The 230,686-nt window shown below is 71.6% G+C and carries 198 protein-coding genes, 1 tRNA gene, 3 pseudogenes and 2 riboswitches (1 of these 204 cut by a window edge); of the genes and pseudogenes, 123 read left to right on the top strand and 79 right to left on the bottom strand.

Going from position 1 to position 230,686, the window contains the following annotated elements:
• Window positions 1-402, bottom strand: the 5' portion of a protein-coding gene (locus ABT123_RS07975; protein WP_502970899.1) for an amino acid ABC transporter permease. The gene continues 543 nt to the left of window position 1, outside the view; only the first 402 of its 945 coding nucleotides appear in the window; the start codon lies at window positions 400-402; the stop codon falls past the left edge of the window.
• Window positions 403-474: 72 nt separating this feature from the next.
• Entirely contained in the window at window positions 475-1,434 is a 960-nt protein-coding gene (locus ABT123_RS07970; protein WP_351310902.1) for an ABC transporter substrate-binding protein, read from the bottom strand.
• Between the two features lie 523 nt (window positions 1,435-1,957).
• On the opposite strand from ABT123_RS07970, the gene ABT123_RS07965 reads away from it, so the two are divergent.
• Window positions 1,958-3,169: an NAD(P)-dependent malic enzyme gene (locus ABT123_RS07965; RefSeq protein WP_351310900.1), complete on the top strand. Its 1,212-nt coding sequence runs from the start codon at window positions 1,958-1,960 to the stop codon at window positions 3,167-3,169.
• 446 nt (window positions 3,170-3,615) lie between these two features.
• Here ABT123_RS07965 and ABT123_RS07960 read toward each other — a convergent pair whose 3' ends face one another.
• The gene (locus ABT123_RS07960; protein ID WP_053730670.1) at window positions 3,616-3,798 is read right to left on the bottom strand and encodes a DUF6104 family protein; all 183 of its coding nucleotides are present in this window, start codon (window positions 3,796-3,798) and stop codon (window positions 3,616-3,618) included.
• A gap of 156 nt (window positions 3,799-3,954) precedes the next feature.
• Between ABT123_RS07960 and ABT123_RS07955 the strand changes: the two genes are divergently transcribed.
• From ABT123_RS07955 to fxsT, 7 genes are all read left to right on the top strand, one after another.
• Entirely contained in the window at window positions 3,955-6,102 is a 2,148-nt protein-coding gene (locus ABT123_RS07955) for a VMAP-C domain-containing protein (RefSeq protein WP_351310898.1), read from the top strand.
• Window positions 6,103-6,160: 58 nt separating this feature from the next.
• A complete protein-coding gene (locus ABT123_RS07950; RefSeq protein WP_351310896.1) occupies window positions 6,161-7,180 on the top strand; it encodes an AAA family ATPase in 1,020 nt (339 codons plus the stop codon).
• Between the two features lie 6 nt (window positions 7,181-7,186).
• A complete protein-coding gene (locus ABT123_RS07945; protein WP_351310894.1) occupies window positions 7,187-10,702 on the top strand; it encodes an SAV_2336 N-terminal domain-related protein in 3,516 nt (1,171 codons plus the stop codon).
• A 51-nt stretch (window positions 10,703-10,753) separates the two neighbouring features.
• Window positions 10,754-10,963 carry an FxSxx-COOH cyclophane-containing RiPP peptide gene (fxsA, locus tag ABT123_RS07940; RefSeq protein ID WP_351310892.1) on the top strand — a complete coding sequence of 70 codons (210 nt, stop codon included), beginning with the start codon at window positions 10,754-10,756 and terminating at the stop codon, window positions 10,961-10,963.
• Window positions 10,964-11,093: 130 nt separating this feature from the next.
• Window positions 11,094-12,425 carry an FxsB family cyclophane-forming radical SAM/SPASM peptide maturase gene (locus ABT123_RS07935; protein WP_351310890.1) on the top strand — a complete coding sequence of 444 codons (1,332 nt, stop codon included), beginning with the start codon at window positions 11,094-11,096 and terminating at the stop codon, window positions 12,423-12,425.
• A complete protein-coding gene (locus tag ABT123_RS07930; RefSeq protein ID WP_351310888.1) occupies window positions 12,422-13,960 on the top strand; it encodes an HEXXH motif domain-containing protein in 1,539 nt (512 codons plus the stop codon). Before ABT123_RS07935 ends, ABT123_RS07930 begins: the two co-directional genes overlap by 4 nt.
• Window positions 13,961-14,043: 83 nt before the next feature.
• Window positions 14,044-17,025 carry an FxSxx-COOH system tetratricopeptide repeat protein gene (gene fxsT, locus ABT123_RS07925; RefSeq protein ID WP_351310886.1) on the top strand — a complete coding sequence of 994 codons (2,982 nt, stop codon included), beginning with the start codon at window positions 14,044-14,046 and terminating at the stop codon, window positions 17,023-17,025.
• A 211-nt stretch (window positions 17,026-17,236) separates the two neighbouring features.
• Here fxsT and ABT123_RS07920 read toward each other — a convergent pair whose 3' ends face one another.
• The 5 genes from ABT123_RS07920 to ABT123_RS07900 all read right to left on the bottom strand — a co-directional run bounded on the left by ABT123_RS07920 (window position 17,237) and on the right by ABT123_RS07900 (window position 24,659).
• Complete coding sequence (locus ABT123_RS07920) at window positions 17,237-21,142, bottom strand: multifunctional oxoglutarate decarboxylase/oxoglutarate dehydrogenase thiamine pyrophosphate-binding subunit/dihydrolipoyllysine-residue succinyltransferase subunit (RefSeq protein ID WP_351310884.1); 3,906 nt, start codon at window positions 21,140-21,142, stop codon at window positions 17,237-17,239.
• A gap of 259 nt (window positions 21,143-21,401) precedes the next feature.
• Window positions 21,402-22,478, bottom strand: coding sequence for a HAMP domain-containing sensor histidine kinase (locus tag ABT123_RS07915; protein ID WP_502970902.1), 1,077 nt, complete (start codon window positions 22,476-22,478; stop codon window positions 21,402-21,404).
• Between the two features lie 122 nt (window positions 22,479-22,600).
• Complete coding sequence (locus ABT123_RS07910) at window positions 22,601-23,344, bottom strand: response regulator transcription factor (protein ID WP_351310880.1); 744 nt, start codon at window positions 23,342-23,344, stop codon at window positions 22,601-22,603.
• Window positions 23,345-23,428: 84 nt separating this feature from the next.
• On the bottom strand, window positions 23,429-24,106 hold the full coding sequence (locus ABT123_RS07905) for a spermidine synthase family protein (RefSeq protein WP_351310879.1): 678 nt from the start codon (window positions 24,104-24,106) through the stop codon (window positions 23,429-23,431).
• 76 nt (window positions 24,107-24,182) lie between these two features.
• Window positions 24,183-24,659, bottom strand: a complete 477-nt coding sequence (locus ABT123_RS07900; RefSeq protein ID WP_351310877.1) for a hypothetical protein — start codon at window positions 24,657-24,659, stop codon at window positions 24,183-24,185.
• A gap of 40 nt (window positions 24,660-24,699) precedes the next feature.
• Between ABT123_RS07900 and ABT123_RS07895 the strand changes: the two genes are divergently transcribed.
• Window positions 24,700-26,124, top strand: a complete 1,425-nt coding sequence (locus ABT123_RS07895; RefSeq protein WP_351310875.1) for a glycosyltransferase family protein — start codon at window positions 24,700-24,702, stop codon at window positions 26,122-26,124.
• Between the two features lie 542 nt (window positions 26,125-26,666).
• Window positions 26,667-27,542: a sulfurtransferase gene (locus ABT123_RS07890; RefSeq protein WP_351310967.1), complete on the top strand. Its 876-nt coding sequence runs from the start codon at window positions 26,667-26,669 to the stop codon at window positions 27,540-27,542.
• Here ABT123_RS07890 and ABT123_RS07885 read toward each other — a convergent pair.
• Window positions 27,488-27,913 carry a nuclear transport factor 2 family protein gene (locus ABT123_RS07885; RefSeq protein WP_351310874.1) on the bottom strand — a complete coding sequence of 142 codons (426 nt, stop codon included), beginning with the start codon at window positions 27,911-27,913 and terminating at the stop codon, window positions 27,488-27,490. The two genes, ABT123_RS07890 and ABT123_RS07885, sit on opposite strands and share 55 nt — an antisense overlap.
• 95 nt (window positions 27,914-28,008) lie before the next feature.
• Here ABT123_RS07885 and ABT123_RS07880 point away from each other — a divergent pair, with 95 nt between their 5' ends.
• The 3 genes from ABT123_RS07880 (at window position 28,009) to ABT123_RS07870 (ending at window position 31,610) form a co-directional block, all read left to right on the top strand.
• A complete protein-coding gene (locus ABT123_RS07880; protein WP_351310872.1) occupies window positions 28,009-28,587 on the top strand; it encodes a PadR family transcriptional regulator in 579 nt (192 codons plus the stop codon).
• Between the two features lie 118 nt (window positions 28,588-28,705).
• Window positions 28,706-31,108: an endopeptidase La gene (lon, locus tag ABT123_RS07875; RefSeq protein WP_351310870.1), complete on the top strand. Its 2,403-nt coding sequence runs from the start codon at window positions 28,706-28,708 to the stop codon at window positions 31,106-31,108.
• Window positions 31,109-31,169: 61 nt separating this feature from the next.
• Entirely contained in the window at window positions 31,170-31,610 is a 441-nt protein-coding gene (locus ABT123_RS07870) for a MarR family winged helix-turn-helix transcriptional regulator (protein ID WP_351310868.1), read from the top strand.
• 7 nt (window positions 31,611-31,617) lie between these two features.
• Here ABT123_RS07870 and ABT123_RS07865 read toward each other — a convergent pair whose 3' ends face one another.
• On the bottom strand, window positions 31,618-32,259 hold the full coding sequence (locus tag ABT123_RS07865; protein WP_351310866.1) for a LysE family translocator: 642 nt from the start codon (window positions 32,257-32,259) through the stop codon (window positions 31,618-31,620).
• Between the two features lie 4 nt (window positions 32,260-32,263).
• Complete coding sequence (locus ABT123_RS07860) at window positions 32,264-33,007, bottom strand: phosphodiesterase (protein WP_351310864.1); 744 nt, start codon at window positions 33,005-33,007, stop codon at window positions 32,264-32,266.
• A 100-nt stretch (window positions 33,008-33,107) separates the two neighbouring features.
• Here ABT123_RS07860 and ABT123_RS07855 point away from each other — a divergent pair, with 100 nt between their 5' ends.
• Window positions 33,108-33,794: an ABATE domain-containing protein gene (locus ABT123_RS07855; RefSeq protein ID WP_351310863.1), complete on the top strand. Its 687-nt coding sequence runs from the start codon at window positions 33,108-33,110 to the stop codon at window positions 33,792-33,794.
• 44 nt (window positions 33,795-33,838) lie between these two features.
• On the opposite strand, the gene ABT123_RS07850 is transcribed toward ABT123_RS07855, so the two are convergent.
• Entirely contained in the window at window positions 33,839-34,624 is a 786-nt protein-coding gene (locus ABT123_RS07850; RefSeq protein ID WP_351310861.1) for a hypothetical protein, read from the bottom strand.
• A gap of 419 nt (window positions 34,625-35,043) precedes the next feature.
• On the opposite strand from ABT123_RS07850, the gene ABT123_RS07845 reads away from it, so the two are divergent.
• The 5 genes from ABT123_RS07845 to ABT123_RS07825 are packed head-to-tail and all read left to right on the top strand — an operon-like array spanning window position 35,044 to window position 40,600.
• On the top strand, window positions 35,044-37,824 hold the full coding sequence (locus tag ABT123_RS07845; RefSeq protein ID WP_351310860.1) for a nitrate- and nitrite sensing domain-containing protein: 2,781 nt from the start codon (window positions 35,044-35,046) through the stop codon (window positions 37,822-37,824).
• On the top strand, window positions 37,821-38,333 hold the full coding sequence (locus ABT123_RS07840) for a roadblock/LC7 domain-containing protein (RefSeq protein ID WP_351310858.1): 513 nt from the start codon (window positions 37,821-37,823) through the stop codon (window positions 38,331-38,333). Before ABT123_RS07845 ends, ABT123_RS07840 begins: the two co-directional genes overlap by 4 nt.
• Entirely contained in the window at window positions 38,330-38,710 is a 381-nt protein-coding gene (locus ABT123_RS07835) for a DUF742 domain-containing protein (protein ID WP_351310857.1), read from the top strand. Before ABT123_RS07840 ends, ABT123_RS07835 begins: the two co-directional genes overlap by 4 nt.
• Window positions 38,691-39,305: a GTP-binding protein gene (locus ABT123_RS07830; protein ID WP_351310855.1), complete on the top strand. Its 615-nt coding sequence runs from the start codon at window positions 38,691-38,693 to the stop codon at window positions 39,303-39,305. Before ABT123_RS07835 ends, ABT123_RS07830 begins: the two co-directional genes overlap by 20 nt.
• Window positions 39,306-39,328: 23 nt before the next feature.
• Entirely contained in the window at window positions 39,329-40,600 is a 1,272-nt protein-coding gene (locus tag ABT123_RS07825) for a styrene monooxygenase/indole monooxygenase family protein (protein WP_351310853.1), read from the top strand.
• On the opposite strand, the gene ABT123_RS07820 is transcribed toward ABT123_RS07825, so the two are convergent.
• The 3 genes from ABT123_RS07820 to ABT123_RS07810 all read right to left on the bottom strand — a co-directional run bounded on the left by ABT123_RS07820 (window position 40,540) and on the right by ABT123_RS07810 (window position 42,869).
• Window positions 40,540-41,718 (bottom strand): C40 family peptidase, encoded by a 1,179-nt coding sequence (locus ABT123_RS07820; protein WP_351310851.1) that lies wholly within the window; start codon window positions 41,716-41,718, stop codon window positions 40,540-40,542. The two genes, ABT123_RS07825 and ABT123_RS07820, sit on opposite strands and share 61 nt — an antisense overlap.
• A gap of 477 nt (window positions 41,719-42,195) precedes the next feature.
• Window positions 42,196-42,474 carry an SHOCT domain-containing protein gene (locus ABT123_RS07815; RefSeq protein WP_351310849.1) on the bottom strand — a complete coding sequence of 93 codons (279 nt, stop codon included), beginning with the start codon at window positions 42,472-42,474 and terminating at the stop codon, window positions 42,196-42,198.
• Complete coding sequence (locus tag ABT123_RS07810) at window positions 42,474-42,869, bottom strand: DUF6325 family protein (RefSeq protein ID WP_351310847.1); 396 nt, start codon at window positions 42,867-42,869, stop codon at window positions 42,474-42,476. Before ABT123_RS07810 ends, ABT123_RS07815 begins: the two co-directional genes overlap by 1 nt.
• A gap of 138 nt (window positions 42,870-43,007) precedes the next feature.
• On the opposite strand from ABT123_RS07810, the gene ABT123_RS07805 reads away from it, so the two are divergent.
• Window positions 43,008-44,390, top strand: coding sequence for an FtsW/RodA/SpoVE family cell cycle protein (locus tag ABT123_RS07805; protein WP_502970901.1), 1,383 nt, complete (start codon window positions 43,008-43,010; stop codon window positions 44,388-44,390).
• A complete protein-coding gene (locus ABT123_RS07800) occupies window positions 44,387-45,847 on the top strand; it encodes a penicillin-binding transpeptidase domain-containing protein (protein WP_351310843.1) in 1,461 nt (486 codons plus the stop codon). The genes ABT123_RS07805 and ABT123_RS07800 overlap by 4 nt, the downstream gene beginning before the upstream one ends.
• A gap of 78 nt (window positions 45,848-45,925) precedes the next feature.
• On the opposite strand, the gene ABT123_RS07795 is transcribed toward ABT123_RS07800, so the two are convergent.
• The gene (locus ABT123_RS07795; protein WP_351310841.1) at window positions 45,926-47,035 is read right to left on the bottom strand and encodes a ferritin-like domain-containing protein; all 1,110 of its coding nucleotides are present in this window, start codon (window positions 47,033-47,035) and stop codon (window positions 45,926-45,928) included.
• Window positions 47,036-47,212: 177 nt separating this feature from the next.
• On the opposite strand from ABT123_RS07795, the gene ABT123_RS07790 reads away from it, so the two are divergent.
• From ABT123_RS07790 to ABT123_RS07780, 3 genes are all read left to right on the top strand, one after another.
• Entirely contained in the window at window positions 47,213-48,142 is a 930-nt protein-coding gene (locus ABT123_RS07790) for an AurF N-oxygenase family protein (RefSeq protein WP_351310839.1), read from the top strand.
• 137 nt (window positions 48,143-48,279) lie between these two features.
• On the top strand, window positions 48,280-49,029 hold the full coding sequence (locus tag ABT123_RS07785) for a TetR/AcrR family transcriptional regulator (RefSeq protein WP_351310837.1): 750 nt from the start codon (window positions 48,280-48,282) through the stop codon (window positions 49,027-49,029).
• A gap of 10 nt (window positions 49,030-49,039) precedes the next feature.
• Window positions 49,040-49,306: a DUF8847 domain-containing protein gene (locus tag ABT123_RS07780; protein ID WP_351310835.1), complete on the top strand. Its 267-nt coding sequence runs from the start codon at window positions 49,040-49,042 to the stop codon at window positions 49,304-49,306.
• Window positions 49,307-50,073: 767 nt separating this feature from the next.
• Here the strand turns inward: ABT123_RS07780 and ABT123_RS07775 are convergent.
• The 3 genes from ABT123_RS07775 to ABT123_RS07765 all read right to left on the bottom strand — a co-directional run bounded on the left by ABT123_RS07775 (window position 50,074) and on the right by ABT123_RS07765 (window position 52,920).
• Window positions 50,074-51,360, bottom strand: coding sequence for an ATP-binding protein (locus ABT123_RS07775; protein ID WP_351310833.1), 1,287 nt, complete (start codon window positions 51,358-51,360; stop codon window positions 50,074-50,076).
• Entirely contained in the window at window positions 51,357-52,238 is an 882-nt protein-coding gene (locus tag ABT123_RS07770) for a hypothetical protein (protein ID WP_351310831.1), read from the bottom strand. The genes ABT123_RS07775 and ABT123_RS07770 overlap by 4 nt, the downstream gene beginning before the upstream one ends.
• Before the next feature lie 97 nt (window positions 52,239-52,335).
• On the bottom strand, window positions 52,336-52,920 hold the full coding sequence (locus ABT123_RS07765) for a hypothetical protein (RefSeq protein ID WP_351310829.1): 585 nt from the start codon (window positions 52,918-52,920) through the stop codon (window positions 52,336-52,338).
• Window positions 52,921-53,121: 201 nt separating this feature from the next.
• Here ABT123_RS07765 and ABT123_RS07760 point away from each other — a divergent pair, with 201 nt between their 5' ends.
• Entirely contained in the window at window positions 53,122-53,931 is an 810-nt protein-coding gene (locus ABT123_RS07760) for a nuclease-related domain-containing protein (protein ID WP_351310827.1), read from the top strand.
• Window positions 53,932-53,966: 35 nt separating this feature from the next.
• Here the strand turns inward: ABT123_RS07760 and ku are convergent, their stop codons facing one another.
• The gene (gene ku / locus ABT123_RS07755) at window positions 53,967-55,049 is read right to left on the bottom strand and encodes a non-homologous end joining protein Ku (RefSeq protein ID WP_351310826.1); all 1,083 of its coding nucleotides are present in this window, start codon (window positions 55,047-55,049) and stop codon (window positions 53,967-53,969) included.
• Between the two features lie 31 nt (window positions 55,050-55,080).
• Between ku and ligD the strand changes: the two genes are divergently transcribed.
• Entirely contained in the window at window positions 55,081-56,007 is a 927-nt protein-coding gene (ligD, locus tag ABT123_RS07750; protein WP_351310824.1) for a non-homologous end-joining DNA ligase, read from the top strand.
• A complete protein-coding gene (locus ABT123_RS07745; RefSeq protein WP_351310965.1) occupies window positions 56,007-56,903 on the top strand; it encodes an ATP-dependent DNA ligase in 897 nt (298 codons plus the stop codon). Before ligD ends, ABT123_RS07745 begins: the two co-directional genes overlap by 1 nt.
• 82 nt (window positions 56,904-56,985) lie before the next feature.
• Here the strand turns inward: ABT123_RS07745 and ABT123_RS07740 are convergent, their stop codons facing one another.
• Window positions 56,986-57,375, bottom strand: coding sequence for a DUF6479 family protein (locus tag ABT123_RS07740; RefSeq protein ID WP_351310822.1), 390 nt, complete (start codon window positions 57,373-57,375; stop codon window positions 56,986-56,988).
• Between the two features lie 106 nt (window positions 57,376-57,481).
• Here ABT123_RS07740 and ABT123_RS07735 point away from each other — a divergent pair, with 106 nt between their 5' ends.
• The gene (locus ABT123_RS07735; RefSeq protein WP_351310820.1) at window positions 57,482-57,805 is read left to right on the top strand and encodes a plasmid stabilization protein; all 324 of its coding nucleotides are present in this window, start codon (window positions 57,482-57,484) and stop codon (window positions 57,803-57,805) included.
• Between the two features lie 221 nt (window positions 57,806-58,026).
• Here ABT123_RS07735 and ABT123_RS07730 read toward each other — a convergent pair whose 3' ends face one another.
• The gene (locus tag ABT123_RS07730; protein WP_351310818.1) at window positions 58,027-59,025 is read right to left on the bottom strand and encodes an XdhC family protein; all 999 of its coding nucleotides are present in this window, start codon (window positions 59,023-59,025) and stop codon (window positions 58,027-58,029) included.
• 284 nt (window positions 59,026-59,309) lie between these two features.
• On the opposite strand from ABT123_RS07730, the gene ABT123_RS07725 reads away from it, so the two are divergent.
• The 6 genes from ABT123_RS07725 (at window position 59,310) to ABT123_RS07700 (ending at window position 67,222) form a co-directional block, all read left to right on the top strand.
• Window positions 59,310-59,651, top strand: a complete 342-nt coding sequence (locus ABT123_RS07725; protein ID WP_351310817.1) for a hypothetical protein — start codon at window positions 59,310-59,312, stop codon at window positions 59,649-59,651.
• Between the two features lie 4 nt (window positions 59,652-59,655).
• The gene (locus ABT123_RS07720) at window positions 59,656-62,478 is read left to right on the top strand and encodes a caspase family protein (RefSeq protein WP_351310815.1); all 2,823 of its coding nucleotides are present in this window, start codon (window positions 59,656-59,658) and stop codon (window positions 62,476-62,478) included.
• On the top strand, window positions 62,475-63,884 hold the full coding sequence (locus tag ABT123_RS07715; RefSeq protein WP_351310813.1) for an extracellular solute-binding protein: 1,410 nt from the start codon (window positions 62,475-62,477) through the stop codon (window positions 63,882-63,884). Before ABT123_RS07720 ends, ABT123_RS07715 begins: the two co-directional genes overlap by 4 nt.
• 128 nt (window positions 63,885-64,012) lie before the next feature.
• Window positions 64,013-64,804: a hypothetical protein gene (locus ABT123_RS07710; protein ID WP_351310812.1), complete on the top strand. Its 792-nt coding sequence runs from the start codon at window positions 64,013-64,015 to the stop codon at window positions 64,802-64,804.
• Window positions 64,805-64,942: 138 nt separating this feature from the next.
• Window positions 64,943-66,052 carry a DNA-methyltransferase gene (locus ABT123_RS07705; RefSeq protein ID WP_351310810.1) on the top strand — a complete coding sequence of 370 codons (1,110 nt, stop codon included), beginning with the start codon at window positions 64,943-64,945 and terminating at the stop codon, window positions 66,050-66,052.
• Window positions 66,053-67,222, top strand: a complete 1,170-nt coding sequence (locus ABT123_RS07700; RefSeq protein ID WP_351310809.1) for a PDDEXK family nuclease — start codon at window positions 66,053-66,055, stop codon at window positions 67,220-67,222. It begins immediately after the preceding gene.
• Window positions 67,223-67,539: 317 nt separating this feature from the next.
• Here ABT123_RS07700 and ABT123_RS07695 read toward each other — a convergent pair whose 3' ends face one another.
• From ABT123_RS07695 to ABT123_RS07680, 4 genes and pseudogenes are all read right to left on the bottom strand, one after another.
• Window positions 67,540-68,361 (bottom strand): DUF6602 domain-containing protein, encoded by an 822-nt coding sequence (locus ABT123_RS07695; RefSeq protein WP_351310807.1) that lies wholly within the window; start codon window positions 68,359-68,361, stop codon window positions 67,540-67,542.
• 396 nt (window positions 68,362-68,757) lie between these two features.
• Complete coding sequence (locus tag ABT123_RS07690) at window positions 68,758-69,888, bottom strand: hypothetical protein (RefSeq protein ID WP_351310805.1); 1,131 nt, start codon at window positions 69,886-69,888, stop codon at window positions 68,758-68,760.
• A gap of 540 nt (window positions 69,889-70,428) precedes the next feature.
• A complete protein-coding gene (locus ABT123_RS07685; protein ID WP_351310971.1) occupies window positions 70,429-70,566 on the bottom strand; it encodes a hypothetical protein in 138 nt (45 codons plus the stop codon).
• A 5-nt stretch (window positions 70,567-70,571) separates the two neighbouring features.
• A pseudogene (locus tag ABT123_RS07680) lies at window positions 70,572-70,749 on the bottom strand (NUDIX hydrolase); the annotation flags it as partial.
• A 9-nt stretch (window positions 70,750-70,758) separates the two neighbouring features.
• Between ABT123_RS07680 and ABT123_RS07675 the strand changes: the two are divergent.
• A pseudogene (locus ABT123_RS07675) lies at window positions 70,759-71,121 on the top strand (tyrosine-type recombinase/integrase); the annotation flags it as partial.
• 213 nt (window positions 71,122-71,334) lie between these two features.
• Here ABT123_RS07675 and ABT123_RS07670 read toward each other — a convergent pair.
• Window positions 71,335-71,406 (bottom strand) — tRNA-Arg (locus ABT123_RS07670).
• Window positions 71,407-71,512: 106 nt separating this feature from the next.
• Between ABT123_RS07670 and ABT123_RS07665 the strand changes: the two genes are divergently transcribed.
• The 27 genes and pseudogenes from ABT123_RS07665 (at window position 71,513) to ABT123_RS07535 (ending at window position 99,490) form a co-directional block, all read left to right on the top strand.
• Window positions 71,513-71,965 (top strand): response regulator, encoded by a 453-nt coding sequence (locus ABT123_RS07665; RefSeq protein ID WP_502970898.1) that lies wholly within the window; start codon window positions 71,513-71,515, stop codon window positions 71,963-71,965.
• Window positions 71,966-72,044: 79 nt separating this feature from the next.
• Entirely contained in the window at window positions 72,045-73,025 is a 981-nt protein-coding gene (nrtL, locus tag ABT123_RS07660; protein WP_351310803.1) for an ArgS-related anticodon-binding protein NrtL, read from the top strand.
• A 19-nt stretch (window positions 73,026-73,044) separates the two neighbouring features.
• Window positions 73,045-74,436 carry a diaminopimelate decarboxylase gene (lysA, locus tag ABT123_RS07655; protein ID WP_351310801.1) on the top strand — a complete coding sequence of 464 codons (1,392 nt, stop codon included), beginning with the start codon at window positions 73,045-73,047 and terminating at the stop codon, window positions 74,434-74,436.
• Window positions 74,437-74,572: 136 nt separating this feature from the next.
• A complete protein-coding gene (locus ABT123_RS07650) occupies window positions 74,573-75,865 on the top strand; it encodes a homoserine dehydrogenase (RefSeq protein WP_351310799.1) in 1,293 nt (430 codons plus the stop codon).
• 6 nt (window positions 75,866-75,871) lie between these two features.
• Window positions 75,872-76,942 (top strand): threonine synthase, encoded by a 1,071-nt coding sequence (thrC, locus tag ABT123_RS07645; RefSeq protein WP_351310797.1) that lies wholly within the window; start codon window positions 75,872-75,874, stop codon window positions 76,940-76,942.
• Between the two features lie 332 nt (window positions 76,943-77,274).
• A complete protein-coding gene (gene thrB / locus ABT123_RS07640) occupies window positions 77,275-78,201 on the top strand; it encodes a homoserine kinase (protein WP_351310795.1) in 927 nt (308 codons plus the stop codon).
• A gap of 442 nt (window positions 78,202-78,643) precedes the next feature.
• Window positions 78,644-80,722, top strand: coding sequence for a transcription termination factor Rho (gene rho / locus ABT123_RS07635; protein ID WP_351310793.1), 2,079 nt, complete (start codon window positions 78,644-78,646; stop codon window positions 80,720-80,722).
• A gap of 117 nt (window positions 80,723-80,839) precedes the next feature.
• The gene (locus ABT123_RS07630) at window positions 80,840-82,597 is read left to right on the top strand and encodes a trypsin-like serine protease (RefSeq protein WP_351310791.1); all 1,758 of its coding nucleotides are present in this window, start codon (window positions 80,840-80,842) and stop codon (window positions 82,595-82,597) included.
• 178 nt (window positions 82,598-82,775) lie between these two features.
• Window positions 82,776-83,876 carry an LCP family protein gene (locus tag ABT123_RS07625; RefSeq protein WP_351310789.1) on the top strand — a complete coding sequence of 367 codons (1,101 nt, stop codon included), beginning with the start codon at window positions 82,776-82,778 and terminating at the stop codon, window positions 83,874-83,876.
• A gap of 193 nt (window positions 83,877-84,069) precedes the next feature.
• Window positions 84,070-84,288 carry a 50S ribosomal protein L31 gene (gene rpmE / locus ABT123_RS07620; RefSeq protein WP_046909139.1) on the top strand — a complete coding sequence of 73 codons (219 nt, stop codon included), beginning with the start codon at window positions 84,070-84,072 and terminating at the stop codon, window positions 84,286-84,288.
• A 122-nt stretch (window positions 84,289-84,410) separates the two neighbouring features.
• Window positions 84,411-85,490: a peptide chain release factor 1 gene (gene prfA, locus ABT123_RS07615; protein ID WP_351310787.1), complete on the top strand. Its 1,080-nt coding sequence runs from the start codon at window positions 84,411-84,413 to the stop codon at window positions 85,488-85,490.
• Between the two features lie 64 nt (window positions 85,491-85,554).
• Window positions 85,555-86,400: a peptide chain release factor N(5)-glutamine methyltransferase gene (prmC, locus tag ABT123_RS07610; RefSeq protein ID WP_351310785.1), complete on the top strand. Its 846-nt coding sequence runs from the start codon at window positions 85,555-85,557 to the stop codon at window positions 86,398-86,400.
• A 49-nt stretch (window positions 86,401-86,449) separates the two neighbouring features.
• Window positions 86,450-87,097 carry an L-threonylcarbamoyladenylate synthase gene (locus tag ABT123_RS07605; RefSeq protein ID WP_351310783.1) on the top strand — a complete coding sequence of 216 codons (648 nt, stop codon included), beginning with the start codon at window positions 86,450-86,452 and terminating at the stop codon, window positions 87,095-87,097.
• On the top strand, window positions 87,094-87,726 hold the full coding sequence (locus ABT123_RS07600) for an arsenate reductase/protein-tyrosine-phosphatase family protein (protein ID WP_351310781.1): 633 nt from the start codon (window positions 87,094-87,096) through the stop codon (window positions 87,724-87,726). The genes ABT123_RS07605 and ABT123_RS07600 overlap by 4 nt, the downstream gene beginning before the upstream one ends.
• A gap of 105 nt (window positions 87,727-87,831) precedes the next feature.
• Window positions 87,832-88,059: pseudogene (locus tag ABT123_RS07595) on the top strand (protein-tyrosine-phosphatase); the annotation flags it as partial.
• A gap of 105 nt (window positions 88,060-88,164) precedes the next feature.
• Window positions 88,165-89,397: a serine hydroxymethyltransferase gene (gene glyA, locus ABT123_RS07590; protein WP_351310779.1), complete on the top strand. Its 1,233-nt coding sequence runs from the start codon at window positions 88,165-88,167 to the stop codon at window positions 89,395-89,397.
• 104 nt (window positions 89,398-89,501) lie between these two features.
• Window positions 89,502-90,872 carry an MraY family glycosyltransferase gene (locus tag ABT123_RS07585; protein WP_351310961.1) on the top strand — a complete coding sequence of 457 codons (1,371 nt, stop codon included), beginning with the start codon at window positions 89,502-89,504 and terminating at the stop codon, window positions 90,870-90,872.
• A gap of 274 nt (window positions 90,873-91,146) precedes the next feature.
• Window positions 91,147-91,560: a Cg1360 family ATP-synthase-associated protein gene (locus tag ABT123_RS07580; RefSeq protein ID WP_351310777.1), complete on the top strand. Its 414-nt coding sequence runs from the start codon at window positions 91,147-91,149 to the stop codon at window positions 91,558-91,560.
• A 226-nt stretch (window positions 91,561-91,786) separates the two neighbouring features.
• Entirely contained in the window at window positions 91,787-92,611 is an 825-nt protein-coding gene (gene atpB / locus ABT123_RS07575) for a F0F1 ATP synthase subunit A (protein ID WP_351310775.1), read from the top strand.
• A 72-nt stretch (window positions 92,612-92,683) separates the two neighbouring features.
• Window positions 92,684-92,914: an ATP synthase F0 subunit C gene (atpE, locus tag ABT123_RS07570; RefSeq protein ID WP_351310773.1), complete on the top strand. Its 231-nt coding sequence runs from the start codon at window positions 92,684-92,686 to the stop codon at window positions 92,912-92,914.
• Window positions 92,915-92,955: 41 nt separating this feature from the next.
• Window positions 92,956-93,498: a F0F1 ATP synthase subunit B gene (locus tag ABT123_RS07565; protein ID WP_351310771.1), complete on the top strand. Its 543-nt coding sequence runs from the start codon at window positions 92,956-92,958 to the stop codon at window positions 93,496-93,498.
• A complete protein-coding gene (locus ABT123_RS07560) occupies window positions 93,495-94,310 on the top strand; it encodes a F0F1 ATP synthase subunit delta (protein WP_351310769.1) in 816 nt (271 codons plus the stop codon). The genes ABT123_RS07565 and ABT123_RS07560 overlap by 4 nt, the downstream gene beginning before the upstream one ends.
• A 138-nt stretch (window positions 94,311-94,448) precedes the next feature.
• Window positions 94,449-96,041, top strand: coding sequence for a F0F1 ATP synthase subunit alpha (atpA, locus tag ABT123_RS07555; RefSeq protein WP_150207325.1), 1,593 nt, complete (start codon window positions 94,449-94,451; stop codon window positions 96,039-96,041).
• Window positions 96,042-96,061: 20 nt separating this feature from the next.
• Window positions 96,062-96,979: a F0F1 ATP synthase subunit gamma gene (locus tag ABT123_RS07550; RefSeq protein WP_351310767.1), complete on the top strand. Its 918-nt coding sequence runs from the start codon at window positions 96,062-96,064 to the stop codon at window positions 96,977-96,979.
• A complete protein-coding gene (gene atpD, locus ABT123_RS07545) occupies window positions 96,979-98,421 on the top strand; it encodes a F0F1 ATP synthase subunit beta (RefSeq protein ID WP_351310765.1) in 1,443 nt (480 codons plus the stop codon). The genes ABT123_RS07550 and atpD overlap by 1 nt, the downstream gene beginning before the upstream one ends.
• 120 nt (window positions 98,422-98,541) lie before the next feature.
• On the top strand, window positions 98,542-98,916 hold the full coding sequence (locus ABT123_RS07540) for a F0F1 ATP synthase subunit epsilon (protein WP_351310763.1): 375 nt from the start codon (window positions 98,542-98,544) through the stop codon (window positions 98,914-98,916).
• Between the two features lie 127 nt (window positions 98,917-99,043).
• Window positions 99,044-99,490 (top strand): DUF2550 domain-containing protein, encoded by a 447-nt coding sequence (locus ABT123_RS07535; protein ID WP_150207321.1) that lies wholly within the window; start codon window positions 99,044-99,046, stop codon window positions 99,488-99,490.
• Window positions 99,491-99,558: 68 nt separating this feature from the next.
• On the opposite strand, the gene ABT123_RS07530 is transcribed toward ABT123_RS07535, so the two are convergent.
• The 3 genes from ABT123_RS07530 to ABT123_RS07520 form a co-directional block, all read right to left on the bottom strand.
• The gene (locus ABT123_RS07530; protein WP_351310761.1) at window positions 99,559-101,412 is read right to left on the bottom strand and encodes a glycoside hydrolase family 18 chitinase; all 1,854 of its coding nucleotides are present in this window, start codon (window positions 101,410-101,412) and stop codon (window positions 99,559-99,561) included.
• Window positions 101,413-101,593: 181 nt separating this feature from the next.
• Window positions 101,594-102,244, bottom strand: a complete 651-nt coding sequence (locus tag ABT123_RS07525) for a response regulator (RefSeq protein WP_351310759.1) — start codon at window positions 102,242-102,244, stop codon at window positions 101,594-101,596.
• A complete protein-coding gene (locus ABT123_RS07520; RefSeq protein ID WP_502970900.1) occupies window positions 102,238-103,464 on the bottom strand; it encodes a sensor histidine kinase in 1,227 nt (408 codons plus the stop codon). The genes ABT123_RS07525 and ABT123_RS07520 overlap by 7 nt, the downstream gene beginning before the upstream one ends.
• A gap of 176 nt (window positions 103,465-103,640) precedes the next feature.
• On the opposite strand from ABT123_RS07520, the gene ABT123_RS07515 reads away from it, so the two are divergent.
• Window positions 103,641-104,210 (top strand): hypothetical protein, encoded by a 570-nt coding sequence (locus ABT123_RS07515; protein WP_351310758.1) that lies wholly within the window; start codon window positions 103,641-103,643, stop codon window positions 104,208-104,210.
• Here the strand turns inward: ABT123_RS07515 and ABT123_RS07510 are convergent.
• On the bottom strand, window positions 104,207-104,779 hold the full coding sequence (locus ABT123_RS07510) for a cob(I)yrinic acid a,c-diamide adenosyltransferase (RefSeq protein WP_351310756.1): 573 nt from the start codon (window positions 104,777-104,779) through the stop codon (window positions 104,207-104,209). The two genes, ABT123_RS07515 and ABT123_RS07510, sit on opposite strands and share 4 nt — an antisense overlap.
• Before the next feature lie 179 nt (window positions 104,780-104,958).
• Here ABT123_RS07510 and ABT123_RS07505 point away from each other — a divergent pair, with 179 nt between their 5' ends.
• From ABT123_RS07505 to ABT123_RS07475, 7 genes are all read left to right on the top strand, one after another.
• Window positions 104,959-105,807, top strand: coding sequence for a 3-hydroxyacyl-CoA dehydrogenase family protein (locus tag ABT123_RS07505; RefSeq protein WP_351310754.1), 849 nt, complete (start codon window positions 104,959-104,961; stop codon window positions 105,805-105,807).
• 174 nt (window positions 105,808-105,981) lie between these two features.
• Entirely contained in the window at window positions 105,982-106,305 is a 324-nt protein-coding gene (locus tag ABT123_RS07500) for an STAS domain-containing protein (RefSeq protein ID WP_150207314.1), read from the top strand.
• A 145-nt stretch (window positions 106,306-106,450) separates the two neighbouring features.
• Window positions 106,451-109,153, top strand: coding sequence for a P-loop NTPase family protein (locus ABT123_RS07495; protein ID WP_351310752.1), 2,703 nt, complete (start codon window positions 106,451-106,453; stop codon window positions 109,151-109,153).
• A 91-nt stretch (window positions 109,154-109,244) separates the two neighbouring features.
• Window positions 109,245-109,676 (top strand): hypothetical protein, encoded by a 432-nt coding sequence (locus ABT123_RS07490; RefSeq protein ID WP_351310750.1) that lies wholly within the window; start codon window positions 109,245-109,247, stop codon window positions 109,674-109,676.
• A 231-nt stretch (window positions 109,677-109,907) separates the two neighbouring features.
• Entirely contained in the window at window positions 109,908-110,267 is a 360-nt protein-coding gene (locus ABT123_RS07485) for a hypothetical protein (protein WP_351310749.1), read from the top strand.
• 91 nt (window positions 110,268-110,358) lie between these two features.
• A complete protein-coding gene (locus tag ABT123_RS07480) occupies window positions 110,359-111,501 on the top strand; it encodes a PLP-dependent cysteine synthase family protein (RefSeq protein WP_351310747.1) in 1,143 nt (380 codons plus the stop codon).
• A complete protein-coding gene (locus ABT123_RS07475; RefSeq protein WP_351310745.1) occupies window positions 111,498-112,796 on the top strand; it encodes an MFS transporter in 1,299 nt (432 codons plus the stop codon). Before ABT123_RS07480 ends, ABT123_RS07475 begins: the two co-directional genes overlap by 4 nt.
• A 76-nt stretch (window positions 112,797-112,872) precedes the next feature.
• Here ABT123_RS07475 and nucS read toward each other — a convergent pair whose 3' ends face one another.
• Window positions 112,873-113,544, bottom strand: coding sequence for an endonuclease NucS (gene nucS, locus ABT123_RS07470; RefSeq protein WP_351310743.1), 672 nt, complete (start codon window positions 113,542-113,544; stop codon window positions 112,873-112,875).
• A 232-nt stretch (window positions 113,545-113,776) separates the two neighbouring features.
• Between nucS and ABT123_RS07465 the strand changes: the two genes are divergently transcribed.
• Window positions 113,777-114,169: an SCO5389 family protein gene (locus ABT123_RS07465; protein ID WP_150207310.1), complete on the top strand. Its 393-nt coding sequence runs from the start codon at window positions 113,777-113,779 to the stop codon at window positions 114,167-114,169.
• A 102-nt stretch (window positions 114,170-114,271) separates the two neighbouring features.
• Here ABT123_RS07465 and ABT123_RS07460 read toward each other — a convergent pair whose 3' ends face one another.
• Window positions 114,272-115,303 (bottom strand): LLM class flavin-dependent oxidoreductase, encoded by a 1,032-nt coding sequence (locus ABT123_RS07460; RefSeq protein WP_351310741.1) that lies wholly within the window; start codon window positions 115,301-115,303, stop codon window positions 114,272-114,274.
• Window positions 115,304-115,514: 211 nt separating this feature from the next.
• On the opposite strand from ABT123_RS07460, the gene ABT123_RS07455 reads away from it, so the two are divergent.
• Entirely contained in the window at window positions 115,515-115,841 is a 327-nt protein-coding gene (locus ABT123_RS07455; RefSeq protein ID WP_351310740.1) for an Rv1322 family protein, read from the top strand.
• A gap of 10 nt (window positions 115,842-115,851) precedes the next feature.
• Here ABT123_RS07455 and ABT123_RS07450 read toward each other — a convergent pair whose 3' ends face one another.
• From ABT123_RS07450 to mce, 7 genes are all read right to left on the bottom strand, one after another.
• On the bottom strand, window positions 115,852-116,709 hold the full coding sequence (locus tag ABT123_RS07450; protein WP_351310738.1) for an ABC transporter permease: 858 nt from the start codon (window positions 116,707-116,709) through the stop codon (window positions 115,852-115,854).
• Complete coding sequence (locus ABT123_RS07445; RefSeq protein ID WP_351310736.1) at window positions 116,706-117,830, bottom strand: ABC transporter ATP-binding protein; 1,125 nt, start codon at window positions 117,828-117,830, stop codon at window positions 116,706-116,708. Before ABT123_RS07445 ends, ABT123_RS07450 begins: the two co-directional genes overlap by 4 nt.
• A 137-nt stretch (window positions 117,831-117,967) precedes the next feature.
• Entirely contained in the window at window positions 117,968-118,723 is a 756-nt protein-coding gene (locus ABT123_RS07440) for an ABC transporter permease (protein ID WP_351310957.1), read from the bottom strand.
• 2 nt (window positions 118,724-118,725) lie between these two features.
• Entirely contained in the window at window positions 118,726-119,748 is a 1,023-nt protein-coding gene (locus ABT123_RS07435; protein WP_351310734.1) for an ABC transporter ATP-binding protein, read from the bottom strand.
• Window positions 119,749-119,884: 136 nt separating this feature from the next.
• Window positions 119,885-120,823: a coiled-coil domain-containing protein gene (locus tag ABT123_RS07430; protein ID WP_150207304.1), complete on the bottom strand. Its 939-nt coding sequence runs from the start codon at window positions 120,821-120,823 to the stop codon at window positions 119,885-119,887.
• A 195-nt stretch (window positions 120,824-121,018) separates the two neighbouring features.
• The gene (scy, locus tag ABT123_RS07425; protein ID WP_351310731.1) at window positions 121,019-125,521 is read right to left on the bottom strand and encodes a polarized growth protein Scy; all 4,503 of its coding nucleotides are present in this window, start codon (window positions 125,519-125,521) and stop codon (window positions 121,019-121,021) included.
• A gap of 186 nt (window positions 125,522-125,707) precedes the next feature.
• The gene (gene mce / locus ABT123_RS07420; RefSeq protein WP_351310730.1) at window positions 125,708-126,136 is read right to left on the bottom strand and encodes a methylmalonyl-CoA epimerase; all 429 of its coding nucleotides are present in this window, start codon (window positions 126,134-126,136) and stop codon (window positions 125,708-125,710) included.
• A 146-nt stretch (window positions 126,137-126,282) separates the two neighbouring features.
• Here mce and ABT123_RS07415 point away from each other — a divergent pair, with 146 nt between their 5' ends.
• Complete coding sequence (locus ABT123_RS07415; RefSeq protein ID WP_351310729.1) at window positions 126,283-127,485, top strand: acetyl-CoA C-acetyltransferase; 1,203 nt, start codon at window positions 126,283-126,285, stop codon at window positions 127,483-127,485.
• An 86-nt stretch (window positions 127,486-127,571) separates the two neighbouring features.
• On the top strand, window positions 127,572-128,531 hold the full coding sequence (gene meaB, locus ABT123_RS07410) for a methylmalonyl Co-A mutase-associated GTPase MeaB (RefSeq protein ID WP_351310727.1): 960 nt from the start codon (window positions 127,572-127,574) through the stop codon (window positions 128,529-128,531).
• Window positions 128,532-128,799: 268 nt separating this feature from the next.
• Here meaB and ABT123_RS36715 read toward each other — a convergent pair whose 3' ends face one another.
• The gene (locus tag ABT123_RS36715; protein ID WP_374211945.1) at window positions 128,800-128,874 is read right to left on the bottom strand and encodes a 50S ribosomal protein bL37; all 75 of its coding nucleotides are present in this window, start codon (window positions 128,872-128,874) and stop codon (window positions 128,800-128,802) included.
• 203 nt (window positions 128,875-129,077) lie between these two features.
• On the opposite strand from ABT123_RS36715, the gene ABT123_RS07405 reads away from it, so the two are divergent.
• The gene (locus ABT123_RS07405; RefSeq protein WP_351310725.1) at window positions 129,078-129,548 is read left to right on the top strand and encodes an SSI family serine proteinase inhibitor; all 471 of its coding nucleotides are present in this window, start codon (window positions 129,078-129,080) and stop codon (window positions 129,546-129,548) included.
• An 82-nt stretch (window positions 129,549-129,630) separates the two neighbouring features.
• Here ABT123_RS07405 and ABT123_RS07400 read toward each other — a convergent pair whose 3' ends face one another.
• The 4 genes from ABT123_RS07400 to ABT123_RS07385 form a co-directional block, all read right to left on the bottom strand.
• Window positions 129,631-130,107 carry a MarR family winged helix-turn-helix transcriptional regulator gene (locus tag ABT123_RS07400; protein ID WP_351310956.1) on the bottom strand — a complete coding sequence of 159 codons (477 nt, stop codon included), beginning with the start codon at window positions 130,105-130,107 and terminating at the stop codon, window positions 129,631-129,633.
• A gap of 67 nt (window positions 130,108-130,174) precedes the next feature.
• Window positions 130,175-130,981, bottom strand: coding sequence for an AIM24 family protein (locus tag ABT123_RS07395; protein WP_351310954.1), 807 nt, complete (start codon window positions 130,979-130,981; stop codon window positions 130,175-130,177).
• Window positions 130,982-131,010: 29 nt separating this feature from the next.
• Window positions 131,011-131,661 carry an AIM24 family protein gene (locus tag ABT123_RS07390; protein ID WP_351310723.1) on the bottom strand — a complete coding sequence of 217 codons (651 nt, stop codon included), beginning with the start codon at window positions 131,659-131,661 and terminating at the stop codon, window positions 131,011-131,013.
• Window positions 131,661-132,299: an AIM24 family protein gene (locus tag ABT123_RS07385; protein WP_351310721.1), complete on the bottom strand. Its 639-nt coding sequence runs from the start codon at window positions 132,297-132,299 to the stop codon at window positions 131,661-131,663. Before ABT123_RS07385 ends, ABT123_RS07390 begins: the two co-directional genes overlap by 1 nt.
• Window positions 132,300-132,440: 141 nt before the next feature.
• Here ABT123_RS07385 and ABT123_RS07380 point away from each other — a divergent pair, with 141 nt between their 5' ends.
• From ABT123_RS07380 to ABT123_RS07360, 5 genes are all read left to right on the top strand, one after another.
• On the top strand, window positions 132,441-132,800 hold the full coding sequence (locus ABT123_RS07380; RefSeq protein ID WP_351310719.1) for a DUF3817 domain-containing protein: 360 nt from the start codon (window positions 132,441-132,443) through the stop codon (window positions 132,798-132,800).
• Window positions 132,797-133,096: an MTH1187 family thiamine-binding protein gene (locus tag ABT123_RS07375; protein ID WP_351310718.1), complete on the top strand. Its 300-nt coding sequence runs from the start codon at window positions 132,797-132,799 to the stop codon at window positions 133,094-133,096. Before ABT123_RS07380 ends, ABT123_RS07375 begins: the two co-directional genes overlap by 4 nt.
• Window positions 133,097-133,295: 199 nt before the next feature.
• Complete coding sequence (locus ABT123_RS07370) at window positions 133,296-133,991, top strand: hypothetical protein (RefSeq protein ID WP_351310716.1); 696 nt, start codon at window positions 133,296-133,298, stop codon at window positions 133,989-133,991.
• Window positions 133,991-134,677, top strand: a complete 687-nt coding sequence (locus ABT123_RS07365; RefSeq protein ID WP_351310714.1) for a DUF4166 domain-containing protein — start codon at window positions 133,991-133,993, stop codon at window positions 134,675-134,677. Before ABT123_RS07370 ends, ABT123_RS07365 begins: the two co-directional genes overlap by 1 nt.
• Window positions 134,674-135,306, top strand: a complete 633-nt coding sequence (locus ABT123_RS07360) for a TetR/AcrR family transcriptional regulator (protein ID WP_351310712.1) — start codon at window positions 134,674-134,676, stop codon at window positions 135,304-135,306. Before ABT123_RS07365 ends, ABT123_RS07360 begins: the two co-directional genes overlap by 4 nt.
• A gap of 94 nt (window positions 135,307-135,400) precedes the next feature.
• Here the strand turns inward: ABT123_RS07360 and ABT123_RS07355 are convergent, their stop codons facing one another.
• Both ABT123_RS07355 and ABT123_RS07350 read right to left on the bottom strand, forming a co-directional pair.
• Window positions 135,401-136,450, bottom strand: a complete 1,050-nt coding sequence (locus tag ABT123_RS07355; RefSeq protein WP_351310710.1) for a glycoside hydrolase family 6 protein — start codon at window positions 136,448-136,450, stop codon at window positions 135,401-135,403.
• An 82-nt stretch (window positions 136,451-136,532) separates the two neighbouring features.
• The gene (locus ABT123_RS07350) at window positions 136,533-137,531 is read right to left on the bottom strand and encodes an ArsR/SmtB family transcription factor (protein ID WP_351310709.1); all 999 of its coding nucleotides are present in this window, start codon (window positions 137,529-137,531) and stop codon (window positions 136,533-136,535) included.
• 356 nt (window positions 137,532-137,887) lie between these two features.
• Here ABT123_RS07350 and ABT123_RS07345 point away from each other — a divergent pair, with 356 nt between their 5' ends.
• The 7 genes from ABT123_RS07345 to ABT123_RS07315 all read left to right on the top strand — a co-directional run bounded on the left by ABT123_RS07345 (window position 137,888) and on the right by ABT123_RS07315 (window position 144,919).
• Entirely contained in the window at window positions 137,888-138,994 is a 1,107-nt protein-coding gene (locus ABT123_RS07345; RefSeq protein ID WP_351310707.1) for a sodium:calcium antiporter, read from the top strand.
• Window positions 138,995-139,017: 23 nt separating this feature from the next.
• The gene (locus tag ABT123_RS07340) at window positions 139,018-139,758 is read left to right on the top strand and encodes a tyrosine-protein phosphatase (protein WP_351310705.1); all 741 of its coding nucleotides are present in this window, start codon (window positions 139,018-139,020) and stop codon (window positions 139,756-139,758) included.
• A gap of 197 nt (window positions 139,759-139,955) precedes the next feature.
• Window positions 139,956-141,242 carry an MFS transporter gene (locus tag ABT123_RS07335; RefSeq protein ID WP_351310703.1) on the top strand — a complete coding sequence of 429 codons (1,287 nt, stop codon included), beginning with the start codon at window positions 139,956-139,958 and terminating at the stop codon, window positions 141,240-141,242.
• A gap of 21 nt (window positions 141,243-141,263) precedes the next feature.
• Window positions 141,264-141,773: a MarR family winged helix-turn-helix transcriptional regulator gene (locus ABT123_RS07330; RefSeq protein WP_351310701.1), complete on the top strand. Its 510-nt coding sequence runs from the start codon at window positions 141,264-141,266 to the stop codon at window positions 141,771-141,773.
• Window positions 141,774-141,912: 139 nt separating this feature from the next.
• Window positions 141,913-142,248 carry a DUF3817 domain-containing protein gene (locus ABT123_RS07325; RefSeq protein ID WP_351310699.1) on the top strand — a complete coding sequence of 112 codons (336 nt, stop codon included), beginning with the start codon at window positions 141,913-141,915 and terminating at the stop codon, window positions 142,246-142,248.
• A 92-nt stretch (window positions 142,249-142,340) separates the two neighbouring features.
• Window positions 142,341-144,041, top strand: coding sequence for a coenzyme B12-dependent isobutyryl-CoA mutase large subunit (icmA, locus tag ABT123_RS07320; RefSeq protein ID WP_351310698.1), 1,701 nt, complete (start codon window positions 142,341-142,343; stop codon window positions 144,039-144,041).
• A 65-nt stretch (window positions 144,042-144,106) separates the two neighbouring features.
• Window positions 144,107-144,919 (top strand): hypothetical protein, encoded by an 813-nt coding sequence (locus tag ABT123_RS07315; protein ID WP_351310696.1) that lies wholly within the window; start codon window positions 144,107-144,109, stop codon window positions 144,917-144,919.
• Here ABT123_RS07315 and ABT123_RS07310 read toward each other — a convergent pair.
• Window positions 144,916-145,545 (bottom strand): TetR/AcrR family transcriptional regulator, encoded by a 630-nt coding sequence (locus tag ABT123_RS07310; protein ID WP_351310694.1) that lies wholly within the window; start codon window positions 145,543-145,545, stop codon window positions 144,916-144,918. The genes ABT123_RS07315 and ABT123_RS07310 overlap by 4 nt on opposite strands.
• Before the next feature lie 273 nt (window positions 145,546-145,818).
• On the opposite strand from ABT123_RS07310, the gene ABT123_RS07305 reads away from it, so the two are divergent.
• From ABT123_RS07305 to ABT123_RS07290, 4 genes are all read left to right on the top strand, one after another.
• Window positions 145,819-146,802 (top strand): tetratricopeptide repeat protein, encoded by a 984-nt coding sequence (locus tag ABT123_RS07305; protein WP_351310692.1) that lies wholly within the window; start codon window positions 145,819-145,821, stop codon window positions 146,800-146,802.
• Between the two features lie 600 nt (window positions 146,803-147,402).
• Window positions 147,403-148,044: a DUF6230 family protein gene (locus ABT123_RS07300; protein ID WP_351310690.1), complete on the top strand. Its 642-nt coding sequence runs from the start codon at window positions 147,403-147,405 to the stop codon at window positions 148,042-148,044.
• Window positions 148,045-148,154: 110 nt separating this feature from the next.
• Window positions 148,155-148,679, top strand: coding sequence for a DUF6114 domain-containing protein (locus ABT123_RS07295; RefSeq protein ID WP_351310688.1), 525 nt, complete (start codon window positions 148,155-148,157; stop codon window positions 148,677-148,679).
• Complete coding sequence (locus tag ABT123_RS07290; protein WP_351310686.1) at window positions 148,669-150,003, top strand: hypothetical protein; 1,335 nt, start codon at window positions 148,669-148,671, stop codon at window positions 150,001-150,003. Before ABT123_RS07295 ends, ABT123_RS07290 begins: the two co-directional genes overlap by 11 nt.
• A gap of 91 nt (window positions 150,004-150,094) precedes the next feature.
• Here ABT123_RS07290 and pyk read toward each other — a convergent pair whose 3' ends face one another.
• The 3 genes from pyk to pta all read right to left on the bottom strand — a co-directional run bounded on the left by pyk (window position 150,095) and on the right by pta (window position 154,912).
• Window positions 150,095-151,525, bottom strand: coding sequence for a pyruvate kinase (gene pyk, locus ABT123_RS07285; RefSeq protein ID WP_351310685.1), 1,431 nt, complete (start codon window positions 151,523-151,525; stop codon window positions 150,095-150,097).
• Window positions 151,526-151,586: 61 nt separating this feature from the next.
• Window positions 151,587-152,795, bottom strand: a complete 1,209-nt coding sequence (locus ABT123_RS07280) for an acetate/propionate family kinase (protein ID WP_351310684.1) — start codon at window positions 152,793-152,795, stop codon at window positions 151,587-151,589.
• Window positions 152,796-152,824: 29 nt separating this feature from the next.
• The gene (gene pta, locus ABT123_RS07275; protein WP_351310682.1) at window positions 152,825-154,912 is read right to left on the bottom strand and encodes a phosphate acetyltransferase; all 2,088 of its coding nucleotides are present in this window, start codon (window positions 154,910-154,912) and stop codon (window positions 152,825-152,827) included.
• Window positions 154,913-155,182: 270 nt separating this feature from the next.
• On the opposite strand from pta, the gene ABT123_RS07270 reads away from it, so the two are divergent.
• Window positions 155,183-156,208, top strand: coding sequence for an ATP-dependent 6-phosphofructokinase (locus ABT123_RS07270; RefSeq protein WP_351310680.1), 1,026 nt, complete (start codon window positions 155,183-155,185; stop codon window positions 156,206-156,208).
• Between the two features lie 85 nt (window positions 156,209-156,293).
• Here the strand turns inward: ABT123_RS07270 and ABT123_RS07265 are convergent, their stop codons facing one another.
• The 5 genes from ABT123_RS07265 to ABT123_RS07245 all read right to left on the bottom strand — a co-directional run bounded on the left by ABT123_RS07265 (window position 156,294) and on the right by ABT123_RS07245 (window position 164,921).
• A complete protein-coding gene (locus ABT123_RS07265; RefSeq protein WP_351310952.1) occupies window positions 156,294-156,917 on the bottom strand; it encodes a helix-turn-helix domain-containing protein in 624 nt (207 codons plus the stop codon).
• 331 nt (window positions 156,918-157,248) lie between these two features.
• The gene (glgB, locus tag ABT123_RS07260) at window positions 157,249-159,588 is read right to left on the bottom strand and encodes a 1,4-alpha-glucan branching enzyme (protein WP_351310678.1); all 2,340 of its coding nucleotides are present in this window, start codon (window positions 159,586-159,588) and stop codon (window positions 157,249-157,251) included.
• Complete coding sequence (locus ABT123_RS07255; RefSeq protein ID WP_502970895.1) at window positions 159,585-161,039, bottom strand: maltokinase N-terminal cap-like domain-containing protein; 1,455 nt, start codon at window positions 161,037-161,039, stop codon at window positions 159,585-159,587. The genes glgB and ABT123_RS07255 overlap by 4 nt, the downstream gene beginning before the upstream one ends.
• A gap of 202 nt (window positions 161,040-161,241) precedes the next feature.
• On the bottom strand, window positions 161,242-162,936 hold the full coding sequence (gene treS / locus ABT123_RS07250; RefSeq protein ID WP_351310676.1) for a maltose alpha-D-glucosyltransferase: 1,695 nt from the start codon (window positions 162,934-162,936) through the stop codon (window positions 161,242-161,244).
• A complete protein-coding gene (locus ABT123_RS07245; protein ID WP_351310675.1) occupies window positions 162,933-164,921 on the bottom strand; it encodes an alpha-1,4-glucan--maltose-1-phosphate maltosyltransferase in 1,989 nt (662 codons plus the stop codon). The genes treS and ABT123_RS07245 overlap by 4 nt, the downstream gene beginning before the upstream one ends.
• 548 nt (window positions 164,922-165,469) lie before the next feature.
• Between ABT123_RS07245 and glgP the strand changes: the two genes are divergently transcribed.
• The 3 genes from glgP (at window position 165,470) to ABT123_RS07230 (ending at window position 170,598) form a co-directional block, all read left to right on the top strand.
• Window positions 165,470-168,121 (top strand): alpha-glucan family phosphorylase, encoded by a 2,652-nt coding sequence (gene glgP / locus ABT123_RS07240; protein ID WP_351310673.1) that lies wholly within the window; start codon window positions 165,470-165,472, stop codon window positions 168,119-168,121.
• Window positions 168,122-168,322: 201 nt separating this feature from the next.
• A complete protein-coding gene (locus ABT123_RS07235) occupies window positions 168,323-169,858 on the top strand; it encodes an MFS transporter (RefSeq protein ID WP_351310671.1) in 1,536 nt (511 codons plus the stop codon).
• Window positions 169,859-169,971: 113 nt separating this feature from the next.
• A complete protein-coding gene (locus ABT123_RS07230; RefSeq protein ID WP_351310670.1) occupies window positions 169,972-170,598 on the top strand; it encodes a hypothetical protein in 627 nt (208 codons plus the stop codon).
• 80 nt (window positions 170,599-170,678) lie between these two features.
• Here ABT123_RS07230 and ABT123_RS07225 read toward each other — a convergent pair whose 3' ends face one another.
• On the bottom strand, window positions 170,679-172,946 hold the full coding sequence (locus tag ABT123_RS07225) for a M4 family metallopeptidase (RefSeq protein ID WP_351310668.1): 2,268 nt from the start codon (window positions 172,944-172,946) through the stop codon (window positions 170,679-170,681).
• A 381-nt stretch (window positions 172,947-173,327) separates the two neighbouring features.
• On the opposite strand from ABT123_RS07225, the gene ABT123_RS07220 reads away from it, so the two are divergent.
• Window positions 173,328-174,803 (top strand): sugar transferase, encoded by a 1,476-nt coding sequence (locus ABT123_RS07220; RefSeq protein ID WP_351310666.1) that lies wholly within the window; start codon window positions 173,328-173,330, stop codon window positions 174,801-174,803.
• A 17-nt stretch (window positions 174,804-174,820) separates the two neighbouring features.
• Here the strand turns inward: ABT123_RS07220 and ABT123_RS07215 are convergent, their stop codons facing one another.
• On the bottom strand, window positions 174,821-175,768 hold the full coding sequence (locus tag ABT123_RS07215) for a GDP-L-fucose synthase family protein (protein ID WP_351310664.1): 948 nt from the start codon (window positions 175,766-175,768) through the stop codon (window positions 174,821-174,823).
• Between the two features lie 253 nt (window positions 175,769-176,021).
• Here ABT123_RS07215 and gmd point away from each other — a divergent pair, with 253 nt between their 5' ends.
• The 7 genes from gmd (at window position 176,022) to ABT123_RS07180 (ending at window position 184,553) form a co-directional block, all read left to right on the top strand.
• The gene (gene gmd, locus ABT123_RS07210; protein WP_351310662.1) at window positions 176,022-177,035 is read left to right on the top strand and encodes a GDP-mannose 4,6-dehydratase; all 1,014 of its coding nucleotides are present in this window, start codon (window positions 176,022-176,024) and stop codon (window positions 177,033-177,035) included.
• A 245-nt stretch (window positions 177,036-177,280) separates the two neighbouring features.
• Window positions 177,281-180,061 carry a CBM96 family carbohydrate-binding protein gene (locus ABT123_RS07205; RefSeq protein ID WP_351310660.1) on the top strand — a complete coding sequence of 927 codons (2,781 nt, stop codon included), beginning with the start codon at window positions 177,281-177,283 and terminating at the stop codon, window positions 180,059-180,061.
• A gap of 81 nt (window positions 180,062-180,142) precedes the next feature.
• Complete coding sequence (locus ABT123_RS07200) at window positions 180,143-180,829, top strand: hypothetical protein (RefSeq protein ID WP_351310658.1); 687 nt, start codon at window positions 180,143-180,145, stop codon at window positions 180,827-180,829.
• Between the two features lie 478 nt (window positions 180,830-181,307).
• Window positions 181,308-181,829, top strand: coding sequence for a hypothetical protein (locus tag ABT123_RS07195; RefSeq protein ID WP_351310656.1), 522 nt, complete (start codon window positions 181,308-181,310; stop codon window positions 181,827-181,829).
• 73 nt (window positions 181,830-181,902) lie between these two features.
• Window positions 181,903-182,739, top strand: coding sequence for a DUF4097 family beta strand repeat-containing protein (locus ABT123_RS07190; protein ID WP_351310654.1), 837 nt, complete (start codon window positions 181,903-181,905; stop codon window positions 182,737-182,739).
• Between the two features lie 81 nt (window positions 182,740-182,820).
• Entirely contained in the window at window positions 182,821-183,765 is a 945-nt protein-coding gene (locus tag ABT123_RS07185) for an ATP-binding cassette domain-containing protein (RefSeq protein WP_351310652.1), read from the top strand.
• Window positions 183,762-184,553, top strand: a complete 792-nt coding sequence (locus ABT123_RS07180; RefSeq protein WP_351310650.1) for an ABC transporter permease — start codon at window positions 183,762-183,764, stop codon at window positions 184,551-184,553. The genes ABT123_RS07185 and ABT123_RS07180 overlap by 4 nt, the downstream gene beginning before the upstream one ends.
• Here ABT123_RS07180 and ABT123_RS07175 read toward each other — a convergent pair.
• Both ABT123_RS07175 and ABT123_RS07170 read right to left on the bottom strand, forming a co-directional pair.
• Window positions 184,550-185,656 (bottom strand): glycosyltransferase, encoded by a 1,107-nt coding sequence (locus ABT123_RS07175; protein WP_351310648.1) that lies wholly within the window; start codon window positions 185,654-185,656, stop codon window positions 184,550-184,552. The two genes, ABT123_RS07180 and ABT123_RS07175, sit on opposite strands and share 4 nt — an antisense overlap.
• Window positions 185,653-186,195, bottom strand: a complete 543-nt coding sequence (locus ABT123_RS07170; protein WP_351310646.1) for a WcaF family extracellular polysaccharide biosynthesis acetyltransferase — start codon at window positions 186,193-186,195, stop codon at window positions 185,653-185,655. The genes ABT123_RS07175 and ABT123_RS07170 overlap by 4 nt, the downstream gene beginning before the upstream one ends.
• Before the next feature lie 97 nt (window positions 186,196-186,292).
• Between ABT123_RS07170 and ABT123_RS07165 the strand changes: the two genes are divergently transcribed.
• A complete protein-coding gene (locus tag ABT123_RS07165) occupies window positions 186,293-187,801 on the top strand; it encodes a hypothetical protein (RefSeq protein ID WP_351310645.1) in 1,509 nt (502 codons plus the stop codon).
• On the opposite strand, the gene ABT123_RS07160 is transcribed toward ABT123_RS07165, so the two are convergent.
• The 4 genes from ABT123_RS07160 to ABT123_RS07145 all read right to left on the bottom strand — a co-directional run bounded on the left by ABT123_RS07160 (window position 187,798) and on the right by ABT123_RS07145 (window position 193,679).
• Window positions 187,798-189,228 carry a cellulase family glycosylhydrolase gene (locus ABT123_RS07160; protein WP_351310644.1) on the bottom strand — a complete coding sequence of 477 codons (1,431 nt, stop codon included), beginning with the start codon at window positions 189,226-189,228 and terminating at the stop codon, window positions 187,798-187,800. The two genes, ABT123_RS07165 and ABT123_RS07160, sit on opposite strands and share 4 nt — an antisense overlap.
• A gap of 298 nt (window positions 189,229-189,526) precedes the next feature.
• Window positions 189,527-190,738: an MATE family efflux transporter gene (locus ABT123_RS07155; RefSeq protein WP_351310642.1), complete on the bottom strand. Its 1,212-nt coding sequence runs from the start codon at window positions 190,736-190,738 to the stop codon at window positions 189,527-189,529.
• Entirely contained in the window at window positions 190,735-192,477 is a 1,743-nt protein-coding gene (locus tag ABT123_RS07150) for a lipopolysaccharide biosynthesis protein (protein ID WP_351310641.1), read from the bottom strand. The genes ABT123_RS07155 and ABT123_RS07150 overlap by 4 nt, the downstream gene beginning before the upstream one ends.
• Window positions 192,474-193,679 (bottom strand): glycosyltransferase family 4 protein, encoded by a 1,206-nt coding sequence (locus tag ABT123_RS07145; RefSeq protein WP_351310948.1) that lies wholly within the window; start codon window positions 193,677-193,679, stop codon window positions 192,474-192,476. The genes ABT123_RS07150 and ABT123_RS07145 overlap by 4 nt, the downstream gene beginning before the upstream one ends.
• Window positions 193,680-193,861: 182 nt before the next feature.
• Between ABT123_RS07145 and ABT123_RS07140 the strand changes: the two genes are divergently transcribed.
• Window positions 193,862-194,365, top strand: a complete 504-nt coding sequence (locus tag ABT123_RS07140; RefSeq protein WP_351310639.1) for an FAD synthase family protein — start codon at window positions 193,862-193,864, stop codon at window positions 194,363-194,365.
• Here ABT123_RS07140 and ABT123_RS07135 read toward each other — a convergent pair.
• Together ABT123_RS07135 and ABT123_RS07130 are read right to left on the bottom strand one after the other, a co-directional pair.
• Window positions 194,346-195,068, bottom strand: a complete 723-nt coding sequence (locus tag ABT123_RS07135) for a CDP-alcohol phosphatidyltransferase family protein (protein ID WP_351310637.1) — start codon at window positions 195,066-195,068, stop codon at window positions 194,346-194,348. The two genes, ABT123_RS07140 and ABT123_RS07135, sit on opposite strands and share 20 nt — an antisense overlap.
• Before the next feature lie 45 nt (window positions 195,069-195,113).
• Entirely contained in the window at window positions 195,114-196,313 is a 1,200-nt protein-coding gene (locus ABT123_RS07130) for an MFS transporter (protein WP_351310635.1), read from the bottom strand.
• On the opposite strand from ABT123_RS07130, the gene ABT123_RS07125 reads away from it, so the two are divergent.
• A complete protein-coding gene (locus ABT123_RS07125; RefSeq protein WP_351310633.1) occupies window positions 196,312-196,656 on the top strand; it encodes a MarR family winged helix-turn-helix transcriptional regulator in 345 nt (114 codons plus the stop codon). The genes ABT123_RS07130 and ABT123_RS07125 overlap by 2 nt on opposite strands.
• Before the next feature lie 20 nt (window positions 196,657-196,676).
• Here the strand turns inward: ABT123_RS07125 and glgX are convergent, their stop codons facing one another.
• Window positions 196,677-198,926, bottom strand: coding sequence for a glycogen debranching protein GlgX (gene glgX, locus ABT123_RS07120; RefSeq protein ID WP_351310631.1), 2,250 nt, complete (start codon window positions 198,924-198,926; stop codon window positions 196,677-196,679).
• Between the two features lie 202 nt (window positions 198,927-199,128).
• On the opposite strand from glgX, the gene ABT123_RS07115 reads away from it, so the two are divergent.
• The 8 genes from ABT123_RS07115 to ABT123_RS07080 all read left to right on the top strand — a co-directional run bounded on the left by ABT123_RS07115 (window position 199,129) and on the right by ABT123_RS07080 (window position 209,250).
• Window positions 199,129-200,358, top strand: a complete 1,230-nt coding sequence (locus ABT123_RS07115) for a L,D-transpeptidase (protein WP_351310946.1) — start codon at window positions 199,129-199,131, stop codon at window positions 200,356-200,358.
• 128 nt (window positions 200,359-200,486) lie between these two features.
• Complete coding sequence (locus tag ABT123_RS07110; protein ID WP_351310629.1) at window positions 200,487-203,642, top strand: SpaA isopeptide-forming pilin-related protein; 3,156 nt, start codon at window positions 200,487-200,489, stop codon at window positions 203,640-203,642.
• Window positions 203,643-203,817: 175 nt separating this feature from the next.
• A complete protein-coding gene (locus ABT123_RS07105; RefSeq protein ID WP_351310627.1) occupies window positions 203,818-205,047 on the top strand; it encodes a L,D-transpeptidase in 1,230 nt (409 codons plus the stop codon).
• A gap of 42 nt (window positions 205,048-205,089) precedes the next feature.
• Window positions 205,090-205,857: an enoyl-CoA hydratase/isomerase family protein gene (locus ABT123_RS07100; protein ID WP_351310625.1), complete on the top strand. Its 768-nt coding sequence runs from the start codon at window positions 205,090-205,092 to the stop codon at window positions 205,855-205,857.
• 260 nt (window positions 205,858-206,117) lie between these two features.
• On the top strand, window positions 206,118-206,621 hold the full coding sequence (locus tag ABT123_RS07095; protein ID WP_351310623.1) for an ATP-binding protein: 504 nt from the start codon (window positions 206,118-206,120) through the stop codon (window positions 206,619-206,621).
• Between the two features lie 388 nt (window positions 206,622-207,009).
• On the top strand, window positions 207,010-207,774 hold the full coding sequence (locus ABT123_RS07090; RefSeq protein WP_351310621.1) for a polysaccharide deacetylase family protein: 765 nt from the start codon (window positions 207,010-207,012) through the stop codon (window positions 207,772-207,774).
• Entirely contained in the window at window positions 207,771-208,955 is a 1,185-nt protein-coding gene (locus ABT123_RS07085; RefSeq protein ID WP_351310619.1) for a YncE family protein, read from the top strand. Before ABT123_RS07090 ends, ABT123_RS07085 begins: the two co-directional genes overlap by 4 nt.
• 85 nt (window positions 208,956-209,040) lie before the next feature.
• The gene (locus tag ABT123_RS07080) at window positions 209,041-209,250 is read left to right on the top strand and encodes an EF-hand domain-containing protein (RefSeq protein ID WP_351310617.1); all 210 of its coding nucleotides are present in this window, start codon (window positions 209,041-209,043) and stop codon (window positions 209,248-209,250) included.
• A gap of 209 nt (window positions 209,251-209,459) precedes the next feature.
• On the opposite strand, the gene ABT123_RS07075 is transcribed toward ABT123_RS07080, so the two are convergent.
• The 5 genes from ABT123_RS07075 to ABT123_RS07055 are packed head-to-tail and all read right to left on the bottom strand — an operon-like array spanning window position 209,460 to window position 212,705.
• Window positions 209,460-210,026: a PadR family transcriptional regulator gene (locus tag ABT123_RS07075; RefSeq protein ID WP_351310615.1), complete on the bottom strand. Its 567-nt coding sequence runs from the start codon at window positions 210,024-210,026 to the stop codon at window positions 209,460-209,462.
• Window positions 210,027-210,063: 37 nt separating this feature from the next.
• Window positions 210,064-210,885 carry an energy-coupling factor ABC transporter ATP-binding protein gene (locus ABT123_RS07070; protein WP_351310944.1) on the bottom strand — a complete coding sequence of 274 codons (822 nt, stop codon included), beginning with the start codon at window positions 210,883-210,885 and terminating at the stop codon, window positions 210,064-210,066.
• Window positions 210,876-211,625, bottom strand: a complete 750-nt coding sequence (cbiQ, locus tag ABT123_RS07065; RefSeq protein WP_351310613.1) for a cobalt ECF transporter T component CbiQ — start codon at window positions 211,623-211,625, stop codon at window positions 210,876-210,878. The genes ABT123_RS07070 and cbiQ overlap by 10 nt, the downstream gene beginning before the upstream one ends.
• 4 nt (window positions 211,626-211,629) lie before the next feature.
• A complete protein-coding gene (locus ABT123_RS07060; RefSeq protein ID WP_351310611.1) occupies window positions 211,630-211,992 on the bottom strand; it encodes an energy-coupling factor ABC transporter substrate-binding protein in 363 nt (120 codons plus the stop codon).
• The gene (locus ABT123_RS07055) at window positions 211,992-212,705 is read right to left on the bottom strand and encodes an energy-coupling factor ABC transporter permease (RefSeq protein ID WP_351310609.1); all 714 of its coding nucleotides are present in this window, start codon (window positions 212,703-212,705) and stop codon (window positions 211,992-211,994) included. Before ABT123_RS07055 ends, ABT123_RS07060 begins: the two co-directional genes overlap by 1 nt.
• Window positions 212,706-212,734: 29 nt before the next feature.
• Window positions 212,735-212,930, bottom strand: a riboswitch (cobalamin riboswitch).
• 115 nt (window positions 212,931-213,045) lie between these two features.
• Between ABT123_RS07055 and ABT123_RS07050 the strand changes: the two genes are divergently transcribed.
• Window positions 213,046-213,612, top strand: a complete 567-nt coding sequence (locus tag ABT123_RS07050) for a DJ-1/PfpI family protein (protein ID WP_351310608.1) — start codon at window positions 213,046-213,048, stop codon at window positions 213,610-213,612.
• 24 nt (window positions 213,613-213,636) lie between these two features.
• Here ABT123_RS07050 and ABT123_RS07045 read toward each other — a convergent pair whose 3' ends face one another.
• The 7 genes from ABT123_RS07045 to gcvT all read right to left on the bottom strand — a co-directional run bounded on the left by ABT123_RS07045 (window position 213,637) and on the right by gcvT (window position 221,061).
• Window positions 213,637-215,100, bottom strand: coding sequence for an MFS transporter (locus ABT123_RS07045; protein ID WP_351310606.1), 1,464 nt, complete (start codon window positions 215,098-215,100; stop codon window positions 213,637-213,639).
• Between the two features lie 278 nt (window positions 215,101-215,378).
• Complete coding sequence (locus tag ABT123_RS07040; protein WP_351310604.1) at window positions 215,379-215,909, bottom strand: AMIN-like domain-containing (lipo)protein; 531 nt, start codon at window positions 215,907-215,909, stop codon at window positions 215,379-215,381.
• A gap of 75 nt (window positions 215,910-215,984) precedes the next feature.
• Entirely contained in the window at window positions 215,985-216,395 is a 411-nt protein-coding gene (locus tag ABT123_RS07035) for an SsgA family sporulation/cell division regulator (RefSeq protein ID WP_351310602.1), read from the bottom strand.
• 176 nt (window positions 216,396-216,571) lie between these two features.
• Window positions 216,572-217,954 (bottom strand): L-serine ammonia-lyase, encoded by a 1,383-nt coding sequence (locus ABT123_RS07030; protein WP_351310600.1) that lies wholly within the window; start codon window positions 217,952-217,954, stop codon window positions 216,572-216,574.
• 245 nt (window positions 217,955-218,199) lie between these two features.
• Entirely contained in the window at window positions 218,200-219,456 is a 1,257-nt protein-coding gene (gene glyA / locus ABT123_RS07025) for a serine hydroxymethyltransferase (protein WP_351310598.1), read from the bottom strand.
• Between the two features lie 32 nt (window positions 219,457-219,488).
• A complete protein-coding gene (gcvH, locus tag ABT123_RS07020) occupies window positions 219,489-219,866 on the bottom strand; it encodes a glycine cleavage system protein GcvH (protein WP_351310596.1) in 378 nt (125 codons plus the stop codon).
• A 79-nt stretch (window positions 219,867-219,945) separates the two neighbouring features.
• Complete coding sequence (gcvT, locus tag ABT123_RS07015) at window positions 219,946-221,061, bottom strand: glycine cleavage system aminomethyltransferase GcvT (RefSeq protein WP_351310594.1); 1,116 nt, start codon at window positions 221,059-221,061, stop codon at window positions 219,946-219,948.
• Window positions 221,062-221,224: 163 nt separating this feature from the next.
• Window positions 221,225-221,331: riboswitch (glycine riboswitch) on the bottom strand.
• 272 nt (window positions 221,332-221,603) lie between these two features.
• On the opposite strand from gcvT, the gene ABT123_RS07010 reads away from it, so the two are divergent.
• From ABT123_RS07010 to ABT123_RS06975, 8 genes are all read left to right on the top strand, one after another.
• Window positions 221,604-222,197, top strand: a complete 594-nt coding sequence (locus ABT123_RS07010) for an AAA family ATPase (protein WP_351310942.1) — start codon at window positions 221,604-221,606, stop codon at window positions 222,195-222,197.
• Window positions 222,198-222,247: 50 nt separating this feature from the next.
• Window positions 222,248-222,982 carry an enhanced serine sensitivity protein SseB gene (locus ABT123_RS07005; RefSeq protein ID WP_351310592.1) on the top strand — a complete coding sequence of 245 codons (735 nt, stop codon included), beginning with the start codon at window positions 222,248-222,250 and terminating at the stop codon, window positions 222,980-222,982.
• Window positions 222,983-223,044: 62 nt separating this feature from the next.
• On the top strand, window positions 223,045-223,785 hold the full coding sequence (locus ABT123_RS07000; RefSeq protein ID WP_351310590.1) for an enhanced serine sensitivity protein SseB C-terminal domain-containing protein: 741 nt from the start codon (window positions 223,045-223,047) through the stop codon (window positions 223,783-223,785).
• 423 nt (window positions 223,786-224,208) lie between these two features.
• Window positions 224,209-225,204, top strand: a complete 996-nt coding sequence (locus ABT123_RS06995) for an ABC transporter permease (RefSeq protein WP_351310588.1) — start codon at window positions 224,209-224,211, stop codon at window positions 225,202-225,204.
• Window positions 225,205-225,228: 24 nt separating this feature from the next.
• Window positions 225,229-227,013 (top strand): ABC transporter substrate-binding protein, encoded by a 1,785-nt coding sequence (locus ABT123_RS06990; protein WP_502970893.1) that lies wholly within the window; start codon window positions 225,229-225,231, stop codon window positions 227,011-227,013.
• Between the two features lie 117 nt (window positions 227,014-227,130).
• On the top strand, window positions 227,131-228,132 hold the full coding sequence (locus ABT123_RS06985; protein WP_351310584.1) for an ABC transporter permease: 1,002 nt from the start codon (window positions 227,131-227,133) through the stop codon (window positions 228,130-228,132).
• Complete coding sequence (locus tag ABT123_RS06980; RefSeq protein ID WP_351310583.1) at window positions 228,129-229,214, top strand: ABC transporter ATP-binding protein; 1,086 nt, start codon at window positions 228,129-228,131, stop codon at window positions 229,212-229,214. The genes ABT123_RS06985 and ABT123_RS06980 overlap by 4 nt, the downstream gene beginning before the upstream one ends.
• Window positions 229,211-230,284 (top strand): ABC transporter ATP-binding protein, encoded by a 1,074-nt coding sequence (locus ABT123_RS06975; RefSeq protein WP_351310581.1) that lies wholly within the window; start codon window positions 229,211-229,213, stop codon window positions 230,282-230,284. The genes ABT123_RS06980 and ABT123_RS06975 overlap by 4 nt, the downstream gene beginning before the upstream one ends.
• Window positions 230,285-230,686: the final 402 nt, after the last annotated feature.

Here is a 230,686-nt window from a genome sequence, read left to right as displayed (position 1 = left end):
GAGGTTGAACCAGATGAGGAGCTGGACGTACACCGGGGTGCCGCGGAAGAACCAGATGTAGAACCAGGCGATGGTGCTGGTCACCGGGTTCTTCGAGAGCCGCATCACGGCGAAGACCACGCCGAGCACCAGGCCCAGGGCCATGGAGGCGACGCTGATCCAGATCGTGTTGAACAGACCCTTGATGATCGAGGGGTCGAACAGCTTCTCCGGGACGGTCGCCCAGCGGACGTTGCCCTGCGAGAACGCGTACACGAGCGCCACGACCAGGGCGATGACGACCACGGCACTGATCCAGCGGCCGTAGTGCCGGACCGGGATCGCGCGGATCATCTCGGGGGGTACGGACCCGGCCGGAGGAGCGTCCTCCGGACCAGGGACCTTGTCGAGCTTGTCAGTCACAGTGACTGCCCTTCAGTGCTGCAAATGCTGCGGACTACTACCGGAGTACTACGGGAGTACTTCGGGGGGAGGTCACTGACCGGCGTTGACCTTGGCCTCGGTCACGGCGCCGGAGCCGGCGTTCCACTTGTCCAGGGCGGCCTTGTAGGTGCCGTCCTTGATGGTCGCGTCGAGGGCGGCCTTGAGGGCGTCGCGCAGCTCGGTGTTCTTCTTGTCCACCGCGATGCCGAAGAGGCCGGCGTCGGTCGGGTTGGCGATGGCCTCGAAGTCGTTGCCGCCGCCGGCGGTCTTCGCGATGTACGCGGCGACCGGGGAGTCGTTCAGGTCGGCAACCGCGCCGCCGGCCTTCACACGGGTCTGGGCCTCGGCGTCGGTCGGGTAGGACTCGATGGAGACCTCGCCCTTGCCGTCCTTCTTGCACTTCTCGGACTGTGCCTTGGCGGAGTCCTCGTAGGTGGTGCCGCGCTGGACGGCGACCTTCTTGCCGCACAGGTCGTCGAGGGTCTTGATGCCCTCCGGGTTGCCCTTCTTCACCAGGATGCCGGTGGAGGCGGAGAAGTAGTCGACGAAGTCGACGCCGGCGCCGGTCTTGGCGCCCTTCTCGTCCAGACCCTCCTGGCGGGCCTTGGTGTCGGTGAGCGAGGACATGACCAGATCGCTGCGGCCCGTCTGCATGCTGCCGATCAGGGTGTCGAAGGTGCCCGACTCGAACTTGAACGTAACGCCGAGCTGCTTCTCCAGGGCCTTTGCGATGTCCGGGTCGACACCGACGATCTTGCCGCCCTCGGTGAACTCCATGGGGGCGTAGGTCGCGTCCGTACCGACCTTGATCACGCCGGCGTCCTGGATCTTCTTCGGCAGCTTGGAGAAGAGCGGCGCGCTGTTCGCACCGGCCGAGGAGGGGCTCTTGGTGGCCGAGTCGGTCTGGTCGCCACAGCCGGTGAGGGTCAGGGCACCGGCGACCGCGATCGCGCCGACCGCGGCGATCCGGGACCGTGCGGCGGTCGTACGACGGGTGGTGCTTGCGGTCATGAGCGGTTCCTCCGGCTGATGGAAAGCATCCGAGGCGGTCGTGGCACGCACCATCGAGTGTCGCGACCTTGTGTGATTAGGGGCATCTTGCCATTCGGACTGACGCATTCAGGCTGCCCGTCAGGTCAAAATCGGATAACGGGTGTCCCGGAGTGTCCAACATGACTGCGGGAAGCGGGCGTCACGGCCGAAGCATGTGCGGTGGTCAGGGCTTTCTGCCGGGATTTTTGCGGCCCGTCTCGATCATTGGACTTAGCCTCTTGGACTTTTCACCGAAATCTGGACAAGAGGTTTAAGGTCGAGCTGGAATCGACTCGTCTGGGCGAGTGTTCTTCGGGTAGAACAGATCCTTACACCCCTCATCCGGGGCTCAGGGCGCGTGTGCGGCGCGCCCGCGCGTACGAACCTCCCCTTCGCGGAGGCGGGCCAACCGCCGATGCGGAGCACGGACGCGGTGCCCGCCCACCCCTTAACCAGTGGTGGCCAACCCTCAACGATTCAAAGACTTAAGGGGTCAACAGAAGTGGCAGCGGAGATCGTCAATCCTCGCAGCGACAGCGCGGCCGACGCGACGGACAACAACCCGGACGCGGTCTTCGCGCTGCACCGGGGCGGCAAGATGGCCGTGCAGGCGACCGTTCCGGTCCGGAACAAGGACGACCTGTCCCTCGCGTACACACCCGGCGTGGCGAAAGTGTGCACCGCCATCGCCGAGCAGCCCGAGCTCGTCAACGACTACACCTGGAAGTCCAACGTGGTCGCCGTCGTCACCGACGGTACGGCCGTGCTCGGACTCGGTGACATCGGGCCCGAGGCCTCCCTCCCCGTGATGGAGGGCAAGGCCATTCTCTTCAAGCAGTTCGGCGGCGTGGACGCGGTTCCGATCGCGCTCGCCACCAAGGACACGGACGAGATCATCGAAACCGTGGTCCGCCTCGCGCCGTCCTTCGGCGGCGTGAACCTGGAGGATATCTCCGCCCCCCGCTGCTTCGAGATCGAGCGCCGGCTGCAGGAGCAGCTGGACATCCCGATCTTCCACGACGACCAGCACGGCACGGCCATCGTGACGCTGGCCGCGATCCGGAACGCCGCCAAGCTCACCGGTCGCACCCTCGGCGACCTGCGCGCGGTCATCTCCGGCGCGGGCGCGGCGGGCATCGCCATCGCCAAGATCCTCGTGGACGCGGGCATCGGTGACGTGTGCGTCACCGACCGCAAGGGCGTGGTCTCCGCCGACCGCTCCGACCTGACGGACGTCAAGGCGGAGATCGCGGGCCTCACGAACAAGACCGGCCAGACCGGCTCCCTGGAGTCCGCCCTGGCCGGCGCCGACGTCTTCATCGGCGTCTCCGGCGGTACGGTCCCCGAGGCGGCGGTGGCCTCGATGGCGAAGGACGCGTTCGTCTTCGCCATGGCCAACCCCAACCCGGAGGTCCACCCGGACGTCGCGCACAAGTACGCGGCGGTCGTGGCCACCGGGCGTTCGGACTTCCCGAACCAGATCAACAACGTGCTCGCGTTCCCCGGCATCTTCGCCGGTGCCCTGAAGGTCCGGGCCACCCGGATCACCGAGGGTATGAAGATCGCCGCCGCCGACGCCATTGCCGGTGTCGTGGGCGATGAGCTCGCCGCCGACTACGTGATCCCCTCGCCGTTCGACGAGCGGGTGGCCGTGGCGGTCGCCGAGGCGGTCGCCGCGGCGGCCAAGGCCGACGGCGTGGCCCGCCTGGCGTAACCCCGCCGGCACGCGAAGAGGCCCGGCCGGAGTGATCCGGCCGGGCCTCTTCGCGTCCCCGCCGCCCGGCGGCGGCCGGGGCTCCGCCCCGAACCCGCCGGGCTCCCGGGCGATGCCACGGCCCCCGTTCCCGGGGGCTCTGCCCCCGCCCCCGGGCGTGGGCCCCGGTTCCGTCTGGATGGGGCCCCGCGGAACTACGTGAGCAGGCGCAGCGGCCCGGGGCCGCGGTCTGGCCGCGGCTTCGCTGCGGAGCGTGCCGGGGTGCCGGGCGAAGCCCGGGCGCCCCGTTTGCGGGGCCCTGCCCCGCCCCCTCCGGTCCGCTTGGGCGGGGCTGTGCCACGGAGTGCCGGGCGCCCGGGCCCGGGCGTGGGGCGCGGCGTTCCGGCGAGGCGTGGGGCGCAGCCCCGGCTGTGCGGGATGGCTCCGCGCAGCGGAACCGCCCCGGGTTACTCCTCTTCGTCCTCGTCGTCGAGTCGCGCCAGCCACGTGGCCAGCCGTTCGACCGGGACCTCGAAGTCCGGGTTCAGGTCGACGAAGGTGCGGAGCTGCTCGGCGAGCCACTCGAAGGTGACCTCCTCCTCGCCGCGCCGCTTCTCCAGCTCTTCGATGCCGCGATCGGTGAAGTACACAACAGGCTCCGTGGGTCATGGACGATTCCCGGCCAGGATAATCCGGGTTTGCCCCGGCCCTCCCCTCCGGGGCTGCGCAGAGCTAGCCTGAACTGCATCAACACGCGTGATACGGGTAGCCGTTGGGGGAGCGTGGGGTGCGTGGGGAGGGGTGCGATGGGGGACGGGCGCACGGGCGACACCGCGCGCGCCTTCGAGCTCCTGGAGCCCCTCGTCCTGGCAGCCACCGTACGCATCCACGCGCCTCCGGACGGGTATGGGGGCCCTGTGGACCGCGGCGCCGGCGACACCTGGGGGAGTGGCTTCTTCATCGCTCCCGGCTGGGTCCTGACGTGCGCGCACGTGGTGGGCGAAGGGGGTGGTGGGTCGGTGCGGCTCACGGGCCGGGAGATCGGCATCACCTTCTCCGCCGGAGCGGACGGCAGTACCGGAACCGTCGCCGGCCGGGTCGAATGCGTCCTGCCCGAGACCGACGGCCCCGATGCGTTACGCCCGGACGCGTTCGGCCGCCCCGGCTTCCCGCGCCCCGGCTCCGCGCGCTCCGGCTCCGCGCACCCCCCGCACCCCGCCCTCCAGCGCCCCGGCGGGCTCTGGCCGCTGCCCGACCTCGCCCTGGTCCGCGTCCTCGCACCGGTCTCGCACTCCTGCGTCTGGCTGTCCGACCGCCCGCGCCCCCGGTTCGAGGACGTCGCCTACTTCGGCTGCACCGACGAGATGGGCTACCCGGAGATCACCGGCCGGTGCACCCGGCTGCGCGGCGCCCTCGGCCGGCAGACCGCACTCCGGCTGGGCGCCGAGGACGAGGTCGAGGCCGGCATGTCCGGCGGGCCCGTGGTGGACCTCGTACGTGGCGAGGTGGTCGGCGTGGTCAAGGCCCGCCGGCAGGGCGGCGGGGGCGGGCTGGCCGTGGCCGTCACCGCGCTCCGGGATCTGCCGATGGGCGGCCGTGGCCGGGTCGGCCTCTACCGCCGGGTGATGCAGGGCCACGACCTGCACCACTACGACCAGCACCTGAGCGATCTGAACACCCGCCGGACCTGGACCGACGTCCACGAGGAACTGCCCGCCGAACGGGAATCGTTCGGCGGACGGCAGCGGCTCACCGCCGCCGAACGCACCACCCTGTGCGGACTCCTCGCCGAACTGCCGCCGCCCGGCTCCTCCGAAGCCGTCCAGGCCCTGGCGGAAGCCGCCCGCGGCGAGGACCGCGACCCCGGCCTCAAGGCCCCGCTGACCTGGCGGGACGGCCTCGGGCTGCTCTACGACCCACCCGGGGAGGTCAGCGAGGCCGCGGCCATGCTCCGCTACGCCACCGACGTCAGCACCGCCGACCACCGCGAACCCCCCGCACCCGGCGCCGACGACGAACTGTGGGACTGGGTGCGCAGCACCGCCGAGCGGCTCTGGCGGCCACTCCGCCGCGAGCTGGGCGAACGCCGGGAACAGGGCCTGGCAGACCGCGCCCGGCGCCACCGGGCCGCCGTCGCCCGCCCGGTGCCGGGCCCCTCGATGCGGGGGCCGGGCCTGCTCCCGCCCGGCCCGTCCGTCCTGCTGGAGGCCTGGGCCCACAGCTGGGAGGAGGTCTGCGACTGGCGCGTGTCGGTGCTCCTCGGACCCGAGCACGTCTCCCCGGTGGACTCGGGCGTCCGGGTCCCGCCGGCCGCCCTGCCCGCGGCCCTGCGGGCCCCGCTCGCCGAGGGCTTCCGCCGCTGCGACTCGCACGAGTGGGCCGCCCTCCTCGAAGTCGCCGTCGACCCCGGCCTGTTCACCCTCCCCGTGGACGAGTGGACGGTCACCGGCACCACCCCGCTGGGCGTGCAGCGGCCGGTGGTGTTCCGGCACCCCGCCGGCCCGCCGCCGCCCACCGAGGAGGCGCTCCGCAGCCGGGCCGACCGCTGGACGCGGGTGCAGACCGGCCCGGTCCAGGACCAGCGCGCCGACTGCTCCCGGGGCCGGCCGCGGGACCCCTCGTACGACTGGCTGGCCGGCCTGCCCGGCCACACCGTCACCGTCCACTGCCGGCTGGGCGGGCTGCACGAGGTGCGGGAGGCCGGGTTCGGGGTGGCGGTCGCCCGGCGGCCACCACCCGGCCCGCCCGGCTCCTGCGCCCCCTTCCACCGGGGCGTACGGGACCTGCTCGCCGAGACCGGCCGGGCCGGGTACCTGCCGCTGCGGCTGCTGACCCTGCGGGGGCGGGCCCACGGGCGGGACCCCGACACCTACTGGGCGGCCGGGCTGGGCCTGGTCTGGGAGGACCCGGAACGCCCGCTCCCGTTCGACGAACCCCTGCACGGGGACCTGTAGCCGGAGACCCGAGACCGAGACCCGAGACCGAGACCCGAGGCCCGAGGGAGGAACAGCCGTGAACGAGGAGTGGCTCATCTACCGGGGTGTCGGTGAGCCCCACGACGGGATCGACGCCCTGCCCGACCCGCCCCCCTGGCGGGACTTCGACGGCGGCCCCGTCACCCCGCCCGGGACCGGCGCCGCCGAGCCCGACAGCGCCGCCGCCCGCCGGCTCGGCGCGCACCGGCACGCCGCCGAACTGCACCGGCCCGAACCGGAGGAGCTGGAGGCCGTCAACGCCGCCCTCTACCTGCGCCGGCCGCTGCTCGTCACCGGCTACCCCGGCACCGGCAAGTCCACCCTCGCCCACGCCGTGGCCCACGAACTGAAGCTCGGCCGGGTGCTGCGCTGGCCGGTGGTCTCCCGGACCGTGCTCCAGGAGGGGCTCTACCGGTACGACGCCATCGCGCGGCTCCAGGACGTCCAGATCGCCGCGAGCGTCGGAAGCGGCGGGAGCGGCGATGGCCCGCCCGGCATCGGCACCTACATCCGGCTCGGACCGCTCGGCACCGCCCTGCTGCCCACCGCCACCCCCCGGGTGCTGCTCATCGACGAACTCGACAAGAGCGACATCGACCTGCCCAACGACCTCCTGAACGTGCTGGAGGAAGGCGAGTTCACGCTGCCCGAGCTCGAGCGGGTCGCCGACCGGGAGCCCGAGGTGCAGGTCCTCACCGACGACGGGACCAAGGTCACCGTCCGGGACGGCCGGGTCCGCTGCCGGGCCTTCCCCTTCATCATCCTCACCAGCAACGGCGAACGGGAGTTCCCGGCCGCCCTGTTGCGCCGCTGCATCCAGCTCAAGCTCGGCCAGCCCGGCGAGAAGCGGCTGGCCACCATGGTCCGCGCCCACCTCGGGGAGGAGGCGGCCCAGCTCGGCGCCGAGCTCATCCGGGAGTTCCTCGGCCGCTCCCGCACCGAGCTCCTCGCCGCCGACCAGCTCCTCAACGCCATCTACCTCACCCACTACGCGGCACCGCCCAGCCGGGAGGACCTGGCCGACCTGCTCATCCAGCGCCTCGACCGTCCGAGGTGAGGGGCCGTGGCCGTCCCTGACCCCGTCCCTGACCTCCGTACGCTGGTCGGTGCCCTGCGGGCCGGCGGGCTCGACCTGACCGCAGAGGAACTCGCCGACGCGCTCTGGCTCGCCACGCGCACCGCAGCCGTGGCCGCCGCCGGCCGGGACGGGGTGGCGGCCGGACCGGAGCCGGAGCCCGCGCAGCGGCGGTCGCCGGTGGATCCCGCCACGGCGTACGGCCTTCCGGAGGGAGCGGGGGACCGGCCACCGGGGACGGCGCAGCCCGAGCAGCCTGTGCGGCCCGCCGACGAGGAACCGGTGACCCTGTACGCGGCCCGGCCGCCGGAGGGCCCCGGCCTGCCCGCCGGCCCGGACGGGGCGGAGCTGCCGCCGGGCCTGACGGCCGTACCGGTACGGGTCCCGGCCGCGGCGGCACTGCCCCGGATCCTGGACATCCAGCGGGCCCTGCGCGCCCTCCAGCGGCACCGGCCGCCCGCCCCGCCCGCCCGCCTGGTGCTGGACGAGCCGGCCACCGCCGATGCCAGCGCCCGTGCCTTCGGCCAGATCATCCCGGTGCTGCGGCCGGAGGCGCGGCGCGAGACGACCGTACGGCTGGTGATGGACGCCTCCCCGTCGATGGCGGTGTGGCAGGACATGTTCGAGGAACTGCGGGCGGTCTGCGAACGGCTGGGCGCCTTCCGGGACGTACAGGCGCACTACCTCCACCGGCTGCCGGACGGCACCCCGGCGGTCGGCCGCGGCCCCTGCCCGGACACCGGGGTGCGGTCCGGGGACCAGCTGAGGGACCCGACCGGGCGCGGGATCACCATGGTGGTCTCCGACTGCACCGGCCCGATGTGGCGGGAGGGCCGGGCCCAGCGGCTGCTGCACCGGTGGACCGAGTGCACCCCCTCGGTGGTCGTGCAGCCGCTGCCGCAGCGGCTGTGGGGGCGGACCTGGCTGCCCACCGAACGGGGCACGCTGGCCCGGCTGGAGGGCCCCGCCGGCGGGCTCGGGTTCCGGCCCGACCGGCCGCCGGTGCCGGGCCGGCCGGTCGGCGGGCTGACCGTGCCGGTGCTGCCGCCGAGCGCGCGGGCGCTGGGGGCCTGGGCCCGGCTGGTCGCGGGGCTGGGGTCCGGGCCGGTGCCGGCCGAGGTGGGGCGGGTGCTCCCCGGGCATCCCGGGTCGCCGGTACCGCCGCCGCGGGCCGCCCGGCCGCCGCGCGAACTGGTGCGCCGGTTCCGGTCCACCGCCTCGCCGCGGGCCGTCCAGCTGGCGGTGTACCTGTCCGCGACCCCCCTCACCCTGCCGGTGATGCGGCTGGTGCAGCGGACCATGCTGCCCGACTCGGAGCCCTCGGACCTGGCGGAGGTGCTGCTCGCCGGACTGCTGCGGCGCTCCCCGGACTCCTTGGACTCCGCGGACCAGTGGTACGAGTTCGTGCCCGGGGTGCAGGAGGTGTTGCTGGGGCCGCTGGGGCGGGATGAGGCGGCGCTCGTGCTCAAGCACTGCTCGGAGTATGTGCTCCAGCACTTCGGGCGCGGCGTACGGAACTTCCCGGCGCTGGCGGTGTCGCAGCTGACGGGCGTGCCGGTGGCCGAACCGGAGCCGGACGCCGAGGCCGGGGCCCGGCCGCCGGCCCCGCTGCTGCCGCACGCGTTCGCGCAGGTCTCGGCCAAGGTGGTACGCCGCTACCTGCCGGTGCCATCCGGACCGCCGGGCTCTCCGGAGGCTCCGGCGCCCGTTTCCCCGCTGGGCCGTGGGCCGGCGCTGCGGGCGGCCAGGGCCCGGCTCGCCGCACACGACCGGGACGGCGGCCAACGGGCCCTGCACGAGGCGGTGGCGGTGCTGCGCCGCGCGGCGGCGGTCCCGGCGGGGCCGCGGGACACCCCGGGCGAGGCGGAGACCGAGCTGGCGGGGGCGCTGCTGCGGCTGTGGGGCGTGCAGCGGGACCCGGAGCTGCTGACCGAGGCGGAGGAGACGATCCGCCGGGTCGGGGGCGCGGCGGCCCGGGCGGTCCTGGGCCGGGTGCTGTTCGAGCGCGCGGGGGCGGCCGGGCCGGCGGAGGCGGCGGAGCTGCTGACCGCGGCGGACCGGGAGTTCGCGGCGGTGACCGCCGAACCGCTGCTCGACCGGGAGCTGTTGGTGGACAGCGCGATCCGGCGGGCGGAGGCCTTGGTCCGGCTGTGCGAACTCCGCGGGGACGCGGGTCCGTTGCACGAGGCGCTGGCCGCGCTGGAGGCGGTGGACGGCTCCGGCGTCGGGTTCCGGCTGGCCTTGGGCAGGGTGCTGCTCGCGCTGGCGGAGCAGGAGGCGGATGCGGAGGCGGGTAGGGGGTGGGCGGAGCGGGCGGCGGACCAACTGGAGGCGGCTCTGCGCGCCCTGGAGGGGGGCCAGGAGGATTTCCCCCACCCCGCCCCTTCCCGAAACCGGGGGGAACCCCCCGGCCCCCCCGGGCCCGCGGACGCCGCCGGCGCCCAGCGCGGGGGGCCCGGCTCCGCCGAAGCGGACGCCGGCTCCGCCCGCCCCGCCCCCGGCTCCGCCGGGAGCCGCGGCTCCGGGCCGGCGACCGACCCCGGACCCTCCGAGTCCGGCCGGGCAGATGGCTCCGACGGGAGTCGGGGTTCCGGGGTGGTGGGCGAGCCCGGGGTTCCGGGGGCCGGGGTGCAGGGGGTGGATGTTGGGCGGGTGCGGGCTCGGGTGCGGGTGGAGTTTGGGGCGGCGTTGAGGTTTCTGCCCGGGCGGTTGGAGGAAGCCGGGGTGCAGCTGGCGGTGGCGTTGGAGGAGGCCGCCGGGGAGCCCGAGCTTCGGCTCGCCGGGCTGGTGTGCCTGGCCCGGCTGGAGCGGGCCCGGTACGCGCGGGACGGCGACCCCGCCGCGCTGGAAGCCGCGGCCGAGGCGTACGGCCGGGCCCGGCGGCTGATCCCCCGGGACGGCGACACGTACGCCGAAGTCCTGCCCGAGTGGGGCGAGGTCCTGCTGGCCCGGGCCCGGGCAGCAGGCGGGCGGGCCTTCGCCTCGACCGCCGTACGGGTGCTGCGCGACAGCCGGGCCGCGGTGCCCCAGTCGGACGCCCGGGCCGGCCGCCGGCTGCGCCGGCTCGCCGCCGGGCTGCGGCTCCGGCACACCTACGAGGGCGACCTGGTCGACCTGCGGGAGGCGGAGTACCTGCTGGAGCTCGCGGGCCGGATCAGCCCCGCACCGCTCGACCGGGCGAAGGCCTGGCGGGACCACGGGGACGTGCAGCAGGACATCCACGGCCACACCCGCGCCGCCGACCGGCTGGACCGGGCCGCCGACTCCTACCGGCGGGCCTGGCGGGCCGCCCTCGACGCCGATCAAGCCGGAGATGTCGCCGCGCAGCTGGCCGCCCGGGTGCAGGAGCTGCGCGGGGAGGTACTGGAGCGGCTGGACCGGCCCCGGGCCGCCCTGGACGCGTACCGGGCCGCCCTGGAGCTCTGGCAACGGATCGGCGAGCCCGGCGCCGAGGAGCAGCGCGCGGCAGTCCTGGACCGGATCCGGGCCCTGGAGGCGCCATAGCCCGGCCGCCTGCGCGCCATTCCGCACCGCACGACACCACAGGGGAGCGTGATGACGAAGAACCAGGAAGCCTCCGACAGCACCGTGGCCGAGGCGGCGAACCGGCGCTGCCCGGGCCGGCTCCCGGACCTGTCCGGCTTCGACCTGGCCGCACTGCGCGGCATTGATCACCCGGTGTTCGCCGAGGTGATCGAAAGCATGGTGGAGCGCGTCACCCACCCGGCGGAGATTCTCAACGCCTTCGACTCCGGGGTGATGTGAGGAGTCATGGGAACTGTGCGGGCGGCTAGTTGACCACTTTCCGCCGTTAGGCGCGGGGATCCGGAGGGCAGGGATGGGCAGTCCGCTGGGGGCACCTTCCGGCGGCAGCTGGGGGAGGGAGATGCAGGCGATGAGGCATCCGACCACGGAGGACTCCGTGCTGTCCGCACACCACCGCCACGCCCCCTGGCCGTACGCCCTGCTGGACGTCCCCGGGCTGCGCGCCGCCGGCCACCCCCCGTATCCGGTGCGGCAGTTCGTCCTGAAGACGCGCAGCCGATGCAATCTCGCCTGTACCTACTGCTACGTCTACGCAATGGCCGACCAGAGCTGGCGCGCCCGCCCCGCGGTGATGGCCCCCGCGACCATCGCCCTCGCCGCCGGCCGCATCGCCGAGCACGCCGCCGCCCACGCGCTGCCCCGGGTGGACCTCGTGCTGCACGGCGGCGAGCCGCTGCTCGCGCCCACCGCCGACCTCACCGCCCCGGTCACCGCCATCCGCGCCGAACTCGCCCGGCGGGCCCCCGGCACCCGGGTCACCGCCACCGTCCAGACCAACGGCACCCTGCTCACCGCCGGCCGGCTGGACGCGCTGGCCGCCGCCGGGGTCCGGGTCGGCGTCAGCATCGACGGGGGCCTGCCCGCGCACAACGCGCGGCGCGTGGACCACTCCGGCCGGCCCGGGTTCACCGCCGCCGCCCGCGGGCTGCGGCTGCTGGCCCAGCGCCCGGAGAGCTATGCGGGGGTGCTGTGCGTGGTCGATCCGGCCCAGGACCCGGTGGAGACGTACGCCTCACTGCTCGCCTTCGCCCCGCCCGCCGTCGGGCTGCTGCTGCCGCTCGCCAACTGGAGCACCCCGCCGCCCGGTTCCCGCCCCGGCACCACCCCGTACGCGGACTGGCTGATCGCCGTCTTCGACCGGTGGTGGCACGACGACGTCCGGCGCACCCGCATCCGGCTGTTCGAGGAGGTCATCGCCCTGCTGCTGGGGTTGCCCGCCGCCACCGAATCCCTGGGCCTGGCACCCGCCGGGACCGCCGTCATCGAGACCGACGGCAGCATCGAGCAGGCCGACTCGCTGAAGTCCGCGTACGAGGGCGCCGCCGGCACCGGCCTCACGCTGGCCGGGAACAGCTTCGACGAACTCCTCGACCATCCCGGGCTGGCCGCCCGCCAGCTCGGCCGGGAGGCGCTGGCCGACGGCTGCCGGTCCTGCGAGCTGGTCGAGATCTGCGGCGGCGGCCACTACCCGCACCGCTACCGGCCCGGGGAGGGCTTCCGGCAGCCGTCGGTGTACTGCGCCGACCTCCAGCGGCTCATCCGCCACATCGCCACCGCGGTCCACCGTGCGGCCACCGCCGCACCCCGCCCGGACCGCCCCGGCCCCGTGGTGACGGGGCAACGCGGGCCGCACGGCCAGGCCGGCCGGCCCGCCGCCGCCGACCGCGAGGTGGCCTCATGAGGCCCGCGGGCGGGGCAGACCCTGTGGGCCTGCCGGACCGCCGGTCCTCGGGGGGCGGCAGCGTACGGCCCGCCGAGGCCGCCGGCCGTCCCGCCCCGGACCGCGACTCCGCAGGCCCGGCGGTGCCGGCCCCCCGCGCCGGGGCCACGGCAGGCGGGCAGGGGCCGGGCGCGGGAACGGCCGCGGGAACGGCCGCGGGGCCGCACGCCGGGCCGGACGCCGCCGCCCACCTGCCCGGGCCGCGGCGGGCAGGCAGCGCAGGCGGCGCAGGCGGTGCGGGCGGAGCCGCGGTCGGCTGCGCCCCGCCCGCCCCGTTCGAGGTCACCCGGGCCACCCTGTGGGCCATCGCCTCCACCGAGCCCTCGCCCGACGGCATCCGGCTGGTCCAGGACGTCCGCTGGTCCAAGCGGCTGGTGCTGCTGCGCGGGGTCCTGGACGCGGCACCCCCGGGCGAGGCGCAGTCCCACTGGGCGCTGCTCGAAGAGGCCGAGCGGCAGCACCCCGGCGCGGTGCGCGACGTACTCCTCTACCCGTCCACCGGGGTCTGGGCCGAGGAAACCCTGCGGCGCCTGCACGATCCGGACGGCCCGCCCGCCGACCTCGGCCACCTCGGCGCCCTCGCGGTGGCCGCCGCGCTACGGGCCGGCATCCCGTTCAAGACCACCCTGCGGCCCGTGCACGGGCGGATCGCGCTGCCCACCCTCGGACTGCTGCGCCCGCCCCGGCCGGGCCCGTTCACCGCCGGGGAGCGGTCCTGGGACCCCGGCGACCCGGTCGTGCTGCCGCTGCACACCCTGCCCGGCGGCCGGGCCGTCCTCGACGACCTCGACCCCTACCGGGCGCCGGGCCGGGAGGGCTCCGTCCGGCCGGCCCGCCGGCTCACCCCCAAGGGCCACAAACGCTGGGACACCCAGTGGGCCGGCGCCCTCACCCTGCTGGAGCGCTACGACACCGCCCGGGCCGGCGAGATCGGCGCCCTGCTGCGCTCCGTCGTCCCGCTGGCCGGCGGCTCCCGGTCGGCCGGCGCCACCCTGCCCGCCGCGGCCGGGTCCGTCCTGGTCCGCGGCCAGGCCCCGCCCGCGCTCGCCGCCACCCTGGTCCACGAGGTGCAGCACGGGAAGCTCGGCGCGCTCACCGACGTCCTGCCGCTGCACACCGCCGACCGCAGCCACCGCTACTGGGCCCCCTGGCGCTCCGACCCCCGCCCCCTGGAAGGGCTCCTGCACGGCGCGTACGCCCACCTGGCCCTGGCCGGCTACTGGCAGCGGGCTGCCCTCTACGGGGCCCGCGCCGCCTGGGCCGGCCACGCCCGCTGCCGCGCCCAGGTCGCCGCCGTCCTGCCGCTCCTCGGGCAGGAACCCCAACTCACCCGGGCCGGCGTCGAGTTCGTCGCCGGGATGGTCGCCGCCGAGCAGGCCATGGACGACCTGCCGCCGCCCGGGGACCAGCACGCCACCGCCCGCCGGGCCCTGGACCGGGAACGCCGTGCCTGGTGTGCGGCACACCCCGAACTCGCCGCGCACGCACCCGGTTGACCCCGTGTGACCTGCGCTACATTCTTCTTCTCGATACGCAGGTCACCCCCGTCCACCACCCCGGATCCCAGGGAGACGGCCGCATGACCCACAGTGCCGTGCACGCCCAGCGCTTCGTCATCAGCTTCGCCGGGTTCAACCGCCCCTGGGCCGTGTGGATCGCCCACCGGCTGGAAGAGCACGGCCACCGCGTCACCCTCCAGCGCTGGGACCCGCAGCGCAGCCCCGGACTCGCCGACGCCCTCGACGACCTCGCCCGCGCCGCGGGCCGGGTGCTCCTGGTGCTCAGCGAGCGCTACTTCTCCGCCGGCACCCACACCGAGGAGGAATGGAACACCGCCCTCCGGACGGTCACCGAGGCGCACCCCGACCGGTTCGCCGCGGTCTGCCTCACCGATGCGCCGCTGCCCACCGCGGTGGCCGCACTGGAGAAGACCGACCTGTGGGGCCTGGACTCGTACGAGGCCGAGTACCGGGTGCTGCGCCGGCTGGAGCTGCCCACCGACCGGGTCGGCGCCGAAACCGGCCGCCGCGGACCCCGGTTCCCCAACGACCCGCCCGAGATCTGGGGCCGGGTACCGCGCCGCAACCCCCGCTTCACCGGCCGCAACGACGTGATCGGCCGGCTGCGGGCGGCCCTGGCCGACGCCCCGGCCGGCGCCTCCATCGTCACCCTCCTCGGGCTCTCCGGCGTCGGCAAGACCCAGGTCGCCACCGAGTACGCCTACCGGTTCGCCTCCGAGTACGACGTGGTGTGGTGGGTGCCCGCCGAGGACCGGCCCACCCTCCGCGAGCGGCTCGCCGACCTGGCCCCGGCCCTCGGCCTGCCCCGCGGCGCCGGCAGTTACGGCGAGCAGATCCGCGGCGTGCTGGAGGCGCTGCGCCGCGGGAACCCGTACCACCGCTGGCTGCTCGTCTTCGACGGCTGCGACAGCCCCGACGACCTGACCGACCTGCTGCCCGCCGGCTCCGGCGACGTGATCATCACCTCCCGGAACCGCGAATGGGCCTCCCGCCACACCCACCTGCTCGAAGTCCCGCTCTACGCCCGGCCCGAGTCCATCACCTTCATCCGCCGCCGGGCGCTGCGGCTGACCGGCGAGGAGGCCGACCAGCTCGCCGAGGCCCTCGAGGACTACCCCCTCGCCCTCGACCAGACCGCCGGCTGGCTCGCCGACTCCCCGCTCACCGTGGGCGACTACCTGCAGCTGCTCCGGCGCCGGCTGGACTCCCGGGAGGCGGTCACCGTCTCCGACGACTACCCGCTGCCCTTCCCCACCGCCCTGGCGATACTCCTCAACAACGTCCGGGAGAACTACCCCGACGCCCTCCACCTGCTCCGGCTGTTCGTGTTCTTCGCCCCCGGCCGGGTGCCGCTGCGGCTGCTGCGCGAGTTCCCCGCCGACGACGTGCCCGAACAGCTGGCCGGCCTGATCAACGACCAGGTCCGGTGGAACGCCGCGCTCAACAAGCTGGTGCAGTTCTCGGTGGTCCGGCTGGAGTACTCCGACCTGGCCGTGGAGGAGGGCGGCGGCGGCACCGAGACGGTCCAGCTGCACCGGATGGTGCACGGCATCGTCCGGGACAACCTCAGCGACGAGGAAGCGGACCAACTGGCCCGCGCGGTACGCCAGGTCCTGGCCGCCGCCGACCCCGGCCGGCCCACCGACTCCCGGCTCTGGCCCCGCTACGCCGAACTCATCCCGCACCTGGAATCGGCCGGGGTGCTCGCCAGCTCCAACCCGCGGATCCAGAACTTCCTGCTGCACTGCCTGCGCTACCTGATCCTGGCCGGCGAGTACCGGACCTGCCTGCGGCTCGCCGAGGAGACCGACGACGCCTGGCGGGCCATGCTCGGCGAGCACCACGACCAGGTCCGCGAGCTCAGCTACCACTACGGCGGCGCCCTGCGGCTGCTCGGCCACTTCCGCCGCGCGGAGGTGCTCAGCAAGACCATTGCCGACCGGCTCACCGCCGAACGCGGCGACCGCGACCTGGAGACCCTGCGGGCCATCAGCACCTACGCGGCGGTCCTGCTGAACACGGCCAAGTTCGAGCAGGCCCGGCTCCTGCTGGAGCACTGCTTCGCCGGCTACCGGGAGCTGCTCGGCGAGGACGACTCCATGACCCTGAACGCCCAGAACAATGTCGCGGTGGTGCTGCGGCTGCTCGGCCGCTACCCGGAGTCCTACGAGGCCGACCTGGACACCCTGCGCCGCCGCGAGCGGGTGCTGCGGGTCCGGCACATCGCCACCCTGTCCAGCGGGATCGGCTGCGCGATGGGACTGCGCCTGATGGGCCGCTACCGGGAGGCGCTGGCCCGGCAGGAACAGGGGCTCAAGCTCAACGCCACCGTGCTCGGCGAGAACCATCCGCAGACCCTGCGCGCCGAACACAACCTGGGCATGTGCCTGCGCCGCTCGGGAGACATCGCGGGCGCGGGCGCCCGGCTGCGCAGCGTCCTGGAACGCTCCACCCGGGTCCACGGGGCCACCTTCCCGTGGACCCTGATGGTGGCCTCCGACTACGCCACCTACCTGCGCGAGTACGGGGACATCGACGAGGCCCGGCGGATCTCCGAGGAGGTGGTCCGGGGCTACCAGACCCAGCTGGGCCTGGCCCACCCGTACAGCATCGGCACGGTCGGCAACCTCGGCCTGGTACTGCGGGCCCAGGGCGAACGCGAGGCGGCGCTCAGCCTGTGCGAGCAGGCGCTGGTCGGGATGCGGGGCGCGCTGGGCGACCGGCACCCGTGGACCCTGGGCTGCGCCGTCAACGCGGCCGGCTGCCGGAACATCACCGACCGCTTCGCCGATGCGCTGGACCTGAGCCGGGACACCCTGCGGACCACGGAGCAGGTGCTGGGCGGGGACCACCCGATGACCCTGACCGCCCAGATCGCCCTGGCGGCGGACCTGCGGTCCACGGGCCGGATGGAAGAGGCCCAGAAACACGAGGACGCGGGCCTGAAGTCACTGGCCCGCACCCTCGGCCCCCAACACGTCCACACGGTCTCGGCCCGCCAACGCATGCGCCCGTACTGGGACTTCGAGCCCCAGCCGTAGCGGTCCCCTGCCCGGACCGGGGGTGCCGGGCGAAGCCCGTGCACCCTACGGGGTCCGGGGCGGAGCCCCGGTTACGGGATGGGGGTCCCCCCAGCGAAGCGAGGGGGAGGGCGGGGTGGGGGATGGCCCCGCGCAGCGGATGCCGGAAGGCCCGGCCCCCTCCCAGGGGGCCGGGCCTTCCGTTGGGCCGGGCTGCGCCGGCGTCAGCCGGCTACGCCTCGAAGACCTCGGCGAGCAGCTGCTGCTGCTCCGCCTGGTGGCGCTTCGCGGAGCCGACCGCCGGGGACGAGCCGTGCGGGCGGGAGATCCGGCGCAGGCGCTCGCCCGACGGGATGTCCGCGCCGACCGCCAGGTCCAGGTGGTCGATCAGGTTGAGCGCGATGAACGGCCAGGCACCCTGGTTCGCCGGCTCCTCCTGCGCCCAGATGTACTTCGCCGCGTTCGGGAACTTGGCGATCTCGGCCTGGAGCTCCGCACCCGGCAGCGGGTACAGCCGCTCGATGCGGATGATCGCCGTGTCCGTGATGCCGCGCTTCTCCCGCTCGGCCTCCAGGTCGTAGTAGACCTTGCCCGCGCAGAAGACGACCTTGCGGACCGCGTTCGGGTCCACGGTGGAGTCGCCGATGACCGGACGGAACGCGCCCGTCGTGAACTCCTCCGCCTTCGACGCCGCCGCCTTCAGACGCAGCATCGACTTCGGGGTGAAGACGATCAGCGGCTTGTGGTGCGGGTTGTGGACCTGCCAGCGCAGCAGGTGGAAGTAGTTCGACGGCAGCGTGGGCATGGCCACCGTCATGTTGTTCTGCGCGCAGAGCTGCAGGAACCGCTCCGGGCGGGCCGAGGAGTGGTCCGGGCCCTGGCCCTCGTAGCCGTGCGGCAGCAGCAGGGTGACGCCGGAGGTCTGGCCCCACTTCTGCTCGGCCGAGGAGATGAACTCGTCGACGACGGTCTGCGCGCCGTTGACGAAGTCACCGAACTGCGCCTCCCACAGCACCAGCGCGTCCGGGCGGGCCAGCGAGTAGCCGTACTCGAAGCCCATGGCCGCGTACTCGGAGAGCAGCGAGTCGTAGACGTTGAACCGGGCCTGGTCGTCCGACAGGTACAGCAGCGGGGTGTAGTCCTCGCCGTCCACCCGGTCGATGAGGACCGCGTGGCGCTGGCCGAACGTACCGCGGCGGGAGTCCTGGCCGGACAGCCGGACCGGGGTGCCCTCCATCAGCAGGGAGCCGAAGGCGAGGGTCTCGCCCATGCCCCAGTCGATGGTGCCCTCGTCGATCATCGCCGCGCGGCGCTGCAGCTGCGGCAGCAGACGCGGGTGGACGGTGACACCGTCCGGGATGTTGACCTGGGACTCGGCGATCCGCTTGACGACGTCCTGGGAGACCGCGGTGTTCACGGCGACCGGGAACTCGCCCTGCTCGGCCGGGACGGGCGCGCCCACGGCCGGCTGCGCGGCGGCCTCGCGGACCTCCGCGAAGACCTTCTCCAGCTGGCCCTGGAAGTCCTGGAGCGCCTGCTCGGCCTCTTCCAGGGTGATGTCACCGCGACCGATGAGGGACTCGGTGTACAGCTTGCGCACCGAGCGCTTCTTGTCGATCAGGTCGTACATCAGCGGCTGCGTGAACGCCGGGTTGTCCGACTCGTTGTGGCCGCGGCGGCGGTAGCAGATGAGGTCGATGACCACGTCCTTGTTGAACGCCTGGCGGAACTCGAAGGCGAGCCGCGCGACGCGGACCACGGCCTCCGGGTCGTCGCCGTTCACGTGGAAGATCGGCGCCTCGATCATGCGGGCCACGTCGGTCGCGTACATCGAGGAACGCGAGGACTCCGGGGCGGCGGTGAAGCCGACCTGGTTGTTGATGACCACGTGCACGGTGCCACCGGTGCGGTAGCCGCGCAGCTGCGACATGTTCAGGGTCTCGGCGACCACGCCCTGGCCGGCGAAGGCCGCGTCACCGTGCAGCGCGAGCGGCAGCACCGTGAAGTCCGTGCCGCCCTTGTTGATGACGTCCTGCTTGGCGCGGGCGACACCCTCCAGGACCGGGTCCACGGCCTCCAGGTGGGAGGGGTTGGCGACCAGCGAGACCTTGATCTGCTCGCCGTCCAGGCCGGTGAAGGTGCCCTCGGCGCCCAGGTGGTACTTCACGTCGCCGGAGCCGTGCATCGACTTCGGGTCGAGGTTGCCCTCGAACTCGCGGAAGATCTGCGCGTACGACTTGCCGACGATGTTCGCCAGGACGTTCAGCCGGCCGCGGTGGGCCATGCCGATGACGACCTCTTCGAGGCGGGCCTCGGCGGCGGAGTCGATGACCGCGTCGAGCAGCGGGATGACGGACTCGCCGCCCTCCAGCGAGAAGCGCTTCTGGCCGACGTACTTCGTCTGCAGGAAGGTCTCGAAGGCTTCCGCGGCGTTCAGGCGGCGCAGGATCCGCAGCTGCTCCTCGCGCTCCGGCTTGGAGTGCGGGCGCTCGATGCGGTCCTGGATCCACTTGCGCTGCTTGGGGTCCTGGATGTGCATGAACTCGACGCCGGTGGTGCGGCAGTACGAGTCGCGCAGCACGCCGAGGATGTCGCGCAGCTTCATCATCGACTTGCCGGAGAAGCCGCCGACCGCGAACTCGCGCTCCAGGTCCCACAGGGTGAGGCCGTGCTCGGTGATGTCGAGGTCGGGGTGCTTGCGCTGCTTGTACTCCAGCGGGTCGGTGTCGGCCATGACATGGCCGCGGACCCGGTAGGAGTGGATCAGCTCGAAGACGCGGGCGGCCTTGGTGACGTCGTCGTCGTGGCTGGCGTCGATGTCCCGGAGCCAGCGGACCGGCTCGTACGGGATGCGCAGCGACTCGAAGACCTCGTCGTAGAACTTGTCCTCGCCGAGGAGGAGGTTCGCGACGATCCGCAGGAACTCGCCGGAGGCGGCACCCTGGATGACCCGGTGGTCGTAGGTCGAGGTCAGGGTCATGACCTTGGAGATGCCCAGCTTGTTCAGGGTGTCCTGGGAGGTGCCCTGGAACTCGGCGGGGTAGTCCATGGAGCCGACGCCCATGATGACCGACTGTCCGGGCATCAGGCGGGGCACGGAGTGGACGGTGCCGAGGCCGCCGGGGTTGGTGAGGGAGACCGTCACGCCGGTGAAGTCGTCCATCGTCAGCTTGCCGACCCGGGCGCGGCGGACGATGTCCTCGTAGGCCTGCCAGAACTCGAAGAAGTTGAGGGTCTCGGCCTTCTTGATGCCGGCGACGACGAGCTGGCGGTCGCCGTTGGCCTTCACCAGGTCGATGGCGAGGCCGAAGTTCACGTGCTCCGGCTTGACCAGGGTCGGCTTGCCGTCCTTCTCGGCGAAGGAGTAGTTCATCGACGGCATGGCCTTGATGGCCTGCACCATCGCGTAGCCGATGAGGTGGGTGAAGGAGATCTTCCCGCCCCGGGCGCGCTTCAGGTGGTTGTTGATGACGATGCGGTTGTCGAACAGCAGCTTCACCGGGACGGCACGGACGGACGTGGCCGTCGGCACCTCCAGGGAGGCGTTCATGTTCTTCGCCACGGCGGCGGCCGGGCCGCGGAGCGTCACCAGCTCGGGGCCGCTGGGGGCCTCGGTGGCAGGCGCGGCAGCGGCCTTGGGGGCGGCGGCGGCAGGAGCGGGGACCTGGGCGACCGGGGCCGGTGCGGCGGCCGGGGTCGGGGAGGTGACAGTCACAGCAGGGGCACCAGAGGGGGTGGCAGGAGCAGGGGCAGGAGCTGACACAGGCGTGGGCGCGGCGGTCGGCGCGGGCGCGGCGCCGGCCGCCCCCGTGGCGGCTGCGTCGGTGACCTGCGGGGCCGGGGCGGGAGCCGGGGTCGCGGCGACGGAGGTGACGGCGGTGGCGGCGGCCTGTGCGGAGGCGCCGTCCGTCGTCGTCGTGGACTGCTCCGCCTTCACCGGGGCGGCAGCGCCCCCCGGCTTGTAGTCGGCGAAGAAGTCCCACCAGGCCCGGTCGACCGAATTCGGGTCCTGGAGGTACTGCTGATAGATCTCGTCGACGAGCCACTCATTGGCACCGAAGCGGCCTGAGGCAGGGGTCTTCCCGCCCTCTGCTGCTTCGGTTGTGGTGCTCGAGTTACTGGGGGACTGTGGCGACACGGCGGCAACCGCCCTCTTCCGCTTCACAAGGTATGGACAGCGGGAATAAAGGCTACGCCTCCCTGGCGGTCAGATGCAGACCGGGCGGGAGATCCGTCGTGCAGGTCACATCGAACGGCGGGTTTCACCGGGTGGAATGGCGGGAAACAAGCGTGGTTCGGGTAGGGCTGACCGTGGTTGCGGCCCCCTGGCTTCGCACCCCTGATGGACCCCGGGCACATGTGGCCGAGATCATCTCCTTCCCGTCTCGAACCCTACGTCAACCTGCGGCCTTCGAGCTGCCCGGAAGGGTGACGAGGATCCGGCAGCCCCGGGAGGATTCGGCCACTCCGATGTGCCCGCCGTGCAGGCCGACCGCCCAGCGGGCGATCGCCAGGCCCAGACCGGTGCCCCCGTCGCCGCCCCGGGCACTGCCCCGGTTGAACCGCTCGAAGACCCGGTGGCGCTCCTTCTCCGGGATGCCGGGGCCCTCGTCCAGGACTTCCAGGGTCAGGCTCCCGGGCGCGTCGCCGCGCCGGGCGCGCACGGTGACCCGGCCGTGCTGGGGGCTGTGCTTGACCGCGTTGTCGATCAGGTTGGCCACCACCTGGTGCAGGCGCTCCGCGTCCGCGTGCGCCGTCAGGTCGGGCGGGAACACGTCCAGGTGCAGGTGGACGTCCTTGCGGGTGTGGTTGCCGGAGCCGGAGGTCAGCGAGCCGCGCTGCCCCGCGGCCAGCCCGGCCTCCTTCAGCACGCCCGACAGGTACGGCCACACCTCGAAGCGGCGCGCCTTCAGCGGGACCACCCCGTTGTCCACCCGGGACAGGTCCAGCAGGGTCTCCACCAGCCGGCCCAGCCGCTCGGTCTGCTTCAGCGCCGTCCGCATGGTCTCCGGATCGGCGGCCGAAACCCCGTCCACCACGTTCTCCAGCACCGCCCGCAGGGCCGCGATCGGGGTGCGGAGCTCGTGCGAGACATTGGCGACCAGTTCCCGGCGGTGCGCGTCCACCGCCTCCAGGTCGTCCGCCATCACATTGATGGTCGCGGCCAGGTCGCCGAGCTCGTCCCGGCGCTCGGCGCCGTGCACCCGGCGGGTGTAGTCCCCCTGGGAGATCGCCCGGGCCACGGTGGTCATCTTGTCCAGCGGCGCGGTCAGGCTGTGCGCCACGAACTGGGTGATCAGCATCGAGGCGATCACCGAGAAGACCGTGATGAACCGGACCTCGGTCTTGGTCCGCAGGGCCACCATGAGCAGCCCGGTGGTGATGAAGACCGAGACGACGACCAGGGTGCCGAGCTTGGTCTTGATCGAGAACGGCGAGAAGGGGCGCAGCCCCTGCCCGGGTGTCCGGCGCACGCTGCGGCCACTGCGCGCCCCACGCGCGCCGCGCGCCCCGTGGGTGCCTCGGGCGCCGTGCCCGTCCCGGGTGCCGTGCATGCCCCGGGCACCGCGCGTGTCCCGGGTGCCCCCGGCGGAGCTCATGCCCCCGCCGGGGTCTCCAGGGCGTACCCGACGCCGTGGACCGTACGGATCCGCTCGGCGCCGATCTTGCGGCGCAACGCCTTGATGTGGCTGTCGACCGTACGGGTCCCGGAGGCGTCGGCCCAGTCCCACACCTCGGCGAGCAGCTGCTCCCGGGAGAGCACCGCGCGCGGGGTGCCGGCCAGGCAGACCAGCAGGTCGAACTCGGTGGGGGTGAGGTGCACGTCCTCGGCGTGCACCCGGACCCGCCGCTGGGCGTGGTCGATCTCCAGGTCGCCCAGCCGCAGGGTGGAGCCGCGCGGGGCGGTGGCGGCGATGGTGGCCCGCTCGACCCGGCGCAGCAGCACGTGCACCCGCGCCGCCAGCTCGCGCATGGAGAACGGCTTGGTCATGTAGTCGTCCGCGCCGACGCCGAGGCCGACCAGCATGTCGGTCTCGTCGTCACGGGCGGTGAGCATCAGGACCGGCACCGGACGGTGCGCCTGGACCCGGCGGCAGACCTCCAGGCCGTCGAAGCCGGGCAGCATCACGTCCAGCACCAGCAGCTCGGGCTGCCAGCTCTCGGCGGCGGCCACGGCGGCCGGGCCGTCGCCGGCCGTCTGTACCTGGAAGCCCTCGGCGCGCAGCCGGGCCGCGATCGCCTCGGCGATGGTCTGGTCGTCCTCGACGACGAGCACGCGGCGCTGGGCGCCGGGGGTCGCCGCGGCGCCGCTCTGGGTGGTGTGTGTTTGTTCCGTCATCCCGCCCTCGTCCCCGCCCGAACCCGGTGGTCCGCGTAATGGGGTGCAGCGTAGAGGAGCCACCGGCCTGCGGCCATGTGGGGGTTACAGGGGGTTCCGGCCCAGATGGACCACGTCCGGGACACCTCGGGCAACGGGCACCTCTTCCGTCCGTACCGAGCTGAATCCGGCATTCCGCATTGCTTTTTCGAACGCGGCGGACGGTTGTGCGGACCAGACGGCGAGGACCCCTCCGGGGGTCAACCGGGCCCGGCAGGCGGCGAGTCCGGCGGGGGAGTAGAGGTTCTGGTTGTCCTCGGTGACGGTCCAGTCGGGGCCGTTGTCGATGTCCAGACAGAGGGCGTCGTATCGGTCGGGTGACGCGTGCAAGTGAGTCACCAGATCGGTGTGCAGGATCGTTACCCGGGAGTCGGCGAGGGCGGCCTCGGTGACCGCGCGGAGGGGTCCGGACCGGTGCCAGTCGATGATCGCCTGCTCACGTTCGGCAACCACGATCCGGCCCCAGTGGGCCTGGGCGGCGGCGTGGACCAGCGAGAAGCCGACCCCGAGACCGCCGATGAGCACGGAGGCGTTGACCGGGGGCGGATCGAGGGCCAGCCAGGCGGCGTCCACGAGCAGCCGCTCCGAGCGGCCGTCGGAGGTGTCCATCAGGAAGCAGCCGTTGGCGATGATCTCGTAGACCGGAACCGCCGCGTCCCGGCGGCGCAGGACGACCTCGCCATGGGGGCCGTGGCGGCGGTCGAGGGTAACGGGGGCTGTCATACGGGGCACAACGAGGGCCCTGGGGGCGGTGTTCCGATGCGGCGGACTATGTCAGGTCGCGCCGGGCTCCGGCGGGTCAGAACGCGGGGAGCTCGTCCAGCACCCGGGACAGGCCGGGCGGGACCGAGCCGTCGGTGGTGGCGACCTCGTACCCGCCGTGCACGAAGGCGTACACGAACCCGTCGAACACGGGCCCGTCCCCCATGGCGATGCGCGGCAGGCGCGGGAATCCGGCCTCGGCGAGGGCGGTACGCAGCCGGGCCAGCCGGTCGGCGGCCAGCCTCCCGCTGCCGATCTCGCGGGCGGCCCCGTCCAGCCGGGTCCACGAGCCGTCTCCCTGCACACGTACGCTGCTCTGCCGGCCGGCCAGCCCGCCGCTGCGGGTGACGGTGACCAGCCGCTCGTCGGCGCGGGTGGGCGGCAGGACCGTTTCGGCGGGTGAGGCGGCCGGCGAGGAGGCGGAACCGGCGGGACCGGCGGGACCCTCGAAGGTGCAGCCCCCGAGCACGGCGGCCCAGACCAGCACCCCGCCCGCCGCGCGAACGGCCCTCACGCACCCACCCCCCCCCGTAAGGTCTGCTCTCCGTCGACCCATGAGTATGGAGTCCCCGCTCCCGCACGGAAAGCACCCGGAGGCAGTCATCGGCCGCATCGCACCGTGGCGCGTGCTGCTCCCGCCCGTGGTCCTCGCTCTCCTGCTCGGGCTGTGGGGCCTCGACCGGGGCGGCAGCATGTGGCGCGACGAGTCGGTGACCTGGCAGGTCGCCCACAGGCCGGCCGGCGACCTGGTGGAGCTGCTGGGCCGGGTCGACGCCGTGCACGGCCTCTACTACCTGCTGATGCACGCGGTGTTCGCCGGCTGGGAGAGCGGCGGGCTGTGGGCGCTGCGGCTGCCGTCGGTGGCCGCCACCGCCCTCGCCGCGGCCGGGGTCGCGGCGGTCGGCCACCGGCTGGCGTGCATGAGGGCCGCCGAGCCTGCCGCTGACCGGGGCGCCGCGCGGGCCGGCCTGTGCGCCGGGCTGCTGTACGCCCTGCTGCCGCCGGTCCAGATGTACGCGCAGGAGGGCCGCTCGTACGCGCTGGTGGCCGCCGCCGTGGTCTGGGCGACGTACCTGCTGCTGCGCGAGCGCTGGGTGCCGTACACGGTGCTGCTCGTCCTCGCCTGCTGGCTGCACGAGTTCGCCGTGCTGGCGCTGCTCGCGCACGCCGTCCCCGGATGGCGGGCGCGCGGCTGGCGGCGCAGCGCCGCGGTGGTGGTCCTCCTGCTGCTGCCGCTCGCCGTGCTCAGCGCGGGCCAGGCGGCGCAGCAGCTCGGCTGGCTGGGCCGGCCGAAGGGGGCGGACTGGGCGGCGTACGCCGTGGTCGCGGCGGTCTCGCTGCTGCTCGCCCGGGGGGCGGACCGGGAGCTGGTCCGGGTCGCGCTGCCGCTCGCGCTGCTGCCGGCCGGGCTGCTGATGACGGTCTCGCTGGTCAACCCCTGGTACGTCGACCGGTACGTGCTCTATTCGCTGGCCGGCCTGGCGCTGCTGGCGGGCGCGGCCCGGCCGCGGGTGCTGTTGCCGCTGGCCGCGGTGCTGGTGGCTGTGGCCGTGCCGTGGTCGCTGTGGCTGCGTACGCCGGAGAGCCGCAAGGACGATGTGCTGGCCGTCGCCGACGCGGTACGGGCCACTGCCCGGCCGGGGGACGCGGTGCTGTTCCAGCCGGCCCGGCGGCGCGAGTGGCTGCTGTCCTCCCCCGAGGTGTACGGGAGCCTGCACGACCTGGCCCTGGCCCGCACCCCGACGGCTTCGCGCACCCTCCAGGGCACCGAGCTCCCGTCGCAGGAGATCCGCGCCCGACTCTTCGACGCGCCCCGGGTGCTGGTCCTACTGGACCCGGCGGACCAGCCGCGCGACCCATACCCGCGCGAGGTCGTCAAACGACAGACCCTGGTCAGCCAGTTCGACCTGTGTTCGATCCGCGAGATCCGCGGCGCCAGGGTCGCGCTCTACGCCAGGCCGGGCGAATGCCCGAACTGACGGACCGGAACCCTCCGGGGCAGGATGCCCCTGGCGGCCTGGCGGCCTGGCGGCCTGGCGGCCTGGCGGCCTGGCGGCCTGGCGGCCTGGCGGCCTGGCGGCCTGCGGCCCAACGGCCCAAGGGCCTGCGGCCTGGCGGCCTGCGGCCCAACGGCCCAAGGGCCTGCGGCCTGGCGGCCTGCGGCCCAACGGCCTGGCGGCCCTGTGGCTCGGCCCTGGCGCCCCGGCAGGCATGGCGGCTATCGGGTCTGCCGGCCCTGTTGGCCCGATGGGCCGGCGGCCCACGGCCGGGTGGCCTGGCGGGGTGGCCAGGCCACCCGATGGACCTGCGGCCAACTGCTGCACTACCGATCCCCTGCCCCTCCTGGAGGCCCTGCATGACCGACCGTCAGCCCACGATCCGCACCGGGCCCGCGGCGCCCGCCGGGCCTGAGCCCCACACGGGGTCTGCGGCTCACACCGACCCTGCCGCGCCGCAGGCCCGCATTGCGTCCGCCGGGCCCGCAGCCCGTGCCGACCACACCAGCCCCGCCGGGGAGCCGCTGTCCACGCCCCTGGTCGGTGTCGACTGGTTGGCGGGGCGGATTGGGGAGCCCGGGGTGGTGGTCTTTGATGCTTCGGTCGGGGGCCATCGGGGCGGGACGGTGCGGATACCTGGGGCGCGGGCCTTTGATCTCGACGGGGAGCTGTCCGACCACAGTGCTCCGGTGCCGCACGCCATGCCGGGGGCGGCGGCGTTCAGCGAAGCGCTGCGCGCCCTCGGTGTCGACGACACCAGCACGGTCGTCGTCTACGACGCCGCCAGCATCTACTCCAGTGCCCGCGCCTGGTGGATGCTGCGCGCCATGGGCTTCGACCGCGCCGCGGTCCTTGACGGCGGGCTGCCCGCCTGGACGGCCGCCGGCCTCCCGGTGGAGCCGGCCCCGGCGGCGTACGACGGTCCGCGCGGCGGCTTCACCGCCCGGCCGCGGGCCGGGCTGCTGGTCGACAGCGTCGAGGTGCTCGCCGCCCTCGCCGACCCGGCCGCCGCCGTCTTTGACGCCCGTACCCGCGAACGGTTCGCGGGGACCGCCCCCGAACCCCGCCCGGGCCTGCGGCCCGGCCACATGCCGGGCGCCCTCAGCCTCCCCTTCACCGAGGTACGGACCGCGGACGGCCTGATGCGCCCGGCCGCCGAGCTCCGCACCGCCTTCGACGCCCTGGCCCCCGCCGCGGAGAAGCTCTACTTCAGCTGCGGCTCCGGCGTGACCGCCTGCGTCCTCGCCCTCGCCGCCGACCTGGCCGGCTACCCCGACCTGGCGGTCTACGACGGCTCCTGGAGCGACTGGGGCCGCCCCTCCGCCCTCCCGGTGAGCCAAGGAGCTCAGGGAGCGGCAGGGACCAGTCCGTCGGCGACCAGGCCGGCCAGCACCGCCTGACCCAGCGCCTGCACGGCGGACAGCGGGCGCACCATCACGGTGAACTCCTTGACCCGGCCCTCCTCGTCGAACTGGAGCAGGTCGATGCCGTGGATCTGCCGGCCGTCCACCGTGGCACGGAACGGCAGGATCGCCGACGGAGCCTCCTTGCCGTCGACAGCCGTCTCGGCCGTGCCCTCGAAGTGCCCGACGTACCGCAGGTCCTCGAAGATCCGCAGCAGCACGCCGAAGAGCCCCAGGACCATGGGCCGGCCCTCGAAAGGGCTGAACTTCACCGGGCTGTACAGCCGGATGTCCTCGGTGAACAGGTCCTCCAGCGCGGCGTGATCGCGCTGCTCCACGGCTGCGCGGAAGCGTGCGGCAGTGTCCATGACCAACCCTCCCCATCCCTCATACTCAAGAATCTGACTAGTCAGTTTCTTGAGTATGGTGCAGGGAGGGACGAAGAAAGGGAAGGGGCGGTTTCATGGCTCTGCGGCATGCCGTGCTGGCGGCGCTGCTGGACGGCGAGTACAGCGGGTACCAGCTGGCGAAGGGCTTCGACATCGGCGTGGCGAACTTCTGGCACGCACTGCCCCAGCAGCTCTACGCCGAGCTGGCCAAGCTGGAGCGGGACGGGCTGGTCGCGGGCCGCGAAGTGGTCCAGGAGACCCGGCCCAACAAGCGGCTGTTCCGGGTCACCGAGGCCGGCCGGGCCGAACTGGAGGCCTTCGCCGCGGCCCCCTCCAAGCCCTCGTTCATCCGCGACGACCTGCTCGTCAAGGTCCAGTCCGCCGACCGCGTCGGCACCGCCGCGGTGATCGAACAGCTGGAGGAGCGGGCCGCCGCGGCCGAGGCCAAGACCGAACTGCTCGGCGCGCTGCTGCGGCAGCTGCGCGGGGACCTGGACGAGGAGGAGTTCCTGCGCCGGGGCGAGCGGATCGGGGGCTACCTGACCTGCCTGCGCGGCCTGGCCTTCGAGCGGGAGAACCGGGACTGGTGCCGGATGGCCGCGGGCGTCCTGAGGGATCGGCAGGCCGCCGCCCGTACCGAACCGTCGCCGTAGCCGACGTAAGCCGACGTGTTCGCCGGAGGCGAACGGGAGTTGGAGGGGATCGGGGAACATTGGTGGGCGCAGATGCATTGAGTCGGCAGAGCTCAACTTCACTGCCGGAGGGAAGATCATGGCTTCGACGTCCGTATCGCTCACCCTGCCCGTGCTGCCGCTCGACGACGAGGTCGTGCTGCCCGGAATGGTGGTTCCGCTCGACCTGACCGACGCCGAGGTGCGCGGGGCCGTCGAGGCCGCGCAGGCGGCGGCCGGGAGCGGCAGCGGGAAGCCCCGGGTGCTGCTTGTGCCGCGGGTTGACGGCACGTACGCCGGGACGGGTGTGCTGGGGACCGTCGAGCAGGTGGGGCGGCTGTCCGACGGGGACCCGGGCGCGCTGATCCGCGGGCTCGGCCGGGTCCGGATCGGCGCCGGGACCACCGGGCCCGGGGCCGCCCTGTGGGTGGAGGGCGAGGTGGTGCAGGAGCACACCCCCGAGCCGCTGCCCGGAGCCGTCACCGAACTGATCAAGGAGTACAAGGCCCTCGCCACCAGCTGGCTGAGGAAACGCGGGGCCTGGCAGGTCGTCGACCGGGTGCAGCAGATCGAAGGGGTGTCGGCGCTCGCCGACAACTCGGGCTACTCGCCGTTCCTGACGGTGGCCCAGAAGGTCGAACTGCTCGAGACCGCCGACCCGGTCGCCCGCCTGAAGCTCGCCGTGACCTGGCTCAGCGACCACCTGGCCGAGCAGGACGTCGCCGAGTCCATCGCCAAGGACGTCCAGGAGGGCGTGGACAAGCAGCAGCGCGAGTTCCTGCTGCGGCGTCAGCTGGAAGCGGTCCGCAAGGAGCTGCGCGAGCTGAACGGGGACGGGGAGGGCGAGGCGGCCGACGACTACCGCAGCCGGGTCGAGGCCGCCGACCTGCCGGAGAAGGTGCGGGAGGCCGCGCTGAAGGAGGTCGAGAAGCTGGAGCGGTCCAGCGACCAGTCCCCGGAGGGCTCCTGGATCCGGACCTGGCTGGACACCGTCCTGGAGCTGCCCTGGAACGAGCGCACCGAGGACGCGTACGACATCCGCGGGGCCCGGGAGATCCTGGACGCCGAGCACGCCGGGCTCGGCGATGTGAAGGACCGGATCACCGAGTACCTGGCCGTCCGCAAGCGGCGCGGCGAGCGCGGGCTCGGCGTGGTCGGCGGGCGGCGCGGCGGGGCCGTGCTGGCCCTGGTCGGCCCGCCCGGGGTCGGAAAAACCAGCCTCGGAGAATCGGTCGCCCACGCGATGGGGCGGAAGTTCGTCCGCGTCGCGCTCGGCGGCGTCCGCGACGAGGCGGAGATCCGCGGCCACCGGCGTACGTACGTGGGCGCGCTGCCCGGCCGGATCGTACGGGCCATCAAGGAAGCCGGGTCCATGAACCCGGTGGTGCTCCTCGACGAGATCGACAAGGTGGGCTCCGACTTCCGCGGCGACCCGGCCGCCGCCCTGCTGGAGGTCCTCGACCCGGCACAGAACCACACCTTCCGGGACCACTACCTGGAGGTGGAACTGGACCTGAGCGACGTGGTCTTCCTGGCCACCGCCAATGTGCTGGAGGCCATCCCGGAGGCGCTCGCCGACCGGATGGACCTGGTCCGGCTCGACGGGTACACCGAGGACGAGAAGGTGGTCATCGCCCGTGACCACTTGCTGCCGCGACAGCTGGAGCGGGCCGGGCTCGGCGCTGACGAGGTGATCCTGGAGGAGCCGGCCCTGCGCAGGCTGGCCGGCGAGTACACCCGCGAGGCGGGTGTCCGGACCCTGGAGCGGTCCATCGCCCGGTTGCTGCGCAAGGTGGCCTCCCAGCACGAGCTGGGGGAGCGGGAGCTGCCGTTCACCATCACCGAGCAGGACCTGCGCGCGCTGATCGGGCGACCGCACCACGTACCGGAGTCCGCACAGGACCCGGCCGAGCGGCGGACCGCCGTCCCCGGCGTGGCCACCGGCCTCGCCGTCACCGGGGCGGGCGGGGACGTGCTCTTCGTCGAGGCCTCGCTCGCAGACCCGGAGACCGGTGCGGCCGGACTGACCCTGACCGGCCAGCTCGGCGAGGTGATGAAGGAGTCCGCGCAGATCGCGCTCAGCTTCCTGCGCTCACACGGCGCGGAGCTGGAACTTCCGGTCACCGGGCTGAAGGAGCGGGGAGTGCACATCCACTTCCCGGCGGGCGCGGTGCCCAAGGACGGCCCGAGCGCGGGCATCACCATGACCACGGCGCTCGCCTCCCTGCTGTCGGGGCGCCAGGTCCGCACCGATGTGGCCATGACCGGCGAGGTCTCGCTGACCGGCCGGGTGCTGCCGATCGGCGGGGTCAAGCAGAAGCTGCTGGCCGCGCACCGGGCCGGGATCAGCACCGTGATCATCCCGAAGCGGAACGAGGCCGATCTGGACGATGTGCCGGCCGAGGTGCTGGAGCGGCTGGAGGTGCACCCGGTCACGGACGTACGCCAGGTCCTGGAGCTGGCCCTGCAGGAGGCGGAGCTCGCGGTCACCACGGCGGCCTGACCCCCCGGGCCGGGGTGCTGGGAAATACTGGGTTCCCACACACCCACGATGGGAGCGGAACGTGCACGGGAGCGAAGACCAGGAGTTCCTCGCGCTGGAGCGGGAGCTGTCCGTCTTCCTCCGGCGCGCCCGGGCCTCCTCCGGTGAGATGGCCCGCGAACTCCACCCCGAGCTGGAACCCGCCGCGTACGGGCTGCTCGTACGCCTGGAGGACGCCGGCCGGCAGCGGGCCACCGATCTCGCGGCCTACTTCGGGGTCGGCAAGGCGACCATGAGCCGCCAGCTGCGGGCCCTGGAGGACCTCGGCCTGGTGGCCCGCGAGCAGGACCCGGCGGACGGCCGGGCCTTCCAGGTCGGCCTCACCCCGGAGGGCCGGGAGCGGTTCCTGAAGGTCCGCGACGCCCGGCGGGTCCGTTACATGCGCAAGCTCGGCGACTGGGACCGTGGCGAGGTGGCGGAACTGGCGCGGCTGCTCCACCAGTTGAACCAGGGGACGGACTAGCCGTTCCTCAGGCCGCCACGGCGGTACGGATCCCCAGGCCGATCAGCACCACCGCGGTGACCCGGCTCAGCGCGGCCCGGAACCCGGGCCGCCGCAGGACCCCCGACGCCCGGCGGACCAGTACCGTCCAGCCGAGCAGCCAGAGGGCGATCAGCAGGGCATGGGCGGTGGCCAGCACCAGGACCTGGGCGGGGAGGGGCCGGCCGGGCTCGATGAACTGCGGTACCAGGGTCAGGTAGACGGATGCGGCCTTCGGGTTCAGGACATTGGCGAGCAGCGCCTGCAGGAAGCCGGACCCGCCCCCGCCCCGGCCCCGGCCGGGCGCCCCGGGTGAGGTCCCGGCGCGGCGGGCCGCGTACCAGGTCCACAGGCCGAGGCCGATGAGCCAGCAGGCCCCGGCGATCCGGACGGCGGTGAAGGCCCGGGCGGAGTGCATGACCAGGGCCGACAGCCCGGCCACGGCCAGCGCGGCGTGCACGTACAGGCCGGTGACGGTGCCGAGGACCACTGGCCAGGCCTGCCGCCGGCCGCCCTCCCCGACCCGCTGCACCAGCAGGGCCAGACTGGCCCCCGGGGTCGCGATCAGCGGGAACACCGCCGCCAGGAACCCGGCCACGGCGTACGGATGGACGTACGGGTGGACGGACACGGCGTCACGGCACCACGCGGAAGTGGGTGGTCAGCCGCCGGTCCTCGCCCAGCAGGTGGAAGGCCAGCCCGGGCGGCTGGTCCCGGTCGGCCGATGCCTCGCCCTCCCAGGGCAGCCGCAGGGTCCAGGTCACCGCGGGCCCGACGATCAGCGGGCGCCCGGCGAAGGACGAGGCGGCGGCGGTGTGGGCGTGGCCGGTGAGGACGGCGGCCACCCGGGGGTGCGCGTCGAGCAGCGCGGCCAGCCGCTCCGGCTCCTCCAGCCGGGAGGAGTCGGGCAGCGGGTGGTGCACCTCCACCGGCGGCTGGTGGAAGGCGAGCAGGGCCGGGACGCCGTCCGGGAGCCCCGCGAGCGTCCCGTCGATCCACTGCGCGGTCTCCGCGTCGATCCGGCCGTGGTCGTGGCCGGGGACCGTGGTGTCGCACATCAGGACGGCGGTGCCGCCGATGTGGTGGACCCGGTTGACCGGCCCCTCGGCGGGTGCCTCCCCGAGCAGGGCCTTGCGGTAGGCGGGCCGGGCGTCGTGGTTGCCGGGGCAGGTCAGGACCGGGAACGGGAGGTCGAGCAGCCGGGCGGCCTCCTCGTACTCGGCCTCGGTGCCGTGGTCGGCGATGTCCCCGGTGACCAGCAGGGCGTCGACCGGCCGGGGCAGGGTCCGCAGGTGGTCCAGGACGCGGGTGGCGCGGTCGGTGGCCCGCGGGGTGCCATCCAGATGTAGATCGCTGATCTGGGCCAGCAGCAGAGTCATTCCAGTCCCCCTAATGGAAATTCTTCATTTACCGTTAGTTGCGCTGACCCTAGGGTGTACAGAGGGAAGCGGGCAAGGGCATGGAGAGCGGGGGACGACTGTGGAGCGCTGGCTGGCTCTGGAGCTGGCGAGCACCATCCGGCACGACGGGGCGGGTGGTGTCGCGGACGACCTGGCGACGGTCGAGGGCCTGGCGGACTGGCTGGGCGAGCAGTCGGGCCGGCTCCCCGGCGGACTGCCAGCCGGGCTGCCCATCGACGAGCGGCTGCGGCAGGAGGTCACCGGTCTGCGGCGGGCGGTACGGGCGCTGTTCGCCCGCGCGGTCAGCCCGGCGCCGCCGAGCGCGGCGGACGCGGGCCGGCTGATGCCGGCGGCGGAGGCGGTGGCCGCACTCAACGCGGCGGCGGCGCTGGAACCCGTCGTTCCGCAGCTGTCCTGGCCGCCCGGCGAACCCCCGACCGCAGCCCTGCTCCCGGCCGCCGACGCGGGGGCCGAGCCGGAGCCGGAGCCCGGGCCCGAGTCCGCGCCCGAGCGGGAGCCGGAGCCCGAGCCCGACCCCGGGTCTGGGGCGCGGGCCGGGCTGCTCGCCGCGCTGGCCCGGGCCGCGATCGAGTTCCTGGCGGGGCCGCAGCGCGAACAACTCCGCTCCTGCTCGGCGCCGCGCTGCGTGCGGTACTTCCTGCGGAGCCACGGCCGCCAGGCCTGGTGCAAGCCGTCCTGCGGCAACCGCGCCCGAGTCGCCCGCCACGCCGAACGCCGCCGCACGACGGACCCGGACAGCCGCTAGAGCCGGAGCCAGGGCCGGAGCCGGAGCCGGAGCCGGAGCCGGAGCTAGAGCTCCGCGTAGGCCGCCGAGGCGTCGTCGTGGCGCTTCCCGCGGGCCGGTGGCGTGGCCGGGGCGGACTCCAGGGTGCGGACCCGGGTGATCAGGCCCTCCGCGCCCTCCTTCCGCAGGACCGCCATGCAGTCGGCCCAGTCGCCCTCCCCGAAGGTCTCCGTCCAGCGGCCGGCGCCGTCGGTCAGCGCGGCCAGCGCCCGGACCCGCTCGCGCGGGGTGCGGCCGGTCACCGCGCGCCCGGCCGCCGCCGGATCCGCCGCGGCGGTGAAGAAGGCGCCCTCCCGCTCGTACGCATTGCGCAGCGCATCCGTGGCGGCGTGCGAGCGCAGCACCTCGCGCGGGATCCGGTCGAGCCGGTCGTCGCGGACCGCCGTCACCTCCCCCTCCGGCGACTGGAGCAGCAGCACCGAATCGGACAGCACGAGGTGCTCGACGTACGCCTCGCCCCAGCGGGCCATCACCACGGTCGCCTGCGGGGTGCGGATGTGAGAAAGGTCACAGCTGTCCCGGTGTGCCGCGGCGGTGTCGCGGATGGACTCGGCCAGGATCCGGTCCAGGGGCATGTCCCGCCGCGATCCGGACAGTTCGGTCAATCGGCCCCCGAGTCGGGCGGTGAACCAGGGCACCCCGTGCACGCACCCGTCCTCCCCGGCCGGCGGAGTCACCCCGTCCAGGGCGACCAGCACACCACCCCCGCCGCAGGCGGGCACCACGGCGGACAGCCAGTCCTCATTGGGGCGTTCCGGATTACCGGGGGCGGAAGCCAGGTCGATGCGCATGGAGACAGTCTGCCCGAGATGTCCGAAAGCGGTACGGGCAAAGGGGTGGCCGGGGCCGGCCCGCCGACTGGTCCGTACCAAATGTCCAGCGCGAGGCGGGAACCGGCACCCACCGGAAGCGGAAGGTCCGCGTAATCTGCGGGCGGGCATCCTGCCAAAGCCCCCATCGATCTTTCAACCGGCTGTCCACGGAACCCCGCTGACCCGGGGTGACCTCGGGGCGGCCGAGTTGTTCCCCAACTCCTCCGTGATGTTCACTCGTTCGTGTGGCCGGGTGGGCGATGTGCGGCTCTGTCCCCAACACACTGCGATGGTCTGAAGCGGTACGAGGGAGCAGGGGGCGTTTACTTGTTGACCGGCCGTTACCTCGGCCACACGAGTAGACGAGCACGAGCACACGTACAGGATTGCGAGCACCGGTGCAGAAAAAGCGGTCTCGGAAGAACGGCACCGCCACCACCGCCGACGGACCCGCCATCGCAGGCCTCCCCACGGGACGCCGCGTACGCGTGCGCCGCAGGCTGGTCATCAGCGTCGCCGTCGCCGGCCTCGCCGTCCTCGCGGCCGGCTCTCCCGCCGTCCTCTCCGCCACGGCTGAGCTGAACGAATCCCAGCGCCTGGTCACCCGCGCCGACCAGGCCCGGCACACCCTCTCCCTCGCGCACGTCCTCGCCGACGAGCGCGACGCCGTCACCGAGTTCGTCGCCAAGGGCCGGCTCGGCGCCGGCAAGGCGGCGGTGCAGGAGCGGTCCGGGCGGGTCGACCGGCAGACGGCCGAGGTCCAGGCGGTGGCCGACGAGCCGCTCGCCCTCGTCCTCGGCCGGATCGAGGCCGTCCGCGGCGAAGCCGTCACTGGCAAGGGCAGCGCCCTCGCCGCCCACCAGGCGTACTCCGGCCTCATCGCCGAACTCCTCGCGCCGGGCGCCCGGCTGGCGGAACTCACCCCGCCGCGGGCCACCGCCGCACTCGCCACCACCCGGCCGCTGGCCCCCCTCGGCCTCGCCGTGGACCAGGCCTCGGCCACCCGCGGACTGCTGCTCGCCGCGCTGGCCGTCCCCCGCGCCGAGCCTTCGTCTTCCTCGTCCTCTTCCTCCTCCTCTGCTGCGGCAGCCGCGGTCGCCTCCCCCCTGGAGGACGAACTCGCGACCGCCGCGCAGCGGGCCCGGGTACGGGAGCAGGGCGCGCTGGACGACTTCGCGCGGACCGCCCGGCCCGACGTACGCGAAACGCTCGCCGCGACCGTCACCGGCCCCGAGGTGAAGGCCGCCGAGGACTACCTCGGCCGGCTCGCCGACCGGCCCACCCTGTCCCCGGCCGACCGGAAGCTCGGCGGTGAGACGGTCGGAGCCGCCCTGACGGCCCGGATCGACCGCATGCGGTCGGTGGAGTCCTCGCTGGCCGCCGAACGCGCCACGGCCATGGCCGGGCTGCGCGACGACGACGTGACCGCGCTGGAGATGCTGATCGCGCTGCTCGGCGTGCTCTTCCTCATCACGGTCGGTGCCACGACCGCCGTCGCCCGCTCCCTGACCCGGCCGCTGTCCGTGCTGCGGCGCGGTGCCGCCCGGCTGGCGACCGCGGAAGGCTCGGTGGAGCCGGTCCGCTTCACCGGCCGCAACGACGAGTTCGCCGAGGTCGTCCGGTCGCTGAACTCGGTCCGCGAGATGACCGTCTCGCTCCACACCAGGATCGCCGGGCTGGACGCGGACCGGCGCCGGCTGATCGGCCGCAACGAGGCGCTGACCGCCGGCCGCACCGAACTCGAGGACGAACTCGCCGAGCTGCGGGCCGGCCTGGAGGAAAACCGCCGCATCATGTCGACCACCTCGGTCTCGCTGTCGCTGCGGACCCTGGGCCTGGTCGAACGGCAGCTCGCGGTCATCGAGGAGCTGGAGTCCAAGGAGCAGGACCCGGACCGGCTGGCCACCCTGTTCAAGCTGGACCACCTGGCCACGGTCATGCGCCGGCACAACGAGAACCTGCTGGTCCTGGCCGGGCAGGAACACGGGCACGGGCAGGCGGGGCCGGTCCCGCTGGTGGACGTCATGCGGGCGGCGGTCTCGGAGATCGAGCGCTACGAGCGTGTCGACCTCCAGGCGCTGCCCTCGTACACACAGGTCGCCGGCCACGCCGCGGACGACATCTCGCACGTCCTGGCCGAGCTCCTGGAGAACGCGACCACCTACTCGCCGCCGGACGTCAAGGTGAAGGTGTCGGGCTGGCTGCTCGACTCGGGCGCCGCGGTGCTGTCGGTGGTGGACGAGGGCATCGGCATCACCGAGGACCGGCTCGCCCTCCTCAACCAGCGCCTGGCCACGCCGGACGCGTACGAGGCGGAGCCCGAGGCCGAACACGGCCTGGGCCTCGGCCTCTACGTCGCCGGACGGCTGGCCGCGCAGCACGGGGTGGAGGCGGAGCTCCGTACGACCCGCCACGGGGGCACCGAGGCCCTGGTCGTCATTCCGGCCCCGCTCCTCCCGGTGGCCCCGCCGGCCACCCCGGTCCACGCTCTGGGCGTCCCGGGCGCGCCGTCGCTGCGGCTCCCGGGCGTGGTGGCGGAGGCGAACGAGAACACCCTCCCGCCCCGGCTCCGCCCGACCGAGCACGCCTCCGCGGCCGAGCCGCCCGCCGATGTGCGGCTGCCTGCGGCGCGGGCCGAGGAAGCCGCGTACGAGGCCGAGCCCGAGGCCGCCCCGGCAGCCGAGCCCGCCGAGCCTGCGGCTGAGCCCGCCCCGGCCGAGCCCGCGGCAGAGCCCGCCCCGGCCGAGCAGGACGGCGTACCGGCCGGGCTGCTGGTACCGACCCTCGTGGTGGCCGAGCCGGAGGACGTACCGGAGGACTCAGCCGAGGAGGCAGCCGAGCCCGGTCTGCCGCCCGCCGGCCAGGTGTTCACGGTCCCCGCCCCCAGGCCGGAGGCGGTGGCGGACACCCACACCCTCGCCCCCGACGAGGCCCCCGCCGTCACCGACAAGGGCCTGCCCAAGCGGACCCCGCGCGTCGTGGCCGCCGGTCGTCCCGAGCCCGGGACCAAGCCCGGGACCAAGCCCGAGACCGAGCCCAAGCGGGTCGACGCCGAGGAACTGCGGCGCCGGCTCGGCGGGTTCTACCAGGGGGCCCGGGACGGCCGCCGTGTCGTCGCGGCCGAGCTCGCCGAGGGACGCACCGATCAGGGGGACACCGCACAGGAGGCACGCACATGACCGCGCCCAGTACGTACGGACTGAGCACCCAGGCCCGCAACCTGCAGTGGCTGCTGACCGACCTGGTCGAGGAGGTGCCCGGCATCGTCTCCGTCGCCGTGGTGTCCTCCGACGGCCTGCTGCTCCTCTCCTCCGATACGGAACCCCGGGCAGCGGCGGGCGAGCAGCAGGACCGGGCCGAGCCCGCCCCGGCCCCCGCCCCGCCCAAGGGGCCGCGCGGCGCCTCCGCGGACCTCGCCACCATCGTGTCCGGCCTCGGCAGCCTCACCACCGGTGCTGCCGAGCTGATGGAGGGCGGATCCGTCAAGCAGACCATGGTGGCGATGGAGCACGGCTCCGTCTTCGTCATGTCCATCAGCGACGGCTCCCTGCTCGGCGTGCACGCCACCCCCGACTGCGACATGAGCGTCGTCGCCTTCCACATGGCGCTCTTCGTCGGCCGCGCCGGCCACGTCCTCACCCCCGAAGTCCGCAGCGAGCTGCGCCAGTCCCTGGAGAACCTCACGTGACTGCCGCGCCGCCGTCGCGCCTTCCCATACGCGGGGCGGACCGCCGCCCCGCGCGCGTCCGCCCGTACTCGCTCACCGGTGGCCGCACCAGCTTCCCCCAGGTCCTGCTCGTCGAGACCTTCGTCGCCACCCTGGACCCGACCCCGCGCAGCGGCGACCGCATGCCGGAGCTGCCCGCCATCGTCGAGGTCTGCCGCCGTATGCGGACGATCGCCGAGATCGCGGCGCTGCTGCAGCTGCCGCTCGGTGTCGTCCGCGTCCTGGTCAGCGATCTCGCCGACCAGGGAAGGATCCGCGTCTACGGGACCGGACACGGCGCCGGCCGCCCCGACCGCGCACTGCTCGAAAGGGTGCTCAGTGGCCTCCGCCGTCTCTGATATCGCTTCCGACGAGGCCGTCCAGCCCTGGCAGTACGACCGCTCCCGCGCCCCCGTCGCCGTCAAGGTGCTGGTCGCGGGCGGGTTCGGGGTCGGCAAGACCACCTTCGTGTCCTCCGTCTCGGAGATCACCCCGCTGCGCACCGAGGCGGTGATGACCCAGGCCAGCGCCGCCACCGACGACCTGTCCGCCACCCCGGACAAGCACACCACCACCGTCGCCATGGATTTCGGCCGGGTCACCCTCGACGAGGACCTCGTCCTGTACGTCTACGGCACCCCCGGCCAGAAACGTTTCTGGTTCATGTGGGACGACCTGGTCCGCGGAGCCGTCGGCGGCATCGTGATGGCCGACACCCGCCGGCTGCGTGACTGCTTCCCCGCCCTCGACTACTTCGAGAGCTGCGGGCTGCCGTACGCCGTGGCAGTGAACCACTTCGAGGGCTCCGCCTCCTACGAGGAGGAGGACGTGCGCGAGGCGCTCACCGTCCCGCCCCACGTGCCCGTCGTGATCATGGATGCGCGGCGTCGGGACACGGTCGTCGAATCGCTGCTGACGCTCGTGGGCCACGCCCTCGACACCACACCGGAATAGGGACAAGGGACACAGGCACCGTCATGCGCAAGATACTCGTCGTGGGGGCCGGGCAGTCCGGTCTCCAGCTCGCCCTCGGACTCCAGGCCAAGGGGTACGAGGTCACCCTCATGTCCAACCGGACGGCGGACGAGATCCGCACCGGACGGGTCATGTCCACCCAGTGCATGTTCGACACCGCGCTCCAGCACGAGCGGGACCTGGGGATCAACTTCTGGGAGCGGCAGGCCCCGAAGATCGAGGGCCTGGGCGTCTCGGTCGGCGCCCCCGACGGCAGCCGCCCCGTCGACTGGCTGGGCCGCCTCAAGGGCCACGCCCAGTCCGTCGACCAGCGGGTGAAGATGGCCGGCTGGCTGGACACCTTTGCGCAGCGCGGCGGGCAGCTGGTCATCCACGGAGCGTCCGTCTCCGACCTGGACTTCTTCTCCGCCACCCACGACCTGGTGCTGGTTGCGGCCGGCAAGGGCGAGCTGGTGTCCATGTTCGGCCGGGACGCGGCGCGTTCCCCGTACGACACCCCGCAGCGTTCCCTGGCCGTCTCCTATGTGCACGGGCTGGGCCCGCGCCCGGAGCACCCGGACACCGAGGCGGTCCGCTGCAACCTGGTCCCCGGGGTCGGGGAGCTGTTCGTGATGCCGACCCTGACCACCTCCGGCCGCGCCGACATCCTGTTCTGGGAGGGCATCCCGGGCGGCCCGCTGGACGTGTTCACCGGCATCACGGACCCGGCGGAGCACCTTGCGCTGACGCTGGAGCTGATGGAGAAGTTCACCCCGTGGGAGTACGCGCGGGCGACGAAGGCGGAGCTGACGGACGCGGGCGGCACCCTCGCCGGCCGGTACGCGCCGGTGGTCCGCAACCCGATCGGGCGGCTGCCCGGCGGCGGGCTGGTGCTGGGTGTCGCGGACGTGGTCGTGGCCAACGACCCGATCACCGGCCAGGGCTCCAACTCGGCCGCCAAGTGCGCCGCGTCCTATCTGTCCTCGATCCTGATGCACGGGGACAAGCCGTTCGACGAGGCCTGGATGAAGGCCACCTTCGACAAGTACTGGTTCGCCACGGGCAAGCCGGTCACCCAGTGGACCAACGCGATGCTGGGCGTGCCGCCGGAGCACGTGCTGAACCTGATCGGCGCGGCCGGGCAGCTCCAGCCGGTGGCGGACCGGTTCGCCAACGGCTTCGACAACCCGGCCGACTTCGACGGCTACTTCTACGACCCCGAAGACGCGGCGGACTACCTGTCGGAGGTCACGGCGGAGGTGGCGTCCTCCTCGGGCGCCCCCTCGGCGGAGTAACCGGAATCGTCCCCCGCCGAGGCCGCCTCGGGCAGCCGCGGCGGGGTGTAGTCCTCCGCGGCCAGCGGGATGCCGGCCGGGTCCGGGCGGACGGCGCCGAGCAGCGGGTTCGCGGCGATCGGCGACACCTTGACCTTGGCGCCGGGCCGGGGCGCCTGGATGACCTTGCCGTCGCCGGCGTAGATGGCGACGTGCGTGGCCTTGGGGAAGTAGACCACCAGGTCCCCGGGCCGCAGCCGGTCCAGCGGCACCTTGGGGAGCTTCGCCCATTGTTCCTGGCTGGTCCGGGGGATCGTCCGGCCGGCGTGCGCCCAGGCCTGCGAGGTGAGCCCGGAACAGTCGAAGGAGGCCGGGCCCTCGGCGCCCCACACGTACGGCTTCCCGAGCTGCGCGGTCGCATAGCCGAGCGCGACACCTCCGGCGGCCGTCGGGGTGCCGGTCCGGGACGGCAGCCGCCCCGAATCCACCAGGGCGCGCTGGGCCTTGTCGGTGCCGGCCTGCTCCCGGGCGGAGAGCTCGGCCAGCTGATCGGCGGTGAGCGAGGCCAGCAGCCGTTCGACCTCCTTGAGCCGGGCGGTAGCCGCCTCCTTGTGCTTCTTCTGCTCCGCGGCCAGGACCTGCTGGCTGTCCAGGGCCTTGCGGGCCTGGGTGGCGAGCGTGCCGGCCCGCTTCTCGGCCCCGGCCAGCCGGGAGACGACGGCGGCCCGGTGCAGGGCCTCCCGGCCGGTCATCCGCTGCTGCTCCAGGGCCCGCTGGGGATCGCCGGAGAGCAGCACCCGGGCGTACGGGGAGAGCCCGCCGGAGGCCTCCTGGTACTGCACCCGCGCCAACCGCCCGGCCTCGGCCCGCTCCTTCCCGAGCACATTCCGCGCCACCCCCAACTGCCCGCTGAGCCGCCGCTCCTCCTGCTGCCGGCTCTTGAGCGCAACCTCAGTGGCGTTATATGCCTCAGTGGCTTCCTCCGCCTGCTGATAGAGCCCTTGGAGCCGGACGAGCAGCCGCCCGACATCGGCGGGCGCGGCGGGTTCGCCCGGGGGCTGGGCGCTGGCGACGCCACCGGGCAGCGCGGTAAGCAACACCACGACCACACAAGCGTTACGCAGCACCCGACCTGACATGGGGTCACCTCCACCCCCCACCCTGCCACCCCAAATACGACAATCCCCCCACCAACCCGGCCATGCCCGCGCCCTCACCCATTCGGCCCGCCGGGGCGGAGCCCCCGTGCTCGGGGCGGAGGGTGGGGCTCCGGCTCCGGATACGGGCGCCGGGCGGAGCCCCCCGGGGGGGGCAGCCCCCCCGTGGTGGGGGTGGGGGGCGCAGCCCCGGGCGGGTGTGGGGCGCAGCCCCACGGTCGGGTGCACGGGCTTCGCCCGGCACCCCGTTTCGGGGGCTCCGCCCTCCGGGCCCGGCCCGGCCCTGGGGTCCGGGGCTGCAGGCCCCAGGTTCCGGCGGAGCCCGTGAACCGGCGGGTGTGGGGCGCAGCCCCGTGGTGAGGGTGCCGGGCGGAGCCCGTGCGCCCAGCGGGGTCCGGGGCCGCAGGTCCCGGTTTCGGGAAGGGGCGGGGTGGGGGGAAGGCTCCGCGCAGCGGCCCCCTAGCGGTCCAGCAGGCGGGACTTCGCCGCGGTGAACTCCTCCGGGGTCAGGAGGCCCTCGCGGGCCAGGTCCGCCAGCCGGCCGAGCTGGTCCGCCAGCTCGGCCTGCACGGCGGGTGCAGCAGGGGCAGCAGCAGGCGGCGCAGCCACGGCCGCCGCGTGCCCCGCCTCGCCGCCGTCCCAGACGTACGCCCCCCGCGCCAACAGCCCGCGCAGCAACGGCCGCCCCGCCGCCCGCTCCGCCGGATGCACCACATCCCCGACCGGCCGGATGAACATCAGGCCACCCCCAGCCGCTCCACCGGGATGCGGACCGAGCCCGCGATCCGTCCGCCCGCCGCCCGCACCGCGACCGCCGCGTCCGCCGCCCACACGTGCTCCACCAGCAGCAGCAGCGCACAGCTGCCCCGGTCCAGCAGGTCGGCCGCCTCCTGTACGTCCTCCGGCCCGATCAGCCGCGCCACATCGCGTCCGGCCAGCAGCCCCTGCAGCTCCCGGAACTCGTCGAACTCCGCCGCCATCACCTCACCCGCCGCCGTCTTCGACGCGACCAGCCCGTCGATCAGCCGGACGTTGCCGGTCTTGCGCAGCCCCAGTACGGCCTCGACCGCCGGCACCCGCAGCTGTTCCTCGGGAAAGGCGAGGACGATGAACTCCACAGGCCCCATGACCATCCCGCCTGGCTCCTGACCGCGGCTGGCTCCGCATCGCTTCCGACGACCTTCTGACGACCACTCTGACGACTCTTCGGCTCACTATGACATAGCCGGACATAACCTCAGGGAGCTTGCTACGTTTCCCAAATGACCGCATTGACGGCAAAGGTGGCGGACCCCTCGGATCCCGATCCCGTCCCACCCCCCGGAACCCCCCACGCCAAGCGCAGCGGCACCGAGCTCGCCCTGCTCACCGGCGCCGTCGCCCTCTCCGTCCTCGGCTACCTCTACGTCGGCCTCGCCACCCTCGGCCACATCCCCGCCGAGGCCTCCCGCTACGCCGCCGGCCTCGCCGCGGCCGGCCTCCTCGCGCACCTCGCCGTACGCTTCGCCGCCCCGTACGCCGACCCGGTCCTGCTCCCCATCGCCGTCCTGCTCAACGGCCTCGGCCTGGTCCTCATCCAGCGCCTGGACCTGACCACCCCCGCCCACCCCGCCTCCGGCACCCAGCTCGTCTGGTCCGCGCTCGGGGTGGCGCTCTTCATCCTGGTCGTCGCCGTCCTCCGCGACCACCGGGTGCTCCAGCGGTACGCCTACCTCTCGGTCGCCGCCGCCCTCGTCCTGATGCTCGTCCCGGTGTTCTTCCCGCCCGTCAACGGCGCCCACATCTGGATCCGGATGGCCGGACTCTCCTTCCAGCCCGGCGAGTTCGCCAAGATCCTGCTCGCCGTCTTCTTCGCCGCCTACCTGGCCGCCAACCGCACCGCCCTCGCCCTCACCGGCCGCCGCATCTGGTTCCTGCGCATGCTGCCCATGCGCGTGCTCGGGCCGATCCTCACGATCTGGCTGCTCAGCGTCGGCGTCCTGGTCCTGGAGCGGGACCTCGGCACCTCCCTCCTCTTCTTCGGCCTGTTCGTCATCATGCTGTTCACCGCCACCGGCCGGATCGGCTGGATCGCCGTCGGCCTGCTGCTGGCCGGCCTCGGCGCGTACGCCGTCGGCACCTTCGAACCGCACGTCAACGGCCGGGTCGAGGACTGGCTGAACCCCTTCGCCTCCATCCAGCGCGGCGAGGGGCCGGGCCAGCTCGCCCAGTCCCTGTTCGCCTTCGGTGCGGGCGGGCTGCTCGGGGCCGGCCTCGGCGAGGGCCAGTCCTTCCTCATCGGCTTCGCCGCCAAATCCGACTTCATCCTCGCCACCGCCGGCGAGGAACTCGGCCTGGCCGGCCTGGTCGCCCTCCTGCTGCTGTACGGGCTGCTGGTCGCGCGCGGCTTCGAGGCCGGGCTCGCGCTCCGCGACCCCTTCGGGCGGCTGCTCGCCACCGGCCTGGCCTCGATCGTCGCCCTCCAGGTCTTCGTGATCACCGGGGGAGTGACCGGGCTGATCCCGCTCACCGGCATGGCGATGCCCTTCCTGGCCCAGGGCGGCTCCTCGGTGGTCACCAACTGGATCATCGTCGCGCTGCTGGTCCGGCTGAGCGACAGCGCCCGCCGGCCCCGCCCACCCGCGGCGACTGCGGAGGGGGTGACCGGCGCATGATCCGCTACATCCGCTGGTGCGCCTGGTTCTGTGCGCTGCTGCTGGCCGCCCTGTTGCTGGGCGCGGCCCGGGTGCAGCTGGTCGACGCCGAGGCGCTGGCCGCGAACCCGGCCAACAAGCGGGCCGTCATCGCCCGGTACGCGCAGCCGCGCGGCCCCATCCTGGTCGACGGCCGGCCGGTCACCGGGAACCGGGACAGCCGGCAGCTCCTGCGCTACGAGCGGACGTACAAGTACGGCGCCCTGTACGCCCCGGTCACCGGCTTCTCCTCGCAGACCTACGGCACCAGCTTCGTGGAACGCGCCGAGGACAGGATCCTGGCCGGCACCGACCCCGGGCTGTCCGCGCTCCCGCTCTGGCACGAGCTCGCCCGCAGCCGGCCGGCCGGCGGCCGGGTCGCCACCACCGTCAGGGCGGCGCTCCAGCAGGCCGCGTATGCCGGGCTCGCGGGCAAGCGGGGTGCGGTGGCGGCGGTCGAGCCCGGCACCGGCCGCATTCTGGCGCTGGTGAGCAGCCCCTCGTACGACCCGGGGGTGCTGTCCGGGACGGGGCCGCAGGTGAAGGAGGCCTGGGCCCGGCTGAACGGGGACCCGACCCGCCCGATGCTGAACCGCGCACTGCACGAGACCTACCCGCCCGGCTCCACCTTCAAGATCGTGACGGCGGCGGCGGCGCTGGACGCGGGCGTGGTCACGGACGTGGACGCGCCGACCCGCACCCCGGACCCGTACCCGCTGCCCGGCACGCACACCCTGCTGCCGAACGCGGCGAAGGGCTGCGAGGACGCTTCGATGGCCGAGGCGGTGCGCTGGTCCTGCAACACGGTGATGGCGAAGATCGGCGTGCAGGTGGGGCTGCACCGCATGGTGGCGGCGGCCGAGCGGTTCGGCTTCAACGACGCCGGGCTGCGGGTGCCGGCCTGGGTGTCCCGGTCGGACTTCGACACCGACATGAGCCGGGACCAGCTGGCCCTGTCCGCCATCGGGCAGTTCAACACCAAGGCGACCCCGCTGCAGATGGCGATGGTCGCGGCGGCGGTCGCGAACGGCGGCGAGGTCAAGTCCCCCTACCTGGTGGAGGCCACCACCCAGGCCGACGGGGACCCGGTGCGGCGGGGCGGGCAGCAGCCCCTGGGGCGGCGGGCCATGAACCCGGCCACCGCGCTGCGGCTGCAGGAGCTGATGGTGGGGGTGGTGGAGGACGGTACGGGCCGCAATGCGGCCATCGCGGGCGCCACGGTCGGCGGCAAGACCGGCACCGCCCAGCACGGGGTGGGCAACGCGGGCACCCCGTACGCCTGGTTCATCGCCTGGGCGAAGGGGGAGCACGCGCCGGTGCCGGAGGTCGCGGTGGCGGTGGTGGTCGAGGACGCGGCGGCCAACCGCCGGGACATCAGCGGCAACAGCGCGGCTGCCCCGATCGCCCGCGCGGTGATGCAGGCCGCCCTGAAGCACTGACGGGCCGGCCCGTCAGCCGGCCCGTCTACTCGGGGAACGCGACCGACCTGCCGTTCTTCGGTGAAGACTGGCTGATCGTCAAGAGGCGTCCGTGCTCTGGGTGATGGCCGCCTCGACCTCCGCCACCCGGGCCGCCTCCTCCGCCGCGAACCGCTCCGCGTCCAGCGCCTCCGCGAGCTCCTCGTCCTGGGTCATCAGCAGGTCGAGGTTGGAGTCGCCGAGGTCGAAGACCCCCATGTCCAGGTACGCCTTCTGGAGCCGCTCGCCCCACAGTCCGATGTCCTTCACGCACGGCACGATCCGGCTGAACAGCAGCTTCCGGAACAGCTGGAGGAACTCCGACTGCTCGCTGATCTCCTCCGCCTCCCGCTTCGGGATGCCGAAGTTCTCCAGCACCTCCACCCCGCGGATCCGGTCCCGCATCAGGTAGCAGCCCTCGATGACGAACTCCTCGCGCTCCCGCAGCTCGGCGTCGGTCAGCTGCCGGTAGTAGTCCCGCAGTGCCATCCGCCCGAAGGCGACATGGCGGGCCTCGTCCTGCATCACGTACGACAGGATCTGCTTCGGCAGCGGCTTGTCCGTCGTATCGCGGATCATCCCGAACGCGGCCAGGGCCAGCCCTTCGATCAGCACCTGCATGCCCAGATAGGGCATGTCCCAGCGGGAGTCCCGGAGGGTGTCGCCCAGCAGGCCCTGGAGGTTGTCGTTGATCGGGTAGAGCATGCCGATCTTCTCGTGCAGGAAGCGCCCGTAGATCTCCGCGTGCCGGGCCTCGTCCATGGTCTGGGTGGCGGAGTAGAACTTCGCGTCCAGGTCCGGCACCGACTCCACGATCCGCGCCGCGCACACCATCGCGCCCTGCTCGCCGTGCAGGAACTGGCTGAACTGCCAGGCGGTGTAGTGCCGGCGGAGGTCGCCCTTGTCCCGCTCCGTCATCTTCGCCCAGTGCCGGGTGCCGTAGAGGTTCAGGACCTCGTCCGGGGTGCCGAGCGGGTCGTACGGATCGACCTCGAGGTCCCAGTCGATCCGCTGGTTGCCGTCCCACTGCTTGTCCTTGCCCTTCTGGTACAGGGCCAGCAGGCGTTCCCGCCCGCCGTCGTACTCCCAGTTGAAGCGGGCCGCGCCGGAGGCCGGGACCTGCCAGACGTTCTCGCCCGGGTCGGTGGTGTAGAGCTCGTGCGTCGACAACTGACGGCCCTCTTCTCCAAAAACCTTGCGGGACGGGTCAGTTGGCAGTGCAACACGTTGGTAGACGCGGGGTCAACAAGTCGTGCGCGAGGGATTGACGAGCTTTGCTGACAGGCAGTCTCATAAGAGGAGACCGCTCGAAACCGCCGGTAACCCACTCGCGAGGTGCCCGATTCCATGACCACCGTGACCGACCGCACCGCCCTCCGGGATGCGCTCGGCCTGCTCAAGGACCGTGAGCAGGTAGCCGAGCGGCTGCTCGAATCCTCCGCCAAGCACTCCTTCGACCCGGACCGGGAACTCGACTGGGACGCCCCCACCGTCGACGGCACGTACTACTGGCCGCCCGAGCTGCTCTCCCTCTACGACACCCCGATGTGGAAGCGGATGGGCGAGGAGCAGCGCATCGACCTCTCCCGCCACGAGGCCGCCGCCCTCGCCTCCCTCGGCATCTGGTTCGAGATCATCCTGATGCAGCTGCTGGTCCGGCACATCTACGACAAGTCGCTGACCAGCAACCACGTCCGCTACGCGCTGACCGAGATCGCCGACGAATGCCGGCACTCGATGATGTTCGCCCGGATGATCCAGAAGGCCGGGGCGCCCGACTACCCGGTCTCCCGCCTCAACCACAACCTGGCCCGGGTCCTCAAGACCGTCTCCACCACCCCCGGCTCCTTCGCCTGCACCCTCCTCGGCGAGGAGATCCTCGACTGGATGCAGCGCCTGACCTTCCCGGACGAGCGCGTCCAGCCCCTCGTCCGCGGGGTCACCCGGATCCACGTGATCGAAGAGGCCCGCCATGTCCGGTACGCGCGCGAGGAGTTGCGCCGGCAGATGGTCACCGCCCCGCGCTGGGAGCAGGAACTCACCCGGATCAGCTGCGGGGAGGCCGCCCGGGTCTTCTCGCTCGCCTTCGTGAACCCGGCCGTGTACGAGAACGTGGGCCTGGACCGGCGCGAGGCCGTCGCCCAGGTCCGGGCCAGCGGCCACCGCCGGGAGGTGATGCAGACCGGCGCCAAGCGGCTCACCGACTTCCTCGACGACATCGGCGTGCTGCGCGGAGTCGGCCGCAGGCTCTGGAAGAGCTCGGGCCTGCTGGCTTGAGGCCATGGCCTGACGCCATGCCCTGACACCATGGCCGGTACGCCCATGCCCTGACACCATGGCCGGTACGCCATGACCTGACGCCATGGCCTGTGACGTACCGGCCGGGTGACCCGTACGGGGGATACCCTGCGGACATGACCCGGACGACGCCCACGGTCCCGCCGGCCCCGCCGGCCCCCCGCGCGTACCGCCGACTCAGTGTCGAGGAGCGCCGCGCACAGCTGCTGGACGCCGCCCTGTCGCTGTTCGCGCAGCGCGTCCCGGAGGACGTCTCGCTGGACGACGTCGCCGAGGCGGCGGGGGTCTCCCGGCCACTGGTCTACCGGTACTTCCCCGGCGGGAAGCAGCAGCTGTACGAGGCGGCCCTGCGCTCGGCGGCGGACGAACTGGAGCTGTGCTTCGCCGAACCGCAGGCCGGCCCGCTGACCCGGCGGCTGTCCCGGGCGCTGGACCGCTACCTGGCCTTCGTCGACGGCCACGACGCGGGGTTCAGCGCGCTGCTCCAGGGCGGCAGCGTGGTGGAGACCTCCCGCACCACGGCCACGGTCGACGAGATCCGCCGCACCGCCGCCGACCAGATCCTGCTGCACCTGGCCGTGCCCGCGCCCGGGCCGCGGCTGCGGATGATGGTCCGCACCTGGATCACGGCGGTCGAGGCGGCCTCGCTGATCTGGATCGACGAGGGCAAGCAGCCGGCGCTGGAGGAGCTGCGCGACTGGCTGGTCGACCAGTTCATCGCCCTCCTCACGGCGACGGCCGCCACCGACCCGGAGACGGCCGCAGCGGCCCGGGCGGCCCTGGCCATGGAGTCGGCGGACGGCCCGGTGGGGGTGCTGGCCCGGCGGGTGATCCCGGTGGTCTCCGAGGCGGCCCACCTGCTGTGACACTGGTGGGGTGAGAAGCCAACCCACCCCCTTCGAGGGCGGCCCGATGGACGGCCGGGTCCTCCCGATCCTGCTCGGCCCGACCGGCCACCCGCCGAAGTGGTACGAGATCCCGGTCCCGGACCCGACGGGCGGCCCGCCGACGGTCCTGCTCTACAAGCGCGTCCCGGCGGGCTACTCCAAGCGGCTGCGACTCCAGCAGGGCTGGAAGTACGAGTACGACCCCACAGGCCAAAAACCCCAACTCCGCTGGCCTTGGACCAAGCCACCCCGCTAGCCGCGGCTTTGGGCTGTGCCGGGGCCCCCGGCGGGGGTTGGGGCGGAGCCCCGGTAAGCCGGGCATACGCCCCCCGCACCCGGGCGGGGTCGGGGCGGAGCCCCGGGAACGGGGTGCCGGGCGGGGCCCGGGCCCCGGCGGGGGTTGGGGCGGAGCCCCGGTAGGCCGGGGCCTACCCCGCACCCCGGGCGGGGGCGGGGCGTAGCCCCGGGAACGCAGGGCCGGAGCCCGCGCCCGGGCGGCACCCTGGGGCGGAGCCCCGACGAAGGCGCGCCGGGCGCACTCCGCGCCCTGGCGGAGCCCCGCGAACGCGGTGCCGGGCGCAGCTCCGGAATGCGGAGGGGCCGGGGCGGAGCCCCGAGGGAGCCTGTGCCGGGCGGAGCCCAGGCACCCGGCGGTGTCCGGGGCGGATCCCCGAAAAGGCGGTGCCGGGCGCAGCCCGGACACCGGGCGGGCCTGCTCCTTCCCCCGCGTCCGCGGGGCCGGGCGTAGCCCCAGGAACGGGGTGCCGGGCCCGCGCCCGGGCGGGTCCGGGGCGGAGCCCCGACAAGGCGGTGCCGGGCGCACCCGGTGCACCCCGGCGGGGGTTCTGGGGCGGAGCCCCGAGGGCCTGTGCCGGGCGGAGCCCGGGCACCCGGCGGGGTCCGGGGCGGAGCCTCGGGGAGTGGGGAGGGGCGGGTAGGGGAGCAGCTCCGCGCAGCGGGCCGGAGCGGGGGTGGCGGCTCAGACCCGGTCGGGCGGAACGGAGCGGTGGCGGCGGAGGCCCGCTAGTGCGGGCAAGAGCAGGGCGGCGGCTCCGGCAGCGTCAGGGTTGCGATGGCGCCGCCGTTCGGCGCGTTGCCGAATCGCAGCCGGCCGCCGATCACCTCCGCCTGCCCCACCGCAATCGTCAGCCCCAGCCCCGTCCCCTTGCCGCCCGCCTGCGGCTCCGTACGGAACCGCTGCGGACCGTGCGCCACCAGGTAGTCCGGATAGCCGTCGCCGTGGTCCCGTACGGTCACCACCGGCCCGTCCACGGTCAGCACCACCGGCCCCCGCCCGTGCTTGTGCGCATTGGCCACCAGATTGCCCAGCACCCGCTCCAGCCGCCGCCGGTCCGTCTCCACGTACGCGTCGCGGACCACGACGACCTCAGTCGCCGCCGCCCGGCCGGCGGACGTGGCGGCGGACGCCCGCACCACCCGCGCCGCCAGCGCCCCCAGCTGCTGCAGCTCCGACTCGACCTGCTCGCTGCCCGAGTCCAGCCGGGAGATCTCCAGCAGGTCCTCGGTCAGCTGCCGCATCGTCCGGACGCGTTCCTGCACCAGCTGGGTCGGCCGCCCCGCCGGCAGCAGTTCGGAGGCCGCCTGCAGCCCGGTCAGCGGGGTGCGCAGCTCGTGCGCCACGTCCGCGGTGAACCGCTGCTCGCTCAGCAGCTTCGCCTGGAGGGTGGCCGCCATGGTGTCCAGTGCCCCGGCGACCGTGGCCACCTCGTCCTGTGGCCGCGCCGGATCCTCCGTACGGGGATCCCCGACCCGAGCGTCCAGGTCCCCCTGGGTGATCCGGCGGGCAACGGTCGCGGTCTGGTGCAGCCGGCGGGTGACCCGGGTGACGGCGAACGCGCCGACCAGCAGGGTGCCGCCGATGGCCAGTACGGACGAACCGATGATCGCGTGGTCCAGGCCGCTGATGGTGCGCGCGCTCTGCGTGTAGTCGATGGCGGTGGCCAGGGCCCGGCCGTCGGCGGGGGCCGCCGCCCACATCGTCGGCCGCCCGTCGTGGCCGGCCACCAGGGTGCCGCGCTGTCCGGCGAGGGCGAGCGCGCGCAGCGATTCCGGCAGCCCCGCCGGGTCGATCCCGGACTCCGGTGGCAGGGCCTCGCCCGCCTCGTAGCGCCGCGAAGCCTCGGTCAGCTTGTCGAGGGCCTTCTCGCGGGCCGTGGCGACGGTCTGCCGGGTCACCTCCGCATGCACCAGGACGCCGAGCACGACCGTCAGCGAACAGCACATGCCCACGATGAAGCACGCCGACTTGAAGGTCAGCGTTGCGGTCCAGGACGGCAGCCGGAGTCTCACGAGGCGCTCACGACAGGGCTGGCGGCAGGACTCGCAGCAGGGCCCGCGGCCGGGCTGGCCGCCGGGCCCGGGGTGCCGGGCGTCCCGGAGTCGGCCGGCGCCGGCAGCGGCGCCGCCGCCGGCACCCGGGTGATCTGCTCACGGGTCGGCAGCATCGACCGCTGCCGGTCGTCGTAGGACCAGGCGGTGGACAGCTCGTAGCCCGGGTTGCCGCTGGGCATCCGCAGGATCAGGTCCCGGCCGGCCAGCTCCACGCTGATCACGGGCTGGGTGGTGGCCATGATCCGGTTGAGCCGCCCGTCCGGGTCGGCGGTGTAGACCCGTACGGACATCAGCTGCTCCGGCCCCGGCAGCTCGATGCCGATGATCAGCTCGTCCCGGTGGTTGCCGGTGAGGTCCCGGTAGTACGGCTTGAGGACCGGACACCGCCCGGCCCGGCCGGCCTCGTCGCCCGCCTGGCCCGGCTTGCAGGACCGGATGGCCTCGACGGTCTCCGCGGGCATGCCGTCCGGGCCCACCATCCGGTCGCCGTGCGTGGTCAGCTCGGCCTGGACCAGCTCCACCGGGTCCACCTGGTGCACGTTCCGATCGGTGACGGGCGGCAGCCCGCGGACGTACTCGGGCGGCGCCCCGCCCGGATCGGCGGGCAGTACGGAGGCACCCTGGCGGCCGGGCCACAGGTGCACCGGCCCGCTCGCCGTGGGGGTGGGCCCGGCGGCGGCCAGCCCGCCCGTGCCGTTCCCACACCCGGCCAGGCCCAGCAGGGACACGGGCACGAGCAGGGCGGCGACGGGTATTCGTCGGGCGGCGGTGGCGGCGGCGGCCGGGCGCAGGGTGCGCAGGGGGCGCGGGCAGCGGAGATCACGGGGCGGCTTCACGGACCCTGCGACCTCCTTGAACGGACGGAACGGGTGAAACGGGGAAACGGGTGACACTGTCCGTTCAACCATATGCGGACCTAAGTCCGTTTTGCCCTCAACTATCTGTCCGGCCCCGGCGCAGCATCGCGAAACCGAGCCCGGCGGCCCCGACGGCCGCCATGCCGCCGCCCGCCGCGATCAGCAGCATGCCGTCGCCCGGCTCGTCGGCCAGGGTGTTCAGCCGGAGCGCCTCGGCCGGCCCGGCGGCCCGCAGCGGGGCCTCGGCGGACGCGCCGCTCCGCTGCGCGGTCTTACGCCCGTCCCGGCCGAGCGGAGCCCTCTCCGCGGAACTGTCCGAGCTGCCGCCCCGGGCCGGCACCCAGGAGGAGAGCCGCCCGTCGGGCTGCAGGGACACGCGCAGCGCGTCCGTACCAGCGGATCCGGCGACTCCGTCCCGGCTGCTGAGGGCGGCCACCCTGATCCCGCCGCTCATGATGTCGGCCTGGTACGCGCCCTCGGCCACCCGGTACACGTGGGCCGTGGACACCCCGTCCGCCAGGGTGAGGCTCTTCACCAGGATCCGCGGGGCCGTGGCCGGCAGGCCGTCCGCCAGGGCGGCGGCCGGCAGGGCCAGCACACCGCCGCCGACGCAGGCGACGGCGGCGGCGCGGAGGACAAGGCGGCGGGCGGCGGTGCTCACGGAAAGGATCCTTCGGGCCGGTGCGAACGAATGACGCTCAACGTAGGCGGCGGCCGTTGCGGCATCGCCCAGGTTGTGTAACAGGCAGCCAGCACTGTGCCCACGGAGTCGTTACACAACCGCAGGATCCAGGCCCGGGCCTGTCGGGGGGATTGCCGAGGACGGCCCCGGCTGCTCCCATGGACCGCGGGGGTGACGCCGATGGCGAAGACTTCGCGCGGACTGAGGGTCCGGCCGGCCGGCAGGCTCAGCCGTGGACGGCTGTACGTCAGCACGCCCGACGGGCGCAGCGTGGCCTGGTACGACCGGGAGACCGGCCGGGTCAGCGTGCTCGCGGAGGACCAGTGCGATGCGGTACTGGCGGCCCTGCGCCCGTACCTGACCGGCAGTTACACCGTCGGCCCGCCGCCGGTGCCGTCCCGGGAGGACCTCAGACGCCTGGCCCTGCACCCGGACGACGACCTGGCCCCCAACCGGCCGGGCGAGCCGCTGCTCGGCGAACTCGGCCACGGCATCGGGACGATCGGCGCCCGCTCCCGGGCGCGGCTGCGCCAGGACCTGCTGGCCCAGCAGCGGATGGGCGCCGAGCTGGACGAGCTGGAGGGCGCGGGCTGGCGGATCCTGCACGGTGTGCCGCTGCCGGGCGCCGGGCACATCGACCACCTGCTGATCGGGCCGGCAGGCGTGCTGTGCGTCCGGGCGGTTCCGGGCCGCCGCCAGCGGACCCAGATCGGCGACCTGCTACTCACGGTCGGCCGCACCGAACCCCGCCCGGACCCCCGCTGGATCCGCCGCGCGGCCGGGCACGCCTCCCGCGCCCTGGCGGTCGCGGTCACCCCGGCGCTGGCCGTGGTCGACGCCTCCCGCATCGAGATCGCCCCCACGGTCCGCGACATCCGCGTACTACGCCCCGGCGCCACCGCCACGCTGGCGCAGGAGGCCGGCGTCCTAAAACCCCCAGAAACCGAAGCCCTATACACCACAGCCCGCACCATCCACACCTGGCTCTAACCCACCCGGCCCGGCCCACCTGAGCCGACCGGCCGTCAGGCCGAGCTGCGCTTGCGCGGGGTGGGCTTCTTGGCCGTTGCCTTCTTCTTCGCTGCCGCAGTCGCCGTCGCCGAAGACTTGGCGGTGGTCTTCTTCGCGGTACCCGCCGTCGCCGAAGACTTGGCCGACGTCGACGTCGCCGTCGAGGTCGACTTCCGCGCTGCCGCCGCCTTCTTCGCGCCCGCCGCCGTCGACTTCTTCCCGCCCACCGACTTCGGCGCCGTCCCGGCGCCAACCGCCCGCTTCCGCCCGATCGGCGTCACCGCCGCAGACGTCGACTCCTCCACTTCGCCCCGCGAAGCCTTCGCCGCCCGTACGCTCCGCTCCAGCGCCGCCATCAGGTCGATCACCTGCCCGCTCGCCGCGCCCTCCGCCTCGCCGGCCGGCAGCTCCCGCTCGATCGCCTCGCCCGACTTCGCCGCCAGCATCGCCTCCACCGCCTCGCGGTAGTCGTCGTGCAGCGAGGCCACGTCCACCTCCCCCAGCGTCGCCATCAGCGCGTCCGCCAGGTCGAGTTCGGCCTCCCGTACGGTGACCTTCGCCTCCGGCGCGACACCCTCCGGCGAGCGGATCTCGTCCGGCCACAGCAGCCCGTGCATCGCGATGACCTCGTCGACCACCCGCAGCATCCCCAGCCGTTCCCGCCCGCGCAGCGCGAACTTCGCGATGGCCACCTTCTCGCTCCGCTTCAGCGCCTCCCGCAGCAGCGTGTACGGCTTGGCGGCCGGAACCCCGTTCGCCTCCAGGTAGTACGCCGCGTCCATCTGGAGCGGATCGATCTCCGAGGCCGGGACGAACGACACGATCTCGATCGTCTTCGCCGTCGGCAGCGGCAGCTGCGCAAGGTCCGCGTCCGTGATCGGGATGATCGACCCGTCCGCCTCCTCATACCCCTTGCCGATCTCCGACGCCTCGAGCTCCTCCCCGTCCAGCTCACAGACCTTCCGGTAGCGGATCCTGCCGCCGTCAGCCAGGTGGATCTGGCGGAAGGAGATCGAGTGGTTCTCGGTGGCGTTCACCAGCTTGATCGGAATGCTGACCAAACCGAAGGAGATCGCACCGTTCCAGATGGATCGCACGGTTCCTCCTCTTTCATGGCAATCTCATCGTATGACGCCGATCACATCGGTGGAGGGGCGTCGCCTCGCACTCAGCAATCTCGACAAGGTCCTCTATCCGGAGACCGGCTTCACCAAAGGCGAGGTGCTCCACTACTACGCCACGGTCGCGGGCTCCCTGCTCGCCCACATCCACAACCGGCCGGTGTCCTTCCTCCGCTATCCCGACGGGCCGGAAGGGCAGCTCTTCTTCACGAAGAATCCGCCGCCCGGCACCCCCGCATGGGTGAAGACCGTCCGCGTGCCCCGCTCCGAGGATCAGAACGCCGAACAGGTGATCATCTCCGACCTGCCCAGCCTCGTCTGGGCCGCGAACCTGGTCGTCGAGTTCCACACCCACCAATGGCCCGCCGACAGCCCCGGCATCGCCGACCGCCTCGTCCTCGACCTCGACCCCGGCCCGCCCGCCACCGTCGTCGAGTGCTGCGCCGCCGCACTCTGGCTGCGCGACCGGCTCACCGCCGACGGCCTGCACGCCTACGCCAAAACCTCCGGCTCCAAAGGACTCCACCTGGCCGTCCCCCTCGAACCCACCCCCTCCGAGCAGGTCTCGGCGTACGCCAAACAGCTCGCGCAGGAGGCCGAGAACGAGCTGCCCGCCCTGGTCGTGCACCGCATGGCCAAGGCCCTGCGTCCCGGCAAGGTCTTCGTGGACCACAGCCAGAACGCCGCCGCGAAGACCACCGCCGCGCCCTACACCCTGCGCGCCCGGTCCCGCCCGACCGTGTCGGCGCCGGTGTCCTGGCCGGAGGTCGAGGCCTGCACCCGTCCCGAGGACCTGGTCTTCCTCGCCGACGACATCCCGCCGCGGCTGGCCCGGGACGGCGACCTGTTCGGCCCGCTGGCCGACCCCGACCGGGCCCGCCCGCTCCCGCGGACCGGCCCGCGGACCGGCGGCCGGCGGAGGGCCGTGCGGTGATCCGGGTCGCGCTGGCCGCCGCCGTACGGACCCTGCCCCGCGGGCCCGGACTGGCGTACGAACCGAAGTTCGACGGCCATCGCCTGCTCATCAGCCGGACCCCGACCGAGGTGGTGCTCCAGGCCCGCTCCGGCCGGATCGTCACCTCCGCCTTCCCCGATCTGGAGGGCGCGGCACGGCAGTTGCCGCCGGAGACCGTGCTCGACGGCGAAGTGGTGGTCTGGCACGCCGGCCGTACGGACTTCGCCCTCGTGCAGCGCCGGGCCGCGGCCACCCCGGCCCGGGCGGCGCTCCTCGCCCAGAGCCTGCCGGCCTCGTACGCGGCCTTCGACGTCCTCACGCTGGCCGGCCTGGACCTGCGCGCCCGCCCGTACGAACGGCGCCGCGCCCTCCTCGTCGACCTGCTGCTGCCACTGGGCCCGCCCATCCAGCCGGTTCCCATGACCACGGACCCGGAGCTGGCCGCCACCTGGTACGAGACGCTGCCCGCCAGCGGCATCGAGGGGCTGGTCATCAAACGCCTGGACCAGCCGTACCCGGCGGGGCGGCGCGCCTGGCGGAAGCTCCGGCACACCGAGACCAGGGACGCGGCGGTGGTCGGCTGGACGGGGCCGGCCCGGCGGCCGGTCGCCCTCGTCCTGGTCCTGCCGGGGGAGGAGGACGAGACCCCGGTCGTCTCCAGCCCGCTGAGCCCCGCGCTGCGGGCGGAAACGGCGGCAACCCTGGCCGCCCGGCCGACGGGAGATCCGGCCGGCACGATCACGGCGATCGGCCTGGGCGAGGTCCCGTACCACCTGTTGGACCCACCCCTCCCGGCAGAGGTCCGCCACACAAGCACCCGCCACCCACCCCCGGAGGTCCTCCGCCTCCGCCCGGACCTGGCCCCGAACCACTGACACGGCGGCGTCCGGATGCAGACAAGGAACCGGCCCGGGGCGCCCCCGATGCGCCTCGGGCCGGTCCACTCGGCCGGCGCCGCTACGCCGGCCGCACGGTCCCGCCCGCTGCGGGCGGCGGCTGCCGCTTGCCGACGTCGTGCGGCCTGCGGTGGATGTGCTCGCCCGTGTACCCGGATTCCCGCTGCTCCCGCACTTGCTCCGGGTGACTCGACGTGGTGGAACCGAAGTTTCCGTATCCCTGCATCTCATGAGGCCGGAGGCCGCCGTTGGGGATCTCCACGGGGTCCCGTTCCTCGCGGACCTCGTAGACCGCTCCGCCCTTGGGCAGGTGCGGCTGGCTCTCCGCGGTCGGCGGTGGCGGCTCATCGTCCCGGACCTTCCGGCCCAGCCAGAACATGCCGATCAGGAAACCGGCGACGGCGATTCCGACGGCCAGGAACCATGCGATGTCGAGCAGGATTCTGTCCATGGCCAGCGTTTACCCCGCCAAAAACCCCCTATGCCTCCAAACCGGGAGGAATTCCAACCACAGGTCCGGGTAGGCGGACAAGGCGGACCACCGGAAGGAGCGGCTCATGCCCCGCGGATCCTCCCCGAAGCGCGAACGCCAGTACGAACACATCAAGGAGGGCCTCACCGGGCGCGGCACATCCGAGAAGAAGGCCGAGGAGATCGCCGCCCGCACCGTCAACAAGGAACGGGCCCGGGCCGGCGAGTCCAAGACCGCGAGCAAGCAGTCCCTGGAGGACATCTCCTCCGGCCGACGCGGTGGCCTGCACTCCCACCAGGGCGCCCAGGGCCCGACGTACGACCAGCTGTACGCCGAGGCCCAGCGCCGCAACATCCACGGCCGCTCGGACATGAACAAGGCACAACTGAAACGCGCCCTCGGCAGCTGAAGCTGCCAGAGCCAGAGCGCCCCGGCCCCGCCCGGCCGCCGGGGCCTCGCCCGGGCTCCGCCGGCGCGGCCAGGCCAGGCCCCGCGACCCATCGCGCCCAGGCGGGGCGCGCCCCGGCTCCGCCCACAGCCGGCCCGGCGCGGCCCGGCCAGGACCGGCCCGAGGCCTGGCACGGCGCGCCCCGGCGGCCCGGCCCGCCCGGCATGGCCCCGCCCGCAACCTCACGCGTTGATCGGCCCCTCCGTGTCCCGCATCGCGCCGCCATCGCGCCCGCCCAGCACCCCCAAAATCTCCGCGCAGATCGCCAGCGCCGTCTCGGCCGGCGTACGCGCCCCCAGGTCCAGCCCGATCGGCCCGTGCACCCGCGCCAGCGCCGCCTCCGTGACCCCCTCCGCGAGCAGCCCCTCCCGCCGGCGGGCCGTGGTCTTCCGCGACCCGAGCGCCCCGACGTACGGAACCCCCTCCGCCAGCCCAAAGCGCAGCACCGGCACGTCGAACTCCGGATCGTGCGTCAGCACGACCAGGCAGGCCGCGTCCCGGTGCGCGCCCAGCACCCGCTGGGCCTCCTCCGCGCCCGCGACCTCCACCGCCTCCCACTCCAGCAGCCTCGCCTGCCGCGCGATGATCTCCGCGAGCTCGCCACCCCCGCAGATGACCACGTACGGCGCCGAGGGGAACGCCTCGATCAGCACCAGCCCGGACTCCCCGTACAGCGCGTCCCGCCCGGCCCGCCGCGTGCCCAGCAGTTCCGCGGCGCGCCGCTCCGCATCCGTGGCGGGCGCGTCCGCCGCCCGTACCGCCCGGCCAGCCCGTACGACCGCACTCTCCGCCCGGTCCGCCCCCTCGTTCAGCCGGGTCACCAGCGCCACCCCGGCCCCCTGCACCAGCAGCTCCCACCACTCCGCCGGCACCGACGCCAGCGGCTGCACCAGCACCTCCGCATGCCCGCCGCAGGTCAGCCGCGCCTCGGCGGCCTCCGCCGCCCCCACGGACACCTCGCACACCCGCGCGGTCACCCCCTCCGGGACGGCCGCCTCCGCGGCCAGCTCGGCGTCGAACACCCCGCGGTACAGGCTTCCGACACATTCCCCGCGCGCATCGACGAGCAGCGCCCCGGCCGGTTCCCGCGGCCCGAACCCCTGCTCGGTGACGGGTCGCGCCAGAAACGCCGTCCGCCCCTCCGAGAGCCACTGCCGCGCCGTCTCCGCCAGCTCACGCATCTGTGCCGCCCTTGTCTCGTACGACCGCCCGGACCGTCCGGACCGTCCGATGCCGCAAAGCGCCTGGTCAGCAGCGCGAAGCAGCCTTTTTCCGGATTTCCCGGATTCTAGGCACCGCCCACGACCGCGGAACAAGCCTCAGAAACCCCGGTATCCCACGGTCGTCGGTCGTGTGATCCACCGGAGCGGGGGAGGGCGGCGCGCGCTCAGCCGGGCGCCGCAGATATCTCCCCCACCTCCCAACTGACGTGCCATCATGATGAGTTATGACCGAGGGGGACGGTGTGGCGAACAGGACTGTCCGGGTGCGCCTTACGCACGGTGCGAGCGAGAGCGACATCGGCGCACTGAAGGCGTGGCTCGAACGGGAACAGAAGCTCGAAGAACTCAGAAGCCGCGGCAGACTGGCGATCGAGGAACGCGCCGGAACGGAGGAGTCCGGCCACGCGATGGGAGCCGGGCTGGAGATCGTACTGGTGCTGATCGGAGTGGTCGCTTCCAAGCTCTTCGACGAGGTGTACGAGCAGGTGAAGAGCGGGGTGCGCGCATGGCAGGAGAACCGGCGCGCCGTCGAGCGCGGCGAACCGCCAGAGGTGGAGGTCACGCTGGACGGTGGCGAAAGGTAGTCCGGTGGCACGCTTCGACCCGCGCGGGAAGGTGAACCGGGCGCTGCTCGTCGGAGTGCCCGTATACGACTACAAGCAGCCCGACCACCCGGTCGGAGTGCCCGGCGACCTCAAGGCGGTCGAACACAACCTCACCGCACTGGAACGCGCACTGCGCGCGGGCGCGGTCTTCCGCGAGGACGAGATCACGGTCTCCCGGCCGCACAACGTGCACGAGTTCGACCGGCGCCTGGACGAGGCCGTTGACGCCGCCGAGGGCCTGCTCTTCCTCTACTTCTCCGGGCACGGGGTCGTTCCCAGCACTGGTGACGCCCTCTGGCTGCTGATGCGCGCCGCGACGATCGTGCCGGGCACCGAGTCGGTGTTCCGCGATGCCTCGCCCTGGAAGACCATCCTCACCGTGCTGGCCCGCACCCACGCGGAACAGGTCGTCGTCGTACTCGACTGCTGTTACGCGGGCAACGCCGCGGCGGCATGGGACGCCCTCGACACCCACCAGCGGCAGCGGACCTCGCTGCTGATGAGCGTGCAGGCCAACAACCGGATCGACGCGGGCCGCGGCGACACGCCCACGCCGTTCACCGGGCAGCTGGTGCGCTTCCTGACCGAAGGCGCGGGCGGCGGGCTGGGCTTCAATGACCTGGCGGAACGGCTCCGGGCCCATATGCGCGCCCACCACACGACGCTGCGTGACCCACCGGAACGGTGGGAGCCGCAGAGCCGCCCGGCGACCTCGGGCGCGGACGTCCTGCTGGCGGCCGGCGCCTTGGCGCCGACGGCCGACGAGGACCAGGACGGGCCCGGGAACGGGCCCGTGGCCGTGGCCGGGGCGGGGTCCGGGGCCGTGGCCGGGCCCGTTCCCGAGCCTGGGAATGGGGATGGTGCCGGGGACGGAACTCCGGACGAGGACTCCGCGGCCGACACCGGGCCCGACACCGGGCCCGACGCCGGGTCCGACACCGGGGCAGTGGCCTGGCTGGGCCTCCGGCGCCGGATCGGCCGGCAACCGGGCCGACGCCCTGAAAGCAGGCCCGACCGGCCGACCTGGAGGATCGGAAGGACCGGCAGGGCGGGACGATCCGGGACCGGCAGGGCGGGACGGGCAGGAGGGCCCGGCAAGACCCTCACCCTCACCGCCGGCGCGCTCGCAGCACTCGCCGCACTGATCGCCTCCGGCTTCGCCCTCATCGGCGACGACCCGGCCCCCTGCAAACCCCCGCTCGAACTCCGCCTGCTCACCGACCCCGAGATCGAGTCCACCGTCCGCAAGGCAGCCGAGGCGTACCGCGTGTCGGACGCGAACAAGGCGGACGGCACCGACTGCCGGCGCAGCGGCATCACCGTCTACAGCGCCGGCGCCGCCGAGGCCGGCGCCGCCTTCCGCGACCGGTCCGACGCCTGGCAGCGGCCCACGGCGAGCGACGACGTCAACCCGCAGCGGGACATCGGCCCCCAGCCCGACATCTGGATCCCCGCGACCAAGGCCGCCGCCGACCTCGCCCAGCCCGACCAGAGCCGACGGACGTACCTGGAGCTGTTCGCCGACCCCGCCCCCTTCGCGTACTCGCCCATCGTCCTCGCGGTGCCGCAGAACCTGGCGAGGGAGCGGACCTCCGACCGGGCCGGGCAGCCCCTCTCGGCCCTGCTGGCGGACCTGCAGGCACGCGACCCGGCAGCCGCGCTGCGGCGCAGCGACCCGGAGCACACCGACGCCGGCCTGCTGGCCACCGTAGGACTGCACGCCTCGACCGGGCGTGCGACCGAGGCCGAGAAGCGCGTGGCCCAGCCCGGACCTCCCGCGCCCACCGGCGCGCGCCTGCTCTGCGAACTGCCCGCCGACCGCACGGTGGACAGCCGCACCGCCGCCCTGGTGCCGGAGTTCCTGCTGCGCACCGGTGTGGGCTGCCACAGCACGACCCGGATCGGCCGGATGGCCGCGTACCCCAACGACGTACCCGCCCTCGAACCGACCTTCGCACGGGTCCGGTGGCGGGAGGCACGCCTGGACGAGGAGGCCCGGGCCGCCGCCGTCGACCGGTTCCACAGCTGGTTCACCCCCGGCGAGGGCGGCGGCCTCGCCGCCTTCGCGCAGGACGGCTTCCGCAGCTCCGAACCGAACCACGCGCCCCTCGACCCCGAACTCACCTTCAACGAGTTCGGCGCCCTCGCCGACCCGCCCCTCCGCACCCTCCCCGCCCCCAAGGAGGCGATGGCCAAGGCCCTGAAGGCCTACCGGGACGCCGGCGGCCCGGGCCGGGTGCTGTTCCTGCTGGACAGCTCCGGTTCGATGGGCGACCTGTGGGAGGGGCCGGGCGGCGCCCCCGGCATCATCAGGCAGTCCCTCGGCGGGCTCGGCGGCGAGGACCAGTACGGCATCTGGGCGGTGGCGGCGGAGCGCGGCGCCGAGCGCCCGTACAGCGAAGTACTGCCCTTCGGCCCGCACGGGCGGGCGGAGGCCGAGAAGGCCCTCGCCGCGGCCAAGGTCAAGGATATGGAGGCAGACCCGCACCGGGCCCTCACAGCAGCCCTGAACGAGCTGGCACAGCGCAACGCCGAGAACGAGCGCCCGCACCTGATCGTCTACATCACGGACGACGAGGACAACACCCAACTGGCCCCGCAGGGCCACCTGAACGACCTGCTCGCAGCCGCCCGGACGAAGGGAGTCCCGGTGGTCATGGTCTCCCTCGAAAGCGGCTGCGACCCGAACAAACCGGGCCTGCTCATCTCCGCGGCCAGCGGCGGGCGGTGCCTGGACACCAAAACGGACCTCGTCGCGGGACTGCGGGACGAGGTCGCCCGAACCGGAACGGGGACCGGCGCATGACCCGACCACACCACCGGCGAGGCACACGGCCGGCAACGCTCCTCCTGCTCCTCACCACACTCATCGGCGCCTGCACGGGTAGTCCGAAGGACAACGGGCAGCCGACCGGCGCCTCGCCCACCCCCGACCCCCCGGGCGAGATCGTCGTGGCCAGCGGTCGTGACGTCACCGGCAAGGGCGGCATCCGCCAGCAGCTGATCGAGGAATGGAACCAACAACAACAGAACAAAAAATCCAACTACCACGCCCGGCTGGTCGAACTGCCGGGCTCGGCGGACCGGCAGCGCAGCCAGCTGCTGGGGGCACTCCAGTCCGGCAGCGCCGAGTACGACGTGGTCAACCTCGACGTGACCTGGGTGCCGGAGTTCGCGGAAGCGGGCCTCATCCGGGAACTGCCCAAGAAGGGCCTCCTCGACGATGACGTCATCCCCTCGGTGGCGGCAACGGCCCGCTGGGACGACAAGCTGTACGCCGTCCCGTTCAACAGCGACGTCGGCCTGCTCTACTACCGGCGCGACTACCTCCAGCGCGCGGGCGTGACCACCACCGACGTCAGCACCTGGCCCGCGGTCCAGGGGCTCATCACCACCCTCAACGACAACCGCCCGAAGCTGCCGGCCGAGTACCGCAAGGGCTGGACCACCCAGCTGGACCCCTCGTACGAGGGCCTCACCGTCAACGGCATCGAGGCCTTCGCCTCCGCCACCGAGAAGTTCGCCCTCACCAACGACACCGGCCGCTACGTCGGCACGGTGGCGCAACTGGAAGCAGGGCTGGCCGAACTGCGCACCCGCACCCAGGCCCCGTACATCCTCGGGGAGGCCACCCAGTCCGACGAGGGCGACTCCCTCACCGACTTCGCCGCCGGCCGCACCGCCTTCCTGCGCCACTGGCCGTACGCGTACCGCACCCTGCACCAATCCTTCTCCGACCAGCACCTCGGCGTGGCCCCACTCCCCGGCAAGGCGGTACTGGGCGGCCAGAACCTGGCCGTCACCAAGACCTCGAACCGCAGCAACGCCGCCCGGGACCTCATCGAGTTCCTCACCGGCAAGGGCAGCGAACGCTGCCTGCTCGACGCGGGCTTCGCGGCCACCCGGCAGTCCGCGTACGAACAGGACAGCGTGACCTGCCCCCTGAACCAGCCCTCGACCCCCGCCACCCCCTCGGCCGAAACCACGGACCGCATGCCCCGCGACCCCGCCGGCCGCCCCGCCTACGCCCGCACCACCCTCCTCCCCGCCCTAAAATCCGCCACCCACCGCCCCCGCACCCCGCTCTACGGCACCTTCACCCAAACCTTCACCGCAGAACTCTCCAAACTCTTCACCCCCACACCCCCCTCCAACCCAGCCCTGGCCACGTCCCTCCACAAATCCCTAAAAAACTCCCTCCCCCACCCCTAACCCCCAACCGCCCCAGCCCACGACCCTGGGCGAAGTTGATGAAGAAGCCCCCAAGATCGCTGAAACTGGAGGGCAGCGCGGTGGCGCCGTGCCAGGAGCCATGAGCAAGCGAGGGGAACGAGGACAGCGTGACTGACGTGGAGCGCATGCTCGAAGAGGCGCAGGCCATGATGACGGAGGAGGTCTTCGAGGGGGTGCTGAAGGCGCAAGGCATTGATCCGGACGACCTGTCTTCCCTTCTGAACCTGCTCGCCATGGGCCTCACGAACGGTTCATGGCGCAACAGCTGCGTGGAGAACTGGCATGCCGAGGGGCGCCTGTCCGACGGCGATATGTTGCGGATCAACAGCCACACCACCCTCGGTATACGCCAGCGCCTCCGCGGATGGTGCACGGAGCACGGCGTCACCTCGGGGAGCAGGCAAGCGTTCGCGAGTGTCACGGTGGAGGACGTGGACGTCCTTGCGCATCGACTCTTCATGTGGCTGACCAACCCCGACCGGAAGCTCCCGACCGGCATGACCCTGGGCGAGCTCGCGCGAACCGATGAAGACCTTGCGGAGTACGAGGAGCATGCGGACGGAAAGCTGGGGGCCTTCGCCGGCCAGATGGAGAACAAGGGCGTCCGCCACGGCATCCTCTACACGGCCGGCCACGGCGCCCTGGCCTGCGACCGCTGGTGGGGTCATCCCACCTGGCCCGCACGCGTCGACCGCTTCCTCTCCGTATTGGACACCCCCACAGACCCTCACTGGGGCACTGATGGCGAGCGCCTCGAGCGCTTGGGCCCAGAGCCGGCTGCCGTGCAGGACCGTGCCGCCCTGCGCGGCACGCTGCTGCGGACGCCGTGGGAGCTCGAAGCGCAGGCGGCACAGTGGATCACTGATTCCGGAATCGGCTACTTGATGCCGGCTGTCTGATCTTCTGTGGCGATCAGGAGATGGCTGCGCGTCCGCGTCGACCACTCAGAGTGATGGATCAGTGCGTTCTCCGGTCCCCACCTGGGCAAATACCGACTTCCTTCGCGACTGGCAGGCCCACCCTCTAGGCTGCACTCCGTGGTTCAACAGGTTGAGATGACGCAGAGCGCAACGCAAGAGCAGGATGAGGTCGTGGCCGGCGGTGATCGGATTCAGGTGCACTGCGGTGACGCCTACGACCTCATGGCGACTCTTGAGCCTGAGTCCATTGACCTGCTGATCACCTCGCCGCCCTACTGGGGCCTGCGTAGCTATGGGCAGGACCACAACGAGGACATCCTCAAGCAGTGGCTTGCTGAGGACCCGACCCGGGTTCAGACCGACGTGCCGCCCTATGAGTGGTATCGGGATCACGGCGGCGTTCTGGGCTTGGAGCCACTGCCCGAGTGGTACATCAGCCACCTCGTGGAGATCCTGCAGCGCGGTGCCGCCGCGCTCAAGCCCAGTGGCAGCATGTGGATCAACATCGGGGACACCTACTTCGCGCGCTGGTCGAGCATCCGCCACGATGGGCGCCAAGGTCTCGGCGACAACCCGAGGTCTCGGCGCCGAACCCCCATGGGCGGGTTCCGCCAAGAGAAGCAGCTGCTCCTTATCCCGAGCCGCTTCGCCATCGCCATGCAGGACCTCCGCTGGATCCTCCGGAACGACCTGATCTGGCACAAGCCCAACGTTCCGCCGCGCCCTGAGAAGGACCGGCTCCGGCTTGCGCACGAGCACTTCTTCCACTTCGTGAAGCGTCCCAAGGAAGGGCGCGCGAAGTACTTCTACGACATCGACCAGGTCGAACACGGGGCTCGGGACGTCGTCTACTACGACTTCGACGAGATCGAGCAGGTCGAAGGCGACGAGGCGGAGATCTCGTACTACGACTATCAGGAAGTCGAAGACGGCGCGTACGACGTAGTGAAGACTCACGCACGTTCGGGTTCCGACGGCCATTCGGCCACCTTCCCCGTCGACTTGATCACGCCGCGAATCCTGAGCTCCTGCCCTCCGGGAGGGACGGTTCTCGATCCGTTCTGCGGCACCGGCCGGTCACTGTCTGTAGCAGCGGCCAATGGGCGCAAGGCGATCGGGTTTGAACTTCACAAGCCTTTCCATGAGGCGGCTACAAGGAATGCCGGCGAGGCGGCAGGTCAGCTGTTCTTCGATCTGGGTGATGACATCAAGGAGATGGGGGCTTAGTTGTCCGGGGGCGGCGCAAAGGCGAAGAAGACACCGGGAAACTTCATCGCCGAATGGTTCGGACACCGGGTCTACCCGGTGGTTGCAGAAACACCAACGAGCCTCCAGGACCAGGGGGCCGAACGCTGCCCGTTCCTGACTGAGGTCACCGGGAAGCAGACGAAGTGCGTCAAGCGCGCCAACTCCGCAGGCGTCTGCACCATTAGCAGCACCAGCAACGGCAGTCGCCAGGACTGGCTGGCGTGCCCCTTCCGGGCTCTGGATCGCGAGATGCTGCATGATGCAGCTCACCGCCTCTTCGGCCATGACCAGGGCGACGACGTCAGCATCATTGCGGTTCCTCTGCTGGAAGACAAGGCTGCCGCAGAAGAGACCCGAAAGCGGGTTGCTGCCGAGCAGCCCACGATCGTCTACTTCCAGAACAAGCTGGGCGGAGAAATCTCGATCAGCCCGACCGACCGGTCGCCTGAGTTCTCCTTCGACGCCACGATGATCGAGCTGCTGCCGGACGAGTCTGGCGCTCTGACGGTAGGGCGCTATGGAGTGTTCGAAATCCAGACCATGGATTTTCATGGCACATACCGGAAGGCTGTAGCGAACCTCCGGAACGCCAGGCACATGCATGCCGGTGAGTTTGGGACTGCCATCGCCTCACATCCGCAGTGGCTTTGCGAGAAGGTCGAGGGCCCGAACATCGCGAATGCGTTCAAGCGGACCTTCTATCAGATGATGTTCAAGTTCCAGGTAGGTGCCCACGACTCGTCTGCGGGCTGCATTCTGGCGATCCCGCGGGCCGTGTGGGAGAGCTGGCAGCGGCACCTGGGGCGTCCCGACTTGGTCGAGTACGGGGATAGCACGTGGCGGCTCGTGCAGGAAGGCAACGAGCCCGTCGAGAAGCCGCCGGCGTGGATCTACGTGTTCGACGTCGAAGAGTCGGCAACGACCACGCCGAACGCCCTGAAGCTCTGGCGGGTGATCGGCACTGATGCAGCGACCCTGAGTCACTACACGCTTGATGTCGCGCCCGAAGCGGCTCTGGCGGCCGGTGGTTCGGTCGACCGTTTGCACAGCCAGATAACGACGCGTCTCGCCAAGTACCTGCCAGAGCTGTCACCGACCAGGGGCCGGATCAAGAAGGCCGCGGCTGGCGCCGGACAGATGACTCTCTGACCGCACCAGAGCCGGCCCGCACTAGAAGTGCGGGCCGGCTCTGTGTTGGCCATGCGCTACACGGTGTGGGGAAGCGAACCTCACTTGCGCAAGTGGTTCGGTCCCCGCATCCAGGCCTGATCCTCGAGCAACAGGAGGGTCACGAGTTGTTCAGCCCCGTTCGAGATGGTTGTGCGCCGCAGGCAGTGGACGCTGACAGCGTCGAATACGCAGTCGTCGATGTCGAAACCACTGGGAGACGATGAACCGGAAGAACGAGCTGGAACTGGGCTGGCCCTAGCCCTAGTGGCTCGGGCAGCAGGCAGGAGATGGGTTCGTCACGAGGGCTGGTCCTCTGCCTGCCATACACGCCGTACCACGCCTAGCGGGTGGTGTGCGGCGTACTCCTTGAGTCGGAACGGCGCCATTTCTGCTGTGGAGAAAAGCTCGTTCAGATGCACGGTGAAGGCCAGAAGGATGTCGTCGTCGTGCCACTGGTCCATTGCCACGAGAACGGGATCGTGGTCAACAGCCCTTGAACGAATTGCAACGGATTCCCGGTCGCCCCATGTTAGATAGCCTTTGCCGAGCACCCAGATACTGTCGGGCCGCTCATCCGGCGGTACGTCAGAGCACCATGCTGCGAAGTGCTCTCCCAGGGTGTCGAGGCCGATGGCCTCGAAAGCGAATATGAGCCCGGCAGTCGGAAAGCGGATATGGGTTTTTCCGTATGCCGACCAAACCCGCTGGGGGTGATGGGTGCCGAAGTAAGCCGTCTTCTCTAGTCGCTTGACTGCCCGTATCTTGTTGCATGCGTCGATTAGCTGTTCTCGGTTTAGTGTTGTCTTAACCTCGATGACGCCGTAGACGCATTCGTTCGGGAGGACCCGGCACCCTTCCATATCGGTCAGTGGGGGAGTGCTGCGATCGACAACAACAACGTCGCATTGGGGCGAGACATCCCCCGCCACGGTCACGATCTCCGCGCTCCGGAGGACTTCCACGTGCCCCGGCACTCGTCTGCCCACCAGCTCTGCGACGAGCGCTTCGCGGTTGCCGCCGGCCTCGCCACGGTGGCGGATCGACCTGGACTGCTCATAATCGGCCCGCATCTTCTTGGCTACGGATTGAAGGATGCTCGCAAGGCTGTTATCTGCCATGGCGTGACCCTAGGGCTGCAACACCTGGCCCACCAGAGGTCGGTAGCGGTCTCTCGGGACCGAGGGTGTGCCCTATCGCGACCAGTGCGCAACAACGACAAAGATCTGGACTCAGTGGGACTGGGGCCAGGTCTTCGTGCTTGGCATTTGCGCAGGTCAGCCGCCTTGCGTCGCTGGTCTTGCGGAAGTGCCCCCGGCAGGTTTCGAACTTGCGCCCACGGCTCCGGAGGCCCGTGCGTCTCATGCGTTTTGGCAGGTCAGGAGTGCAGGGTCGCCCAGAGACACCTCGCTGGTCCACAAATAGGCCGCGTCCCCATGCCTGCGCTCTGCGGCTTGAGATCGCCCGCCCCCGCTTGAGGCGGCTGACGCTCACGCGGGAAGAGATGGCGCCCAGAGTCACAGCGGGTCTCCCCGGTGGGGCCGTGGTCCCTGTTCGGCGGTTGGGCTCTCCGGAACTCCAGCGCCGCTTCGGATGGTGCTGAAGATAGTGTTTGGAGAAATGCCAGCGCGCCGGGATCCCCACAAGGCGAGAGGGAGTAGGAGGACCGCCCCCGAGATTATTGGCATCACGTCACTTCCAAGGCCAACCCATTGGGCGCCTGTCGAAGCGGCGGCGAGCAGGATGACTCCGACAATCAGGAGGATTGGATCACGCCATGTACGGAGCCTCGACGGCTGTTCCTGCACCTTTTCCTCATAAGTGGTGATCTGGTGATCGTCGAGCAGTCCCTGCCATCGCCCATGCATGACCCGTTGAAGTACCGTGCCCAGAATCTGTGCCAGCGGGCGTAATTCATCATTTCCCCTTGCTAGGACATCTCCCATGGCGAGGTGGACTGTATGGATTACATCCCTTATGTGGTCCCGTATTTCGTTCGCTCGCTCAAGGGAAATCCCAGGGAACCCGATGTTCACAGCATGGGCGAGCGTCAACCTCAGTCCATCCATTCTCTGGTTGAGGACGAGTGGGTGGACGGTTCCTTGGTAGGTGTCCACGCACATCGTAATCGTTGTTATCAGCCGCTCGGTGACCGTGGTGAAATAGGCCTCATGGATCCACCTGATGTAAAATTTACGGGTCATGTAGATGGAAAGGGCCATGCCGACGAGGTAAGAGCTAGATGGGGCCCACTCTGGAATTTTCGGATAATTGTGGACTGATGCTCGAGTTGCTATTCCTCCGATAGTGATTGCTCCTGTGGCTGCATATATTGCCGACCAGAGTATGGCGAGACGTATCTCCCTGGCTCTAAGCAGATGAGCCTTCAGATCGGAATGTCTGATCCCCTGGGTGCCGCAGAAGGTGCCAAGATCCATAGCTGCCCGCATGGCGAGGAGCGACGCTTTCGCGTGTGTCTTTTTGGTTCCGACGCTCGCCGTGGCGCGGAGGAATAGACCATTATTCCAAGGCGTGATTCGACAGATTAACTTCTCTGCTGCGAAGGTCGCGAATACGGTGGCGCACAGCGGGATCTCGATTGCGCCGACCCAGGCGTTGATCTGCCTATATGTCTCTGCTGTGCTCATCCGTCTCCCCCGATGTCGCAAGATGAGATCATCATTTCGCGTGTTGTTGGCTAGGGGGAAGGGAATGGCCAAACTGGTTCTGGTCCCGCCTTCCTGGTGGCTACCGTTGCCATCCGTCACCCGCTGTCATCACGTCCGCCGTCGTCCCACACGGAGTGGTAGCGGGGCAGTCGTCAGGGGCCCAGGTGGAGCGCCCTGCTGGACGAACGACCTGGGCCCCTGGCGGCTGGTCTGCTACGGCCCCCTGGGGCGGCGGCAGACGGGATGACAGCCCCCACCCCGACCCCACAACGCGCCCGCGGTTGCACGACTGGCCCCCGCATCCCGGAGTCGGAGTGCCCCCGCCGGAGGCATCTCGGTGAGTGATGAACCGCCGGCCCGTAGGGCTCAACTCACGCCCTTGGGCCTGCCCACCTACGGAGCCGGGTGCTTGACGAAGTAGGGAAACTCTTACCGCGCCTGCCGCGTCTCAAAGCTCGATCGGTCGGTACGCCAAGGCTCGGTCTACGACCTTCTCGGCGGTCAGGTTGGGGCCGGGTGTCAGAAGATGTAGTCGACAAGGTGCGGGCAGCGAAGGGCCAGTTGCAGGGTGGTCAGGGCTGCGTCTGCTTCGGCCTCTTCGGTGGTCGTGCCGTCCATGAGGTGCTGGACGAGGAGGACCGCCTTGTCGCGGGCCATGCTGTGAGGGGCTGGCCGTCGTGGCTGCGGACGTGGGGGCCTACGTCGTCCAGGGCGTCCAGGAGGCGGATCGCGAAGGCCTCGGACATGCGCTCGGCGACCTCGTCGGGGGTGAGCCTGGCGACCGCGGTCGATTCCTCGGATGTGCGCTCGGCCCCCGGAGGGCTTGCAACGGAAGACCAGGGGGCGATGCCGCCGCCGCTGGTTGCCGCTGCAGGACCACGTCGACACCTTCGGGACCGCCGAAGACGGGCGGCTCTTCTGCAGCGAGGGCGGGGGAGTGGTGTCGTCGTCCACCTACACCGGGCCTGGCAGGAGGTCCGGCTCCTCGCCCTGCCGTCAGCCGCGGTCGCTTCGCCTCTGGCGCGGCGTCCGTACGACCTGAGGCACTCGGCGCTCTCCACGTCGCTCAATGCCGGCGTGGATCCGACTGAGGTCGCCGCTCGGGCGGGCAACAGCGTGGAGGTCTTCCTCGGTCGGCACGCGAAGTGCCTCGACGGACGGCAGGAGGTCGGCAACCGCCGCATCGACGAGCTGCTCCGCGAGTACGAGTGAGAGTCGAGTAGCCGCGGTTCGAGGCCCTTGGGTGCATCCCGGGGGCCTTCGTGTTGTCCGGGCCGACCTGCGAGGTTTCGGCAGGAGTCAGGCCGCGAATAGGACGCAGAGGCTGTTATGCAGCTGCATGGCACGGCAGTTGGCTGCGCATACGCGAAGACCCCGTCTCAGCGTTGCCGCTGATGGCGGGGTCTTTAGGCACTTCCTGCGAAGTGCCCCCGGCAGGATTCGAACCTGCGCACACGGCTCCGGAGGCCGTTGCTCTATCCCCTGAGCTACGGGGGCGTGTCGTTCGCGTTGCGGCGACGGGTAGAACACTACCAGCTTCGGAGGGGTGATCAGGAACGGGTTTGTGGGGGAGTGGGGGTGGGGTCGCTCGGAGGGGGTGGAAGTGGGGAAAACCCGGACGCGGGGGCCGGGGGCGACCTACTCTCGAGTTGTGCCAGGCGCCTCGGGCCGGGTGCTTGTTGTCGACGACAACAAGGTCATCCGGCAGCTGATCAAGGTCAATCTCGAGCTGGAGGGCTTCGAGGTCGTGACCGCGGCCGATGGTGCCGAGTGTCTGGATGTGGTGCATCAGGTGCGCCCCGATGTGGTCACGCTTGATGTGGTCATGCCGCGGCTGGACGGGTTCGGGGCAGCCGCGCAGTTGCGGGCCGATCCACGGACCCGGGATCTGCCCGTGGCCATCGTGAGTGCCTGCACCCAGTACGAGGTCGAGACCGGGGTCGCCGCCGGGGTGGACGCCTTTGTCGCGAAGCCCTTCGAGCCGGCCGAGCTGGTGCGGATCGTACGGCGGCTCGTCGAGCGGAAGCGGGTCGCCGCGGGGCGGATCACCCCGTAGTCACCCCTGGCTTTCGCCCCGGCGTTCACATGGCGAAACCCTTCGCGGCCCGAGGGGGTCTCTCGCCTACGCTGGTCCCGTGAACCCCGCCGACCTCTCCCACCTCCTCGTGCGTGCCGTGCGCGGCGCCGTCGAGGGTGGAGAGCTGGGCGCGCCCGTTCCCGAGCGGGTGGTCGTCGAGCGGACCCGGCCCGGTGGGGTCGGGGAGTACGCCAGTGCCCTTGCCTTTCCGCTCGCCAAGGCCGCCGGACTGCGGCCCGCCGAGGTCGCCCGGCTGCTCGCCGGCCGGCTCGCCGGTGAGCCCGGGATCCGGTCCGTGGAGATCACCGGGGCCGGGTTCCTGAACTTCGAGCTCGACCCGGCCGGCAGCGTCGAGCGGCTGGTGCGTCAGGTGCGGGAGCAAGCTCAGGGATATGGGCGCCGTGCCGAAGTGGTCGGCGGTACGTCCGACCCCGCCGGTCCCGTCGATCGGGAAGGGGTTGTGCGGGAGGTCGTACGGCGGATTCGGTGGAGTCAAGGGACCGATCCGGGCCCGGTCGACGGCCTGGTCGTCGCGCCCCTCACCCGGCGCGATGCCGCCGACGTCCTGCGCCGCTTCGACGCCGGCACCGTGCGCTGGGCCATGCTCGCCACCCCTCGCCGCGAGACCCCCGCGTTCGGCCCCGCCCTCGCAGTGCAGCACGAGAGCAATCCCTCCTTCCAGGTGCGGTACGCCCACGCCCGTAGTCGTGCACTCAGTCGGAATGCCCGCCAGATCGGGGTGAGCAGTCAGCCCGGAGACGTACGTGACGTGCCTGGCGTCGGGGCGCTCTGCGATGCGCTCGGCGACTATCCGCTGGTCCTCGAGGCCGCCGCGCACCACGGCGAGCCCGAACGCCTCACCCGCCACCTCGGCGTGATCGCCGACGCCTTCCTCGACTTCCAGTACGGGGTGCTGCCCCTCGGGGACGAGAAACCCGAGGCCGCCCACCGCGCCCGGCTGGCTCTTGCCGAAGCCGCCGGGACGGTGCTGGCCGGCGGCCTGGCCCTGCTCGGCGTGGAAGCACCCGAACTGATCTAGTGAGTAGCGAGAGAGAGACATGAGCCGTTCAGCGCACCCCGCCGGGCCCCGGCACGCCGACGTCCTGCCCGAGGGCCACTACTCCCCGCCGCCCGCCGACCTGAACGCGCTGGACGAGAAGGTCTGGGCCCGTACGGTCGGCCGCGGCGAGGACGGTGTGGTCCGCGTCGGCGGGATCGAAGTGACCCGGCTCGCCGAGGAGTTCGGGACCCCCGCCTACTTCCTGGACGAAGAGGACTTCCGGCAGCGGTGCCGGGCGTGGGCGAACGCCTTCGGCAAGGACGCCGACGTGTTCTATGCCGGCAAGGCGTTCCTCTCCAAGGCCGTCGTGCGATGGCTGAAGGAAGAAGGGCTGAATCTCGACGTCTGCTCCGGTGGGGAGCTGGCCACGGCGCTGGCCGCCGGGATGCCCGCCGAGCGCATCGCCTTCCACGGCAACAACAAGTCCGTTGCGGAGATCCGGCGGGCCATCGAGGCCGGGGTCGGACGGATCGTGCTCGACTCCTTCCAGGAGATCGCGCGGGTGGCGCACGTGGCGCGCGAACTCGGCGTCCGCCAGCCCGTGCAGATCCGGGTGACCGTCGGCGTCGAGGCCCACACGCACGAGTTCATCGCGACCGCGCACGAGGACCAGAAGTTCGGCATCGCCGTCGCCGACGGGTCCGCCGCGGAGGCCGTCCGGCGCGCCCTCGGCCACGACAGCCTGGAGGTGCTCGGCGTCCACTCGCACATCGGCTCCCAGATCTTCGACATGGCCGGCTTCGAGGTCTCCGCCAAGCGGGTCGTGCGGCTGCTGGCCGCCGTCCGCGACGAGCACGGCATCGAGCTGCCCGAGATCGACCTCGGGGGCGGCCTGGGCATCGCCTACACCTCCGAGGACGACCCGCGCGAGCCGCACGAGATCGCCAAGGCGCTCAACGAGATCGTCGCCCGCGAGTGCGAGTCCGCCGGCCTGCGCGCCCCGCGCATCTCCGTGGAGCCCGGCCGCGCCATCGTTGGCCCCACCGCTTTCACCCTGTACGAGGTCGGGACGATCAAGCCGCTGGAGGGCCTGCGGACGTACGTCAGCGTGGACGGCGGCATGTCCGACAACATCCGGACCGCCCTGTACGACGCCGAGTACAGCGTGGCCCTGGTCTCCCGCCGCTCCGAGGCCGAGCCGATGCTCGCCCGGGTCGTCGGCAAGCACTGCGAGAGCGGGGACATCGTCGTCAAGGACGCGTTCCTGCCGGCCGACCTCGCGCCGGGCGACCTCATCGCCGTGCCCGCCACCGGCGCGTACTGCCGCTCCATGGCCAGCAACTACAACCACGTACTCCGGCCGCCGGTGGTGGCCGTACGCGACGGGGCGGCGCGGGTGATCGTCCGCCGGGAGACGGAGGAGGATCTCCTGCGCCTCGACCTCGGATGATGAAATAGACATCTCACTCATTGGACCGAGGATGGAATCCTCTGTCCATTGAGTGAGACTGGTTCACACAACCGGCCCGCAAGACCGCGGGCCGGGGCTGATCGAAGTGATCAAAAGATCGAAAGGCGTAGGTCTCATGATGCGTACGCGTCCGCTGAAGGTGGCGCTGCTGGGCTGTGGAGTGGTCGGCTCAGAGGTGGCGCGCATCATGACGACGCACGCCGACGACCTCACGCAGAGGATCGGCGCCCCCGTCGAGCTCGCCGGCGTGGCCGTACGGCGCCCCTCCAAGGTCCGCGACGGCATCGACCCGGCGCTGGTCACCACCGATGCGACCGCCCTGGTCAAACGCGGGGACATCGACGTCGTCATCGAGGTCATCGGCGGCATCGAGCCGGCCCGGACGCTGATCACCACCGCGTTCGAGCACGGCGCCTCCGTGGTCTCCGCGAACAAGGCGCTGCTCGCCCAGGACGGGGCCACCCTGCACGCCGCCGCCGAGGAGCACGGCAAGGACCTCTACTACGAGGCCGCCGTCGCCGGCGCCATCCCGCTGATCCGGCCGCTGCGCGAGTCCCTCGCCGGCGACAAGATCAACCGCGTCATGGGCATCGTCAACGGCACGACGAACTTCATCCTCGACAAGATGGACTCCACGGGCGCCGGCTACCAGGAGGCGCTGGACGAGGCCACCGCCCTCGGCTATGCCGAGGCCGACCCGACCGCCGACGTCGAGGGCTACGACGCCGCCGCCAAGGCCGCCATCCTGGCCGGCATCGCCTTCCACACCCGGGTCCGCCTCGACGACGTCCACCGCGAGGGCATGACCGAGGTCAGCGCCGCCGACTTCGCCTCCGCCAAGCGGATGGGCTGCACCATCAAGCTCCTCGCCATCTGCGAGCGGGCCGCCGACGGCGAGTCCGTCACCGCGCGCGTGCACCCGGCGATGATCCCGCTCAGCCACCCGCTCGCCTCCGTCCGCGAGGCGTACAACGCCGTCTTCGTCGAGGCGGAGGCCGCCGGGCGGCTCATGTTCTACGGTCCGGGGGCGGGCGGCGCGCCGACCGCCTCCGCCGTACTCGGCGACCTGGTCGCCGTCTGCCGCAACAAGCTCGCCGAGGCAACGGGGCCTGGCGAGTCGGCATACACCCAGCTGCCGGTCAGCCCCATGGGGGAGGTCGTCACCCGCTACCACATCAGCCTCGATGTGGCGGACAAGCCGGGTGTCCTCGCCCAGGTCGCGACCGTGTTCGCCGAGCACGGGGTGTCGATCGACACCGTCCGGCAGCAGGGCAAGGACGGTGAGGCCTCCCTCGTCGTCGTCACCCACCGCGCACCCGACGCAGCCCTCTCCGGGACCGTCGAGGCGCTGCGGAAGCTCGACACCGTCCGCGGTGTCGCCAGCATCATGCGTGTTGAAGGGGAGTAAGGACCCATGAGCAGCAATCGCACCCACCAGTGGCGCGGCATCATCGAGGAGTACCGGGACCGTCTGCCGGTGACCGACACGACTCCCGTGGTCACGCTCCGCGAGGGCGGCACGCCGCTCGTCCCCGCGCAGGTGCTCTCCGAGCGCACCGGCTGTGAGGTCCACCTCAAGGTGGAGGGCGCCAACCCCACCGGTTCCTTCAAGGACCGCGGCATGACCATGGCGATCACCCGGGCCAAGGAGGAGGGCGCCAAGGCGGTCATCTGCGCCTCCACCGGCAACACCTCGGCCTCCGCCGCCGCCTATGCGGTGCGCGCCGGGATGGTCTGCGCCGTACTGGTCCCGCAGGGCAAGATCGCGCTCGGCAAGATGGGCCAGGCGCTGGTGCACGGCGCCAAGATCCTTCAGGTCGACGGCAACTTCGACGACTGCCTGACGCTGGCGCGCCGGCTGTCCGACAACTACCCGGTCGCGCTGGTCAATTCCGTCAACCCGGTGCGTATCGAGGGCCAGAAGACGGCCGCGTTCGAGATCGTGGACGCGCTGGGCGACGCCCCCGACATCCACGTCCTGCCGGTCGGCAACGCCGGCAACATCACCGCGTACTGGCGGGGCTTCAAGGAGTACAAGGCCGACGGCCTGGCCTCCCGTACGCCCCGCGTGTGGGGTTTCCAGGCCTCCGGTTCCGCGCCCCTCGTGCGCGGCGAGGTCGTCAAGGAGCCGCACACCATCGCCACCGCGATCCGGATCGGCAACCCGGCCTCCTGGGAGTACGCGCTCGCGGCCCGGGATGAGTCGGGCGGCTTCATCGACGAGGTCACGGACCGTCAGATCCTGGCGGCCTACCGGCTGTTGGCCTCCCAGGAGGGCGTCTTCGTGGAGCCGGCCTCGGCCGCTTCGGTCGCCGGTCTGCTCAAGGCCGCCGAGCTGGGCCTGGTCGACCCGGGACAGAAGATCGTGTGCACCGTCACGGGCAACGGCCTGAAGGACCCCGACTGGGCGGTCGCCGGTGCACCGCAGCCGGTGACGGTTCCGGTCGACGCCGAGGCCGCAGCGGTCCGTCTCGGCCTGGTCTGAACATACGGCCGGCGCCGGATTCCGGAGGCTCCGCGGGGCCTTTGGAATCCGGCAAGCCGGGGCGTAGCGCCGCAAAATTGCGGCCATGGGCCCCGGCGAGCCGCGACACGCATCGTGCGCCTCCTGTGCGCCCTATGTCGCGACAGAACCTTCCTTCGATACGCTGTACTTACATCCGCCACCGCGCATATGACGCGGTGCTGCCCCGAGGGCCTTCGGGTGTCGTACGTTCTCCAGTACATTCACAGCGGAAGATCCCCAGCAGATCCCCAGCAGATCCCAGCAGGTCCCCGAGTGAGATCTCGCACAGTCACAAGGAGTGTCATCGAGCGATGGCCGGTCCCGCCTTCCGCGCCGCCGCCGTACGGGTGCGCGTCCCCGCCAGCAGTGCCAACCTCGGCCCCGGCTTCGATGCCCTGGGCCTGGCCCTGGGGCTCTACGACGACGTCGTCGTACGGGTGGCCGACTCCGGCCTGAACATCGACATCGCGGGCGAGGGCGCCGAGACGCTGCCCCGCGACGAGAGCCACCTCCTCGTACGGTCCATGCGCACGGCCTTCGACCTGCTCGGCGGGCAGCCGCGCGGCCTCGAAGTGGTCTGCGCCAACCGGATCCCGCACGGCCGCGGCCTCGGCTCCTCCTCGGCCGCCATCTGCGCCGGAATCGTCGCCGCCCGCGCCGTCACCATAGGCGGCGAGGCCAAGCTCGACGACGCGGCCCTGCTCGAACTCGCCACCGAGATCGAGGGCCACCCCGACAACGTCGCCGCCTGTCTGCTCGGCGGCTTCACCCTCGCCTGGATGGACGGCGGCAGCGCCAGGGCGATCAGGATGGACGCCGCGGATTCCATCGTTCCGGTGGTCTTCGTCCCCTCCAAGCCGGTCCTGACGGAGACCGCGCGCGGCCTGCTGCCGCGCAGCGTCCCGCATGTGGACGCGGCCGTCAACGCGGGTCGCGCAGGCCTGCTCGTGGAGGCCCTGACCAGGCGTCCCGAGCTGCTGCTGCCCGCCACCGAGGACCGGCTCCACCAGGAGTACCGGTCGCCGGCGATGCCGGAGAGCATCGCACTTGTGAACCGGCTGCGGGCGGATGGAGTGCCCGCGGTCATCTCCGGCGCGGGCCCGACGGTCCTTGCGCTGGTCGACAACGGCGCGGCCGACAAGGTCGCGCAGCTCGCGGGCGAGGGATGGGCGGCCAACCGGCTCGCACTCGACACCGCGGGCGCGAGCGTGCTTCCGCTGGGCAACCAGGGCGGCTGAACAGCAGCCGCCGGGGGTGGGGTGGTCGGGCAGGCCATCCCACCGGTCCGGGCGGAAGGGCGCGATTGCCGGTGAGTGAGAGGGGGAATGTCTGTTGGATCCGGTAGTGTTAGTCTCAAGTACGCATCCGAAGCCGCCAAGGCTGGTTGCTCAGTGTCCCCATCAGGGACCACCTTTCTTCCGGGAGCCTCCCCAACTGCTTTGATCACTGCCAAGCAGTTTCGAGCACGCTCCGGAATCGGCGTGACACATTCCCACGCTTCCAGCTGGGGGGCTTCTCGCCGGAACCCATGCACGTATCTCGTATCTCTCCGCCGTATCGGGACGTATCGATAGCGGCGGACCACCGCCCCGGCACGGTCCACACCTAGGACCGAGGTCGGACAGCACAACCGGTCGCCGAGCCAGACAGGCCGACGTCCGCTCCAGGGAAGGACCCTTCGTGAGCGACACCACCGATCTGATGGGCGTTGCCGACACCTCTGTCGACACCAGTGCCCCCGCTGCGGGCACCGCCACGCCCAAGCGACGCCGCTCCGGCACCGGCCTTGAGGGCATGGTCCTCGCCGAGCTGCAGCAGGTCGCGTCCGGCCTCGGGATCAGGGGCACCGCGCGGATGCGCAAGAGCCAGCTGATCGAGGTCATCAAGGAGGCGCAGGCCGGAGGCGGCGCCCCCAAGGCCGCGGACTCCGCTGCCACCGAGACCAAGCCGAAGCGCCGCGCCACCAGCAAGGCCCGTACGGTCGAGGCCGCCGAGGCCCCGGCCGCGGCCCCCGCCGAGAAGCCGGCCGCGCAGGCGCAGATCGACATCCCGGGCCAGCCGGCCAGCGAGGACGCCCCGGCCGGCGAGCGCCGCCGCCGTCGCGCCACCGCCCCCTCCGGCAGCCCGGAGTCCGCGGTCGCGGCCACCGCCACCACCGTGGTGCAGGCCGAGCCGAAGACCGAGGTGCCCGCCGACCGGCAGCCCGAGGCCAAGGCCGACACCGCGACCGCCGCGCCCGCCACCACCGGCCAGGAGGCCGGCGAGGGCCGTGGTCGCCGGGATCGCCGGGATCGCCAGGACCGCAGCGAGCGCACCGAGCGCGCCGACCGCCAGGAGCGCGGCCAGCGTGACCGCCGCGACCGCGGCCAGGGCGGCGAGCAGGGCGGCCAGGGCGGCGGCCAGCAGGACCGCGGCGACCGCCAGCGCCAGCAGCAGGGCGGCGGCCGGGGTCAGGGTCAGGGCCAGGCCCAGCAGACCCAGGGCCGCCAGGACAACGGCCCGCAGGACGAATTCGATGACGAGGGCGGTCGGCGCGGCCGGCGCGGCCGGTACCGCGACCGCCGCGGGCGCCGTGGCCGCGAGGAGTTCGGCCCGAACGAGCCGCAGGTCGCCGATGACGATGTGCTGATCCCCGTCGCGGGCATCCTCGACATCCTCGACAACTACGCGTTCATCCGGACCTCGGGCTACCTGCCCGGCCCCAACGACGTGTACGTCTCCCTCGCCCAGGTCCGCAAGAACGGCCTGCGCAAGGGCGACCACACCACCGGTGCCGTGCGCCAGCCCAAGGACGGCGAGCGCCGCGAGAAGTTCAACGCGCTGGTGCGCCTGGACTCGGTCAACGGCATGGCGCCCGAATCCGGCCGTGGCCGCCCCGAGTTCAACAAGCTCACCCCGCTCTACCCGCAGGACCGGCTCCGCCTGGAGACCGACCCGGGCGTGCTGACCACCCGGATCATCGACCTCGTGTCGCCGATCGGCAAGGGCCAGCGCGGTCTGATCGTGGCCCCGCCGAAGACCGGTAAGACCATGATCATGCAGGCGATCGCCAACGCGATCACCACCAACAACCCCGAGTGCCACCTGATGGTCGTCCTGGTCGACGAGCGTCCGGAAGAGGTCACCGACATGCAGCGGTCGGTCAAGGGCGAGGTCATCTCCTCGACCTTCGACCGCCCGGCCGAGGACCACACCACCGTCGCCGAGCTGGCCATCGAGCGCGCCAAGCGTCTCGTCGAGCTCGGCCACGACGTGGTCGTCCTGCTGGACTCCATCACCCGTCTGGGCCGCGCGTACAACCTCGCGGCGCCCGCCTCCGGCCGCATCCTGTCCGGTGGTGTCGACTCGACCGCGCTGTACCCGCCGAAGCGCTTCTTCGGTGCCGCGCGCAACATCGAGGACGGCGGCTCGCTGACCATCCTGGCCACCGCGCTCGTCGAGACCGGCTCGCGCATGGACGAGGTGATCTTCGAGGAGTTCAAGGGCACCGGCAACATGGAGCTCAAGCTCGACCGGAAGCTCGCCGACAAGCGGATCTTCCCCGCCGTCGACGTCGACCCGTCGGGTACGCGCAAGGAGGAGATCCTCCTCAACAGCGAGGAGCTCGCCATCGTCTGGAAGCTGCGCCGGGTGCTGCACGCGCTCGACTCGCAGCAGGCCATCGAGCTGCTGCTCGACAAGATGAAGCAGACGAAGTCGAACGCCGAGTTCCTGATGCAGATCGCCAAGACGACCCCGTCGTCCGGCAACAACGACTAGTACGCCCGGCACGTCCTCGCGTACGTCCTGCGCCGCCCCCACCCGACAGGGTGGGGGCGGCGCTGCCGTAGGATCACCGCACCTCTCAACTCCACGGCAGAAAAGAAGGATCCGCGCGTGCACATAGGCACTTCGCGCCTCGCGGTCCCCGTCGCCGTGTCCGTCCTCGCCCTGTTCGGTACAGGGCTGACGGCCACCAGCGCGCAGGCCGCGTCCAACCCCGTTCCCACCGAGCGCGAACTCGGCGAACGGGTCGCCAAGTCCATGACGGCCGACCAGGCGAAGCGGGCGGTCTCCAAGACCCCCGCCAAGACCCCCGCCCCGAAGCCGTCCGGACCGCCGCAGACCGCCCCGATGATCATCGGTGGCACCGGCGAGACCATCGCCAACGCGCCCTGGATGGCGCAGCTGCACTACCTCGACGACCGCAACACCCCCACCGACAGCAGCGACGACGAGGCGTTCTTCTGCGGGGGCACCGTCGTCGCCCCCACGAAGATCCTCACCGCCGCGCACTGCGTCGAGGGCCTCGACTGGACCCTGGACAGCGTCGTGGTGGTGGGCGCGACCAAGCTGCCGGCGAGGGACGCCTCCGGTCAGACCAACTGGCAGGGCGGCACCCCGGTGACCGTCAGCCGCCAGTGGCTGCACGGGGCGTACAACACCGTCAGCACGGACAACGACGTGGCGGTGCTGACCCTCAGCAAGCCGGTGGGCGTCAAGCCGCTGCCGATGGCGCGCAGCACGGACACCGGCCTGTACCAGGCCGGCCAGTACGCCGACGCCTACGGCTGGGGCCGCTACACCTCCACCAGCCAGGCCATCTCGCCGAGCCTCAAGAAGGTCGGCATGCCCCTGGTGTCGGACAGCACCTGCGGGCAGTTCTGGGGGAGCAACCTGATCCCCAACCGCATGGTCTGCGCCGGCCAGCCCGCCACGGGCAGCGACTCCGGCACCAACACCACCTGCAACGGCGACTCCGGCGGCCCGCTGGTCCGCAACGGCCGCCTGATCGGCGTGGTCTCCTGGGGCGTCGACGGCTGCGTCTACAAAGGCGCTTACGGCGTTTATGCAAAAGCCAGCACCTACGCCGGTGCGATCCGGGCCCGGGTGAACGACACCGACTGGAACAAGGACGGCAAGGCCGACCTGCTGGCCCGCCGGGCCTCCGACGGCAAGCTGTTCCCGTTCCACTCGCGGTCCGGCAGCCTCTCCTGGCAGGCATCGGTGCCGGGCGACTACCGCTCCACCAACCTGGCCGTGCAGGCCGACCTGGACCGGGACGGCGTACAGGACATCGTCCGCCGCACCACCGCGGGCGACCTGTTCCGGACCCACTACGTCACCGGGAAGGGCTGGCAGCACACCAAGCTCACCGGCGGCTGGCAGACCCGCCGTGCCGTCGTCGCGCCCGGCGATGTCACCGGCGACGACCTGCCCGACCTGCTCTCGGTGTACGACACCGGCAAGCTGGTCATCCACCCCGGTGACGGCCGTGGCAGCTTCGCTGCCGAGGTCGACGCCGGACCGGGCTGGCAGGCGTACCTGAACCTGGTCGGCCACGGCGACTTCAACGGCGACGGCAAGGCCGACCTGCTGGCCCGTACCGCCGCCGGTGCGGTCTACCTCTACAAGGGCACGGGCAACGCCGGGTTGAACGCCTTCGCGCCGCGCGTCCAGGTGACCACGCTGGGCAAGACCTACAGCCGGTTCGCCACGGTCGGCGATGTGAACAACGACGGTACGCCCGACCTGCTGGCCCGCGAGGGCGACGTGCTGTGGCTGTTCCCGGGCACCGGGAACACCTCGGGTGCGACCTTCGGGACCCGCCAGCACTACGGGACGGCCTGGGGCCAGTTCGACATCTTCAGCTGACAGCCCGCCCGGATCGCCCGGATCCACCTGTGTGCCCACCGTGCTCTGCACGGTGGGCACACGGCTTTCCACACTCCTCCCGCCCCTCCTGGAACCCCCTGCGGCGGTACGCCGTCTGGATAGAGGGGGCATAACGCGGACATGCGGACATACGGTGCGCGACAGGACTGAGGAGCGTATGAGCGAGGACAGCATGGGCCCGGGCCACCGGGCCGGGGCGGGTCACCGACGGAAACCACCGAAACGCCGCCGGGCGGTCGCGATCGCCGCGTGGACCGCGGCCGGTGTGCTGGTCCTGGGCGGGGCGGGCCTCGGCTACTACTACGTCAAGTTCAACGGGAACCTGAAGAGCGTCGACATCGACGCGGCCCTCGGCACGGACCGCCCGGCGGACGTGGACAACGGCTCCATGGACATCCTGGTCCTCGGCTCGGACTCGCGCGACGGCGCCAACTCCGAGTACGGCAGGGACGACGGCGGCTCCGCCCGCTCCGACACCGCGATGATCGTCCACCTCTACGAGGGCCACGAGAAGGCGAGCGTCATATCGATCCCCCGGGACACCCTGGTCACCCGGCCCTCCTGCCAGACCTCCGCCGGAACGACCGACCCCGGCGGCCCGCGCCGGATGTTCAACGAGTCGTTCACCGTCGGCGGCGCCGCCTGCGCGGTCAAGACCGTCGAGCAGATGTCGGGGATCCGGATGGACCACTACATCGAGGTCGACTTCACCGGCTTCAAGAAGATCGTCGACAACCTGGGCGGGGTCGAGGTCACCACCACCAAGCCGATCAAGGACAGTGCCAGCCACCTCGACCTGCCGGCCGGCACCCACAAGCTCAACGGCGAACAGTCCCTCGGGCTGGTCCGCACCCGCAAGAGCGTCGGCGACGGCAGCGACCTGGGCCGCATACAGCTCCAGCAGGCCTTCATGAAGGCGCTCATCAAGCAGGTCAAGGGCATCGGGATGTTCGACAACCCCAAGAGGCTCCTCGACCTCGCCGACACCGCCACCAAGGCGATCACCACGGACTCCAAGCTCGGCGACGTGAAATCGCTGATGGGCTTCGCCTCCGGACTGCAGGGCATCGACTCCCAGGACCTCCAGATGATCACCCTGCCGGTGGGCGGGGACCCCCGCGACCCCAACCGGGTGGTCCCGCTCACCAAGGAATCCCGGCTGGTCTGGGACGCGCTCCTCAAGGACGCCCCGATCCCCGCCGAGGCCACCGCGAACTCGGCCGGCGACAAGGGCACCGCAGGTACCCTCGTCCGCTGACGGGCGCCGCTGCGGGCGCCGCACGGCCCTCGGCGGGCCCCCGGAATAGACCGGCCCCCCACCCTGTTGAACGGACCGTCCTCGAATTTTGTCAGGCGGGCCAGTCCTGGCAGACTGGTACGTCGGCCCCGGTTCACGCATGGAGCAATTCCGCGTCCTGCGACCCGGCGCCCTCCCGAAACTAGGAGACACCTTGAAGCGCGAGATCCACCCCGAGTACGTCGAGACCCAGGTCAGCTGCACCTGCGGCGCGTCGTTCACCACCCGTAGCACCCTGACCGAGGGCACCATCCGTGCCGAGGTCTGCTCCGAGTGCCACCCGTTCTACACGGGCAAGCAGAAGATCCTCGACACCGGTGGCCGTGTGGCCCGCTTCGAGGCCCGCTTCGGCAAGGCTGCCGCCAAGAAGTAGCGCGACTCCGGCGCCGGTCTCCGGCCGCCCCCTGTCCATGCGGGGGCGGCCGGACCGGCGCCTTTGTCGTCCCGCAGCCCAGCCAGCCCCGTTTTTTCGTACTTTCACCCCAGGAGCCCCCGATGTTCGAGGCGGTCGAGGAACTGGTCGGCGAGCACGCCGATCTTGAGAAGAAGCTCGCCGACCCGTCGGTCCACTCCGATCAGGCCAACGCGCGCAAGCTCAACAAGCGCTACGCGGAGCTGACCCCGATCATCGCGACCTTCCGGGCGTGGAAGCAGTCGGCCGAGGACATCGAGACGGCCAAGGAGCTGGCCGCCGACGACCCGGACTTCGCCGCGGAGGTGAAGGAGCTCGGAGCCCACCGCGAGGAGCTCACCGAGAAGCTGCGGCTGCTGCTGGTCCCGCGCGACCCCAGCGACGACAAGGACGTCCTCCTGGAGGTCAAGGCGGGCGCCGGCGGCGACGAGTCCGCCCTGTTCGCCGGCGACCTGCTGCGCATGTACCTGCGCTACGCCGAGCGCGTGGGCTGGAAGACCGAGATCATCGACGCCACCGAGTCCGAGCTCGGCGGCTACAAGGACGTCCAGGTCTCCGTCCGCACCAAGGGCGGCCAGGGCGCCACCGAGCCCGGCCAGGGCGTCTGGGCGCGACTGAAGTACGAGGGCGGAGTGCACCGCGTACAGCGCGTCCCCGCCACCGAGTCCCAGGGCCGCATCCACACCTCCGCCGCCGGCGTGCTCGTCACCCCGGAGGCCGAGGAGGTCGAGGTCGAGATCAACGCCAACGACCTCCGCATCGACGTGTACCGCTCCTCCGGCCCCGGCGGCCAGTCCGTCAACACCACCGACTCGGCCGTGCGCATCACGCACCTCCCGACCGGTGTGGTCGCCTCCTGCCAGAACGAGAAGAGCCAGCTCCAGAACAAGGAGCAGGCCATGCGCATCCTGCGTTCGCGCCTGCTGGCCGCCGCGCAGGAAGCCGCCGAGCAGGAGGCCGCGGACGCCCGCCGCAGCCAGGTCCGCACCGTGGACCGCTCCGAGAAGATCCGTACGTACAACTTCCCGGAAAACCGGATCTCGGACCACCGGGTCGGCTTCAAGGCGTACAACTTGGACCAGGTGCTCGACGGCGACCTCGACGCGGTCATCCAGGCCTGCGTGGATGCCGACTCCGCCGCGAAGCTCGCCGCCGCGCAGTAACCCGCAGCTCCAGGGAGCGACCGCTCCACACCCCGTACGACAGCAGCCCGGAGGACCAGCGCAGATGAACTTGCTGCTTGCCGAGGTGGCACAGGCCACCCAGCGGCTGGCCGCCGCCGGCGTGCCCTCACCGCGCTTCGACGCGGAAGAGCTCGCCGCGTGGGTGCACGGCGTCAAGCGGGGGGAACTGCACCACGTCAAGGACACCGACTTCGACGCCCGCTACTGGGAGGCCGTCGCCCGCCGCGAGGCCCGGGAACCGCTCCAGCACATCACCGGGCGGGCCTTCTTCCGCTACCTGGAGCTCCAGGTGGGCCCCGGGGTCTTCGTGCCGCGCCCGGAGACCGAGTCGGTGGTGGACTGGGCCATACAGGCCGTCCGCGCCATGGACGTGGTCGAGCCGCTGATCGTGGACCTGTGCACGGGCTCCGGCGCCATCGCCCTGGCCATGGCCCAGGAGGTGCCGCGGTCCCGGGTGCACGCGGTCGAGCTGTCGGAGGACGCGCTCGTCTACACCCGCAAGAACGCCGCGGGCTCCCGGGTCACCGTCCACCAGGGCGACGCGCTGCGCGCCCTGCCCGAGCTGGACGGCCAGGTCGACCTGGTCATCTCCAACCCGCCGTACATCCCGCTCACCGAGTGGGAGTACGTCGCCCCCGAGGCCCGGGACCACGACCCCGAGATGGCGCTGTTCTCCGGCGAGGACGGCCTCGACACCATCCGCGGCATCGAGCGCACCGCGCACCGGCTGCTGCGGCCCGGCGGCATCGTCGTCGTCGAGCACGCCGACACCCAGGGCGGCCAGGTCCCGTGGATCTTCGCCGAGGAGCTGGGCTGGGCCGACGCCGCCGACCACCCGGACCTGAACAACCGCCCGCGCTTCGCGACGGCCCGCAAGGCCATGCCGTGACCGGCGCGACCGTTCCCCCCACCCCCCAGCTGCACGAGGAGAACCGCTGATGGCCCGGCGATACGACTGCAACGACGCGACGGACCGCAAGACGGGTCTGCGTGAAGCGGCATCGGCCGTGCGCCGCGGCGAGCTCGTCGTGCTGCCGACCGACACCCTGTACGGGATCGGCGCGGACGCCTTCAGCGCGGAGGCCGTCGGCGACCTGCTGGCCGCCAAGGGCCGCGGGCGCAACATGCCCACCCCCGTGCTGATCGGCTCCCCGAACACCCTGCACGGGCTGGTCACCGACTTCTCCGAGCAGGCCTGGGAGCTTGTCGACGCGTTCTGGCCGGGCGCCCTCACCCTGGTCGCCAGGCACCAGCCCTCGCTGGCCTGGGACCTGGGCGAGACCGGCGGCACCGTCGCCGTACGGATGCCGCTGCACCCGGTGGCGATCGAGCTGCTCACCGAGGTCGGCCCGATGGCCGTGTCCTCCGCCAACCTGACCGGGCACCCGGCGCCGGAGGACTGCGACGCGGCCCGCGCGATGCTCGGCGACTCGGTCTCCGTCTACCTGGACGGCGGCCCGACCCCCGGCATCCAGCCCTCCTCCATCGTCGACGTCACCGGCAAGGTTCCGGTCCTCCTCCGGGAAGGGGCCCTCACCGCCGACCAGCTGCGGGAGGTCGTACCCGACCTCGAGGTGGCCCCGTGAGCCCTGAGGGGCGTGGCATAGCTGGGGGAGACTCTTTCCGCATACTCCACGTCAGCACCGGCAACGTGTGCCGCTCGCCGATCACCGAGCGGCTGACACGGCATGCTCTGGCGGTCCGCCTCGGCCAGACCTCCACCGGAGGCCTGATCGTGGAGAGCGCCGGCACCTGGGGCCACGAGGGCGCGCCCATGGAGGCGAACGCGGCGGCGGTGCTGGCCGACTTCGGCGCCGACGCCTCCGGCTTCACCGGGCGGGAGCTCCTCGACGAGCACGTCATACGCGCCGACCTGGTGCTGACCGCCACCCGCGACCACCGCGCCCAGGTCATCTCGATGGGCCACTCGGCGGGCCTGCGCACCTTCACCCTGAAGGAGTTCACCCGGCTGGTCCGCGCCATAGATCCGGCCACGCTGCCGCCGCTGGACGACGGGATGGCGGAGCGGGCCCGTGCGCTGGTGCGGGCGGCGGCGGCGCTGCGGGGGTGGCTGCTGGCCCCGTCGCCGGATGCGGACGAGGTGTACGACCCGTACGGGGCGCCGATCACGTTCTTCCGCTCGATCGGCGACGAAATCAGCCAGGCCTTGGACCCGGTGGTGACTGCTTTGACGGGCGTGACGGCGCGCCGCTGACCACGCGCGGGCCGGCCCCTCGGCGGCCGGAGGCCGGCGCAGCGGGCCGATGCCCGGGAGGCCCCCTGGGGCCGAGCGGTGCGAGGGCCGCGTCAAGGAGAGGTCCCGGCCACGCTGCCGCCGCTGGACGACGGGATGGCGGAGCGGGCCCGGGCGCTGGTGCGGGCGGCGGCGGCGCTGCGGGGGTGGCTGCTGGCCCCGTCGCCGGATGCGGATGAGGTGTACGACCCGTACGGGGCGCCGATCACGTTCTTCCGCTCGATCGGCGACGAAATCAGCCAGGCCTTGGACCCGGTGGTGACTGCTTTGACGGGTGTGACAGCGCGCCGCTGAGGCGTGCGGGCCACGTTAAGGAGACTGCGGGCCGTCGTCGGGCGGTGGGGGGTTTGCGGATCTAGAGTGGGCGTACCCGGTACCCCCACTGCTCGGGAGCGCGCCATGACCGTCATCACCGAGCCGGCGGCGGACGTCCTGCGCCGGCAGGACCCCCAGATGGCCGACGTCCTCGCGGGGGAGCTCCAGCGCCAGTCCGGCACCCTCCAGCTGATCGCCGCCGAGAACTTCACCTCGCCCGCGGTTCTCGCCGCCCTCGGCTCCGTACTCGCCAACAAGTACGCCGAGGGCTATCCCGGCGCCCGCCACCACGGCGGCTGCGAGTACGCCGACCACGCGGAGCGGATCGCCGTCGAGCGGGCCCGCGCGCTGTTCGGCGCCGAGCACGCCAATGTGCAGCCGCACTCCGGCTCGGCCGCGGTGCTCGCCGCGTACGCCGCGCTGCTGAAGCCGGGGGACACCGTCCTCGCGATGGGGCTGCCGTACGGCGGGCACCTCACCCATGGCTCCCCGGCCAACTTCTCCGGCCGCTGGTTCGACTTCGTCGGGTACGGGGTCGACGCCGAGAGCGGGATCATCGACTACCGGCAGGTGCAGGAGCTCGCCCACTCCCACCGGCCCAAGGCCATCGTCTGCGGGTCGATCTGCTACCCGCGGCACCCCGAGTACTCCGCCTTCCGGGAGATCGCCGACGAGGTCGGGGCCTACCTGATCGTGGACGCGGCCCACCCGATCGGCCTGGTCGCCGGCGGCGCCGCCCCGAGCCCGCTGCCGTACGCCGATGTGGTCTGCGCGACCACCCACAAGGTGCTGCGCGGCCCCCGCGGCGGCATGATCCTCTGCGGCGCCGAGCTCGCCGAGCGGATCGACCGCGCGGTGTTCCCGTTCACCCAGGGCGGCGCCCAGATGCACACCATCGCCGCCAAGGCGGTGGCCTTCGGGGAGGCCGGCACCCCGGCCTTCGCCTCGTACGCGCACCGGGTCGTGAGCAATGCCCGCACCCTCGCCCGGGCCCTGGCCGAGCAGGGCTTCGTCCTCACCACCGGCGGTACCGACACCCACCTCATCACCGCCGACCCGGCACCCCTGGGCATCGACGGACGGGCCGCCCGCGGCCGTCTGGCGGCTGCCGGGATGGTGCTGGACACCTGTGCCCTGCCGTACGGGGACCAGCGCGGCATCCGGCTCGGTACGGCCGCGGTGACCACCCAGGGGATGGGGGAGGCGGAGATGACGGAGATCGCCCGGCTGTTCGGCAGCGCACTGCGCGGGGACCCGGCGCAGACCCGCACGACGGTGGCAGAGCTGGCACTCACCTTTCCCCCTTATGGGGAGTAATAACGGCAAACAGGACGTACTGGAACCGGGAAGGGTCCCCCTCGCGTCCTCGAACCCGGGTACATCGCAGCTAATGTGTGGGGCTGAGATGGCCGGCGATACATCTGGGGCAGCCCGTGCGTGAATATCTGCTGACGCTTTGCGTCACGGTCGCGGTGACCTACCTGCTCACCGGGCCGGTGCGCAAGTTCGCGATCGCGGTCGGCGCGATGCCGCAGATCCGGGCGCGCGACGTGCACCGGGAGCCGACTCCGCGGCTGGGCGGCATCGCCATGTTCGGCGGACTCTGCGCCGGCCTGCTGGTCGCCGACCACCTGCAGAACCTCAACGGGGTCTTCGAGCTGTCGAACGAGCCGCGGGCCCTGCTCTCCGGGGCGGCGCTGATCTGGCTGATCGGTGTGCTGGACGACAAGTTCGAGATCGACGCCCTGATCAAGCTCGGCGGACAGATGATCGCCGCCGGTGTGATGGTCATGCAGGGCCTGACCATCCTGTGGCTGCCGATCCCCTTCGTCGGCACGGTCTCGCTCACCCAGTGGCAGGGCAACCTCCTCACCGTCGCCCTGGTGGTCATCACCATCAACGCGGTGAACTTCGTGGACGGCCTGGACGGGCTCGCGGCCGGCATGGTCTGCATCGCAGCCGCCGCGTTCTTCATGTACGGCTACCGCATCTGGTACGGCTACGGCATCGAGGCCGCGGCCCCCGCGACCCTGTTCGCCGCCATCCTGATGGGCATGTGCCTGGGCTTCCTGCCGCACAACATGCACCCCGCCCGGATCTTCATGGGGGATTCCGGCTCCATGCTGATCGGCCTGGTGCTGGCGGCCGGGGCCATCTCCATCACCGGACAGGTGGACCCCGACGCGATGGCCCTGTGGGCCGGCGGTGAGCGCAACGCGACCCATGCGATGCTCCCGGTCTTCATCCCGCTGCTGCTGCCGCTGACGATCACCGCACTGCCGGTGGCGGACCTGGTGCTGGCCATCGTGCGGCGCACCTGGAAGGGCCAGTCGCCGTTCGCGGCGGACCGCGGGCACCTGCACCACCGGCTGCTGGAAATCGGTCACTCGCACAGCCGAGCCGTTCTCATCATGTACTTCTGGTCGGCCCTGATCGCCTTCGGCACGGTGGCCTATTCGGTCAATTCGACCTCGATGTGGATCGTGCTGGTCATCGCCGGACTGAGCGGGGTCGGGCTGGTCCTGCTCCTGCTGCCGCGCTTCAGCCCGCGCGCCCCGCGCTGGGCCGAGAGCCTGGTCCCGCCCCGCTACCGGCACGCCGAGCGGGCCGCCGAGGCCGCTGCGGAGGCGGCTGCGGAGGCGGCTGCGGAGGCGGCGGTCCGGGAGGCCACCGGCAAGGAGCCGGAACCGGCCCGGGTGCTCGCCGGCGGCGTCTCGGGCGTCAACGGAGCGACCGCGGTAGGCCCCCGTTCGCGCTTCCCCGACCGGCGGAAGGCCGGATCGGCGCGCTGACGTACGCTTTTCCTAACGGGAGCGATCGCCCTATATCAGACAGATCGGCTCCCTGTCCTGCACACACGTGCGCGGTAGCCCTCATGTGTGACAGTGAGCACACCCGACAGGTAAAGACCTCATCAAATAGTTTGTGATACCGTTCACTAAACCCGGCGACAGAGCCGAAGGACCGTAGTGCGACGGTCCATTGGCCCGAGGTTCTCTCTCGGACCGGGATTACGCTCGTCCCCGTACGAGTCCCGTGCCCCCACCATCATGCGGAGCCCCCGCCATGCGGTCTGATGACGTCCGATCCCTCCTGCAAGCAGCCGTACCCACCGCTGTCGTCGGCGCTGTTGCCGCCGTCATCAGCGCCGTGGTTGCCGGCGGCAAGGGGGCGCTTGGCGCCGTCGTTGCGACCCTGGTCGTGATCCTCTTCATGGGTATCGGGTTCGTGGTGCTGCAGCGGACCGCAAGGTCGCTGCCGCATCTGTTCCAGGCAATGGGGCTCATGCTCTATACGGCACAAATTCTGCTGCTGTTCATCTTTGTCGCCGTGTTCCAGGACACCACCCTGTTCAACCCCAAGGCCTTCGCGATCACGCTGGTCGTCGCCACCCTCGCGTGGATCGGCGCACAGACCCGTGCCCACATGAAGGCCAAGATTCTTTACGTCGAGCCCGAAAAATCGGGGCCGAAGCCGTGAACGGTAGGGCCGGGATAAGTGGGCGTTCGAGTTCCTGCTATCGTCCGGTGCCAACTGCGGCACTGCGGGCTCGGGTATCTGAAGCTGACGCCTGTTCCATCGCGAGGCTCGATGCCTGACTGCCGCCCCACCATCCGTAACACCAGTCCAGTGCCGAACCGCGGCTGCGCGCCGCGCCGACACAACGAGGTTGCCGTACCTATGCGCCACGCTGAAGGAGCCCGCGGTGAGTGCTGACCCGACGCAGGTGCTCGCCTTCGAGACCGACTGTCACATCTTCGACGGATGTGGCTTCCCGGCCCCGGGCCTGCACTCGTTCCTCTTCGAGCCGATCTTCGGTGACGCGGACAGCAGCTTCGGATATTTCAACAAGACGATGCTGCTTGCCCTCCTGGGCACCGTCATCATCGTCGGCTTCTTCTGGGCCGCCTTCCGCAAGCCGAAGCTGGTTCCGGGCAAGTTTCAGATGGTTGCCGAGGCCGGCTACGACTTCGTCCGCCGCGGGATCGTCTACGAGACGCTGGGCAAGAAGGAGGGCGAGAAGTACGTCCCCTTCATGGTGGCGGTGTTCTTCTTCGTCTGGATGATGAACCTCTGGTCGATCATCCCGCTGGCGCAGTTCCCGGTGACCTCGATCATCGCGTACCCGGCCGTCCTCGCTCTGATCGTCTACGGCATCTGGATGTCCGTGACCTTCAAGCGCCACGGCTTCGTGGGTGGCCTCAAGAACCTCACGGGCTACGACAAGTCGCTCGGCGCGGTCCTCCCGCTGGTCATGCTCATCGAGTTCTTCTCGAACGTCCTGGTCCGCCCGTTCACCCACGCGGTCCGACTGTTCGCGAACATGTTCGCCGGTCACACCCTGCTGCTGCTGTTCACCATCGCCAGCTGGTACCTGCTGAACGGCATCGGCATCGCCTACGCGGGTGTCTCGTTCGTGATGGTCATCGTGATGACCGCCTTCGAGCTCTTCATCCAGGCTGTCCAGGCGTACGTCTTCGTCCTCCTGGCCTGCAGCTTCATTCAGGGCGCGCTCGCCGAGCACCACTGATCGCCCGCTCCAAGCCCCCATTCGTCCGGTGGCCAACCCCCACCGGTCCGTGAAAGAGAAGGAAGAACTGGCATGTCCCAGACCCTTGCCGCTGTCTCTGGCTCCCTCGGCTCCATCGGTTACGGTCTCGCGGCCATCGGCCCGGGCGTCGGCGTCGGCATCATCTTCGGTAACGGCACCCAGGCGATGGCCCGTCAGCCCGAGGCTGCCGGTCTGATCCGCGCCAACCAGATCCTCGGTTTCGCATTCTGTGAGGCGCTCGCCCTCATCGGTCTGGTCATGCCGTTCGTCTACGGCAAGTGATCTTCGGATCCCGATCAGCCCCCTAGACGAAAGGCACTGACGTGAACCTCTTGGTTCTCGCGGCTGAGGAGCCCCAGAGCCCCCTCATTCCGCCGCTCCCCGAGCTGGTCATCGGTCTGATCGCCTTCCTCATCGTCTTCGGCTTCCTCGCCAAGAAGCTCCTCCCGAACATCAACAAGGTTCTGGAAGAGCGTCGCGAGGCCATCGAAGGCGGCATCGAGAAGGCAGAGGCCGCCCAGGTAGAGGCCCAGAGCGTTCTGGAGCAGTACAAGGCCCAGCTCGCCGAAGCCCGCCACGAGGCCGCTCGCCTGCGCCAGGAAGCGCTCGAGCAGGGCACTGCGCTCAAGGAAGAGCTGCGCGCAGAGGGCCAGCGGCAGCGTGAGGAGATCATCGCTGCCGGCCACGCCCAGATCGAGGCCGACCGCAAGGCCGCCTCGCAGGCGCTGCGCCAGGACGTGGGCAAGCTCGCCACCGACCTGGCCGGCAAGCTCGTCGGTGAGTCCCTCGAGGACCACGCCCGGCAGAGCCGCACCATCGACCGCTTCCTCGACGAGCTCGAGGAGAAGGCCGAGGCGGCCCGATGAACGGAGCGAGCCGCGAGGCACTGCACGCCGCGCGCGAGCGCCTCGACGCGCTGACGGACAACACGTCCGTCGACGTGGCGAAGCTCGCCGGCGAGCTGGCTGCCGTCACCGCGCTGCTCGACCGCGAGGTCTCGCTGCGTCGGGTCCTCACCGACCCGGCGCAGTCCGGCGAGGCCAAGGCCGAGCTGGCCGGGCGCCTGCTCGGCGGCCAGGTGGGCGGGGAAACCCTCGACCTGGTGTCCGGCATGGTCCGGTCCCGCTGGTCGCAGTCGCGTGACCTGGTGGACTCGCTGGAGGAGCTGGCGAACACCGCCGACCTCACCGCGGCCCAGCAGGCCGATGCGCTCGACAACGTCGAGGACGAGCTGTTCCGCTTCGGCCGGATCGTCGCCTCGAACACCGAGCTGCGCGCCGCGCTGACCGACAAGGCCGCCACCGTCTCCGCCAAGGGCGAGCTGCTCCGCAGCCTGCTCGGCGGCAAGGCGAACGCTGCGACCGAGCGTCTGGTCACGCGTCTGGTCACGCACCCGCGTGGACGTAGCCTGGAAGCGGGACTCGAGTCCCTTTCCACGCTCGCCGCGGAGCGCCGCAACCGCATGGTCGCCACCGTGACCACCGCGGTTCCGCTCAGCGACGTGCAGAAGCAGCGTCTCGGTGCGGTGCTGGCCAAGCTGTACGGCCGCCAGATGCACCTCAACCTCGACGTGGACCCTTCGGTCCTCGGCGGGATCGAGGTGCGGGTGGGCGACGAGGTCATCAACGGCACCATCGCGGAGCGTCTCGCCGAGGCGTCCCGCCGCATGGCCGGCTGACCCAGCCCGCGCCACCCAACCTAAGAAAAGCATTTCCAGCGGCCCGGTTGGGCCGTGCAGAACTTGCAGAAGATTCCTGGGGGTCGCCCCCAGACCCCTATGAAGCTTCAGGCCCAACAAGGAGAGCAGGGAACCCAGATGGCGGAGCTCACGATCCGGCCGGAGGAGATCCGGGACGCGCTGGAGACCTTTGTCCAGTCGTACAAGCCGGACGCGGCCTCGCGCGAGGAGGTCGGAACGGTCAGCGTTGCCGGCGACGGCATCGCGAAGGTGGAGGGCCTGCCCTCCGCCATGGCGAACGAGCTGCTGAAGTTCGAGGACGGCACCCTCGGTCTCGCCCTCAACCTCGAGGAGCGCGAGATCGGTGCGATCGTCCTCGGCGAGTTCAGCGGTATCGAGGAGGGCCAGCCGGTGCAGCGCACCGGTGAGGTTCTCTCCGTAGGCGTCGGCGAGGGCTACCTCGGCCGCGTGGTCGACCCGCTCGGCAACCCGATCGACGGTCTCGGCGAGATCGCGACCGAAGGCCGCCGCGCCCTCGAGCTGCAGGCCCCGGGCGTCATGGTCCGTAAGTCGGTGCACGAGCCGATGCAGACCGGCTACAAGGCCGTCGACGCCATGGTGCCGATCGGCCGTGGCCAGCGTCAGCTGATCATTGGTGACCGTCAGACCGGCAAGACCGCTCTGGCCGTCGACACCATCATCAACCAGCGCGACAACTGGCGCTCGGGCGACGTGAACAAGCAGGTCCGCTGCATCTACGTCGCCATCGGTCAGAAGGGCTCCACCATCGCCTCCGTGCGCGGTGCCCTGGAAGAGGCCGGCGCGCTCGAGTACACGACCATCGTCGCCGCCCCGGCGTCCGACCCGGCCGGCTTCAAGTACCTGGCGCCCTACACCGGCTCCGCCATCGGCCAGCACTGGATGTACGCCGGCAAGCACGTCCTGATCATCTTCGACGACCTGTCGAAGCAGGCCGACGCCTACCGCGCCGTGTCGCTGCTGCTGCGCCGCCCGCCGGGCCGTGAGGCCTACCCGGGTGACGTCTTCTACCTGCACTCGCGTCTGCTGGAGCGCTGCGCCAAGCTCTCCGACGACATGGGCGCCGGCTCGATGACCGGTCTGCCGATCGTCGAGACCAAGGCCAACGACGTCTCGGCGTTCATCCCGACCAACGTCATCTCCATCACCGACGGCCAGTGCTTCCTGGAGTCCGACCTGTTCAACGCCGGCCAGCGCCCGGCCCTGAACGTCGGTATCTCGGTCTCCCGCGTCGGTGGCTCCGCCCAGCACAAGGCCATGAAGCAGGTCTCCGGCCGGCTCCGTGTCGACCTGGCCCAGTACCGCGAGCTGGAGGCGTTCGCCGCCTTCGGTTCCGACCTGGACGCCGCGTCGAAGGCCTCGCTGGAGCGCGGCAAGCGCATGGTCGAGCTGCTGAAGCAGGGCCAGTACCAGCCGATGCCGGTCGAGGAGCAGGTCGTCTCCGTCTGGGCCGGTACCACCGGCAAGATGGACGACGTCCCGGTCGAGGACATCCGCCGCTTCGAGTCGGAGCTGCTGGAGCACCTGCGGATCAACCGCAAGGAGCTCCTCACCTCCATCGTCGAGGGCGGCAAGATGTCGGACGACACCCTGCAGTCGATCGCCGACGCCATTGCGGGCTTCAAGAAGCAGTTCGAGACCTCGGACGGCAAGCTGCTGGGCGAAGACGCTCCGGTCTCCACCAGCAAGTGACGACGGAAGGGACCTGACTCATGGGAGCGCAGCTCCGGGTCTACAAGCGTCGCATCCGATCCGTCACCGCGACCAAGAAGATCACCAAGGCGATGGAGATGATCGCCGCCTCGCGCATCGTCAAGGCGCAGCGCCAGGTGGCGGCCTCCACGCCGTACGCGACCGAGCTCACCCGCGCGGTGACCGCGGTGGCGACCGGATCGAACACCAAGCACCCGCTCACCACCGAGGCCGAGGCGCCGACCCGTGCTGCGGTCCTGCTCATCACGAGCGACCGCGGTCTGGCCGGCGGCTACTCCTCCAACGCCATCAAGGCGGCGGAGCGGCTGACCGAGCGTCTGCGCGGTGAGGGCAAGGAGGTCGACAGCTACATCGTCGGCCGCAAGGGCGTGGCCTACTTCAGCTTCCGCGAGCGCAAGATCGAGGGCAGCTGGACCGGCTTCACCGACAGCCCGAGCTACGCTGACGCCAAGGCGGTCGCGGCGCCCCTGATCGAGGCCGTCTCCGCGGAGACGGCCGAGGGCGGCGTTGACGAGCTGCACATCGTCTACACGGAATTCGTGTCGATGATGACGCAGAACCCCGTCGACAGCCGGATGCTGCCGCTCAGCCTCGAGAAGGCCGAAGAAGAGTCCGGCGTGAAGGGCGAGATCCTTCCGCTGTTCGACTTCGAGCCGTCGGCGGAGGACGTCCTCGACGCCCTGCTGCCGCGCTACGTCGAGAGCCGTATCTACAACGCACTGCTGCAGTCGGCTGCCTCCGAGCACGCCGCCCGCCGCCGCGCGATGAAGTCTGCGACCGACAACGCCGGAGAGCTCATCAAGACGCTCTCCCGGCTTGCCAACGCGGCCCGCCAGGCCGAAATCACCCAGGAAATCAGCGAGATCGTCGGTGGCTCCGCAGCCCTGGCCGACGCGACCGCGGGGAGTGACAAGTAATGACGACCTCTGTTGAGACGGCTGCTGCCACGGGCCGCGTCGCCCGGGTCATCGGCCCGGTCGTCGACGTGGAGTTCCCCGTCGACGCGATGCCCGAGATCTACAACGCGCTGACCGTGCAGGTCGCGGACCCGGCCGAGGACGGCGTTCTCAAGACGCTGACCCTCGAGGTTGCCCAGCACCTGGGTGACGGCGTGGTCCGTACGATCTCCATGCAGCCCACCGACGGTCTGGTCCGCCAGGCCGCCGTCACCGACACGGGTGCGGGTATCACCGTCCCGGTCGGCGACTTCACCAAGGGCAAGGTGTTCAACACCCTGGGTGAGGTGCTCAACTACCCGGAGGCCAACTCCGAGGTGACCGAGCGCTGGGCGATCCACCGCAAGGCCCCGAACTTCGACGAGCTCGAGTCGAAGACCGAGATGTTCGAGACCGGCGTCAAGGTCATCGACCTTCTCACCCCGTACGTCAAGGGTGGAAAGATCGGTCTGTTCGGTGGTGCCGGTGTCGGCAAGACCGTTCTGATCCAGGAAATGATCTACCGCGTCGCCAACAACCACGACGGTGTGTCGGTGTTCGCGGGTGTCGGTGAGCGTACCCGTGAGGGCAACGACCTCATCGAGGAAATGACCGACTCGGGCGTCATCGACAAGACCGCCCTAGTGTTCGGCCAGATGGACGAGCCCCCGGGCACCCGTCTGCGCGTCGCCCTGGCCGGTCTGACCATGGCGGAGTACTTCCGCGATGTTCAGAAGCAGGACGTGCTCTTCTTCATCGACAACATCTTCCGGTACACCCAGGCCGGTTCCGAGGTGTCGACCCTGCTCGGCCGTATGCCCTCCGCGGTGGGTTACCAGCCGAACCTGGCCGACGAGATGGGTCTCCTCCAGGAGCGCATCACCTCGACCCGTGGCCACTCGATCACGTCGATGCAGGCGATCTACGTCCCCGCTGACGACCTGACCGACCCGGCGCCGGCCACCACCTTCGCCCACCTCGACGCGACGACGGTTCTCTCCCGTCCGATCTCCGAGAAGGGCATCTACCCGGCCGTGGACCCGCTGGACTCCTCGTCCCGCATCCTCGACCCGCGGTACATCGCGAAGGACCACTACGAGGCCGCGACCCGCGTCAAGGGGATCCTGCAGAAGTACAAGGACCTCCAGGACATCATCGCGATCCTCGGTATCGACGAGCTGGGCGAGGAGGACAAGCTCGTTGTCCACCGTGCCCGTCGTGTCGAGCGCTTCCTGTCGCAGAACACGCACGTCGCCAAGCAGTTCACCGGCGTCGACGGTTCGGACGTCCCGCTCGACGAGTCGATCACCGCGTTCAACCAGATCTGCGACGGCGACTACGACCACTTCCCCGAGCAGGCGTTCTTCATGTGCGGTGGCCTCGAGGACCTGAAGGCCAACGCCAAGGAGCTGGGCGTCTCCTGATCCTGCTCCCCGCAGGATCATCCGGAGAGGGGCGGGTGTGTCCCGTCCCTCTCCCCACGCCCATTAGAATTTGACCCAACACCCGGCAGACCTGCCGGGTGGTGACCCGAGGAGCCAACCTTGGCTGCTGAGCTGCACGTCGAGCTGGTCGCGGCGGACCGGAGTGTCTGGTCCGGCGAGGCCACCCTGGTCGTCGCCCGCACCACGTCCGGCGACATCGGCGTCATGCCCGGTCACCAGCCGCTTCTCGGCGTGCTGGAATCGGGCCCGGTGACCATCCGTACCAGCGAGGGCGGCACTGTCGTCGCCGCGGTGCACGGCGGATTCATCTCGTTCGCGGACAACAAGCTGTCCCTGCTGGCCGAGATCGCCGAGCTCGCGGACGAGATCGACGTCCAGCGGGCGGAGCGGGCACTGGAGCGCGCGAAGTCGGAGGCCGATGCGGCCGCCGAGCGTCGCGCCGATGTCCGGCTGCGCGCGGTCGCGGGGCACTGAGCCCCGTACCGAAGAGTGTGAAACCTCAGCCGCGGTCCGTCCGGAGTTTTCCGGGACGGGTCGCGGCTGAGGCGATGCTGGTTGATTTTTCCTGTTCGGGTTTCGATGAGCGAGGAGGTCGGTGAAGATGCTCCTCGCTCTGCTTGTGAGCGGCCTGGTCGTAGCCCTGGTGGTGATCGGGCTCTTTGTCTTCGGGCTGCGCCGGCGGCTCATCCAGCGTTCCGGCGGTACGTTCGACTGCTCGCTGCGCTGGGGCGTGGCGGAGGAGCCGGACCTGTCCGGCAAGGGCTGGGTGTACGGGGTGGCCCGCTACAGCGGTGACCGGATCGAGTGGTTCCGGGTGTTCTCGTACTCGCCCCGGCCGCGCCGGATGCTGGAGCGCGACTCCATCGAGGTGCTGGCCCGCCGCGCCCCGGAGGGCGAGGAGGAGCTGGCCCTGCTGTCCGACGCGGTCGTGCTCGGCTGTCTCCACCGGGGGACCCGCCTGGAGCTGGCGATGAGCGAGGACGCGCTGACCGGCTTCCTGGCCTGGCTGGAGGCGGCGCCTCCCGGCCAGCGGGTGAACGTGGCCTGATCTGGGTCTATTCGGACATGACGAAGCCGGGGTGACGGGGGCGGACCCGTCACCCCGGCTTCGGTCGTCTACTGCAGTCCGGCGTGGACGGCGTTGGCCAGCTCGCCGTTGGCCGTGTCGCCGCTGAATTCCCAGTAGAAGGCGCCGCGCAGCCCCTGCTGCTTGGCCCAGCTCATCTTTCCGGCGATGGTGGCCGGGGTGTCGTAGCTCCACCAGTTGCTGCCGCACTTGGCGTAGGCGGTGCCGGCGATGGTGCCGGTGGCCGGGCAGCTGCTCTTGAGCACCTTGTAGTCCTCGATGCCCTGCTCGTACGTGCCCGGGGCCGGGCCGGTGGCGGTGCCGCCCGGGGTGGCCTGGCTGACGCCGGTCCAGCCGCGGCCGTAGAAGCCGACGCCGAGGTTGAGCTTCGAGCCGGGGATGCCCTTGCCCTTGAGCTTGGCGATGGCCTCGGCCGAGTTGAAGCCCTGCTGCGGGATGCCGGCGTACGAGGTCAGCGGGGAGTGCGGGGCGGTCGGGCCCTGTGCCGCCCACGCGCCGAAGAAGTCGTACGTCATGACGTTGTAGAAGTCGACGTACTGCGCGGCGCCGCCGTAGTCGGCCGCGTCGATCTTTCCGCCGTTGGTGGCGTCGGCCGTGATCGCGGCGGTGACCAGGTTGTTCGAGCCGAACCGGGCCCGCATGGCCTGCATCATGTTCTTGAACGCGGCCGGGCCGGAGGTGTCGCAGGACAGACCGCAGGCGTTCGGGTACTCCCAGTCCAGGTCGATGCCGTCGAAGACGTCGGCCCAGCGCGGGTCCTCGACCAGGTTGTAGCAGGAGTTCGCGAAGGCGGTCGGGTTGGCCGCGGCCTGCGGGAAGCCGCCGGACCAGGTCCAGCCGCCGAACGACCACAGGATCTTGATGTGCGGGTACTGCTGCTTCAGCTTCCGCAGCTGGTTGAAGTGGCCGCGCAGCGGCTGGTCCCAGGTGTCGGCGACCCCGTCGACGCTCTGGTCGGCGGTGTAGGCCTTGTCGTAGTCGGCGTAGGCGTCACCGATCGTGCAAGCGCCGTTCTGGACGTTGCCGAAGGCGAAGTTGATGTGCGTGATCTTGCTGGCTGTGCCGGAGGTGACCAGGTTCTTCACGTGGTAGTTGCGGCCGTAGCTGCCCCACTCGATGAAGTAGCCGAGCTTGACCGGGCCGCCCGGGGGCGGGTCGACGGGGCCGCCGCCGGACGTGGTGACCGACACGTGGACGGACGAGGCGCCGGTCTGGTCGGCGGTGTCGCGGGCGACCACGTTGTAGGTGTACGTGGTGCCCTTGGTCAGGCCGGTCTCGGCATGGGTGGTGCCGGTGACCGTGGCGACCTTGGCGCCGTTGCGGTAGACGTCGTAGTTCTTGATGCCCTTGTCATCGGTGGCGGCGGCCCAGTTCAGGGTCAGCGAGGTCTCGGTGATGTTCGAGGCGTTGGGGGCGCCGGGGGACGAGGGGGGATTGTCACCGGGCTGGGAGCCGCCGTCGCAGGAGCCGCCGTTGATCTTGCAGCCGGAGGGAGCGCCGGCGCCTGCGCCGTTGAAGCCGAAGCTGATGCTGGCGCCGGGGGCGAGGGTGCCGTTCCAGCCGACGTTCTTGCCGGTCCAGTGGTTGCCGGAGTTGGTGACCGTGGCGTCCCAGGCCGAGGTGACCCGGGTGCCCGAGGGGTAGTCCCACTCGACGGTCCAGTTGTTGATGGTGGTGTCACCGGTGTTCTTGATCGTCCACTTGCCCTCGAAGCCGGTGCCCCAGTCGGAGACCTTGGTGTAGGTCGCCGTCGCGGAGGTGGCGGCCTGGGCGGGGGAGGCCAGGACGACCAGGCCGGCGATGGGGAGGGCGAAGGCGGCGACGGTGGCCGCGACTCGGGAGAAGAAGCGGGTGCGGGTGCGTGGGGGGGATGCTGTGCTCAAGGGTGCTCCTCCGTAGGTCCGTCGGCATCGGGGGTCGACATCGACTTGGGGGTGGGACCTGCGCCGCCCGTGAGCACGCCATGCTGCGCCTTGTCATGGCGAGCTCACCACAGTATGGCCGTGAGAGTAGAAAGGTCTGGACCAACCGTCAAGAGGTCCAGACCAACCCTCCGTTACTGCTCTAGATTCCCAACTCCTGTGCCAGTACGGCCGCTTGCACCCGGCTGCGCAGCTCCAGCTTCCCCAGCAGCCTGCTGACGTGCGTCTTCACCGTCGCCTCCGCCATCTCCAGCCGCACCGCGATCTCCGCGTTCGACAGGCCCTCGCCCAGGCAGGACAGCACCTCGCGTTCCCGCCGGGTCAGCGCCGCCACCGCCGCGTGTTCCGCCGGGCGGGCCGCCCGTACCGGCTTCGGTGCCGCGAACTCCGCGATCAGCCGGCGGGTCACCGCGGGGGCGATCAGGCCTTCCCCGCGCGCCACCGTCCGTACCGCCTCGATCAGCTCCTGCGCGTCCGCGTTCTTCAGCAGGAAGCCCGCCGCCCCCGCCCGCAGCGCCCCGAACACGTACTCGTCCAGGTCGAAGGTGGTGAGCACCAGGACATCGGCCAGGCCCTCCGCCACCACCGTCCGGGTGGCCGACACCCCGTCGAGCTTCGGCATCTGGATGTCCATCAGCACCAGATCCGGCCGCAGCTCCCGGGCCAGGTGCACCGCCTCCTCGCCGTCCCCGGCCTCGCCCGCCACCTCGATGTCGCCCGCACTGCGCAGGATCAGCACCAGCCCGGCCCGCACCGCCGACTGGTCCTCCGCCACCACCACCCGGATCACCACGCCTCCACCGCCTTCTCCTCGGCGGGCAGAACCGCCCGCACCCGCCACACCGTGCCGCCCGTACCCGCCGGCTCCGCGGGGCCCGCCGCGAATTCCCCGCCCAGCAGCTCCGTCCGCTCGCGCATGCCCACCAGCCCGGCACCCGACCCGGGGGCCCGCGGCCCCGGCCGGTCGCCGTACGGGCTGTCGATCCGTACGGTCAGCAGCGCGTCGGTCCTGCCGATCAGGACCCGGACCGGGCCCGGCGCCGCATGCTTGAGGGCATTGGTCACCGACTCCTGCACGATCCGGTACGCGGCCAGCTCCACCGGGGCCGGCAGCGGCTCCCCGCCGGCCGGCCGGGTGTCCTCCAGGACGAACTCCAGGCCGCTCGCCGCACCCGTGGCCCGGGCCTGGGCCAGCAGGGCCGCCAGCCCGTCCAGCGAGGGCACGGCGACCGGCTCCTGCTCGGCCCCCGACTGCCGCAGCAGCCCGATCAGCCGGCGCATCTCGGACAGGCCCTGGACGCTGTTCTCCCGGATCACCCCCAGCGCCTCCCGGCTGGTTTCGGCGGAGTCGATGGACAGCGCCGCGGTGGAGTGGATGGCGATGGCGGACAGATGGTTGGCGACCATGTCGTGCAGCTCCCGGGCCATCCGGGCCCGCTCGGCCACGATCGCCGCCTTCCGGTCCATCTCGGCCAGCAGCGCGGTCTGCTCGGCCCGCAGCCGGGCGGCCTCGGCCGCCTCCCGGTGGTTGCGCAGGGTGGCCCCGGTGACCGCCGGACCGAAGCAGACGATGCCGGTCACCACGCCGATCAGGACGGCCTCCGGGGTGCGCAGCCAGGCCACCGAGACCAGCGTCACGGCGATGGTGAACACCCCGGTGGCGATCGGCAGCCGGCGGGCCATGGCGGGGTGTCCGTAGACCACGGCCGCGTACATCAGGTCGGTGAACATGAAGAAGGTGGCCAGATTGCCCACCGTGAACTGGTCCGCGATCACCGCGGCGGTGCCGACGGCCAGGGCGGACTGCGGTGCGGTCCGGCGGAACAGCTCCGCCACGCCGATCACGAACAGCGGCACCAGGGCGGTCCACGCGGGCAGCAGATCCCGGAAGGCCGTGGTGTACAGGCCGAGCGACCACAGCAGCAGCCCGGAAAGCACGCTGATCACGGCGATCAGCACGTCGTGGGGGTGGGGGTGGGGGCGGAACAGGGTCAGGCGCACAGAACCATCCAACACGGTGCGCGGGCCCGGGGCCTCGACGGAGCAGGTGAATCCGCAGTACATCGAAGGATGCAGTGGCAGCTCGTCTCCGCAGAGGACGATTCGGCCGCATCGGGGCGGGAAGCTGAAGCCATTCCCCCCGGATCCGAACGATCCGAACGACCCGAACGACCTGAACGGAGACCCCTGTGATCATCGCCTGCGAGGTCGGCTTCTGGGTGCTGCTGGCCGCCGGACTGGCCCTGCGCTACCTCGCGAAGAAGCCCCGGCTGGGGGCGGCGGTCCTGCTGGTCGAGCCGCTGCTCGAGCTCGTCCTGCTGATCGTCACCACCCTGGACCTGAAGGACGGCGCCGAGCCGGACTGGAAGCACGGCCTGGCCGCCCTCTACATCGGCTACACCGTGGCCTACGGCCACTACACGATCAAGTGGCTGGACAGCCACGCCGCGTACCGCTTCGGCAACGGCCCGAAACCGGCCGGAGCGGGCTACGGCAAGGCCCGGACCCTGCACGAGTGGAAGCTCGTGGCCCGCACCCTGGTTGCCGCCGCCGTCGCATACGGCCTGCTCCAGGGCGCCATCTGGTACATCGGCGACGCGGGCGACACCACCTCGCTGGAGTCCTGGCAGTACGCGGCACTCCGGGTGCTCGGCATCCACACGATCGTCGCGGTCTGCTACACGATCTGGCCGAAAAAGGCCCCCGCCGGCGCCGCGCCGGAGGCCGCCCCGGCCGGACTCACCAAGTCCGAGCGCTAGCGCTCCCCGCCCGGCACCCACAGCACGTCCCCGACCTCCTTGTTGGCCGTCCGGGCCAGGATGAACAGGAGGTCGGAGAGGCGGTTCAGGTAGGTGGCGGTGAGGGGGTTCATCGTCTCGCCGTGTGCCTCCAGGGCCGCCCAGGTGGACCGCTCCGCCCGCCGCACCACCGTGCAGGCCTGGTGCAGCAGGGCCGCGCCCGGGGTGCCGCCCGGCAGGATGAAGCTCCGCAGCTTCTCCAGCTCCTCGTTGAAGCGGTCGCAGTCGGCCTCCAGCCGGTCCACGTAGAACTGCTCCACCCGCAGCGGCGGGTACTCCGGGTTCTCCACCACCGGGGTGCACAGGTCCGCGCCGACGTCGAACAGGTCGTTCTGCACCCGGACCAGGACCTTCACCACCGCTTCCGGCAGCCCGCCGAGGGCGATGGCCGTCCCGAGGGCCGCGTTCGCCTCGTTGGCGTCGGCGTACGCGGAGATCCGCAGGTCGGTCTTGGCGGTGCGGCTCATATCGCCCAGGGCGGTCGTGCCCTTGTCGCCGGTACGGGTGTAGATGCGCGTGAGGTTCACCATGCCGCCAGCGTAGACCGCACCAACTGCGCGCCCTCCGGCGAGCGGTGGGCCGTCCCGGTGTGATGTCCGTCATCTGAGACGTGACGCGTGTTACTTCCCGGTCACACGGCCCTGCGCGGACGCTACTCTCCGCCGGAGAAGCTACGAAACTGGCTCGTATCGAGAACGTGGGGTGTGCAGTGGCTGGGAAGCTCGCCGTCATCGGTGCCGGACTGATGGGTTCCGGAATCGCTCAGGTGTCCGCTCAGGCGGGCTGGGACGTGGTTCTGCGCGATGTGACAAGTGCGGCGCTCACCCGCGGTACCGATGGCATCAAGGCCTCCTACGACAAGTTCGTCGCCAAGGGCAAGCTCGCCGCCGAGGACGCCGAGGCGGCCCTCGCGCGGATCACCACCAGCACCGACCTGGACGCGGTCGCGGACGCCGACATCGTCGTCGAGGCCGTCTTCGAGAAGCTCGAGGTCAAGCACGAGATCTTCCGTGCCCTCGACAAGCTGGTCCGCGAGGACGCCGTCCTGGCCTCCAACACCTCCGCCATCCCGATCACCAAGATCGCGGCCGTGACGGAGCACCCGGAGCGGGTCGTCGGCGCCCACTTCTTCTCCCCGGTCCCGATGATGCAGCTGTGCGAGCTGGTCCGCGGCTACAAGACCAGCGACGAGACGCTCGCCACCACCCGCGCATTCGCCGAGTCCGTCGGCAAGACCTGCATCGTCGTCAACCGCGACGTGGCCGGCTTCGTGACGACCCGTCTGATCTCCGCGCTGGTCGTCGAAGCGGCAAAGTTGTACGAATCGGGCGTGGCCTCCGCCGAGGACATCGACATCGCGTGCAAGCTGGGCTTCGGGCATGCGATGGGCCCCCTCGCCACCGCCGACCTGACCGGCGTGGACATCCTGCTGCACGCCACCAGCAACATCTACACCGAGTCCCAGGACGAGAAGTTCGCGCCGCCGGAGCTGATGCGCCGCATGGTGGACGCGGGCGACATCGGCCGCAAGAGCGGCCAGGGCTTCTACAAGCACTGATCCGCCCCACCGAACCACCCGCACCACACCATCCGCATCGAGCCGTTCGATATCTGATTCACCCTCCTGGGTGAATTAGGTATCGGTTCGCTCACGGTCGGCAACTTCCCTGCCCGCGAGGCAGTCAGTTGCAGTGAGAGTTGCACGCGTACGCAGTACTGCCGGGGAGCACACATGCACATCAGGGGCGACCACGCCGAACTCGCTGTCGGGGGCCGCCTCGACGTGCGCAGCGCGGCCGACGCCCGTACCGCCCTGCACTCCGCCCTCGACGACGGCGCCGGTGACCTCGTGCTCGACCTCACCGGCCTGGACTCCTGGGACGCGACCGGCCTCGGCGTCATCATGGGCGCCCACCGGCGGGCCGGCCGGACCGGGCGGCGACTGGTGCTGCGCGGAGTGCCGCCGCAGATGCAGCGACTCCTGGTGGCCACCCGGCTGCACCGGATCCTCGCCATCGAGGGCGGCCTGGAGGCCGAGTCCCTGCCGCGGGTGTGACCGGCGGGGCGACCGGCCCCGGCGGACCGTGTGATCACCGACCGGGTGAAACGTAACGGTCCGGTGGTGATGGCCACCCTGCAGTTCCCGGCGCACCGGCCACCGTCTAGGTTTGGGCGGCACGATGCGATCGGGGGACTTGGTCATGGACCGCACACAGGGACACGGCGGCGAGGAGCCGACGGGCGGACCGGCCACAGGAGCGGCCAAGGGACCGGCCTCGGGTCCGGTTTCCGTTCCGGTTTCCGGCCTGTCTTCCGGCCCGGCCTCAGGTCCGTCTTCCGGCCCGGCTTCCGGCCCGACCTCCGCCCCGGCCGCAGGCCAGGCGGGAGCCCCGGCAGGGCCGCCGGCCCGGGTGGTCCGCCTGACCGCGGGTGACTTCTCCCTCACCGTCAACCCCGTCGACGGCAGCGAGATCGAACCCCTCCGCCCCGCCGCCCTCGGCACCCCCACCCCCGACTTCGGCACCGGGCCGGCCGGCCGGCCCGCCAAGCGCGACGCCGCCGCCCGCGCCGCCCTCGCCGCCGCGCTGCCCCCCGTACCGCCGGGGCCCGCGCTGCCCGGGCTCCCGCTGCTGGAGCGCGAGGACGAGCGGGAACGGCTGGTACGCCTCCTCGGACGCGGTCGCTCCGTACGGCTGACCGGCCCCTCCGGATCCGGCCGGACCCGGCTCCTCGACGCGGTCGCCGAGGACTGCGCCACCCTCGCGCCCGACGGCCTGGTACGCCTCTCCGGACACCGGGCGAACACCACCGAACTGCTCCACGCGCTCTACACGCAGGTCCACGACGCGGACCGGCGGCGCCCGGGCCGCGCGGAACTCCTGGACCGGGTCCGGGAGATCGGCGCCATCGTGCTCGTCGACGACCTGGACTTCGGCGGTGCCGCCCTCGACGAACTGCTGCGCGCCACCCCGGAATGCGCCTTCCTGCTGGCCGCCACCCCGGACACGCCGGCCCCTTCCGAGGACTCCCACCTGGAGGAGGTCTTCCTCGCCGGGCTCGGCCGGACCGCCTGCCTGGAACTCCTGGAGACCGCCACCGGACGGCCGCTCACCGAGGAGGAGACCGCCTGGGCGAGCGACCTGCGGTTCGCCTCGGAAGGACTGCCGCTGCGCTTCGTCCAGGCCGCGGCCCTGCTGCGGCAGCGCGACGGGCTCAACCGGCGGGTCGCGGAGTCCGAGGAGGAGGACGGAGAAGAGCCCGGCGTCTTCGAGGAGCGCCCGCGCGACTCGGCCGTCGTTCCGCTGCCCACCCTGGCCGAGGGCGCGGCCCCGGCCGAGCTGCTCGCGGCCCGGGCCGGCGAGGCCGCCCGCGCCGCCCTGCGGTTCGCCTGTGCCCTCGGTGGCGAGATGCCGCACCACGCCCATCTGCCGGCGCTGGTGGGGGACACCCACGCGGACACGGCGGTCGGCGAGCTGCTGTCCTGTGGCCTGCTCACCCCGGCCGGACCGCGGTACCGGCTGGCGGCCGGAGTGGCCCGGCAGCTCACCGAGGCCGGCTGGGAGCCGGACGAGGAGGCACGCACCGCAGCCCGGCACTACGCCTGGTGGACCGGCCACGCCTCGGTGACACCGGAGCGGGTGGCCGCCGAGGCCGATGCGGTGCTCGCGGCACTGGCCGGCGCGGATGTGGTCGCCGGGGTGATGCTGGCCCGCACGGCGGCACCGGCCTTCGCCGCGTCCCTGCACTGGGGTGCCTGGGAACGCGTCCTGCGGGCCGGCGCCGAGGCCGCCCGGACGGCGGGCGAGGTCGCCGAACAGGCGTACTTCCACCACGAACTGGGCGTACTCGCGCTGTGCGGAGGCCGGCTGGACCGGGCCCGGGCCGAACTCGAAGCCTCGATCGGGCTACGCGGTGCACTGGCCGACAAGCACGGCACGGTGGCGGGCCGGCGGGCGCTGACCCTGGTCGCCGACCGGGAGCGCGGCGGAGCGGAACTGTCCCCGCCGCTGCGGCTGGAGGCCCCGCCGGCGGGCGCCGCCGCACCCGGACCGCTGGCCTTGCCGGCGTCGCCGTCACCGACGCCTACGCCGACGGCGACACCGTCGCCGACGCCTACGCCGACGGCGACACCGTCGCCGACGCCGACGCCGATATCGTCACCGACACCGTTGTCGCCGTTGTCTGCTGCGCCCGAGCCGGCCGCCGCGGGGGAGGACGTGACCCGGGTCGTCCCGGTGCTGAAGCCGGCGGTGCCGGGCGCCCCGGTGCCGGGCGGGAGCGAGCCGACCACCCTGGCCGAGGCCTTCGAGGACAACTTCCGGATCGCCCGGGGGAACGTCGGAAAGCAGCCGCCGGCCGTCGGAGCCCCCGCCGCCCCTGCCGCCGCCCCCGCGCGGCCGTCCCGCCGGGACCCGGTGGTGCTGGCCGGCGCGGCGGTCCTGGTGGTGGCCCTGCTCGGTACCGCCGCCAGCTTCGCCCTGACCTCGGGCGACGGCTCGGCGCCGGGCCCGCAGCCCGGTACGGGGACGGCGACCTCGGTGTCCCCGAAGAACGGCTGGAACGATCCTGCGCCGGCGCCGCCCGTCGCCGTGACGGGCAGCGAGACCCCCTCCACCGCCGGCTCGGGCCCCTCCGGCACGCCGCGTACCGGCCCCTCCGCGACGGTGGCCCCGTCGCCCGGCCCGACCCCGAGCCGCACCCCGTCGCTGACCCCGCGCCCGACCCCGCCGGGCTCCCGCCCGGTGTCGCCCCCGCCGAGCCCGCCCACGGGCCCGGCGTCGAGCCCGCCGGTCTCCTCACCCCCGGCCTCCTCGCCGCCGGCCTCGCAGTCGGCATCGCCCTCGGCCTCGGCCTCGTCGGCCACCAGCAGCATCACGACGCCGGCCGGCACCTCGTCCCCCTGACGGCCGATCGGCTGCCCAACCGCCCGACATGGCGCGAAGTTTGGCGCAAGGCCGACGGGGTGCCGCCCCGTCGGGAGGGTAAGATCACGGCATGGTCACGGCCGGGCCCCCTTCCCGTATGCCGCGGGTCCGCACACCTGCGGGCCCGCTGCGGGTATGGGGTCTGGCCGTGGTGTTGTTCGCCTTCCTCTACGGGCACGGGGTGAGCATCGAGGGTGCCGTCGGGCACCTCGACAGCACCGCCTCGGCACCGGCCGTCGCCGTCTTCCACGGCCACCAGAGCGGCCTCGCCGCCGCGGACCCGGACCCGCACCACGGCGGCGACCCCGGTGCCGCCTCGCACCCCGCGCAGGAATGCGTCCCCGGCCAGCCCCAGCAGGGTCCCGCCCTGGACGCCCCCGCCGCCGGTCTCCTCGTACCGGCGCCCGCCCCGCCCCGGTGCGGACCGGGCGCCCGCCCGTCCGCCGCCGACGGCCGGGCCACCGCCGCACCCCCCGGGAGCCCCACGGTTCTGCGGATCTAGGGGGTATCCGGCGGATCATGGCCGGGCCCGGCCCGTCTGGCACCGCGGCTTGCCGCGTTGTCGTCGGTCGCCGACGCTCCGCGTGGGCTCCCTCCTCCGCCTTGCAATCCACGGCACCAGACGACCCGGGCTATCCGGCCCTGATCCGCCGGACACCCCCTAGGAACTGCCGACTGCCGCGCCTCGCGCCAGCGTCTGGCATGCCCTGAATCCACCCTCCGCGGAGGAACCATGCCCTCCCGCTCCCCTGCCCTCTCCCCTTCCCCCGTGCTGCTGCTCGCCCTGCTGCTGGGCGCGCTCCTGCTCGCCGTCCCGGACTGCGCCACGCATCCGGCAGCCGGCGCGCACCCGCATGCCCAGGTGCACGCGCATGTGCACACCGCGGAGTTCTGCGACCTGGCCGGGCCGCACGCCGAGCCCGCCGTGCAGCCGCGGGTCCGCGGGGACCTGCCGGTGCCCGGCTCCGAGCAGGCCGGGCGTCCGCCCGCCGTCCTGCGGCCCGTCGCGCCCGCACTCCTGATACCGGACACGGCCCCGAGAGCCGTCTCCGGGCGCGCAACGCTCTGCACCCTCTGTCGCTCCCGGACGTAGGCCGGCCCGGCTCCGGCCCCCTCCGCATCCCCAGCCACGTACGGACGTACAGACGTACAGACGTACGACGAGTGACGAGCGAGAGCAGACGATGAACGCATCGACGGGCACCAACCGCAACGAGAGCGGGAGCACGGGCGGGAACGCCCTTCCCGCCACCCCCACGACCCCCCTGGCCGGGCTGGTCGGGAACACGCCGCTGCTGCGCGTGGGCGAGCCCTTCGCGCCCGGCGGGCGCGGCTTCTGGGCGAAGCTGGAAGGTTTCAACCCCGGCGGAATCAAGGACCGCCCCGGCCTCCACATGGTCGAGCGGGCCCGCGCCCGGGGCGAGCTCGCCCCGGGCGCCCGGATCATCGAGTCCACCAGCGGCACCCTCGGCCTCGGCCTCGCCCTGGCCGGCATGGTCCACGGTCATCCGGTCACCCTGGTCACCGACCCCGGGCTGGAGTCCGCCATGACCCGCCTGCTGACCGCGTACGGAGCCCAGGTCAACGTGGTCTCCGAGCCCCACCCCACCGGCGGCTGGCAACAGGCCCGCCGCGACCGGGTCACCCAACTGATGACGCAGTACCCCGGCTCCTGGTGCCCGGACCAGTACAACAACCCCGACAACACCAGCGCCTACACCCCGCTCGCCCTGGAACTCGCCACCGAGCTGGGGCACATCGACGTCCTGGTGTGCAGCGTCGGCACGGGCGGGCACTCCGCAGGGGTCTCCCGCGTCCTGCGGCAGCTCTACCCGGAGCTCCGGCTGGTCGGCGTGGACACCATCGGGTCCACCATCTTCGGCCAGCCGGCCCGGCCGCGCCTGATGCGCGGGCTGGGCTCCAGCATCTACCCGCGCAACGTGGCGTACGGGCACTTCTCCGAGGTGCACTGGGTGGCCCCCGCCGAATCGGTGTGGGCCTGCCGCCGGCTCGCCTCCTCCCACTACGCCACCGGGGGCTGGAGCGTCGGCGCGGTCGCCCTGGTCGCCGGCTGGCTGGCCCGCACCCTGCCCGCCGACACCAGGATCGCGGCCGTGTTCCCCGACGGCCCGCAGCGCTACCTCACCACCGTCTACGACGACGACTACTGCGCCGCGCACGGACTGTTGGACGGACCGCCCGCGCCCGAGCCGGACGTGATCGGCCGCGTCGACGAGAAGGAGGTCACGCGCTGGACCCGGTGCCCGGCCGTGGTGGACCCGCTGACCCTGGCGGGCGACGGTGCACCGGCGGAGGACCTGCGGTGAAAGGGGCCTTCGCACAGGTACGGACGTACGACCGGAGCGTGCAGCTCCTGATGGTCAACCAGTTCACCATCAACCTCGGCTTCTACATGCTGATGCCCTACCTCGCGGCCCATCTCGCCGGGCCGCTCGGCCTCGCGGGCTGGCTGGTCGGGCTGATCCTGGGCGTCCGCAACTTCAGCCAGCAGGGCATGTTCCTGCTCGGGGGCACCCTGGCCGACCGGCTCGGCTACAAGCCGTTGATCATCTCGGGCATGGTGCTGCGCATCATCGGTTTCGCCACCCTGGGGCTGGTCGACTCGGTTCCGGCGCTGCTCGCGGCCTCGGCGGCCACCGGGCTGGCCGGGGCGCTGTTCAACCCGGCCTCCCGCGCGTACCTGGCGCTGGACGCGGGGGAGCGCCGGGTTGAGGCCTTCGCCCTGTTCAACGTCTTCTACCAGGCCGGGATCCTGCTGGGGCCGCTGGTCGGCATGGTGCTGACCGGGGTCTCGTTCAAGGTCACCTGTCTGACCGCGGCCGGGGTCTTCGCGGTGTTGAGCCTCGTACAGATCCGCGCGCTGCCCGCTCGCCGGGCGGCGGCCGACGGCCCGCGGGAGGGCGTGGCGGCGCAATGGCGGGGCATCCTGGCCAACCGGCCGTTCCTGCTGTTCGCCGCCGCGATGACCGTCTCGTACGTGCTGACCTTCCAGGTCTATCTGGCGCTGCCGCTGGAAGTGCGCCGACTGGGCGGTGACGGGCGGTTCGGCACCGTGGCGGTGGCCCTGCTGTTCGCCGTCTCCGGGCTGAGCACGGTCCTCGGCCAGACTCGGGTCACCGCCTGGTGCAAGGCCCGGCTGACGCCCGGGCAGGCACTGGTCGGGGGCCTGGTGGTGATGGGCTCGGCCTTCCTGCCGCTGCTGCTCGCCACGGCGGTGCCGGTGCCGGCCGGCGGGGCGGGCCGGTGGGCGGTGGCGGCGGTCCCGCCGGTGCTCGCCGCGCTGCTGCTGGCCCTCGGCACGATGGTCGCGTACCCGTTCGAGATGGACACCATCGTCCGGCTGGCCGGGAACCGGCTCGTGGCCACCCATTACGGCCTGTACAACACCATCTGCGGGGTGGGCATCACCCTCGGCAACCTCGGTACCGGCGCGGCCCTCGACGCGGCCCGCGCCGCGGGTGTGTCCGCGCTGCCGTGGGCTGCCCTGGCCCTGCTGGGCTTCGGCTGCGCCGCCGGCCTGTACGCCCTCGACCGCACGGGGCGCCTTGCAGCCCCGCCGGCCGGGACGGCGGCCGGGCGGGTGGAGCCGGCCTGGGCCTGACCCGGTGAACCCCGGGTGCGGGGCGGCCGGCCGTCGGTCGCCCGCCCCGTACCTCGGGGAACACTCAAGAAACGCTCTAGAACAGGCGGAGCTTGTCGTCCTCGATGCCGCGGAGGGCGTCGTAGTCCAGGACCACGCACTCCATGCCCCGGTCCCCGGCCAGCACCCGCGCCTGCGGCTTGATCTCCTGCGCGGCGAAGACGCCGCGGACCGGCGCCAGGTGCGGGTCCCGGTTCAGGAGCTCCAGATAGCGGGTGAGCTGTTCCACGCCGTCGATCTCGCCGCGGCGCTTGATCTCGACCGCGACCGTGGCGCCCGAGGCGTCCCGGCAGAGGATGTCCACCGGGCCGATCGCGGTCATGTACTCGCGCCGGATCAGCGTGTAGCCCTCGCCCAGCGTGTCGATGCGGTCCGCGAGGAGCTCCTGGAGGTGCGCCTCCACCCCGTCCTTGATCAGGCCGGGGTCAACGCCCAGCTCATGGGAGGAGTCGTGCAGGACTTCTTCCATCGTGATGATGAGCTTCTCGCCCGCTTTGTTGACGACCGTCCAGACGCCGGCGTCGTCGCCCGTCCCCTCCTTGAGGGTGCACGGCGGCGACATCCAGTTGAGCGGTTTGTACGCCCGGTCGTCCGCGTGAATGGAGACACTGCCGTCGGCCTTCACAAGGATCAGACGGGGTGCGGAGGGCAGATGGGCGGTGAGCCGGCCCGCATAGTCGACGGAGCACCGGGCAATGACGAGACGCATGGTCGGCAACGCTACTCGAAGGAGCCGCCCCCACGCGATTCGCCCCCGAAAGCCCCGTTCGCGGATGGCGCGTTGTATGCGCATTCTCCTGGTGCGGTCCCCACCGGGCGCCTACCGTGGTGAGCAGGAGGTTGCGATGCGCGCACACTGCGTTGCCGCGTGTCGCGGCTCCTCCTTCCCTGCCCGTAAGACTCCGGTCACCGAAACGGCCGGGGTCGCGAGAGGAGAACCCATGTCGCTCGACGTCTCACCGGCCCTACTCGAACAGGCCGAGCGAGGCGAGGTCGACGAAGCCGCTTTCGTCGACTGCGTCCGGACCTCCCTGCCCTTCGCCTGGGAGATGATCAGCTCGCTGGTGGCCCAGCTCAAGGTCGACGGCGGAGAGTTCGCCGACAACCAGACGCCCCCGCCGGACGAGCAGGCGCGTGGCCAGCTGCTGCGCGCGCTTGCGAGTGACGCGATACGTGGTGCGCTGCAGCGGCACTTCGGGGTGCGGCTCGCCTTCCAGAACTGCCACCGGGTCGCGGTGTTCCCCCTGGACGCCTCGGCCGACGACCGGTTGGCCAAGTTCACATCGATCCGGGGGCAGCTGCTCAACCAGTCTCCGGAGCTCCGGGACTGCTAGCGGGACGGTCGGGGGTGTCCCGACTCTTCTTGCTGCCGCTCCGCATCGCAGGGGGGTGTGACCGATACCGGGGCGGCAGCCGCGGCCGGGCGGGTGGTGGCGTCAGCCGAGCCGGGGCACAACCTCGTTGCCCAGCCGCCGGACGTTCTCCTCGGTCGAGGCGAGATCGCCCGAGCCCTCCGTCAGCAGCGCGAACCGGGTGATGCCGGTGCGCTCGGCGGTGGCCGCCAGCCGGTCCACGGCCAGCTCCGGGGTGCCCACGGGGTGCAGGTCGCACAGCAGTTCCGTATAGGCCACCGGGTCCCGCATGGCGCGGTGCCGTCCGTCGATCGTGACATGGGCGTCCAGGCCCAGCCTGAACCAGCCGGGCATGGCCTTCAGCAGGGTCTCCCGGGCATCCGCCGTGCGGTCCGCGAGCTGGCAGACCCCTGCCGAGACGTGGCCGGCATTCCGCACGGTGTCCGCGGGGTGGCCGGCCGCCCGGGCCGTCTCCCGCCACAGCGCGACCATGGCCGCCTTCTCCTCGTCCCCGCAGTGCATCCCCAGCAGCATCGGCAGTCCGCGTTCGGCGGCCATCCGTACCGAGGCCGGAGAGGTGCAGGCGACGATCACTTCCGGACGTGTCGTGTCCGCGTCCAGGGCCTCCGACGGACGCGGTACGACGGCCACCTCGCGGAAGCCGTACCGGCCGCCGGCCGACCCCACCCGCGGTTCGGCCAGCCAGCGCCGCAGCAGGTCCAGGGAGTCCGGGAACTCCTGCTCGTACGCCGGCAGGCCGCCGCCGAACACCTCCAGGTCCACCCAGGGCCCGCCCCGGCCCACCCCGAGGGTGAACCGGCCGCCCGAGGTCAGGTGCAGCAGGGCCGTCTGCTCCCCGAGGGCCACCGGGTGGGTGTTCGGCAGCACGCTCACGGCCGTGCCCACCCGCAGCCGCCGGGTGCGGCCGAGCAGCAGCGCGGCCAGGGTCACCGCCGAGGGGCACACCCCGTACGGGACGAAGTGGTGCTCGGCGAGCCAGACCGAATCCAGCCCGGCCTCCTCCGCCACGTCGGCGGTCCGCACCGCACGGTGCAGCGCCTCCCCCTGTCCCTGGCCCGGGAACTGGGCTGCCAGTACAAACGCTCCTACGCGCATCGCCTTCTGCCTCCTTGCGGCTGACGCGGCTTTCCCCGATGGCAACAACGTCTGACACGTGCCAAAGGCACGGTCTGACAGAAAAGTTATTGGGATTGTCGGCTCGGTCGCCCTCCGGCGGGGTGCCGCCATGAACACCCTGCGGGTACTCCGGCTCGCTCCGCGTAGTCTGGGAGAAAGTCCCGTCCGCCCGCAGCTTCGTGAGGTATACGTGTCACCGCGCCACAACCGCCCCCGGGGCGGCGAGAATCCGGCCGACGGCCCCCGGGGCGGTCTGGACCGCTTCGGCCTGGAGAGCACCGAGGAGTGGCAGGGCGAGGACTGGAAGGTCCGGCACGTGGCGGGCGCGAGCTCGGTCGGCAAACGCTACCGCTGCCCGGGCTGCGACCAGGAGATCCCGTCCGGCACCCCGCACCTGGTGGTCTGGCCGGAGTACGGCGGCGTGGACGACCGCCGGCACTGGCACAAGGCCTGCTGGAACGCGAAGGACCGCCGCGCCTCGAAGGTGCAGCGGTCCCGGAACGCCCCGCGGTACTAGGTACTAGGGGTCAGACGTCGCGGCGGCCGACCACCAGGTACGAGCCGGCCACCGCGGCCCCCGAGACCAGGAGCACCAGTCCGAGCTGGGCGAAGTCACTGACGGGCTGGTCGGTACCGACGCCGTTGTCCGCCCCGAAGAGCTGGATCAGCGCGACCGGCGGGCTGTAGGTCACCAGCGTCTCTCCGATCTGGGCGGTGCCCTCCCAGGCACCGAGCATCGCGCCCAGTATCGGCGGGAGGGTGACCAGGCCGAGCATCACGGCGATCCCGCCGGCGGAGTGCCGGACCAGGGACCCGACCGCCAGCGCCAGCACCCCGAGCAGGGTCACGTACAGGCTGCCGCTCATCGCCCAGGCCCACTCGCGGGGGGAGTGCACGCCGGAGCCGGCGCCGGCGTGCATCAACGCGGCGAAGATGCCGACCAGCGCGACCGAGGCCGCGACCGTGCCGAAGGCCACCGCGGCGAAGACCAGGTACTTCGCGGTCAGCACCCGGTACCGGTCGGGGGCCGCGGTCAGGGTGGTGCGGATCAGGCCGGTGCCGAACTCGGAGCAGATGCTGAGCACGCCGAGCACGATCACCGACACCTGCCCGACCATCAGGCCGAACATGGCGGGGCCGGTGAACGGCATCTGCCGGTAGTCGGGGGACGAGGTGTAGGTCACGGCGATCCCGCCGATGCCGAGCACCAGGACCACCAGCGAGGCGAGGGTCCACAGGGTGGAGCGGACCGAGACGAGCTTGGTCCACTCCGAGGCCAGCGCGTTCACGAGGGTGGGCCGGGCGGCGGGCAGCGGCGAGTCGTACCGCTGCCGGCCCTGCCCGCCCTGCCGGTCCTGCCGGTCGGTGGTCGCCGGGCCGCTCATCGGGATTCCTCGGGGTTGGTCGTGGACGGGGTGCCCGCCAGATCCCCGGGGCTGCCGGGCATCAGGAAGGGGGCGGCGGCGCCGCCGGGGGGCGGGGGAGCGTAGAAGCCCGCGGCCGTCGCGGCCGGCAGCTCCGGCGCCACCTCGTCCTCCCAGGCGGGCAGGGACATCGGCTCGGGCGCGAAGAGCTCGGCCCGCGGGTCGTCGGTGGAGGTGTACTCGACCGAGCTCTGGGTCATCCGCATGTACGCCTCCTCCAGCGAGGCCTTGTGCGGGGACAGCTCCCACAGGCGTATGCCGGCCTCGTGCGCGAGGTCGGAGATACGGGGCAGCTCCAGGCCGGTCACCCGCAGGGCGCCGTCCGGCTCCTGAAGCACCCGGCCGCCCTCCTTGGTGAGCACCTCGCCCAGGGCGCCCCAGCCCTCCGGGTCCGTGTCGGCGACCCGGACCCGAGCGAATCCGGCCGAATTGTGTGCGATGAACTCCTGCACGCCCATGTCGGCCAGCAGCCGCCCGCGACCGATCACGATCAGGTGGTCGGCGGTCAGTGCCATCTCGCTCATCAGATGTGAGGAGACGAACACGGTCCGGCCCTCGGCGGCCAGCTGCTTCATCAGATTGCGGACCCAGAGGATGCCCTCCGGGTCGAGGCCGTTGACCGGCTCGTCGAACAGCAGCACCTGGGGGTCGCCGAGCAGGGCGGAGGCGATGCCGAGCCGCTGGCCCATGCCGAGCGAGAAGCCCTTGGTCCGCTGCCGGGCCACGTCCTGCAGGCCGACCACCCCCAGCACCTCGTCCACCCGCTTCTCCGGGATGCCGGAGAGCTGGGCGAGGGCGAGCAGGTGGGTGCGGGCCCGGCGGCCTCCGTGCACGGCCTTGGCATCGAGCAGGGCACCGACGATGCGCTGCGCGTGGGGCAGCTGCCGGAAGGGGTGGCCGTTGATCGTGACCTGGCCGGAAGTGGGCCGGTCCAGGCCCACGATCAGGCGCATGGTGGTGGACTTCCCGGACCCGTTCGGTCCCAGGAAGCCGGTCACGTGACCCGGCCTGACCTGGAAGGAAAGCTGGTCGACGGCGGTCTTCGCGCCGAAGCGCTTGGTCAGTCCGACTGCCTCGATCATGCGCTGCCCCTTGCCGGCCGGGCGACTCTCGCCCGAGTAAGGCTTAAGAGGATATCGAGCGCCGTACGGTTCCGTCCCGGGCCGATCCCTGAGGTACCCCTGAGGTGCCCCTGAGACCGGCCCGGACCGGCGGCGGATCAGGCGTCGCGCTTCTTCAGCACCAGCAGCCCGCCGATCACGGCGGCGGCGACCCAGAGCACCATGATCCCGATACCGCCCCAGGGGCCGTAGGGGGTCTCGGGGCTCCCGAAGGCATCCGGCACGACCAGCATGATCCTCGACCCGGCGTTGCTGGGCAGGTACTGGCCGACCGGCCGGGTGGCCTCGAAGCCCGCGAGGACGTTCGAAAGGATCAGGAAGAACGGGATCAGGATGCTGATGGCGGCGATCGAACTGCGCAGCATGGCGGCCACGCCCATGCAGAACAGGGCGAGGAGCGCCATGTACAGGCCGGCGCCGACCACGGCGCGCAGCACATTCTCCTCGCCGATGCCGATGCCGGCGTCACCCAGGAGCGCCTGCGTGAGGAAGAACGACACGAAGCTGGTCAGCATGCCGACGGCCAGGGCCAGCCCGGTCGCCACGGCCATCTTGCCGAGCAGGAAGCGGGAGCGGTTCGGTACCGCGGCCAGCGAGGTGCGGATCATGCCGGTGCTGTACTCGGTGCTCACCACCATCACACCGAAGACGATCAGCGACAGCTGCCCAAACTGCATCGAGCTGAAGCTGGTCGCGGTCGGATCGAAGCTCTCGATCTTCGACGGATCGGCCGTGGCGCTGAACAGCGCGGCGAAGCCCACGGTGACGAGGAAGGCGAGGATGAGCGTCCAGCTGGTGGAGGCGACCGTGCGGATCTTGGTCCACTCGGACTTGAGAACGGCGGAGAGGGCCATGGTCACTCGCCGTCCTTGCGGGTCGCCTCGAAGCCGGCGCCCCAGGCGGGGACGTCGGCCGGCCGGGCCGGGTTGTCGGCGGCCACACCGGACTGCGGCGGGACCCCCGGGGTGCCGGGGGCGTGGGCGTGGTACTCGACCGCGTCCGCCGTCATACGCATGAACGCTTCCTCCAGTGAAGCCCGCTGCGGGCTCAGTTCGTGCAGCACGATCTGGTGCTGGGCAGCCAGTTCGCCGAGTTCTTCGGTGGTCGTCCCGTCGATCTCCAGCGTGCCGGTGCCCGGAACGGAGATGGCCGGGATTCCCGCCTCGTGCAGGACGTCCTTGAGGCGTTCCTGCTGCGGGGTGCGCAGACGTACGTAACTGCGCGAGTTCTGCTGGATGAAATCCGACATCGAGGTGTCGGCCAGCAGCCTTCCCTGGCCGATCACGATCAAATGCTCGGCGGTCAAAGCCATTTCGCTCATCAGGTGGGAAGAAACGAAGATCGTCCTTCCCTCCGCCGCAAGTCCTTTCATAAGATTCCTGATCCAGAGAATTCCCTCCGGGTCCAGGCCGTTGACGGGTTCGTCGAACATCAGGATCTCGGGGTCGCCGAGCAGGGCTGCGGCGATGCCCAGCCGCTGCCCCATGCCCAGGGAGAAGCCCTTCGACTTCTTCTTGGCCACGGCAGTCAGTCCGACCAGGTCAAGGACCTCGGCTACCCGGCTTTCCGGGATCCGGTTGGACTGGGCGAGGCAGAGCAGGTTGTTGTATGCGCTGCGACCGCCGTGCATGGCCTTGGCGTCCAGCAGTGCTCCGATGTATTTCAGCGGCTCCGGCAGATCCCGGTAGTGCTTGCCGTCGATCCGGACCGTGCCACTGGTCGGGTTGTCGAGGTCGAGCATCATGCGCATGGTGGTTGACTTGCCGGCCCCATTGGGGCCGAGGAAGCCGGTCACCACTCCCGGTCTGACCTGGAAGCTGAGGTTGTTGACGGCGGTCTTCGCGCCGAAACGTTTCGTAAGTCCCTCAAGCTCGATCATGCGCCTGACACTAGAACGGCCGAAGGCCCGACGCCAGTTGAAACGGGCGCGGGCCTTCGGGCACGGGGGCTTCTTGCTGCCGAACAGTACCGGGGGTGTACTGCGCGGGTACGAGCTGTGGCGTAGCGGAGGCGTACTAGCGGCTCTGCTGGGCCGGCACTCCGCGGGAGACCGGCTCGTCGTCGACGATCGGGTTGGCCGCCGCCACCGCCGCGCCGGTCAGCGTCGCGAGCATCTCGCGGACGTTGGTCAGCTGGGCGTTGATGGAGTCGCGGCGGTTGGTGAGCGCCGCCAGCTCGCGCTCGGATTCGCTGCGGATGCGGTCCGCCTTGGCGTTCGCGTCGGCCACGATGTCCTCGGCCTGGCGCTGCGCGGTCTCCACCGTCTGGCGGGCCCGGCGCTCGGCGTCCGTACGCAGCTTCTCGGCCTCCAGGCGGAGCTGCTCGGCCCGGTGCTCGATCTCGGCGAGACGCTTCTCCGCCTTGGCCTGGCGGGAGGCGAGGTCGCGCTCGGACTGCTCGCGGCGCTTGGCCAGGTTGGTCTCGAAGTCCGCGGCGGCCTGGGCGGCCTTGGCACGGGTCTCCTCGAACAGCGCGTCGGCCTCCTCGCGCTTGGAGGCCGCGTCCTTCTGGGCCTCGGCGCGCAGGGTGGAGGCGTCGCCCTTGGCCTTCTCGACGATGCGGACGCCTTCGTCCTCCGCCTTCGTCTTGCGCTCGGCGGCGAACGACTCGGCATCGTTGCGCACCTGCTGGGCCGCCGACTCGGCCAGCTCGCGGTGCTGCTCGGCCGCGCGACGGGCCTCCTCGCGCAGGTCCTTCGCCTCCTCCTCGGCGAGCCGCAGGATCTTCTCGACCCGGGCGCCGAGACCGGCGTACGACGGCTCCGCGTCGTTGACCTGGGCCTGGGCATTCTGCGTTTCGAGGTGGAGCTCCTCGATGCGCTTCTCCAGGGAGTTGATGCGGGACAGTGCGCTGTCACGGTCGGCGACGAGCTTGGTAATGCGGTCGTCCACCTGACCGCGGTCGTAACCACGCCGCACGAGCTCGAAGCCGAAGGGGGAGGATGTGTCGCTCATGGGGTTCCTGTCGAATGAGACCGATGAGGTGCTACGTGAGGTGTTAAGGGGAATCCTAGGCGCCGGAGCGGCGTGTCATCGAGTCAATGCCGTTTTGATCTGGACAATGACACCCCTTTTGAGTGGCAAGGCTACGGAATGCTTGCCACTCGTTCACCCGAGGTCCCATCAGGAGCACACTTCCAGGCACCTTGGCTAGCCCTCTGACTGCTTTCCACTCGAACGAGTGGAACCCGCTGCCGCTCCCGCCTTCACACCGCCGGCACCCTGGCCGCCCACCGATGACTTTCCGCCACCCGTAGGCGCCTCGAATGATTCCAACGCCTCAAGAACGTCCTGGACACGGGAGATCTCCGCCTGAATGTCCTCGCGTCGGCGCACCAGAACCTCCAGCTCCCGGCGCCCCTCCTCGACCAGCCGCTCCGCCTCGGACCTGGCCTCGCCGAGGATCTCCTCAGCCTCCCGGCTCAGCTCCGCCTTCTTCTGCTCGGCCTCCTTCAGCAGCTGCTCGGCCTTGCGGACCGCCGCGATGCGCACCTTCGACGCCTCGCTGCTCGCGTCCGAAACCAGCTCCTTCGCCTTCGCCTCGGCCTCCGCGCTCTGCTCGGTGGCCGCCTTCACCAGCTTGTCCACCCGCTCGCCCGCCGACTTCATCTGCTCGGCCGACTCCCGGCGGGCCCGCTCGTGCAGCTCCTCCACCTCGGACTCGACGCGACCGCGCAGCTCCTCCGCCCGTTCCCTTATGGCGGCGGCATCCGTGCGCGCGCCGACGAGCAGTTCGTCCGCATCCGTCCGGGCCTTCTCCACCAGCGAGTTGCCCTCGACGGTCGCCTCGGAGGAGATCCGGGCGGCCTCCTTGCGGGCCGCGTCGACCATCGCATCGGCCTGCTCCTCGGCCCCGGTGGTCGCGGCCAGCGCCTGCTTCTGCGCCTCGGCGGTGAGCTTCTCCGCCTCCGCACTGGCCTCGGAGATGAGCCGGTCGACCTGCTCGGCGGCCTCGCTGCGCCGCTTGTTGGCCGCCTCCCGGGCCTCGTCCAGCAGCCGCTCGGACTCCTCGCGGGCTTCGGTGCGGGCGCGCTCGGCCTCGGTCGCCGCCTCCGCCTTGACCCGCTCGGCCTCCGACCGGGTCCGGGTGGCGTGCTCCTGGGCGGAGCTCAGCGCCTCGGAGGCCTCGGCCCGCAGCTGCTCCGCCTCGGTCGCCGCCTCGCCGACCGTGCGCTCGTTGTCCCGACGGGTCTGCTCGGTGAGCTTCTCCGCCTCCGAGGCGGCCTCGCCGATGAGCCGGTCCGCCTGCTCGGCGGCCTCGGTGCGCAGCCGGTTGCCCTCGGCCCGCGCCTCGTCCAGGGTCTGCTCGGACTCCCGCTCCGCACTCGCCAGGGTCTCCTCGGCGGCGGCGGTGACCCGCTCCGCCTCGGCGGTGGCCTCGCCGATGATCCGGCCGCCGTCGTTGCGCGCGTCGTCCAGGATCCGCTCGGCCACGGCCTTGAGCGTCTCGGCCCGCTCGGCCGCCTCGCCCACCGTACGGTCGTTGGCCGCCTGGGTCTCGATGGTCATCTGCTCGGTCTCGGCGGTGGCCTCGCCGATGAGCCGGGCGCCCTCGGCGCGCGCGTCGTCCACCGTCTTCGCCGCGTCCCGCTCGGCGCCGGCCAGGGTCTCCGCCGCCTTGGCGGTGAGCGCCTCGGCCTCGGCGCGGGCCCCGTCCAGGGTGGCCGCCGCCTCGGTGGTGATCCGCTCGGCCTCGGCCGCGGCCTCGCCCAGGGTGGCTTCGTTGGCCGCCCGGGTCTCCTCCGTGTGCCGGTCGGCCTCGGAGGTGGCCTCGTTGATGAGCCGGTCCGCCTGCTCGGCGGCCTCGGTGCGCAGCCGGTTGGCCTCGGCCCGCGCCTCGTCCAGGGTGTCGGCCGCCGCGGACTCGGCCTCGGCCGCGATCCGGGTGCCCTCGGCGCGCGACTCCTCCAGGGAGACCGCCGCCTCGGACCGGATCCGGTTGGCGTCCTCGCGGGCATCCGCCCGGGTCCGGGCCGCGTCCCGCTCGGCCGCGGCCAGCGCGTCCGTGGCCTCCGTCCGCACCCGCTGGGCGTACTCGGCGGTGTCGCCGCGCAGCTGTTCGGCCTCGGCGATGGCGTCGCCGACCGTGCGTTCCGCGAGGGACTTCGCCGCGTCCGTCTCGGCCCGCGCCTCGGTGCGGATCCGGTTGGCGTCCTCGGAGGCGCGCTCGCGCTCCGCGTACGCATCGCCGCGGACCCGCTCGGCCTCGGCCTCGGCCTCCGTCTTCGTACGCTCCGCCGCGTGCTCGGCGGCGCTGCGCAGGCCGGTGATCTCCTCCTCGGCCTCCTCGCGCAGCCCGGCCACGGACTCCCGTACCTCACGGGCCGTGGTCTCGGCAGCCGCGACCAGCTCCGCCGCCCGCCGGTCCGCCTCCTCGACCAGGCGCGCGGCCTCGGCCTGCGCCTCCTCGGTCCGCTTGCGGGCCGCGGCCAGCAGTTCCTCGCTCTGCTCGCGGGCCTGGGCCCGCTCGCTGTCGGCCTCCTCGCGGGCGGCCGACAGGGTCTCCTCGGCCTCCCGGCGGCGCCGCGCGGCTTCCTCCTGGGCGGCGGCGAGGGCCTCGGCGGCCTCCGCGCCCACCCGCTCGGCCGCCGCCTTCGCCTCGGCGCGCAGCCGGTCCGCGGTCTCCTGGGCCTCCACCCGGACCCGCTCGGCCTCGGCCTCCGCCTCGCCGGTCAGCCGTACGGCGGCCTGCTCGGCCTCCGCGCGGACCCGGCCGGCGTCCTCGGCCGCGTCGGTGCGCAGCTGGTCGGCCTCGGTCTCGGACTGCGCCTGGAGGGTGCGGATCCGCTCCGCCGACTCGGCGCGCAGCCGGTCGGTCTCCTCGGTGGTCTCCCGGCGGATGCCGTCCGCCGCCGTCCGGGCGTCGCGCAGCGTCTGCTCGGCCGTGGACAGCCGGGACTCCGCCTCCTGGTGCAGCCGCACCAGCTCGGTGTCGGCCTCGGCCCGCTTCGCGGCCAGCGCCCGCTCGGTCTCCTCGCGGCGCTCGCGCACGGCCGCGTCGGTCTCGGTGCGCAGCGCCTCGGCGGCCTCCTCGGCCTCGGTGCGCAGCTGCTCGGCCTCGGCGCGGGCGCGCTCCAGGGTCTCCTCGGCCTGGGTGCGCAGGGTGGTGGCCCGCTCGATGGCCTCGGCGCGGACCCGCTCGCTCTCGGCGCCCGCCCCGCGGCGCAGTTCGTCGGCGTCCGCCTTGGACTTGGTCAGCAGCTCCTCGGCGGTCTTTGCCGCCTCCTCGATCTGCTGGACCGCCTCGCGGCGGGCCTCGCCGCGGATCCGCTCGCCCTCGGCGACGGCCTCCGCGCGCAGCTGCTCGGCCTCGCCGCGCAGCCGCCGCGCCTCCTCCTGGAGCTCGACGGTCTTGGCCCGGTACTCGGCCGTGTCGTCCTTGGCCGCGCCCTTGAGCTGCTCGGCGCCCTCGGCGGCCAGCGCGTGCAGCCGTTCGGCCTCGGCCTCCGCCTCGCGGCGGATCCGCTCCGCCTCCTCGCTGGCGGCGCGGGTGGTGGCGCGGGCGTCCTCGGACGCCTTGTTGAGGACGTCCTCCGCGGTCCGGGCCGCCTTGGCGAGCTGGGCGGCGGTGTCCTCGGCGGCAGCGGTACGGGCCTGCTGGCCGGCCTCGGTGCGCAGCCGCTCGGCCTCGGCGCGGGCATCGGCGAGCGCCTGCTCGGCCTCCGCCTTCAGCGCCTCGGTCTCCTTGGTGGCCTCGCCGACCAGCCGGGCGACCTGCTCCTTGGCGGTGCGGGTGCGCTGCTCGTTGACGGACTCGGCGGAGGCCAGCTGCTTGGCGGCTGCCTCCTTCGCCTCGGCGAGCACCTTCTCGGCCTCGGAACGGGCCTCGCGCAGGGTGCTGTCGGCCTCCTGGACCCGCTGGTCGGCCACCCGGCCGAGGTCCAGGGTCTGCTGCCGGGTCTGCTCGGACTCGGCGGAAGCGGTGGAGCGCAGCCGCTCGGCGTGCTCGGTGGCCTCCTGGGCCTGCGAGGAGGCGGCGGACAGCAGCCGCTCGGCCTCCTTCCGGGCGCGCAGCAGGGTGGCCTCGGTCTCGGCGCGGCCCACCTCGGAGGCCTCGGCCAGCCGACGGCGGGTCTCCTCGGCGACCCGGGCGGCCTCGGCGCGGGCGGCGTTCAGCGCCTGCTCGGCCTCGGCGCGCGACTCGTCCATGAGCCGCCGCGCCTGGGACTCCGTACGGGCCCGCAGCTGCTCGGCCCAGGCCACGTTCTCGTTGACGTGCGCCTCGACGGTCTGCCGGCGCTCGTTGAGTTCCTGGTCCAGCCGCTGGCGCCGGTTGACGGCCTCGGCGTGCAGTTCGGCCTGGAGCCGCGCCTGGTGTTCGGCGTGCTCCTGGAGGATGCGCTGGGTCTGAGCCCGGGCCTCGCGCAGCTCGCGCTCGGCGTCGGCGCGCATCTGGTCGGCCTGGACCTGCGCATTGCGCAGCAGCTGCTCGGCCTGGTAGCCGAGGTCCTGGTTCTCGTACGCGGGGCGGGACGCAAGAGCGCGACGCACCTCGTGGAGCTTGGCCCGCAACACCTCGACCTGGTATCCCAGGTCTTCGGCGTGCTGGACGGCCTTCTCGCGCTCCTTCTTCAGCCGCTCCATCTCGGCCTCGAAGCGCGAGAGATGGTCGGCCTCAGCCTGATGGCTCTCCTGGCGTTCGTAGCCCCGCACAGCGCGGTCCCATCCGTCCCCTGGTCGCAAGCTCACTCCCAAATGAGCACCGTCCGCCCGCTGAACGGCGCCCCCGGGGGAAATGGTGTCAGATACCGGGGCAAGGGTCACCTGGCCCCGACCCCTTCCGCACCGAAACCCCGGCCGAGCCACCCGCCACTCTACCGGCCGGGGATATAGGTGAGGTCAGTGCTCGGGGTTGGAAGTGACCAGTTCGGTGAGGACGCCGTGGCAGTCCTTGGGGTGGAGGAAGGTGATCTTGGATCCCATGGAGCCGGTGCGGGGCTCGTCGTAGAGCACGCGGACCCCCTTGCCGCGGATGGTTTCGGAGTCTCCCTGGACGTCCTCGGTGCCGAAGGCGATGTGGTGGACGCCCTCGCCGTTCTTGGCCAGCCACTTGCCGACCGCGGAGTCCTCCCGGGTGGGCTCGAGCAGCTGGAGGTACGAAGCCCCGCCGTCCGAGGTCTCGTTGATCTTGAGCATGGCCTCGCGGACGCCCTGCTCCTCGTTGATCTCGGTGTGGAACACCTCGAAGCCGTACGTGGCACGGTAGAACTCGACAGTCTTGTCGAGGTCGAAACAGGCGATCCCGATGTGGTCGATTCTTGTCAGCATGGGACCAGTGCACTGCCAGGGAGGGTGGTTACGCAACGTGCGCGCGATCACACCGACGGGCCGGTGACGCCGCCGGTACCGCTCAGTACATTCGTGTGAACCCTCGTTCACTCCTCAGCTTCCCTTGTTGAAAGGGGATCCGCCTCATGTCCGGAACGAACAACACCACTTCGGTGATCGTCGCAGGGGCCCGCACGCCCATGGGGCGACTGCTGGGCTCGCTGAAGACCTTCTCCGGTGCCGATCTCGGCGGATTCGCCATCGAGGCAGCCCTGGACCGGGCCGGGATCTCCGGCGACCAGGTGCAGTACGTGATCATGGGCCAGGTGCTGCAGGCCGGCGCCGGCCAGATCCCCGCCCGCCAGGCCGCGGTCAAGGCCGGCATTCCGATGAACGTGCCCGCGCTGACCATCAACAAGGTGTGCCTGTCGGGCCTGGACGCCATCGCGCTGGCCGACCAGCTGATCCGCGCCGGCGAGTTCGACGTGATCGTGGCCGGCGGCCAGGAGTCCATGACCAACGCCCCGCACCTGCTGCCGAAGTCCCGCGAGGGCTACAAGTACGGCGCGATCGAGATGCTCGACGCGATGGCGTACGACGGCCTGACCGACGCCTTCGAGAACATCGCGATGGGCGAGTCCACGGAGAAGCACAACACCCGGCTCGGCATCGAGCGGGCCCCGCAGGACGAGTTTGCGGCGCTCTCGCACCAGCGGGCGGCGGCTGCGCAGAAGAACGGCATCTTCGAGGCGGAGATCACCCCGGTCGAGATCCCGCAGCGCAAGGGCGACCCGGTGCTGTTCTCGGCGGACGAGGGCATCCGTGCGGAGACCACCGCCGAGTCCCTCGGCAAGCTTCGCCCGGCCTTCGCCAAGGAGGGCACCATCACCGCCGGCACCTCCTCGCAGATCTCGGACGGTGCCGCCGCCGTCGTGGTCATGAGCAAGGCGAAGGCGGAGGAGCTGGGCCTGGAGTGGATCGCCGAGATCGGCGCCCACGGCAATGTGGCTGGCCCGGACAACTCCCTTCAGTCGCAGCCCTCGAACGCGATCGCGCACGCGCTGAAGAAGGAGGGCCTGGAGGTCGCCGACCTCGATCTGATCGAGATCAACGAGGCCTTCGCGGCGGTCGCCGTGCAGTCAATGAAGGACCTGGGCGTGACCCCGGAAAAGGTGAACGTCAACGGTGGCGCGATCGCCCTGGGCCACCCCATCGGCATGTCCGGCGCGCGGGTGGTCCTGCACCTGGCGCTGGAGCTGAAGCGGCGCGGTGGCGGGGTCGGAGCGGCTGCGCTGTGCGGTGGCGGCGGCCAGGGCGATGCGCTGATCGTGCGCGTGCCCAAGGCCTGACCGGTTTTTCGGGTCCGGGCCCGCGCCGATCGCGCGGGCCCGGACCCCGTACAGCCAGCCGTAGCGAACCGAGGAGCGCAGCACGCATGACCGTGGACGTCCCCCAGCTGGTGGCGCAGGCCCGCGAGGGCAGGCCCCGGGCGGTGGCCCGGCTGATCTCACTGGTCGAGGGGGCGTCCCCGCAGCTCCGCGAGGTGATGGCGGCGCTGGCCCCGCTGACGGGCGGGGCGTACGTGGTGGGCCTGACCGGCTCGCCGGGGGTCGGCAAGTCGACGTCGACCTCGGCGCTGGTGTCGGCGTACCGGCGGGCCGGGAAGCGGGTCGGGGTGCTGGCGGTGGACCCCTCGTCGCCGTTCTCCGGCGGCGCGCTGCTCGGCGACCGGGTCCGGATGTCCGACCACGCGTCGGACCCCGGGGTGTACATCCGCTCGATGGCCACCCGCGGGCACCTGGGCGGCCTGTCCTGGGCCGCACCGCAGGCGATCCGGGTGCTGGACGCGGCCGGCTGCGAGGTGATCCTCGTGGAGACGGTCGGGGTCGGGCAGTCGGAGGTGGAGATCGCCGCGCAGGCGGACACGTGTGTGGTGCTGCTGGCGCCGGGGATGGGTGACGGCATCCAGGCGGCCAAGGCCGGGATCCTGGAGATCGGCGACATGTACGTGGTCAACAAGGCGGACCGGGACGGCGCGGACGCGACGGCGCGGGAGCTGAACCACATGCTGGGGCTCGGGGAGTCCCGGGGCCCGGGGGACTGGCGCCCGCCGATCATCAAGACGATCGCGGCGCGGGGCCAGGGCATCGACGAGGTCGTCGAAGCCCTGGAAAAGCACCGGGCGTGGATGGACGAGCGCGGGGTGCTGGCGGAGCGGCGTACGGCGCGGGCGGCGCGGGAGGTCGAGACGATCGCGATCACTGCGTTGCGGGAGCGGTTGGCGGATGTGCACGGGGATGCGCACCTCCAGGAGCTGGCGGCGGCCGTCGCGGCGGGCGAGCTGGACCCATACGCAGCCTCAGACACCCTCCTGTCCACCCTGACCCAGCAGTAGCCCTCCGGGCGCTCGTACCGCGAGGCGCGCTGCGCCGGGCCCTGGCCTCGGTCACGCTGCGGGTGGGCGGCTGCGCGGGCTGATCCGCTGCGCGGAGCCTTCCCCCACCCCGCCCCTTCCCGGCTGTACCGATAGGCGGCTCCGCCGCGTGGGGGCTCCGCCCCGGACCCCGCCAGGTGCGGGCTTCGCCCAGCACCCGGGGCTGCGCCCCGGACCCCGCTGGCGCGGGCTGCGTCCGGCACGCGGGGGGCCCGGGGCCCGGGGTGGGTTAGGCGTTGGGGCGTTTGCCGTGGTTGGCGCTCTTCTTCTTGCGGGCCCGTCGCTTGTTGCCTCGCTTCGACATGACGCGTCACTCCCTACCTTTTCGGGATCTTTCGGGCGTCGTCAGTTTACGAAGCGCCCGCCGAGCCCGCATCAGGGTGAGGCCCGCTGATCCACCCAGGGGATTCGAAAGCTCTTCGGCATGTCACACAATGTGAAACCCCAGGGGATACGGATACGTTCCGTGACGCCCGTTCGCGTCATCCAATCCCCGAGGAGGGAATCATGACTGCTTCGCGCGTTCTCCCCCGCCGCCTGGCCACGGTCGCCGCGACCGTCCTGGCCACTGCCGGCATCGGCCTGGCCGCACCCGCGGCACAGGCCGACGCTGCACTCTCCCAGCTCTCGATCACAGTCACCGAAGTCCTGGGAGGCAGTGTTCAGAACTACTACCTGACCTGCGATCCCGACGGGACCGCCGAGATCGGCAGCCCCGGCGTCCACCCCGATCCGGTCGGCGCGTGCAACCGACTGCGCGCCCTGCACGGCGACGTCGACGCGCTGAAGTTCCGGCCGGCCCCCTGCGCCAAGGAGTTCGACCCGTACAAGGTCGCGATCATCGGCCACTGGCGGGACAAGGAAGTGAAGTTCGTCGAGACCTATCCGAACCTCGACTGCCTGGCGGTGCTCACCTCCCCGGTCGTGCCGATCCCGAACGGCAACGCCGCCCACGGCAGCCCCAAGACGGTGAAGTAGCAGCCGTCGAGGCTCCGTGGCACGAAAAGAGCCGGTGAGGCCGACCGTACGGGCGGCTTCACCGGCTTCTTTTATGCCTTGCTCACGCCTTGCCGCGCCGGTCCCGCAGGTGGTCCGCCACCGGGGTGAGGGAGCCGTGCAGTGCCGCCAGTGCCTCCGGGCTCAGCAGGTCGATGAAGTGCGCGCGGACCGAAGCCACGTGGTGCGGCGCGACCTTCCGCATCGTCTCCATGCCCTCGTCCGTGAGCACCGCGTACAGCCCCCGCCGGTCCGACTCGCAGTTCACCCGCCGGACCAGGCCGGCCGTCTCCATGCGGGTGATCTGGTGGGAGAGCCGGCTCTTGGACTGCAGGGTCGCGGTGGCGAGATCGCTCATCCGCATCCGGTGGTCCTCCGACTCCGAGAGGTTCACCAGGATCTCGTAGTCGTTGTTGGTGAGTCCGAAGGGCTGGAGATCCTTTTCCAGCTGGTGCATCAGCAGCCTGCTGACGTCCAGGTGGGTGCGCCAGGCACACTGCTCGGCATCGGTCAGCCAGCGCGTGGCCGTGTCGGTCTCGATGGTCTCCATGAAAGAACTCTACCTAAGAAGTTGAATTACGTACAAAAATAGGACGATCGGAGTCAGGTCAGAGTCCGAAGCGGCGCTGGAGATCTCCCAGCTGGCCCGGCATCCGCGGGACGCCGGTCGAACCCTGCTGGCCGTGTCCGGCATGCCCGCCGTGCTGCCCGGGCACGCCCGGCTCCGCACCGACCGCCCCCACCGGCTGCTCCGCCATCAGCAGCTCCGTGGACTGCAGCAGAACCGTGCCGGCCCCCACGAACTCGAACTGGTGCTCTTCGCCGGAAGTTCCCCCGATCCCCGCGAGCTGCCGCAAACCGCCCATCACGCCCGTCATATAGCCGTGGTCGTAGTGGTGGCAGGGCGACGGGCAGTCCGCCCAGCCCACCAGCGCCTGCGGGTCCACCCGCAGCGGCGGCTCCATGAAGACCACCGGGCCGTTGGAGGCCGCCACGAACTTTCCGGTGCCGATGAGGGTCAGGAAGCCGGGGACGATCGACTGTTTGAGTGCCAGTGAGGGCTGGTAGGCGAGCAGGTTGCCGGAGCGGATCGTCAGATTGCCGTTGTCCAGGTCGTACGAGTTCACGTCGAAGGCCCGGTCGGCCAGCAGCATCTTGCCCTGGCCCTCCGCCACCACCCAGTCGGCGGCGTGCAGCGGCGAGTGGAAGCTCGTGCGCAGGAGCCGCTCGAAGCGGCCGTGGCCGATGCCGTTGAACTCGATGCGCCCGTAGTAGGCGATCATCTTGCCCTTCTGCAGGAACCACTGGCTCCCCTTGAGCTCCACGCAGAAGGTGTAGGCGTTGACGTTGTCGTCCGAGGGAAGGGTGTACGGGTCGAAGACGGTCGGGCCGGCCGGGCCGGCCGGGCCGCCCATCACGGGGCCGCCCATGGGAGGTCCAAAGGTCACAGTTTTTCCTCCGAGGCCTGAACGTACACCGCTCCCTGACCGGACAGTTCGAGCTGGAAGGCCTCGCCGGAACCGCGGCCGACCATGTCCCGCCAGCCCAGCGCCGTGGACAGCTTGTTGCGGACGTCGCCGTGGTGGGCCACGTACGCCTGCGGGTCCACATGGACCGGGCGGTTGGGGGTGATGGGGAGTTCGATCACTCCGCCGTGGGCCATCACGGCAACCGCGCCGTGGCCCTTGAGGGTGGTGGTGAACAGGCCCTGGCCGGTCACCTGGCCGCGGACCATGCCCATGACCCCGCCCTGGGAACCCATGAACATGGTGCCCTGCTGCAGGGTCCCGTCGAAGGCCAGCAGCCGGTCCGCCTCCACGTACAACGTCTCGCCGGACAGGTTGATCACCTGGACGTGGTGGCCGCCGTTGCCGAACATCACGGTGCCGCTGCCCTCGACCGTCATCAGCGGGGTCTGCTCGTTGGCCACCCGGCGCCCGATCATGCTCATGACGCCGCCCTGGCCGCCGGTGAGGTTCGGGGTGAAGGAGACCTCGCCGCGGTACGCGAGCATCGCGCCGCGCTGGCTGTAGATCCGCTGCCCCGGGATCACCTGGGCCTCGATCATCTTCGAGTTGATCTCGCGGAACGGCATCAGACGTCACCGCCGATGGTGTTGCGCTCGCTCGGCTGGACGTACACCAGGCCCTCGCCCTCGAAGCGGATCTGGAAGGCTTCGCCGGATCCCTCGCCGATCAGGGTGCGGAAGGTCACCCCGGACTGGAAGCTCTGCTGGAGGTTGCCGGTGTGCGCGATGTACGCACCCGGGTCCACCGAGAGCGGGTACTGGGCGCTGACGCGCAGCACCACGGCCGGGCCGTCGGACATGATCGCCGCCTGCCCGGTGCCCTCCACGGTGGTGGTGAAGAGACCGTTTCCGGTCGCTCCGCCGCGCAGGCCGGTGAAGCTGGTGCCGGTGCGCAGGCCGGCGTCGGTGCAGAGCAGGTTGCTGGACTCGACGTACAGCTTCTCGCCGTGCAGGTTGACCAGGTTGATCTCGCTCGCGCGGTCGGCGAAGAAGCAGGTGCCGTGCCCCTGCACTTCCATCACGGTCATCTGTTCGCCGGTCAGCCGCCGGGTGACCATGCCCCGGAGGCCTTCACCGCCGCCGGACATCTTTTTGAAGGCCATCTGACCGTCGTACGCGACCATCGAGCCGTTTTTCGCTTTCACGGCATCGCCGGTCAGGTCGACGGCGAGCACCTTGCTGCCTTGGAGTCGGAACTGAGCCACGGGGATGAAGGTATCGGCAGCGGGCGAACCCGAACAGAGCCCCCGGCCGATATCGGCCGCGAACCGGCGCCCCGGGTCAAGATCACGTAAACCGGCTGAGACACTGGGACCGACCCCCGGCCACCCTCCCGAAGGCTCACTGTGGACATCAAGACCGCTTCCGCCCTGCACCGGCTGCGCCTCGTCTCCGTACCGGAGGCCTTGTCGTTCCCGGCCCTGCTGATCTTCGGCTCGCTGCTGAGCCGGGTCTCGGACATCGACTACCTGATGATGCCGCTGGGCATCCTGCACGGCATCCTGTTCGTCATCTACGCGATCTTCCTGCTGGACGTGTGGAACCGGGCGAAGTGGCCGGTGAAGAAGGTCGCCCTGTTCTTCGGGCTGGCCCTGGTGCCCTTCGGCGGGCTGTACGCCGACAAGCTGCTCAAGCGTGACGAGGCCGACAGCGTGATGGCGGCGCGGGCGCGCGAGGTGGCCGGCAAGGAAGGCGCGGCGGCGTGATCGTCGCGTTCTCCGTGACCCCGCTCGGGGTCGGCGAAGAGGTCGGCGAGTACGTGGCGGACGCGGTCCGCGTGGTCCGCGAATCCGGCCTCCCCAACCGCACCGACGCCATGTTCACCACCATCGAAGGTGAGTGGGACGAGGTCATGGACGTCGTCCGGCGTGCCGTGGCGGCGGTGGAGGAGCGGGCGCCGCGGGTCTCCTTCATCCTGAAGGCGGACATCCGCCCCGGCGTCACGGACGGCATCACCTCCAAGGTCGACACAGTGGAACGCCACCTCGCCAACCCGCGCTGACCCCTGACCCACCCTGCCGGCTTCGCGCCGCGTCACAAGCCCCTGGCCCTTCTGGGTCGGGGGCTTTTGTGTTGCTCCAGGTCGGGGGGTGTTTGAGCGGGTGCTCAAAAACATGCCCGGAGGGTATTGAGCGGTCGCTCAAATGTGCCTATGGTCTGCGTTGAGCGATCGCTCAAATCGTGCGGGGCAAGGGGAGATCATGGGGCTGTACGTCGAGACGGTCGTGCGGACCGGGATGGCGGAGCTCTGGGAGCGCAGTCAGGATCCGGCGCAGCATCAGCGCTGGGATCTGCGGTTCACCTCCATCGACTACCTGCCGCGCGCCGAGGGCGAACCCCAGCGGTTCCGGTACGCCACCCGGGTGCTGCCCTTCCTCGCTGTGGACGGCACCGGCGTCAGCTCCGGCGAGGCCCACCGGGCCGACGGGACCCGTGTCTCCGCCCTCCGCTTCGCCTCCGCGCACCCGCTCTCCCTGATCGCCTCCGGCAGCGGCTACTGGCGCTACGTCCCCGGCCCCGACGGCATCCGCTTCCTCACCGGCTACGACTACCGGCCGCGCTGGGGCCGCTTCGGCGCCCTCGCCGACCGGCTGGTCTTCCGGCCGCTGATGGGCTGGGCCACCGCCTGGTCCTTCGACCGGCTGCGGCTCTGGTGCGAACGGGGGGTCAGCCCGGCCGCCGGGCTGGCCCGGGCCCTGGCCGAGACGGCCGTACGGCTGTTGGTCTGCGTCCTGGCCGCCGTAGTGCTGCCGCCCGCCCTCGCCGTGCTGCTCGGAGCCGCCGCCGTGCTGCTGCCGCCGCTGCCCGGCACCCCGGCCGCCCGCCGCTGCCTGCGCACCCCGCCCGGCCGGGCCGCTGCCACCGCCCCCCGACTGCTCGCCACCCTGGAACAGTGATGACCCGTTCTTCTATATTTCGGACCCATATGGGCGGCGCCTTCGACCGCCTTCACCCGCAGCTCCAGCGCCGCTTTTCGGTCGGCCTGGACAGCGGGGAGGGCTGCATCGGGCGGGGCAGCATGGACCGGATCTGGCACGGCCCCGGCTTTGTGAAGCCCTTCCTCCACCTCGGCGGGCTCCGCAACATCCTGGTTCCGCGGGAGGGGCGGAACGTGCCCTTCGTCATCGAGAACATGCCGTACGCCGACTCCTTCGGCCGGGAGACCGTCACCTTCGTCCGCACCTTCCACCTGCCGGACGGGCCGCGCCGGTTCGATGCGACCATGGTCCACAGCGCGGAACGGAACTGCGTCCTCGACTACCTGGGAACCCATCAGCACCTGGCCAGCGACCTCCACATGACCGCCGAACCGGACGGCTCGCTGCTCATCCGTTCCGGCGAACACCGGTTCAGGGAAGGGCCGGTCGACGTCCGGGTGCCCGACTGGATCGGTGGCGACGCCGAGGTGCGGGAGTCCTACGACGAGCGCAGCGGACGGTTCCGGATCCGCGTCCGGGTGGTGAACCGCCGCTTCGGCCCGCTCTTCGGGTACGAGGGCTCCTTCACCGCCGAATACGTCGACGTCGCCGGGCACGGCGTCCGCAAGGACCTGCGCCCGGTCCGGGAGGAGGTGCGCGCGTGAGCGCGACGACCAAGGAGAAGCTGCTGGCCGGCGCGCTGCGCACGCTGGTGGAACAGGGCATCGCCAAGACCTCGGCCCGCAGCATCGCGGCCACCGCCGGGGTCAACCAGGGCCTGATCTTCTACCACTTCGGGTCGGTGGACGAACTGCTCTCCGAGGCCTGCCGGTTCGGTGCGGAGCAGCGGGTGACCCGCCACCGGGAGCGGCTGGCCGGGGTGGACTCGCTCGCCGGACTCCTGGACTTCGCCCGCGAGATGCACGAGGAGGAACGGGCGGCCGGCCATGTCGCCATGCTGGGCCAGCTGCTGGCCGCCGGCCAGACCCAGCCCGCCCTGGCCGCTGCGACGGCTTCCGGCCTGGCCCTGTGGGTGGCGGAGCTGGAGACCGTACTGACCCGGCTGCTGGCCGCGACCCCGCTGGGCGAGTTCGCCGACCCGGCCGGGCTGGCCCGGGCGGTGGCGGCCTCCTTCGTCGGCATCGAGCTGTACGAAGGGGTGGACCCGGAGGGGGCCGGCCGCGCCCTCGATGCGCTGGAGCAGCTGGCGGGCCTTGCCCAGGTACTGGAGGGGCTCGGCCCGCTCAGCCAGCGCGCGGTCCGCCACGGCCTCCGCCGCGGCGCTCGCCGCTGAGCCTGCGCCGAGCGCCGGGCGGGTCGCTGGTACCGCCTGCCCGTGCCGCCATGCCCGGCCGCCCGTACTGCCCGGCCGGCCGTACCGCCCGGCCCTACTGCCGGGCCCGGCGGGCCAGGCCCAGGGCGTAGTCCGGCCACCAGGTGCCGGCCGTCGGGCCGCCCCGGCAGGTGCCGTCCGAGGCGCCCGGCCGTTTGATCCACAGGTACGCGTCGACCAGCGGGTCGCCCGTCCGGTCGGTGGGCGGGGTGCCGAGCGACCGGCCGGGGGGATTGCACCGGGCCTGCGCCGGGTCGCCGGGCAGCGGGCCGTCGCCGTTGCGGCCGGTGTCGAGGACGAAGTGCCGGCCGCCGGTCCGCTCGGAGAGCTCGGCGCCGTACGCCCGGCCGTCCGCGTCGGTCTGGAAGTCGGAGACGTTGACGGCGAAGCCGTCGGCCCGCTCCAGCCCGGCGGCGCGCAGGGGCTCCACGAGCCGGCCCGGGTCCCGGACCCAGGCCGGACTCCCGGCGTCCAGGTAGACCTTGGTGTTGCGGTTGCGCTTGAGCCGGTCCACGGCCTCGGCGAGCAGCTGCAAGCGTTCGTCGTGGCGGGCGGCCGGGGTGCAGCCGTCGAGGAGCTGGGCAACCGCCCCCGGCTCCAGGACCACCAGGGCCCGGGCGTCGCCGACGGCCTCGGCGAAGGCGCCGATCCAGCGGCGGTAGGCGGGCCCGTCCTTGGCCCCGCGGGCCGATGCCCCGCCGGCCGACGCCCCGTCTGCCGAAGGCCGACCGCAGTCCCGCCGGTGCGGGAGGTGGTAGGCGGTGAGGACCAGGGTCCGCTTCGCTGCCTTGGCGCTGCGTGCGGCCCGGCGGAGCTCCGGGCCGGGATCGCCCGCCGGCCCCCACAGTGCCATCGGCCGGTCCGCGATCCGCCGCAGGACCTGCGCGTCGGCGGTGCGTCCGTGTGCCTCCCAGGCCTCGACCTGCCGGGCCGCCTCGCTCTGCGGATCCACCCAGAACGGGGATTCTTCCTCTTCCGTGGGGTCGGCGGCGGCGCCCGCCGCCGGGGTGGCCGGAGCGGGCCGGTCCGCGGTGCAGCCGGCGGTCAGCGCCAGGGCGAGCATCACGACGAGCGGGGCGAGGTGTCGGCGTCTTGGGCCTGGCATCCGGCTTCCTCCGGGCGGGGCGGGCGGGCGGACGGGGCGGGCGGGCCGGGACATCGTGACATGCCGGACGAATCGCCGCGGGTCACGACACCGGGGCCGAACCGGTGGCGAGTGCAGTGCCGAGCGAGGTACGGGCGTAGTGCACCTGGTGGCCGTGCCGGTGACGGGTCAGCAGACCGGCCGCGTGCAGGGCCTTCAGGTGCGCCGACACGGAGGACGGGGCCAGTCCGAGGCGGCGGGCGAGTGCGGTGGTGGACGCCGGTTCGCCCAGGGCGTGCAGTACGTCGGCCCGGGCGCGGCCCAGCAGTCCGGCCAGGGCCGCCGGGGTGGGCCCGCCGTCCTCCGCCCACAGCGCCCCGATCCCGCGGGCCGGGTACACGACCGTCGGCTGCCAGGGCGCATCGAAGCCGCCGACGAGGTCCGGCCAGACGAACGCGCTTGGCAGCAGCACCAGGCCCCGGCCGTCGAGGCGGCGCTCGTGGTGGGAGTCCCGGCGCACGGTCAGGGTGTCGTTGGCCCCGTCCCAGCGCAGGTCGGGATGGAGCCCGTCGAAGAGCGCGGCCAGGCCGCCGGCCGCGAGCAGCCGCGAGTGGAACAGCACATCGGCCTCCAGCAGCGCGCGCAGCCGCGGCCATTCCGGTTCGACCAGGGCCCGCCAGGCGGCCTCCGACAGGTCGGCCAACTCCTGCACCGCGCGCGCCGGATCGGCCAGCATGGCCCGTCCGGTCGGGCTGTCCAGGGCGCCGGGCGTACAGGCCAGGGAGCGCCGGAGGTCCTCCCGGGCGACCTCGGGGTCGGTCCGCCGGACCGCGGCCATCTCCTCCTCGAAGCCGGCGGCGGGCGCGCCGGGCGGCGGCCACAGGAAGTCCGGGCTGTGCCCGCGCCGCGGCATCAGCAGCCACAGTGGCCGCAGGTCCAGCCCGGCGGCTGCGTCCCGGATCCGCCGCAGCCACGGCCGGTGGTATCCGTGACGGCCGGGCCGTGCCAGCACCCGTACCGCTTCCTGGGTCTCCCAGCGGGGCGAGAGGGCGAACCGGCAACGGAGCAGATCGCCCGGCCCGAAGCGCAGGTGGAAGGACATGGCGGACAGCCTGGGCCGGAACGCCGGCCGGCAGCAAGCAGGTTCGGGCGGCAGCCCACCCGGAGGCCCGCACGGCCCCACCGCACACCGCGGCAAAACAGCGCATACCGCCGCGCAGGCGGCTATAGTGGGCGACTGCGAAGGGGAGTAGCCCCGAGATACCGGTCATCGACACACTGGAGCCTTCGGGTTCCCGGTGGCCGGGCCCGCCTCCGGTTCGGATGCGGGTGGGCGAGACCTTCGGCCCGTTTGTCGACGACGTATATCAGCGCGCCGGCGGGGCCGAAGCCGTCCGCCGCTCCCGCGCTGATCGTTCTTCGAGGCCCCCGCCGGTGCGGGAAGGCCGGACGATACCCGTGATCCATTTCGTAGTGCTCATCGTGTGCGCGGTGGCGATCTACCTCTCGTGCGAGTGGTTCGTCAACGCGGTGGAGTGGCTGGGTGAGCGCCTCAAGGTCGGGAAGATGGCGGTCGGCACGATCCTGGCCGCTTTCGGAACCGCCCTGCCCGAGTCCGTGGTCACCCTGGTCGCCGTGACCACCGGCGCCACCGACGAGGCCAGGAACCTCGGAGTCGGCGCCGCCATGGGCGGCCCGCTCGCCCTGGCCACCGTCGCCTATGGCGTGACCGGCGCCATGCTGCTCCTCAAGCGCCGCAAGGACCGTGCCGCCGTCCTCGCCGGGGTCGGGGTCGGCGCCGGCGGCCCGGGGGCGGACCTGCCACGGCCGGGCGGCGGCGCGGCCCTCGGCGACGCCAAGGACATGGAGCGCCTGGCCAAGGACCAGAAGTGGTTCCTGGCGATCTTCTTCCTGAAGGTCGGGCTCGGCCTGGTCGCCTTCGCGTTCAAGCCCGCGCTCGGTCTGCTGTTCTTCGCCGCCTACGCGGTCTACTTCTGGCGGGAGATCCGCAGCAGCCGCGCCGACGACGGCACGGACGGGGCGGACGGGGAGGGCGGGGAGGGCGAGGAGGACGAGCAGCTGGAGCCGCTGAAGCTCCAGCCCACGGCCGCCTCCCCGGCGACCTGGGCGGTGGTCGTCCAGACCCTGGCAGCCCTCGTGGTGATCTTCTTCGCCGCGCACTTCTTCGTGAAGCAACTCGACGTCATCGGCCCGATGCTCGGCCTGTCCGCGACCGTCACCGCGCTCCTGCTGTCCCCGATCGCCACCGAACTCCCCGAGATCATGAACGCGGTCATCTGGGTCCGGCAGGGCAAGACCCAACTGGCCCTGGCCAACATCTCCGGCTCCATGATGATCCAGGCCACCGTCCCCAGCGGGATCGGCCTGCTCTTCACGAGCTGGCACTTCGACGGCGCCCTGCTGTGGTCCGGGATCGTCACCGTCGCCGCGATCGTCCACCTCCTGCTGGCCATGCGCACCAACAGGCTCACGCCCGCCCGTCTCGCGGTCGCCGGACTGTTCTATGCGGTCTTCGCCGTCGGACTCGTCTTGATCATCGGCTGATGCGGGCCCTTAGGGTGCGGTCCATGAGACGACACATCGAGTTCGCGTACCTGCACAACTTCCGTGATCTGGGCGGCTATCGGACCCGGGACGGGCGGGAGCTCCGCTGGGGGCGGCTGTACCGGTCCGACTCGCTGGGGAAGCTCGCCGGGCCCGCCGCGCGGGCGGACCTCGACCGCTTCCGGGAGCTGGGCATACGGACCGTGATCGACCTGCGCTACCCGTGGGAGATCGAGGCGAAGGGCCGGATCCCGGAGCAGGACGGCCTGGCGTACCGGAACCTGAGCATCGAGCACCGGCCGTACGACCAGGCCGAGATCGATCCGGAGCTGGACCCCTGGCGCTACCTCGCCGACCGGTTCGCCGAGGTCGCCGAGGACGGGGCCGAGGAGCTCCGCGAGGCGCTGGAGGTCCTCGCCGCCGAGGACGGGCCGCAGGTGTTCCACTGCGCCTCCGGCAAGGACCGCACCGGTCTGCTGGCCGCCCTCGTGCTCGCCCTGCTGGACGTCCCGGAGGACGTCATCGCCGCGGACTTCGCGCTCACCGAGCTGGCCACCGACCGCCTGGTCGCGGACTGGCACGCGGCCAACCCGGGCCGGACGCTGCGCTGGCCGGCGTACGGCCGGGCCCCGGAGGAGGTCATCCGGCTCTTCCTGGCCGATCTGACGGAGCGTTACGGTTCGGTGCACGCGTACGCGATCGGGCGCCTGGGCATCGACGAGGAGCTCGTCACCCGGCTGCGGGACCGCCTGCTGGCACCCTGACCCGGCGCGGGTCCGGCGGGTTCGACCCAGGCCCCGGCCCTGTGCCGGACCGGCGGCGGGCCGCCCCGTCCGTGGCGCGGACCCGCCCTGCCCGGTTCGGCGCAGGGCGGGCCCGTACGCCGCGGCCCGGCCCGGGCAGTGATTCGTCCACTGCCGAATCACTGCCCGGGTCGCGCCCCGGACGGCAGGGTCGGGGCATGACCGCCACCGACGCGGCCGACGCCGGATCCCGTCCGGCAGCCGGCTATTCCTCCGTGTTCCGGGTCCGCGAGTTCCGTGCCGTGTTCGCCGCGCACCTGATGTCGGTGCTCGGCGTGGTCGTCGCCGAGATCGCCCTCACCGTGCTCGTTTTCCGGCTCACCGGCTCACCGCTGATGAGCGCGCTCACCTTCGCCCTCGGTTTCCTGCCCCACGCCCTCGGCGGCACCCTGCTCGCCGGGATCGCCGACCGCTACCCGGCCCGCCGGGTGCTGGTCGGGTGCGATCTGCTCTGCGCCGCCTGCGCCGCGCTCATGGTGCTGCCCGGCACCCCGGTCGCCGTGCTGCTCGGGCTGCGCTGCGCCATGGCCGCGGTCGCCCCGCTCTTCCAGGGCACCCGGGCCGCCTCCCTCGCCGACATCCTGGGTACCGGGGACGCCTTCGTGCTCGGCCGCTCCCTGCTCCGCATGATCGCGCAGAGCGCCCTGCTGACCGGGTTCGGCCTCGGCGGGCTGCTGCTCACCGCGGTCTCCCCGCGGGGCGCCATCGCCGTCACCGCGGCCGGGTTCGCCGGGTCCGCGCTGCTGCTCCGCCTCGGCACCCGGGCCCGCCCCGCCCGCGCCGGGGCACCCCCCGGCGGCACCCGGACCTCCCCGCTCGCCGGACTGCGTGCCGTGCTCGGCCCGCGGCGGCTCCGCGCGCTCGCCCTGCTCAGCTGGCTGCCGCCGCTGTTCCTGGTCGTCCCCGAGGCGCTGATGGCCCCGTACGCCGACCGGCTGGGGCTCGGTACCGCCGCCCTCGGCCTGCTCATGTGCGCGCTGCCGGCCGGCACCATCGCCGGGGAGCTGTGGGCCGGGTCCGCGCTCTCGCCCCGGACCCGCTCCCGGATCACCGCCCCCCTCGCGGCCGTCGCGCTGCTGCCGCTGCTGGGGTACGCGCTGCGCCCCGGGCTCGCCGTGACCCTGGTCCTGCTGCTCCTCGCCGGACTGGCCCAGGCCTACACCCTCGAGCTGGACGCCTGGTACGTGGAAGCGGTCCCGGAGGAGCTCCGCGGCCGGGCCATGACCCTGCTGTCCACCGGCCTGATGACGCTCCAGGGGGTCGGGATGGCGGCGGCCGGCCTGGCCGCCGAGTTCCTGCCGCTGCCCGCGGTCGTCGCCGGGGCCGGGGCGCTCGGCACCCTCTGCGTGGCGGCGCTGCTGGCCGAGCTCGTCCGGTCGCGGAACGAGCCGAGGAACGAGCCGAGGAAAGAGCCGAGTAATGAGACGGGCCTGTTCACCAAATGACCGGCCGGTAAGGTCGGGTGCGTGTCCAAGCCGCTCAGCCTTCCCTTCGATCCCATCGCCCGCGCCGACGAGCTCTGGCAGCAGCGCTGGGGTCCGGTCCCCTCGATGGCCGCGATCACCTCGATCATGCGGGCGCACCAGATCCTGCTCGGCGAGGTCGACGCCGTGGTGAAGCCGTACGGGCTGACCTTCGCCCGGTACGAGGCGCTGGTCCTGCTCACCTTCTCCAAGGCCGGCGAACTGCCGATGTCGAAGATCGGCGAGCGGCTGATGGTCCACCCCACCTCGGTGACCAACACGGTCGACCGGCTGATGAAGTCCGGCCTGGTGGCCAAGCGGCCGAACCCGAACGACGGGCGCGGAACCCTGGCGTCCATCACGGACAAGGGCCGCGAGGTGGTGGAGGCGGCCACCCGGGACCTGATGGAGATGGACTTCGGGCTCGGCGCGTACGACGCCGAGGAGTGCGCGGAGATCTTCGCCATGCTCCGGCCGCTGCGGGTGGCTGCCGCGGACTTCGACGAGAAGTAGCCCGAAGGAGCCCGCGGGCCGGCCGCCGGTGAGCTTGGTCACGGCCCGGCGGGCGGCGACCCGGCCCCGCCCGCGCGTCCGCGGCGGGCGCGGTACTCCCGGGTCCGGCGCCGTTTTCCGGCCGGTTAGGCTCGTCCGCATGAAACGAAGCGTGCTGACCCGCTACCGCGTCATGGCCTACGTGACCGCGGTCATGCTCCTGATCCTCTGCGCCTGCATGGTGGCCAAGTACGGCTTCAACACCGGCGCCGACCTCACCTTCGCGGTCTCCCAGGCGCACGGTGTGCTCTTCATGATCTACCTGGTCTTCGCCTTCGACCTCGGCTCCAAGGCCAAGTGGTCCTTCGGCAAGCTGCTGTGGATCCTGGTCAGCGGCACCATCCCGCTCGCCGCCTTCTTCGTCGAGCGGAAGGTCCGCGCCGAGGTCGAGCCGCTGGTCATCGGGACCCCGGCCGCCGCCCCGGCCGAGGCCTGAGGCTCGCGTTCCACTGGACTAAGCCACCCCCGGAGTGACTCTCCGGGGGTTTGCCATCGACATTTACTAGGACGTCCTAGTAAATTTGAAGCATGGACGCTGACGCCATCGAGCAGGGCCGCCTTCGCTGGCAGGCCCGTTACGACAAGGCCCGCAAGCGGGACGCCGACTTCACCACCCTCTCCGGCGATTCCGTCGAGCCCGTGTACGGGCCGCGGCCCGGCGACACGTACGAAGGGTTCGAGCGGATCGGCTGGCCGGGGGAGTACCCCTACACCCGCGGCCTGCACGCCACCGGCTACCGGGGCCGGACCTGGACCATCCGGCAGTTCGCCGGATTCGGCAACGCCGAGCAGACCAACGAGCGCTACAAGATGATCCTGGCCGCCGGCGGCGGCGGGCTCTCCGTGGCCTTCGACATGCCCACCCTGATGGGCCGCGACTCCGACGACCCCCGCTCCCTCGGCGAGGTCGGGCACTGCGGGGTCGCCATCGACTCCGCCGCCGACATGGAGGTCCTGTTCAACGACATCCCGCTCGGGGACGTCACCACCTCGATGACCATCTCGGGCCCGGCTGTGCCCGTCTTCTGCATGTACCTGGTCGCCGCCGAGCGGCAGGGAATCGACCCGGCCGTCCTCAACGGCACGCTCCAGACCGACATCTTCAAGGAGTACATCGCCCAGAAGGAGTGGCTCTTCGAACCCGAGCCGCACCTGCGCCTCATCGGCGACCTCATGGAGTACTGCGCCAAGGGCATCCCCGCCTACAAGCCGCTCTCCGTCTCCGGCTACCACATCCGCGAGGCCGGGGCCACCGCCGCGCAGGAGCTCGCCTACACCCTCGCCGACGGCTTCGGGTATGTGGAGCTCGGCCTCTCCCGCGGCATGGACGTCGACGTCTTCGCCCCCGGCCTGTCCTTCTTCTTCGACGCGCACCTCGACTTCTTCGAGGAGATCGCCAAGTTCCGCGCCGCCCGCCGGATCTGGGCGCGCTGGATGAAGGAGGTCTACGGGGCCAAGAGCGACAAGTCCATGTGGCTGCGCTTCCACACCCAGACGGCCGGCGTCTCCCTCACCGCGCAGCAGCCGTACAACAACGTCGTACGGACGGCCGTGGAGGCCCTCGCGGCGGTCCTCGGCGGCACCAACTCCCTGCACACCAACGCCCTCGACGAGACCCTCGCGCTGCCGAGCGAGCAGGCCGCCGAGATCGCGCTGCGCACCCAGCAGGTGCTGATGGAGGAGACCGGGGTGGCCAACGTGGCCGACCCGCTGGGCGGTTCCTGGTACGTCGAGCAGCTCACCGACCGCATCGAGGCCGACGCGGAGAAGATCTTCGAGCAGATCCGGGAGCGCGGACTGCGCGCCCACCCGGACGGCCGGCACCCGATCGGCCCGATCACCTCCGGCATCCTGCGCGGCATCGAGGACGGCTGGTTCACCGGCGAGATCGCCGAGTCGGCCTTCCAGTACCAGCGGTCGCTGGAGAAGGGCGACAAGCGGGTCGTCGGCGTCAACGTCCACCACGGCTCGGTCACCGGGGACCTGGAGATCCTCCGGGTCAGCCACGAGGTGGAGTGGGAGCAGGTCCGGGTCCTCGGCGAGCGCAAGGGCCGGCGGGACGAGGCCAAGGTGCGCGGCGCGCTGGACGCCATGCTCGGTGCCGCCCGCGACGGCTCGAACATGATTCCGGCGATGCTGGACGCGGTCCGGGCCGAGGCGACCCTCGGCGAGATCTGCAACGCGCTGCGGGACGAATGGGGCACCTACACCGAGCCGCCGGGCTTCTGAGCCGACGGCAGGCCCTTGGGGAAACCTGCTGGAACGGCCGGCTATGGCGCCCGTACCGTGGCGCCATGGCCGGCCGTCCCTTCTCCACCCCCATTTCCGCTCCCGTCCGCGACATCCGGGTCCGGTACCACCGCCCCGGCGACGCCGGGGCGTACGCGCACCTCCTCGCCGACTTCGAGCCACCGTCCGGACCGGGCGGGGAGCCGGAGTTCGTCAACGAGCTGTCCCGGTTCCAGCTGCCGCCCGGGCACGCCGAAGCCGTGCGGCAGGGCGTACGGGAGGGACTGGACGGGCACCGCGCGCTGGTGCGGCTGCGCAAGGGGACGTTCTACCTGGCGGATTCCGCCGAGCACGGCTACCGGGAGGCCGGGCGACTCGCGGCCCGCGGGGCGCTGCTCGCCGCCGGACTGCGGGCACCTGGGACACCGTCGGAACCGCTGGACTGGGAGCTGCCGGGCGTGACCTGGCCCGGCCGGCGCGGCCTGCCGCTGCCCGCGGCGGTGCGCGGCCTGACCGTGCGCGTCCAGTACAACCGGGGCGGCTGCGGCCCCTTCGCCCTCGTCACCGCGGACCTGGAACCGCCGGGCCCGGGCGGCGGGCCGGAACTGCTGAGCGAGGTGCCGGAGGACCGGCTGCCGGCCGAGTACCTGCCCGCGCTGCGGGCCGGACTGGCGGACGGGCTCTGCGGGGTCCTCGCCCGGGTGCGGATCACCGACGGCCGCTGCCACGAGGTGGACTCCTCGGAGCTCGGGTACGAGCTGGCGGGCCGGGCTGCCGGGCTCGGCGCACTCGCCGCGACGGGCCTGCTGCCCGACGCCGCGGTGGGCGACTCGTACGCCCTCCGGGTCACCTGGCCCGGCCGCCCGGCCAGGGCCTAGGCGGCTGCGCCCCGCAGGCCGTGCATCAGCAGGGCCGTGAAGGTCGCGACCCACAGTTCGTCCACCGGCTCCGAGCTGACCAGCGCACGGTGCACCACGGTGCCCGCGATCACGTCGAAGATCAGGTCGGTGGTGCGGCCGGCCAGGACCTCGTCCTCCTCGTACGGGAGTTCGCCACGGGCCTGGGCCCGCTCCCGGCCCAGTACGACGAGACGTTTCTGCCGGTCCACGATCGCCGACCGGATCCGGTCCCGGAGCGCCTCGTCCCGGGTGGATTCCGCGACCACCGCCATCAGCGCCGTCCGGGCCTCCGGCCGGCGCAGCAGTTCGGCGAATCGGAGCACCACGTACTCGACGTCCGCCTCCAGGGAGCCCCGGTCCGGGAGTTCCAGCTCGTCGAAGAGCTCCGCGACCGCATCCACGACCAGTTCGTTCTTCCCCGACCACCGGCGGTACAGGGTGGTCTTGGCGACGCCCGCGCGGGCCGCGACATCACCCATGGACACCTTGGACCAGCCCAGCTCGCACAGCGCGTCCCGGGTCGCGGCGAGGATCGCGGCGTCCGCCGCGGCGCTGCGGGGGCGGCCGGTGCGGCCGGCACCGGAAGGGACATCAGGCGAGTGCATGGCGAGGACCATACCGGCCGGTAGCAGAACCGCCGTGAGCCGCGTCACTGTGGCGGCCCTGTGGTTCAGATCACGGAGCGCCGGGCGGCCGGGAGAGTTACGCTACGGCTCGTAGCGTAAGAGTCCCGGATTTCGACCGTTCCCGGTGACACCACGCGACAACCACACGGCGCCAGGTGGGGACCCGGCGCCACCACACGTTGTGGACCGGTGTTTCCAGCCGGTTCGGGGGATCTTTTTCTTCGGCGCGCGCATACGGGGGAGGATGTACGCATGCAGCCCAGAAACATGTCCATGAGCGGCGTCGTCGACCTCGCCGCGGTGAAGGCGGCCGGCGAGGCCAAGGCGAAGGCCGAGCAGGCCCGGGTGGAGGCCGCCCGGCAGGGTGGCTCCGCGGCGGTGCCGCCGTCGGCGCTCGTCATCGACGTCGACGAGGCCGGTTTTGAACGTGATGTGATCCAGCGCTCCGCCGAGGTCCCGGTCGTCATCGACTTCTGGGCCGAGTGGTGCGAGCCCTGCAAGCAGCTCGGCCCGCTGCTGGAGCGGCTGGCCGTGGAGGCCAACGGCCGGTTCGTGCTTGCCAAGGTGGACGTCGACGCCAACCAGATGCTGATGCAGCAGTTCGGCATCCAGGGCATCCCGGCCGTCTTCGCGGTGGTCGCCGGCCAGGCGCTGCCGCTGTTCCAGGGCGCGGCCCCGGAAGCGCAGATCCGCGAGACCCTCGCGCAGCTGATCCAGGTCGCCGAAGAGCGCTTCGGGCTGACCGGGATCGCGGTGGACCCGGACGCCGAGGGCGCCGCCCCGGCGGACCAGGCCTCCGCCGCGGCCGTGCCGGCCGGCCCGTACGACGCCCTGCTGGAGGCGGCGATGGCCGCGCTGGACGCCGGCGACCTGGCCGGTGCCGTGCAGGCGTACCAGAACGTACTCGCCGACGACCCCGGCCACCCCGAGGCCAAGCTGGGCCTGGCGCAGGCCGAACTGCTCCGGCGGGTGCAGGGCATGAACCCGCAGGAGGTGCGGGCGGCGGCGGCCGAGAACCCCAAGGACCCGGCGGCGCAGATCGCGGCGGCGGACCTGGATCTGGTCGGCGGGCACGTCGAGGACGCCTTCGGGCGGCTGGTCGACACCGTGCGGGTGACGGCGGGCGAGGACCGCGACGCGGCCCGGCTCCGGCTGCTCGAACTGTTCGAGGTCATCGGCGGGGACGACCCGCGGGTGGGCGCGGCCCGTACCGCCCTGGCGCGGGTGCTCTTCTAGCCGGGTTCCGGCCGGGTCCCGGCGGCTGGAGCATCGCCGGAGCGCTTCGCCGATTTGTTGACACAAACGCCAACAGCGACTCCACTTTGCCAAAACTTGGTAATCGGCGCAGCTGTTACTCGCAGTAAATCGAACCCCTGGATCTGTCCGCTTGCGGATGGATTCAGGGGTTCTGTCGTGGCCCATGGTGACACCCTCTGTGGCCACTCGACGGCGCGGGGTCGCACCCCGGTTATCCAGCCGTTACCCGCCAGTAACGAACCCCCTTGTGCGGCGGCACGGAATGGACCACGATCGGCCACGCTCGGTCCATCCCGCAGAGCCGCTCACCCGGAGCGCGGAGATGGGTCCCCACCGGGCGGGCCGATGGCAGTGGCATCGGTTCAAGGACAGGGGGGTCTTTGCCACACCGGCAGAGCCTGTCCTCCAGGTTGCGCGGACGCGTGGCCCAGTGGTTGTCGCTCGGGGGTGATCGCCGGTGTACCTGACGCGGATCCGCGCCACGGACTCCTGCGCTCCTTCCCGAGGACGTAGCACTTCTCCCATCCCAGGACGGGCAGGGCCCCGACCGGAGATGTACGTCCGAGAAGGAGGAACAACATGAATTCCCAGGTTCGTGGTGGGACCAGATGGAAGCGCTTCGCGCTCGTCATGGTGCCGAGCATCGCGGCGACCGCCGCGGTGGGTGTGGGTCTCGCGCAGGGTGCCCTGGCGGCGTCCTTCAGCGTGTCCGGCCAGGACTTCAAGGTGCGCGCCGACGAGCTCGTCGGTGAGGACCTGATCCAGTACGGCGGCATTGCCAAGGGGCACGACCTCCATGGCAAGCCCCAGGATCACCCGGTCACCATCTCCGGGTTCAAGAAGGCCACCATCACCAACATGTGCCAGTCCCTGGTCACTCCGGTGCCCGGTATCGGCAACATCACCCTGAAGCTCCAGACGGGCCACAAGGGCCGTCCGGCGGTCGCGGACAACATCTACCTGGATGTCGCCGAGCTCGACGCGGACGCCAAGTTCGAGAAGCTCGACATCGGTGTCGCGGTGGGCCACGAGAGCCACGCCACGAAGCCGCAGCCGGGCACCGTGTCCAGCCCGTTCGCGTTCTCCCAGCGCGCCAAGACGGCGACGCTGACGAACGTGCGGCAGAAGGCGTGGGCGACGACGGCGGGTACCTTCACCCTGCCCGACCTCAAGCTCCGCCTGCTCAGCGGCGACCAGCCGTGCTACCAGGACGAGAAGTAATCGTTCCCGGTGCTTGACCGGACGGGTGGGCGACGGCTGCAGCCGTGTCCGCCCACCCGTCCGGGCTTCACCTAGTTCTCCGTACCACCGTTTCCAGGGAGCTGTTGTCCATGAACCCCCAGGCCCCGGTTAACGCCGCCACCAAGGACCACTGGCTCACCGTGGTGTACTACCGCTTCCACGCCTGGAGCGGCAAGCGGCCGTTCTGGGCCGGGCTGTTCACTCTGCTGGGCGGCGTCCCGATCGCGTACTTCCCGTACGCAGACGTCCGGCTGGGCAATATCACCATCGCGATGGCGACCACCGGCGGTGCCGGTGCACTCATCATCGGCGTCCTGCTGATCACGCTGGGTCTCGCCCTCTGGTTCCAGCAGGGCATCCGGATCTTCGCCGGCGTCGCCACGCTCCTGCTGGGCCTGGTGTCGCTGCCGGTGTCCAACCTCGGCGGCTTCTTCATGGGCTTCCTCTGCGCGCTGCTGGGCGGCTGCCTCGCGCTCTCGTGGGTGCCCGGTGCGCCCGCCGAGGAAGCGGACCCGGTGATGGCCGTGGCCGGACCCGGGCCCCACGAGAAGGAAACGGACTACGCGACCGAGACGACTGCCCACGCCAATGGCGGGAGGAACAGTGCGGGGTGACGAGACGCAGCGGGCCGTGGCCCCAGACGCAGAGTCCCGTGAGAGGAAGGGCCCGCGGCACGCGGCGCCCAGGAAGTCGCTGCTGACGAAGCTCCAGATACCCGTCGGCAAGACCATGGCACTGGCCGCGATGCCCACCGCGGTGTTCGTGGGCATGGGCATGGCCCCGAAGCTGGCCCTGGCCGACGAGAAGGACATTCCCTTCGCGCCCGGGCCCTGTGTGACCCGCTCCGACGAGCCGACGGACGAGGAGAGCAAGTCCGCCTCGAAGTCGCCCTCGCCGTCCGCGTCGAAGTCCCCCTCCAAGACGCCCTCGCCCGGTACGTCGCCCAGCGCGACCCCGCGGCCCGGCGCGTCGAAGAGCCCCTCGGCCAAGCCGTCCCCGTCCTCGTCGGCCATCAAGCCGGCGGCCAAGCCGCCGGTCGAGCCGGCGGCGAAGCAGACGGCCGGAACCCCGGCCCCGACCGCCACCCCGACCCCCACGAAGACCGTGAACCCGCTGGACCCGCTGGGTGTCGGCGACAAGATCAAGGGCATCTTCGAAGGCCTGGACGGCAAGCCGGCCACCCCGGCGACCCCGGCGCCCGCTCCCACCCCCTCCGCGCCTTCCTCGAAGTCCACCCCGGACCCGAAGGAGCAGGAGATCCGGGACGCCGCCAAGAAGGCCGGCGTACCGGTGTCCGAACTGTCCCAGGAGGTCAAGGACAGCGCGACCACCCCGAAGGACGAGACGGGCAAGAAGCCGGCCGACAAGGCTGAGGACAAGGCGGCCGACGACAAGGACAAGGCCGACGACAAGGACGAGGCGACGAAGGCCCCGGACGGCAAGCAGCCGTTCCCCTGTCCGACCCGCGACGCCGAGGCCTTGGCGAACGCCGAACTGGAGCCCGGAATCCCGCTCCTGCCGGACGAGCCCTGGTACCTGGACAGCTCCCTGCTGACCCTCTACGGCCTGGACTACCACGGGATCGTCGAGGTGAAGACGGGGAGCGGCAAGATCAAGAAGGTCCTGAAGTTCACCGCGGACTCGCTCGACATCAAGGACCTGTACCAGACGGTCGGGAAGTCCGGGAACATCGCCCACCTGAAGTCCCGGCCGGGCTCCACCTCGAAGATCCGGGGCGGCACGGTGACCATGTACACCGAGTCGCTGAAGGGCAACCTGTTCGGGATCATCCCGATCGAGTTCAGCCCGGACAGCCCGCCTCCGCTGAACGTTCCGTTCGCCTTCTTCTCGAAGGTGAAGGTCGTCCAGGCCGGCCAGTTCGGCGGCACCCTGACGGTCCCGGGCCTGAAGAACTACATCGGCCCGCCGGAGAAGTAGGCGGTCGGCACCGGCACCATGCAACGCCCGAGGGCGGCACCCCGATCCGATCGGGGTGCCGCCCTCGGGCGTTGTGCGACGTTGTGCGACGTCAGTCGCGGCCGGCGCCGCCCAGGTGGTGGACGCGGACCATGTTGGTCGTGCCGGGGACGCCGGGGGGCGAACCGGCGGTGATGACCATGATGTCGCCCCGGTTGTGGCGCTTGAGCTTGAGCAGCTCGGCGTCCACCAGTTCGACCATCGCATCGGTGTTGTCCACGTGCGGGACGACGTACGACTCCACGCCCCAGCTCAGCGTGAGCTGGTTGCGGGTGCCCGGGTCGGTGGTGAAGGCCAGGATCGGCTGGACCACGCGGTAGCGGGACAGCCGGCGCGCGGTGTCGCCGGACTGGGTGAAGGCGACCAGCGCCTTGCCGTCCAGGAAGTCCGCGATCTCGCAGGCCGCACGGGCGACCGAGCCGCCCTGGGTGCGCGGCTTCTTGCCCGGGACCAGCGGCTGCAGGCCCTTGGAGAGCAGCTCCTGCTCGGCCGCCGCGACGATCTTCGACATCGTCTTGACGGTCTCGATCGGGTACTGGCCGACCGAGGACTCGGCGGACAGCATGACCGCGTCCGCGCCGTCCAGGATGGCGTTGGCCACGTCGGAGGCCTCGGCGCGGGTCGGCCGGGAGTTGGTGATCATCGACTCCATCATCTGGGTCGCCACGATCACCGGCTTGGCGTTGCGGCGGCACATCTCGATGAGCCGCTTCTGGACCATCGGGACCTTCTCGAGCGGGTACTCGACCGCCAGGTCGCCACGGGCCACCATGACCGCGTCGAACGCGGCGACCACGGCCTCCATGTTCTCGACCGCCTGCGGCTTCTCCACCTTGGCGATGACGGGGACCCGGCGGCCCTCCTCGTCCATGACCTTGTGGACGTCCTTGACGTCGTTGGCGTCCCGGACGAAGGACAGGGCGACCATGTCGCAGCCCATCCGCAGGGCGAAGCGGAGGTCTTCCTTGTCCTTCTCCGACAGGGCCGGCACGTTGACGGCGGCACCCGGCAGGTTGATGCCCTTGTGGTCCGAGATGACACCGCCCTCGATGACGATGGTCTTGACCCGGGGGCCCTCGACCTCGGTCACCTGGAGCTCGACGTTGCCGTCGTTGATCAGGACCTGGTCGCCCTTGGACACGTCCCCGGGCAGGCCCTTGTAGGTGGTGCCGCAGATGGACTTGTCGCCCGGGACGTCCTCGATGGTGATGGTGAACTCGTCACCGCGCACCAGCTCGACCGGGCCCTCGGCGAAGGTCTCGAGACGGATCTTGGGTCCCTGGAGGTCGGCGAGCACGCCGACCGCGCGCCCGGTGTCCTCGGAGGCCTTCCGGACGCGGTCGTACCGCTCCTGGTGTTCTGCCTGGGATCCGTGGCTGAAGTTGAATCGGGCCACGTTCATGCCTGCCTCGATGAGCGCTTTCAGCTGCTCATACGAGTCGACGGCGGGGCCCAGCGTGCAGACGATTTTGGAACGGCGCATGGAGCGATCCTATCCGTTTGTTTCGTAGCGGAATATTCCGTCTGGTGGAAAGTCCAAGTGACTAGTCGGTAACCAGCTCGTACGCCTGAGTGGCGATTTCCAGCTCCTCGTCGGTCGGGACGACGGCCACCGCCACCCGGGAGTACGCGGCCGAGACCAACCGCGGTTCCGGCGAGCGGACCGCGTTGGCCTCCGGGTCGAGCGCCAGGCCCAGCTCTGCCAGGCCGTCCACCGCAGCTTCCCGCACGGGGGCCGAGTTCTCGCCGACCCCGGCCGTGAAGACCACCGCGTCCACCCGGCCGAGCACCGCCGTGTACGCGCCGATGTACTTCTTCAGCCGGTGGACGTACGTCGCGAACGCGGTCCGCGCCGCCTCGTCGCCCTCGCCGGCCCGCCGCAGCACCTCCCGCATGTCGTTGTCCCCGCAGAGGCCGAGCAGACCGCTCTTCTTGTTCAGCAGCGCGTCGATCTCGTCGATCGAGAGCCCGCCCACCCGGGCCAGATGGAAGATCACCGCCGGGTCCAGGTCGCCCGAGCGGGTGCCCATGACCAGGCCCTCCAGCGGGGTCAGGCCCATCGAGGTGTCCACGCACACCCCGCCCCGGACCGCCGAGGCCGACGCGCCGTTGCCCAGGTGCAGCACGATCACATTGACCTCCTCCGGGGCCTTGCCGAGCAGGGCGGCGGTGGCCCGCGAGACATAGGCGTGCGAGGTGCCGTGGAAGCCGTACCGGCGGATGGAGTACGCGTCCGCGGTGGCGGTGTCGATCGCGTACCGGGCCGCGTACTCCGGCATGGTCGCGTGGAAGGCGGTGTCGAAGACCGCGACCTGCGGCAGGTCCGCGCGCAGCGCCCGGGCCACTTCGATACCGGTCACATTGGCCGGGTTGTGCAGCGGAGCCAGCGGTATCAGGCTGCGGATCTCGGCCAGCACCTCCTCGTCGATCACGGTCGGTGCGGTGAACCGCGTCCCGCCGTGCACCACCCGGTGGCCGACGGCCGCCAGCTCCGGGGAGTCCAGGCCCAGACCGTCGGCGGCCAGCTCCGCCGCCACCGCCTCCAGCGCGGCCTTGTGGTCGGCGATCGGGACCACCTGCTCGCGCTTGCCGGGGTTCGGTCCGGTCAGCGGCTCGTGCACCAGCCGGGAGCCCGCCTCCCCGATGCGCTCCACCAGCCCGACGGCCAGCCGGGACCGGTCCGCCATGTCGAGCAGCTGGTACTTGACGGAGGAGGAGCCGGAATTGAGGACGAGGATGCGCGATGCGGTCACGGTGACGGTGTTTCCTTCGTGGGTGGGGGTTATCGGGTCTGCGGCAGGGGCTGGGACTGGGCCTGGATCGCGGTGATCGCCACGGTGGTGACGATGTCCTGGACCAGCGCCCCGCGCGAGAGGTCGTTGACCGGCTTGCGCAGACCCTGAAGGACCGGGCCGACCGCCACGGCGCCGGCCGAGCGCTGGACGGCCTTGTAGGTGTTGTTGCCGGTGTTCAGGTCCGGGAAGATCAGTACGCTCGCCCGCCCGGCCACCTCGGAATCGGGCAGCTTGGTCGCGGCCACATCGGCGTCCACGGCCGCGTCGTACTGGATCGGGCCCTCGATCAGCAGCTCCGGATGCCTCGCCCGGACGATCTCGGTGGCCTTGCGGACCTTGTCCACGTCCGCCCCGGAGCCGGAGGTGCCGGTGGAGTACGAGAGCATCGCGATCCGCGGCTCCACCCCGAACGCCGCCGCGGTGGCGGCGGACTGCACGGCGATGTCGGCGAGCTGCTCGGCATTGGGGTCCGGATTGACCGCGCAGTCGCCGTAGACGAGCACCTTGTCGGCCAGGCACATGAAGAAGACGGAGGACACGATCCCCGCGTCCGGCCTGGTCTTGATGATCTCGAAGGCCGGGCGGATGGTGGCGGCGGTGGAGTGCACCGAGCCGGAGACCATGCCGTCGGCCAGGCCCTCCTGCACCATCAGGGTGCCGAAGTAATTGACGTCGGTGACCACGTCGTTGGCCAGTTCGACGGTCATGCCCTTGTGGGCGCGGACCTTGGCGTAGTACTCGGCGAATCGTTCCCGCAGCGGGGAGACCGCCGGGTCGACGATCTGCGCCCCGCTGATGTCCACACCGAGGTCGGCGGCCTTCTTCTGGACCGCCTGGGTCTCGCCGAGCAGGGTCAGATCGCAGACCCCGCGCCGCAGGACCACATCCGCGGCACGCAGCACCCGCTCCTCGGTGCCCTCGGGCAGCACCACCCGGCGGCGCTCGGACCGGGCCTGCTCCAGCAGCTCGTGCTCGAACATCATCGGGGTGACCCGCTCGGAGCGGGCCACGGAGAGCAGGTCGCGCAGTTCGCCGGTGGCCACATGGCGCTCGAACAGGCCGAGCGCGGTCTCCAGCTTGCGGGGCGTGGCCGTGTTCAACCGGCTCTGCAGCCCGGAGAGTTCGGCGGCGGTGGGAAAGCTGTTGCCGGCCACCGAGACCACCGGGGTGCCCGGCGCCAGCTTCGAGGCCATGGCCAGGATGTGCGGGGCCGGCCGCTCGTTCAGGGTCAGCAGCACACCGGCGATCGGCGGGGTGCCGGAGGCGTGCGCGGCCAGCGCGCCGACCACCAGGTCGGACCGGTCCCCGGGGGTGACCACCAGGCAGCCGGGGGTCAGGGCGTTCAGGAAGTTCGGCAGGTGGGCGCCGCCGAAGACGAAGTCCAGGGCGTCCCGGGCCAGGCCGGCCTCGTCGCCGAGCAGCACCTCGGCGCCGAGCTCGCGGGTGATCTGGGCGACGGTCGGCGCGGAGAGGGACTTGTCGTCCGGCAGGACGTAGCAGGGCACCGGGAGGCGGGCGGCCAGCCGCTCGGCTATGGTCTCGCGGTCCTCGGCGGCCACCCGGTTCACCACCATGGCGACGACCTCGCAGCCCAGGCTCTCGTAGGCCCGGTAGGCGTTACGGGCCTCGGCGCGCACCGACTCGGCGGTCTGCTTGGTCCCGCCGACCACGGGGATGACGACCGCGCCCAGCTCGTTGGCGAGGCGCGCGTTGAGGGCCAGCTCGTCGGGGAGGCTGGTGGCGGCGTAGTCGGTGCCCAGGACCAGCATGACGTCGTACGCACGGGCGGCCCGGTGGTAGCGGTCGACCAGCTGCGAGACCAGCTCGTCGGTGCCCTTCTCGGCCAGGATGGCGGAGGCCTCGTGGTATTCCATGCCGAAGGCGGTGGACGGATCCTGGTCGAGCCGGTACCGGGCCCTCAGCAGGTCGAACAGACGGTCGGGCCCATCGTGCAGCAGGGGCCGGTAGACGCCGACCCGGCCGGTCTGGCGGGTCAGCAGCTCCATGATTCCGAGCTCGACGACCTGCCGGCCGTCCCCCCGGTCGATGCCGGTCACGTACACGCTGCGGGTCACGCGTGCTCTCCGTCCATGCTTGCGAATCGAAATTCCCCGTTAGGGTGGTCTTGACCTATTGACAATACCTCTGGCGATGGGTAGAGCGCTTGCCGGCAGAAGGTCCTTCGAGCGAGGGTCCAAAGGCCCTTCAGGAGGAGCAGTAAGGAGCGCGCCTCCCCAGCGGTGCGTGGAACAATCGGACAGGCTTCTCGACCACGGCCTTCACCAGTACGGCCGTACGCCGCACGCGTACGGCGCGGTACGACCAGGAGCAGGAGACACAGAGCGATGCGTATCGGAGTTCTCACCGCAGGCGGCGACTGCCCGGGCCTGAACGCCGTCATCCGGTCTGTTGTGCACCGCGCCCTGGTCGGGCACGGTGACGAAGTCATCGGCTTCGAGGACGGCTTCAAGGGCCTGCTCGACGGCCACTTCCGCCCCCTCGACATCAACGCGGTCAGCGGCATTCTGGCCCGCGGCGGAACGATTCTGGGCTCGGCCCGCATGGAGCGCGCCCGGCTCAGCGAAGCCGCCGAGAACGCGGAGGAGCTGGCCACGCGGTACGGCCTCGACGCGCTGATCCCGATCGGCGGCGAAGGCACCCTGACCGCCGCCCGGATGCTGTCCGACGCCGGCATGCCCGTGGTCGGCGTTCCGAAGACCATCGACAACGACATCTCCTCCACTGACCGCACCTTCGGTTTCGACACCGCCGTCATGGTGGCGACCGAGGCCATTGACCGGCTCAAGACCACCGCCGAGTCCCACCAGCGCGTGATGGTCGTCGAGGTCATGGGACGGCATGCCGGCTGGATCGCGCTCGAGTCCGGCATGGCCGGCGGCGCCCACGGCATCTGCCTGCCCGAGCGTCACTTCGAGGTCGACGATCTGGTCAAGATGGTCGAGGAGCGCTTCGCCCGCGGCAAGAAGTTCGCGGTCATCTGCGTGGCCGAGGGCGCGCACCCGGCCGAGGGCTCGATGCCGTACGAGAAGGGCGCCATCGACCAGTACGGACACGAGCGCTTCGCCGGCATCGGCAACCGGCTCGCCGTCGAGCTGGAGCGCCGCCTGGGCAAGGAGGCCCGCCCGGTCATCCTCGGCCACGTCCAGCGCGGGGGCGTGCCCACCGCCTATGACCGGGTGCTCGCCACCCGCTTCGGCTGGCACGCCGTCGAGGCCGTACACCGGGGCGATTTCGGCAATATGACGGCCCTGCGCGGCACCGACATCGTGATGGCCCCGCTGGCCTCCGCGGTCACCTCGCTCAAGACCGTCCCGGAGAACCGGATGTACGAGGCCGAGTCGGTCTTCTGACCCGGCCCGCCGGGACCTTCGCCCCCACTTCCCCGCCGAACGGCCCGGACGCGGGGGCGAAGCGGAGCCCGGCTACCCCGCCCGGCTACTCCGCACCCCGGGCCAGTGACCAGAACCGGTCCACTATCTCCGCGAGGAACTCCCGGCCGGAGTCCCCGCTCCCGGCCTCGCCCTGGCCGCCGCCCCAGCTGAGGGTGGCCACCATCCGGGACTGGTAGTCCCCGTGCAGCCGCTCGAGCACCACCTCCAGCTGCGCCTTCGGCACCGGCAGCAGCTTGGACAGCGGTTTGACATAGGCCTGCCAGCGGGTGGTCACCGCGCTGCGGAGCACCTCGGCCAGCTCCTCCTGGCGGCCGGTCGCGGCCATGTACTGGGGCAGGGACAGCCCGAGCACGGAGGCCAGGGCGGCCGACTGCCGCTCATTGCCCTTCCACCGGCCCGAGTCCTCCATCTTCTGGTAGGAGTTCGTCTCCAGGCCTATCCGCCGGGCCAGTTCCTCGGGGGCGAGCCCGCGGGCCATGCGGTGCTCCCGCAGGGTCACCGGCTCGGCGAGGAGTTCTCCGGGGGAACACCACAGCACCCCGGCGAGCGCGGTCAGCTCGGCGGCGGAGGGCGGCAGTTCGCCGGTCTCCCAGGCCATGACGGTTTCGGGCGCGACGAGCAGGCCGTACTGGGCGCGCAGGCCGTAGGCGACGTGGCCGGGTGCCATCCCCAGGGCCACGCGCAGGCGACGGGCGGCGGGGGCGTTGAACGGTGGGCTCTGGTGCACGAGGCACACGGTAGAAGCGGCCGGGGGGTGCCGACTACAGGTTGTTCAACCAAGCTCACAACTCGTAGGAATCTCCTACGGCGCTCGGGGCTTTGGTCCGTTTTTCCCGTGACCGTCCGGTAAGAGGAGTGCTCACCTTTCCGGTCACCTTAGCGATACGTACCACGTGACCTGCACCACACCCCCGGTCGCGGCGTGAACCGGACCCCCGGCGGACACGTGATCCCTCCGGGGGCCCTCGCGCACGGGGGTGGCGAGGGCCCCCGCCGCATCAGGGACGCAGCCAGACCGTCGCCAGTGGCGGCAGGGTCATTCGCAGGCTGGCCGCCCGCCCGTGCGCCGGCACCCGCTCGGGCACCAGCGGCCCGCTCCCCGGACCGCCGCAGTGCACCCCGCTGCCCCCGTACCGCCGGGCATCGGTGTTGAGCACCTCCCGCCAGGCCGGCACGTCCTCGGGCACCCCCAGCCGGTAGCCGTGCCGCACCACCGGCGAGAAGTTACACACCGCCAGCAGCGGAGTGCCGTCCGCCGCGTACCGCAGGAAGGCGAAGACGTTGTCCTCCGCGGCGTCCGAGTCCACCCAGGAGAACCCGTCCGGCACGGTGTCCCGCTCCCACAGCGCCGGCGTCTCGGCGTACGTCCGGTTCAGATCCCCGACCAGGGTCCGCACCCCGTGGTGGTCGCCCGCCGCCGAGTAGGTGGAGTCCAGCAGCCACCAGTCCGGCCCATGCGACTCCGACCACTCGGCGCCCTGCGCGAACTCCTGCCCCATGAACAGCAGCTGCTTGCCCGGATGGGCCCACATGTAACCGAGGTATGCCCGGTGGCCGGCCCGCTGCTGCCACCAGTCCCCGGGCATCTTCGACACCAGCGCCTGCTTGCCGTGCACCACCTCGTCGTGCGAGATCGGCAGCACGTAGTTCTCGCTGTACGCGTAGACCATCCCGAAGGTCATGTCGTGGTGGTGGTACTTGCGGTGCACCGGCTCCTTCGACATGTAGCGGAGGGTGTCGTGCATCCAGCCCATGTTCCACTTCAGCCCGAAGCCGAGGCCGCCGGCGTCCGTCGGCCGGGTCACCCCGTCCCAGGCGGTGGACTCCTCCGCGATGGTCACCACCCCCGGGCAGCGCCGGTACACGGTGGCGTTCATCTCCTGCAGGAACTTCACCGCGTCCCAGTTCTCCCGGCCGCCGTGCTCGTTCGGCACCCACTCGCCCTCGTTGCGCGAGTAGTCCAGGTAAAGCATCGAGGCCACCGCGTCCACCCGGATCCCGTCCACATGGAACTCCTGGCCCCAGTAGACCGCGTTCGCCACCAGGAAGTTACGGACCTCCTTGCGCCCGTAGTCGAACTCCAGCGTTCCCCAGTCCGGGTGCGCGGACCGCCGCGGGTCCTGGTGCTCGTACAGCGGCCGGCCATCGAACTCGGCCAGGGCCCAGGAGTCCCGCGGGAAGTGGGCCGGCACCCAGTCGACGATCACGCCGATGCCGGCCGCGTGCAGCGCGTCCACCAGGAAGCGGAAGTCGTCCGGGGAGCCCATCCGGGAGGTCGGCGCATAGAACCCGGTCACCTGGTAGCCCCAGGAACCCCCGAAGGGGTGCTCGGCCACCGGCATCAGCTCCACATGGGTGAAGCCGAGCTCCCGGACATACGCCGGCAGCTGGGCGGCCAGCTGCCGGTACGTCAGCCCGGGCCGCCAGGAGGCCAGATGCACCTCGTACACCGAGAACGGCGACTGGTGCGGCGGCCGTTCCCCGCGCCGCGCCATCCACTCGGCGTCCTGCCACTCGTACGAACTCGCCGTCACCACCGAGGCGGTGGCCGGCGGGACCTCGGCCTGCCGGGCCATCGGGTCCGCCCGCAGGGTGTGGCCGCCGTCGGGCCCGGCGATGTCGAACTTGTACAGAGCCCCCTCCCCGATGCCGGGCAGGAACAGCTCCCACACCCCGCTCGCACCCAGCGACCGCATCGGATGGGCCACCGCGTTCCAGTACGAGAAGTCCCCGGTGACCCGCACCCCCTGGGCATTCGGCGCCCACACCGTGAACCGGGTGCCGGCCACCCCCTGGTGCTCCATCGGCACCGCGCCCAGCGCGGTCCACAGCTCCTCGTGCCGGCCCTCGCCGATCAGGTGCAGGTCCAGCTCCCCGAGGGCCGGCAGGAACCGGTACGGGTCGTGCACCTCGATCTCGTCGCCGTCGTAGGCCACCAGCAGCCGGTAGTCCGGCACCTCGGTGAGCGGCAGCAGCCCGGAGAACAGCCCGTCCCCGTCGTCGTGCAGCTCGGTCCGCAGGCCCTTGGCGACGATGGTCACCGTCTTGGCGTGCGGGCGCAGGGCCCGGACCGCCACCCCGCCCCGCAGGGTGCGGGCACCCAGGACGCCGTGCGGGTCGTGGTGCCGGCCCTCCAGGAGCCGGGCCCGTTCCTCCGCGGGGAGCGCGGGTGCGGGCCGCACCCCGTGCGCGGGCGCCCGGCGGGCGCGTGGGGTGCGGGGCTTCTTCCGTACGGCGCTTTCCCGTACGGCGCTTTCCTGTACAGGGCCTTCCCGTACAGGAAGGTCCTGTACGGGAACGGGCGGGGACGGCGGCGACGGCTGACGGGCGGCGCTCACGTGTGCGGCCTCCTAGGCGGCTGCGGGCGGGGGTGGGGGGAGGGTGCAGGCGCCCGCTTGGCGGGTGGGCGCTCACGGGCGGAGAGGCGGCGGATGGCCGCCATCGGGACGTGCAGCCAGTCCGGGCGGTGCCGGGACTCGTACCGGGCCTCGTACACGGCCTTGTCGGTCTCGTACGCGCGGAGCAGTACCGGGTCCTCGCGGGGGTCGCGGCCGGTGGTCCGGGCGTAGCCCTCGCAGAAGGCGGCCCGGCAGCCGTCCGACCAGTCCGGGGCGAACGGCTGGTGGGAGCGGGCGGCGTAGTCGAAGCTGCGCAGCATGCCGGCGATATCGCGGACGGCCGGCTCGGGGCGGCGCCGCTCGGCCAGCGGCCGGGCCGGCTCGCCCTCGAAGTCGATCAGCGACCAGCTGCCGTCGGCGGTGCGCAGGGTCTGGCCCAGGTGCAGGTCCCCGTGGATGCGCTGGGCCGGCACGGCCAGCCCGCGGGAGGACCCCAGGGCGTCGAAGGCCGCCTGCAGCCCCGGTTCGAAGGGGCGCAGGGCCGGCACCTCGCGGACCGTGGCGGCCAGCCGGGCGGTCATCCCGGCCGCCAGCCGGGCGGTCCGCTCCGGGTCCAGGGCCACCGTCGGCAGGGCGTCCGCGAGGGCGCTGTGCACCTCGGCGGTGGCCCGGCCCAGGGCGTGGGCCTCGGTGGTGAAGTCGGCGCCGGCGGCCAGCCGGCGCAGGGCCAGCTGCCAGCCGTCGTCGGAGCCCCGGAGGTAGGGCTGGAGCACGCCCAGAGTGAGCGATTCGGCACCGGGCAGCTCCGCCTCGTACCAGGCGACCGGGGCCGGCACCCGGGCGCAGCCGGCGGCGGCCAGGGCCCGGGGCAGCTCCAGGTCCGGGTTGACCCCGGGTCCCACTCGTCTGAACACCTTGAGGATGTACGAATCCCCGTAGATCAGCGAGGAGTTGGTCTGCTCTCCGGAGATCGGGCGGGGGGCCAGGGCGGCCGGGATCAGGGCCGTGCGGTCCCGGTCGAACCGCAGCGGGCCGAGGGTGCCGGGGGCGCGGAGCCGTTCCAGCAGCAGCGAGGCGAGCCGGGGGTCGCCCAGCCCCTCGTACACGAACTGGCCGGCGTACGGCCCTTCCTCCGCCCGCCCGATCAGCGCGGGTGCCAGGGCCGGCGGCAGGGCGGGGCGGACCCCGAGCAGCAGCTGGTAGCAGGAGGTGGTGCCGTCGGCCGACTCCACGTCCACCAGCAGGTGCAGCAGTCCGGGTACCACGCGGGGCGGCAGCAGGTCCGCCGCCGACACGAGGTGGACCCGGATGATCTCGCGCCCTTTGCCGGCGAACCAGCGCTGCCGGGGCAGCCAGGCGCGGAGCATGGGCTCCAGCGGGCCGAGCCGGTCGGCCGCGAGGCGGCCGTGGCCGCCCTGGCGTCGGCTCCGGGCGGATGCAGCCTCCGACATGGCGTCGCGTCCTTTCCCCGGGCCGTCACAGAATGCGCAGAGTGTCCCGGATCGCGCCATTTTGCTGTCCGGCGGTGGGTGAGTGTCGGGTCAGGATGGTCCGTACTGGGGCGGCGATTGACCCATTCGCCGCCGACGGCCGTGCACTTGATGAGGTCGGGCGGCACGGGCGCGGGTGGGCGCCGGTACCGCCCGGCCGGGCCTACTCCCCGCGCAGGCGGAACCAGTAGAAGCCGTGCCCTGCCAGGGTCAGCAGGTACGGCCACTCGCCGATCGGCGGGAAGCGCACATCACCCGTGAGCTCCACCGGGACCCGCCCGTTGAACGACCTCAGGTCCAGCTCGGTCGGCTGCGCGAAGCGGGAGAAATTGTGCACGCACAGCACGAGGTCGTCGCCGTACTCGCGGAGGAAGGCGAGCACCGCCGGATTGGACGAGGGCAGTTCGGTGTACGAACCGAGACCGAAGGCCGGGTTGGCCTTGCGGACCTCGATCAGCCGCCGGGTCCAGTGCAGCAGCGAGGAGGGCGAGGACATCGCGGCCTCGACATTGGTGACCTGATACCCGTAGACCGGGTCCATGATGACCGGCAGGTTGAGCCTGCCCGGATCGCAGGAGGAGAAACCGGCGTTGCGGTCCGGGGTCCACTGCATCGGGGTGCGGACGCCGTCCCGGTCGCCGAGCCAGATGTTGTCGCCCATGCCGATCTCGTCGCCGTAGTAGAGGATCGGCGATCCGGGCAGGGACAGCAGCAGGGCGGTGAACAGCTCGATCTGGTGCCGGTCGTTGTCGAGCAGCGGGGCGAGCCGGCGCCGGATGCCGATGTTGGCGCGCATCCGGGGGTCCTTGGCGTACTCGGCGTACATGTAGTCGCGCTCTTCGTCCGTGACCATCTCGAGGGTCAGCTCGTCGTGGTTGCGGAGGAAGATGCCCCACTGGCAGCTGGCCGGGATCTCCGGCGTCTTGGCGAGGATCTCGGAGACCGGGTACCGGCTCTCTCTTCGCACCGCCATGAAGATGCGCGGCATCACCGGGAAGTGGAACGCCATGTGGCATTCGTCCCCGCCCTTGGCGTAGTCCCCGAAGTAGTCGACCACGTCCTCGGGCCACTGGTTGGCCTCGGCGAGCAGCACCGTGTCGGGGTAGTGCGCGTCGATCTCCGCCCGTACCCGCTTGAGGAGTTCGTGGGTGCGGGGGAGGTTCTCGCAGTTGGTGCCCTCCTCCGCGTAGAGGTAGGGGACGGCGTCCAGCCGGAATCCGTCGATGCCGAGGTCCAGCCAGAACCGGAGGGCGGAGACGATCTCCTCGACGACTGCGGGGTTCTCGTAGTTGAGGTCCGGCTGGTGGGAGAAGAACCGGTGCCAGTAGTACTGCTTGCGGACCGGGTCGTACGTCCAGTTCGAGGTCTCGGTGTCGATGAAGATGATCCGGGCGTCCTGGTACTGCTTGTCGTTGTCGGCCCACATGTAGTAGTCGCCGTACGGCCCGTCCGGGTCCGTGCGGGACTGCTGGAACCACTCGTGCTGGTCGCTCGTGTGGTTCATCACGAAGTCGATGATCACCCGCATGCCGCGCTGGTGGGCGGCGTCCACGAACTCGACGAAGTCGGCGAGGTCCCCGAACTCGGGCAGGACGGAGGTGTAGTCGGAGACGTCGTAGCCGCCGTCCCGCAGGGGTGAGGCGAAGAACGGCGGCAGCCAGAGGCAGTCGATGCCGAGCCACTGGAGATAGTCCAGTTTGGCGGTGAGCCCCTTGAGGTCTCCCACCCCGTCCCCGTTGCTGTCGTGGAAGGAGCGGACGAGGACCTCGTAGAAGACCGCCCGCTTGAACCAGTCGGGATCTCGGTCCTTGGCGGGGGTGTCCTCGAAAGTGTCGTGGACGGGATCGTTGATCATCATGTGGTGGGTGACCCTCCGGTGGGCGGGGACGGTCGCAGGGCGGTCAGCACATGCGCGGGCGTTCGGCCCGGCTCCAGACGCACGTAATTCGCCCTGCCCCAGTGGTAGGTCTCGCCGGTGAGCTCGTCGCGCACCGCGAGGGACCCGTGCCATTCGAGGCCGAGTACCGGCATGTCCAACGAGACCGTCGCCTCCTGGGTGTGGTGCGGATCGAGGTTGACGACCACCAGTACGGAATTTGTGCCGCAGTGCTTCGAATAGGCGATCACCCGGTCGTTGTCGGTCGTGTGGAAATGGATGTCGCGCAGCTGCTGGAGGGCGGGGTTGCGGCGGCGCAGCCGGTTCAGCGAGGTGATCAGCGGGGCGATGGTCCGCCCCTCCCGGTCGGCAGCCGCCCAGTCCCGTGGCTTGAACTGGTACTTCTCGGAATCCAGGTACTCCTCGCTGCCCTCGCGGAGCGGGGTGTTCTCGCACAGCTCGTAGCCCGCGTAGATCCCCCAGGTGGGTGACAGCGTGGCGGCCAGCACGGCGCGCACCTCGAAGGCGGGCCGGCCGCCGGTCTGCAGGTACTCGTGCAGGATGTCCGGCGTGTTGACGAAGAAATTGGGCCGCATGACCGAGGCGGATTCACCCGAGAGCTCCTGGAGGTACTCGGTGAGCTCGTCCTTGGTGTTCCGCCAGGTGAAGTAGGTGTACGACTGCTGGAAGCCGACGGCCGCCAGCGCGCGCATCATGGCGGGCCGGGTGAAGGCCTCGGCCAGGAAGATCACGTCGGGGTCGGTCTTCCCGATCTCCCCGAGCACCTTCTCCCAGAACACCACCGGCTTGGTGTGCGGATTGTCGACCCGGAAGATGCGGACCCCGTGGTCCATCCAGTGCCGCAGCACCCGCACCGTTTCGGCCACGATGCCGGCCATGTCGGTGTCGAAGTGCACGGGGTAGATGTCCTGGTACTTCTTCGGCGGGTTCTCGGCGTACGCGATGGTCCCGTCGGCCCGGTGCCGGAACCACTCGGGGTGCTTCTCCACCCACGGGTGGTCCGGGGAGCACTGCAGGGCGAAGTCGAGCGCCACCTCGATGCGCAGCTCGCGGGCCCGCCGGACGAACTCGTCGAAGTCCTCGATGGTGCCGAGGTCGGGGTGCACCGCATCGTGTCCGCCCTCCGGCGACCCGATGGCCCACGGCACCCCCGGGTCCCAACTGACCGCCGAAAGCGAGTTGTTGGCCCCCTTGCGGAAGGTGGTCCCGATCGGGTGGATCGGCGGCAGGTAGACCACGTCGAAGCCCATCGCGGCGATCGCGGGCAGCCGCTCGGCGGCGGTCCTGAAGGTGCCGCTGACCGGGGGCTTCCCCTCCTCGACGACCGCGCCCTCCGAACGGGGGAACAGCTCGTACCAGGACCCGAACAGCGCCCGCTTCCGCTCGACCAGCAGGGGCACCGGCTTCGAGGCGGTCACCAGCTCCCGGTAGGGGCGGCGGGCGAAGGCCGCGTCCACCCGGGGATCGAGGGCCGCCCGGAGCCGCCGGCCGGGATCGCCCTCCCCGCGCATCAGGTCGGCGGCGGCCAGCACCGCTTCCCGGCCGTCCTTCTTGGGAATCCGGGCGGCGGCCCGTTCGTACAGCTCGGCCCCCTCCAGGAGCATCAGCTCCGTGTCGATCCCGGCCGGAATCTTGATCAGCGCATGGGCCCGCCAGGTCGCGACGGGATCGCTCCATGCCTCGACGGCGTACGTCCACCTCCCCTCGGTGTCCGCGGACACCCTGGCCCCCCACCGGTCGGTGCCGGGGGCCAGCTCCGCCATCGGGACGGGCGTTCGCAGCCGACCCTTGGGATCCCTCAGCAGCAGCTGGGCGGCGACCGCGTCGTGGCCTTCGCGGAAGACGGTGGCGGAAATCTCGATTACCTCGTCCACGACCGCCTTGGCGGCTCTGGCACCGCAGTCGACGGCAGGGCGGACGTCCAGCACGGGAATGCGACCGATCATGATGGGATCACCTGGGGGAGGTTCGCAGGGCTCGGTGACAACAGCTCCGCCGGTCCGGCCGGCGGCTCAGCAGGTTGTGCACGCTCTGTTCGCTCTGTTTCTAGCCGCTCCGTGGACGGCTGGGCTGCGGGCATGGCCGCTCCTGTCCGCGTTCACTCGGGTGGCGGGGAGAGGTGGAGTGCGGGTTTGCCGTGCGCGGTACCCGGGGAGCCCTTCCCACTCTCGGCCCGGACAACCGTCGCGGTTGGTTAACTACTCGTATCTGGCCGCACGCGCAAGGTGATCGACCGGCTCGGCATTCACCGCGGCTTCGTCAAGTCGAGCCACACCCACGGCACTCGGAAGAGTTGGCCCCGAATCGGCCGATGCCGTCCACAGGGTTATCGGCCAACGTGCCACCGACGCCGATGCGGACGCCGCCGGGCCCGGGCCGGGGCGAGGCGCCATGGTCGTGGGGGAGGGGCGGCGCTAGCCTTCCGGGGGTGATGACCGGGTGCACAGCGTGGTGCGTCCGCTTCGATCCGTAAACGCCTGCGAAGGTGGAACGTGTGAAGGCTATCCGTCGATTCACCGTGCGCCCCGTCCTTCCGGAAGCCCTGCTTCCGCTCGCCTCGCTCGCGCGCAATCTGCGCTGGTCCTGGCATGCCGAGACCCGAGAACTCTTCCAAAGCGTCGATCCCGAGGGCTGGCAGGCCGCCGGCGGGGATCCCGTCCGGCTGCTCGGGGCCGTTTCCGACCACCGTCTGCAAGAACTCACCCGGGACCGGAGGTTCCTGCGGCGGCTCGCCGCCGCAGCCGCCGAGCTCGACGACTACCTGAACGGCGAGAGGTGGTACCAGTCGCAGCAGCCGCCCCAGCCCGCCGGACAGCTGCCCGCCGCCGTCGCCTACTTCTCACCCGAGTTCGGCATCACCGCCGCCCTCCCGCAGTACTCCGGCGGCCTCGGCATCCTCGCCGGGGACCACCTCAAGGCCGCCAGCGACCTCGGTGTCCCCCTCATCGGGGTCGGCCTGCTCTACCGGCACGGGTACTTCCGCCAGTCCCTCTCCCGGGAGGGCTGGCAGCAGGAGCACTACCCCGTGCTCGACCCCAACGAGCTGCCCGTCTCCCTCCTCCGGGACCACGACGGCGCCCCGGCCCGGATCTCGCTCACCCTCCCCGGCGGCCGGGCCCTGCACGCCCACATCTGGCAGGCCCGGGTCGGCCGGGTCCCGCTGCTGCTCCTCGACTCCGATGTCGAGGACAACGACGCCGGCGCCCGGGAGGTGACCGACCGGCTCTACGGCGGCGGCAGCGACCACCGGCTGCTCCAGGAAATGCTGCTCGGCATCGGCGGGGTCCGGGCCGTGCGCACCTACTGCCGGATCACCGGGCACCCCGCACCCGAGGTGTTCCACACCAACGAGGGGCACGCCGGGTTCCTCGGACTCGAACGCATAAGGGAACTGGCCAAGGAGCACGGACTCGGGTTCGACGCCGCCGTGGAGGCGGTCCGCGCCGGAACCGTGTTCACCACCCACACCCCGGTGCCCGCCGGCATCGACCGGTTCGAACGCTCGCTCGTCGCCCGGCACTTCGGCGAGGGCGGCGAACTGGACGGGGTCCCCGTCGACCGGGTCCTGGGGCTGGGCGCCGAGACCTACCCCGGGGGCGACCCCGGCGTGTTCAACATGGCCGTGATGGGACTCCGGCTCGCCCAGCGGGCCAACGGGGTCTCCACCCTGCACGGAGCCGTGTCGCGCGAGATGTTCGCGGGACTGTGGCCGGGATTCGACCCCGCGGACGTGCCCATCACCTCCGTCACCAACGGCGTGCACGCCCCGACCTGGGTGGCGCCCGAGGTCATGCGGCTGGGCGCCCGGCAGATCGGGGCCGGCCGGACCGAGGACGCCCTGTCCGTCGGCGGATCCCAGCGCTGGGACGCCGTCGCCGACATCCCCGACCAGGACGTCTGGGACCTGCGCCGGGCGCTGCGCGAACAGCTCGTCCAGGAGGTGCGCGACCGGCTGCGGGCCTCCTGGCGGCAGCGCGGTGCCGGGGCCGCCGAGCTCGGCTGGGTGGACTCGGTGCTCGACCCCGACGTGCTCACCATCGGCTTCGCCCGCCGGGTGCCCTCGTACAAGCGGCTCACCCTGATGCTCCGCGACCCGGAACGGCTGCGCAGGCTGCTGCTCGACCCCGAACGACCGGTGCAGATCGTGGTGGCCGGCAAGGCGCATCCCGCCGACGACGGTGGCAAGCGCCTCGTCCAGGAACTGGTGCGGTTCGCCGACGACCCGCAGGTCCGGCACCGGATCGTCTTCCTGCCCGACTACGGCATGGCCATGGCGCAGAAGCTCTACCCGGGCTGCGACGTCTGGCTGAACAATCCGCTCCGGCCGCTGGAGGCCTGCGGCACCAGCGGGATGAAGGCCGCCCTCAACGGCTGCCTCAACCTGTCCGTACTGGACGGCTGGTGGGACGAATGGTTCGAGCCGGACTTCGGCTGGGCCATCCCCACCGCCGACGACGGCACCGACGAGGAGCGGCGCGACGACCTGGAGGCGGTCGCCCTCTACGAGCTGATCGAGCGGCGGGTCGCACCCCGCTTCTACGACCGGTCCGGCCCCGGCCGGCTGCCCTCGCGGTGGATCGAGATGGTCCGCCGGACCCTGGTGTCGCTCGGCCCGAAGGTGCTCGCCGGACGAATGGTCCGGGAGTACGTCGAGCGGCTCTACGCACCCGCCGCACTCGCCCACCGGGCCCTGACCGCGGCAGCCGCCCAGGACCTCGCCGCCTGGAAGAGCCGGGTCCGGGAGGTGTGGCCGCGGGTGTCCGTCGGCCATGTGGAGGCGCTCGCCACCACCCCGGTGAACGGCACCGCCGAACTCGGCGCCACGCTCACCCTGCGGGTGCAGGTGGACCTCGCCGCCCTGAGCCCCGAGGAGGTGGAGGTCCAGGCCCTCGCCGGACGGGTGGACGCCCACGATGTGATCGCGGACGCCCGCACCTTCCCGCTGAAGCCGGCCTCCGGCCCGGACCTGGAGGGCCGCTGGCTGTACGAGGGGCCGCTCGCCCTGGACCGCACCGGGCCGTTCGGCTACACCGTGCGTATCCTGCCCACCCACCCGCTGCTGGCGACCCCGGCCGAACTGGGGCTGCTCGCGGCCCCGTCCGAGGCGGCCGGTGCGGCGGAGGGAGGCGCACTGCCGCTGCGCTGAGGCCGCGCCGAGCGGCGCACAGGGGGAGCGGGCGGGCGGCCGGGCGGACCGGCCGCCCGTTCCGTCCCGTGGCTGCTCCCGAGGCCGCCGCCATAGGCGGATTAGGGCGGGACTCGATCTCCGCATGGGGTACTGGGCGGTACACCCCCGGCCCGGAGCGTGCCGGCTGCGCGGGGCGCCGCACCCCGAAGGAGCCCGCCGATGCGCAAATGGCTGCCGCTGACCGCGGTCTGCCTCGGGGCGTTCATGCTGCTGGTGGACGTCACCATCGTCACCGTTGCCCTGCCCGAGATGGCGGACGGCCTGAACGGTTCGTTCGCCGGACTCCAGTGGGTCATGGACATCTACGCCCTGGCCCTGGCCGCCCTGCTGCTCGGGGCGGGCGCGCTCGCCGACCGGGCCGGGCGCCGCCGGGTCTACCTCGGCGGGCTGGGCCTGTTCGCGGCGGCCTCGCTGGCCTGCGGACTGGCCACCGGTGCCGGAGCGCTGATCGCCTTCCGGGCGGTGCAGGGCGCGGGCGGGGCGGCCATGTTCGCCACCACCATGGCCCTGCTGAGCTCCTCCTACCAAGGGCGGGACCGCGGGGTCGCGTTCGGCGTGTGGGGAGCGGTCAACGGCGCCGCCGCCGCGGCCGGTCCGATCATCGGGGGAGTGCTCACCGAACACCTGGGCTGGCGCTGGATCTTCTTCATCAACCTGCCGGTCTGCGCCCTCGCCGTGTACGTCACCCGCCGGGCCGTCGCCGAGTCCCGCGACCCGCACGGCCGTGCCAAGGGCCTGGACCTGCCCGGCACGGCCGCCTTCACCCTCGGTGCCGCCGCCCTGACCTACGCGCTTATCCGGGCCGGCGAGCACGGCTGGACGGAACCCGCCTCCCTCGGCCTGCTCGGCCTGGCCGTCCTCGCCCTCGCCGCCTTCGTGGCGGCCGAACTGCGCGGCGCCCACCCGATGCTGGACCTCTCGCTGTTCCGCGACCGCACCTTCACCGGGATCCTGCTGGGTGCCCTGCTGCTCTCGGGCGCGGCGTTCTCCTCCCTGCTGCAGGTCTCCCTCTGGCTCCAGTCGGCCGAGGGCATGGACCCGGTCGCGGCCGGGCTGGTGCTGGTACCGCTGAGCCTTGCGGCCTTCGCCGTCTCGGCGTTCGGCGGGCGGTGGCTGCACGGGCTGCCGCCCCGGCTGAGCGTGGGCGGCGGGCTGCTGCTGACCGGGGCGGGGGCGCTGCTCCAGGCCCTGATGCTGGATGCCGGGGACGGCTGGCCGGTGCTGCTGCCCGGGCTGGTGGTCGCGGGTCTGGGGGCGGGCCTGGCCGCGCCGGCCCTGGCCGCCACGGCGATGGCGGTGGTGCCGCCGGCCCGGGCGGGCATGGCCGGCGGCGCCCTGAACACCGCGCGGCAGCTGGGCAATGCGCTGGGCATCGCGGTGCTGGGCGCGGCCTTCCAGGCGGGTCTGGTGCGCGGGCTGACCGGGGCGGGCGCGGCGGATGCGCACGGCACGGCGCAGGCGCTGGCCGCCGGCCGGCCCGTCGAAGGCGCCGGGGCGGCCGGTCTGGCGCCGCTGGTGGACCCGGCCTTCGCGGCCGGACTGCGGGCCACTTTTGTGGTGTCGGGGGTGCTGGGGCTGCTCGGTGCGCTGGCCGTGCTGGTGCTCGTACGGACGGTCCCGGCGGCAACGCACCAGGGGCGTACGCCCGTTCGGTCGCGGGAGGGTGTGAGCACCGGTCCGGGACTCTCTGGGTGAACCTCCGAACGCCCCTGCGGGGAGAAACGTTTCACTTCTGTACTCCGCTTCTACGCTCCCTCCTGGATGCCAACCGGACCGGCACCCACCTCGCGGAAGAACGGAATCCCCCCATGCGTCTTCGCACCACCGCGGTCGCCTTCGCCGGCGCCTTCGCGCTCGTGCTCCCCGTCTCGGGCCAGGCCCTGGCCGACGGCGGCGACACCCTGAACTACGCCTTCTTCGACGACGGCAGAGAGCGGCGCGCACAGCTCAGGCCGGCCGGTGACAACACCTGCTACCTGCTGAACGGCACCAGTCGGCGCGAGCCGGCGGTGTCCGCGTTCAACGGCACGGACCGGGCGGCCCTGCTGTTCGACAACGACGGGTGCGCGGGGGACCCGGTCGCGGTGGCCGGACCGCACGAGAGCGTTTCCGACTTCGAGGCGGTCGCGGTCCGCTTCGAGCGGGTGCGCGACAAGGAGCGCCCGCCGCGGGAGGACGAGAACACCGGCGGCAACGGGGACGAGGTCGTTGACGAGGACGTCGACGACATGGAGGAGGCGGACAACAGCCGGGGCGATGAGCAGCCCCCCGCGGAGGAGGCTGCGGAGGAGCCCGCCGAGGTGATCGACGAGTCCAAGCCGGACGGGGCCGAAGAGGAGCCCGGCGAGGAAGAGCGGGCCGGGCACCACCCGGGCGGCGAGGCCGGGAAGGGCGAGCCCGACCTGTTCGACGTCATCTTCCGCGACATCCCCTGAGCCTGCCGATAGGTGCAGAACGGCCCGGGGAGGTGTGAGTCCCCGGGCCGCTCCGCGTTCTGTGGGTGGTGCCGGTGGTACTAGAAGGTGAGCTTCCAGCTGTTGATGTAGCCGGTGTCGATGCTGGCGAGGTCCGCGACGCGGAGCTTCCAGACACCGTTGGCGACCTCGGAGGAGGCGTTCACGGTGAAGCTCTGGACGATGTTGTCCGCGCTGCCACCCGTGCGGTTGCGCAGGTTGTAGACGGTGCCGTCGGGGGCGACCAGGTCGACCCGCAGGTCACCGACGTAGGTGTGGACGATGTTCACGTCCACCTTGAGGGTGCTCGGGGCGTTGCCCGAACGGGTCACCGTGATCGGGGACTCGACCGTCGAGTTGTCCGCGATCTGGTAGTCGGCCGTGTTCTCGAACACGTTCTGCTCCACGGTGCCGACGACCCAGGTGAAGGACGCCGTCCCGGTCTTGCTCTGCGAGTCGGTCACCGTGACGGTCACGTTGGACGTGCCGGCGGTGGTGGCCGTGCCCGAGATCAGGCCGGTGGAGGAGTTGATCGACAGCCCGGCCGGCAGGCCGGTCGCCGCGTAGCTCAGCGCACCCGGGTTGGTGCTGGTGGCCTGGACCTGCAGGCTCACCGCGGTGTTGATCTGGGTGTTCTGGTTGGCGATGGGCTGGACCGTCACACCGCTGACGATGCGCGGGCCGACGTTGACACCGGCCCAGGCGTTGGCGGCGTTGTTGTAGATGGTCGAGCCCTGGCCGTACAGGTCGGCGGCGGCCTGCAGGGTGGCCGTACGCGCGGCGGCGTAGTTGGTGTTGGACTTGAAGTAGCCCGCCGTCAGCGCGCGGAACCAGATCTTGGAGGCGGCGTCCCGGCCGATCGCGGTGACCGGGAGGCCGTCGGAGGTCGGCGAGTCGTAGCTCACGCCGTTGACGACCTTGGCGCCGGAGCCCTCGGAGGCCAGGTAGTACCAGTGGTTGGCCGGGCCCGAGGAGTAGTGGACGTCGATCGAGCCGATGCCGGAGTACCAGGCGTCCTTGGAGGAGCCGTCCTTGCTCGGCTTGTCCATGTAGCGCAGCGGCGTGCCGTTGCCCCGGATGTCGATCTTCTCGCCGACCAGGTAGTCGCCGACGTCCTGCGGGTTGTTGGCGTAGAACTCCACGGCCGCGGCCATGATGTCCGAGGTCGCCTCGTTCAGACCGCCGGGCTCACCGCTGTAGGTCATGTTGCCGGTGACCGAGGTGAGGCCGTGGGTCATCTCGTGCGCGGCCACGTCGGTGGAGGTGAGCGGCTTGTTGTTGCCCTCGCCGTCGCCGTAGGTCATGCAGAAGCAGGAGTCCTGCCAGAAGGCGTTGACGTACGCGTTGCCGTAGTGGACCCGGGAGTACGGGGCCACGCCGTCGTTGCGCAGGCCGTTGCGGCCGTGCACGTTCTTGTAGTAGTCCCAGGTGACGGCCGCACCGTAGTGGGCGTCCGCGCCGGCCGTCTCCAGGTTGGCGGGCTGGCCGTTGCCCCAGATGTCGTCCGGGCCGGAGAAGAGCGTCCCGGTGCCGGAGCTGCCCCGGTTGAGGTTGTACGTCTTGTGGGCGCCGCGGGCCGCGTCGGTCAGGGTGAAGTTGCTGCCCGACTGGCTGGTGCCCAGGGTCACCTGGCCGCTGTACATGGTGTTGCCGGTGCCGGTCTCGACGGCCTGCCACTCGGTGATCTTCGCGCCGGTCTTGGCGTCGGTGACCACGTGCAGCTCGTTCGGGGTGCCGTCGTGCTGGAGGCCGCCGACGACGGTCTCGTATGCGAGGACCGGCACGCCCTCGGCCGCCCAGATCACCTTGCGGGCGTTCTTCGCGGCCTTGGTGTCCTTCGAGCCCTCGGCCTTGGCGGCGGAGAGCGCCTGGCCCTCGGCCGCGGCCGGGGTGACGGTGGCGGTGGTGTCGGCGACCTTGATCTCGTGCTGGGTCGCCTTGGTGACGCTCTTGGTGACGCCGCCCTTGGCGTGGACCGTCAGGTCGCCGCCGAGGACCGGCAGCCCGCCGTAGGTCCGCTCGTAGGTGGTGTGCGTGGTGCCGTCCGCGTCCTTGACCACGTCACGGACGATCAGCTTTTCCTGGTTGCCGAGACCGAGAGCCCTGGCCGCCTGGGCGGTGGTGGAGTTCGCGTCGGCTATGAGCGTCGCACGCTCGGAGGGGCTGAGCTTGAGGGCGACCGCGCCCGGGTTGGGCTGGGCGGCCTGGCGGGCCTGCGACGCGGTGGCGTCGGCAGTGGCGGTCGTGGTCTGCATGCCGACGGCGAGCAGTGCCGCCGCGGCAATGAGAGCGCCGGCCGCGGTGGCGCGCCGATGGGGGGTGGGACTCAACGCAGACTCCTTCTGCAAGGGGGGTTCCGGACGGCTGGGTGGGCCTCCGGGCAGAACAGGGCTGTGCGCAGAACGGATCGAAGAGTGCCAGCTGCAGAGCCAACTGTCAGGGCCGCGTCAAAAGATTGGCCGGAAAGGGTCCGTTGTCCGAAGTGAAGGGTCCGATATCCGAACCGTTCACTTTCGTATGTGCCGTATGGCGCCCACAAACCGGAACCTGATCCGCCGGATGCTAACGAACGGACAACAAGAGACATGGTTGAGGCAAACGACGTTTACCGTACGGGTGTTTGTCGTACTGTTTCCCGGTGCGACTGAGTCCGTCGTTTGGGGAAGCCACGGGCACTCGCCTTTGTCATAGACCACGTGCCAGGGGGGCCCATGAGGCATGTCCGTATTCCTGCGCAAAGAGTGGCCAGAACGGCCCGGGAGTCGACTGTGCCGTCACGGCGCCTCGGCGACAAGGCCCGCTGGTACCTGCCTGCCGCGCTGACCGCCGACGTGCTCGGTGCCGCCGTACCGGTCGGCCTGGTCTTCGATGCCGCTCAGCAGGATCGTCCGCTCTTCTGCGCGGCAGGTGCGGCCGTTGCCTGGGTGGGGGTGCAGGCGCTCCGCCGGCGGTATGCCACCCGGGCGCTCGGAGAATCCCGGGGCGTGCTGCCCGTCGTCCATGACTGGCTGATTCTGATCGGTGTCCTGGCCGTGGCCCGGGCCGCGCTCGACGAGAGCACCCCGCGGCTGGCCGCGCTCGGTTCGCTGCTGCCCGCCCTCCTGATCACCGTCGCCTGCCACAAGCTGACCTACCGGCACCTGTCCGCCGCCCGCCGCGAGGCGCAGGCGGTCAGCCGGGTGCTGGTCGTCGGCGAACCCGGAGCGGCCGACGAGGTCACCGCGCACCTCGCCGCGCGGACCGACCACCCGTACGTGGTGGTGGGCGTGGTCCCGGTCGGTGCCGGCCCTCTCACCGGGGGCATACCGGTCGCGGCCCGGCTCGGCGACGAGATGCCCGAGGCTCCGGACGGCGATGCCGACTCGGTCATGGCCGCGGTCCACAGCCACCATGCCGACCTGGTCCTGGTCGTCCCCGGGACCCGGATCTCCGGGGAGCGGCTGCGCCGGGTGGCCTGGGCGCTGCACGACGCGGGACTGGAACTGGCGGTCTTCCCCGGCCTGGTGGAGGTCTCGGTCAAGCGCCTGGAGACCCTCTCGGCGGGCGGGCTCGCCGTGCTGCGGGTCGCGCCGCCGGTCCGGGGCGGGGTCCAGCCGGTGCTCAAGTCGGTGTTCGACCGGGCCGGCGCGGGTCTCGGACTGCTGGTCCTGGCCCCGGTCTTCCTGGGCGTCGTCGCCGCGATCCGGCTCGGCAGCGCGGGCCCGGCGTTCTACCGGCAGCGGCGCATAGGGCGGCACGGAGTGCCGTTCGTGATGTGGAAGTTCCGCACCATGGTGGTCGACGCCGACCGGCGCAAGGCGGACCTGGCGGGGGCCAACGAGAACGACGGCCTGATGTTCAAGATGCGCCGCGACCCCCGGGTGACCCGGGTGGGCCGGCTGCTGCGCCGCACCTCGCTGGACGAGCTGCCGCAGCTGCTGAACGTACTGACCGGGCACATGTCCCTGGTCGGTCCGCGTCCGCCGCTGCCCGAGGAGGTGGCGCAGTACGACCAGGTCGAGCTGCGGCGGCTGGCCGTACGGCCCGGGATGACCGGACTGTGGCAGATCAGCGGACGGTCTGATCTGTCCTGGGATGAAACCATTCAGCTGGATCTGCAGTACGTGGACAACTGGTCCTTCACCAGCGATGTCGACGTCATGGGCCGTACGTTCCGCGCCGTGGTGGACGGGCGCGGAGCGTACTGAGCGGACTCATGCCGAGCTCACTTCCCCGCGTCGAGCCACCAGCGGTAGGTCGAGGCGATGCCGTCCCGCAGCGGGATGCCCGGCTTCCAGCCGAGGGAGGTCAGCCGGCTGACGTCCAGCAGCTTGCGCGGGGTGCCGTCCGGCTTGGAGGTGTCCCAGGCCAGCCGGCCGCGGAAGCCGGTCACCTCGGCGACGGTCTCGGCGAGCTCCTTGATGGTGAGGTCCTCGCCGCAGCCGAGGTTCACCGGCTCGTCGCCGTCGTAGCTGTTCAGCAGCACCGCGCAGGCCGATGCCAGGTCGTCGACGTGCAGGAACTCCCGGCGGGGGGTGCCGGATCCCCACAGCACGACCTCCTCGCGGCCGGCCTCCGCGGCCTCGTGGAAGCGGCGGATCAGCGCGGGCAGGACGTGCGAGGTCTCCAGGTCGAAGTTGTCGCCCGGACCGTAGAGATTGGTCGGCATGGCCGAGATGTAGGAGGCGCCGTACTGCTTGCGGTACGACTGGACCTGCACGATGCCGGCGATCTTGGCGATCGCGTACGCCTCGTTGGTCGGCTCCAGCGGGCCGGTCAGCAGGGCGTCCTCGGGGATGGGCTGCGGGGCCAGCTTGGGGTAGATGCAGGAGGAGCCGAGGAACAGCAGCCGGCCCACGCCGGCGGCGTGGGCGCCGCCGATCACGCTGAGCTGGATCTGCAGGTTCTCCTCCAGGAACTGCACCGGGTAGCGGCTGTTGGCCATGATCCCGCCGACCTTGGCGGCGGCCAGCACGACGGCGTCCGGGCGGACCTCCTTCAGGAACGCGCCGGTTGCGGCGGCGTCCCGCAGGTCGAGCTCCGCACGGCTGCGGGTGATCACCTCGTGGCCGTCGGCGGTGAGCCGCCGGACGACCGCCGACCCGACGAGACCGCGGTGGCCGGCGACGAAGATGCGGGCGTGCGGGGGCAGGTACGACTCCGGATTTGTCATACCGCCGATAATGCCAGTGCCATCTGGCAGGACCACCTTTACCCCGGCCCGGCTGCGCCCCGCACCCGGCGCCTCCGGCCGGGCCCGCTCAAACGCCGCTCGGGCTGGGAATGCCACTGCGCGGCATCGGCCCCCGCCGGGCAGGGGGCAGCCCAGGCGTACCATGCGGGGATCCGCATGACCGCAGCGTTGCCGGGGCGCCGCCCCGGGACCGCACGACACGAACCACGACAACCCCCGGGGGGGAACCCGCATGAGCAAGACCGCGCTGATCACCGGCGTCACCGGGCAGGACGGCTCGTACCTGGCCGAGCTGCTGCTCTCCAAGGGCTACACGGTGCACGGCCTCGTGCGGCGCTCGTCCAGCTTCAACACCGAGCGGATCGACCACATCTACCAGGACCCGCAGACCGCCAACCGGTCCCTGGTCCTGCACCACGCCGACCTCTCCGACGGCGTGGCGCTGGTGAACCTGCTGCGTGACATACGCCCCGACGAGGTCTACAACCTGGGCGCCCAGTCCCATGTCCGGGTCTCCTTCGACGCCCCGCTCTACACGGGTGACGTCACCGGCCTCGGCGCGCTCCGGCTGCTGGAGGCCATCCGGGCCAGCGGCGTGGACACCCGGATCTACCAGGCCTCGTCCTCCGAGATGTTCGGCTCCACCCCGCCGCCGCAGAACGAGCAGACCCCGTTCCACCCGCGCAGCCCGTACGGCGCCGCGAAGGTCTTCGCGTACTGGACCACGGTGAACTACCGCGAGGCCTACGACATGTTCGCGGTCAACGGCATCCTCTTCAACCACGAGTCCCCGCGCCGCGGCGAGACCTTCGTGACCCGCAAGATCACCCGCGCGGTGGCCCGGATCAAGGCCGGCCTCCAGGAGAAGCTGTACCTCGGCAACCTCGACGCCGTCCGCGACTGGGGCTACGCCCCCGAGTACGTGGACGCCATGTGGCGGATGCTCCAGCAGGACGAGCCCACCGACTACGTGGTCGCCACCGGCGTCGCCGCGACCGTCCGCCAGTTCGTCGAGTCCTCCTTCTCGCACGCCGGTCTCGACTGGAACGAGCACGTGCGCTACGACCCCAAGTACGAGCGCCCCAGCGAGGTCGACGCCCTCATCGGCGACGCGAGCAAGGCGCAGGAGCTGCTCGGCTGGAAGCCGACGGTCCTGGTCGAGGAACTGGCCCGGATCATGGTCGACGCGGACATCCGCCAGGTCGAGGACCAGCTCGCCGGAGTGACCGTCCGGATCGACCGCTGAGGCCTCTGCGTTACTGCAGGTACCTTACGATTTACCTGTCCTGGTCAACTCCCACCGGGGATGACCAGGACAAACTCCGCCGTATGTCCGCAGCACACCCTTCGCGCCGGACCCGTTGATTCCAAGTTGGTATGCAATGGGTCAAGTGAGGTGACCGGGCCCTCACGCGAGCCCTAGTCTGCGCCAGTACATATGGCTGTTCGGATAGTTCCAGCCATTCAACCGGGCGATGCCCTGGGGGGCTCATGCGTAGATCCAGAGGGCTGACTGTTGCCCTCGTCCTGTCACTGGCCGGTGCCGGCACCGGCCTTGGCCTGGTGCTCATGCCCCAGGCGTCGGCCATCACCCAGCCGGTGGCCTTCACCGCCGACGCGCTGCCGACCTGGCAGCCCAACGGCATCGTTTTCGCCATGGCCGAGGCGAACGGCACCGTCTTCGCCGGCGGTACCTTCTCGGCCGTCCGCCCGCCCGAGAACGCGGGCAGCGGCACCGAACAGGACGCCGTGAACTTCGTGGCGCTGGACGCCGCGACCGGGGCCCCCACCTCGTGCAAGCTCTCCTTCACCATCGGCGACGGCTCCGCGACCGTGCGGTCCCTGGTCGTCTCCAAGGACAAGAAGACCCTGTACGCGGGCGGCTACTTCGGCGCCGTCAACGGCACCCCGGTGAGCAGCGTCGCCGCGATCGACATCGCCTCCTGCGCGCCCAAGGCCTCCTTCCACCCGGCCTTCCCGGCCACCGTGCGCGCGCTCGCGGTCACCGACGACACCCTGTACGCGGCCGGCGACTTCGGCACCGTCGAGGGCGAGACCCGCGAGCGGTTCGCCGCGGTCGACGCCGGCTCCGGTGCCCTGAAGCCCTTCACCGCCAACGCCGACGAGCCGGGCCGCGCCATCGAGGTCACCCCGGACGGCAAGAACGTGCTGATCGGCGGTGACTTCTTCAGCGTCAACGGCTCCAACACCCACGCCCTGGCCGTGGTCGACGCCACCTCCGGCGCGGTGAAGAAGACGTACAGCAACATTCCGAGCAACTCGGTCGTCAAGGACATCTCCACCGACGAGACCGGCTTCTACACCGGCAACGAGGGCTCCGGCGGCGGTGTGTTCGACGGCCGCATCGGCCTCAAGCTCAGCGACTTCAGCGAGAAGTGGCGGGACCGCTGCCTGGGTGCCACCCAGTTCGTGCTGCCGTACGACGGGGTGCTCTACAGCTCCTCGCACGCGCACGACTGCTCCACCGAGCAGGAGTTCCCCGACGGCAAGCGCCACTTCATGCTGGCCCAGCCCACCGACCACACCGGCGCCGCCCCCGCGCCCGTGGACGGCTTTGTGCGCGGCCCGGGCAAGCTCGGCTGGCACCCCACCGCCAACGACGGCATCGGCGAGGGCATCGGCCCGCGCGTGATGGCGGTGGCGGAGAAGAACGACGTCAAGTACATGTGGGTCGGCGGTGAGTTCACCCTCATCAACGGCGTCGAGCAGCAGGGCCTGACCCGGTTCGCCTCCACCGGCGACGTCGGCGCCCCGACCACTCCGGTCGTCAGCGCCGCCAGCGTCAAGCCCGGCGAGGCCCAGGTCCGCTGGCGCACCAGCTACGACGCGGACGACAGCAAGCTGACCTACCGCATCTACCGCAATGGCTCGGGCACCCCGATCGCCTCGGTCACCGCCAGCTCGCTGGAGTGGCAGCGCCCGCAGGCCTCCTGGACCGACACCACGGTCAAGGCCGGCCAGTCCTACACCTACCGGGTGACCGCCACCGACGCGGCGGGCAACACCAGCGCCCTGTCGGCCACCGCCCCGGTGACCGTCCCGGCCACGGCCCAGTCCTACCCGAACCAGGTCCGCGAGGACGGCGCCAAGCTGTACTGGCGCTACGACGACACGGTCAGCCCGTACGTCGCCGACTCCTCGGTCTCCGGCAACACCAGCGGTGTCCAGGTCAACGCTCCGGCCCTGCGCCAGACGCCCGGCGCCGTCACCGGTTCCAGCACCGCGATGGGCTTCAACGGCACCAGCCAGCAGGTGCACAGCGACCGCCGCCAGACGGTGGGCGCCACGTACACCCTGGAGACCTGGTTCAAGACCGGGACCTCGCGCGGCGGCAAGCTGATCGGGTTCGGCAACAACACCACCCGTAACAGCGGCACGTTCGACAAGCAGATCTACATGACGAACACGGGCCGTCTCGCGTTCGGCGTGTACAGCGGCTCCGCCCGCACCATCACCACGGGTCTGTTCGAGACGTACAACGACAACAAGTGGCACCACGTGGTCGCCACCCAGGGTCCGGCCGGCATGGCCCTGTACGTGGACGGCCAGAACAAGGGCACGCTCAACGTCACCACCCACGCCGACTACGCGGGCTACTGGCACGTCGGCGGCGACAACCTGGCCAGCTGGCCGAACCGTCCGACGAGCAACTTCTTCGCCGGACAGATCGACGAGACGGCCGTCTACCCGAGCGCGCTGACCCAGGCGCAGGTCAAGAACCACTACGACCTGGCCAAGGCCCCGACCGACACGGTCTCCAAGGTCTCCGCGACCGAGGACACCTACATCAACCAGGGCGCCCCGAGCACCGCGTACGGCACGTCCACCTCGCTCGCGGTGCGCGGCACCGCGGCGTACGAGACGTACCTGCGCTTCACCCTGCCGGCGGCTCCCGCCGGGCAGGTGCTGAAGTCGGCCTCGCTGCAGATCAAGACCACCACGCAGGCGGGCGCCGGCACGGCCGACAAGGTCTCGGTGGTTCCGGTCACCGGCACCTGGAGCGGCGCGGGCACCACGTTCAACACCAAGCCGACCCTGGGCACCACCCCGCTGGGCTCGATCACGGGCATCGCGGACGGTTCGGCTATCCACAACGTGGACCTGGACACGGCTGCGGTCTCCGCGGTGCTGGGCACCAGCTACGACATGGCCCTGACCAGCGCGGGCACCGACCCGCTGTGGATCTGGTCCTCCGAGGCGACGGCAGCTGAGGGCACCCCGCAGCTGATCCTCACCTTCGGCCCGAAGTAACGACGGGCGGCTGCGGGGCCCGGCCTTCGGGCCGGGCCCCTCAGCCGACTCAGCGATCCGGCACCCAACAGGAGCCCTGTGATGTACCGACACCCGGCAGCGGCTGCTGTCCTGCTGGCCACCGCCCTGACCCTGACCCTGACCGGCTGCAGCTCGGACGGGGACAAGCCCGACGCCGAAGCGAAGGCCAAGCCGCCGGCCGCCTCCTCGGTCCCCGACCCGGCGGACGCCACCACGGCACCGCCCGCCGCGCCTTCGCCGGACGCCAAGCCGACCGGTCCGGTGCTGCCGGACGCGAAGCTGACCCCGGCGACGGGCACCTTCAAGGAGAACGAGAAGACGTACCTGCGCGGGCGGGTGCCGGAGAAGACGGACCCGGCGGCCGTCCTGCAGACCGGGCAGGAGTCCTGCCAGCGGGTGGCGCGCACGGCCAAGCGGGACAAGGACGCGGCGACCGCGTCGGTCATCGCGGGTGAGATCCCGAACGCCAAGGACGCGATCACCCTGCTCTGCCCGGACCAGAAGCCGGTTCTGGCCGCGGCCGAGAAGGGCTTCGGGGACGGCACCCGGAAGACGCCGCAGGCCGGCACCTTCCGCGCCATCAACCCGAGCCCGGCCTGCACCTGGCAGGCCAAGGGCAAGGACGGGGCCGTCCTGGCTTCCGGCCCGGAGATGGGCGCCAAGCCCGGCGAGCGCATCACCGCCAAGATCCCGGCGGGCACGGCCGAGTTCGTCTCATCGGCCTGCTTCGCCTGGGTCCCGGCGTAACCACCGCTCCACCCCGAAAGCCCCCCGGCCCCCGCCGGGGGGCTTTCGCACACCCCCCGCCCACGTGGCACCACGATGGCACCACCCCCGCCCGGTCGCCCGCACGAGCCGAGCGTGCGGCCCCCGTGCCGCCCCGGCGGGTATGGGCGCTTGCGGCCCCGAGCGGGGTCCGGCCAGGCCCCTTGGGCCTGCCCCGGCCGCTGCCCGCGAGCCGGCATGGGGCGCAGCCCCGAGGGCGCACAGCGCCTGCCCCGGGCGCAGGCCCGCGCGGCACGCGCGGCGCGCCCCGCGCCTTCTGGTGGCTCTGTCGGAGCCCCAGAAGCCCTGCGGCGGGAGGCGCCCGGGCGCGCTTGGGGGCTCGGCCCCGAGGGCGCGCAGCCCTGCCCCGGGCGCAGCCCGCGCCCCCGCGGTGCCGGGTGGTGCCAGAATGGCGCCATCGGAGGTGGACATGGCGCCATGGGCGTGCCATGATGGCGGCATGGACCTCACGCCCTATGTGGATCACCTCCGCCACGAGCTGGCCGTCGCCGCCGGTACCGGTGGCGACGAAGCCCGCGCCCTCGCCGAGCGGCTCACCGCGCCGCTCGAGTCGGCCGCCCGCCTCACCCTGCTCAACGCACTGTCCGCCGCCATGGGCGAGGTCACCCGGGAGCTGGCGCCGGGCTCGGTCGACGTACGGCTGCGCGGACTGGACCCCGAGTTCGTGGTGACCGTGCCGCCGACCGGGGTGCCCGAGGGCGGGCCGGGGCCCGCTCCCGCCGCACAGCCGGCGCCCGCCCCCGCACCCCCGGCCGCGCCCGTGGCCGACGGCGACACCGCCCGGATCAACTTCCGGCTCCCGGCCCACCTCAAGAGCCGGGTGGAGGACGCCGCCGCGGCCGAGGGCCTGTCGGTCAACGCCTGGCTGGTCCGGGCCGCCGCCGCCGCCCTGGAGCCGGCTTCGGGGCGGAGCGCCGGCCGGTACCGGGGCGACCAGGGGTTCACCGGCTGGGTCCGCTGACCCGCACACGTACACCGCACACGTACACCCGCACACCTTCACCGAACCAACGAGCCAAGAGGACGGCACAGCCATGCCTGCTTTCGACACCATCGAAGCCATCACCGCCATCGTCGAGATCGAGGTCGGATCGATCCGGATCACCGCCAGCAAGCGCACCGACACCGTCGTCGAGGTGCTGCCGGGCAACCCCGGACAGGAGGGCGACGTACGGGCCGCCGAGGCGACCAAGGTCAGCTGCTCCGGCAACACCCTGACGGTCAAGGGCCCCAAGAAGAAGGGCCTGTTCGGCCGCACCCCGACCGTCGAGGTCAGCATCGAACTCCCGGCCGGCTCCGAGGTCCGCGCCGGCACCGTGGTCGGGGACATCGACCTCGTCGGTGCGTTCGCCGAGTGCCGGCTGAAGACCGCGATGGGCGAACTCCGGGTCGACCGGGCCACCGCGGTGAACCTCAAGAACGACCACGGCGGGGTGCACGTGGAGGAGGTCTCCGGCGACGCCGAGATCACCGCCTCCGGCCGCGCCGAGATCGGCCGGATCGACGGCCGTGCCGTCCTCGGCAACGCCAACGGCGAGACGGTCCTCGGCGCGGTCGCCGGCGACCTGCGGGCGAAGGTCTCCAATGGCGCGATCACCGTCGGCTCCGCGCTCGCCGGCGTCGACGCCCGCTCCTCCAACGGCGCCATCCGGATCGGCGAAGTGGTGCGCGGCCGGGTGGTGCTGGAGACCGCCGTCGGCGAGGTCGAGGTCGGCATCCGCCCGGCCACCGCCGCCTGGCTGGACGTCCACACCGACCTCGGTTCGGTCCAGAACCACCTCGGCTGCGTCGACGGCCCGACCGCCACCGACGAGACCGTCGAGGTGCGGGCCCGCAGTGGCTACGGCGACATCGTGATCCGCCGCTCCTGACCCGGCCGGGCGGCCGGCCGCCGCCCGCTCCCTCCTTTCCCCCTCCCTGGAGACCGGTCTGTCATGATCATGTCAGAATCCATGTCCGCAACACTCACGCGCCGGCCGGCGATCACGGCCACCGGCCTGTCCAAGTCCTACGGGGACAAGGTGGTGCTCGACGGCATCGACCTCCACATCCCCGAAGGCGCCGTCTTCGCCCTCCTGGGCCCCAACGGAGCCGGCAAGACCACCACCGTGGAGATCCTCTCCACCCTGGTTCCCGCCGACGGCGGCCAGGCCGCCGTGGCTGGCCACGACCTGACCCGCGATGCCCGCAGCGTACGCTCCGCCATCGGCGTCACCGGCCAGTTCGCGGCAGTGGACAACCTGCTGACCGCCGAGGAGAACCTCCTCTTCATGGCGGACCTGCTCCACCTCGGCCGCCGCGAAGGCCGCCGCCGCGCCACCGAACTCCTGCGCCGCTTCGACCTGACCGAGGCCGCCCGCAAGCCCGTCGCCACCTTCTCCGGCGGCATGCGGCGCAAACTCGACCTCGCCATGACCCTGGTCGGCGACCCGCGCATCATCTTCCTCGACGAGCCGACCACCGGACTCGACCCGCGCAGCCGCCGCACCATGTGGGAGATCATCCGCTCCCTCGTCACCGAGCAGGGCGTCACCATCTTCCTGACCACCCAGTACCTGGAGGAAGCGGACCAGCTCGCCGACCGCATCGCCGTCCTGGACCGGGGAAAGATCGTCGCCGAAGGCACCCCGGAGGAACTCAAGCGCCTCGTCCCCGGCGGGCACCTGCGCATCCGGTTCGCCGACGAGCAGCGGCTCGACGCCGCCGCCGCACTGGTCGGCGCCTGCACGCGCGATCCCGAGGAACTCATCCTGCAGGTCCCCGGCGACGGCTCCATCCCGACCCTGCGCGCCGTGCTCGACATCCTCGACAGCCACTCCGTCGAAGCCGAGGCGCTCACCGTGCACACCCCCGACCTGGACGACGTCTTCCTCAGCCTCACGGAGAGCCCACGATGAGCACCAGCACCCTCACCTACGCGCTCGGCGACTCGGCGACGATGCTCCGCCGCAACCTCAAGCACGCGCTCCGCTACCCCACCATGACGGTCTCGGTCATCGCCATGCCCGTCCTGATGCTGCTCCTCTTCAACTACGCCTTCGGCGGCGCGATCGGCGCCGGCATCGGCGGATCGGGAGGCTCGTACATCGGCTACGTGGCCCCCGGCATCATCCTGATGGCCGCCGTCTCCGGCGCCGTCTCCTGCGCCACCAGCGTCTGCGTCGACATGACCGAGGGCATCGTCAACCGCATCCGTACGATGTCCATCTCGCGCGGCGCCTTCCTCTGCGGCCACGTGTTCGGCAACGTCATCCAGACCATGGTCAGCATCGCCCTCGTCGTCGGCGTGGCCCTGCTGCTCGGCTTCCGGCCGGACGCCACCCCCGTCGAATGGCTGGCCGCCGCCGGCCTCCTCCTTCTGCTCGCCATCGCGCTCGGCTGGCTCTCGGCCGCCCTTGGCATGGTCTCCAAGACCCCGGAGGCCGCCAGCAATGCGCCCATGCCGCTGCAGTTCCTGCCGCTGCTCGGCAGCGCCGTCGTACCGACCGAGTCGATGCCCACCGCGCTGCGCTGGTTCGCCGAGTACCAGCCCTTCACCCCGGTCATCGAGACCCTGCGCGGCCTGCTCATGGGCACGGAGATCGGCACCAGTGCGGTGGTCTCCCTCGCCTGGTGCGCCGGCCTCACCGCCCTCGGCTACCTGTGGGCCCGGTCCGCGTTCAACCGCGGGGCGAAGCGGGCCTAAAGCCCCTCGTACACCGACAGCAGGGTGTCCAGGACCGCGTCCATGGAGAAGGCGTCCGCGGCCAGCTTGCGGGCCGCGAGGGACGCGGCCCGGTTCGCCTCCGGCGCCAGCAGCTCCAGCACCGCGGCGGCCACCCCCTCCGGACCCGGGTCGACCACCCGGCCCGCGCCCGCCCCCGCGATGTCCCTGGCCAGCCCGTTGGAGTGGGTGACCACGGACGGCACCCCCACAGCGAGGGCCTCCAGGACCGACATCGGGAACGGCTCGTCCACCGAGGGCAGTACGTAGACCCCGGCGCGCCGGAGCTCCGCGAGCACCTCCGCACCGCTGAGACCGCCGGTGACCGTGAACCGGTCACCCAGGCCCAGGGCGGCGATCCGGGCCCGCACCGCCGGGAGTTCGCCCTCGTCCGGACCGGCCACCACGAACTCCGCGTCCGGGTGCACGGCGAGCACGGCAGGCGCCGCATCCACGAAGTCCACCGGCCGCTTGCGGGACTGCAGGCGCGCCGAGTAGAGGATCCGCGGCGGACCGGACAGGGCCGGCCGCTCCTCCTGAGCCGGGACCCCGTTCACCAGCCGGACGGTGTTGCCCAGCTCGGCACCGACCACCGCGTCCAGCCCGCTCCGCTCGTGCGGGGTGAGGTACAGCACCGCTCCGGCCCCGCGCAGCAGCCGCCGTACCGCGAGGGCGTCCAGCACCTTCGCGAGGGCCTTCCCGCTCGGGTCCACCATGCCGTGGGTCTGCAGCACCAGCGGCCGGCCGGCCCGCAGCGCCGCCAGCGCCACCGGCAGGGTCACCAGGTCGCGGGCCAGGTGGACATGGACCAGGTCCGCCTCCCGGACCAGCCGGCCCGCCGCGGCCAGCAGGGCCGGGGAGGTCATCCCGCTGAAGCCCAGCGGGAGCAGCCGGCGGGCCGGGTACAGCGTCGCCGGAATCCCCTCGACCTCGGTGGGCCAGGGGTTGAACTCCTCGCCCAGCGCCAGCAGCCGGGCCTCGTGACCGCGGGCCCGCAGCCCGGCGGCCAGGTTCAGGGCCACCCGGACCGGGCCGCCGAAGGCGTTGCGCGGGGAGTGCAGGGTGACCGCGTGCAGGACTCTCACTTCGGCTCCTCCACCGGGCGGCGACCGCCGTCCACCGTCTGCAGGGTCAGCTCGGGCAGGTCCCGGTGGACCACGGCCCCGGCCCCGGCCACCGCGTGCCGGCCCACGGTCACCCCGGCCAGCACGGTCGCCCGTACCGCCACCCAGGCACCGTCCTCGACCACGATGGGCGCGTTGCGGTAGCGGAAGTCGGCGGCCCGGTGGTCGTGGGAGCCGGTGCAGAGCATCGCCTCCTGCGAGACGCACACATGCGAACCGATGGTCACCGGCTCCAGGTTCAGCAGCCAGGCGCCCTCGCCTATCCAGCTGTGGTCGCCGATGGTCAGCTTCCACGGCCACAGGATCCGGACCTTGTGGCGGATGAACACGCCCTCGCCGATCTTCGCGCCGAAGGCGCGCAGCAGGGCCACCCGCAGCCGGGCCGGACAGAACCAGGCCATGAACACCGTGTTCATCACGGCGAACCACAGCGCCTGGGCCAGGAACCCGCGCCCCTTGTCGTATCCGGCCAGCGTGAAGGCCGGGAGATCACGCGCCATGTACCCCCCATCGGTCACCCCCGCCGGCGCCTCCCCAGGTGCCGCGGGCTCAGACTAGACTGCGCGCGGAATACGCACAGGGGCGGGTGGGGGCACAGTGGCAACGGACATACGCAAGCCGCTGAGCGCGCCGCCGGCCCCCGAGGAGGACGAGAGCCGGTGGGGGCGGGTCACCACCCCGCGCACCCTGCTCTCCCGGGCCCTGTCCGTCCCGCTGGCCCTCGGGTTCACCGTCTTCCTGCCGCTGTTCGTGGCCGTGCAGTCCGGCGCGGGCGTGCGCGACGCCGCCTTCTGGCTCCAGCTGGCCCTCACCATGTACGCCGGCGCCCGGCTCTCCGCGATGGTGCTGACCAGCCAGCGCAAACTGCTTCAGGGCTCGTTCTGGCTGTTCGTCTACATGGCGATGGGCGTGGCCCCGCTCGCCCAGGCCGTCCTCGGCCAGGTGCCCACCCCGGTGGTCGGCCCGCGCTCCGACCTCACCTGGGCCATCGCCCTGATCCTGATCGGCTGTATCGCCTTCGACGTCGGCGTGCTGCTGGCCCGGCACCGGCCGTCCGGCCGGGCCGGCGGCTCGCAGAAGGAACCCCGCCCGGTGATGGCGCACCGGCGCCGGCTCCAGCTGCTGACCCTGTTCGCGTTCCTGTGCAGCGCCGCCTTCGTCATGAAACTGGGCGGACCGGCGGTGTTCTTCAGCAGCCGGCAGGAGATCATCGCCGGAATCGAGGAGGCGGGCGTCTCCAACGGCGACAGCCAGGCCGGGCAGGCCTTCCTGCGCGGCTTCGGCACGGTGCCGGCCCTGCTGGCGCTGCTGCTGTACACGCGGTGGCTGGTCACCTCGACCTACGCCCGCCGCAAGCCCATGGTGATCGCCACCTGGGCGGCCCTGGCCGCGCTCAACCTGGTGGTCAACAACCCCATCTCGAACCCGCGCTACTGGTTCCTGACCGTTCTGTTCGCGCTGCTGTTCACCGTCTTCCCGGTGAGCGCGGCGATGTACCGGGTGGCGCTGTCGATGGCCGTGGTCGTCGCCCTGCTGGTGTTCCCGTTCGCGGACCGCTTCCGGTACGACGAGAAGAACTACAAGCCGGTGGAGACCACGTCCTTCCTGGAGCCGATGGCGCTGAAGGACTACGACCAGGTGGGGATGTTCGCGAACACCATCACCTTCGCGGAATCCGGCCCCGGCCACTTCTACGGCCGCCAGCTGGCCGGCTCCGTGTTCTTCGCGGTACCCCGCTCGGTGTGGCCGAGCAAGCCGCGGGACACCGGCGTGATGGTCGGCCAGTGGATGGGCACGGTCAACACCAACCTGTCCTCGCCGATCTGGGCCGAGCTGTGGATCGACTTCGGCGCGGTCGGCATGGGCGGCGGCCTGATGGCGATGGGCTACGCATCGGCCCGCGTCGACCGCCGCTACGCCAAGCGCGCCACCCGCCGCTCCCCTCCGGGCTCGCTGATCTCGGTGGTGGTCCCGCTGGTCGCGGGCTACTCCTTCATCCTGCTGCGCGGCCCGCTCCTCCAGGCCTCGGGCCGCGTCGCGATCGCGGCCCTCTGCCTGGCCCTGGTCGCCACGTACCGCACGGACAAGTCCACCACCCTGCGCTAGCTCGGGCTGATCGTGACCCGGTAGGTGGCTCCGGCCCTGCCGTGGGTGCGCACGGTGACGGTCTGGCCGTGGTCGCCCCAACTGGCCTTGCCGCCCTGGACATCGACGCGGTAGCCGCCCGGGTACGTGTCCTTGGGCACGGTGATCTGGGTGGGGCCGTCTGCGTTGGCGCGCGTGCGGAAGGTGAGTGTGTAGGTGCGGGTGGCCGGGTCGTACGCGAACGTGAGCGGATCGCCCGCGACGGCCCGCGCGTACGGCTGGACGAGCAGTTGGGAGTTGGGCTTCACGGCGCCCGTCTCGTCCAGGAAGCAGTAGCTGCCGCCCCGGCACCACTGCCACCACGTCCAGCCGCTGGAGAAGCGGTCCATGGAGGCCGTCATATCGGTGACGAACTCGCGTGCGTGCGGAATATAGGGGTTGCCGCCCCACTCTCCGACGATCACCGGCATGCGGTGACGGGTCGGGTAGTCGCTGATCGCGGCCTCGTAGGCGGGGACGAAGGTGCCGTTGGGGTCGTAGTCGGCGCCGGTTTCCATCGCGGTCTCGTAGAAGTGCGGCGCGTAGCCGGCGTGCGGGTCGTCGATGCGGCCCAGCCGGGTCGGGACGCCGAGACCGACGATGACGGTCGGTTCGACGAATACCCACGACTTGCGGTCGACCAGGCGGATCGCCCGGGCGAGGCGGTTCCACAGCTCGGTGAGCTCGGTGGCCTCGAAGCGGGCCGCGGCGGTGGGGAGGTCTTCGCCTTCGAGGAACCTCGCGAACGGCTCATTCATCAGGTCGTAGCCGAGCAGCGCCGGGTGCCTGCCCAGGGCGGAGGCGACCGTCACCCACATGCGAGCGTGCGCGGCGCGGAGGTCGGCGTCCTTGTACAGGTGGTCGAAGGCGGCCTGTACGGATGGCTGGAAGTACCCGGCGAACCAGTCGTCGGGGGTGGGCGTGAACGGCAGCCCCTCGTCGCGGGTGGCCCAGTCGGGGATGCCGCGGGAGCCGAAGCGGGGGCCGTATACGTCCTGGTGGGCGTCGAGGATGACCTTGATGTGGTAGCGGTCGGCCCAGTCGAGAATGCGGCGCATCTTGGTGAGGTAGTCGCGGTCGTAGTGCCCGGGAGTGGGTTCGAGGTCGTCCCAGAGGAACGCGAGGCGCGCGAGGTTGAAGCCCCGGGCGGACATGTCCTTGAGGTCGCTCTCGCGGATGTTGGCGAACGCGTTGGCGCCTCGGCTGCTCTTGTCGGCGAGGTTGAAGCCGCGCCACTGAAGCGCGCGGCCCTGGCCGTCGGCGATGAAGGTGCGGTCACCGACCGTGACTCGGTCGGGGGTGCGGTCGGGCGTGCGGTCGGGGTGGGCCTGGGCCTGCGCCGGGAGGACGCCGAGCAGGAGGGCGGCCACGGCGAGGGCGGCAGGGGCGACGCGGGAGAGCAGGCGCATGCAGGAGACCCTTTCGGGGATGGCTGCTGGGGCGGCGTGCTACTGGCCGGTCGGATGTTACTGGCGGGTGCTCCAAGTTCACAGGGGCGCACGGAAGTTGGCGGAGAAGCCTCCTTGAAGGGGCGCGCCGGGGCGCGATCAGCCCGTGGCAGGCGCCGGGGACGGGGCCGTGGTCGTCCCCGCAGGGTTCGGCGTACGGGGCTCCAGGCGCGGCCCCGCTTTCCGGCCCCCGCTCGGGGCCGGGGTGGGGCGGGGTTTCCCGCCCGCCCCCGTGGGCTTCGCCCGGGCGGAGTCCTGCCTAGGCGGCCAGGGCCGGGCTGGTGCTGGGCAGGCGGGAGACGCGCCACCAGGCGGCGGCGGCCTTGAGGGCGGAGCCCAGGGCCAGGCCCCAGGCCGCGCCCGTGACGCCCCAGGCCGCGTAACCGGCCAGCAGGAAGGCCACCGAGAGCAGGGAGAAGACCACCTGGAGGGAGAGGGTGGCCTTCGGGGCCAGCACGCGCAGGGTCAGCAGGGCGCAGGTGCCCAGGCCCATCACCGCGTACTGCGCGCCCGTCGCCGGCAGCAGGGAGGCCGCCGCCGGCCAGGTGTCGCCCAGGAGTTGCCGGCCCCAGCGGTCCGGCAGCGCGTACAGAGTGGCGGCGACGCCCGCGCCGAGGGTGCCGAGGGCCAGGCCCAGTGCCAGGGTGGCCCGGACCACCGCCCGCTTGCCCGGCAGCCGGCCCAGCACCGGCGGGGCGAATGCGCTCGCCGAGTTGAACAGGACGTTGAGCGGGCCGAACAGGGTGGTCGCGCCCCGCAGCGCACCCACGGCGAGCGGCGTCGCGAAGGCGCCCAGGCCGAGGACGGCCAGCTGGCTGGAGCCGTTGCCCACCGCGAACTCGACGACGAACCGCTGCCCGAGGTGGCCCCGGCGGACATACGGCCGCAGATCCGCCCGGGCCCCCCGGACGGACGGGTGCAGCAGCCACAGCCCGAGCAGCAGGGCCGGCAGCGCCGAGACGCCCCACACCAGCACCAGCCGGGCCGCCGAGGCCCCGGCCGGCTGCACCGCCAGCGCCGCCACCACGCACACCAGCCGCAGCGCATCCGCCGCCAGCGCCCGCTGAGGCGCCCGGAGCGCCGAGAAGCAGTAGCGCAGGCCGTCCTGGAGCAGCACCAAGGGGAGTACGCAGCCCAGCGCGAGGAAGGCCGTACCGACCGCACCGGGCAGCAGGGCCCCCACCGCCGCCAGGACCAGGCCCGCCGCCGCCGCGCCGGCACCGGTGAAGGCCACCGCCGACCGGCACACCGGGCCCAGGCGCTCCTCGGCCTTCTCCAGCACCACGGTCTGGCCGACGTAGGCCATGTTCAGCCCCAGCAGCACGCTGAAGGTCACATAGACCATCGAGAACGCGGCGAAGCCGGAGACCGAGGACAGCCGGGCGGCCAGCACCAGCACCAGGATATTGGTGGCGCTGGAGGCCGCCTGGTCCAGGACGGAGGCGACCGCGGCGAGTCCGCGCCGGCTCACCGCTGTCCGGTGCGGACCGTACGCAGCGCGACCGTGTCCGTGCCGTCGCCCGGGATGTGCTGCTCCGGCGGCTGCGGGCGCGGCGAGGGGAACGAGGTGCCGGCGGCCGGTGCCGGGGATGCCGGGGCGGTCGGCAGGGACATCCGGCGGCGGCCGGTGCCGCGCTTCTCGCCGGGCAGCGGCCCGTGCAGCACCGCGCCGAGCACCGTGCCGCCGGCGCCGCTGATCAGCTCGCGGATCCGGGACAGGTCGGAGCGGTGCACGGCCCGCGGGTCGCAGACCACCAGGACGCCGTCGACCCGGTCGACCAGCGCGAGCGCGTCGGCGTACGACAGGACCGGCGGGGCGAGCACGACCACCGTGGAGTTGGGGGAGTCGGCCTCGGAGACGAGCCGGGTGGCCCGCTGCGAGGTGAGTGCACGGGCCACGTTGCGGACCGGCTCGCCGGGGATCAGGTCGAAGGAGCCGGACTCGCCGGCGTCCACGGCGAGCTGCCGCCCGTCCGGCCAGTCGGTCTCCTGGCCCGCGGCCTGGCCGGCTCCCGGGCCGCCGGACATCTGGCTCCAGCGGGGCCGGCCGCCGGCATCGGTGCGCAACTGGCTGGCCAGGACCGGCGTGCGCAGGTCGGCCTCGATCAGCAGGACGTCCTTGCCGGTCTCGGCGAAGGAGGCGGCGAGGTTCACGGCGACGGCCGCGGCGGTCTCGCTGCTGCCGCGCGGGGCCACCACCAGCAGTCGGCGCCGGTCGGCGAAGCGGGAGTCGTAGGCGAGCCGGAAGGCCACCGACCGGTACTCCTCGGCGAGCCGCGGATCGGCCTCGCCGGCCGCCAGCAGCGGCCCGCCGCCGGTCTTGTCCCGCGGCAGGGTGCCCAGCACGGGCGCCCGCAGGGCCCGCGAGACATCGCCGTCGGACCGCGGCGACGGGTCGAACACCAGCCGCACCCAGGCGGCAAGGAGACCGAGGGCCAGGCCCACGGCGGCGCCCAGCGCCAGCGACATGGGCAGGCCGGGGCCGTCCGGCGAGGTCGGCGGGGTGGCCTGGGTGGTGACCCGGCCCGGGGTCATGTCCAGCGCGTCCAGCTTGGAGATGTTGCCGTTGAACTGGCCGACCTTGCTCTGCAGATCGGTCTTCTGGGACAGCGCCGCATCACGCGCGGTGCCGGCCGGCATCCGGGCGATCTCCTTGACCAGCTCGTCGAGCTGCTTGGAGACCGGGTCCCGCTGGTCCTTGTAGCTCTTGACCATCTTGTCGCGGGTGACGTCCAGGGCCTTCTGCCGCTCCGCCAGGTAGGCCTCGGTCAGCGCGTTCGCGCGCCGGGCCGCCTCCGCGGGGGTGGCCGAGGTGTAGGTGAACTTCAGCACCATCGACTGCGGGGGGTTGGTCACCTGCAGTCCGCTGCGCAGCCCGGCCAGTTCGGCGCTGCCCATGCCCAGCTTCTTCGCGGCTTCCTTGGCGATGGAGCTGGAGAGCGCGGTCTGCCGTTCGGAGCCGATGTTCACCGTCTTGTCCGCGGCGATGCTCGGGTTGAACGGGTCGTCGGTCGGGGTGCGGAGCACCACGTCGGCGGTGGCGACGTAGGTGTCCGCGGTGGAGATGCCGAGGTAGGCGCCGCCCAGCAGGCCGATGCCGATGCCCGCTCCGATGAGCTTGCGGTAGCGGGTGAGCTGCCGGAACTGGTCCCTGAGGAGGTCGGGTTCGTCCTCGGCCGGTATCGCCGCCGGGCGGTGCGTCTCGGTCACGGCCGGGTTCCCCCAAGTACTTCGTCGATCAGTGCGTCGATGCGGGCCAGGCCCGCCTCACGGCTCAGGTGTGCCGCCACATGGCGGGGTCCGGCCGCGCCCAGCTCGTCCGCGTCCTCCGGGTTCTCGGCCAGCAACCGTACGGCCTTCAGCAGGGCGTGCGGGTCCTCCGGCGGTACGAGCACCCCGGCGCCCGAACGTTCCACCTCCTGGGCGGTGCCCCCCGAAGCCGCCACGGAGGCGACGACGGGCCGGCCGGCCGCGAAGTAGGAGGTGAGTTTCGACGGCACGCTCATGTCCAGCACAGCCGCGTGCTGCGTGACCGCGAGCACGTCCGCCGCGGCGAGGATATCCGGGAACTCACCGTCGGCGGCAGGGGGGATGATGTCCAGATTCGGTACGTCAGTGGACATCTCGGCGAGGGCCGCCCGCTGGCTGCCGTCACCCATCAGGACAAAGCGGACGTCCGGGTCCAGCCGGGCCGCCTCGACCAGGACTTCCAGGCCCTGCTTGAGGCCCATGTTCCCGGAGTGCAGGACGACCGTCTGGCCGGGGGCCCAGCCCAGGTGCCGGCGGGTCTCGCCGCGCGGCTTGGTGGGGGAGGGTACATGGGACCAGTTGGGCACCAGGCGGATCTTCTCCGGGTCCACGCCCATGCCGACGACCCGGTCCACAAAGGTCTCGTGGATCACGCCGACCAGGGTGGCCCGCTTCAGCGCGTACGCCTCGGCCCGCCCGGCGAGCGCCGCGGCCTTGTCGCCCCCGCTGATCCCGCTCTGCGCGGCGGCGGCCCCCATGAGGTCCTGCACCACCGGGATGTACGGGACCTTCCAGCGGGCGGCCATACGCGCCGCCAGCACCCCGCCGGCCAGGCTGGGCATCTGCGCGAGGATCGCGTCCGGCTTGGGGATCCGGGGCGGGGTCACCGCACCGTGCAGCAGAATCGATCCCTCGAACAGGGCCCGCTTCACGGCGGTCTGCTGCGCCGGGACGGTGTGCGCACGCCGGTGCACAGTGACCCCCGCGCGCTGTTCCGTGCGCCGGAGCGCCCCCTTGTACTCCGGCTCGAGGGACCAGGCGGGGTAGTGCGGCATGCCGGCGAAGACATGGGTCTCGTGACCGGAATTTGCCCAATGTTCAGCGATTTGTGTGGCGTACGGACCGATTCCCGCATGCTCGGGAGCGTAATTCGTGGAAACCAGCAGCAGACGCCGGTGACCGGATGTGGACACTGAGCGTCCCCCCTCTTCCTGAACTCCCCTGATCGATGCGCAGGCCACACTAATCGTTCACCCGCACGGCGCGGAACGTGCACGCTATTGTCTGCTAATCCACCGCACCGGGGGGTGCGGTCGCTGGGGGGTAACAGATGACGGAGCAGGACATGTCCGATTTTGGTGTGCCCGCGCGGAGGCCCTACCGAGTGGGCTACGCGCCGGGCGCATACGATCTGTTCCATATCGGACATCTCAATATCCTTCGGCACGCGCGCAGCCAGTGCGACTACCTGGTGGCCGGAGTGGTCTCCGACGAGATGGCCGAACTCGCCAAGGGGCGCCGCCCGATGATCCCGCTGGTCGAGCGGCTCGAGATCGTGCGCAGCGTCAAGTACGTGGACGCGGCCTTCGTCGAGACCGTCCCGGACAAGCTCGAGACCTGGAAGCAGGTCCGGTTTGACGTGATCTTCAAGGGCGACGACTGGCGGGGCACGCCCAAGGGCGACAAGCTGGAGTCCGACTTCGCCGCGGTCGGGGTGGACGTCGTCTACTTCCCGTACACCGTGCACACCTCCAGCACCCAGCTGCGCCGGGCGCTGGACGCACTCGCGGCGCCCCAGCAGCTGCCGGTACCGGAGCAGTTGGCCCCGCTCACCGCCGAACTGGGCTGAGCTCCCGGAACCACTTGGTGAGGAAGGCCAGCAGGAACAGGGCGGCGATCACGCCCAGCCCCGCGTACGCATACCGGAACAGCTCCCCGCCGCCGAGCAGCAGGAACACCAGGCAGAACACCCCGTAGTCGACCGGCAGCAGCGCCACCGCGCGCAGGGTCGACGGGGCGGCGGCGGGGGTGCCCGGGGCGGGCTTCGGCTTCAGCTTCTCGGTCAGCAGACCGCCGAAGAAGGTGACGACGGCCGCGAACTGGAACCCGAGCGGCACCAGCAGCCAGCCGTCGCCGGAGGTCCCGTACTCCTCGGGGAACCGGTAGAAGGCGATCAGCACACAGGTGTGCAGCGCGGTGAGCTTGGCGCAGTCCACCACATGGTCGAGCCACTCACCGGCGGCGCTGCCGCCCCCGCGCAGCCGGGCCAGCTGCCCGTCCGCCGAGTCGAAGGCGAATCCGACCGCGAGGGCCGCCCATACGGCGATGCCCAGCCCCCAGGAAGGGGCGCTCAGGGCGACCGCGGCGACGGCGGCGAAGCTGAACCCGGCGCTGATCAGCGTCACCTGGTTCGGGGTGAGCCCCAGTGCATGGCTGACGGCGGCCAGATAGCGTCCGGCCGGCCGGTTCACGAAGCGCGAGTACAGCGAGACTCCCTTCGCCGACTTCTGCGCCCCGCGCAGCTCCTGCAGCGCGGTTCCCACACTCGCCATGTTTCGCACACCCCTCGTCCCCACCATGTCCCCCGGTCGAACACATCATCGCAGGGCGAGTGCGTGCTCCCGCTCGGGATGTTCCCGCACGTCCGGCACCAGCAGGACGCCCAGATTGGCGGCGGCCACGGCCGCGGCGGCCACCAGCAGCGGGCCGGTGGTTCCGGCGGCCGTGGCGAGCGGGGCGGCCACCGCCAGGCCCAGCGGCCGGGCGGCGAAGGAGATCAGGGTGTCGAAGGATCCGACCCGGCCCAGGGCCTCGGCCGGGACCCGCTGCTGGATGACCGTCTCCCACAGCGGGCTGAGCAGGCCGACCCCGCCCAGGCCGAGGAAGTACGCGCCGGCCACCACCGGCATGGGCAGCCGCAGCCCGAGCGCGGCCAGGGCCAGGGCGAAGGCGGCCGAGGCGACGGCGACCCAGACCAGCGGGCGGCGCACCGGCAGTCGGCCCGCCGCCCAGGCGCCGACGAGCATCCCGGCCGTACCGGCCTGGGCGATGACCACCCAGGCGGCCTCGCCGCCGAGGGACTCCACGGCGATCAGCGGGCCGAGGGCGAGCAGCAGGCCCGCGGCCAGGTGCCAGACGCCGTGCCCCAGCACATTGGCGAGAAACCACGGGTGGCGCCGGGTCTCGGCCCAGCCCTCGCGGAGTTCGGCCAGGAAGCCGGGGCGTTCGGCGGGGGCGGCCTTGGCCGGGGTGCGCAGCCCGCCCAGGGTGACCGCGGACACCGCGAACAGCCCGCCGGTCAGCAGCGAGGACCAGCCCGGCCCGACGGCCAGCATCAGTCCGCCGGCGGCGCCCGGCCCGGCCACCGAGGCGAGCCCCTGGGCCACCATCAGCCGGGAGTTGACCCGCAGCCGGTGGGGTCCGGCGACCACGGCGGCCACCAGGGTCCGGGCGGAGGGGGTGCCGAAGGCCACGGCGGCACCGGTCACCGCCGACAGCGCGGCCAGTTCGGGCACCCGGACCGGGCCGGCGAGCAGCAGGGCGCCGATGGCCAGCTGGGCGGCGGCCCGGACGAGGTCGGCGGCGAGCACCACCCGCCGGGCGGGGAACCGGTCGGCGGCCACTCCGGCCACCGGCAGCAGGAGCAGCATCGGAACCATTTCGCAGGCGAGCACCAGGCCGAGGTCTTCGGCCGATCCGGTGCGGACCACCGCCAGGGTGAGGGTGGTGGGGATGAGCGCGGTGGCGAAGGCGGCGAAGGTGCGGCCGGCCAGCAGGCGCCAGATCATCGGGGTCATGCCGGGCAAGTTATTCGAGACCATGCACAGGCTGGCCTCCCGGGGCCGCCCCTGGCGGGCCACCCCGTCCGAGCTCGCCGCCGAACTCCTGCTCTCCCCGGCCGGCATGACCGGCCGGCTCGCCACCCTGGAGGAGGCCGGGCTGGTCCGCCGGCTGCGGGCCGCCGGGGACCGCCGCCGGGTCGACGTGGAACTCACCGAGGAGGGCCACGCCCGCTGGACCGCCGCCATGCGGCTGCGGGGCGAGGCGGAGACGGCGATGCTCGAACCCTTCGAACCGGCCGAGCGGGCCGCCCTCTCCGCCCTCCTCAAGCGGATGCTCCTGCACATCGAAACCCGCTGACAGACCGTTCACAGAACCGACTAGTCGGCCACCCGCAGCAGCAGGACCGAGCGGGCCGGCACCGTCAGCGGCAGCCCGCCCCGGCAGCGCTGCCCCGGCACCACCGACTGGTCCTCCCGCGAGGTGTCCAGCACCACCTCGTAGGACGAGGCCCACGGCGGCCCCGGCACAATCCACGACACCGGCCGGTCCCCGGCGTGCAGCAGGGCCAGGAAACTGTCGTCCGTCACCTGCCGCCCCCGCTCGTCCCGGCCCGGGATGTCCCGCCCCGACAGGTACAGACCCACCGCCGAAGCCGGCGCGTACCAGTCCCGCTCGGTCATCTCCTTGCCCTCCGGGGTGAACCAGGCCAGGTCCCGCAGCCCGTCCGCGCCCTGCGGCCGGCCGGAGAAGAACGCCCGCCGCCGCAGCACCGGATGGTTGCGGCGCAGCGCGAGCAGCCGCCTGGTCAGCGCGAACAGGTTCTGCCACCCCGGATCCGACAGCAGCGACCAGTCCACCCAGCCCGTCTCGTTGTCCTGGCAGTACGCGTTGTTGTTGCCGCCCTGGGTGCGCCCGAACTCGTCCCCCGCCACCAGCATCGGCACCCCCGTCGACAGCAGCAGCGTGGTGAGCAGGTTGCGGAGCTGACGGCGGCGCAGCGCCCCGATCCGCGGATCCACCCCCTCCGGAGGATCGCCCTCCACCCCGCAGTTCCAGGACCGGTTGTCGTTCGTCCCGTCCCGGTTGTCCTCCCCGTTCGCCTCGTTGTGCTTGCGCTCGTAGCTGACCAGGTCCCGCAGGGTGAAACCGTCGTGCGCGGTGACGAAGTTGACCGAGGCGTACGGCCGCCGCCCGCCCCAGGCGTACAGATCGCTCGACCCGGAGAGCCGGTACCCCAGATCCCGTACGTCGGGCAGCGCGCCCCGCCAGAAATCCCGGACCGCGTCCCGGTACCGGTCGTTCCACTCCGTCCACAGCGGCGGGAAGGCCCCCACCTGGTAGCCGCCCGAGCCCACGTCCCAGGGCTCCGCGATCAGCTTCACCCGGCGCAGCACCGGGTCCTGGGCGATCACCGCCAGGAACGGCGACAGCATGTCCACATCGTGCATCGACCGGGCCAGGGCCGCCGCCAGATCGAAGCGGAACCCGTCCACCCCCATCTCGGTGACCCAGTACCGCAGCGAATCGGTGATCAGCCGCAGCACGTGCGGGCGCCCGGCGTGCAGGGTGTTCCCGCAGCCCGTGTAGTCCGCGTACCGCCGCTGGTCGGACTGGAGCCGGTAGTAGCCCCGGTTGTCGACCCCGCGCAGCGACAGCGTCGGCCCCAGCTCGCCCGCCTCCGCCGTGTGGTTGTAGACCACGTCCAGGATCACCTCGATCCCGGCCGCGTGCAGCGCCCGCACCATCCGCTTGAACTCGCCCACCTGCTGCCCGGCCGTCCCCGAGGAGGAGTAGCCGGCATGCGGGGCGAAGTAGCCGATGGAGTTGTAGCCCCAGTGGTTGCGCAGCCCCCGCCGCAGCAGATGGTCCTCGTGGGCGAACTGGTGCACCGGCAGCAGCTCCACCGCCGTCACCCCCAGCTGCCGGAGGTGCTCGACCGCCGCTGGGTGGGCCAGCCCCGCGTAGGTGCCGCGCAACTGCTCCGGAATGTCCGGATGCCGCATGGTGAACCCGCGGACGTGCAGCTCGTAGATGACGGAGTCCGCCCACGGGGTCTTCGGCCGGACATCGTCCGACCAGTCGTCCACGTCGTGGACCACCACCCCCTTCGGCACGAACGGCGCCGAGTCCCGGTCGTCCCGCACCGTGTCCGCGATGTACTGCTGCGGCCAGTCCCGGACATGCCCGTACACCTCCGGCGGCAGGGTGAAGTCCCCGTCCACGGCCCGCGCGTACGGGTCCAGCAGCAGTTTCGCCGGGTTGAACCGGGCGCCGGTCCACGGGTCCCAGCGGCCGTGCACCCGGAACCCGTACCGCTGCCCCGGCCGCACCCCCGGCACGAACCCGTGCCAGATCTCGTGCGTCAACTCGGTGAGCGCACAGCGCGTCTCCGCGCCGTCCGCATCGAACAGGCACAGCTCCACCGCCTCCGCGCCCTGCGCCCACAACGCGAAGTTGGTGCCCGCCACCCCGTCGGGGCCCGCCCGGTAGCGGGCCCCCAGCGGATGGGAGGACCCGGGCCACACGGGTGGCCCCGGAAGCGTGGCCGTTCGTACGACTGAATTCGACCGGGGCGCGGGACCTGCCGTACCGCCCTCGACCACCTCTTGCTCGGCTGCGCTCGACACCTGCCCGCCTCCACGGCTTGCCAAGGCCACGGCGGGGGAATGAATGCGGCTCCGGCGTCCCGGCCAGGGCCCGCCCCCGTCTGGTCCTTCCCACTGTTCTGCCCGGGCTGCTCCGCCGGGCAACGTGGGGGCCGCCCTCACGTTTCCCCGGAAGGGCCCGGTCGTTGGACCGTCCGTGAGACTTGTGACGTCCAAGCGGGCGATGCGGGCAGCGGCGGGCGTGGCAGCCGTGGTGGCGTGGGCGGGGCTGCTGGGCGGACTGGCCGGCTGTACCCCCGACGGCGGATCCCCCATCGAGGTTCAACTGCCCGGCAAACCCCGCTCCCCGGAGGAGGCCATCCGGATCACCCCGGACGACAACGCCAAGGCGGTCCCGGCCGACGGCCCGCTGAGCGTGAGCGTGCCCGAGGGCCGGCTGGAGCGGGTGGTGGTGACCAAGGTGGAGGACGCCCAGGAGGAGCAGGTGCCCGGCGCCATCGCTGCCGACGGGCTCAGCTGGAGCCCCGATCCGGAGTACGGCAAGCTCGCGCTGGCCGCCAAGTACACCGTGGACGCGGTCGCCGTCGACGGCCACGACCGCCGCCAGGCCCGGCACACCACCTTCACCACCTATGTCCCCGAGGAACGGTTCATCGGCTACTTCAAGCCCGAGAACCGCTCCACCGTGGGCACCGGAATGATCGTCTCCTTCCGGTTCAACCGCTCCATCGAGAACCGCGCCGAGGTCGAACGGGCCATCAGGATCACCGCCAAACCGGACGTCGAGGTGGTCGGCCACTGGTTCGGGCGCGAACGGCTCGACTTCCGGCCCCGGGAGTACTGGAAGCCCGGCACCGAGGTCACCATCGACATGCGGCTCCGCGACGTCGAGGGCGCCCGCGGCTCGTACGGCATCCAGAGCAAGACCGTCCGCTTCACCGTCGGACGGCAGCAGATCTCCACGGTGGACGCCGCCGAGCACACCATGACGGTCCGGCGGAACGGCGAGCTCCTCTCCACCGTCCCGATCACCGCCGGCGCACCCAAGACCACCACGTACAACGGCAAGATGGTGGTGATGGAGCTGTTCGACGTCACCCGGATGAACGGCGCCACCGTCGGCTTCACCAGCGAGGACGGCAAGGGCGAGTACGACATCCCCGATGTGCCGCACGCCATGCGGCTCACCGGCTCCGGCACCTTCCTGCACGGAAACTACTGGGCCCACCCCGACACCTTCGGGTCCACCAACACCAGCCACGGCTGTGTGGGACTGCGCGACAACAAGGGCGGCGGCTCGGACACCCCGGCCGGCTGGTTCTTCGACCGCACCCTGATCGGGGACATCGTGGAGGTCGTCAACTCCCAGGACAAGACGGTCGCCGCGGACAACGGCCTGGGCGGCTGGAACCTCTCCTGGGTGGACTGGATCGCCGGCTCCGCGATCACCTGACCCGGGCGGGCGCAGCTACGCGGGTGATCTCGTCCACCCGCCCGGCCGCACCCCCCGGGTGTTGCCCCCGCCCACCGCCCCCGCGCAACCAATCTGTCCAGGCAATCCAAACGATTAGATGGAGTGCCATGACAGCAAGGTCTTCCCGGCGTGCGAGACGGTCGTGGGTCGCGGGCATGGCGCTGGGCGCCCTGCTCGTCGGCGCGATGCCGGCCGTCGCCGCCCCGGGCTCGGGGGAGCCCGCACCGCGTGGCGCCACCCGCGCCGCAGCTCCGTTGCCGAACGGCCTCGGGCCGTGCATCGGCCCGGAATGTCCGGCCGTGTACCCGGGCATCAACGACGGGCCGTTCGCGGGCCGCGACCGGAACATCAACACGTTCGTCGGCCAGCACTTCCAGGTCCGCGGCACGGCCGCCGCGGCCGAGGGCAGGGCCGTCGCCCTCGGCGACTTCAACCAGAACAAGAGCGTCGGCGGCAGCAGCGGCTACCACCTGGGCATCGTCCCCGTGGGCTCCCGGGTGCCGCCGCCCGACGGCAGCGACTTCCTGTCCGCCGGGGGCAATGTCACGGTGGCCGGCGGGCAGAGCCTGATCACCGACGACGGGGTCGTCCGGTACGCGGGCACGCTGACCGGCAATGTCACCGGTCCCACCGAGAACGACCCGAACGCGGTCACCCCGTACACGGCGTTCAGGGCGTCTATCAGCGCGTTCAGCCAGTGCTACGCGCGCCCGGGCGGAGTGCTCCGGACGGCCACCGGCAGTGTGTCCAGCAGCCCCGCCGAGACGCTCTTCACCGGGGACGGCACCTCCCCGCTCCAGGTCTTCAACATCGACGCCGACATGATCGGCACGGGCGGAGTGCCCCAGGGCACCCGGTTCACCAACATCCCGGCCGGTGCGACCATCCTGGTGAACGTGCTCGGCACCACCCGGACCATCAACAGCTTCAGCGGCACCTACAACGAGCTCGACCCCTTCAACCGGCTGCGAAACCGGCTGCTGTGGAACTATCCCGATGCCACCACCCTGAACCTGCGGGGCAACGGAGAATTCCAGGGCTCCCATCTGATCGGCCAGGCGAACTCGCTGACCACGGTGACCACGACCGGCCTCAGCGGCCGGCTGTACACCGCGGGCTCGCTGACCCACGGCTCCGCCGACCGGGGCTTCGGACAGGAAATCCACTCCTACCCGTTCACCGGGGACCTGCCCGACGACTGCGCCGCGCCCGAGCGGACCGGCACGGCGGGGGTCCGCAAGCTGGTGGGGGCAACCCCGCTCGCGAACGCGGTGTTCGAGCTGTGGCGCGAGACCAACGGCGTGCCCGGCCTCCAGCCCACCGACACCAAGTGGGACGGTGACTGCGTCACCGCTGCGGACGGCCGCTGCCTGCGCACCGTTCCTGCCGACGACTACTACTGGGTGGAGACCCAGGCACCGCCCGGCTACAACGCGGTGACCACGGTGACCCCCGTGACGGTGACACCCGGCATCGGCGTCACGGTCGATGTCCAGAACATCCGGAACAGGGACCAGCTGGGCAGGGTGTCGGTCCTCAAGCGGGACGCCGTCGACCAGGCGCCGCTCTCGGGTGCGACGTTCGAGCTGTGGCAGGAAAGCGGCGCTCAGGCCGGTCTGCAGACCAGCGGCCCCAACATCGACGTGAAGATCGGCGGCGACTGCGTGACCGACGCCGCCGGCATCTGCACCCGTGAGGTCGTGCTCGGCAACACCTACTACTGGTTCGAGACCCAGGTGCCGTTCGGCCACCTGCTGCCGGCGGACCCGGTCTTCCCGCTCACCGTGACCGTGACGAACCCGGAAGCACAGGCCATCGCGGACAACCCCCGGGACCCGCAGCCCACCGGCCCCGTCACCATTGCCAAGCGGGACACGGCCAGCGGATCACCCCTGGAGGGCGCCCGCTTCGAGCTGTGGCGCGACTCGAACGGCAACCCCGGCCTGCAGACCACCGGTCCGAATGCGGACACCAGGGTCGGGCCCGTCTGTATCACCCCGGCAGCCGGCTTCTGCACCGTCACGGCGCCGATCGGCCGCTACTTCTGGGTGGAGACCCAGGCCCCGCCCGGCTACCAGCTCCCCGCGGACCGCGTCTTCGGCCCGCTGTTCCTGACCCCGGTCAACGCACTGACCGGCGGGGTCCGGGCCATTGTGGACAACCCGCCGGTCACCGGCCCGGTGAGCGTGGTGAAGACCAACGGCGCGGGCAACCCGCTCGCGGGCGCCACGTTCGAGCTGTGGCGCGAGACCAACGACGAGCCGGGCCTGCAGACCGACGGCAGCGACCCCGACACCCAGGTCGGCGGGAGCTGCACCACCCCGGCGAACGGCACCTGCACCCGGACGGTCCCGGTGGGGACGTACTACTGGGTGGAGACCCAGACCCCGGCCGGCTTCGAGCCCCCCGCCAACCCGGTGTTCGGCCCGCTGGAGCTGACCGTCGAGAACGCCGACATCGGCGTCACCGAGCGGGTGATCAACGTACCCACCCCGCGCGGCCGGGTCTCCGTCACCAAGACGGACCCGAAGGAGAAGCCGCTGTCCGGAGCCGTCTTCGAGCTGTGGCGCGAGGCGAACGGCATCGAGGGTCTCCAGACCACGGGCATCAACCCCGACATCAAGGTGTCGGAGTGCACCACGGCGAAGGACGGCATCTGCGCCCGTGACGTGGAGCGGGGCACCTACTACTGGCGGGAGACCCAGGCCCCGAACGGCTACCTGCTCCCGAAGGAGCCGGTGTTCGGCCCGCTGGAGCTGACCGACGAGAACCTCGAGACCGGCGTGACCGCCGTGGCGGTCAACAAGAAGGAGAAGCCGGCGTTCAGCGGTTCGATCCGGGTCCTCAAGAAGGACGCCGGCACCGGCAGGCCGCTGGCCGGCGCGGTGTTCGAGCTGTGGCGGGAGACCAACGGCGTCCGCGGTCTGCAGACGCAGGGCAGCAACCCCGACCGCAAGGCCGCCCGCAGCTGCCGGACGGACCGGCAGGGCGTGTGTGCCTGGGACGGCCTGGCCGCGGGCGCGTACTACGTACGGGAGACCGCTGCGCCGCGGGGCTACGTGAAGCCCCGTCACCCGGTGACCGGTCCGCTCCAGCTGGGCGGCAACAACCGCACCTCGGGGCACAACCTCGTCGTCAAGGTGAAGAACATCCGGTCCTCCGGCACCGGCGGGAACGGCACCGGCGGCAACGGCCACGGCAAGGGCCACCCCAAGGCCAAGGCCAAGGCCAAGCACAAGCCGAACAAGACGGCCAGGGCCTGACCCCTGCCCGACCCGTGCCGGCCCGGAGCCTTCAGGCTCCGGGCCGGCACGCGTCCGCGCGTCTGCGTGGCCTCTGCATCAGTTGGGACGGAACGGTGACACGGCCGTAGCTCTTCGTCATCTCCCCCTGTGGTTACCTGTCGACAGCGCGCGCGACAGCCTGCGCGCGGGGGACATGGGGAGAAGAAGAGTGAACCTGCAGCCGACACGTGCCCTGTCGGCCCTGCTGCTGGGGGCGGCCCTGCTGCTCACCTCGGCGTGCAGCGGCGGCAACAGCAACGGCACCGGCAGCGGCGGCGACAACGGCAAGGGCGGCGGCAGCGGCAAGACCGGTACCGAGGCGTCCCAGGCGGTTGTCACCATCAAGCCGGACGACGGTGCCAAGGAGGTCGCGACCAGCGGCATCCTGAAGATAACCGCGGCCGGCGGCAAGCTGGCCACCGTCACCGTCGCCGACACCAAGGGCAACCAGGTCGAGGGCAAGCTGGCCGCCGACGGCACCAGCTGGGAGCCCTCCCGGCACCTGGGCTCGGCCACCGAGTACAAGGTGCACGCGGTCGCCAAGGACCAGGCGGGCCGGGAGTCCGCCAAGGACATCACCTTCACCACCCTCACCCCGAAGAACACCTTCGTCGGGCACTACACCCCCGAGGACGGCGCGAAGGTCGGCGTCGGCATGCCGGTCTCGATCAACTTCACCCGTGGCATCACCAACCCGGAGGCCGTCGAGAAGGCGATCACCGTCACCGCCGAGCCCGCCGTGCCCGTCGAGGGCCACTGGTTCGGCAACGACCGGCTCGACTTCCGCCCGGAGAAGTACTGGGCGCCCGGCACCAAGGTCACCGTCAAGCTGAACCTGGACGGGGTGGAGGGCCGCCCCGGGGTCTACGGCAAGCAGACCCGTACGGTCACCTTCTCCATCGACCGCTCCCAGGTCACCACCGTGGACGCGAGCACCCACCAGATGCAGGTGGTCCGGGACGGACAGGTGCTCAAGAACGTTCCGATCACCGCCGGCGCCCCGTCGACCACCACGTACAACGGTCAGATGGTCATCAGCGAGAAGTACAAGGTGACCCGGATGAACGGCGCGACGGTCGGGTTCGGCGGCGAGTACGACATCAAGGACGTGCCGCACGCGATGCGCCTGTCCACCTCGGGCACCTTCGTCCACGGCAACTACTGGGCCGGCGGGTCCACTTTCGGCTCGGAGAACGTCAGCCACGGCTGTGTGGGCCTGCGCGACGTGCGCGGCGCGGGCGACCCGAACGCCCCGGCGGCCTGGTTCTACGACAACTCGATCATCGGCGACGTGGTGATCGTGAAGAACTCCAAGGACAAGCAGATCGCCCCGGACAACGGCCTGAACGGCTGGAACATGGCCTGGTCGGAGTGGATCAAGTAGCCCCTCTGCCGCAGGGTGGTTAACGGGTACTAACGTGCCCGTATGACCCTCTCTCTCGAAGTCTCCGAAGGCGTCGGCACCATCCGGCTGGACCGGCCGCCCATGAACGCCCTGGACATCGCCACCCAGGACCGGCTCCGCGAGCTGGCGACGGAGGCCACCGACCGCGCCGACGTCCGCGCGGTGATCCTCTACGGCGGCGAGAAGGTGTTTGCGGCCGGCGCGGACATCAAGGAGATGCAGGCCATGGACCACGCGGCGATGGTCGCGCGGTCCCGGGCCCTGCAGGACTCCTTCACCGCCGTGGCCAGGATCCCCAAGCCCGTGGTCGCCGCCGTCACCGGCTACGCCCTGGGCGGCGGCTGCGAGCTGGCGCTCTGCGCGGACTACCGGATCGCCGCCGCCGACGCCAAGCTCGGCCAGCCGGAGATCCTCCTCGGCCTGATCCCGGGAGCCGGCGGCACCCAGCGGCTGTCCCGGCTGATCGGTCCGTCCCGGGCCAAGGACCTGATCTTCACCGGCCGGATGGTCAAGGCGGACGAGGCCCTGGCCCTCGGCCTGGTCGACCGGGTGGTCCCGGCCGCCGAGGTGTACGAGCAGGCGCACGCCTGGGCGGCGAAGCTGGCCCAGGGGCCGGCGATCGCCCTGCGCGCCGCGAAGGAGTGCGTGGACGGCGGCCTGGAGGCGGACATCGACACCGGCCTGGCCATCGAACGCAGCTGGTTCGCCGGGCTGTTCGCGACCGAGGACCGGGAGCGCGGGATGAGCAGCTTCGTCACGGAGGGCCCGGGCAAGGCGAAATTCCTCTGAGGTGCGCCGACTGCCCTCGGATCGCCCCTGAGGGTGGATTGGCCAGGATTAGCCAGGCCTTAAGGGAACCTTAAGCGCGTCGCGTGATCCACCGACGGTGATGATCGCTGATCGGTGAGTCACCGCAGGTCAGGTGGGGTGAATTAACCACCCCGTTGCCGACGGCATATGTCGAAACACCCCCTCGGAGCGCTCTGTTCCGAGGGGTGTTTTCCTGCGGAACGGCCCGGGCGGGCCCCTTCGCCGTCCATGATGGGTGCATGGCGGGCCTGGACGGTGTGGAACAACCGCGGCAGCGCAGCGGCGCTTCCGGCGTACGATTAACGGCGGCTCTCGAAGACGAACAGGGCCTGAAGGCCCTGGAGTTGTACGGGAACCCGGCCGAGGCGGAAGTGATCCTTCCGTCGCTTCCCGAATCGGCGCGGGTCGCCCGCCGGCTCACCCAGTACGCGGTGGTCCGGATGTGGGGTCTGTCCCCGCAGATCGCCGAGCATGTGGTCCTGCTCGTCTCGGAGTTGGTCGGCAACGCGGTCCGGCACACCGGCGCCCGCTCCTTCGGCCTCCGGTTACTCCGCAGGCGCGGCTGGATCCGCGTCGAAGTGCGCGACCCCTCGCGCGGACTGCCCTGCCTGATGCCCGTGCACGAGCTGGACACCACCGGCCGCGGACTGTTCCTGATCGACAAACTCTCCGACCGCTGGGGCGCAGACCTGCTGCCGCGCGGCAAGACCACCTGGTTCGAGATGCGCGTCGCCGACCGCTGAAACGCCCGACTGCTGAAACGCCCGAAGCCCCCTGTCGCCGAGATGGGGCGCGGAGGGGGCTTCATGGGTGCGCCGAGGATCGAAGGGGGTGTGATCCTCGGCGTGACGTCTTCGCTCGGGTCAATGGGAAGGCGCGCTTTCGACTATGGCAGACGGTGGCCCGAATGCCAAAAGTCCCAACACGGACATAAGTGTGCATATAGTGAGAGTTTCTTGTTAAATCCTAGGTGAGGTGGGCCACTCGCCTCGTATTCGATGAATAAATATCGACTGCTGGGTGTAATTCGTTGATCACTTAGCCGACAGGCCTCCGGACGGTCGACTTCGAGGAAAGACCCGAATTGGGTCAATCATTACCTTCCGGGCCATCCGGCCCTTAAATGGGCAGGTGCCCAGTTACCCGGACCGCCGCACCGCCCTCCGCGCCGGAGCCGCGGTCGCCGCCGGAGCCTTCGCCGCCTCCTGTGGGCAGCCCTCCCGCACCCCCGCCCCGGCGCCGCCGGCGGCCACGCTGCCCGCGGCGGCCCCCGCTCCGCGCGCCTTCCGCGGGCAGCCCGCCGAGATCGAGCACGGCCCCCGCGACCGCCGGCAGGTCGCCCTCACCTTCCATGGCAACGGCGATCCCGCCACCGCCCGCTCGGTGCTCGCCGCGGCCGAGAAGGCGGGCGCGCGGCTGACCGTACTGGCCGTCGGCGAATGGCTCGACGCGCACCCCGACCTGGCCCGCCGGGTTCTCGCGGGCGGCCACGAGCTCGGCAACCACACCCAGCGCCACCTGGACATCAACACCATGGCGGAGGCGGAGGCGTACGCCGAGATCACCGGCTGCGCCCAGCGGCTCAAGCGGCTCACCGGCTCCATCGGCAGCTGGTTCCGGCCGTCCCGGACGCAGCACGCAAGCCCCTTGGTCCGGAAACTGGCCGGCCGGGCCGGCTACCCGCACGTCCTCTCGTACGACGTGGACTCCCTCGACTTCACCTCGCCCGGCGCCGCGGCCGTGATCCGCAACGTCACCGGGACGATCCGCGCCGGATCGGTGGTGAGCCTGCACTTCGGCTACGCGGACACGGTCGACGCGATGCCGCCCCTCCTCGAAGAACTCGCGCGCCGCGGACTGCGCGCGGTGACCACCACGGAGCTGCTGACCCCATGACGACCACCCGCCTTCACCCGAAGGCCACCGTGCTGCTGGCCGGACTGGCCCTCGCCGCCCTGGCCGGCTGCGGATTCGACGGAAAGGGCAGCCCCGAAGCGCTCGGCACCAACGGCGCGGCCCGGCAGGCCAAGGTGCCCGGCGCCCCGCAGGAACTGCCCGGGATGCCGCCCCTGCTGGACCCGAAGGACGTCTACGCGGCGGACCGGCCGGGGATGCTCTCCCCGGTGGTCAAGAACTTCCCGTCCCGGGTGTATGTACCCAACACCGGATCCAACACGGTCTCGGTGATCGACCCGGCCACCTACAAGGTGATCGACACCATCCCGGTCGGCGTCCAGCCCCAGCACGTGGTGCCCTCCTGGGACCTGAAGACCCTCTGGGTCAACAACAACCGCGGGCACACGCTCACTCCCATCAACCCGGCCACCGGGGAGGCGGGCAAGCCGGTCGAGGTGCACGACCCGTACAACCTGTACTTCACGCCGAACGGCAAGCACGCGGTGGTCATGGCCTCAATGGACAAGGAGCTGGTCTTCCGGAACCCGCACACCATGGACCGGGTGAAGACCGTGCAGGCCAAGTGCAACGGGGTCAACCACGCGGACTTCTCGGCGGACGGACGGTACTTCATCGTGTCCTGCGAGTTCTCCTCCGACCTCCTCAAGGTGGACACGGAGAAGATGGAGATCGTCGCCCGGCAGAAGCTCCCGTTCGAGGGCGCCATGCCGCAGGACGTGAAGATCTCCCCGGACGGCAAGACCTTCTACATCGCCGACATGATGGCGCACGGCATGTGGGTGCTGGACGGGGAGAAGTTCACCGAACCCAAGCTGCTGCCCACCGGCAAGGGCTGCCACGGCCTGTACGTCAGCCGGGACTCCAAGGAGATGTACATCTCCAACCGGGGCGAGGGGACCATCTCGGTCTTCGACTTCGCGCAGAAGCAGCTGACCAAGAAGTGGGACCTGCCGGGCGGCGGCAGCCCCGACATGGGCGGGGTCTCCGCCGACGGCAAGGTGCTGTGGCTGTCGGGCCGGTACAACGGCGAGGTGTACGCCCTCGACACGGCGACCGGCAAGCAGCTGGCCCGGATCCCGGTGGGCAAGGGCCCGCACGGCCTGGCGGTCTACCCGCAGCCCGGCCGCTATTCGCTCGGCCACACCGGCATCTTCCGGTAGCTGCGACGGTGCCCCGGAAGCGGGGGCGGCGCGGGTGCCGCTACCCTGAGCCGGTCAACAAGCACCAAGAAGGGGTGGATCCCAAGTGGCGAACATCGAGAGCGCGCGCGAGACGTTCGACCGGTTCGACGTGGACGGCGACGGCTATGTCACGGCCGACGAGTTCAAGGCGGCCATGGCCGCGATGGGCGACGCGTTCGCCGGTCCGGGCGCGCAGGCCGTGATCGCCGCGAAGGACGCCGACGGCGACGGCCGGATGAGCTTCGAGGAGTTCTGGGCCTCGCGCGCCAACTAGCCGAAACCCCCGCGCCTGGGCGCCAACGCCACCCCGCTACCGCGGCGACCGGCCCCCCGCCCAGGCGGTCGGCTGCCGCAGCCGCAGCCGCGGGCCCAGGCGCGGACCGGCCTCAGGCGCCGGTTCGGCCGCCGCGCCGACCCCGTCTCGGGCGCGGGCTTGGCCGCAGGCGTTGGCCTTGCGGAGCCCGGGCCGGGACCGGGTTGGGCTCAGGCTTCGGAGGCGTTGGCGGCGGGTGGGGTCATGTCCGCGACCTCGGCGATGGCTTCCTCCAGCCAGTGGAGCCAGAACGTTTCCAGGCCGATGCCGCCCCGCAGCACCAGCCGGCGCAGCCGGTCCTCGTCGGTGCTGCGCCGCTCCGGCGGGAAGTCCTTCGCCTCGATGGCCTCGTACTCGGCCAGCTGCCGGCGGTGCAGCTCCAGGTGCCGGCGCAGCTCGGCCGTGAGGCCGCCCGGCCCCACCACGCCGGCCGCCCGCATCCGCAGCAGCAGCGGGTCCCGGATCGGCTTTGGGTCCTGGCTGCCGCCGACCCAGCGGGCCAGCTCCGCCGATCCGGCGGGCAGCACCTCGAACTCCTTCTTCTGCCCCCGCGCAGGCTGTTCGCTGGGCAGCTCCCGGATCAGCCCGGCCTCCTCCAACCGGCCCAGCTCCCGGTAGATCTGCTGGTGCGTGGCCGACCAGAAGTACCCGATGGACTTGTCGAACCGGCGGGTCAGCTCCAGCCCCGACGAGGGCTTCTCGAGCAGTGCGGTGAGGATGGCGTGCGGCAGCGACATGCGGTCCATTGTGTGCCCTGCAGCTCACGTCACCACGTCACCGCCAGGAGCTCAGCGCCTCCGGCGTACGCGGCCCCGGGGCGTCGGGCGCGAGGAGGTCCCGGGCGCGCAGGAACGCGGCCACCGAGGGCGCCCACGCCTGGCGCAGGCCCGCCGAGGCCAGCAGCTGCGGGTCGGAGAGCAGCCGGCCCGCCGGGCCCGTCCGGATCCCGTCCGGGGTCAGCACGGCCGCATCGTCGGCCCAGCGGACCGCGAGGTCCACATCGTGCGTGGCCATCACCACCGTGGTGCCGGCCAGCCCGGCAAGCACCGCCAGCAGCCGCTCCTGGCCGTCGGGGTCCAGCCCGGCGGTCGGCTCGTCCAGGATCAGCACCCGCGGAGCCATGGCCACCGCCCCCGCGATCGCCGCCCGCTTGCGCTGCCCGTAGGACAGCAAGTGGGTGGGCCGGTCCCGCAGATGCGTGATGTCCAGGGCGGCGAGGGCGGCGTCCACCCGGGTCCGGACCTCGGCCGCCGGCAGCCCCTGGTTCAGCGGGCCGAAGGACACGTCCTGCTCCACCGAGGCCGCGAACAGCTGGTCGTCCGGGTCCTGGACCACCAGCTGCACCGAGGACCGCAGCCGGGTCAGGCCCGCGCGGTCGTACCGTACCGGCGAGCCGTCCAGCAGAAGCTGCCCCGAGCCCGGCCGCAGGCCACCGCTCAACAGCCGCATCAGCGTGGTCTTGCCGCTGCCGTTGCGGCCCAGCAGGACCAGCGCCCGCCCCTCGGCGATGGCGAAGTCCACCCCGCTCAGCACCGCGGGCCCGTCCTCGTACGCATAGCCTGCGCCGGACAGTTCCACCAACGGCTTCACAGCCAGAGTCCTTTCAGTACGAGGGTCGTGACGACCACGACCGAGAGCAGGGCCGCCGACGCGGCCAGGAACCGCACCGACAGCGCCGTCTCCGGGACGAGGACCCGCAGCGTGCCGTCGTACCCGCGCCCGGCCAGGCCCGCCTGGAGCCGGCCCGCGCGGTCGAAGGCCCGGACGAAGGCGGTCGCGGCCAGCCCGGCCACCGAACGCCAGGCCGCCGCCCGGCCGGTGTGCCCCAGCCGGGCCGCCTGCGCCCGCCGGACCTGGGCGAGCGAGTCCAGCAGCAGGAACCCGATCCGGTACATGACCAGCGCCACGTCCACCACTGGAGCCGGCACCCCGGCCCGCACCAGGCGGGGCAGGACGTCCGAGACCGGGGTGGTGAAGGCGAACAGCAGCACCCCGAGCGAGGCCGCCGAGGTCCGCAGCAGCAGGTCGGCCGCGTGCCGGGGGCCGTCCGGGGCCAGCGAGACCCAGCCGGCCGGGCCGCCCACCGCGAACAGCAGCGGGACGGCTCCGGTGACGCAGAAGCCCAGCGGGATCCGGAAGGCCCGCCACAGCTGCCGCCCGGCCACCCCGGCCGGGCCGAGCAGCACGGCGAGGGTGGCCGCGGCCACCAGCGGCCCGCCGGGCCAGGGCGGCAGACACACCGCGGCGGCCGTCAGCCCCAGGCCCAGCAGGGCCTTCTCCAGGGGATGACGGTGCCGCCAGCGGCTGGTGTGGGCCGCCGCGTCGATCGGCAGCACCGGGTCAGGACTTCGTCGACGCGGCGCCGGCCGGGGCGGGCTCATCGGCCGCAGCGGCGGCCACAGTGCCGGCCGCGCCCTGGCGGCGGCCCTTGCGCAGGCCGAAGTAGTACGCGAGCACGCCCGCGCCCAGAGCCGCCTGGAGGGCGAACAGCGCCGACTCCACCTCGCCCGACGGGGGTTCGTACAGCGGGGAGAACCACGGCTCGTAATCCGGCTTCAGCTCGGTGATCGCCGCCTCCGCCTGCGCATCCGCGCCCGCGAACGGCTCCTCCTTGCCGTCGCCCAGCCCCAGCGCGAGCGGGAGCACGGCCAGGGCCGCCACCACCAGCAGCAGCAGAGTGTTGATCTTCGCGTTCTTCGACATCAGACCGACGCCTCCTGCTCCTGCTTCTGCTGCTGCTTGTCCTGCGTACCCGTCAGCTTGGCGACACCCAGCCGGATCAGGTCCGACTTGCTCGACTGCATCAGCAGACGCATCACCAGCACCGTCAGCAGGCCCTCGCTGACCGCCAGCGGAATCTGGGTGACCGCGAAGATCCCGCCGAACTTGGCGAGCGCGCCCGCGAAGCCGGTGCCCGGGTCCGGGAAGGCCAGCGCCAGCTGGACGCTGGTGACGCAGTAGGTGACCAGGTCGGCGAAGAAGGCGCCGAAGAACACGGACACCATCAGCGGAGCGTCGAACCGCTTCAGCAGCCGGTAGATCCCGTAGCCAGCCCAGGGGCCCGCGATGGCCATCGAGAAGACGTTGGCGCCCAGGGTGGTCAGGCCGCCGTGGGCCAGCAGCAGCGCCTGGAAGAGCAGGGTGATGGTGCCGAGCACCGCCATGATGGGCGGCCGGAACAGGATGGCGCCCAGCCCGGTACCGGTGGGATGGGAACAACTGCCCGTCACCGAAGGGATTTTCAGGGCGGACAGGACGAAAGTGAACGCTCCGGACGCGCCGAGGAGCAGGGTGCTCTCCGGGTTCGTCTTGACCTCACGGGTCAGCGCGCGGACTCCGTGGACGACAAAGGGAGCGGACGCGGCGCCCCAGGCGACCGCGTGCAAGGGGGGCAGAAAGCCCTCGGCTATATGCATGAGTGGGGAGACCTCTCCAGCACCTCGTGGATGGACAACGCACCTCGGCCGGTCTCCTGGCTCACGGGTGCTGATGCCTTGGCTCCGCCTTCCCGGGGCAACGCGGACTCCCCGCGTCAGCCCAGTGGCTTCCCGCAGGATTGGAGCCGGACTTCCCGATCACAGTGGCGAGGGCCGCACCGGTTTTCCACCGGTTTCCCGAACACCAAGGCCCGCTGACCCTAGTCGGCGCGGTGACCTGCCACAACCCGCCCCCGGCCGGGCGCCCGCCCGGGGCGGTTTGCCGGTCGGCTGCGCGGGCAGGGTCGACGCGTCGAAACCCCCTGACCGGGAGCAGCCCATGGCAGCGAAGATCCTCATCGTCACCGGCGACGCGGCGGAGTCGCTCGAAGTCCTCTACCCCTACCAGCGCCTGCGCGAGGAGGGGTACGAGGTCCACATCGCGGCACCCTCCGTCAAGCGGCTCCGCTTCGTCGTCCACGACTTCGAGGACGGCTTCGACACGTACACCGAGAAGCCCGGCTACACCTGGCCCGCCGACCTGGCCTTCGCCGATGTCGACCCCGGGCAGTACGCGGCCCTGGTGGTCCCCGGCGGCCGGGCCCCCGAATACCTGCGCAACAACCCCGAGGTCCGGCGCATCCTCGCCGCGTTCACCGGGGCCGACAAGCCGGTCGCGCAGATCTGCCACGGCCCGCTGATCACCGCCGCGGCGGGCGGGCTGGACGGGCGCAGGGTCACCGCCTATCCGGCGCTGGAGCCCGATATGCGGACCGCCGGCGCCGCCTTCGAGGACTCCGAGGCCGTGGTCGACGGCACCCTGGTCTCGGCCCGCGCCTGGCCGGACCACCCGGCCTGGATGCGCGAATTCCTCACCGTACTGCGCTCCAAGGCGCCGGTCACCTAGGCATCGAGACGCCCGCCGGGGCGGTCAGTGACCGCTGCCGGTGGCCCTGAATCCGCGCGGCACCATCCACAGGACGAGCACGGTCACGACGGCCACGATGCCGGCGGACACATAGGCGGTGGTGGTGAGCGCGCCGTCGAAGGCGGACCGGGCGGCGGCGAACAGCCGTTCGCCGTCCGGGCCCGCCAGCGTCTCGGCCGCTTCCTTCGCGCCGCCGATCGACTCGTGGGCGAGGGTGGGGGCGGTGTCCGGCATACGGGCGGCATAGAGGGCGCCGTGGACCGAGCCGAGCAGCGCCACTCCGAGGCCCACCCCGAGTTCGTAGGCGGTTTCCGAGACCGCCCCGGCCTGACCGGCCCGGGCGGCCGGCACCGCAGACACCAGAGTGGCAGCGGCGGCGGTGATGGCCAGTCCGTCACCGATGCCGAGCAGGGCCAGGAAGACGGCGACGTAGGCGTACGGGGTCGGTTGGGGGGCCACGGCCAGCAGGAGGAATCCCGCCAGCAGTCCCACCAGGCCCGTGCACAGCACCGCGCGGACGCCGATACGGTGCATCAGCCGCGGGGCGAGCAGGGCGCCGACCAGCATGGCCAGGGCCACCGGCAGTGTGCGCAGACCCGCCTGGAACGGCGAGTAGCCGTGCACGTACTGGAACCAGAGGGAGAGCAGGAACAGGCCGGCGCCGGCCGCGAGCATCGCCATGAGGGTGGTGAGGGCCGCCGCGGTGAACGGCCGGCTCAGGAAGAGCCGTACGTCGAGCAGCGGGTCCGGCAGCTTCAGCTGGCGGCGGGCGAACGCGACGAGCACCAGCAGTCCGATGCTCAGGACGACCAGGTCGGTGAGGGTGGGGCTGCCCTTGGCCACGTGCTTGATGCCCCAGGCGAGGGCGACGATGCCGACGACGGAGAGCACGGCACTGGGCCAGTCCAGGGCGTGGGTGCCGGCCGCCTTGTACTCGGGCAGCAGCCGGATGCCGGCCACCACGGTCACCACGACGACGGGGACGTTGACCCAGAAGGCCGCCGACCAGCCGAACTGTTCGACGAGCGCCCCGCCGACCAGCGGGCCGATGGCGGCACCCGCACCCGCGACCGCGGCCCAGATGCCGATGGCGACGGTCCGCTCGCGCGGGTCGGTGAAGATGTTCCGGATCAGCGACAGGGTCGAGGGCATCACCATCGCGCCGCCGATGCCGAGCAGGACCCGGCCGGCGATCAGCACGGCCGGGCTGGTGGCGGTCGCGGCGACCACGGAGGCCACGCCGAACAGCACGAAGCCGATCAGGAAGAGCCGCTTGCGTCCGTACCGGTCGCCGATCGCGCCGGTGGTCACGAGCAGGCCGCCGAGGACCAGACCGTAGATGTCGATGATCCACAGCTGTTGCAGGGCGGTGGGGCGCATGTCGTCGATGAGCGACGGCAGGGCGACATTCAGGATGGTGGCGTCCATGGCCACCAGGAGGAGGCTGGCGCACAGCACAGAGAGCATCACCCAGCGTCCGGCTCCGGACGACGGGCGGCGATCCGCGGCGGGTCCTGTGGTGTTCAGGGCTCGGGCCACGGGGTATCTCGTCCCTTCGGGCGGACCCCGAAGAGAGGCCGCCGGTACACTTACGCCCACTTTATGCAGGCTTTTCTACATTTTTACCTTCCTTTCCAAGGTAACGGCCGGATCTCACCTTGTCCAAGGCCTTTGGTCCCGGACTTCACAACGCGGGGGCCCGGGGCGTGTAACGCCCCGGGCCCGGTGGGTCGGCCTCCGCCGCGTCAGCAGACGTTGGCGTGCTTGACGTCCAGCACGAACCGCTCCGGCCCGTGCAGCTTGAAGGTCTTGTACTCCGGCCTGGTGTTGAAGGCGGCGCCGAAGGTCACGTACCCCTCGTAGTCGCCGGTCATCGCGATGCCCTTGAGCTTGGGCAGCCAGATCTTGAGGAGCTTGGGTCCCTTGTAGACGGACTGGCCCGCGTCGTTGTGCCCGGCGGCGGGGTGCAGGCGTATCTCGAGGAAGTACTTGCCGGCCAGCGGTACGGGCTTCCCGGACCCGTCGTAGTAGAGCTTGGCCGCCCTGCGGACGGTCACCTCGGGCACGTACCCCTTGACGTCGATGACGAGCCGGTCGTACGTGCAGTGACCGCCCCAGCGGGCATTGACGACCAGCGGGGTCTGGGTCTTGGTCTGGACCTGGGGGGAGAGCTGGGCCCGGGGCTGGGCCGCGGCCGGTGCGGCGAGTACGACACCGGCGGTGAGGAGGGCACCCGTGGCGAGGGCCACGAGCTGCTGGCGACGCAGATGGTTCATGGCGTCCCCCGATTCTCCGGATATGGGGGCAATGCTGTCATCCGGGGAGACACTCCTCGTCCCCGTACGGTTGCATCAGCGCGGCAGCAATGTGCTCAGCTCGGCGTCGAGGTCGTAGTACCGCCCCTCCTGCCCCCGCGGCACCAGGGAGGTCATCCGGCGGCCCAGTCGGCGCACGTCCTTGGCGCGGGCCGACACCACACCGTCCTGCTGCCCGTTCGAGAAGGCGAGCATCACCCGCGGCTCGAACGCCCGCCAGGCCGGCCAGACCCGGATGTCGCCCTGGCCGGTCGCCTGGACCTGGCCGTCGAGCAGCAGGTCGCGGGCGAAGACCCAGCGGGCCAGGATCATGCCTCCCCCGTGGAAGTCGAGGGAGACCTCGTACGGCCGGTCGGACCGGTACCCGAACACGCCCCGGAGCGCTATCGGGTCGTCCGTCCCGGTCTCAAGGTGCAGCGGGATGACACAGTGTTCGGTGGTCGCCATGCGGGGGTCCCTCGGTCAGCCGTCCGCCGGAGGTTCGAAAGAACGTGCACCCGCACGCTAACCCGCCCGGAACCCCCCGCTCCGGTGCCAAAAGTCCCGAAGCGGTCAGGCCCTGCGACCTGTGTTGCCGCCGCCCGCGGCGCCTACGGCGCCCACGGGCACCCGCTGTCAGCAGGTCAGCACTCGATGACGTTGACCGCGAGGCCGCCGCGGGCCGTCTCCTTGTACTTGATCTTCATATCGGCGCCGGTCTCCTTCATGGTCTTGATGACCTTGTCCAGGGAGACCTTGTGGCTGCCGTCGCCGCGCATCGCCATCTTCGCCGCCGTCACGGCCTTCACCGCCGCCATGCCGTTGCGCTCGATGCACGGGATCTGGACCAGGCCGCCGACCGGGTCGCAGGTCAGACCCAGGTTGTGCTCCATGCCGATCTCGGCCGCGTTCTCCACCTGCTCCGGACTGCCGCCGAGCACCTCGGCCAGGGCGCCCGCCGCCATCGAGCAGGCCGAGCCGACCTCGCCCTGGCAGCCGACCTCGGCGCCGGAGATCGAGGCGTTCTCCTTGAACAGCATGCCGATGGCGCCCGCCGCCAGCAGGAAGCGGACCACGCCGTCCTCGTCCGCGCCCGGGACGAAGTTCACGTAGTAGTGCAGGACCGCCGGGATGATGCCGGCGGCGCCGTTGGTCGGGGCGGTCACCACCCGGCCGCCGGCCGCGTTCTCCTCGTTCACGGCCATCGCGTAGAGCGTGATCCACTCCATGGAGAGCGCCAGCGGGTCGCCCTCGGAGCGCAGCTTGCGCGCGGTGGTGGCGGCCCGGCGCTTGACCCGCAGGCCGCCCGGCAGGATGCCCTCGCGGGACATGCCGCGCGAGACGCAGGCCTGCATGACCCGCCAGATCTCCAGCAGGCCCTCGCGGATCTCCTCCTCGGTGCGCCAGGCCTTCTCGTTCTCCAGCATCAGCGAGGAGATCGACAGCCCGGTCTCCTTCGCCAGCCGCAGCATCTCGTCACCGGAGCGGAAGGGGTACTTCAGTACGGTGTCGTCGAGCTTGATCCGGTCCTCGCCGACCGCGTCCTCGTCCACCACGAAGCCGCCGCCGACCGAGTAGTACGTCTTCTCCAGCAGCGGGGCGCCGGAGGCGTCGTACGCGAAGAGGGTCATGCCGTTCGCGTGGTACGGCAGGGACCGGCGCCGGTGCAGGATCAGCTGGTTCGGCTCGTCGAAGGGGATCTCGTGCGCGTCCTCTATCTCGGTGCGCAGCAGCCGCAGCCGGCCGGACGTACGGATCCGCTCGACCTCGTCGTCGGCGGTCTCCACGTTCACGGTGCGGGGGGAGTGGCCCTCCAGGCCCAGCAGGACCGCCTTGGGGGTGCCGTGGCCGTGCCCGGTCGCGCCGAGGGAGCCGAACAGCTCGGCACGGACGGAGGCGGTCTGGGCGAGGACCCCGTCCTTCTTGAGCCGGTTCACGAACATGCGGGCGGCGCGCATCGGGCCGACCGTGTGGGAGCTGGACGGACCGATGCCGATCGAGAAGAGATCGAAGACGGAAATAGCCACGGTTGCGGACTCCGGGGATCATCCCCCGGGTGTGGGGGAAACAGCGACCGTCCAGCTGTATCCGCAGGGTATGGCGGGCAGCTGGCGGATGGGTGGACTTTGCAGGAATTGCAGGCAAAGGCGCCCGGTGGGCGTCCTTGCCCGGTAAATCAGCGTACGTCAGTTCGGACCGATGTCAGCTCGTCGTCCGGTCACAAAGAGGGCCCGGCCCTGTACGAGACAAGGCCGGGCCCCCTTCCTTCGCCTTACAGCGAGGGGTACAGCGGGTGCTTCGCGGCCAGCGCGGAGACCCGGGCCTTCAGCGACTCGGCGTCGTACTCCGGCTTGAGCGCCTCGGCGATGATGTCGGCGACCTCGGTGAAGTCCTCGGCGCCGAAACCGCGGGTGGCCAGGGCCGGCGTACCGATCCGCAGACCCGAGGTGACCATCGGCGGGCGCGGGTCGTTCGGGATGGCGTTCCGGTTGACCGTGATGCCGACCTCGTGGAGGCGGTCCTCGGCCTGCTGGCCGTCCAGCTCGGAGTTCCGCAGGTCGACCAGGACCAGGTGCACGTCGGTGCCGCCGGTGAGCACGTCCACGCCCACCGCCTTGACGTCGTCCTGGACCAGACGGGCGGCGAGGATCTTCGCGCCCTCCAGGGTGCGCTCCTGGCGCTCCTTGAACTCGGGCGAGGCCGCGACCTTGAAGGAGACCGCCTTGGCGGCGATCACGTGCTCCAGCGGACCGCCCTGCTGGCCCGGGAAGACCGCAGAGTTGATCTTCTTGGCGAGCTCCTGCGTGGACAGGATCACACCGCCGCGCGGACCGCCGAGGGTCTTGTGCGTGGTGGTGGTGACGACGTGGGCGTGCGGCACCGGGTTCGGGTGCAGGCCCGCGGCGACCAGACCGGCGAAGTGCGCCATGTCGACCATCAGGTAGGCGCCGACCTCGTCCGCGATCCGGCGGAAGGCGGCGAAGTCCAGCTGGCGCGGGTACGCGGACCAGCCGGCCACGATCAGCTGCGGCTTGGACTCCTTGGCGAGGCGCTCGACCTCGGCCATGTCCACCTGGCCGTCCTCGCCGACGTGGTACGGGACCACGTTGTAGAGCTTGCCGGAGAAGTTGATCTTCATGCCGTGGGTCAGGTGACCGCCGTGGGCCAGGTTCAGGCCCATGATGGTGTCGCCCGGCTTCAGCAGCGCGAACATCGCCGCCGCGTTGGCCTGCGCGCCCGAGTGGGGCTGCACGTTCGCGTGCTCGGCGCCGAACAGCGCCTTGATGCGGTCGATGGCGATCTGCTCGACCACGTCCACGTGCTCGCAGCCACCGTAGTAGCGGCGGCCCGGGTAGCCCTCGGCGTACTTGTTGGTCAGGACCGAACCCTGGGCCTCCATGACGGCGACCGGAGCGAAGTTCTCCGAGGCGATCATTTCCAGGGTGGACTGCTGGCGCACGAGCTCGGCGTCGACGGCGGCGGCGACGTCCGGGTCGAGCTCGTGGAGAGGGGTGTTCAGTACAGACATCAGGTTCCCTAGGTCTCGTGCCCGGCCGGTGGTCAGCCCGCGAAGGCGGTGTACTCGTCGGCGGAGAGCAGCTCGTCCGGCTCGCCCGTGATCTTGACCTTGAACAGCCAGCCGCCCTCGAAGGGGGCGCTGTTCACGAGCGCCGGGTCGTCCACGACGTCCTGGTTGGCCTCGACGATCTCACCGGTCACCGGGGCGAACAGGTCGCTGACCGACTTGGTCGACTCCAGCTCACCGCAGGTCTCGCCGGCGGTGATGGTGTCGCCCACCTCGGGCAGCTGGGCGAAGACGACGTCGCCGAGGGCGTTGGCCGCGAACTCGGTGATGCCGACGGTGGCGACACCGTCCGCGTCGACCGCCGAGACCCACTCGTGTTCCTTGGTGTAACGCAGCTGCGTGGGGTTGCTCATGACCTGATTCTCCTGGATGCGGGGAGTGCTGATGAACGGTGGTCTTGCAGGGTGAGACGGGTCCCGGTGGGGGAACGCGTCACTTCTGCCGCTTGTAGAAGGGCAGCGCGACGACCTCGTACGGCTCATGGGTACCGCGAATGTCCACGCCGACGCCGGAGGTGCCGGGCGCGGCGTGCGACGCGTCGACGTACGCCATCGCGATCGGCTTGCCCAGGGTGGGGGAGGGGGCGCCGGAGGTGACCTCGCCGATGACCTGGCCGTCCGCCACCACGGGGAAGCCCGCACGCGGCACCCGGCGACCCTCGGCGATCAGGCCGACCAGCTTGCGCGGGGCCTTGCTCTCGGCACGCTCGGCGGCGGCCTCCAGGGCGGCGCGGCCCACGAAGTCGCCCTCCTTCTCGAACTTCACGACCCGGCCCAGACCCGCATCGAAGGGAGTCAGCTCGGTGGTCAGCTCGTGCCCGTACAGCGGCATGCCCGCCTCCAGGCGCAGGGTGTCCCGGCAGGACAGGCCGCAGGGCACCAGGCCGACACCCGCACCGGCCTCGGTCAGGGCCTCCCACAGCTGCACGGCGTGCTTCGGCTCGACGAACAGCTCGAAGCCGTCCTCGCCGGTGTAGCCGGTACGGGCGATCAGCGCGGGCACGCCCGCGACGGTGCCGGGCAGGCCGGCGTAGTACTTCAGCCCGTCCAGGTCGGCGTCGGTCAGCGACTTGAGGATGCCGGGGGACTCCGGGCCCTGCACGGCGATCAGCGCGTACGCGTCGCGGTCGTCGCGGACCTCGGCGTCGAAGCCGGCGGCGCGCTCGGTCAGCGCGTCGAGGACGACCTGGGCGTTGGAGGCGTTCGCGACCACCATGTATTCGGTCTCGCCGAGGCGGTAGACGATCAGGTCGTCGAGGATGCCGCCGTCCTCGCGGCAGATGTGCGTGTAGCGGGCGCGGCCGACACCGACCGTGGAGATGTTGCCGACCAGGGCGTAGTCCAGGACCTTGACGGCCTCCGGCCCGGTCAGGGTGATCTCGCCCATGTGGGACAGGTCGAACAGGCCGGCCTTGGTCCGTACGGCGTTGTGCTCGTCGCGCTCACTGCCGTAGCGCAGGGGCATGTCCCAGCCCGCGAAATCGGTCATGGTCGCACCGAGCGAGCGGTGCAGCGCATCGAGGGCGGTCAGACGGGGGGCATTGCTCATGGGTACAGCTCCCAGGTCCCAGGGCATCGACAAGACATGACGAGGACGATCCTCCCCATCTGTCATCGGAACCTGAGAGGTTCGCCGAGAGTCTCTGTCACAACGGATCTCGGCTTGCACCTTGGGTGGAGCCACGGCAGCGCGACTCGCTTTTCAGATCTGCCTCATCCACGCGGTACGGGGCCTGAGAGATTCAAGGGAGGTTCTTGCTCCTTCGGCGCCCGGGTCGCCTTGCGGCGACGGCTTCCGGGACTCTCCCGCGCGGATTCAAGCGGCCGGTATGCAGTTGGTGTCCAGTTGGCGCACATCATTGCATGCGGCTGTCGGGAATGGGGGTCCGGGCCCGAAAGTGAGTACGGACCGGAACCATGCCTGCCGGATTACCGTCTCTTTACACTCAGTGGGAAGGGTCCCGGTGACCCGATGCGGGGGAGGCGAACACTGTGCGGAGATTCGGAGTGAACGGACTGAACGGACTGACGGTGGTGGCAGCAGTACCGGTCCAGCCGGGCCCGCTGGGCCCCGAGGCGCTGGCGCCGGTGATGACGGCTGCGCCCGCGACCGTGCGTGACCTGCGCGGGCGGAGCCGCGGCCCGGCCCGGCTCGGCTTCGCCGAGGGCGACATCGTGGTGGTCTCCGGGCTGCCCGGAGGCGGCAAGAGCACGCTGATCAAGCGGGCGGTCCGGGACGGCGGGATCGACTCCCAGGACGTCCGCGAGCGCTGGGAGCGCAGGATGCCCGGGAGCCTGCCGTACGCGCTCTACCGCCCGCTGGTCCGGGTCGCCCACTACGCCGGCCTCGCCCGCGCCCTGCACTCGGGCCGCTCTGTGGTCGTCCACGACTGCGGCACCCAGGCCTGGGTCCGCGGGCTGCTGGCCCGGGCCGCGGCGCGGCGCGGGCGCGCACTGCACCTGCTGCTGCTGGACGCGAGCCCGGCGGAGGCGCTGTCCGGGCAGGCGGCCCGGGGCCGCGGCGTCTCGGCCTACGCCTTCGCCCGCCACCGCGGCGCGGTGACCCGCCTGCTCCGCGCGGCGCAATCCGGCCGGCTGCCCGCGGGCTGCACCTCGGCGACCCTGCTGGACCGTGCGGCGGCCAACCGCGTCACCCATATCGCCTTCGACCGCCCGGGGGTGTGACAGTACCCTCGGGCCCGAAGACTGTGGGACCACAGGAAGGCGTACGAAAGATGCACGGCAACGGCTGGCCCGCCAACGAGCTGGAGCAGGTGCTCGGGGCCGCCCTGGGGAACCCGCACGCCGGCGCCCGCATCCTGGAGGTGCTGGCCCGCAGTGAGCTCTGGGTGCCGCTCCCGGCCGGCGGCGGCCCGGACAGCGACAGCCTCCGCCTGCCCACCATGGACATCGGCGGCGCCGCCTACGTCCCGGTCTACAGCTCGCAGGCCCAGTTCCTCGCCTGTGCCGGCCCCGCCATGGACTTCGCCGTCGTCCCCGCCGTGGAATTCGCCCGCGGCCTGCCCCCGCAGCTCGGTGTCGCCGTGAACCCCGAGGGCGCGGTCGGCGTCCCGCTGCCCCCGCCGGCCGTTGCCGAGCTGTGCCGGGCCGGGCGGACCGAGCTCGACGGTCCGGGCACCGGCGGCCGGGTCCGGCTGTTCGAGCCGGACTGGCAGGAGGACCCGGTGGACTTCCTGGCCGCCGCCTCGGAGGAGTTCCGCGCCACCGGCGTGGTCGCCGCCGCTTATCGCTGCCTGGCCAGCGTCGAGGGCGGGGCCCCCGAGCTGTACATCGGTGTCCGCCTGCTGGGACAGCCCGCCGAGTACCGGGACGCCCCGATGGACGCCCTGGCCCGCGCCCTGAACCGGGTCCAGCCGCCCTGGCCGGTCCACTTGATCCTGCTCGATGTCACCGACGATCCGGTCGCCGACCACATCCGCGAGCGCGTGCACCCGTTCTACCTGCCCTAGAGGCCCGTAAGCTGGTTTCAATTTGCGGGCTGAACCGACGGGCGGACGAAGAGGGGTACCGGGTGAGTGCGTCAGGCACGGCCGCGGCCGGGCAGGTCGAGCACATGCTGCGCCAGGTGACTCCCGGGCGCTATGACGGATACGAGTCACTTCTGCATGCCCTCGGCGAGGGCCGGCTGTGGATGCTGCTCTGGCACGGGCAGCCCGGCTCCCCGGACGCCCAGTACGGCGGCATGGAGGTGGAGGGGCTCGGCTACGCGCCGTGCGTGACCTCCCCGCAGGAGTTGGCGGCCAGCGGCTGGAACCGCGGGTTCGAGGTGGTCACCGGGCGGGACATCGCCCGTGCCCTCTACCCCGACCGGTGGGGCCTGTGGCTCAATCCGCACGACCCGGGCGGGGGCCTCGGCATCCCCTGGGCCGACCTGCGCCGGGTGGCCACCGGGCTGGACCGGATGCCGGCCGGGCCGCTGCGGCTGTCCGAGCCCGCACTGGAACTTCCGCAGTTCTACGGACTGCTCACCCAGAACGCGCACCGGACCCCCGCCGTCCGCTCGCTCCGCCGCGCCTGGGTGCAGCCCGCGGTCGGCTCGCCGTACCTGGCCGTGGGGCTCGATCTGTACGACGCCTCCGCGCCCGCGCTGGAGTCGGTGCGCGAGATGATGCGGCAGTCGGTCGGGGCGGTCCCCGAGGGCGTTCCGGTCTGCACGGTCGCGCTCGCCGACGAGCACGACCCGGTCGCGATGTGGCTGCGCGCCCAGGCCCGGCCGTTCTACGACCGCGAGGCGCACGCGTCCGGCTACTGAGATTTCCATATCAAGGCCGCATGGAACGACAGCGTTCCATGCGGCCTTTGTCGTGCTCCGGAACGGCTATGGCACTGTCCGGATTTGGCCGGTCGTTCGGCCCCAAAAGGCGCACTGCATCAGACAGTTGGGCACGATGTCCGCTTCCGTACCGAACGGCCGGTGTTGCTCCGCTCAGGCGGGAGCCAAGTCCGGATAACGGGAACCTGACCCTCACATCACGGTTGCGCATCCATTCATCTGCGGGTCTGGCGGCTGGTCTTGCGGCCGATGAAGACTCCCCCACCAAGAGCCGATCAGTCCTGTCAGTCCTGCCAATCTCCGGCTCGTCTCTCGCATTTCACAGCGCCACTCCGCACCAACGCCGCCACAGCGGCGGGCATGGGCCGGCTCACCCGTCGGCCGAGAGGGGTCCCCACCACGATGACGGCACCACTGCACGACACGAGCGCGGAACAAGCCCCCGCGGCCGTTGCCGTAGCCGACGTCCCTGCACAGGCCATCGAAGGCCGCTCACCGGGCCGCATCGCCTGGATGCGGCTCAAGCGCGACAAGATCGCACTGACCGGCGGCATCGTCGTGATCCTCCTGATCCTGGTGGCGGTCTTCGCGCCGCAGATCGTGAGCCTGCTGGGCCACCCGCCCAACGAGTTCCACGAGGATCTGCTCGACCCGGATCTCGGCACGCCGGTCGGCTCGTTCGGCGGCATGAGTTCGGACTTCCTGCTGGGCGTCGAACCCACCAACGGGCGCGACATCTTCAGCCGGATCGTCTACGGCGCGCGCATCTCGCTGACCGTGGCCTTCCTGGCGGCCTTCGTCTCCGTGGTCATCGGCAGCCTGCTGGGCGCCCTCGCGGGCTTCCTCGGCGGCTGGGTGGACGCGCTGATCAGCCGCCTGATGGACCTGCTGCTGGCCTTCCCGCAGCTGCTCTTCACCATCGCCCTGGTCTCGGTGGTCCCGAACTCCGTCTGGGGGTTCGAAGGCACCGGCGTCCGGATGGGCGTCCTCGTCCTCGTCATCGGCTTCTTCGGCTGGCCGTACATCGGACGTATCGTCCGCGGCCAGACGATCTCGATGCGCGAGCGCGAGTACGTGGAGGCCGCGCGCAGCCTCGGCGCCGGACGCGGCTACATCCTGATCAAGGAACTGCTGCCCAACCTGGTCGCTCCGATCCTGGTCTACGCGACCCTGATCATCCCGACCAACATCCTGACGGAGGCGGCGCTCAGCTTCCTCGGCGCCGGCGTCAAGCCGCCCACGGCGTCCTGGGGAAAGATGCTGTCCGACGCCGTCCCCATCTACCAGGACGCACCGATGTTCATGGTCGTCCCCGGTCTCGCGATCTTCATCACTGTCCTGGCGTTCAACCTCTTCGGGGACGGGCTGCGTGACGCACTCGACCCCAAGGGCAGCTGAACCGCTTCAACGATTCACCCACTCATGGAGGTTGGACACATCGTGATCCGCAGAAAGCAGGCACTCGCGATCACCGCGGTGATCGCCGCCCTCTCCCTGACCGCCGCGTGCGGTGGAAGCGGCGATGACGACAAGACCGACAAGGGGGGCTCCGCCAGCGGTGCCGCCTTCGACGCCGCCACCAAGGGGTTCGTCAACGCCTCGGACAAGAAGGGCGGGGAGCTCAAGCTCTGGTCGCCCCAGGACGTCGACTACCTCGACCCGGCGCGTGCCTACTACGGCTTCGTGTGGAACATGCAGCGCCTGTACGTCCGGCAGCTGCTCGCGTACGACGCCAAGCCGGGCAAGGACGGCACCAAGCTGGTCCCGGACCTCGCCGAGGCCCTGCCGGTCATCAGCAACGACGGCAAGACGTACACGCTGAAGCTCAAGGACGGCGTGAAGTTCGAGGACGGCTCGCCGATCACCTCGAAGGACATCAAGTACGGCGTCGAGCGCGTCTTCGCGCAGGACGTGCTGTCCGGTGGCCCGACCTACCTGATCGACCTCCTCGACCAGGGCCAGAAGTACCCCGGCCCGTACAAGGACTCCGACCCGAACAAGATGGGCCTGAAGTCGGTCCAGACGCCGGACGACAAGACCATCGTCTTCAACCTGGCCTCCGCCAACTCGGACTTCAGCTACCTGCTGGCCATGCCGTCCTCCTCGCCGGTCCCGGCGGGCCAGGACACCGGTGCCAAGTACACCAACAAGCCGGTCTCCACCGGCCCGTACAAGGTCGAGAGCTTCACCGCCGGCAAGGGTGCCACCTTCGTCCGCAACGAGAACTGGGACCCGAAGACCGACACGATCCGCAAGGGTCTGCCGGACAAGGTCAGCTTCACGGTGACCACCAACGCCGAGGACATGGACCAGCGCCTGCTCAACGGCGACATCGACCTCGCCGTCGACGGCACCGGCCTGCTCCAGGCCGCGAAGAACAAGGTCCTCAAGGACGACAACCTCAAGAAGCACGCGGACAACCCCTTCACGGGCTACATCCGCTACATGGTCTTCCCGCAGACCGTGGCGCCGTTCGACAACATCGAGTGCCGCAAGGCCGTCATCTACGCGGCCGACCCGAAGTCCCTGCAGACCGCCCGCGGCGGCCCGACCAGCGGTGACCTCGGCGCGAACATGCTGCCGCCCGGCATCCCCGGCTCGGACAAGGCCTACGACCCGTACGGCCTGACCGCCGGCAAGGCGCAGGAGGACAAGGCCAAGGCCGCCCTGCAGGCCTGTGGCAAGCCGAACGGCTTCGAGACCACGATCGCGGTCCGCAACAACCGCGCCGCCGAGGTCAAGACGGCCGAGTCCCTCCAGGCCGCACTGGCCAAGGTCGGCATCACCGCCAAGATCGACCAGTTCGACGGCAAGCTCTCCTCCTCCACGATCGGCTCGCCCGAGAACGTGAAGAAGAAGGGCTACGGCATCATCGTCATGGGCTGGGGCGCCGACTACAACTCCGGCGCGGGCTTCCTGCAGCCGCTGGTGGACGGCACCTTCATCCTGCCGAACGGCAACAACAACTACTCCGAGATCAACGACCCGGAGATCAACAAGCTGTTCGACGACGCCGCGGCGGCCAAGACCCCCGAAGAGGCCGCGCCGTTCTACACCAGCATCAACAAGAAGGTCATGGAGAAGGCGCTCTACCTGCCGATCAACTTCGACAAGGCCTTCGTCTACCACAACCCGCGGCTGACGAACGTCTACTTCAACGACTCCATGGGCAAGATCGACCTCGCCACGGTCGGCGTCGTCAAGTAACAGTCAGGCACGTGCCTTCACCGCACATGCGCTAGTCCGAAGGGCAGGTGAAGGCCGCAGGCGGCGGCTGCCGTCCCCACAAGGGGCGGTGGCCGCCGGCCCTGGCGGCCGACTGCAGTGCTCGTCTACCTCATCCGGCGACTGTTCAATGTCGTCGCCACGCTGCTGGTGGTCTCCGTGGTCACCTTCGGCATCTTCTTCGCGGTGCCGAAGATCACCGGGTCCGATCCCGCGCTGATGTACGCCGGCCGCGAGACCAATGAGACCGCCCTGGCGGGCATCCGCGTGAAGATGGGCTTCGACAAGCCCATTTCCGAGCAGTACTTGCTCTTCCTCAAGGGCATCGTCGCGGGCCGCGACTACGACGCCGGCACCGAGATGACGCACTGCCCCGCGCCGTGCTTCGGCTACTCGTTCAAGAGCGAGACGCCGGTCTTCGACATGATGCTGGACCGGATCCCGGTCACCGTCTCCCTCGCGCTCGGTGCCGCTGTCATCTGGGTGGTCGCGGGCGTGCTCACGGGTGTCGTCTCGGCACTCAAACGCCGCACCGCCATCGACCGCACCGTAATGGTCGGCGCCCTCGCCGGCGTCTCCCTGCCGATCTTCTTCACCGGCATGCTGGCCCCGGCGATCCTGGTCTACGGCCTCGGCTGGCTGGAGGTCTCCAACTACAAACCGCTCACCGAGGATCCGGGCGCCTGGCTGAACAGCATGATCCTGCCCTGGATCACGCTGGCCTTCCTGTTCGCCGCCACCTACGCCCGCATCACCCGCGCCACCATGCTGGAAGTGATGGGCGAGGACTACATCCGCACCGCCCGCGCCAAGGGCCTCACCGAGCGGGTGGTCATCCGCAAGCACGCCCTGCGCTCCACCCTCACCCCGCTGGTCACCATGTTCGGCCTGGACTTCGGAGGTCTGCTCGGCGGCGCCGTCCTCACCGAGACCACCTTCAACTTCCAGGGCCTGGGCACGGCGGCCGTCGGCGCGATCAGGGACGGCGACCTGCCCGTGATCATGGGCGTGACCCTGCTCGCGGCGTTGTTCGTCGTGATGGCGAACCTGATCGTGGACATGCTGTACGCCGTCATCGACCCGCGCGTGAGGCTGACGTGACCGAGAACCACACCCCCCTGGTCCCCGAACAGTCGGGGCCCCGCTCCGATGCGTTCCTGTCGGTCCGCGACCTCAAGGTGCACTTCCCCACCGACGACGGCCTGGTCAAGTCCGTCGACGGGCTCTCCTTCGACCTGGAGCGCGGCAAGACCCTCGGCATTGTGGGCGAGTCCGGCTCCGGCAAGTCGGTGACCTCGCTCGCCGTCATGGGCCTGCACCGCACCGGGCACTCCCGCTCCCGCCCCACGATCGAGGGCGAGGTCTGGCTCGACGGCGAGGAGCTGCTGCGCGCCGACGCCGACGAGGTGCGGCGGCTGCGCGGTCGCAAGATGGCCATGGTCTTCCAGGACCCGCTGAGCGCCATGCACCCGTACTACACGGTCGGCAAGCAGATCATCGAGGCGTACCGGACCCATGCGGACGTCGACAAGAAGCAGGCCCGGAAGCGGGCGGTCGAGATGCTCGACCGGGTCGGCATCCCCGAGCCGGACCAGCGCGTCGACGCCTACCCGCACGAGTTCTCCGGCGGTATGCGCCAGCGCGCGATGATCGCGATGGCCCTGGTCAACAACCCCGAGCTGCTGATTGCGGACGAGCCGACCACCGCCCTGGACGTCACCGTCCAGGCGCAGATCCTGGACCTGATCCGTGATCTGCAGAAGGAGTTCGGCTCCGCCGTCATCATGATCACGCACGATCTCGGTGTGGTCGCCGAGATGGCCGACGACATCCTGGTGATGTACGGCGGCCGGTGCGTGGAGCGCGGCACCGCGGAGAAGGTCTTCTACGAGCCCCGGCACCCCTACACCTGGGGCCTGCTCGGCTCGATGCCGCGCATCGACCGCGACCAGACCGAGCGGCTGATCCCGGTCAAGGGCTCCCCGCCCAGCCTGATCAACATCCCCAGCGGCTGCGCCTTCCACCCGCGCTGCCCGTACGCCGACCTCCCCAAGGACAACGTCACCCGGACCGTACGTCCGGAGCTGGTGACCGCCGACGGTGAACGGCACTGGTCCGCCTGCCACATGTCGCAGGAGGAGCGGACCCGGATCTGGACCGAAGAGATTGCGCCGAAGCTGTGACCGACATCGAAAAGGCGTCCGCGCCCACGCTCCCCGCCCAGGCCGCAACGTCCCCGGAACCCCTGCTCAAGGTGACCGGCCTGGTCAAGCACTTCCCCATCAACAAGGGGCTGCTGCGCCGCCAGGTCGGAGCCGTCAAGGCGGTCGACGGAATCGACTTCGACGTCCGCCGCGGTGAAACCCTCGGCGTGGTCGGCGAGTCCGGCTGCGGCAAGTCGACCATGGGCCGGCTGATCACCCGGCTGCTCGAGCCCACCAGCGGCACGGTGGAGTTCGAGGGGAAGGACATCACCCACCTCGGGGTCGCCGGGATGCGACCGCTGCGCCGCGACGTACAGATGATCTTCCAGGACCCGTACGGCTCGCTGAACCCGCGGCATACGGTCGGCGCGATCGTCTCCGCCCCGTTCAAGCTCCAGCGGGTCACCCCGGAGGGCGGGATCAAGGCGGAAGTCCAGCGCCTCCTCTCCCTGGTGGGCCTGAACCCGGAGCACTACAACCGCTACCCGCACGAATTCTCGGGCGGTCAGCGCCAGCGCATCGGCATCGCCCGCGCCCTGGCCCTGAAGCCGAAACTGGTCGTCGCCGACGAGCCGGTCTCCGCGCTGGACGTCTCGATCCAGGCGCAGGTGGTCAACCTGCTGGACGACCTCCAGGAGGAGCTCGGCCTCACGTACGTGATCATCGCGCACGACCTGTCGGTCATCCGGCACGTCTCGGACCGGATCGCGGTGATGTACCTCGGCAAGATCGTCGAGCTGACCGACCGCAAGTCGCTGTACGAGTCCCCGATGCACCCGTACACGAAGGCACTGCTGTCGGCGGTCCCGGTCCCGGACCCGCGCCGCCGAGGCGCGAAGAGCGGCCGAATCCTCCTGAAGGGCGACGTCCCGTCCCCGATCGCCCCGCCGAGCGGCTGCCGGTTCCACACGCGGTGCTGGAAGGCGACGCAGCTGTGCGCCACGCAGGAGCCGCCACTGGTAGCCCTGAAACCGGCCCACCAGGTCGCCTGCCACCACCCCGAAAACGGCCCAGACCAGGCCCCATCCGACCCGGCCCTCCCGGCATAACCGGCCCCGGCCGAGGCCCCGGGCCTGGCCCGAGCCGGGCCTGGCCCGAGCCCCCTCCGGGCCGGGGCCCCGGCCCGCCCCGCCTGGGCCGGGGGCTGCGCCCCGCAGTCGGCGGGGCCCAGGGCGCTCCGCGCCCGTGGGGGTTTGGGGGCGGAGCCCCCGGAAGCGGGTGCCGGGCGGAGCCCGAGCACCCAGCTGTGGGGCTGCGCCCCATGTGCGTCCCCGGCGGAGCCGGTGCACGGCCCCGGACGGGCCGCGTCCCGGGTGCCGACGGGGTTCGGGGCGGAGCCCCGGGAAGCGGGTGCCGGGCGGAGCCCGGGCACCCGGCGGGCGCGGGGCGCAGCCCCGCGGTGGGGGCCTGGCCCCCACGCCCGCGCGGTCAAGGCACGCGACCCCGCCGGG

Source organism: Streptomyces sp. NPDC002054 (assembly GCF_040296685.1).
Classification (GTDB): domain Bacteria; phylum Actinomycetota; class Actinomycetes; order Streptomycetales; family Streptomycetaceae; genus Streptomyces.
This window is presented reverse-complemented; position numbering and strand designations above follow the sequence as displayed.

Excerpts from the sequence above, each read along its gene's own strand:
- ABT123_RS07970 (WP_351310902.1), bottom strand. The coding sequence starts at position 1,434 with ATGACCGCAAGCACCACCCGTCGTACGACCGCCGCACGGTCCCGGATC.
- ABT123_RS07955 (WP_351310898.1), top strand. The coding sequence starts at position 3,955 with ATGGGGGACGGGCGCACGGGCGACACCGCGCGCGCCTTCGAGCTCCTG.
- fxsA (WP_351310892.1), top strand. The coding sequence starts at position 10,754 with ATGACGAAGAACCAGGAAGCCTCCGACAGCACCGTGGCCGAGGCGGCG.
- ABT123_RS07935 (WP_351310890.1), top strand. The coding sequence starts at position 11,094 with ATGAGGCATCCGACCACGGAGGACTCCGTGCTGTCCGCACACCACCGC.
- ABT123_RS07930 (WP_351310888.1), top strand. The coding sequence starts at position 12,422 with ATGAGGCCCGCGGGCGGGGCAGACCCTGTGGGCCTGCCGGACCGCCGG.
- fxsT (WP_351310886.1), top strand. The coding sequence starts at position 14,044 with ATGACCCACAGTGCCGTGCACGCCCAGCGCTTCGTCATCAGCTTCGCC.
- ABT123_RS07910 (WP_351310880.1), bottom strand. The coding sequence starts at position 23,344 with ATGACGGAACAAACACACACCACCCAGAGCGGCGCCGCGGCGACCCCC.
- ABT123_RS07905 (WP_351310879.1), bottom strand. The coding sequence starts at position 24,106 with ATGACAGCCCCCGTTACCCTCGACCGCCGCCACGGCCCCCATGGCGAG.
- ABT123_RS07895 (WP_351310875.1), top strand. The coding sequence starts at position 24,700 with ATGAGTATGGAGTCCCCGCTCCCGCACGGAAAGCACCCGGAGGCAGTC.
- ABT123_RS07885 (WP_351310874.1), bottom strand. The coding sequence starts at position 27,913 with ATGGACACTGCCGCACGCTTCCGCGCAGCCGTGGAGCAGCGCGATCAC.
- ABT123_RS07880 (WP_351310872.1), top strand. The coding sequence starts at position 28,009 with ATGGCTCTGCGGCATGCCGTGCTGGCGGCGCTGCTGGACGGCGAGTAC.
- lon (WP_351310870.1), top strand. The coding sequence starts at position 28,706 with ATGGCTTCGACGTCCGTATCGCTCACCCTGCCCGTGCTGCCGCTCGAC.
- ABT123_RS07860 (WP_351310864.1), bottom strand. The coding sequence starts at position 33,007 with ATGACTCTGCTGCTGGCCCAGATCAGCGATCTACATCTGGATGGCACC.
- ABT123_RS07850 (WP_351310861.1), bottom strand. The coding sequence starts at position 34,624 with ATGCGCATCGACCTGGCTTCCGCCCCCGGTAATCCGGAACGCCCCAAT.
- ABT123_RS07840 (WP_351310858.1), top strand. The coding sequence starts at position 37,821 with ATGACCGCGCCCAGTACGTACGGACTGAGCACCCAGGCCCGCAACCTG.
- ABT123_RS07825 (WP_351310853.1), top strand. The coding sequence starts at position 39,329 with ATGCGCAAGATACTCGTCGTGGGGGCCGGGCAGTCCGGTCTCCAGCTC.
- ABT123_RS07820 (WP_351310851.1), bottom strand. The coding sequence starts at position 41,718 with ATGTCAGGTCGGGTGCTGCGTAACGCTTGTGTGGTCGTGGTGTTGCTT.
- ABT123_RS07815 (WP_351310849.1), bottom strand. The coding sequence starts at position 42,474 with ATGTTCATCCGGCCGGTCGGGGATGTGGTGCATCCGGCGGAGCGGGCG.
- ABT123_RS07810 (WP_351310847.1), bottom strand. The coding sequence starts at position 42,869 with ATGGTCATGGGGCCTGTGGAGTTCATCGTCCTCGCCTTTCCCGAGGAA.
- ABT123_RS07800 (WP_351310843.1), top strand. The coding sequence starts at position 44,387 with ATGATCCGCTACATCCGCTGGTGCGCCTGGTTCTGTGCGCTGCTGCTG.
- ABT123_RS07790 (WP_351310839.1), top strand. The coding sequence starts at position 47,213 with ATGACCACCGTGACCGACCGCACCGCCCTCCGGGATGCGCTCGGCCTG.
- ABT123_RS07785 (WP_351310837.1), top strand. The coding sequence starts at position 48,280 with ATGACCCGGACGACGCCCACGGTCCCGCCGGCCCCGCCGGCCCCCCGC.
- ABT123_RS07760 (WP_351310827.1), top strand. The coding sequence starts at position 53,122 with ATGGCGAAGACTTCGCGCGGACTGAGGGTCCGGCCGGCCGGCAGGCTC.
- ligD (WP_351310824.1), top strand. The coding sequence starts at position 55,081 with ATGACGCCGATCACATCGGTGGAGGGGCGTCGCCTCGCACTCAGCAAT.
- ABT123_RS07740 (WP_351310822.1), bottom strand. The coding sequence starts at position 57,375 with ATGGACAGAATCCTGCTCGACATCGCATGGTTCCTGGCCGTCGGAATC.
- ABT123_RS07735 (WP_351310820.1), top strand. The coding sequence starts at position 57,482 with ATGCCCCGCGGATCCTCCCCGAAGCGCGAACGCCAGTACGAACACATC.
- ABT123_RS07730 (WP_351310818.1), bottom strand. The coding sequence starts at position 59,025 with ATGCGTGAGCTGGCGGAGACGGCGCGGCAGTGGCTCTCGGAGGGGCGG.
- ABT123_RS07715 (WP_351310813.1), top strand. The coding sequence starts at position 62,475 with ATGACCCGACCACACCACCGGCGAGGCACACGGCCGGCAACGCTCCTC.
- ABT123_RS07695 (WP_351310807.1), bottom strand. The coding sequence starts at position 68,361 with ATGGCAGATAACAGCCTTGCGAGCATCCTTCAATCCGTAGCCAAGAAG.
- ABT123_RS07690 (WP_351310805.1), bottom strand. The coding sequence starts at position 69,888 with ATGAGCACAGCAGAGACATATAGGCAGATCAACGCCTGGGTCGGCGCA.
- ABT123_RS07685 (WP_351310971.1), bottom strand. The coding sequence starts at position 70,566 with ATGGCCCGCGACAAGGCGGTCCTCCTCGTCCAGCACCTCATGGACGGC.
- lysA (WP_351310801.1), top strand. The coding sequence starts at position 73,045 with ATGAGCCGTTCAGCGCACCCCGCCGGGCCCCGGCACGCCGACGTCCTG.
- ABT123_RS07650 (WP_351310799.1), top strand. The coding sequence starts at position 74,573 with ATGATGCGTACGCGTCCGCTGAAGGTGGCGCTGCTGGGCTGTGGAGTG.
- thrC (WP_351310797.1), top strand. The coding sequence starts at position 75,872 with ATGAGCAGCAATCGCACCCACCAGTGGCGCGGCATCATCGAGGAGTAC.
- thrB (WP_351310795.1), top strand. The coding sequence starts at position 77,275 with ATGGCCGGTCCCGCCTTCCGCGCCGCCGCCGTACGGGTGCGCGTCCCC.
- ABT123_RS07625 (WP_351310789.1), top strand. The coding sequence starts at position 82,776 with ATGAGCGAGGACAGCATGGGCCCGGGCCACCGGGCCGGGGCGGGTCAC.
- prfA (WP_351310787.1), top strand. The coding sequence starts at position 84,411 with ATGTTCGAGGCGGTCGAGGAACTGGTCGGCGAGCACGCCGATCTTGAG.
- prmC (WP_351310785.1), top strand. The coding sequence starts at position 85,555 with ATGAACTTGCTGCTTGCCGAGGTGGCACAGGCCACCCAGCGGCTGGCC.
- ABT123_RS07605 (WP_351310783.1), top strand. The coding sequence starts at position 86,450 with ATGGCCCGGCGATACGACTGCAACGACGCGACGGACCGCAAGACGGGT.
- glyA (WP_351310779.1), top strand. The coding sequence starts at position 88,165 with ATGACCGTCATCACCGAGCCGGCGGCGGACGTCCTGCGCCGGCAGGAC.
- ABT123_RS07580 (WP_351310777.1), top strand. The coding sequence starts at position 91,147 with ATGCGGTCTGATGACGTCCGATCCCTCCTGCAAGCAGCCGTACCCACC.
- atpE (WP_351310773.1), top strand. The coding sequence starts at position 92,684 with ATGTCCCAGACCCTTGCCGCTGTCTCTGGCTCCCTCGGCTCCATCGGT.
- ABT123_RS07560 (WP_351310769.1), top strand. The coding sequence starts at position 93,495 with ATGAACGGAGCGAGCCGCGAGGCACTGCACGCCGCGCGCGAGCGCCTC.
- atpA (WP_150207325.1), top strand. The coding sequence starts at position 94,449 with ATGGCGGAGCTCACGATCCGGCCGGAGGAGATCCGGGACGCGCTGGAG.
- ABT123_RS07550 (WP_351310767.1), top strand. The coding sequence starts at position 96,062 with ATGGGAGCGCAGCTCCGGGTCTACAAGCGTCGCATCCGATCCGTCACC.
- atpD (WP_351310765.1), top strand. The coding sequence starts at position 96,979 with ATGACGACCTCTGTTGAGACGGCTGCTGCCACGGGCCGCGTCGCCCGG.
- ABT123_RS07535 (WP_150207321.1), top strand. The coding sequence starts at position 99,044 with ATGCTCCTCGCTCTGCTTGTGAGCGGCCTGGTCGTAGCCCTGGTGGTG.
- ABT123_RS07510 (WP_351310756.1), bottom strand. The coding sequence starts at position 104,779 with ATGGTGAACCTCACGCGCATCTACACCCGTACCGGCGACAAGGGCACG.
- ABT123_RS07500 (WP_150207314.1), top strand. The coding sequence starts at position 105,982 with ATGCACATCAGGGGCGACCACGCCGAACTCGCTGTCGGGGGCCGCCTC.
- ABT123_RS07495 (WP_351310752.1), top strand. The coding sequence starts at position 106,451 with ATGGACCGCACACAGGGACACGGCGGCGAGGAGCCGACGGGCGGACCG.
- ABT123_RS07490 (WP_351310750.1), top strand. The coding sequence starts at position 109,245 with ATGGTCACGGCCGGGCCCCCTTCCCGTATGCCGCGGGTCCGCACACCT.
- ABT123_RS07485 (WP_351310749.1), top strand. The coding sequence starts at position 109,908 with ATGCCCTCCCGCTCCCCTGCCCTCTCCCCTTCCCCCGTGCTGCTGCTC.
- ABT123_RS07480 (WP_351310747.1), top strand. The coding sequence starts at position 110,359 with ATGAACGCATCGACGGGCACCAACCGCAACGAGAGCGGGAGCACGGGC.
- nucS (WP_351310743.1), bottom strand. The coding sequence starts at position 113,544 with ATGCGTCTCGTCATTGCCCGGTGCTCCGTCGACTATGCGGGCCGGCTC.
- ABT123_RS07465 (WP_150207310.1), top strand. The coding sequence starts at position 113,777 with ATGTCGCTCGACGTCTCACCGGCCCTACTCGAACAGGCCGAGCGAGGC.
- ABT123_RS07460 (WP_351310741.1), bottom strand. The coding sequence starts at position 115,303 with ATGCGCGTAGGAGCGTTTGTACTGGCAGCCCAGTTCCCGGGCCAGGGA.
- ABT123_RS07450 (WP_351310738.1), bottom strand. The coding sequence starts at position 116,709 with ATGAGCGGCCCGGCGACCACCGACCGGCAGGACCGGCAGGGCGGGCAG.
- ABT123_RS07445 (WP_351310736.1), bottom strand. The coding sequence starts at position 117,830 with ATGATCGAGGCAGTCGGACTGACCAAGCGCTTCGGCGCGAAGACCGCC.
- ABT123_RS07440 (WP_351310957.1), bottom strand. The coding sequence starts at position 118,723 with ATGGCCCTCTCCGCCGTTCTCAAGTCCGAGTGGACCAAGATCCGCACG.
- ABT123_RS07435 (WP_351310734.1), bottom strand. The coding sequence starts at position 119,748 with ATGATCGAGCTTGAGGGACTTACGAAACGTTTCGGCGCGAAGACCGCC.
- ABT123_RS07430 (WP_150207304.1), bottom strand. The coding sequence starts at position 120,823 with ATGAGCGACACATCCTCCCCCTTCGGCTTCGAGCTCGTGCGGCGTGGT.
- mce (WP_351310730.1), bottom strand. The coding sequence starts at position 126,136 with ATGCTGACAAGAATCGACCACATCGGGATCGCCTGTTTCGACCTCGAC.
- ABT123_RS07415 (WP_351310729.1), top strand. The coding sequence starts at position 126,283 with ATGTCCGGAACGAACAACACCACTTCGGTGATCGTCGCAGGGGCCCGC.
- meaB (WP_351310727.1), top strand. The coding sequence starts at position 127,572 with ATGACCGTGGACGTCCCCCAGCTGGTGGCGCAGGCCCGCGAGGGCAGG.
- ABT123_RS07405 (WP_351310725.1), top strand. The coding sequence starts at position 129,078 with ATGACTGCTTCGCGCGTTCTCCCCCGCCGCCTGGCCACGGTCGCCGCG.
- ABT123_RS07395 (WP_351310954.1), bottom strand. The coding sequence starts at position 130,981 with ATGGGCGGCCCGGCCGGCCCGGCCGGCCCGACCGTCTTCGACCCGTAC.
- ABT123_RS07390 (WP_351310723.1), bottom strand. The coding sequence starts at position 131,661 with ATGCCGTTCCGCGAGATCAACTCGAAGATGATCGAGGCCCAGGTGATC.
- ABT123_RS07370 (WP_351310716.1), top strand. The coding sequence starts at position 133,296 with ATGGGGCTGTACGTCGAGACGGTCGTGCGGACCGGGATGGCGGAGCTC.
- ABT123_RS07365 (WP_351310714.1), top strand. The coding sequence starts at position 133,991 with ATGACCCGTTCTTCTATATTTCGGACCCATATGGGCGGCGCCTTCGAC.
- ABT123_RS07355 (WP_351310710.1), bottom strand. The coding sequence starts at position 136,450 with ATGCCAGGCCCAAGACGCCGACACCTCGCCCCGCTCGTCGTGATGCTC.
- ABT123_RS07350 (WP_351310709.1), bottom strand. The coding sequence starts at position 137,531 with ATGTCCTTCCACCTGCGCTTCGGGCCGGGCGATCTGCTCCGTTGCCGG.
- ABT123_RS07340 (WP_351310705.1), top strand. The coding sequence starts at position 139,018 with ATGAGACGACACATCGAGTTCGCGTACCTGCACAACTTCCGTGATCTG.
- ABT123_RS07335 (WP_351310703.1), top strand. The coding sequence starts at position 139,956 with ATGACCGCCACCGACGCGGCCGACGCCGGATCCCGTCCGGCAGCCGGC.
- ABT123_RS07325 (WP_351310699.1), top strand. The coding sequence starts at position 141,913 with ATGAAACGAAGCGTGCTGACCCGCTACCGCGTCATGGCCTACGTGACC.
- icmA (WP_351310698.1), top strand. The coding sequence starts at position 142,341 with ATGGACGCTGACGCCATCGAGCAGGGCCGCCTTCGCTGGCAGGCCCGT.
- ABT123_RS07315 (WP_351310696.1), top strand. The coding sequence starts at position 144,107 with ATGGCCGGCCGTCCCTTCTCCACCCCCATTTCCGCTCCCGTCCGCGAC.
- ABT123_RS07310 (WP_351310694.1), bottom strand. The coding sequence starts at position 145,545 with ATGCACTCGCCTGATGTCCCTTCCGGTGCCGGCCGCACCGGCCGCCCC.
- ABT123_RS07305 (WP_351310692.1), top strand. The coding sequence starts at position 145,819 with ATGCAGCCCAGAAACATGTCCATGAGCGGCGTCGTCGACCTCGCCGCG.
- ABT123_RS07300 (WP_351310690.1), top strand. The coding sequence starts at position 147,403 with ATGAATTCCCAGGTTCGTGGTGGGACCAGATGGAAGCGCTTCGCGCTC.
- ABT123_RS07295 (WP_351310688.1), top strand. The coding sequence starts at position 148,155 with ATGAACCCCCAGGCCCCGGTTAACGCCGCCACCAAGGACCACTGGCTC.
- pyk (WP_351310685.1), bottom strand. The coding sequence starts at position 151,525 with ATGCGCCGTTCCAAAATCGTCTGCACGCTGGGCCCCGCCGTCGACTCG.
- ABT123_RS07270 (WP_351310680.1), top strand. The coding sequence starts at position 155,183 with ATGCGTATCGGAGTTCTCACCGCAGGCGGCGACTGCCCGGGCCTGAAC.
- ABT123_RS07265 (WP_351310952.1), bottom strand. The coding sequence starts at position 156,917 with ATGGCACCCGGCCACGTCGCCTACGGCCTGCGCGCCCAGTACGGCCTG.
- ABT123_RS07255 (WP_502970895.1), bottom strand. The coding sequence starts at position 161,039 with ATGTCGGAGGCTGCATCCGCCCGGAGCCGACGCCAGGGCGGCCACGGC.
- treS (WP_351310676.1), bottom strand. The coding sequence starts at position 162,936 with ATGATGATCAACGATCCCGTCCACGACACTTTCGAGGACACCCCCGCC.
- ABT123_RS07245 (WP_351310675.1), bottom strand. The coding sequence starts at position 164,921 with ATGATCGGTCGCATTCCCGTGCTGGACGTCCGCCCTGCCGTCGACTGC.
- ABT123_RS07235 (WP_351310671.1), top strand. The coding sequence starts at position 168,323 with ATGCGCAAATGGCTGCCGCTGACCGCGGTCTGCCTCGGGGCGTTCATG.
- ABT123_RS07230 (WP_351310670.1), top strand. The coding sequence starts at position 169,972 with ATGCGTCTTCGCACCACCGCGGTCGCCTTCGCCGGCGCCTTCGCGCTC.
- ABT123_RS07220 (WP_351310666.1), top strand. The coding sequence starts at position 173,328 with ATGAGGCATGTCCGTATTCCTGCGCAAAGAGTGGCCAGAACGGCCCGG.
- ABT123_RS07215 (WP_351310664.1), bottom strand. The coding sequence starts at position 175,768 with ATGACAAATCCGGAGTCGTACCTGCCCCCGCACGCCCGCATCTTCGTC.
- gmd (WP_351310662.1), top strand. The coding sequence starts at position 176,022 with ATGAGCAAGACCGCGCTGATCACCGGCGTCACCGGGCAGGACGGCTCG.
- ABT123_RS07205 (WP_351310660.1), top strand. The coding sequence starts at position 177,281 with ATGCGTAGATCCAGAGGGCTGACTGTTGCCCTCGTCCTGTCACTGGCC.
- ABT123_RS07200 (WP_351310658.1), top strand. The coding sequence starts at position 180,143 with ATGTACCGACACCCGGCAGCGGCTGCTGTCCTGCTGGCCACCGCCCTG.
- ABT123_RS07195 (WP_351310656.1), top strand. The coding sequence starts at position 181,308 with ATGGACCTCACGCCCTATGTGGATCACCTCCGCCACGAGCTGGCCGTC.
- ABT123_RS07190 (WP_351310654.1), top strand. The coding sequence starts at position 181,903 with ATGCCTGCTTTCGACACCATCGAAGCCATCACCGCCATCGTCGAGATC.
- ABT123_RS07185 (WP_351310652.1), top strand. The coding sequence starts at position 182,821 with ATGTCCGCAACACTCACGCGCCGGCCGGCGATCACGGCCACCGGCCTG.
- ABT123_RS07180 (WP_351310650.1), top strand. The coding sequence starts at position 183,762 with ATGAGCACCAGCACCCTCACCTACGCGCTCGGCGACTCGGCGACGATG.
- ABT123_RS07170 (WP_351310646.1), bottom strand. The coding sequence starts at position 186,195 with ATGGCGCGTGATCTCCCGGCCTTCACGCTGGCCGGATACGACAAGGGG.
- ABT123_RS07160 (WP_351310644.1), bottom strand. The coding sequence starts at position 189,228 with ATGCGCCTGCTCTCCCGCGTCGCCCCTGCCGCCCTCGCCGTGGCCGCC.
- ABT123_RS07140 (WP_351310639.1), top strand. The coding sequence starts at position 193,862 with ATGTCCGATTTTGGTGTGCCCGCGCGGAGGCCCTACCGAGTGGGCTAC.
- ABT123_RS07135 (WP_351310637.1), bottom strand. The coding sequence starts at position 195,068 with ATGGCGAGTGTGGGAACCGCGCTGCAGGAGCTGCGCGGGGCGCAGAAG.
- ABT123_RS07125 (WP_351310633.1), top strand. The coding sequence starts at position 196,312 with ATGCCGGGCAAGTTATTCGAGACCATGCACAGGCTGGCCTCCCGGGGC.
- ABT123_RS07130 (WP_351310635.1), bottom strand. The coding sequence starts at position 196,313 with ATGACCCCGATGATCTGGCGCCTGCTGGCCGGCCGCACCTTCGCCGCC.
- ABT123_RS07115 (WP_351310946.1), top strand. The coding sequence starts at position 199,129 with ATGCGGGCAGCGGCGGGCGTGGCAGCCGTGGTGGCGTGGGCGGGGCTG.
- ABT123_RS07110 (WP_351310629.1), top strand. The coding sequence starts at position 200,487 with ATGACAGCAAGGTCTTCCCGGCGTGCGAGACGGTCGTGGGTCGCGGGC.
- ABT123_RS07105 (WP_351310627.1), top strand. The coding sequence starts at position 203,818 with ATGGGGAGAAGAAGAGTGAACCTGCAGCCGACACGTGCCCTGTCGGCC.
- ABT123_RS07100 (WP_351310625.1), top strand. The coding sequence starts at position 205,090 with ATGACCCTCTCTCTCGAAGTCTCCGAAGGCGTCGGCACCATCCGGCTG.
- ABT123_RS07095 (WP_351310623.1), top strand. The coding sequence starts at position 206,118 with ATGGCGGGCCTGGACGGTGTGGAACAACCGCGGCAGCGCAGCGGCGCT.
- ABT123_RS07085 (WP_351310619.1), top strand. The coding sequence starts at position 207,771 with ATGACGACCACCCGCCTTCACCCGAAGGCCACCGTGCTGCTGGCCGGA.
- ABT123_RS07075 (WP_351310615.1), bottom strand. The coding sequence starts at position 210,026 with ATGTCGCTGCCGCACGCCATCCTCACCGCACTGCTCGAGAAGCCCTCG.
- ABT123_RS07060 (WP_351310611.1), bottom strand. The coding sequence starts at position 211,992 with ATGTCGAAGAACGCGAAGATCAACACTCTGCTGCTGCTGGTGGTGGCG.
- ABT123_RS07055 (WP_351310609.1), bottom strand. The coding sequence starts at position 212,705 with ATGCATATAGCCGAGGGCTTTCTGCCCCCCTTGCACGCGGTCGCCTGG.
- ABT123_RS07050 (WP_351310608.1), top strand. The coding sequence starts at position 213,046 with ATGGCAGCGAAGATCCTCATCGTCACCGGCGACGCGGCGGAGTCGCTC.
- ABT123_RS07045 (WP_351310606.1), bottom strand. The coding sequence starts at position 215,100 with ATGCTCTCTGTGCTGTGCGCCAGCCTCCTCCTGGTGGCCATGGACGCC.
- ABT123_RS07040 (WP_351310604.1), bottom strand. The coding sequence starts at position 215,909 with ATGAACCATCTGCGTCGCCAGCAGCTCGTGGCCCTCGCCACGGGTGCC.
- ABT123_RS07035 (WP_351310602.1), bottom strand. The coding sequence starts at position 216,395 with ATGGCGACCACCGAACACTGTGTCATCCCGCTGCACCTTGAGACCGGG.
- glyA (WP_351310598.1), bottom strand. The coding sequence starts at position 219,456 with ATGTCTGTACTGAACACCCCTCTCCACGAGCTCGACCCGGACGTCGCC.
- gcvH (WP_351310596.1), bottom strand. The coding sequence starts at position 219,866 with ATGAGCAACCCCACGCAGCTGCGTTACACCAAGGAACACGAGTGGGTC.
- gcvT (WP_351310594.1), bottom strand. The coding sequence starts at position 221,061 with ATGAGCAATGCCCCCCGTCTGACCGCCCTCGATGCGCTGCACCGCTCG.
- ABT123_RS07010 (WP_351310942.1), top strand. The coding sequence starts at position 221,604 with ATGACGGCTGCGCCCGCGACCGTGCGTGACCTGCGCGGGCGGAGCCGC.
- ABT123_RS07005 (WP_351310592.1), top strand. The coding sequence starts at position 222,248 with ATGCACGGCAACGGCTGGCCCGCCAACGAGCTGGAGCAGGTGCTCGGG.
- ABT123_RS06995 (WP_351310588.1), top strand. The coding sequence starts at position 224,209 with ATGACGGCACCACTGCACGACACGAGCGCGGAACAAGCCCCCGCGGCC.
- ABT123_RS06990 (WP_502970893.1), top strand. The coding sequence starts at position 225,229 with ATGGAGGTTGGACACATCGTGATCCGCAGAAAGCAGGCACTCGCGATC.